This window comes from Mycoplana ramosa (assembly GCF_041930185.1).
GTDB classification, from domain to species: Bacteria; Pseudomonadota; Alphaproteobacteria; order Rhizobiales; family Rhizobiaceae; genus Mycoplana; species Mycoplana ramosa.
In genome coordinates, this window is the sequence record NZ_JBHEEW010000002.1 from 1 (window position 1) to 229,189 (window position 229,189).

The 229,189-nt window shown below is 63.0% G+C and carries 206 protein-coding genes and 7 pseudogenes (1 of these 213 cut by a window edge); 93 read left to right on the forward strand and 120 right to left on the reverse strand.

Annotated features, from left to right (window positions below; genetic code table 11):
• Positions 1-181: 181 nt before the first annotated feature.
• From JNC62_RS02565 to JNC62_RS02575, 3 genes are read right to left on the reverse strand one after another with little or no spacing between them, the layout of a single operon-like run.
• Positions 182-1,138 carry a CobW family GTP-binding protein gene (locus JNC62_RS02565; RefSeq protein ID WP_374835685.1) on the reverse strand — a complete coding sequence of 319 codons (957 nt, stop codon included), beginning with the start codon at positions 1,136-1,138 and terminating at the stop codon, positions 182-184.
• Positions 1,132-2,859 (reverse strand): amidohydrolase, encoded by a 1,728-nt coding sequence (locus JNC62_RS02570; protein ID WP_374835687.1) that lies wholly within the window; start codon positions 2,857-2,859, stop codon positions 1,132-1,134. The genes JNC62_RS02565 and JNC62_RS02570 overlap by 7 nt, the downstream gene beginning before the upstream one ends.
• A gap of 39 nt (positions 2,860-2,898) precedes the next feature.
• The gene (locus JNC62_RS02575; protein WP_374835689.1) at positions 2,899-4,482 is read right to left on the reverse strand and encodes a zinc-binding metallopeptidase family protein; all 1,584 of its coding nucleotides are present in this window, start codon (positions 4,480-4,482) and stop codon (positions 2,899-2,901) included.
• 119 nt (positions 4,483-4,601) lie between these two features.
• Between JNC62_RS02575 and JNC62_RS02580 the strand changes: the two genes are divergently transcribed.
• From JNC62_RS02580 to JNC62_RS02605, 6 genes are all read left to right on the forward strand, one after another.
• Positions 4,602-5,516: a LysR substrate-binding domain-containing protein gene (locus tag JNC62_RS02580; RefSeq protein ID WP_374835691.1), complete on the forward strand. Its 915-nt coding sequence runs from the start codon at positions 4,602-4,604 to the stop codon at positions 5,514-5,516.
• Positions 5,517-5,606: 90 nt separating this feature from the next.
• A complete protein-coding gene (locus tag JNC62_RS02585; protein WP_374835693.1) occupies positions 5,607-6,695 on the forward strand; it encodes an ABC transporter ATP-binding protein in 1,089 nt (362 codons plus the stop codon).
• Positions 6,696-6,747: 52 nt separating this feature from the next.
• Complete coding sequence (locus JNC62_RS02590) at positions 6,748-7,863, forward strand: ABC transporter substrate-binding protein (RefSeq protein WP_374835695.1); 1,116 nt, start codon at positions 6,748-6,750, stop codon at positions 7,861-7,863.
• An 8-nt stretch (positions 7,864-7,871) separates the two neighbouring features.
• Positions 7,872-8,705: an ABC transporter permease gene (locus JNC62_RS02595; protein ID WP_374835697.1), complete on the forward strand. Its 834-nt coding sequence runs from the start codon at positions 7,872-7,874 to the stop codon at positions 8,703-8,705.
• Position 8,706: 1 nt separating this feature from the next.
• Positions 8,707-9,513: an ABC transporter permease gene (locus JNC62_RS02600; RefSeq protein ID WP_374835699.1), complete on the forward strand. Its 807-nt coding sequence runs from the start codon at positions 8,707-8,709 to the stop codon at positions 9,511-9,513.
• 390 nt (positions 9,514-9,903) lie between these two features.
• Complete coding sequence (locus tag JNC62_RS02605; protein WP_374835701.1) at positions 9,904-12,225, forward strand: methyl-accepting chemotaxis protein; 2,322 nt, start codon at positions 9,904-9,906, stop codon at positions 12,223-12,225.
• Between the two features lie 399 nt (positions 12,226-12,624).
• On the opposite strand, the gene JNC62_RS02610 is transcribed toward JNC62_RS02605, so the two are convergent.
• Positions 12,625-13,368 carry an SDR family oxidoreductase gene (locus JNC62_RS02610; RefSeq protein WP_374835703.1) on the reverse strand — a complete coding sequence of 248 codons (744 nt, stop codon included), beginning with the start codon at positions 13,366-13,368 and terminating at the stop codon, positions 12,625-12,627.
• Positions 13,361-14,110, reverse strand: coding sequence for an SDR family NAD(P)-dependent oxidoreductase (locus JNC62_RS02615; RefSeq protein ID WP_374835705.1), 750 nt, complete (start codon positions 14,108-14,110; stop codon positions 13,361-13,363). The genes JNC62_RS02610 and JNC62_RS02615 overlap by 8 nt, the downstream gene beginning before the upstream one ends.
• A gap of 98 nt (positions 14,111-14,208) precedes the next feature.
• On the opposite strand from JNC62_RS02615, the gene ydiJ reads away from it, so the two are divergent.
• The 8 genes from ydiJ (at position 14,209) to JNC62_RS02655 (ending at position 24,842) form a co-directional block, all read left to right on the forward strand.
• A complete protein-coding gene (ydiJ, locus tag JNC62_RS02620; protein ID WP_374835706.1) occupies positions 14,209-17,277 on the forward strand; it encodes a D-2-hydroxyglutarate dehydrogenase YdiJ in 3,069 nt (1,022 codons plus the stop codon).
• Between the two features lie 17 nt (positions 17,278-17,294).
• A complete protein-coding gene (locus tag JNC62_RS02625) occupies positions 17,295-18,026 on the forward strand; it encodes a FadR/GntR family transcriptional regulator (RefSeq protein ID WP_374835707.1) in 732 nt (243 codons plus the stop codon).
• A 401-nt stretch (positions 18,027-18,427) separates the two neighbouring features.
• Complete coding sequence (locus JNC62_RS02630; protein WP_374835709.1) at positions 18,428-19,540, forward strand: branched-chain amino acid ABC transporter substrate-binding protein; 1,113 nt, start codon at positions 18,428-18,430, stop codon at positions 19,538-19,540.
• An 80-nt stretch (positions 19,541-19,620) separates the two neighbouring features.
• Positions 19,621-20,538, forward strand: coding sequence for an ABC transporter permease subunit (locus JNC62_RS02635; protein WP_374835711.1), 918 nt, complete (start codon positions 19,621-19,623; stop codon positions 20,536-20,538).
• Between the two features lie 10 nt (positions 20,539-20,548).
• Complete coding sequence (gene livM, locus JNC62_RS02640; protein ID WP_374835713.1) at positions 20,549-21,859, forward strand: high-affinity branched-chain amino acid ABC transporter permease LivM; 1,311 nt, start codon at positions 20,549-20,551, stop codon at positions 21,857-21,859.
• A complete protein-coding gene (locus JNC62_RS02645) occupies positions 21,856-22,674 on the forward strand; it encodes an ABC transporter ATP-binding protein (RefSeq protein WP_374835714.1) in 819 nt (272 codons plus the stop codon). The genes livM and JNC62_RS02645 overlap by 4 nt, the downstream gene beginning before the upstream one ends.
• Before the next feature lie 5 nt (positions 22,675-22,679).
• Entirely contained in the window at positions 22,680-23,399 is a 720-nt protein-coding gene (locus JNC62_RS02650; protein WP_374836316.1) for an ABC transporter ATP-binding protein, read from the forward strand.
• A gap of 12 nt (positions 23,400-23,411) precedes the next feature.
• Positions 23,412-24,842: an aldehyde dehydrogenase family protein gene (locus JNC62_RS02655; RefSeq protein ID WP_374835716.1), complete on the forward strand. Its 1,431-nt coding sequence runs from the start codon at positions 23,412-23,414 to the stop codon at positions 24,840-24,842.
• Positions 24,843-25,050: 208 nt separating this feature from the next.
• On the opposite strand, the gene JNC62_RS02660 is transcribed toward JNC62_RS02655, so the two are convergent.
• From JNC62_RS02660 to JNC62_RS02745, 18 genes are all read right to left on the reverse strand, one after another.
• Positions 25,051-25,953 (reverse strand): LysR substrate-binding domain-containing protein, encoded by a 903-nt coding sequence (locus JNC62_RS02660; protein ID WP_374835717.1) that lies wholly within the window; start codon positions 25,951-25,953, stop codon positions 25,051-25,053.
• A gap of 69 nt (positions 25,954-26,022) precedes the next feature.
• On the reverse strand, positions 26,023-27,228 hold the full coding sequence (locus JNC62_RS02665) for an NAD(P)/FAD-dependent oxidoreductase (RefSeq protein ID WP_374835719.1): 1,206 nt from the start codon (positions 27,226-27,228) through the stop codon (positions 26,023-26,025).
• Positions 27,225-28,043, reverse strand: coding sequence for an NAD-dependent epimerase/dehydratase family protein (locus JNC62_RS02670; protein ID WP_374835721.1), 819 nt, complete (start codon positions 28,041-28,043; stop codon positions 27,225-27,227). The genes JNC62_RS02665 and JNC62_RS02670 overlap by 4 nt, the downstream gene beginning before the upstream one ends.
• Positions 28,044-28,055: 12 nt before the next feature.
• Positions 28,056-29,261, reverse strand: a complete 1,206-nt coding sequence (locus JNC62_RS02675) for a pyridoxal phosphate-dependent aminotransferase (RefSeq protein ID WP_374835723.1) — start codon at positions 29,259-29,261, stop codon at positions 28,056-28,058.
• Positions 29,258-30,877 (reverse strand): hydantoinase B/oxoprolinase family protein, encoded by a 1,620-nt coding sequence (locus JNC62_RS02680; RefSeq protein WP_374835725.1) that lies wholly within the window; start codon positions 30,875-30,877, stop codon positions 29,258-29,260. The genes JNC62_RS02675 and JNC62_RS02680 overlap by 4 nt, the downstream gene beginning before the upstream one ends.
• A gap of 1 nt (position 30,878) precedes the next feature.
• Positions 30,879-32,957, reverse strand: coding sequence for a hydantoinase/oxoprolinase family protein (locus JNC62_RS02685; protein ID WP_374835727.1), 2,079 nt, complete (start codon positions 32,955-32,957; stop codon positions 30,879-30,881).
• On the reverse strand, positions 32,954-34,630 hold the full coding sequence (locus JNC62_RS02690; protein WP_374835728.1) for a thiamine pyrophosphate-dependent enzyme: 1,677 nt from the start codon (positions 34,628-34,630) through the stop codon (positions 32,954-32,956). The genes JNC62_RS02685 and JNC62_RS02690 overlap by 4 nt, the downstream gene beginning before the upstream one ends.
• A gap of 1 nt (position 34,631) precedes the next feature.
• Positions 34,632-35,231 (reverse strand): SDR family oxidoreductase, encoded by a 600-nt coding sequence (locus JNC62_RS02695; protein ID WP_374835730.1) that lies wholly within the window; start codon positions 35,229-35,231, stop codon positions 34,632-34,634.
• Positions 35,232-35,724: 493 nt separating this feature from the next.
• A complete protein-coding gene (locus JNC62_RS02700; RefSeq protein ID WP_374835732.1) occupies positions 35,725-37,041 on the reverse strand; it encodes a TRAP transporter large permease in 1,317 nt (438 codons plus the stop codon).
• A gap of 8 nt (positions 37,042-37,049) precedes the next feature.
• On the reverse strand, positions 37,050-37,547 hold the full coding sequence (locus JNC62_RS02705; protein WP_374835733.1) for a TRAP transporter small permease subunit: 498 nt from the start codon (positions 37,545-37,547) through the stop codon (positions 37,050-37,052).
• Positions 37,548-37,609: 62 nt separating this feature from the next.
• Complete coding sequence (gene dctP, locus JNC62_RS02710) at positions 37,610-38,752, reverse strand: TRAP transporter substrate-binding protein DctP (protein WP_374835735.1); 1,143 nt, start codon at positions 38,750-38,752, stop codon at positions 37,610-37,612.
• A 799-nt stretch (positions 38,753-39,551) separates the two neighbouring features.
• Entirely contained in the window at positions 39,552-40,592 is a 1,041-nt protein-coding gene (locus JNC62_RS02715) for an extracellular solute-binding protein (RefSeq protein WP_374835736.1), read from the reverse strand.
• A 43-nt stretch (positions 40,593-40,635) separates the two neighbouring features.
• Positions 40,636-41,451 carry an ABC transporter permease gene (locus JNC62_RS02720; protein ID WP_374835738.1) on the reverse strand — a complete coding sequence of 272 codons (816 nt, stop codon included), beginning with the start codon at positions 41,449-41,451 and terminating at the stop codon, positions 40,636-40,638.
• Positions 41,444-41,923, reverse strand: a complete 480-nt coding sequence (locus tag JNC62_RS02725) for an ABC transporter permease (protein ID WP_374835739.1) — start codon at positions 41,921-41,923, stop codon at positions 41,444-41,446. Before JNC62_RS02725 ends, JNC62_RS02720 begins: the two co-directional genes overlap by 8 nt.
• Before the next feature lie 63 nt (positions 41,924-41,986).
• Positions 41,987-42,322, reverse strand: coding sequence for an ABC transporter permease family protein (locus JNC62_RS02730; protein ID WP_374835741.1), 336 nt, complete (start codon positions 42,320-42,322; stop codon positions 41,987-41,989).
• 35 nt (positions 42,323-42,357) lie between these two features.
• Positions 42,358-43,560 (reverse strand): ABC transporter ATP-binding protein, encoded by a 1,203-nt coding sequence (locus tag JNC62_RS02735; RefSeq protein ID WP_374835742.1) that lies wholly within the window; start codon positions 43,558-43,560, stop codon positions 42,358-42,360.
• Positions 43,520-44,896, reverse strand: a complete 1,377-nt coding sequence (locus JNC62_RS02740) for an aminotransferase (RefSeq protein ID WP_374836318.1) — start codon at positions 44,894-44,896, stop codon at positions 43,520-43,522. The genes JNC62_RS02735 and JNC62_RS02740 overlap by 41 nt, the downstream gene beginning before the upstream one ends.
• A 55-nt stretch (positions 44,897-44,951) precedes the next feature.
• The gene (locus tag JNC62_RS02745; protein WP_374835744.1) at positions 44,952-46,433 is read right to left on the reverse strand and encodes an aldehyde dehydrogenase family protein; all 1,482 of its coding nucleotides are present in this window, start codon (positions 46,431-46,433) and stop codon (positions 44,952-44,954) included.
• Between the two features lie 217 nt (positions 46,434-46,650).
• On the opposite strand from JNC62_RS02745, the gene JNC62_RS02750 reads away from it, so the two are divergent.
• Entirely contained in the window at positions 46,651-47,688 is a 1,038-nt protein-coding gene (locus JNC62_RS02750) for a helix-turn-helix transcriptional regulator (RefSeq protein ID WP_374835746.1), read from the forward strand.
• Between the two features lie 82 nt (positions 47,689-47,770).
• Here the strand turns inward: JNC62_RS02750 and JNC62_RS02755 are convergent, their stop codons facing one another.
• Entirely contained in the window at positions 47,771-48,889 is a 1,119-nt protein-coding gene (locus JNC62_RS02755) for a histone deacetylase-like amidohydrolase (protein WP_374835747.1), read from the reverse strand.
• 372 nt (positions 48,890-49,261) lie between these two features.
• The gene (locus tag JNC62_RS02760) at positions 49,262-49,504 is read right to left on the reverse strand and encodes a DnaJ domain-containing protein (RefSeq protein ID WP_374835749.1); all 243 of its coding nucleotides are present in this window, start codon (positions 49,502-49,504) and stop codon (positions 49,262-49,264) included.
• 209 nt (positions 49,505-49,713) lie between these two features.
• On the opposite strand from JNC62_RS02760, the gene JNC62_RS02765 reads away from it, so the two are divergent.
• Both JNC62_RS02765 and JNC62_RS02770 read left to right on the forward strand, forming a co-directional pair.
• Positions 49,714-50,562 carry a hypothetical protein gene (locus JNC62_RS02765; RefSeq protein WP_374835751.1) on the forward strand — a complete coding sequence of 283 codons (849 nt, stop codon included), beginning with the start codon at positions 49,714-49,716 and terminating at the stop codon, positions 50,560-50,562.
• 84 nt (positions 50,563-50,646) lie between these two features.
• A complete protein-coding gene (locus tag JNC62_RS02770; RefSeq protein WP_374835753.1) occupies positions 50,647-51,225 on the forward strand; it encodes a HutD/Ves family protein in 579 nt (192 codons plus the stop codon).
• 190 nt (positions 51,226-51,415) lie between these two features.
• Here the strand turns inward: JNC62_RS02770 and JNC62_RS02775 are convergent, their stop codons facing one another.
• From JNC62_RS02775 to JNC62_RS02810, 8 genes are all read right to left on the reverse strand, one after another.
• On the reverse strand, positions 51,416-52,588 hold the full coding sequence (locus JNC62_RS02775; RefSeq protein WP_374835754.1) for a LysR substrate-binding domain-containing protein: 1,173 nt from the start codon (positions 52,586-52,588) through the stop codon (positions 51,416-51,418).
• Between the two features lie 163 nt (positions 52,589-52,751).
• Positions 52,752-53,696, reverse strand: a complete 945-nt coding sequence (locus JNC62_RS02780) for a LysR family transcriptional regulator (RefSeq protein ID WP_374835756.1) — start codon at positions 53,694-53,696, stop codon at positions 52,752-52,754.
• A 45-nt stretch (positions 53,697-53,741) separates the two neighbouring features.
• On the reverse strand, positions 53,742-54,116 hold the full coding sequence (locus tag JNC62_RS02785) for a hypothetical protein (protein WP_374835758.1): 375 nt from the start codon (positions 54,114-54,116) through the stop codon (positions 53,742-53,744).
• Positions 54,117-54,220: 104 nt separating this feature from the next.
• The gene (argE, locus tag JNC62_RS02790; RefSeq protein WP_374835760.1) at positions 54,221-55,378 is read right to left on the reverse strand and encodes an acetylornithine deacetylase; all 1,158 of its coding nucleotides are present in this window, start codon (positions 55,376-55,378) and stop codon (positions 54,221-54,223) included.
• Positions 55,379-55,448: 70 nt separating this feature from the next.
• Positions 55,449-56,126 (reverse strand): DUF1028 domain-containing protein, encoded by a 678-nt coding sequence (locus JNC62_RS02795; protein ID WP_374835762.1) that lies wholly within the window; start codon positions 56,124-56,126, stop codon positions 55,449-55,451.
• Between the two features lie 12 nt (positions 56,127-56,138).
• The gene (locus JNC62_RS02800) at positions 56,139-56,558 is read right to left on the reverse strand and encodes a RidA family protein (RefSeq protein ID WP_374835764.1); all 420 of its coding nucleotides are present in this window, start codon (positions 56,556-56,558) and stop codon (positions 56,139-56,141) included.
• An 86-nt stretch (positions 56,559-56,644) separates the two neighbouring features.
• Positions 56,645-58,177: a 4-hydroxyphenylacetate 3-hydroxylase family protein gene (locus JNC62_RS02805; protein ID WP_374835766.1), complete on the reverse strand. Its 1,533-nt coding sequence runs from the start codon at positions 58,175-58,177 to the stop codon at positions 56,645-56,647.
• 168 nt (positions 58,178-58,345) lie between these two features.
• Positions 58,346-59,479, reverse strand: coding sequence for a branched-chain amino acid ABC transporter substrate-binding protein (locus JNC62_RS02810; RefSeq protein WP_374835768.1), 1,134 nt, complete (start codon positions 59,477-59,479; stop codon positions 58,346-58,348).
• A 262-nt stretch (positions 59,480-59,741) separates the two neighbouring features.
• Between JNC62_RS02810 and JNC62_RS02815 the strand changes: the two genes are divergently transcribed.
• The 8 genes from JNC62_RS02815 to JNC62_RS02850 all read left to right on the forward strand — a co-directional run bounded on the left by JNC62_RS02815 (position 59,742) and on the right by JNC62_RS02850 (position 67,987).
• Positions 59,742-60,659, forward strand: a complete 918-nt coding sequence (locus tag JNC62_RS02815; RefSeq protein ID WP_374835770.1) for a branched-chain amino acid ABC transporter permease — start codon at positions 59,742-59,744, stop codon at positions 60,657-60,659.
• A 3-nt stretch (positions 60,660-60,662) separates the two neighbouring features.
• Positions 60,663-61,853 carry a branched-chain amino acid ABC transporter permease gene (locus JNC62_RS02820; RefSeq protein WP_374835771.1) on the forward strand — a complete coding sequence of 397 codons (1,191 nt, stop codon included), beginning with the start codon at positions 60,663-60,665 and terminating at the stop codon, positions 61,851-61,853.
• Positions 61,850-62,641: an ABC transporter ATP-binding protein gene (locus JNC62_RS02825; protein WP_374835773.1), complete on the forward strand. Its 792-nt coding sequence runs from the start codon at positions 61,850-61,852 to the stop codon at positions 62,639-62,641. Before JNC62_RS02820 ends, JNC62_RS02825 begins: the two co-directional genes overlap by 4 nt.
• The gene (locus JNC62_RS02830) at positions 62,634-63,335 is read left to right on the forward strand and encodes an ABC transporter ATP-binding protein (RefSeq protein WP_374835775.1); all 702 of its coding nucleotides are present in this window, start codon (positions 62,634-62,636) and stop codon (positions 63,333-63,335) included. The genes JNC62_RS02825 and JNC62_RS02830 overlap by 8 nt, the downstream gene beginning before the upstream one ends.
• Positions 63,336-63,614: 279 nt before the next feature.
• On the forward strand, positions 63,615-65,027 hold the full coding sequence (locus JNC62_RS02835) for an aspartate ammonia-lyase (protein WP_374836320.1): 1,413 nt from the start codon (positions 63,615-63,617) through the stop codon (positions 65,025-65,027).
• Between the two features lie 731 nt (positions 65,028-65,758).
• Entirely contained in the window at positions 65,759-66,478 is a 720-nt protein-coding gene (locus JNC62_RS02840) for an ABC transporter permease (RefSeq protein ID WP_374835777.1), read from the forward strand.
• On the forward strand, positions 66,478-67,203 hold the full coding sequence (locus JNC62_RS02845; protein WP_374835778.1) for an ABC transporter permease: 726 nt from the start codon (positions 66,478-66,480) through the stop codon (positions 67,201-67,203). Before JNC62_RS02840 ends, JNC62_RS02845 begins: the two co-directional genes overlap by 1 nt.
• Complete coding sequence (locus JNC62_RS02850; RefSeq protein ID WP_374835780.1) at positions 67,196-67,987, forward strand: ABC transporter ATP-binding protein; 792 nt, start codon at positions 67,196-67,198, stop codon at positions 67,985-67,987. The genes JNC62_RS02845 and JNC62_RS02850 overlap by 8 nt, the downstream gene beginning before the upstream one ends.
• Before the next feature lie 124 nt (positions 67,988-68,111).
• On the opposite strand, the gene JNC62_RS02855 is transcribed toward JNC62_RS02850, so the two are convergent.
• The gene (locus JNC62_RS02855; RefSeq protein WP_374835781.1) at positions 68,112-68,978 is read right to left on the reverse strand and encodes a MurR/RpiR family transcriptional regulator; all 867 of its coding nucleotides are present in this window, start codon (positions 68,976-68,978) and stop codon (positions 68,112-68,114) included.
• Positions 68,979-69,177: 199 nt separating this feature from the next.
• Here JNC62_RS02855 and JNC62_RS02860 point away from each other — a divergent pair, with 199 nt between their 5' ends.
• The 4 genes from JNC62_RS02860 to JNC62_RS02875 all read left to right on the forward strand — a co-directional run bounded on the left by JNC62_RS02860 (position 69,178) and on the right by JNC62_RS02875 (position 74,125).
• On the forward strand, positions 69,178-70,428 hold the full coding sequence (locus tag JNC62_RS02860; protein WP_374836321.1) for an NAD(P)/FAD-dependent oxidoreductase: 1,251 nt from the start codon (positions 69,178-69,180) through the stop codon (positions 70,426-70,428).
• Positions 70,429-70,452: 24 nt separating this feature from the next.
• Positions 70,453-71,649 (forward strand): amidohydrolase family protein, encoded by a 1,197-nt coding sequence (locus JNC62_RS02865; protein ID WP_374835783.1) that lies wholly within the window; start codon positions 70,453-70,455, stop codon positions 71,647-71,649.
• Between the two features lie 47 nt (positions 71,650-71,696).
• On the forward strand, positions 71,697-72,536 hold the full coding sequence (locus JNC62_RS02870; protein ID WP_374835785.1) for a transporter substrate-binding domain-containing protein: 840 nt from the start codon (positions 71,697-71,699) through the stop codon (positions 72,534-72,536).
• Between the two features lie 89 nt (positions 72,537-72,625).
• Entirely contained in the window at positions 72,626-74,125 is a 1,500-nt protein-coding gene (locus JNC62_RS02875; protein ID WP_374835787.1) for an amidohydrolase family protein, read from the forward strand.
• A gap of 195 nt (positions 74,126-74,320) precedes the next feature.
• Here JNC62_RS02875 and JNC62_RS02880 read toward each other — a convergent pair whose 3' ends face one another.
• From JNC62_RS02880 to JNC62_RS02910, 7 genes are all read right to left on the reverse strand, one after another.
• Positions 74,321-75,547 (reverse strand): cyanate transporter, encoded by a 1,227-nt coding sequence (locus JNC62_RS02880; protein WP_374835788.1) that lies wholly within the window; start codon positions 75,545-75,547, stop codon positions 74,321-74,323.
• Between the two features lie 69 nt (positions 75,548-75,616).
• Entirely contained in the window at positions 75,617-76,261 is a 645-nt protein-coding gene (locus JNC62_RS02885; RefSeq protein WP_374835790.1) for an ankyrin repeat domain-containing protein, read from the reverse strand.
• Between the two features lie 96 nt (positions 76,262-76,357).
• A complete protein-coding gene (locus tag JNC62_RS02890; RefSeq protein WP_374835791.1) occupies positions 76,358-77,830 on the reverse strand; it encodes an amidohydrolase family protein in 1,473 nt (490 codons plus the stop codon).
• Positions 77,793-79,532 carry a dipeptide ABC transporter ATP-binding protein gene (locus tag JNC62_RS02895; protein ID WP_374835793.1) on the reverse strand — a complete coding sequence of 580 codons (1,740 nt, stop codon included), beginning with the start codon at positions 79,530-79,532 and terminating at the stop codon, positions 77,793-77,795. The genes JNC62_RS02890 and JNC62_RS02895 overlap by 38 nt, the downstream gene beginning before the upstream one ends.
• A 1-nt stretch (position 79,533) precedes the next feature.
• A complete protein-coding gene (locus JNC62_RS02900) occupies positions 79,534-80,430 on the reverse strand; it encodes an ABC transporter permease (RefSeq protein ID WP_374835795.1) in 897 nt (298 codons plus the stop codon).
• Positions 80,430-81,395: an ABC transporter permease gene (locus JNC62_RS02905; protein WP_374835797.1), complete on the reverse strand. Its 966-nt coding sequence runs from the start codon at positions 81,393-81,395 to the stop codon at positions 80,430-80,432. Before JNC62_RS02905 ends, JNC62_RS02900 begins: the two co-directional genes overlap by 1 nt.
• Positions 81,396-81,561: 166 nt before the next feature.
• Positions 81,562-83,136, reverse strand: coding sequence for an ABC transporter substrate-binding protein (locus JNC62_RS02910; RefSeq protein ID WP_374835799.1), 1,575 nt, complete (start codon positions 83,134-83,136; stop codon positions 81,562-81,564).
• Between the two features lie 162 nt (positions 83,137-83,298).
• Here JNC62_RS02910 and JNC62_RS02915 point away from each other — a divergent pair, with 162 nt between their 5' ends.
• The 10 genes from JNC62_RS02915 (at position 83,299) to JNC62_RS02960 (ending at position 93,744) form a co-directional block, all read left to right on the forward strand.
• On the forward strand, positions 83,299-84,666 hold the full coding sequence (locus tag JNC62_RS02915; RefSeq protein ID WP_374835801.1) for an amidohydrolase family protein: 1,368 nt from the start codon (positions 83,299-83,301) through the stop codon (positions 84,664-84,666).
• Between the two features lie 38 nt (positions 84,667-84,704).
• Positions 84,705-85,901, forward strand: coding sequence for an amidohydrolase family protein (locus JNC62_RS02920; RefSeq protein WP_374835803.1), 1,197 nt, complete (start codon positions 84,705-84,707; stop codon positions 85,899-85,901).
• A gap of 202 nt (positions 85,902-86,103) precedes the next feature.
• Positions 86,104-86,820, forward strand: a complete 717-nt coding sequence (locus tag JNC62_RS02925; RefSeq protein WP_374835805.1) for a GntR family transcriptional regulator — start codon at positions 86,104-86,106, stop codon at positions 86,818-86,820.
• A 509-nt stretch (positions 86,821-87,329) separates the two neighbouring features.
• Entirely contained in the window at positions 87,330-88,397 is a 1,068-nt protein-coding gene (locus tag JNC62_RS02930) for an ABC transporter ATP-binding protein (protein ID WP_374835807.1), read from the forward strand.
• Positions 88,394-89,275, forward strand: a complete 882-nt coding sequence (locus JNC62_RS02935; RefSeq protein WP_374835809.1) for an ABC transporter permease — start codon at positions 88,394-88,396, stop codon at positions 89,273-89,275. Before JNC62_RS02930 ends, JNC62_RS02935 begins: the two co-directional genes overlap by 4 nt.
• A complete protein-coding gene (locus tag JNC62_RS02940) occupies positions 89,272-90,045 on the forward strand; it encodes an ABC transporter permease (protein ID WP_374835811.1) in 774 nt (257 codons plus the stop codon). Before JNC62_RS02935 ends, JNC62_RS02940 begins: the two co-directional genes overlap by 4 nt.
• A gap of 17 nt (positions 90,046-90,062) precedes the next feature.
• Positions 90,063-91,112 (forward strand): extracellular solute-binding protein, encoded by a 1,050-nt coding sequence (locus tag JNC62_RS02945; RefSeq protein ID WP_374835813.1) that lies wholly within the window; start codon positions 90,063-90,065, stop codon positions 91,110-91,112.
• Positions 91,113-91,173: 61 nt separating this feature from the next.
• Entirely contained in the window at positions 91,174-92,331 is a 1,158-nt protein-coding gene (locus tag JNC62_RS02950) for an amidohydrolase (RefSeq protein WP_374835815.1), read from the forward strand.
• A gap of 25 nt (positions 92,332-92,356) precedes the next feature.
• A complete protein-coding gene (locus JNC62_RS02955; RefSeq protein ID WP_374836323.1) occupies positions 92,357-93,013 on the forward strand; it encodes a flavin reductase family protein in 657 nt (218 codons plus the stop codon).
• Positions 93,013-93,744 (forward strand): aspartate/glutamate racemase family protein, encoded by a 732-nt coding sequence (locus JNC62_RS02960; RefSeq protein ID WP_374836325.1) that lies wholly within the window; start codon positions 93,013-93,015, stop codon positions 93,742-93,744. The genes JNC62_RS02955 and JNC62_RS02960 overlap by 1 nt, the downstream gene beginning before the upstream one ends.
• Before the next feature lie 87 nt (positions 93,745-93,831).
• On the opposite strand, the gene JNC62_RS02965 is transcribed toward JNC62_RS02960, so the two are convergent.
• Together JNC62_RS02965 and JNC62_RS02970 are read right to left on the reverse strand one after the other, a co-directional pair.
• Positions 93,832-95,181, reverse strand: coding sequence for a GAF domain-containing protein (locus JNC62_RS02965; RefSeq protein ID WP_374835817.1), 1,350 nt, complete (start codon positions 95,179-95,181; stop codon positions 93,832-93,834).
• A complete protein-coding gene (locus JNC62_RS02970; protein WP_374835819.1) occupies positions 95,181-95,606 on the reverse strand; it encodes a hypothetical protein in 426 nt (141 codons plus the stop codon). The genes JNC62_RS02965 and JNC62_RS02970 overlap by 1 nt, the downstream gene beginning before the upstream one ends.
• Before the next feature lie 179 nt (positions 95,607-95,785).
• Between JNC62_RS02970 and JNC62_RS02975 the strand changes: the two genes are divergently transcribed.
• Together JNC62_RS02975 and JNC62_RS02980 are read left to right on the forward strand one after the other, a co-directional pair.
• Complete coding sequence (locus tag JNC62_RS02975; RefSeq protein ID WP_374835821.1) at positions 95,786-97,330, forward strand: flavin-containing monooxygenase; 1,545 nt, start codon at positions 95,786-95,788, stop codon at positions 97,328-97,330.
• A gap of 114 nt (positions 97,331-97,444) precedes the next feature.
• Positions 97,445-97,636, forward strand: coding sequence for a hypothetical protein (locus tag JNC62_RS02980; RefSeq protein WP_374835823.1), 192 nt, complete (start codon positions 97,445-97,447; stop codon positions 97,634-97,636).
• A gap of 166 nt (positions 97,637-97,802) precedes the next feature.
• Here JNC62_RS02980 and JNC62_RS02985 read toward each other — a convergent pair whose 3' ends face one another.
• Together JNC62_RS02985 and ocd are read right to left on the reverse strand one after the other, a co-directional pair.
• On the reverse strand, positions 97,803-98,981 hold the full coding sequence (locus JNC62_RS02985; RefSeq protein WP_374835825.1) for an amidohydrolase: 1,179 nt from the start codon (positions 98,979-98,981) through the stop codon (positions 97,803-97,805).
• Positions 98,981-100,048: an ornithine cyclodeaminase gene (gene ocd, locus JNC62_RS02990; RefSeq protein WP_374835827.1), complete on the reverse strand. Its 1,068-nt coding sequence runs from the start codon at positions 100,046-100,048 to the stop codon at positions 98,981-98,983. The genes JNC62_RS02985 and ocd overlap by 1 nt, the downstream gene beginning before the upstream one ends.
• Before the next feature lie 204 nt (positions 100,049-100,252).
• On the opposite strand from ocd, the gene JNC62_RS02995 reads away from it, so the two are divergent.
• Together JNC62_RS02995 and brnQ are read left to right on the forward strand one after the other, a co-directional pair.
• Positions 100,253-100,936 carry a GntR family transcriptional regulator gene (locus tag JNC62_RS02995; protein ID WP_374835829.1) on the forward strand — a complete coding sequence of 228 codons (684 nt, stop codon included), beginning with the start codon at positions 100,253-100,255 and terminating at the stop codon, positions 100,934-100,936.
• A gap of 76 nt (positions 100,937-101,012) precedes the next feature.
• On the forward strand, positions 101,013-102,371 hold the full coding sequence (gene brnQ / locus JNC62_RS03000) for a branched-chain amino acid transport system II carrier protein (RefSeq protein ID WP_374835831.1): 1,359 nt from the start codon (positions 101,013-101,015) through the stop codon (positions 102,369-102,371).
• Positions 102,372-102,482: 111 nt separating this feature from the next.
• Here brnQ and JNC62_RS03005 read toward each other — a convergent pair whose 3' ends face one another.
• The 5 genes from JNC62_RS03005 to JNC62_RS03025 are packed head-to-tail and all read right to left on the reverse strand — an operon-like array spanning position 102,483 to position 107,562.
• Positions 102,483-103,793 carry an aspartate aminotransferase family protein gene (locus JNC62_RS03005; RefSeq protein WP_374835833.1) on the reverse strand — a complete coding sequence of 437 codons (1,311 nt, stop codon included), beginning with the start codon at positions 103,791-103,793 and terminating at the stop codon, positions 102,483-102,485.
• Positions 103,793-104,611 carry an N-formylglutamate amidohydrolase gene (locus JNC62_RS03010; protein WP_374835835.1) on the reverse strand — a complete coding sequence of 273 codons (819 nt, stop codon included), beginning with the start codon at positions 104,609-104,611 and terminating at the stop codon, positions 103,793-103,795. Before JNC62_RS03010 ends, JNC62_RS03005 begins: the two co-directional genes overlap by 1 nt.
• A gap of 12 nt (positions 104,612-104,623) precedes the next feature.
• The gene (locus tag JNC62_RS03015; protein ID WP_374835837.1) at positions 104,624-105,970 is read right to left on the reverse strand and encodes a glutamine synthetase family protein; all 1,347 of its coding nucleotides are present in this window, start codon (positions 105,968-105,970) and stop codon (positions 104,624-104,626) included.
• Positions 105,971-105,993: 23 nt separating this feature from the next.
• Positions 105,994-106,656 carry a cysteine hydrolase family protein gene (locus JNC62_RS03020; RefSeq protein WP_374835839.1) on the reverse strand — a complete coding sequence of 221 codons (663 nt, stop codon included), beginning with the start codon at positions 106,654-106,656 and terminating at the stop codon, positions 105,994-105,996.
• A 24-nt stretch (positions 106,657-106,680) separates the two neighbouring features.
• Entirely contained in the window at positions 106,681-107,562 is an 882-nt protein-coding gene (locus tag JNC62_RS03025; protein WP_374835841.1) for a MurR/RpiR family transcriptional regulator, read from the reverse strand.
• Positions 107,563-107,726: 164 nt separating this feature from the next.
• Between JNC62_RS03025 and JNC62_RS03030 the strand changes: the two genes are divergently transcribed.
• The 4 genes from JNC62_RS03030 to JNC62_RS03045 all read left to right on the forward strand — a co-directional run bounded on the left by JNC62_RS03030 (position 107,727) and on the right by JNC62_RS03045 (position 112,505).
• Positions 107,727-109,601 (forward strand): branched-chain amino acid ABC transporter ATP-binding protein/permease, encoded by a 1,875-nt coding sequence (locus JNC62_RS03030; RefSeq protein ID WP_374835843.1) that lies wholly within the window; start codon positions 107,727-107,729, stop codon positions 109,599-109,601.
• 19 nt (positions 109,602-109,620) lie between these two features.
• Positions 109,621-110,775: an ABC transporter substrate-binding protein gene (locus tag JNC62_RS03035; RefSeq protein ID WP_374835845.1), complete on the forward strand. Its 1,155-nt coding sequence runs from the start codon at positions 109,621-109,623 to the stop codon at positions 110,773-110,775.
• A gap of 85 nt (positions 110,776-110,860) precedes the next feature.
• Entirely contained in the window at positions 110,861-111,595 is a 735-nt protein-coding gene (locus tag JNC62_RS03040) for an ABC transporter ATP-binding protein (protein ID WP_374835847.1), read from the forward strand.
• A 22-nt stretch (positions 111,596-111,617) separates the two neighbouring features.
• Positions 111,618-112,505: a branched-chain amino acid ABC transporter permease gene (locus JNC62_RS03045; RefSeq protein ID WP_374835849.1), complete on the forward strand. Its 888-nt coding sequence runs from the start codon at positions 111,618-111,620 to the stop codon at positions 112,503-112,505.
• A 200-nt stretch (positions 112,506-112,705) separates the two neighbouring features.
• Here JNC62_RS03045 and JNC62_RS03050 read toward each other — a convergent pair whose 3' ends face one another.
• The 17 genes and pseudogenes from JNC62_RS03050 to JNC62_RS03130 all read right to left on the reverse strand — a co-directional run bounded on the left by JNC62_RS03050 (position 112,706) and on the right by JNC62_RS03130 (position 131,612).
• On the reverse strand, positions 112,706-114,310 hold the full coding sequence (locus tag JNC62_RS03050) for a 5-guanidino-2-oxopentanoate decarboxylase (protein ID WP_374835851.1): 1,605 nt from the start codon (positions 114,308-114,310) through the stop codon (positions 112,706-112,708).
• A 29-nt stretch (positions 114,311-114,339) separates the two neighbouring features.
• Entirely contained in the window at positions 114,340-115,062 is a 723-nt protein-coding gene (locus JNC62_RS03055; protein ID WP_374835853.1) for an HpcH/HpaI aldolase family protein, read from the reverse strand.
• A complete protein-coding gene (locus JNC62_RS03060; RefSeq protein ID WP_374835854.1) occupies positions 115,055-115,750 on the reverse strand; it encodes an RraA family protein in 696 nt (231 codons plus the stop codon). Before JNC62_RS03060 ends, JNC62_RS03055 begins: the two co-directional genes overlap by 8 nt.
• A gap of 14 nt (positions 115,751-115,764) precedes the next feature.
• Complete coding sequence (locus tag JNC62_RS03065) at positions 115,765-116,886, reverse strand: ABC transporter ATP-binding protein (protein WP_374835856.1); 1,122 nt, start codon at positions 116,884-116,886, stop codon at positions 115,765-115,767.
• Between the two features lie 75 nt (positions 116,887-116,961).
• Positions 116,962-117,990, reverse strand: a complete 1,029-nt coding sequence (locus JNC62_RS03070) for an ABC transporter substrate-binding protein (RefSeq protein WP_374835858.1) — start codon at positions 117,988-117,990, stop codon at positions 116,962-116,964.
• A gap of 29 nt (positions 117,991-118,019) precedes the next feature.
• The gene (locus JNC62_RS03075; RefSeq protein WP_374835860.1) at positions 118,020-118,808 is read right to left on the reverse strand and encodes an ABC transporter permease; all 789 of its coding nucleotides are present in this window, start codon (positions 118,806-118,808) and stop codon (positions 118,020-118,022) included.
• Positions 118,805-119,665, reverse strand: coding sequence for an ABC transporter permease (locus JNC62_RS03080; protein ID WP_374835862.1), 861 nt, complete (start codon positions 119,663-119,665; stop codon positions 118,805-118,807). The genes JNC62_RS03075 and JNC62_RS03080 overlap by 4 nt, the downstream gene beginning before the upstream one ends.
• Complete coding sequence (locus tag JNC62_RS03085) at positions 119,662-120,354, reverse strand: GntR family transcriptional regulator (protein WP_374835864.1); 693 nt, start codon at positions 120,352-120,354, stop codon at positions 119,662-119,664. The genes JNC62_RS03080 and JNC62_RS03085 overlap by 4 nt, the downstream gene beginning before the upstream one ends.
• A gap of 223 nt (positions 120,355-120,577) precedes the next feature.
• On the reverse strand, positions 120,578-121,777 hold the full coding sequence (locus JNC62_RS03090) for an efflux RND transporter periplasmic adaptor subunit (protein ID WP_374835866.1): 1,200 nt from the start codon (positions 121,775-121,777) through the stop codon (positions 120,578-120,580).
• A gap of 4 nt (positions 121,778-121,781) precedes the next feature.
• Positions 121,782-124,145, reverse strand: a complete 2,364-nt coding sequence (locus tag JNC62_RS03095) for an ABC transporter permease (protein ID WP_374835867.1) — start codon at positions 124,143-124,145, stop codon at positions 121,782-121,784.
• Positions 124,146-124,150: 5 nt separating this feature from the next.
• Positions 124,151-124,870 carry an ABC transporter ATP-binding protein gene (locus JNC62_RS03100; RefSeq protein ID WP_374835869.1) on the reverse strand — a complete coding sequence of 240 codons (720 nt, stop codon included), beginning with the start codon at positions 124,868-124,870 and terminating at the stop codon, positions 124,151-124,153.
• 35 nt (positions 124,871-124,905) lie between these two features.
• On the reverse strand, positions 124,906-125,037 hold the full coding sequence (locus JNC62_RS03105; RefSeq protein WP_374835871.1) for a hypothetical protein: 132 nt from the start codon (positions 125,035-125,037) through the stop codon (positions 124,906-124,908).
• 567 nt (positions 125,038-125,604) lie between these two features.
• Positions 125,605-125,871, reverse strand: a pseudogene (locus JNC62_RS03110) (IS30 family transposase); the annotation flags it as partial.
• A gap of 789 nt (positions 125,872-126,660) precedes the next feature.
• A complete protein-coding gene (locus tag JNC62_RS03115) occupies positions 126,661-127,695 on the reverse strand; it encodes a histone deacetylase family protein (protein WP_374835873.1) in 1,035 nt (344 codons plus the stop codon).
• Between the two features lies 1 nt (position 127,696).
• The gene (locus JNC62_RS03120; RefSeq protein ID WP_374835875.1) at positions 127,697-128,779 is read right to left on the reverse strand and encodes an ABC transporter ATP-binding protein; all 1,083 of its coding nucleotides are present in this window, start codon (positions 128,777-128,779) and stop codon (positions 127,697-127,699) included.
• Positions 128,780-128,800: 21 nt separating this feature from the next.
• Positions 128,801-130,237, reverse strand: a complete 1,437-nt coding sequence (locus JNC62_RS03125; protein WP_374835876.1) for an amidase — start codon at positions 130,235-130,237, stop codon at positions 128,801-128,803.
• Between the two features lie 10 nt (positions 130,238-130,247).
• A complete protein-coding gene (locus tag JNC62_RS03130; RefSeq protein ID WP_374835878.1) occupies positions 130,248-131,612 on the reverse strand; it encodes an aminotransferase in 1,365 nt (454 codons plus the stop codon).
• Between the two features lie 188 nt (positions 131,613-131,800).
• On the opposite strand from JNC62_RS03130, the gene JNC62_RS03135 reads away from it, so the two are divergent.
• Entirely contained in the window at positions 131,801-132,478 is a 678-nt protein-coding gene (locus JNC62_RS03135; RefSeq protein WP_374835880.1) for a GntR family transcriptional regulator, read from the forward strand.
• A gap of 19 nt (positions 132,479-132,497) precedes the next feature.
• Here JNC62_RS03135 and JNC62_RS03140 read toward each other — a convergent pair whose 3' ends face one another.
• The 12 genes and pseudogenes from JNC62_RS03140 to JNC62_RS03195 all read right to left on the reverse strand — a co-directional run bounded on the left by JNC62_RS03140 (position 132,498) and on the right by JNC62_RS03195 (position 144,009).
• Entirely contained in the window at positions 132,498-133,241 is a 744-nt protein-coding gene (locus JNC62_RS03140) for an SDR family NAD(P)-dependent oxidoreductase (protein WP_374835882.1), read from the reverse strand.
• Positions 133,242-133,324: 83 nt separating this feature from the next.
• Positions 133,325-134,128 (reverse strand): ABC transporter permease, encoded by an 804-nt coding sequence (locus JNC62_RS03145; protein ID WP_374835884.1) that lies wholly within the window; start codon positions 134,126-134,128, stop codon positions 133,325-133,327.
• 3 nt (positions 134,129-134,131) lie between these two features.
• Complete coding sequence (locus JNC62_RS03150) at positions 134,132-135,400, reverse strand: ABC transporter permease (RefSeq protein WP_374835886.1); 1,269 nt, start codon at positions 135,398-135,400, stop codon at positions 134,132-134,134.
• Positions 135,397-136,443 (reverse strand): ABC transporter substrate-binding protein, encoded by a 1,047-nt coding sequence (locus JNC62_RS03155; protein WP_374835887.1) that lies wholly within the window; start codon positions 136,441-136,443, stop codon positions 135,397-135,399. The genes JNC62_RS03150 and JNC62_RS03155 overlap by 4 nt, the downstream gene beginning before the upstream one ends.
• Positions 136,444-136,454: 11 nt before the next feature.
• Positions 136,455-137,483, reverse strand: a complete 1,029-nt coding sequence (locus JNC62_RS03160) for a polyamine ABC transporter substrate-binding protein (RefSeq protein ID WP_374835889.1) — start codon at positions 137,481-137,483, stop codon at positions 136,455-136,457.
• A 37-nt stretch (positions 137,484-137,520) separates the two neighbouring features.
• A complete protein-coding gene (locus JNC62_RS03165) occupies positions 137,521-138,822 on the reverse strand; it encodes an aspartate aminotransferase family protein (protein ID WP_374835891.1) in 1,302 nt (433 codons plus the stop codon).
• A gap of 11 nt (positions 138,823-138,833) precedes the next feature.
• A complete protein-coding gene (locus tag JNC62_RS03170) occupies positions 138,834-139,811 on the reverse strand; it encodes a transketolase family protein (protein ID WP_374835893.1) in 978 nt (325 codons plus the stop codon).
• Positions 139,811-140,623 (reverse strand): transketolase, encoded by an 813-nt coding sequence (locus tag JNC62_RS03175; RefSeq protein WP_374836327.1) that lies wholly within the window; start codon positions 140,621-140,623, stop codon positions 139,811-139,813. The genes JNC62_RS03170 and JNC62_RS03175 overlap by 1 nt, the downstream gene beginning before the upstream one ends.
• Before the next feature lie 408 nt (positions 140,624-141,031).
• Positions 141,032-141,375 (reverse strand): annotated as a pseudogene (locus JNC62_RS03180) (ornithine cyclodeaminase); the annotation flags it as partial.
• A gap of 161 nt (positions 141,376-141,536) precedes the next feature.
• Positions 141,537-142,375 (reverse strand): annotated as a pseudogene (locus JNC62_RS03185) (D-amino-acid transaminase).
• A gap of 170 nt (positions 142,376-142,545) precedes the next feature.
• Positions 142,546-142,857: an ABC transporter substrate-binding protein gene (locus tag JNC62_RS03190; RefSeq protein WP_374836329.1), complete on the reverse strand. Its 312-nt coding sequence runs from the start codon at positions 142,855-142,857 to the stop codon at positions 142,546-142,548.
• A gap of 224 nt (positions 142,858-143,081) precedes the next feature.
• Positions 143,082-144,009 (reverse strand): annotated as a pseudogene (locus JNC62_RS03195) (RHE_PE00001 family protein).
• Between the two features lie 112 nt (positions 144,010-144,121).
• On the opposite strand from JNC62_RS03195, the gene JNC62_RS03200 reads away from it, so the two are divergent.
• The gene (locus JNC62_RS03200; protein WP_374835895.1) at positions 144,122-144,376 is read left to right on the forward strand and encodes a type II toxin-antitoxin system VapB family antitoxin; all 255 of its coding nucleotides are present in this window, start codon (positions 144,122-144,124) and stop codon (positions 144,374-144,376) included.
• Positions 144,376-144,762 carry a type II toxin-antitoxin system VapC family toxin gene (locus JNC62_RS03205; protein WP_374835897.1) on the forward strand — a complete coding sequence of 129 codons (387 nt, stop codon included), beginning with the start codon at positions 144,376-144,378 and terminating at the stop codon, positions 144,760-144,762. The genes JNC62_RS03200 and JNC62_RS03205 overlap by 1 nt, the downstream gene beginning before the upstream one ends.
• Before the next feature lie 427 nt (positions 144,763-145,189).
• On the opposite strand, the pseudogene JNC62_RS03210 reads toward JNC62_RS03205, so the two are convergent.
• Positions 145,190-145,889 (reverse strand): annotated as a pseudogene (locus JNC62_RS03210) (aspartate/glutamate racemase family protein).
• 22 nt (positions 145,890-145,911) lie between these two features.
• Complete coding sequence (locus JNC62_RS03215) at positions 145,912-146,541, reverse strand: flavin reductase family protein (RefSeq protein WP_374835899.1); 630 nt, start codon at positions 146,539-146,541, stop codon at positions 145,912-145,914.
• Between the two features lie 131 nt (positions 146,542-146,672).
• Here JNC62_RS03215 and JNC62_RS03220 point away from each other — a divergent pair, with 131 nt between their 5' ends.
• Positions 146,673-147,350, forward strand: coding sequence for a GntR family transcriptional regulator (locus JNC62_RS03220; protein WP_374835900.1), 678 nt, complete (start codon positions 146,673-146,675; stop codon positions 147,348-147,350).
• Positions 147,351-147,359: 9 nt separating this feature from the next.
• On the opposite strand, the gene JNC62_RS03225 is transcribed toward JNC62_RS03220, so the two are convergent.
• Complete coding sequence (locus JNC62_RS03225; RefSeq protein WP_374835902.1) at positions 147,360-148,343, reverse strand: ABC transporter ATP-binding protein; 984 nt, start codon at positions 148,341-148,343, stop codon at positions 147,360-147,362.
• 136 nt (positions 148,344-148,479) lie between these two features.
• On the opposite strand from JNC62_RS03225, the pseudogene JNC62_RS03230 reads away from it, so the two are divergent.
• The 5 genes and pseudogenes from JNC62_RS03230 to JNC62_RS03250 all read left to right on the forward strand — a co-directional run.
• Positions 148,480-148,743, forward strand: a pseudogene (locus tag JNC62_RS03230) (amidohydrolase family protein); the annotation flags it as partial.
• Between the two features lie 159 nt (positions 148,744-148,902).
• Positions 148,903-149,925 (forward strand): amino acid ABC transporter substrate-binding protein, encoded by a 1,023-nt coding sequence (locus JNC62_RS03235; RefSeq protein WP_374835904.1) that lies wholly within the window; start codon positions 148,903-148,905, stop codon positions 149,923-149,925.
• A gap of 67 nt (positions 149,926-149,992) precedes the next feature.
• Entirely contained in the window at positions 149,993-151,141 is a 1,149-nt protein-coding gene (locus tag JNC62_RS03240) for an amino acid ABC transporter permease (protein ID WP_374835905.1), read from the forward strand.
• A 2-nt stretch (positions 151,142-151,143) separates the two neighbouring features.
• Positions 151,144-152,238 carry an amino acid ABC transporter permease gene (locus JNC62_RS03245; RefSeq protein ID WP_374835907.1) on the forward strand — a complete coding sequence of 365 codons (1,095 nt, stop codon included), beginning with the start codon at positions 151,144-151,146 and terminating at the stop codon, positions 152,236-152,238.
• Positions 152,231-153,685 carry an amidohydrolase family protein gene (locus JNC62_RS03250; protein ID WP_374835909.1) on the forward strand — a complete coding sequence of 485 codons (1,455 nt, stop codon included), beginning with the start codon at positions 152,231-152,233 and terminating at the stop codon, positions 153,683-153,685. Before JNC62_RS03245 ends, JNC62_RS03250 begins: the two co-directional genes overlap by 8 nt.
• 64 nt (positions 153,686-153,749) lie before the next feature.
• On the opposite strand, the gene JNC62_RS03255 is transcribed toward JNC62_RS03250, so the two are convergent.
• From JNC62_RS03255 to JNC62_RS03270, 4 genes are all read right to left on the reverse strand, one after another.
• Complete coding sequence (locus tag JNC62_RS03255; protein WP_374835911.1) at positions 153,750-154,394, reverse strand: ankyrin repeat domain-containing protein; 645 nt, start codon at positions 154,392-154,394, stop codon at positions 153,750-153,752.
• Positions 154,395-154,447: 53 nt separating this feature from the next.
• On the reverse strand, positions 154,448-154,933 hold the full coding sequence (locus JNC62_RS03260) for a GlcG/HbpS family heme-binding protein (RefSeq protein ID WP_374835913.1): 486 nt from the start codon (positions 154,931-154,933) through the stop codon (positions 154,448-154,450).
• A gap of 94 nt (positions 154,934-155,027) precedes the next feature.
• The gene (locus tag JNC62_RS03265; RefSeq protein ID WP_374835915.1) at positions 155,028-155,609 is read right to left on the reverse strand and encodes a response regulator transcription factor; all 582 of its coding nucleotides are present in this window, start codon (positions 155,607-155,609) and stop codon (positions 155,028-155,030) included.
• Complete coding sequence (locus tag JNC62_RS03270) at positions 155,609-157,102, reverse strand: sensor histidine kinase (RefSeq protein WP_374835917.1); 1,494 nt, start codon at positions 157,100-157,102, stop codon at positions 155,609-155,611. Before JNC62_RS03270 ends, JNC62_RS03265 begins: the two co-directional genes overlap by 1 nt.
• 791 nt (positions 157,103-157,893) lie before the next feature.
• On the opposite strand from JNC62_RS03270, the gene JNC62_RS03275 reads away from it, so the two are divergent.
• Positions 157,894-158,106: a carbohydrate kinase family protein gene (locus JNC62_RS03275; protein ID WP_374835919.1), complete on the forward strand. Its 213-nt coding sequence runs from the start codon at positions 157,894-157,896 to the stop codon at positions 158,104-158,106.
• Positions 158,107-158,218: 112 nt separating this feature from the next.
• Here JNC62_RS03275 and JNC62_RS03280 read toward each other — a convergent pair whose 3' ends face one another.
• On the reverse strand, positions 158,219-159,433 hold the full coding sequence (locus tag JNC62_RS03280; protein ID WP_374835921.1) for a M24 family metallopeptidase: 1,215 nt from the start codon (positions 159,431-159,433) through the stop codon (positions 158,219-158,221).
• A gap of 247 nt (positions 159,434-159,680) precedes the next feature.
• Here JNC62_RS03280 and JNC62_RS03285 point away from each other — a divergent pair, with 247 nt between their 5' ends.
• Complete coding sequence (locus tag JNC62_RS03285; RefSeq protein WP_374835923.1) at positions 159,681-159,944, forward strand: hypothetical protein; 264 nt, start codon at positions 159,681-159,683, stop codon at positions 159,942-159,944.
• Positions 159,945-160,074: 130 nt separating this feature from the next.
• Here the strand turns inward: JNC62_RS03285 and hemW are convergent, their stop codons facing one another.
• The 4 genes from hemW to rph all read right to left on the reverse strand — a co-directional run bounded on the left by hemW (position 160,075) and on the right by rph (position 163,256).
• A complete protein-coding gene (gene hemW / locus JNC62_RS03290) occupies positions 160,075-161,271 on the reverse strand; it encodes a radical SAM family heme chaperone HemW (RefSeq protein ID WP_374835925.1) in 1,197 nt (398 codons plus the stop codon).
• 7 nt (positions 161,272-161,278) lie between these two features.
• Entirely contained in the window at positions 161,279-161,923 is a 645-nt protein-coding gene (rdgB, locus tag JNC62_RS03295; RefSeq protein WP_374835926.1) for an RdgB/HAM1 family non-canonical purine NTP pyrophosphatase, read from the reverse strand.
• 11 nt (positions 161,924-161,934) lie between these two features.
• Positions 161,935-162,360, reverse strand: a complete 426-nt coding sequence (locus JNC62_RS03300) for a VOC family protein (protein ID WP_374835928.1) — start codon at positions 162,358-162,360, stop codon at positions 161,935-161,937.
• Positions 162,361-162,539: 179 nt separating this feature from the next.
• Positions 162,540-163,256: a ribonuclease PH gene (gene rph, locus JNC62_RS03305; protein WP_374835930.1), complete on the reverse strand. Its 717-nt coding sequence runs from the start codon at positions 163,254-163,256 to the stop codon at positions 162,540-162,542.
• Between the two features lie 189 nt (positions 163,257-163,445).
• Here rph and hrcA point away from each other — a divergent pair, with 189 nt between their 5' ends.
• The 3 genes from hrcA (at position 163,446) to JNC62_RS03320 (ending at position 167,592) form a co-directional block, all read left to right on the forward strand.
• The gene (gene hrcA, locus JNC62_RS03310; protein WP_374835933.1) at positions 163,446-164,525 is read left to right on the forward strand and encodes a heat-inducible transcriptional repressor HrcA; all 1,080 of its coding nucleotides are present in this window, start codon (positions 163,446-163,448) and stop codon (positions 164,523-164,525) included.
• 240 nt (positions 164,526-164,765) lie between these two features.
• Positions 164,766-165,386: a nucleotide exchange factor GrpE gene (gene grpE, locus JNC62_RS03315; RefSeq protein ID WP_374835935.1), complete on the forward strand. Its 621-nt coding sequence runs from the start codon at positions 164,766-164,768 to the stop codon at positions 165,384-165,386.
• Between the two features lie 238 nt (positions 165,387-165,624).
• Positions 165,625-167,592 carry a BCCT family transporter gene (locus JNC62_RS03320; protein WP_374835937.1) on the forward strand — a complete coding sequence of 656 codons (1,968 nt, stop codon included), beginning with the start codon at positions 165,625-165,627 and terminating at the stop codon, positions 167,590-167,592.
• A 102-nt stretch (positions 167,593-167,694) separates the two neighbouring features.
• Here the strand turns inward: JNC62_RS03320 and ptsN are convergent, their stop codons facing one another.
• The 6 genes from ptsN to lptC form a co-directional block, all read right to left on the reverse strand.
• Positions 167,695-168,156: a PTS IIA-like nitrogen regulatory protein PtsN gene (gene ptsN / locus JNC62_RS03325; RefSeq protein WP_310417176.1), complete on the reverse strand. Its 462-nt coding sequence runs from the start codon at positions 168,154-168,156 to the stop codon at positions 167,695-167,697.
• Between the two features lie 75 nt (positions 168,157-168,231).
• Complete coding sequence (gene hpf, locus JNC62_RS03330; protein WP_374836331.1) at positions 168,232-168,804, reverse strand: ribosome hibernation-promoting factor, HPF/YfiA family; 573 nt, start codon at positions 168,802-168,804, stop codon at positions 168,232-168,234.
• Between the two features lie 242 nt (positions 168,805-169,046).
• Positions 169,047-170,618 carry an RNA polymerase factor sigma-54 gene (rpoN, locus tag JNC62_RS03335; protein WP_374835939.1) on the reverse strand — a complete coding sequence of 524 codons (1,572 nt, stop codon included), beginning with the start codon at positions 170,616-170,618 and terminating at the stop codon, positions 169,047-169,049.
• A 275-nt stretch (positions 170,619-170,893) separates the two neighbouring features.
• On the reverse strand, positions 170,894-171,679 hold the full coding sequence (gene lptB, locus JNC62_RS03340; RefSeq protein WP_374836333.1) for an LPS export ABC transporter ATP-binding protein: 786 nt from the start codon (positions 171,677-171,679) through the stop codon (positions 170,894-170,896).
• Positions 171,680-171,712: 33 nt separating this feature from the next.
• Positions 171,713-172,276: an LptA/OstA family protein gene (locus JNC62_RS03345; protein ID WP_374835941.1), complete on the reverse strand. Its 564-nt coding sequence runs from the start codon at positions 172,274-172,276 to the stop codon at positions 171,713-171,715.
• Between the two features lie 7 nt (positions 172,277-172,283).
• Positions 172,284-172,952, reverse strand: a complete 669-nt coding sequence (lptC, locus tag JNC62_RS03350) for an LPS export ABC transporter periplasmic protein LptC (RefSeq protein WP_374835943.1) — start codon at positions 172,950-172,952, stop codon at positions 172,284-172,286.
• A 239-nt stretch (positions 172,953-173,191) separates the two neighbouring features.
• On the opposite strand from lptC, the gene sppA reads away from it, so the two are divergent.
• From sppA to JNC62_RS03365, 3 genes are read left to right on the forward strand one after another with little or no spacing between them, the layout of a single operon-like run.
• Positions 173,192-174,142, forward strand: coding sequence for a signal peptide peptidase SppA (sppA, locus tag JNC62_RS03355; RefSeq protein WP_374835945.1), 951 nt, complete (start codon positions 173,192-173,194; stop codon positions 174,140-174,142).
• 27 nt (positions 174,143-174,169) lie between these two features.
• Positions 174,170-174,472: an integration host factor subunit beta gene (locus tag JNC62_RS03360; protein WP_192248690.1), complete on the forward strand. Its 303-nt coding sequence runs from the start codon at positions 174,170-174,172 to the stop codon at positions 174,470-174,472.
• Positions 174,473-174,519: 47 nt separating this feature from the next.
• Entirely contained in the window at positions 174,520-174,861 is a 342-nt protein-coding gene (locus JNC62_RS03365; protein ID WP_374835948.1) for a DUF1049 domain-containing protein, read from the forward strand.
• 156 nt (positions 174,862-175,017) lie between these two features.
• Here the strand turns inward: JNC62_RS03365 and JNC62_RS03370 are convergent, their stop codons facing one another.
• Entirely contained in the window at positions 175,018-175,470 is a 453-nt protein-coding gene (locus tag JNC62_RS03370) for an SRPBCC family protein (protein WP_374835950.1), read from the reverse strand.
• 156 nt (positions 175,471-175,626) lie between these two features.
• Between JNC62_RS03370 and JNC62_RS03375 the strand changes: the two genes are divergently transcribed.
• From JNC62_RS03375 to olsB, 5 genes and pseudogenes are all read left to right on the forward strand, one after another.
• Complete coding sequence (locus tag JNC62_RS03375; protein ID WP_374835951.1) at positions 175,627-176,814, forward strand: RsmD family RNA methyltransferase; 1,188 nt, start codon at positions 175,627-175,629, stop codon at positions 176,812-176,814.
• The gene (locus JNC62_RS03380; RefSeq protein WP_374835953.1) at positions 176,811-177,674 is read left to right on the forward strand and encodes a TrmH family RNA methyltransferase; all 864 of its coding nucleotides are present in this window, start codon (positions 176,811-176,813) and stop codon (positions 177,672-177,674) included. The genes JNC62_RS03375 and JNC62_RS03380 overlap by 4 nt, the downstream gene beginning before the upstream one ends.
• Positions 177,671-178,174 (forward strand): signal peptidase II, encoded by a 504-nt coding sequence (gene lspA / locus JNC62_RS03385; RefSeq protein WP_374835954.1) that lies wholly within the window; start codon positions 177,671-177,673, stop codon positions 178,172-178,174. Before JNC62_RS03380 ends, lspA begins: the two co-directional genes overlap by 4 nt.
• A 221-nt stretch (positions 178,175-178,395) precedes the next feature.
• Positions 178,396-180,504, forward strand: a complete 2,109-nt coding sequence (locus tag JNC62_RS03390; RefSeq protein WP_374835956.1) for a hybrid sensor histidine kinase/response regulator — start codon at positions 178,396-178,398, stop codon at positions 180,502-180,504.
• Positions 180,505-180,666: 162 nt separating this feature from the next.
• A pseudogene (gene olsB / locus JNC62_RS03395) lies at positions 180,667-181,516 on the forward strand (l-ornithine N(alpha)-acyltransferase).
• Positions 181,517-181,596: 80 nt separating this feature from the next.
• Here the strand turns inward: olsB and JNC62_RS03400 are convergent.
• From JNC62_RS03400 to JNC62_RS03410, 3 genes are all read right to left on the reverse strand, one after another.
• Positions 181,597-182,340: a methyltransferase family protein gene (locus JNC62_RS03400; protein ID WP_374835958.1), complete on the reverse strand. Its 744-nt coding sequence runs from the start codon at positions 182,338-182,340 to the stop codon at positions 181,597-181,599.
• Between the two features lie 12 nt (positions 182,341-182,352).
• Positions 182,353-183,114, reverse strand: a complete 762-nt coding sequence (cmoA, locus tag JNC62_RS03405; RefSeq protein WP_374835960.1) for a carboxy-S-adenosyl-L-methionine synthase CmoA — start codon at positions 183,112-183,114, stop codon at positions 182,353-182,355.
• 162 nt (positions 183,115-183,276) lie between these two features.
• Complete coding sequence (locus JNC62_RS03410; protein ID WP_374835962.1) at positions 183,277-183,711, reverse strand: MerR family transcriptional regulator; 435 nt, start codon at positions 183,709-183,711, stop codon at positions 183,277-183,279.
• 69 nt (positions 183,712-183,780) lie between these two features.
• On the opposite strand from JNC62_RS03410, the gene JNC62_RS03415 reads away from it, so the two are divergent.
• Positions 183,781-186,084: a heavy metal translocating P-type ATPase gene (locus JNC62_RS03415; protein ID WP_374835963.1), complete on the forward strand. Its 2,304-nt coding sequence runs from the start codon at positions 183,781-183,783 to the stop codon at positions 186,082-186,084.
• A gap of 35 nt (positions 186,085-186,119) precedes the next feature.
• Here JNC62_RS03415 and JNC62_RS03420 read toward each other — a convergent pair whose 3' ends face one another.
• From JNC62_RS03420 to JNC62_RS03430, 3 genes are all read right to left on the reverse strand, one after another.
• Positions 186,120-188,087 (reverse strand): FUSC family protein, encoded by a 1,968-nt coding sequence (locus JNC62_RS03420; RefSeq protein ID WP_374835965.1) that lies wholly within the window; start codon positions 188,085-188,087, stop codon positions 186,120-186,122.
• Positions 188,084-188,545 (reverse strand): MarR family winged helix-turn-helix transcriptional regulator, encoded by a 462-nt coding sequence (locus JNC62_RS03425; protein WP_374835967.1) that lies wholly within the window; start codon positions 188,543-188,545, stop codon positions 188,084-188,086. The genes JNC62_RS03420 and JNC62_RS03425 overlap by 4 nt, the downstream gene beginning before the upstream one ends.
• A gap of 190 nt (positions 188,546-188,735) precedes the next feature.
• The gene (locus JNC62_RS03430) at positions 188,736-189,560 is read right to left on the reverse strand and encodes a MerR family transcriptional regulator (protein WP_374835968.1); all 825 of its coding nucleotides are present in this window, start codon (positions 189,558-189,560) and stop codon (positions 188,736-188,738) included.
• A gap of 197 nt (positions 189,561-189,757) precedes the next feature.
• Between JNC62_RS03430 and JNC62_RS03435 the strand changes: the two genes are divergently transcribed.
• Positions 189,758-191,035 (forward strand): 4-aminobutyrate--2-oxoglutarate transaminase, encoded by a 1,278-nt coding sequence (locus JNC62_RS03435; protein WP_374835970.1) that lies wholly within the window; start codon positions 189,758-189,760, stop codon positions 191,033-191,035.
• A gap of 94 nt (positions 191,036-191,129) precedes the next feature.
• Positions 191,130-192,611, forward strand: a complete 1,482-nt coding sequence (locus JNC62_RS03440; protein WP_374835971.1) for an NAD-dependent succinate-semialdehyde dehydrogenase — start codon at positions 191,130-191,132, stop codon at positions 192,609-192,611.
• A 93-nt stretch (positions 192,612-192,704) separates the two neighbouring features.
• On the opposite strand, the gene hpaR is transcribed toward JNC62_RS03440, so the two are convergent.
• From hpaR to JNC62_RS03455, 3 genes are all read right to left on the reverse strand, one after another.
• Complete coding sequence (gene hpaR, locus JNC62_RS03445; protein ID WP_374835972.1) at positions 192,705-193,208, reverse strand: homoprotocatechuate degradation operon regulator HpaR; 504 nt, start codon at positions 193,206-193,208, stop codon at positions 192,705-192,707.
• Positions 193,209-193,457: 249 nt separating this feature from the next.
• Positions 193,458-194,102, reverse strand: coding sequence for a maleylacetoacetate isomerase (gene maiA, locus JNC62_RS03450; protein ID WP_374835974.1), 645 nt, complete (start codon positions 194,100-194,102; stop codon positions 193,458-193,460).
• Positions 194,103-194,160: 58 nt separating this feature from the next.
• Positions 194,161-195,177, reverse strand: a complete 1,017-nt coding sequence (locus JNC62_RS03455; protein ID WP_374835976.1) for a fumarylacetoacetate hydrolase family protein — start codon at positions 195,175-195,177, stop codon at positions 194,161-194,163.
• Positions 195,178-195,278: 101 nt separating this feature from the next.
• Between JNC62_RS03455 and JNC62_RS03460 the strand changes: the two genes are divergently transcribed.
• Together JNC62_RS03460 and JNC62_RS03465 are read left to right on the forward strand one after the other, a co-directional pair.
• Positions 195,279-195,842, forward strand: coding sequence for a DUF2585 domain-containing protein (locus JNC62_RS03460; RefSeq protein WP_374835978.1), 564 nt, complete (start codon positions 195,279-195,281; stop codon positions 195,840-195,842).
• A gap of 111 nt (positions 195,843-195,953) precedes the next feature.
• On the forward strand, positions 195,954-196,739 hold the full coding sequence (locus JNC62_RS03465; protein ID WP_374835980.1) for an SDR family NAD(P)-dependent oxidoreductase: 786 nt from the start codon (positions 195,954-195,956) through the stop codon (positions 196,737-196,739).
• A gap of 9 nt (positions 196,740-196,748) precedes the next feature.
• On the opposite strand, the gene JNC62_RS03470 is transcribed toward JNC62_RS03465, so the two are convergent.
• Genes JNC62_RS03470 through JNC62_RS03480 form a run of 3 tightly spaced genes read right to left on the reverse strand, consistent with a single transcriptional unit; the run spans position 196,749 to position 200,121 of the window.
• Positions 196,749-197,969 (reverse strand): class I SAM-dependent methyltransferase, encoded by a 1,221-nt coding sequence (locus JNC62_RS03470; protein WP_374835982.1) that lies wholly within the window; start codon positions 197,967-197,969, stop codon positions 196,749-196,751.
• The gene (locus tag JNC62_RS03475; protein WP_374835984.1) at positions 197,966-198,766 is read right to left on the reverse strand and encodes a DUF1365 domain-containing protein; all 801 of its coding nucleotides are present in this window, start codon (positions 198,764-198,766) and stop codon (positions 197,966-197,968) included. The genes JNC62_RS03470 and JNC62_RS03475 overlap by 4 nt, the downstream gene beginning before the upstream one ends.
• Entirely contained in the window at positions 198,763-200,121 is a 1,359-nt protein-coding gene (locus tag JNC62_RS03480; RefSeq protein ID WP_374835986.1) for an NAD(P)/FAD-dependent oxidoreductase, read from the reverse strand. The genes JNC62_RS03475 and JNC62_RS03480 overlap by 4 nt, the downstream gene beginning before the upstream one ends.
• A gap of 227 nt (positions 200,122-200,348) precedes the next feature.
• On the opposite strand from JNC62_RS03480, the gene JNC62_RS03485 reads away from it, so the two are divergent.
• Genes JNC62_RS03485 through JNC62_RS03495 form a run of 3 tightly spaced genes read left to right on the forward strand, consistent with a single transcriptional unit; the run spans position 200,349 to position 202,040 of the window.
• Positions 200,349-200,927, forward strand: a complete 579-nt coding sequence (locus JNC62_RS03485; RefSeq protein WP_377174713.1) for a sigma-70 family RNA polymerase sigma factor — start codon at positions 200,349-200,351, stop codon at positions 200,925-200,927.
• Positions 200,924-201,586 carry a ChrR family anti-sigma-E factor gene (locus JNC62_RS03490; protein ID WP_374835990.1) on the forward strand — a complete coding sequence of 221 codons (663 nt, stop codon included), beginning with the start codon at positions 200,924-200,926 and terminating at the stop codon, positions 201,584-201,586. Before JNC62_RS03485 ends, JNC62_RS03490 begins: the two co-directional genes overlap by 4 nt.
• A gap of 37 nt (positions 201,587-201,623) precedes the next feature.
• Positions 201,624-202,040, forward strand: coding sequence for a DUF2177 family protein (locus JNC62_RS03495; RefSeq protein WP_374835992.1), 417 nt, complete (start codon positions 201,624-201,626; stop codon positions 202,038-202,040).
• A 26-nt stretch (positions 202,041-202,066) separates the two neighbouring features.
• On the opposite strand, the gene JNC62_RS03500 is transcribed toward JNC62_RS03495, so the two are convergent.
• The 4 genes from JNC62_RS03500 to JNC62_RS03515 form a co-directional block, all read right to left on the reverse strand.
• Positions 202,067-202,519: a TspO/MBR family protein gene (locus JNC62_RS03500; protein ID WP_374835994.1), complete on the reverse strand. Its 453-nt coding sequence runs from the start codon at positions 202,517-202,519 to the stop codon at positions 202,067-202,069.
• On the reverse strand, positions 202,519-203,943 hold the full coding sequence (locus JNC62_RS03505) for an MFS transporter (protein WP_374835996.1): 1,425 nt from the start codon (positions 203,941-203,943) through the stop codon (positions 202,519-202,521). Before JNC62_RS03505 ends, JNC62_RS03500 begins: the two co-directional genes overlap by 1 nt.
• Positions 203,944-204,342 carry a hypothetical protein gene (locus tag JNC62_RS03510; protein WP_374835998.1) on the reverse strand — a complete coding sequence of 133 codons (399 nt, stop codon included), beginning with the start codon at positions 204,340-204,342 and terminating at the stop codon, positions 203,944-203,946.
• A 63-nt stretch (positions 204,343-204,405) separates the two neighbouring features.
• Positions 204,406-204,876: a DUF3833 family protein gene (locus JNC62_RS03515; protein WP_374836000.1), complete on the reverse strand. Its 471-nt coding sequence runs from the start codon at positions 204,874-204,876 to the stop codon at positions 204,406-204,408.
• Positions 204,877-205,352: 476 nt separating this feature from the next.
• On the opposite strand from JNC62_RS03515, the gene JNC62_RS03520 reads away from it, so the two are divergent.
• Both JNC62_RS03520 and JNC62_RS03525 read left to right on the forward strand, forming a co-directional pair.
• Complete coding sequence (locus JNC62_RS03520) at positions 205,353-206,975, forward strand: putative bifunctional diguanylate cyclase/phosphodiesterase (RefSeq protein ID WP_374836002.1); 1,623 nt, start codon at positions 205,353-205,355, stop codon at positions 206,973-206,975.
• Positions 206,968-207,414 (forward strand): BLUF domain-containing protein, encoded by a 447-nt coding sequence (locus tag JNC62_RS03525; RefSeq protein ID WP_374836004.1) that lies wholly within the window; start codon positions 206,968-206,970, stop codon positions 207,412-207,414. Before JNC62_RS03520 ends, JNC62_RS03525 begins: the two co-directional genes overlap by 8 nt.
• A gap of 39 nt (positions 207,415-207,453) precedes the next feature.
• Here JNC62_RS03525 and JNC62_RS03530 read toward each other — a convergent pair whose 3' ends face one another.
• Both JNC62_RS03530 and JNC62_RS03535 read right to left on the reverse strand, forming a co-directional pair.
• Positions 207,454-208,458, reverse strand: a complete 1,005-nt coding sequence (locus JNC62_RS03530; protein WP_374836005.1) for a TerC family protein — start codon at positions 208,456-208,458, stop codon at positions 207,454-207,456.
• A 200-nt stretch (positions 208,459-208,658) separates the two neighbouring features.
• Positions 208,659-208,898, reverse strand: a complete 240-nt coding sequence (locus tag JNC62_RS03535) for a YdcH family protein (RefSeq protein ID WP_374836007.1) — start codon at positions 208,896-208,898, stop codon at positions 208,659-208,661.
• Positions 208,899-208,998: 100 nt separating this feature from the next.
• Between JNC62_RS03535 and JNC62_RS03540 the strand changes: the two genes are divergently transcribed.
• Positions 208,999-209,961, forward strand: coding sequence for a hydrogen peroxide-inducible genes activator (locus JNC62_RS03540; protein WP_374836009.1), 963 nt, complete (start codon positions 208,999-209,001; stop codon positions 209,959-209,961).
• 31 nt (positions 209,962-209,992) lie between these two features.
• Here the strand turns inward: JNC62_RS03540 and JNC62_RS03545 are convergent, their stop codons facing one another.
• Positions 209,993-210,277: a hypothetical protein gene (locus tag JNC62_RS03545; RefSeq protein ID WP_374836011.1), complete on the reverse strand. Its 285-nt coding sequence runs from the start codon at positions 210,275-210,277 to the stop codon at positions 209,993-209,995.
• A gap of 56 nt (positions 210,278-210,333) precedes the next feature.
• The gene (locus JNC62_RS03550) at positions 210,334-210,831 is read right to left on the reverse strand and encodes a YciE/YciF ferroxidase family protein (RefSeq protein WP_374836013.1); all 498 of its coding nucleotides are present in this window, start codon (positions 210,829-210,831) and stop codon (positions 210,334-210,336) included.
• Between the two features lie 475 nt (positions 210,832-211,306).
• Between JNC62_RS03550 and JNC62_RS03555 the strand changes: the two genes are divergently transcribed.
• From JNC62_RS03555 to JNC62_RS03610, 12 genes are all read left to right on the forward strand, one after another.
• Positions 211,307-212,842, forward strand: a complete 1,536-nt coding sequence (locus JNC62_RS03555; protein WP_374836015.1) for a sensor histidine kinase — start codon at positions 211,307-211,309, stop codon at positions 212,840-212,842.
• Positions 212,839-213,201: a response regulator gene (locus JNC62_RS03560; RefSeq protein WP_374836017.1), complete on the forward strand. Its 363-nt coding sequence runs from the start codon at positions 212,839-212,841 to the stop codon at positions 213,199-213,201. Before JNC62_RS03555 ends, JNC62_RS03560 begins: the two co-directional genes overlap by 4 nt.
• 223 nt (positions 213,202-213,424) lie before the next feature.
• Entirely contained in the window at positions 213,425-214,312 is an 888-nt protein-coding gene (locus tag JNC62_RS03565) for a hypothetical protein (RefSeq protein ID WP_374836019.1), read from the forward strand.
• Positions 214,313-214,651: 339 nt separating this feature from the next.
• Entirely contained in the window at positions 214,652-215,959 is a 1,308-nt protein-coding gene (locus JNC62_RS03570) for an NRAMP family divalent metal transporter (RefSeq protein ID WP_374836021.1), read from the forward strand.
• A gap of 340 nt (positions 215,960-216,299) precedes the next feature.
• The gene (locus tag JNC62_RS03575; protein WP_374836023.1) at positions 216,300-217,184 is read left to right on the forward strand and encodes a LysR family transcriptional regulator; all 885 of its coding nucleotides are present in this window, start codon (positions 216,300-216,302) and stop codon (positions 217,182-217,184) included.
• An 83-nt stretch (positions 217,185-217,267) separates the two neighbouring features.
• The gene (locus JNC62_RS03580; protein WP_374836025.1) at positions 217,268-218,422 is read left to right on the forward strand and encodes a TIGR03364 family FAD-dependent oxidoreductase; all 1,155 of its coding nucleotides are present in this window, start codon (positions 217,268-217,270) and stop codon (positions 218,420-218,422) included.
• Entirely contained in the window at positions 218,419-219,222 is an 804-nt protein-coding gene (gene phnX, locus JNC62_RS03585) for a phosphonoacetaldehyde hydrolase (protein WP_374836027.1), read from the forward strand. Before JNC62_RS03580 ends, phnX begins: the two co-directional genes overlap by 4 nt.
• 44 nt (positions 219,223-219,266) lie before the next feature.
• Complete coding sequence (locus tag JNC62_RS03590) at positions 219,267-220,367, forward strand: extracellular solute-binding protein (RefSeq protein ID WP_374836029.1); 1,101 nt, start codon at positions 219,267-219,269, stop codon at positions 220,365-220,367.
• A 4-nt stretch (positions 220,368-220,371) separates the two neighbouring features.
• Positions 220,372-221,277, forward strand: coding sequence for an ABC transporter permease subunit (locus JNC62_RS03595; RefSeq protein ID WP_374836030.1), 906 nt, complete (start codon positions 220,372-220,374; stop codon positions 221,275-221,277).
• Positions 221,268-222,089 carry an ABC transporter permease gene (locus JNC62_RS03600; RefSeq protein ID WP_374836032.1) on the forward strand — a complete coding sequence of 274 codons (822 nt, stop codon included), beginning with the start codon at positions 221,268-221,270 and terminating at the stop codon, positions 222,087-222,089. Before JNC62_RS03595 ends, JNC62_RS03600 begins: the two co-directional genes overlap by 10 nt.
• Entirely contained in the window at positions 222,086-223,123 is a 1,038-nt protein-coding gene (locus JNC62_RS03605; protein WP_374836034.1) for an ABC transporter ATP-binding protein, read from the forward strand. The genes JNC62_RS03600 and JNC62_RS03605 overlap by 4 nt, the downstream gene beginning before the upstream one ends.
• Entirely contained in the window at positions 223,107-224,651 is a 1,545-nt protein-coding gene (locus tag JNC62_RS03610; protein WP_374836035.1) for a sulfatase-like hydrolase/transferase, read from the forward strand. Before JNC62_RS03605 ends, JNC62_RS03610 begins: the two co-directional genes overlap by 17 nt.
• A gap of 212 nt (positions 224,652-224,863) precedes the next feature.
• Here JNC62_RS03610 and katG read toward each other — a convergent pair whose 3' ends face one another.
• Positions 224,864-227,038, reverse strand: coding sequence for a catalase/peroxidase HPI (gene katG / locus JNC62_RS03615; RefSeq protein WP_374836037.1), 2,175 nt, complete (start codon positions 227,036-227,038; stop codon positions 224,864-224,866).
• 166 nt (positions 227,039-227,204) lie between these two features.
• Between katG and JNC62_RS03620 the strand changes: the two genes are divergently transcribed.
• Positions 227,205-228,119 carry a hydrogen peroxide-inducible genes activator gene (locus JNC62_RS03620; protein WP_374836039.1) on the forward strand — a complete coding sequence of 305 codons (915 nt, stop codon included), beginning with the start codon at positions 227,205-227,207 and terminating at the stop codon, positions 228,117-228,119.
• A gap of 581 nt (positions 228,120-228,700) precedes the next feature.
• On the opposite strand, the gene fba is transcribed toward JNC62_RS03620, so the two are convergent.
• Positions 228,701-229,189 carry the end of a class II fructose-bisphosphate aldolase gene (fba, locus tag JNC62_RS03625; RefSeq protein ID WP_374836041.1) on the reverse strand. 558 nt of this gene lie beyond the right edge of the window, so 489 of the gene's 1,047 nt are visible here — the last part of the coding sequence; the start codon falls outside the window, past its right edge — the gene reads right to left on this strand; the stop codon is at positions 228,701-228,703.

A 229,189-nucleotide genomic window follows, 5' to 3' on the forward strand; every position in this document is an offset into this window, starting at 1 on the left:
GAGGCCCCGATCTTCCAGGTCGCCGACTACGGCCTCGTCGCCGACCTGTTCGACGTCCTGCCGGAGCTGGAAAAGGCGATGTGAGGATACGTCCACCAAGGGCCGACGGCCGCACTTTGTGCGGCCGTGCTCCTTGGTGGCTGACGCGAGAAGCGCAAAGACCTTCCATGCGCCCTCTGCTTTACGACAGGGCGTTTGGCGGGGTCGATTCGGCACAGCCGTCGAGATGCGCCAGAGTGGTTTCAAACGCGGAACGCTCACCGAAGCCGATGAACACGAGGATATTGTCCACGTCGAGACCTTCCGGCGCAATTGCCATCGCCTCGAAGGAGAGGCGCGTGCCGACCAGATGCACGGCGAAACGCCGGCCATCGCTCGCGCGCAAGAAACCCTTGGCGCGATAGACCGCTGTCGGCAGGCCGGCCAGAACCCTCTGCAGACGCTTCAGATCGACTGCGCCGTCACTCTGCCAAGTCGCGCTCACTGCCGGTTCATGGACGGGTTCGGCGCCGAATGTCGAGGCGACGCCACGCGGGAAAACTTCGCCGGCAAAGAGAATGCCGAAGGGTACAAGCGCATGCGTGGTTTCCACGATGCGGGTGTCCGGAAAGGTCCAGCGCGCGCGCCAGGCGTCGAGCATGTTACGGTCGACCAGATCGGTCTTGTTGAGGACTAGAAGGTCGGCCGAACCGATCTGCGCTTCGGCGAGGCCGGGCGCAGCCGCAATCGCATCGTCGAAGCCGGCAGCGTCTACCATCACGACGATGGCGTCCGCGCGCAGGCGCGCGGCAAAGCGCGCGTAGCGCACCGTGTCCATGATGCGGGCGGGATCGGCCACGCCGCTCGCCTCGATCACGATGTGGTCGATATCGGCGCGGGCGGCCAGAAGCTCCTCGAGCTGCTCGACAAAGCCTTGGTTGAGGCCGCAGCAGACGCAGCCATTGGACAGGCTGTAGAGACCGCCCTCGGTCGATGTAATCAGCGCGGCATCGATGTTGATCGCGCCGAAGTCGTTGACCAGCACCGCGACCTTGAGCCCATGATCACCGCTCAGGATGTGATTGACGAGCGTCGTCTTGCCCGCGCCGAGAAAGCCGCCGATGACGGTGACCGGGATGGGGGCGCCCATTGTCACCATAGCTGCGGCGCTTCCCCGTGCCAGACGGCTTCGGAGTTCTCGTTCAGCCGGTCGTGCACCAGCTGGCCTTGCACAAACGTGAGATCCACTTTGGTGGAGTGGATGTTGCCCTGCGGCTCGACCTCGAACAGGTTGCGGTCGAGCACGATGATGTCGGCAGACTTGCCGACTTCGAGCGAGCCCGCCTCGTGCTCGATGCCCATCGACCAGGCGCCGTTCTTGGTCATCACGTCGATGGCTTGCTTGAGCGAGATCGGCTCGCCGAACCGGCCTTCGCCTTCACCCCACGGATTGGCACGGGTGACCATGGTTTCGAGCGCGATCCACGGATCGAGCGGGCTCACCGGCCAGTCGGTGCCGATGACGGCGACGCCGCCGGCCTCCAGAACGCCCTTGATGTTGTAAGCGCGCGCCAACCGCTCCGGACCGTAGCCGGAGCGGGCGCCGGAGACGAACTTCGACGGATACCACGACACTGGCGAGAATTCGGCCGTGACGTTGAGATCGCGGAAGCGCTTGAGATTGCCGCCGTGCAGGATCGTCGAGTGCGCGCACTGATGGCGCACATTGAGCCCGCCGGGCCGGCGGCGCGCTTCCCCGACCGCGTCGAGGAAGGTGTCTGAAGCCGCATCCCCGGTGCAATGGGCGATGACGCGGATACCCTGCCGGTCCATGTCCCAGATCATGTCGGCAAGGTGCTCGGGCGTGAGGTTGAGCTTGCCGCTCCAGCCGGCATTGCCTCCATCCCACGGCGTGATGAGATAGGACGAGCGCGGCTCGACTGTGCCGTCGAAGTGGAACTTGACCGCATTGGCGTTGAGCCGGGCGGACCGGTAGTAGTGTCGCTCGCCGGCCAACAGCTCCCAGCGCCGGCGCACCGGGAAGATGTCGTCCTGCCAGCTGATGGCGGCCTCGACACGCAGGGTGAGTTCACCGACCTGATCGAGCGACTGCAGGGCATTCAGCCTGTTTTCGCAGACATGAACGTATTTCGTCGACACCACCCCACGCGCGGACTGATAGCGCACCCCATGGCGATAGGCGGCGCGCAGCACCGGCACCGGCGTCGGCGGCATGGCGGCATGGATCAACGCGTAGGCGCCGTCGATCAGAAGGCCCGTCGGCTCGCCGCTGACCGGATCGCGCTCCAGATAGCCATTGGCCGGGTCTGGCGTGTCAGCGGCGATGCCGGCACGGCGAAGTGCCTCGCTGTTGGCCATCATGGTGCCCCACATGCGGTCGAGCAGCGCGACCGGACGATCGGGCATCACCGTGTCCAGCCAGTCCTTGCCGGGAACGAGCCCGGCCTGGCGGAATGTGTAGCGGACGAAGTACTGGCCGTAGATCCACTCGCGATCCGGGTGCTTGGCCGCATAGGCTAGGATGGCATCGCGCACCTGATCGGGCGTCGGGTCGACGATGCCGATGTCGAGATCCTCGGCATAGCGCGGGGCGAGCGCGAGGTCCGGATGGGTGTGCATATCGTAGAGGCCCGGCATGGCAAAGCGCCCGCCGAGATCCATCACCTTGGTCTGCGCGCCGATCAGATGTTCGACATCCGCGCGCTCGCCGCGCGCGACGATGCGCCCGCGCGCCACCGCCAGCGCCTGGCACCAGGGCAGGCCCGGATCGCCAGTGTAAACGCGGCCGTTGACGAGCACGAGGTCCGCATGGGCACTGTGGGCCGAATGGCTCGGGCGGTGATCGTAGAGAACGCGCATGATCGGTTACCTGTAAGAAGAAGAGCGTGCGTGCCGGCCTTAATAGCCGGCACTCGGGATCCACCACTCGCGGCCGCGCGCGGTGGTGACATATTCCGGCCAGCGCAGGCCGATCGGCGCCTCGTAGTCGGCCAGCGCCGGAATCCAGTTCGTGCCGCCGATGCCGCCGCCGGTGCGTTCCTCGAATTCCTTGCGTGCCGCGGTGCGCAGCTCGGCGTTCTGCATCAGTTCGAGCATCGAGAGGGCGATGGTCTTCGATGCGCAGATCACCATCGGGTCGATGGTCTCGGGAATGCCGCCCAGCGCGTTCATCACCCAGTCCGGATAGGCATAGCCGGCGGGACCGGTGAGCATCGGGCGGGCGATATAGAGGCGCGCCGTCGGCGCGTGCCAGCACATGTCGGTGTAGTCGTCCGAGGTGTAGTTGATCTGCGACGGCGGCAGGTCCTGGCGCAGGATACGTTCGGCCTCCTGCGGGCTCACCAGCGTCTCGCAATCGGGCAGGAAGGGCTCGGCCATCGGCTCCAGCCCGAGATTGGCCTGGATCTCGCGGGCGATCTCCTTGGCGCGCGCCCCCCATGTCGGCGCACCGACGGCGGCAAGCTTGCCATAGACCAGATCGGCCATGACGTGGTTGGCAAGACCGGGGCGAGACTTCGAAACCCAGATCTTTTCGACGCGGCAGTGGGCAAGCTTGGCGGCGGCTTCGGCGTTGCGGTCGAGAATAAGCGTCGCCTGCTCGGCCATCTCCACGGTCGGCACGCGGATGATGTACTGGATCTCGGAAAGCCGCGCCGGCAGGTTGTCGGCGGTGGCCTGCCCGGCCGTCAGGATCGCCTCGCTGATCGACCAGCCACCCATATGCGGCAGCATGGAATCGCGCAGCGCCTTGGAGGCGTTGTACATGTAGAACAGCGCATCATTGGCGCCCGGCGCGCGCACAGCGCTGTGAGCTTGCGGGATCGGCAGGCCGTCGGCACGCTTCAGCCAGGTCTCCGGTTCGTCGCAGACGAAGCGGTAGACCATCGCATAGGCTGCGCCGCAATGGGTGTCCCAGTTCACCGTGTTGCACAGCGGCAGCATATAGCAGGGGTGAAAGCTGATCATCGCGTCGAGGCCGTCATAATAGCCCTTGGCGGCATGGATCGGCTTGGAGCCGCGAACCTTTTCGGCCGGTTCGCCGAAGAACTTCAGCGTGCCCGGAATGCCGTGGGCCTGCATGGCCGCCTTGGTGGCGAGCAGTCCCCCGAAGGCGCTCATGCCGAGCGCGGAATGTGGATCGGTGTGGCCGCCGGCATGCTCGTTCAGGCCGACGCGCGGCTCCTTGACGGTGCTCGCCGCCTGGCAATTGCCCGGCACGGCGTCATATTCGGCATAGGAAGCGATGACCGGGCCGCCTTCGCCATTCGTCCAGGAGGCGGCGAAGGCTGTCGGCATGCCGCCCGACCCTTCCTCGACCTCGAAGCCCTCGGCCCGCAGGCGCTCCACATACCAGGCGGCGGATTCGTATTCGCGCCAGGCGGTCTCGGCCTTGTGCCAGATCTCGCTGGTCCACTTCGACAGCTCAGCCGCGTTCTCGTCGACCCAGCGTGTCGCGGTTTCCTCGGCAATGTTCTTGCTCATGTCTCTGCCAATATTGATGTTGTGCCTGGTTGCAGAGCAAAGCAGTGAAAGGCTTGCGCAAAAAGTGATATGTTTTATCGTTTCGCGCAAATTTCGTTCACCAAACAGCGAGGAACCCCTTGCGGATACCATCGACACAGGCGCTGCGCGCGCTGGAGAGTTTTGCCCGTCATGGCAGCGTATGGCGGGCAGCCGAGGAACTGCATCTGACCCGCAGCGCCGTCAGTCACCAGTTGAGACTGCTGGAGCGAGACCTGGGTTTTGAACTGCTGGAACGCGTCGGCAAGGGGGTGGCACTTACCGCGCGCGGCCGGCGCTATGCACACGACGTGCACAAGGCGCTGACGATGCTCGGCGATGCCGGGATGCAGTACCGGGAAGGTGGCATCGGTGGTTCTTTTCGAATCTGCTGTACGCCCGGGTTCGCGTCGCTCTGGCTGTGCACCCATATCGCTGCGTTCCAGGAAATGTATCCTGACGTTTCGCTATCCATCCTGACGCCGCGCCGCCTGGACGACGTGAGCATCCCGGAAGTGGATGCGTTTATCGCGTTTGGCGACGGCAACTGGCCGAACCACAGTGTGGAGCTTCTTTGTGATGTGCGTTTCACGCCGCTCTGCAGCCCGAGCCTGCTCAACAGGATCGGCGGCATTTCCAAGCCGGCCGATGTCTTGCGCACAAATCTGCTTCACCTCAACGACTTCGAGGATTGGGCACGCTGGCTGGCGCTCACCAAGGTGGAAAACGCCGATCCGGCCACCGGCATAATCTTTTCCGACATGAACCTCGTTTTCTCGGCGGCCATTGCGGGGCAGGGGATTGCGATGGGTGACGAGCTTACCGGGCAGAAGGCATTGAGCGAGGGCAGGCTGGTGCGCCCCTTCGACATGGCGATCCGTGCATCACGGTCCTATTACCTCGTCGTGGACCTGACCAAGAAAGACCATCCGGTCCTTCCGCCTTTCCGCGACTGGCTGCGGTCCAGCCTTGCGGATGAGGCGGCCGATGCTCAAGGCGTTCGGGAGCGACTATAGGTGAATAGAATTTTCCAATATGGCGAAAATAATTCGGTTGCCGTGAGAGGATTGCGTGGCTTACGCTCTTGAAAACGGGGGGAACGCTTAATGCAGCAGGCCGGACGGGCAGCGGAGATCAAGGCCGTCGGCGTTGGAAAAAGCTTCGGAGCTTTCCATGCGCTGAAGAATATTTCGCTCGATATCGGCCGAGGCGAGTTCCTGACGCTGCTCGGCCCCTCCGGCTCAGGCAAGACGACGTTCCTGATGATCTTGGCCGGATTCGAAAAGCCCAGCCGGGGACAGTTGTTCAACAACGGTGTCGACATCACCGATCAGCCGGCTGAACGACGCTCCTCGGGCATGGTCTTTCAGGGCTATGCACTGTTCCCGCATATGAGCGTGGCAGCCAATATCGCATTTCCGCTGCGGGTGCGGCGCAAATCCGAGCAGGAGATCAAGCGCCGTGTCGCCGAGATGATCGAGCGCGTTGGCTTGCAGGGCCATGAGCACAAGTTGCCTTCCAAATTGTCCGGCGGCCAACAGCAGCGCGTCGCCTTGGCACGTGCGCTTGCTTTCGAGCCGGGCGTGCTGCTGCTGGACGAGCCGTTTTCGGCGCTCGATAAGAGCCTGCGCGGCCAGATGCAGACCGAGATGAAGAGGCTGCACGAGGAAACCGGCACCACATTCGTCTTCGTCACCCACGATCAGAGCGAAGCGCTTGCGCTTTCTTCGCGCGTGGCCATCTTCAATCATGGCGAACTGCTTCAGGTAGGAACGCCGCAGGATGTCTACGAGCGCCCGGGCAGCCGCTTCGTTGCCGAGTTCCTCGGCGAGATCAACATGCTGCCGCTGCACGGAATCCGCGCTGACGGGGAGGGCGCCCGAGGGCTGCACGAGGACCGTGAGATCGCGTTGCGGTTCGGCCAGGGCGCGGTTGATGGCGAGGCCGTCCTGGCCGTGCGTCCCGAACATATGTCGATCGCGCGAGAGCCGGCCCCGCAGGAAAACGGGATCGCCGTCGTCGTGACGTCATCGACCTATCTCGGCGCGGCGACACGCCTGGATCTGGCGACCCGCGGTGGATGCAAGCTCAGCGTTTGCGTGTCGACGGAAACCGCGCAGCAGGCGCTCCAGGGTGACAGCACCGTCTGGCTGACATGGCCCGCAGACGCGGGCTTCCTGCTGCCGGCGGGTTGAGGTGACACCCGTCGCCGACAGACTATTGAAGACAACAAAGGGGGGAATGAGCATGAATGAAGCTTTTCAGAAATACTGCCTCGAAATCCTCGCGGAGAAGGTCAAGCGCGGCCAGATCACCCGCAGGCGCTTTGCCCAGCTCGCCGCGATGCTGTTTGCCGGCGGACCGATGGCGCTTAGGGCCACGCGCGCCTCGGCGGAAGCCAATCAACTCGTGTTCGTGAACTGGGGCGGCGATGCCGTGACGGCCTATGACAAGGCCTACGGCCAGCCGTTCCAGCAGGAAACCGGCATCGTGGTGAAGCAGGACGGTTCCGGTCCGACGGAAGGCGCCATCGCCGCACAGTTCAAGAGCGGTGCGCCGAGCTGGGATATCGTCGATGCCGATCCGTTCTCGGCGCTGACGCTCGGCAAGCAGGGCATGGTGGAAGAGATCGACTACGCGGTCGTCGACAAGAACAAGATGCGCCCGGGCTTCGGTTGGGACTACGCCGCGTCGAGCTACTTCTTCTCCTACGTCATCGCCTACGATTCGGAGAAATACGGTGACCAGGCGCCGAAGAGCATGGCCGATTTCTTCGACGTGAAGACGTTCCCCGGCAAGCGCTCGCTCTACAAGTGGGGCAGCGCCATGTGGGAAGCCGCCCTGCTCGGCGACGGCGTTAAGCCGGAAGAGCTCTATCCGCTCGACCTCAAGCGCGCGCATGACAAGATCGCGGCCTTCAAGGAGAACGTCGTCGCTTACTGGGGCGGCGGCTCGGAAAGCCAGTCGCTACTGCTGGACGGCGAAGCGTCGATGGCGCTCGTCTGGTCAACCCGCGCCTCGCTGATCGAGCAGGATTCGGGCGGCCGCATCAAGTTCATCTGGGACCAGGGCCTGCTGTCGCCCGGCGCGATGGCGGTCATCAAGGGCAATCCGGGCGGCCGTGACACGGCGATGAAGTTCATCGCCAGCGCTCAGGACCCGCAGAAGCAACTCGTCATGTTCGATATCCTCGGGCAGGGCCCTGCCAACCCGGCGACCGACGCCCTGATCCCCGACGACAAGAAGCGCTTCAACCCGGTCGATCCCGCCAATATGAGCAAGCAGATCCCGCTCAACATGGAATGGTACGCCGAGCACTACGGACCGGCGCTCGACGAGTTTACCAAGATCATCTCCGCCTGAGCCGGCACATGCTTGCCCGCTCCAACCCGATCGGCGCGGCGCTCTTCCTGGCGCCGCTGCTCCTTCTCCTCGGGCTCGCCTACGGCATCCCGTTTGTCGGCGTCCTCAAATGGAGCTTCACCCTGCCCGAGCCGGGGCTCGGGCAGTATCACGCGCTGCTCACCGATCCCCTGGTGCAATCGGTGTTCGTGCGCACCTTCCGCATCTGCGCGTTTGTAACGATCGCAGCGGTGGCCGCCGCCTATGCCATCGCCTACATCTGGGTCCGCGGCACGCCGGGTCAGCGGCTGGTGGCGGAGTACTGCATCCTCGTGCCATTCTGGATTTCGGTGCTGACGCGCGCATTCGGCTGGGTGGCGCTCCTATCCAACCAGGGCCTGATCAATACATGGCTGCGCTCGATCGGCTTCCTCAGCGAACCCCTTGCGCTCGTGCGCAACGAATTCGGCGTCGTCGTCGGCATGATGCATTTCCTCATCCCGTTTGCGGTCTTCCCCATCGCATCGGCCATGCGCAGTCTGGACGAACGGGTGCTGCTCGCCGCACGCGGCATGGGTGCCAGCCGCACGCGCATCTTCTGGTCGGTGTTCGTCCCCATGACCATGTCCGGCATCATCGGGGCCGCGCTGATCGTCTTCGTCTTTGCGCTCGGCTTCTTCGTCACCCCGGCAATCCTGGGCGGCGGCCGCAGCGTCATGGTGGCGGAACTCGTTTACCTGCGTATTTTCCAGAGCCCGGACTGGGGACTCGGTGCTGCCATCAGCATCACCCTGGTCGTGATTGTCGGCCTGCTGACAGCGGCGCTGTTCCGCTACCTGCGGCCCTCACAGATGGCAGGCTGACATGAGTGGTTATCGCCCGGGTCCCGTTGCGTTGTTCGTTGCCCTTCTGGTGGCGGTCTTTTTGCTGATGCCGCTGTTGGCGGTGGTGCCGGTGTCGCTGACGCCGTCGCGCATGCTGTCCATGCCGACGGGCGCTCTGTCGCTCAGGCACTACCGCGCGCTGATCGAAGACCCGCGCTGGCTGGACAGCATCCTGCTCAGCCTGCGCGTCGGCATCGTCTCCAGCACGCTGGCGACGCTGCTCGCGCTGGCCTTTAGCCTTGGCATCTGGATGTTCCGGCCGCGCTTCGCCGCGTTGCTGGTTGGCTTCGTGCTGCTGCCGATGATCGTGCCGCCGGTGGTTTCGGCGATCACGCTCTATTTCCTGCTCACGTCGATGTCGGGCATCGGCAGCGCGGTCGGCTATGATACCTGGCTGGGGGTTGTGCTTGCGCATGTCGTGGTGACGGTGCCGTTCGCCGTGGTGCTGATCCTCGTGTCGCTCAGCCAGGTCGACCGGCGCATCGACCTCGCCGCGCGCGGTCTCGGCGCGTCGACATGGGAGCGGGCGACCAAGATCATCATCCCCAACATCAAGTTCGGAATAGCGACGGCGTGGCTGCTGTCGTTCGTGCTTTCCTGGGAGGAGATCGGCGTCACGCTGTTCGTCACCAGCGTCAACGCCATCACGCTGCCACGCCTGATGTGGATGGGCCTGCGCGACAATATCGACCCCGCCATTGCGGCGATCTCCGTCATCCTAACGCTGATCACCGTGACGGCCATAACGGCCCGCATCGCCTATCGCCGCGCAGAGGGCAGGGACTGATCCATCGGCCCGGCACCGGGGCAGTGGACTGATTTGCTTCGGGTGGGTTCAGTTTTGAACCGCGACTTGCGAAGGATTACCCTTGTCCACTGCTCGACATGGATGAAACGCCGAAAGACCGCCGTCTCCCCCTAAGACATTATTGGCATTATATTAATCATTCTGGCGTTCTCTTGGGCGTCTCCCAGGGCCTCAGGCCTAGGGTTCTCGGATTGCGATCCATAGCGGCAGTGTCGCGCTATCTCAGCAACCAGGCTGGGTTACGGGCCTTGTCTCCCTGCCGTGTTAAGGCGACGACGGCCGAGCTATGAGTTTCAATGATCCGGCACTTCGCAGCATGAGGCCGCGATTAACCACATGCTGTCCATTTCATCTTTTTCGAGGCTTATTATGCTTTTCAAATCGACCACGGGTCGAAACATTTTTGCCGTTGCTGCCTGCGGGGTCGTTGCGACCATCTCCGTGTCGGCGTTCCTGTTCTTTCGCTCCTACGAGGACGTCAAGACGAGCAGCCTGGAGCGTATGCGCGAGATTGCGAAGGCGCAGGCGTTGGTCGTCGAAAAGGAAATCGGCGGGACCGTTCATATCGTCAATGGACTGGCCTCCTTTCTGGAAACGGCAAAAGAAAACAGCGATGCTGACCGAACCAGGATCGACCATGTCCTTAATGACATGCTGAAGAACAATCCCAACGTGCTTGCGTTGTGGACCGGCTGGGAGCCGAACGCATTCGATGGCAGGGACAGTGACTTTGCAGGTGCGACAGGCCACGACAAGACGGGCCGCTACGTGCCGTACTTCGTGCGTGGCCAAGATGGAAAGATTATACACACTTCGCTGACGGGCTACGCGACGGCCGGCGAGGGCGACTTCTATCAGCTGCCAATCATGCAGCAAAAGACGGTTGTCATCGAACCCTATCCTTATGACATCGGCGGACAGGAGGTCCTGATCACCTCGGTTGCCATGCCGATCATCATCGACGGCAAACCCATGGGTGTCGCCGGTCTCGATCTGTCGCTGCAAGACACGAGCGAGGCGCTTTCGGCTCTCCACCCTATGGGAACGGGCTACTTGAGCCTCGTCAGCAGTGGGGGCAAGATCATCGGGCATCCTGACCAGGGCCTGATCGGGAAGAGCCTCTCGGACGGCGGTGCACAGACGGCCGGTTGGGAAGAGCTGATTGCCAATCCGGGCGTTGAGCGGGAGATAAGCGCGCAGGACGGCACCGTCCACATAACCGTTGCCTCGCCGGTCGTGCTGACCCCGGATATGAAATGGTATGCCATCGTGTCGGTGCCGAAAAGCACGGTGCTCGCGCAGTTGGACGCGATGATGCGTGACGCCGCCCTGATCATCGTGATGGCCGCCGTCTTGCTCGCCCTGGCCGGCTGGCTGATTGCCCGCCGTTTCATTGGTCGTATCTCCAATATCATCGACGAGACGGCGCAGATCGCGCAGGGTAATCTGCAGCTCACGTTGAAGGACATCCAGGCCAATGACGAAATCGGCGATCTCGCGCGCTCGCTGGAAGTCCTGCTCGAAAACAACCGGGAGAAGGCCCGCCTTGAACAGGAAGCGGACGCCAACCGCAGCCTCACCGAGAAGGAGCGGATTGCCCGCCAGGAACAGGAAGCCAGGGATGCCGCGGCTGTGAAGTTCGCCGTCGACAATCTGGCGGTGGGCCTTTCCAAGCTGTCGGACGGCGATGTGTCCTACCGGATCGAGCAGCCCTTCACCGAGGCGCTCGATACCGTGCGCCGCGACTTCAACACCTCCGCAGAGAAGTTGGAATCGACCCTTACGCAAGTTTCCGACAACGCGCGGAACATTAACGCGGGCGTGACCGAGATCCGGTCCGCTGCCGATGACCTGGCCAAGCGCACCGAGCAGCAGGCCGCCGCCGTCGAGGAAACCGCTGCCGCTCTTGAGGAAATCACCGCCACGGTGAAGAACTCGACCGCGCGCGCGCAGGAGGCGGGTCAACTCGTCGCCCGTACTCGCGCCGGAGCGGAAAAGTCCGGAGAAGTCGTCCGTCGTGCCGTCGCGGCGATGGAGCAGATCGAGAGGTCGTCGGTGGAGATCAACAACATCATCGGGGTGATCGACGAAATTGCTTTCCAGACCAACCTGCTGGCCCTGAACGCCGGCGTGGAAGCCGCCCGCGCCGGCGACGCCGGCAAGGGCTTTGCTGTCGTGGCGCAGGAAGTGCGCGAACTTGCCCAGCGTTCTGCCACGGCGGCGCGTGAAATCAAGGAACTGATTAGCACCTCCAGCGCCCAGGTCCGTGAAGGCGTGCATCTCGTCGATGATACGGGCCGCGCACTCGAAACCATTGTTACGGAGGTGCAGGAGATCAACCGGCACGTCACGGGCATTGTCGAGGCGGCACAGGAACAGTCATCCGGTCTCCAGCAGATCAATACCGCCGTCAACCAGATGGACCAGGATACGCAGAAGAACGCGGCAATGGTCGAAGAGACAACAGCTTCCACCCACGGTCTGGCGCATGAAGTGGGTTCACTCAACCAGCTTCTGGCGCAATTCAAACTGTCCGGCAGAACGCGACAGACGTCGGCCCCTCTTCGCGCAGCGACGGGCAAGGAAGCCTACGTGAATTCTCCGGCTCGTGCTCTTGGCCACAAGATCGCCAGCGCCTTCTCCGGTAATGCCGCCCTCGATACGTCCAAAGTCAGCTGGGAGGAGTTCTGAGTACCGGCGAGCTGCTCGGCATGAGAACTCGTGTTCACGCAAAGCCCCCGCGCCTAAACTTGGCCGCGGGGGCTTTGCGATTCCATGTCATGGCCATCTGCACGGCTCAGACTCTCGATCAGGGCCGGGAAGGGGAAGGCTCTGACGCGAGAGTGACCTGCAAGCCTCGCATGACTTCTGAAACAGTGCCGCTTGGACCGAAGGAGGGCGCGAGGCTCGGGTGCAACTGATCATGAGATCGGTCGGCAATGCCCCCCGGAAGTGACGCGATTCGTCCCTTTGACCTCGTTCGCGCGACTCGCCTAGGCGCCGCCCGCACCGAGGATCGCGAGGACGATGAGCGAGGCGATGCCGAGCGGCATCATCGATCCGTTGGCGTTCCCTGGTCCTTGGCGACCGTCATTGTGCCTCGAACTTCACCATCGTTCCGCCGCCCGTTGCCTGATCGGTCGGGAACACTTCCACACGTGCGACGTCCACATAGATCGGAAGCGCTATCACGTCACCGACGATGCGGGCGATATGTTCCGGCTGGATTGGCCGGTAGCCGTCATAGAGCACGGCCTTGGCCTGATTGTCGGGAATGGAGGAGCGGTAGAGGTCCGTCTGAACGCGACCGGGTACGATCTCGCTGACCCGCACCGATGTGCCGAGGAGGTCACAACGCAGGTTGTCGCAGAACAGGCTGAGGCCGGCCTTGGAGGCGCCGTAGGCCCCCATGTTCGGATAGGGCGCCTGACCGCCGCTGGAACCGATATAGATGAGATGCCCGCGCTTGCGCGCTACCATGCCGGGCAGCACGGCCCGCGTCAGATGCATCGGCGCCTTGAGGTTAACGTCGATCATCGCGTCGATCTCCGCCGGATCGATGTCCTGGAAGGCCGACCGGGTCGAGAGGATGCCGGCATTGTTGACGAGAATATCGACCTCGACGCCGGCCAAAGCCTCGGCGATGCGCGCCGTGTCGCGCACATCCGCCCGGACGGGGATCACACCGGTCGCGTGCGCGAGGTCTGCAAGCTGTGCCTCGTTGCGGCCAACGGCATAGACGGTGAGGCCGCGAGCGCGCAGCATCGGCACGATGGCCTTGCCGATGCCGCCGGTAGCGCCGGTGACGACGGCGACGCGATAGGCATCAGACATAGATGTAGCCTCCGCTGATGACGACATTCTCGCCCGTCGCATAGGTATTGCGGCTCGAAGCCATCATGACGATCCATTCGGCCATTTCGACCGGTTCGGCCGCGCGGCCGAGCGCGCTCGCCTTCGCCAGTTCCGGCAGGAAGCCGAGTTCCTTGGCGCGGTCCGTCGCAAAACCGGCCGGCGCAACGGAATTAACCAGAATTTGGTCCTTGGCGCATTCCTGGGCAAAGGACTTCGTCAGGCTGACAACGGCGGCCTTGGTGGCGGCGTAATGGGCATTCTGCGGATGCGCCTTAAAGGCATCGACCGAGGTCACGTTGACGATGCGGCCCGTTACTTCCGGCGCATTGATAAACTGGCGCATGTGGCGCACAGCCGCCACCATCATGTGGTAGGTGCCCTTGACATTGATGGCGTTTTCGAGGTCCCAGTCCTCGTCGGTGATCTCAAGGATGGGCTTACGCGGATAGATCGCAGCGCTGTTGACCAGCGCATGGATACGGCCAAGCTTGGCGGCCACCGCCTCGAAGCCGCCATGGGCAGTTTCGGCGCGGGAAATATCGGCAACGGCCGTCGCCACTTCTGCGCCGAGCGCCTCCAGAGTCGCCGCGGAGGACGCGAGCAGAGCCTCGTTACGATCGATCAGGCCGATCTTCGTTGCGCCTTGCGCGATCATCAGCTTCGCAGTCGTGAGCCCGAGTCCGGATGCGCCGCCGACGATGACAACAGATTGGTTCTTCACGTTTCCGACCCTTCGATTTTTGGGTTGCACTGCCACACAAGCATGTTATCACTTATATGCTAGCTTGAGTGAAGCACAAGCTTTTTTTGGACTCCCGCATGATCCCTCGCCTCCCATCAAACGGGCGCCCGTCGTCGCCAAGCGACGCTTTCCTGCATCATCTCGCCAGCGGTGATTTCGAGGGCGACATCGGCACATCCGCCGCCGAGCGCACCGTCTTCTCCACCGACAATTCCATTTATCAGGTCGAGCCCGCCGGCATCGTCTTCCCCAGGAACATCCATGATCTCAAGCGCATCGCTAGGGCGCTTTCCCGTCCGGAGTTTGCCGGCGTGACGCTTGCCCCGCGCGGCGGGGGAACGGGCACCAACGGCCAGTCGCTGACAACCGGTGTCGTCGTCGATTGTTCGCGGCACATGAACCGCATCCTGGAAATCGATCCCGTGCGACGCACCGCGCGGGTCGAGGCGGGCGTCGTCAAGGACCAGCTCAACAAGGCGCTGGCGCCGCACGGCCTGTTCTTTGCACCCGAACTTTCCACCTCGAACCGGGCCACGATCGGCGGCATGATTTCCACGGATGCCTGCGGCCAGGGCTCCTGTCTTTACGGCAAAACGAGCAACCATGTGCTGGCATTGCGCGTCGTGCTGACGGACGGCAGCGATTTTTTCTCCCGGCCGGTGTGCCAGGAGGAATTACGGGCGCTGCAAAGCCGGCGCGACCGTATCGGCGACATCCACCGCACCCTCGCTCGAATCGCCATAGACGACCGTGGCGACATCGAACGCATCTTTCCAAAACTCAACCGTTTCATGACGGGCTACGACCTTGCCCATCTCATCCGCGAGGACGGCAAGTTCGATCTCAACGCGGTGCTATGCGGCTCTGAAGGCACGCTGGCAATGATTGCAGAGGCCGAACTCAATCTGCTGCCGCTTCCAGCCCATGCGGCGCTCGTCAACATCCGCTACGACAATTTCAACGCAGCGCTCGAAGACGCGCGCAATCTCGGGGCGCTCAATGTCGCCTCGGTCGAGACGATCGACGAAACGGTGCTGCGACTTGCTAAGGGCGATATCATCTGGCCCCGCATCGCAGCCTACTTTCCCAACGATGCCGATCTGCCGGCAAACGGCATCAACATCGTCGAGGTGCTGGCGGATACGCCGGAGGCATTGGCGGAAAAGCTCTCGGCCGTGACGGCGGCGCTGCAGAACAGTTCTTTTCCCGGCCGCAAGGGTTTCACCACGACGCATGGCAAGGCCGAGATCGAGGCCGTCTGGACGATGCGCAAACGGGCGGTCGGGCTGCTCGGCAACGTGGAGGGCCCGGTCCGACCGGTGGCTTTCGTCGAGGATACCGCTGTTCCGCCGGAAAACCTCGCCGCCTATATTCGGGAGTTCCGGTCGCTGCTCGACGGGGAAGGTCTCACCTATGGCATGTTCGGCCATGTCGATGCCGGCGTTCTGCACGTGCGCCCGGCGCTCGACCTTACTCGCCCCGAGCACGCGGCGCTCGTGCGCCGGATCAGCGATGCCGTCGTGGCGCTGGTGCGAAAATATGGCGGTGTGCTCTGGGGCGAGCATGGCAAGGGCGTACGCTCCGAATATGTCCCGGAATTCTTCGGGCCGCTTTATCCGCGCCTGCAGGAAATCAAGGCCGCCTTCGATCCGCTGGGTCAGCTCAATCCCGGCAAGATCGTCGCACCCAGCGGCAAGGCACTGCCGAAGATCGACGCCATTCCCCTGCGCGGCACGCTCGACCGGGAGATCGGCAACGATATCCGCACCGCCTTCGACAATGCCGCCTATTGCAACGGCAACGGCGCCTGCTTCGATTTCGACGCGGACGGGCTGATGTGCCCTTCCTACAAGGCGACGCGCGACCGGCGCCAATCGCCGAAGGGCCGCGCGTCGCTGATGCGCGAATGGCTGCGGCGGCTTGCCGAAAGGGACGTCGATCCGCGCCGCGAGGCCGCACGGCGGCATCTGTTTGGATTTGCGAGGCGTCTGTGGAACAGCCTCAATCCCGCCAACCGCAATGACTTCTCCCATGAGGTGCGCGCGGCGATGGATACCTGCCTGGCCTGCAAGGCCTGCGCCGGGCAATGTCCGGTCAAGGTCAGCGTACCAGCCTTTCGCGCCAAGTTCCTCGCACTCTACTACCAGCGATATCTGCGGCCGCTGAAGGACCCGCTGGTCGGCGCGATCGAAATTACCCTGCCGCTGATGGCGCGGATGCGCCCCCTCTACAATCTTGTTGCCGGGTCTTCGGCAGGCCAGGCGGTTATGCGCTGCGCCGGCCTGACGGCGTTGCCCGTTCTTCCGCAGCTATCCCTGCGGCGCGAGCTTGCGCGCCGCAACGTGCCCGTCGCCACGCCAGCGGACCTGGGTCGCCTTGATCCGGCCGCCCGGTCCAGGGCTGTCGTCTTCGTGCCGGATGCCTTTACCGAGCACTTCGATCCGCAGGTGCTTGTCGACGCGGTGGATGTGGCGCGGCTGCTCGGGCTGTCCCCCTTCGTCGCGCAGCCGGTCGTCAATGGCAAGGCGTTGCATGTGCATGGCTATCTCGACGCCTTCCAGAAAACGGCACGCCGCACCGCCGCCGTCCTCGATCGATTGGCGAAGACCGGCGTGCCGCTGGTCGGCATTGATCCGTCCATGACCCTGACCTTCCGGAGCGAGTATTCCAGCGTTGGAATTCAAGCGCGCGTCCTGCTGCCACAGGAATGGTTGAGCGGCATTCTCGATCGCCCGCCCTTACCCTCCAGCGAAGGGCAAAAGCGCTACCTGCTCATGGCCCATTGCACGGAACGCACCAATCTGCCCGCTGCGACCAGCGAATGGCGGGACGTTTTTGCCAAACTTGGCGTGGATCTGGTGACGGGCGAGACCGGATGCTGCGGCATGGCGGGCACCTTCGGACATGAGGTCCGCAACCGCCCGCTTTCGGAAGCGCTCTATGCCATGAGTTGGCAACCCGCGCTTGCTGCCGCCGGCTCAGCAGATATCGTGATGGCAACGGGCTACTCCTGCCGATCGCAGGCGAACTTGATGGAGGGCCGGAGGCTTCTCCACCCGCTTCAGGTCATTCGTGCCATTCTGCAAGCAAATCCTGCGCTTTCTTCAGGCATGCCAGGTATGATAAGTGATAGATTAAAAGCATGAGCTAGGGGCAGCATCGCATGTCAATCATCACGCAGCGCGGCAATCTCGGCGAAATCGTAGTCGCCAAGCTCGTCGAACGCATCGATTCCGGACTTTATGCTCCCGGTGAGAAGATTCCGTCCAGCGCACAACTCTGCGAGGAGTTTGGCGTCTCGCGCACCGTCATCCGCGAGGCGCTGACATCGCTGAAGGTGGCCGGCCGCGTCATCGCCCGGCAGGGCGCCGGCGTCTATGTGACCGATAAGGATGCAAGGACGCTGAACTTTGAGATCAGCCGAATCGACGACATCCGATCTGCCATGCAGATTTTGGAACTGCGGCTCGGCGTGGAGATGCAGTCCGTGGCGCTCGCCGCTCAGCGCCGCACACCCGAAGCGCTCGCCGAGATCGCCCGCGCCTTCGACCATATAGAAAATCTTGATACGAATGATGCCGGTACCGAAGCGCGCGCCGACTTCGAGTTCCACCTCGCCATCGCCAAGGCGACCCGCAATCCGCACTTCCCAAGGTTCCTGGAAGCCGTGATGGGGGAGATCAATTTCGACCTCGTGCTGAAGCACAGCCAGTCCGGCCGCTCCTACAACGCCTATCTCAAAAAGGTCAACAAGGAGCACGCCACCATCCTCGCAGCGATTACGCAGGGCGATGTGAAGGCGGCCAAACAGGCGCTGTCGGCGCATCTGGAAGAAAGTCTCAATCGCTACCGCGCCATGTTAAGCGAACCGGCGGACCAGCGAACGAAGGGATGACCTTCGTACTGTGTGCTAGTCCACGACGATCCTTCCCAAGGCACGGCGCCACCGGAGCCGAAGGTTGGATTTCCCGCGCCTTGACGCCTTCGTCTCGCTCCATGGGCGTCCGTTGATCAGCCGCCCGAAATCGCCGATGTGTCAAGGATAGCTTGTCGATCGACGGAATTTCTTACGCAGGCCCGCGGCCGCTAACCCCCTATAATCCTTTCGAGGCAATAGGACTGACAGGCAATCCGCACGCGCGTGTCGGACGCGAAACAGGATAGAGGCACCCTGATTTGCTGTTTTTCCAATCCTCCCAAGGGTGAGCACAAAGCGCGCGAAATCCTTTGCAACAACAACAGCGGAGCGAACCGCGTTCGACACAACTTCAACGGCTCAACAGAGGGAACCCCTACATGACGAATTTTTCGAAGCTCCTCGCCGCAACCGCCATCGCCTCCTCGCTCCTCGTGCCGGCATTTGCCGCCGAGACGATCAAGATCGGCGTCGCCGGCCCCTACACCGGCGCCAATGCCACTTTTGGCGAGCAGGTTTTCAACGGCGTGTCGACCTATGTGAACCAGGTGAACGCGGCCGGGGGCATCAACGGCAAGCAGATCGAACTGGTGAAAGGCGATGACGCCTGCGAGCCGAAGCAGGCCGTGGCCGTCGCCAACCGCTTCGTCGACCAGGACCAGGTCCAGGCCGTGATCGGCCACTTCTGCTCGTCGAGCACAATCCCCGCCTCTGAGATCTATAACGACGCCGGTATCCTCGAGATGACGCCATCGTCGACGAATCCGGCGGTGACCGAGCGCGGCTTCGACAACGTGTTCCGCGGTTGCGGTCGTGACGACCAGCAGGCTGTTGTCGCCGCCGGCTTCATCCTCGACACACTGAAGCGGGACAAGATCGCACTGATCCACGACAAGGACACCTACGGGCAGGGCTTGGTGGACGCCGTCAAGAAGACGATCGAGGAGCGCGGGATCGCGCCGGTCCTGTACGAAGGCCTGACGCGCGGCGAGCGCGACTTCAACGCGCTGGTCACCAAGATCAAGAGCGCCGGGGCAAACGCGGTCTACTTCGGCGGCCTCATTCCGGAAGGCGGACCCCTCGTCCGACAGCTGAAGGAGCAGGGCGTCGACGTCGTCTTCGTCAGCGGCGATTCTTTCGCCCAGGTTGAACTCATCGCGGCCGCCGGCGGCGCGGAGAACCTTGCAAACGTCTATTACTCCGCAACGCCCGATCCGCTGGCGGATCCGAAGACGAAGGACGTCCAGGAGGCGCTGACCAAGGCGAATGTCACGCCAGCGAACTACGTGCTCTACGGCTACGCGAACGCCCAGGCCGTCGTGGCCGCGCTCAAGGCCGGCGAAGATCTCAAGTCCCAGGCGGACTGGTTGCGCAACAACACGGTCGATTCGGCGATCGGCGAGATCACGTGGGACGAGAAGGGCGACATCAAGAACTTCAATTTCGTGTTCTATAACTTCGACGACAAGGGAACCCCCGTCCTCGTCGAGTAAAGGCAAGTTTGCCGAGCCAGCCGGTCTCTCGTCCGGCTGGCTTTTCCATGCCCGGAAAATTCAAGAAGGGGGAGGGCGCCATGGATCTCTACATCCTGGTCCAGCAATTGTTTAACGGTATCACGCTCGGAACGATCTACGGCCTGATCGCCGTCGGATACACCATGGTTTACGGTGTCATCCGCATGATCAACTTCGCGCACGGCGACGTCTACATGGTCTCGGCCTATATCGCCGCCATTACACTCGCCGTTCTGACATTCTTCGGCATTCAGTCCGTTCCCTTCGCGCTCATTTCGGTGCTGGTGATCACCTGCGCCATCACCGCGGTCTACGGCTGGACGATCGAGCGTGTGGCCTACCGGCCGCTGCGCGGTTCGACGAAACTCGCTCCGCTCATCTCCGCCATCGGCATCTCGCTGATGCTGCAAAGCTACGTCCAGATCTCGCAGGGCGCGCGCGACCAGGGTGTCCCGACCCTGATCAAGGGCGCGTTCCGCTTTGGTGACGACACCCATTTTGCGCAGATCACCTACATGCAGACGGTCATCCTGCTCGCCTCGCTGATTGCCATGGGCATTCTCACCTATGTGATCAACTACACCCGTATCGGCCGCGAATGCCGGGCGACGCAGCAAAACATTCGCATCTCTGCGATCCTCGGCGTCAACACTGACCGTATCATCTCGACGGTGTTCGTGATCGGCGCCGCCACGGCCGCGGTCGGTGGCACGCTGGTCACCTTGAACTACGGCTCGTTCAATTTCTTCATCGGTTTCGTCATGGGCATCAAGGCCTTTACCGCAGCCGTTCTCGGCGGAATCGGCTCGCTGCCGGGCGCTGTCCTCGGCGGCGTTCTGCTCGGGCTAACCGAAGCGCTGTTCGCAGGTTATGTCAGCACCGACTACAAGGACGTCTTCGCCTTCTCGCTGCTCATCATCCTCCTGTTCTTCCGCCCCTATGGCCTACTTGGCCGACCGGAAATCCAGAAAGTCTGAGGAAACAAGCATGGAACCGAACCGCTTCCTTACGCTTTCCAAGCAAGCCCTGCTCACCTTCACTGTCGCGCTCATCCTGTTGGGCCCCATATCCGGCCTCGTGCTCGAAGGCTTCGGCTTCCGAACCGAGCTTGCGCGGGCCATTCTGCTCGCTGCAATCGTCACCGCCGGCCGCATCGCGGTCTCGCTCGTCGGAGCGACCGGTTTCGGTCAGAAGCTTCTCGGCAGGTTCGCCAGAAACGGCGCCGGCGTAACGGTCATGACGGGAGAGGAAAAGTCCCACGTCCTGATCCTGGCCCTTCTCTTTTTTGCCGGCCTCGCACTGCCCTTCTTCGCAGACAAGTATTTCCTCGGCATCGCGATCCTCGCGCTCATCTACTGCCTGCTCGGCTTGGGGCTGAACATCGTCGTCGGCCTGGCCGGTCTTCTTGACCTCGGCTTCGTCGCCTTCTATGCGGTTGGCGCCTACCTCTTGGCGCTCGGCTCCCAGTACCTCGGCCTCGGCTTCTGGGGCGCACTGATCATCGCCCCCTTCCTCGCCGGTCTCTGCGGTATGATCCTCGCTTTCCCGGTGCTCAAGATGCACGGTGACTATCTCGCCGTCGTCACGCTCGGCTTCGGCGAGATCATTCGTCTCGTCTTGAACAACTGGCTCGAGTTCACCGGCGGGCCCAACGGCGCCGCTGCCCCGGCGCCCACCTTCCTCGGCCTTGAATTCACCCGAACAGCCCGGCAGGGCGGCGTTCCGATCCATGAGTATCTCGGTATTCCCTACAGCGCCGATTACAAGTTCTGGTTCATCTACATCGTGCTCTTCCTGGTCGTCTGCCTCGTCATCTACGCCGTCGAGCGCCTGCGCGTCATGCCGCTCGGCCGCATGTGGGAGGCGCTGCGCGAAGACGAAATCGCCTGCCGTTCGCTCGGCGTGAACCACGTGTTCACCAAGCTGACTGCCTTTGCGCTCGGGGCTTCGACGGGCGGCCTCGCCGGGGTCTTCTTCGCGGTCCACCAAGGCTTCGTGAACCCGACCTCCTTCACCTTCTTCGAGTCCGCCCTCATTCTCGCCATCGTGGTTCTTGGTGGTCTTGGATCGACGGTCGGTGTCATCGCCGCAGCCCTCGTGCTGACCGTCCTGCCGGAAATGCTGCGAGACTTCGCCGAATACCGCGTTCTGATCTTCGGCGTGCTGATGGTCGTGATGATGATCTGGAAGCCGCGCGGCCTCGTCCGCGTCAAGCGGCCGGCTTTCTTCCCAAGTTCGCCCGAGCAAAGCGGAGCCCGAAGCCTGCCCCTGGCAGCAACGGCGGAGGCAGGTCGATGAACGCGCCCCTCCTCGACGTCCGCAACGTCACCATGCGCTTTGGTGGAATCGTCGCCAACCGCAATGTCAGCTTCTCTGTCCAGCGCGGCGCCGTCACCGCGCTCATCGGCCCCAATGGCGCCGGCAAGACGACGATGTTCAACTGCATCACCGGCTTCTATAGGGCGACTGAAGGCCAGATCATCCTGAACGGCAGCAGCGGGCCGCAGGATATCGGCGCCTTGATGACAAGGCCGGTCACCGGCGGCTCGCACCTCGTCACACGCGCCGGCATCGCCCGGACTTTCCAGAACATCCGCCTGTTCAAGGAAATGTCGGTCGTCGAAAACCTGTTGGTGGCCCAGCATCTGGTCACTGCCAACAACCTGCTCAGCGGCGTCTTCCGCACCCCTGCCTTCCGCCGGGCCGAGCGCGAGGCGGTCGACCGCGCATATTTCTGGCTGCGCGAGATGAACCTGACTGACGACGGCAACCGCCTCGCCGGGGAACTGCCTTATGGCCGGCAACGGCGCCTCGAGATCGCGCGTGCCATGTGCACTGGCCCGCAACTGATCTGCCTCGACGAGCCGGCGGCCGGCCTCAACCCGTCCGAAACGCAAGAACTGTCCGAGGTCATCCAGCGGCTTTGCACCGAGCACGGCCAGACGGTCCTCGTCATCGAGCACGACATGGGGCTCGTCATGCGCATTTCAAACCATATCGTCGTGCTCGATCACGGCGAGGTGATCTCCGACGGAACGCCCGATCACGTGGCGAACGATCCCGCCGTCGTTGCCGCCTATCTGGGGGTCAGTGAAGAAGAGGTGCAGGCATGAACGACATGACGCAAGCCCCGCTGCTCGAATTTTCAGGCGTTCGCGCCCAGTACGGCCCGGTCGAAGCGCTGAAGGACGTGAGCGTCCACATCTGCAAGGGCGAGATCGTCAGCCTGATCGGGGCGAACGGTGCGGGGAAGACGACGCTGCTCTCCTCGATTTTCGGCACACCGCGCGCATCCGCCGGCAAGATCATTCATCGGGGCGAGGACATTTCGCGCCTGCCGACGAGCCGCATCGCCCGACGCGGCATCGCGCTGGTACCGGAAGGCCGGCAGATCTATCAGGACATGACGGTCGAAGAAAACATGATGATGGGCACGACGCCGATCGGCATGAACCATTTCGATGAGGACCGGGCTACCATGTTCCAGCTCTTCCCGCGCCTCAAGGAGCGACGGAACCAGACCGCCGGCACCATGTCCGGCGGCGAGCAACAGATGCTGGCGATTGCCCGCGCCATGATGGGACGGCCGGAACTCATCCTTTTCGATGAGCCCTCGCTGGGTCTGGCCCCGCTCATCGTCAAGCGCGTCTTCGAGGTGCTGAGCGAAATCGCGGCGATGGGCAAGACGATCTTCCTCGTCGAGCAGAACGCCAACCACGCGCTCAAGCTCTCGCAGCGCGCCTACGTCATGGTCAACGGCCGCATTCACCTCTCCGGCGAGAGCGCCGCCCTCCTCGACAACGAAGACGTCCGCAAGGCCTATCTCGGCCTGCATTGAACGGAATTTGCGATGCTGCACAGAAACCTGATTGCCGGCGAATGGGTGACCGGTGACGCCTCGGCGAACATCAACCCGTCCAACACCAATGACATCGTCGGCGAATACGCCCGCGCCAGTGCGGACGACACTCGCGCCGCCATCGCCGCTGCAAAGGCCGCCTTTCCGGCCTGGTCACGCGCACCAATCCTCGAACGCCATGCGCTGCTGAAGAAAGCCGGCGACGAAATCATAGCGCGCAAGGACGAGCTTGGCCGCCTGCTTGCCCGGGAGGAGGGCAAGACGTTGCCTGAAGCGATCGGCGAGGTGATGCGCGCCGGCCAGATCTTCGATTTCTTCGCCGGCGAAGTGCTGCGCCTAAGCGGGGAGACGCTTCCCTCCGTGCGCCCCGGAATCGACGTGGACATCACCCGCGAACCGGTCGGCGTCGTCGGTGTCATCACGCCCTGGAACTTCCCCATCGCCATCCCGGCGTGGAAAATCGCCCCGGCGCTCGCCTATGGCAACACCGTCGTGCTGAAGCCGGCCGACCTCGTGCCGGGTTCAGCATGGGCACTGATCGACATCCTGCATCGCGCCGGTGCACCGGCCGGCGTCGTCAATCTGGTCATGGGCCGCGGCAGTGTGGTCGGTCAGACGCTGCTCGACAGTCCGGAGGTCAATGCGCTAACCTTCACCGGCTCGGGCGGCACCGGCAAGCGCGTTGCGCTCGCCTCGATCGAGCACAACCGAAAGTTCCAGCTCGAAATGGGCGGAAAGAACCCCTTCGTTGTGCTGGATGACGCCGATCTGTCCGTCGCCGTCGAGGCCGCGGTCAACTCATCGTTCTTCTCGACCGGCCAGCGTTGCACCGCCTCTTCGCGGCTGATCGTCACCGAAGGCATCCACGACCGCTTCGTTGCCGCGATGACGGAACGCATGAAGGATCTCGTCATTGACGACGCCCTGAAGAGCGGTACCCATATCGGCCCGGTCGTCGACGAGAACCAGTTGAGGCAGGATGCCGACTATATCGAGATCGGCCGTGGCGAAGGCGCGAAGCTCGCTTTCGGCGGCGAAAGGCTGGAACGGCAAACGCCCGGCTTCTACCTGCAGCCAGCCCTCTTCACCGAAGCGACGAACCAGATGCGCATCGCCCGCGAGGAAATCTTCGGCCCGGTCGCCGCCGTCATCCGTGTAAAGGATTACGACGAGGCGCTCGCTGTCGCCAACGACACCAGCTTCGGCCTCTCGTCCGGCATCGCCACGACGAGCCTCAAGTACGCGACCCATTTCAAGCGCAATTCGGAAGCCGGCATGGTGATGGTCAATCTGCCGACCGCCGGCGTCGACTTCCACGTTCCGTTCGGCGGCCGCAAGGGTTCGTCATACGGTCCGCGTGAACAGGGTCGCTACGCCGCCGAGTTCTACACCACGGTCAAGACCGGCTATACGCTCGCTTGAGGAGACCTTGCCTGATGTCTCGATGCCAAGGTGATGTTTAAGCCCGGTTGCCGGCTGGTAAGTCCAGCCGGCAATGTAGACACAGTCACTTGGCGATCCCGACCACCAGGCTCGCGATCGGGGTGACGAGGCGAAGCAACGCGGGAGCTTTTTCTGCACTTTCACGGAAATGGGCGGGCAATGCCTGCCTGTTCCGCATCCCACTCCTTCACCATTGCTCGGTTGTGATCCAGTCACAAAAGGCAGAGATGATCTTGACCCGCTTATGGGCTTTGGGAACAACGAGATAGAAGCCGGGAACGTCCTTCTTGTCCATCGTATCGAGTACATCAATCCCGAGCGGCGCGACCAGGATACCCGCCTCGATATCGGCGAGCGCGTCAAGGCGTGAAACGAGACCGACGCCGATGCCGGAAATCGTTCCCCTGCGCATCGTCGCCGCATCCTGGAATTCGATCTCTCCGGCCATTTCCAACGATGGCAAACCAAGATGCTCCAGCACCTTGTGCCAGAGGCCCCGGGCCATGACGGGATGGAGAAGGTTCATGCGGCCGAGGTCGTTGGGGGAGGTGATCTGCCGCGCCAGCTCCGGCGAACAGCAGATGATCTTCGGGTCGTGCACCAAGAGCTTGACGTCATACTCCTTCCAGTTGCCGAAGCCCCATTGGATGGAGACGTCCACCTCGTCAGCCGCGAAGTCGCGCACATTCACCATCGTCGTCATGCGGATATCGGCGCCGGGCATGAGTTGGCGGAAGCGCTCGAGACGCTCCATCAGGTAGCGTGTGGCGAAGTACGGGCTGACGTTGATGTTGATGCGGTTTCGGTAGGTCGAATTGGTGACCCGGCGGATGCCTTCCGTAAACTCGTCGAAACCCGCCTGGACGAAATGCGAAAGAATAATCGCCTGTTCCGTCGGTTCGATGACCCGCGCTTTCCGCTCGAAAAGGGACACGTGCAAGGTATCCTCGAGCAGCTTGATCTGCTGGCTGATGGCTTGCGGCGTGACGAGGAGTTCGTCCGCCGCGCTGCGGAAGGTCCCCTGGCGCATCACCGCCCAGAACGCACGCAACGCATTGAGAGGGGGAAGCCGCGTATGTTGTCCAGCCAAGTCACCCTCCGGCAGGCGATAGAAATTGCTAACGGCTCCGCCCACGAGCGGAGCCGGCAGCGTTATAAGTTATATGACGGCTTTTTCGAGGAACGGGCGATTCTCCACGACTCGCTCATAGCCGACTTCGGTCAGGTCCAATGTGCGATATTCGTCATAAACGATCAACTCGGACACGCCCCGTCCCGTGGCCGGTCCCTGCTGCAGGCCATGGCCGGAAAAACCATTGGCGAAGACGAAATTGCGCACCGCGGGATGGCGGCCGACAATCAGGTTGTGGTCGAGGACGTTGAAATCATAGTGACCCGCCCACTGGTTCACCACCTTGATCGCTTCGAACTGGGGTGAGCGTTCGGCAAGTGCCGGCCAGATTATCTCCTCGAATTCTTCGTAGCGCGGTTCGAAATCGTCCCAATCGACTGCCGGGTCCTCGACGGGCGGGCATCCCGTCAGGAAGAAGCGTCCTTCGGGCCGGCAGAACACGCCGGACGGATCGATCATCAGGGGAAGCCGCCCCTGGTTGACGTTCGCGGTTCCCTCGGGAGTGCGGGCGCAATCGAAGACAAACAATGTGCGTTTGCGCGGCTCGACCGGAATATCGAGGCCGGCCATGCGGGCGGTGAGCGCCGCGCGGGGGCCGGAGGCGTTGACGATCGTGCCCGCCTTGACAACGGAACCCGACTTCAACGTCACCGACGTCACCCTGTCGCCGTCGCGACCGATGGCCACGACCTCATCGGTGACAAAATCGACGCCCAGCGAGCGAGCCTTGTTCTTGAAGCCATACATCAAGCCCGTATTGTTGAACCAGCCTTCGCCCGAACGGCCGTAAGAGGCGAGCTCTATATCCGCCACATTGAGATGCGGGAAAGCGTTTGCCAGCTCGTCACGGTTCCAGAGCACGACATCGGCGCCGCAGGAAACCTGTACCTCATGGTTTTCCTTGAGGACCTGCACCTGCTCTGGCGTGCTGGCCAGGAACAGGTAGCCGCCCGAATGGAAGCCGAGATCCGGCTTGTCGTCGTCGACCTGCATCATCTCGCCGAAATTGCGGATGACTTCCGAGCCGTACTGGCTGATCTTCACATTGATTGGATTGGAGAACTGCGTGCGGATCGAGGATGACGACAGGGACGTCGCCGCCTTCAGATAGGTCGGATCCTTTTCAACGACGAGCACCGAACCGTTGAAATCCGGATTGGCCGCAAGATAATAGGCGACAGCGGACCCGATCACCGCACCGCCGACAATGACGACGTCATACTGGTCTTTCATTTCGTTGCCTCGTCATCCGGGTGACCGATATCGACAAACCATCCGCCGAGATAAACGGTGGAGGGCGCTTTCGGATCGACCGGCGGCTTCGCCGCCTCGACCTTGGCACGGAAGCGCTCCGTATTGTCCTGCGGCACATAGCCGAGGTGGCCGGCCCTGGAATTGTCGACCGGCTTGACCGCGTTGTCGGACAGACCGAAGCTGATCGTGTGGCCTACGCGCGGGGCCGTCAGGCTGGCGGTGACGAGGCGGATGCAATCCTCGAAGGACAGCCAGGACCAGAGCATGCGGCGATCCGCCGGTTCCGGGAAGGAAGAGAAGATGCGCAGGCATACGCTTTCCAGCCCGAACTTGTCCCAATAGAAGCGGCTGAGCGCCTCGACGAAGCATTTGGAAACACCGTAGAGACTGTCTGGCCGGACCGGCGCATCCGTATCGATATGGGCCTCAAGCGTGTGATAGCCGATGGCATGCACCGAGGAGGCATAGACGACGCGCCGAACGTCGTGTTTTCGGGCGGCCTCGTAGATGTGGTAGCTGCCGCGGATATTGGCGTCGAGGAGATCCTGCCAGGGCCGCTCCAGTGGAACGCCGCCGAAATGCACGATGGCGTCGACGCCCTCGACCGCCTTCATCACGGCCGCCTCGTCGGCAAGGTCGAAGACCATCGCCTCTTCGTTCGGCTGCAAGTCCGTGATTTCGGTGATATCGGCCAGGCGCAGTCGATCGGCCAGCGGCGCAAGACCGCGGCGCAGTTGCGTGCCGAGACGGCCGGCCGCCCCCGTGATCAGAATGGTCTTGAAGAGTTTGGACATGCTTCCTTCCAATCAGAATTCGAGTTTGGCGACGGCGGCGCCGATACGCTTCACCGCCTCGGCCAGAACCTCATCCGAGGTCGCGGTGGAGATGCGGAAGAAAGGCGACAGGCCGTAGGCGGTGCCCGGAACGGCCGCCACATGCCCCTCGTCGAGAAGGTATTTCGCGACCGCCACGTCGTCTTCCAGCCTCTTTCCGTCGGGGGTTCTCGCACTGATCAGCGCGGCGCAGCCGATATAGGCATAGAAGGCGCCCTCCGGCGGATCAAGGCTCAGCGCGTTGATCTTCGCGATACCCTCGACCACGAGGTCGCGGCGGCGCTCGAACGCCGCGCGGAATTCGGCGACGCAATCCTGGGGGCCTTCCAACGCCGCCTTGGCGGCGATCTGCGCCGGGGCGGAAACGGAGGTGCAGGACTGGCTCTGGATCGTCGCCATCGCCTTGATCAGTTCCTTCGGGCCGGCGGCATAGCCGACGCGCCAGCCGGTCATCGCATAGGCCTTGGACATGCCATTGACGATCAACGAGCGATCGCGCAGCTCCGGGCAGGCCGCGCCGAAGGAGACGAACGTGCGCCCATCGAAGATGATGTGCTCGTAGATTTCATCCGAGAGGATCATGACCTTCGGAAACTTCGCGAGCACCGCGCCGAGCGCCTGCAACTGCGACACTGTATAGACCGCGCCGGACGGATTGCCGGGCATGTTCAGGAACAGCCAGCGGGTCTTTTCCGTGAGCGCGGCTTCCAACACTTCGGGCGTCAGGCGAAAGCCGTTCTCGGCCGGGCAGGCCGGCGTGACCGGCACGCCGCCGAAGAGCTTCACCATTTCCGGATAGGAGACGAAGTAAGGCGCCGGCAGGATCGCCTCGTCGCCTTCTTCCAGCGTCGCCATCAGCGCATTGAAGATGATCTGCTTGGCGCCGTTCGCAACCGCGATCTCGTCGATGGTGTAGTCGAGGCCGTTCTCACGTTTGAACTTGTCGACGATCGCCTTGCGCAGGTCCGGCGTGCCGAGGGACGCGGTGTAGAGCATGCGCTCCCTGCGCGCTGCCTCAAAGGCGGCCTCGGTGATGTGGGCGGGCGCCGCGAAATCCGGCTCGCCGAGGCCAAGGTCGATCACGTCGACCCCTGTCGCCGCCAAGTCCTTGGCGGCCTGCGAGACGGCCATGGAGGCCGAGGGTTTGACGGCCGAAAGCCGGCTTGCGATGTGGCTCATTGTTTCTTCTCCGTCATGTAACCCTTGGACAGGTCTTCGGCTCTTGCCTCGGCCGAGCGCTCGGCCGGGTTCCCGAAGCCGCCGCCACCCGGCAATTCCAGCACCAGCCGCCGGCCCGCCGGCACGTGCTGCCAGCCCTTGGGACGCAGCTTCGTTCCGTCATCGAGCCTAGCCGAACCCGGCGCCCCGTCTTCGCCCCCATCGCGCCCGCGCGGTGGCGTCGCGATACGGTCGAACATCGCCGAAAAGTCAAACTCGTGACCTTCGGCAGGCGCAATCTCGATGATCTGGCCAAGGCCGCCCCGATATTTGCCTGCGCCGCCGGAATTGGGGCGCAATTCCTTGCGCCAGACAACGATGGGGCCGGTATGCTCGGTCGCTTCGATCGGCATTGTGTGGACACCGGAGGGGAACGCGGTCGAGGACAGTCCGTCGATGCCGGGGCGCGCGCCCATGCCGCCAGAGTTGAACATCAGCACCTCGGCACGGCGTCCGATCGCGCCGGCGACTGGACGGGCCGAAATATGGATGTTCCACAGGGCGGCTGCACCCTCGGCGAGAATCTTGCCGGGCAGCGCCTTTGCAAGCGCGCCAAGAACCAGATCCGGCACCATATGGCCGATGACGTGGCGGACTGAAACCGGCGCCGGCCGCTCGGCATTGAGGATGTTGGTCGGCGAGGAGACGTTGAAGACGGCGAGGGACGCCGCATTGTTCGGAATGTCTGGCGCGACCACGCATTTCAGCGCGTAGCAGGCATAGGCTTTGGTGTAGATGAGCGGCACGTTGATGCCCCAACGGCTCATCGCGTCCGTGCCGGAGAAATCGACATTGATGTCATTCTCGGTGATCGTCACCTCGGCCGCAAGCCGAATCGGCACATCATAGCCGTCCGTCAGCATGTCGTTCGACCACGATCCCTTCGGTAGACCGGCGATGCGCTCCATCGTCGCCGCCTGCGTGCGCGACAGGATGAAATCGCCGATCGTGTCCAGATTGTCATAGCCGACTTCGTCCAGCATCTCGATCAGCCGCTTGTGGCCGACGTCGTTGCAGGCAGCGAGGGAGAAGAAGTCGCCGATCACCTGGTTCGGCTCGCGCACGTTGAGACGCAGGATCTTCAGGAGATCCTTGTTCACAACGCCGCGCTCGGCGAACTTCATGATCGGGATCTGGATGCCTTCCTCGTAGACCGACTTGCCGTCCGCGCCGAAGCCGCGTCCACCGACATCGACCACATGCGCCGTGCAGGCGAAGAAGCCGATCAGCTCGTCGCCTTTGAACGAGGGCGAGACCATGGTGATGTCGTGCAGGTGACCCGTGCCCTTCCACGGGTCGTTGGTGACATAGGTGTCGCCCGGATACATTTCTTCGCGCGGGATTTCGGCGATGAAATGCAGCACCGCCTCGGCCATGGTGTTGACGTGGCCGGGCGTGCCGGTGACGGCTTGGGCGAGCATCTCACCCTTGGCATTGTAAACGCCGGCCGACAGGTCTCCCGCCTCGCGAACCGAGGTGGAGAACGCAGTGCGCAGCAGTGTCAGGGCCTGTTCCTCGACGACCGAGATCAGGCGGTTCCACATGACCTGCATGCGGATTTCATTGATATCGCTCATGTCAATGACCCTTGCGCACGAGAAGAATGGTGCCGTCGATCTGGATGACGGCATCGAACGGCGATGTGACGATGGTGGAGGTCTCCCTCTCGACGATGACGGCCGGGCCGACGACACGCATGCCCGGCGCCAGCGTCTCGCGCGGCACGATCGCGGTTTCCAGCATCTTGCCCGAGGCGGGATCGAAGACGGCCCTCGTCTCGCGCATGGAGGCCACAGCGCCGTCGGTTTCGAGTGCACAGCGTTCGCCTTCGGAGCGGACGTCCTGCGCCTTGACCGACCAGGTGACGAATTCGATTTCAGGACCTTCAACCGCGCGGCCGAAAAACTGAGCGTACCGCTCCTTGAAGGCCGCTTCGATCATGGCCGTATCCGCTTGAGTGAAGGCGCGGTCGGGCAACGCCACAGGAATTTCCCAGCCCTGGCCCGCATAGCGCATGAAGGCGGTGATCTCGCGCACGATCGCGCCATTCGTCCCGGCGCGCACGAAGCCTTCGGCGGTCGCCTTCAATTCATCGAGCATGACATTGACCGCCCCGGCGTCGAACCTCGATAGGCCCATGATCTTGGAGGCGAGCGCTTCGTAGCCGAACGGCGCCTTCAGGAAGCCGATCGCCGAGCCCACGCCCGCCCCTTGCGGGATGAGGCACTGGCTCACGCCGAGCTTCTCGCAAAGACGGGCAGCGTGAAGGGGTGCCGCACCGCCGAAGGCGATCATGATGTTTTCCGAGATGTTCTTGCCGTTTTCGACCGCATGGACGCGAGCCGCATTGGCCATGTTCTCGTCTACCACCTCGACGATACCGAAGGAGGCGGCCTCGGCGGCGAGCTTCAACTTTTCGCCGACATCGCGCGCAATCGCCGCACTGGCGTCATCGACCGAAAGCCTGATCTTGCCGCCGGCGAAGTTGTCCGGATCGAGCTTGCCGAGCACCAGATCCGCATCGGTGATCGCCGGTCGATTGCCGCCGCGTTGATAGCAGGCCGGACCCGGCTCCGATGCCGCCGATTCCGGACCGACCTGGATCCGACCCATGGCATCGACCCAGGCAATGGAACCGCCGCCTGCGCCGATCTCGATCATCTCGATCACCGGAATGGAGATCGGCATACCCGACCCCTTGCAGAAACGATAGGTGCGGGCCACCTCGAAGGTGCGCGCTGTCTGGGGCTCATAGTCCTCAATGAGGCAGATCTTCGCGGTCGTGCCGCCCATGTCATACGAGACGACGCGGTCGAGGCTGAAGCGACGGGCGATGTCGGCTGCGAAGATCGCACCGCCCGCCGGACCGGATTCAACGAGGCGAACTGGAAACTCGGACGCCGTCTCAACGGAAATCAGCCCCCCGCCCGAGTGAATCATGAAGACCGGGCAGTCTGCACCCATGTCCTTTAACCGCACCTGCAGGCGCGACAGGTAGTCGGACATCTGCGGGCGCACATAGGCATTGGCGCAGACCGTGTTGAACCGTTCGAACTCGCGCATCTGCGGCGACACTTCCGCCGAGATCGAAATCGGGATCGAGAGTTTTCTCGAGAGAATTTCGCGGGCGCGCTCCTCATGTGACGGGTTCATGTAGGAATGGATAAACCCGATGGCCACGGCGCCGAAACCGCGCTCCGCGATAACGTCCGCCAGACCTTCCAGTGCCGCTTCATCAAGCGCCTGAAGCTCTCTGCCCTGCGCGTCGATGCGTCCCTTGACCGGAAAGCGATCCTCGCGCGGGATGAGCGGCTTCGGCAGCACGAGGCTGAGGTCGTACTGCTCGAAACGGCTTTCCGTGCGCATCTCGATGACGTCACGAAAGCCTTCCGTGGTGATGAGCGCCGTCCTGGCCCCGCGGCGTTCGATAAGTGCGTTCGTGGCGAGCGTCGTCCCGTGGATGACGATGTCGATGTCCTTCGGCGCGATCCCCGCATCCCTGGTGACGACTTCGACACCGTCGAGGATCGCCTGTTCGGGTGCCGAATAATTGGTCAGCACCTTCGTCGAGAAGAGCTTGCCCCGCACGTCCAGCGCGATGTCGGTAAATGTGCCGCCGATATCGGCACCGAGGCGGATGTCTTGACGCTGTGTCATGCGGTTTCCTTTGCAGAAAGGGCGGCCTTGCGCATCTGGCTCAGCGTCTGGCGCGGGGTCAGCGCCTCAGGCGAAATACTGAGGTCGAGAAGGGCGCCGGTCTTCGATGCCCGGGCGCGCTCGAAAGCAGCCGCAAAGTCCGCAGTCGCTTCCACGCGCTCGGCATGGAAGCCGTATGAATTTGCCAGCGTCACGAAATCCGGATTGACCATCGTCGTGCCGCAAACACGCTCCGGGTAATGCCGCTCCTGATGGGCTCGGATCGTGCCGTAGATGCCGTTGTTGATTAGCAGGATGATCGGCTGCGCCCCATGCTGGAGGGCAGTCGCCAGCTCCTGGCAATTCATCTGGAAGTCGCCGTCGCCGGCAAAGCAGACAACGGTGCGCTCGGGATGGGCAATTTTGGCAGCCACTGCGGCCGGGACGCCATAGCCCATAGCACCCGATTGCGGGGCGAGAAGGCGCGCCTTGGGGCCGAACTTGAAGAACTTGTTGGGCCAAACCGTGAAGTTGCCTGCGCCATTGGTCAGGATGACATCTTCCGGCAGGATGTCGTTCAGGAGAGCCGTGACCTTGCCCATGTCGACCGGCGAGGGCAGGTCAGGAAGGTCGAAGCCCTTCTCATAGGCTGCGCGTCCCTTGCCGCGCCACTCCGCCCACCCACCCCTGACGGGCTCGAGGGTGCCCAGTGCTTCGGCGAAGGCATTTGGACCGGCGTGAATGCCGAGCGCCGGTCGGTAAACCTTGCCGATCTCCAGGTCGGAACCGTGAACATGAATGATCTGCTGTCGGGGCTGCGGCACATCGAACAGCGTATAGCCGTCCGTTGAGTTCTCCCCGAAGCGGTTGTTGATCGCAACAATGACATCGGCGTCGCGCAGCAGTTCCTTGACCGAGGCGACCATGCCGACACCGGCTTCGCCACAGAACGTCGGCGAGGCGTTGTCGTACTGGTCCTGGTATCGGAAAACGGAAACGACCGGAATGTCGGAAGCCTCGGCAAACCGCTGAACGGCGGCCATCGAGCCCTCGGCCCAGTTGCAGCCGCCATAAAGGATGACGGGACGTTTTGCGCCTTCCAGCATCTTACGCAGGCGCTGCATGGTCGAAGCCGACGGCGCGGGCTCGGCGAGCTCGAGGGGACCGGAAAGCGGCGCGGCCTCGGTGAGCGAAGTCAACATGTCCTCTGGCAGTGCGATCACGATCGGACCGGGACGGCCCGAAACAGCAAGAGTCCACGCGCGCGAGATGATTTCCGGGATGCGCTCGACCTGGTCGATCTCGACGGCCCACTTGGCCATGGTGCCGAAAACGGCCTTGTAATCCAGTTCCTGAAAGGCCTCCCGGCCTTTCATGTCGGTTCCGACCTGGCCGACAAAAAGGATCATCGGGGCGGAATCCTGCATGGCGGTGTGGACACCGATCGAGGCGTTGGTCGCACCCGGGCCACGGGTCACGAAGCAGATGCCGGGCTGGCCGGTCAGCTTTCCATAGGCCGCCGCCATGAACGCGGCGCCGCCTTCATTACGACACAGAATGAAATCGAGGCGTCCTGCGGTGTCGTGCAGTGCATCGAGCACCGCCAGATAACTTTCCCCTGGTACCCCGAAACTCTTCGTCGCCCCCAGCGCCAAGAGGCACTCGACAAGCAACTGCCCTCCATTACGTTCCATTTCAATATTCCTGTCGTTCGATGGTGTCTGTTTGAAAGCCGGATGTCGACAACAGCGCCAGGACCTGCGATCCCAGCTGCTGGAAAGGCCCCTTTCCCAAAGCAAGGCGGTGAACGAAAACCCCACTGCCGTTGACCTCGTCCGCCAGGGCGCGGGCAAGACCGTCAATGGCTCCAGCGGTTGCCCGCTCAACCGTGCTTTCGGCGTCCGCATAATCGAGGGAGAGCATGACGAATGCGCCGCGGCCACGTTCGATCATGGAGGGCAGGACAGCACGCGTGACGTGCAGCGTCGCGGACAGGTTGACCTCGAGGGCCATATCAATGTCGGCTTCGGCAAGCTTTAGAAAACGGGTTTCCTCGGGCCAGCGAAGCGCCGCGTGAACGACGACCGAGGGCTCCATCGCTCCTGCGACGGAACGAACGTACTCGCGGTCCGTCAGGTCCATGGCCAGCGGCATGATCCCGTGATCGCCGCGCATGTCTTCCAGCGCGACCCGATCACGACCGAGAGCATGCACTTCCCAGCCCTTTTTAGCGAGCGTGGTTGCGATCGCGCGTCCGGGGGCACGCGTCGCCCCCGTAACAAGTGCTTTCGTCATCACACGATCTCCATGAGGCGATTTAGAAGATGCCCGTGGACCCCACTGCTGAAAACGAAGAAATTGGCGCACTTAGGCAAGTTCTTCTTGTTGCTCCCGTCGCAGCGCCCGCTTGCTGGCGAGCAGGTGGCTGCGTCACGGCTTGCAGCAATCGCTTCCTGTGGGCGGCAATCGGAGGTTCGACATCTGTCGGCTCATACACGTCTCACCGTTGATCCGGCCAAGCTGCCCGGCGGCGTCGAAAAGCAGCTCGCGTCGCAGGTCCAGGAGCGAAAGCAGTGCCCCAACCTTCGCGTTCCTCACCCTTGCGGAGCCGGCGACAAGATGGAGGCTTGTGCAGAGGCTACAAAAAGTTTCGCCCCCAGGGTGCGATCGGCAGCAAGGTACCGATCCCATGGAAAAATGGGGGAAGCGACGACAGACCGCTTCCCCCAGATAGGCCAGAAAACTCTTCCCCCAACTGATACTTTGGGCGGTCCAATAGGTCGGCACTTCAGAAGCCGACGAGAAGTTTTGGCAACCAGGTCGCTGTGGCCGGAACAAGCGCTACGATGAACAAAGTCACGAACTGCAGTGCGATAAATGGTATCACACCCCAATACATCTCTTTGTAGGTGATATCCTTCGGCGCAATCGACCTAAGATAGAAAATCGAAGGCGCCATCGGCGGGGTGAGGTAGCTGGTTTGGATCGTCACCAGAACCATGGCAGCAAACCAGATCGGATCGATTCCCGCCGCCCTGATCACCGGTGTGAAGATCGGGACACAGATCAGAATGATCGATATCCAATCGAGAATGAACCCGAGAATGAAAACAATGAAGAGGAAGAATGCGATGATCTCGAAATTGCCGCCCCCTATGCTTTCTACGAGGGACAAGATTAACTGACTGCCTTTGCCGGCAGCGAAAATGCCGGTGAACATCGTACCGCCAACCACGATCAGCAGTATCATCGCCGAGATATTGATAGTGCTGGACAAGCACTCGCGAAGTACCTTCCAGGACATTTCGCGATAGCATAGCGCGAGGAGAAGAGCGCCAGTCACACCGACGGCGGCTGCCTCCGTCGGCGACGCGATTCCCGATAGCATTGAGCCGAGAACAGCGGTTATCAGGATCATCGCGGGAAACAGCGCGGTGAAGGTGATCCAGAGCTTTTCGCCAAGCGGCTTGTCGAGTTCGGAGCTGATCGGTGGACCGTCTTCCGGCCATATCACGCAGCGCAGCACGACATATGCGCCAAACAACAGAACCATGATCGCACCCGGCAAGATCACGGCAGCGAACAATTCTCCAATCGAGAGCTGTGCAAGCGCCGCGTAGACGACCGCGATCACCGTCGGCGGAATGATTGTGCCGAGTGAACCGCCGGCGCATATCGTCCCGGATATCAACGCATTATTGTATTTGAACGCCCGCATCGTGGGGATCGCCATAAGACCGATAACGATCTCGACTGCGCCGACAATCCCCGATGCGGCCGCGAATATCGCACCCATGGCTATTGTCGCCAATGCCAGGCCGCCAGGCAAACGGCCGAGCCAGATCTGCATGGCCTGAAAAAGGCGCGACGCGACGCCGGAGCGCTCGAGGATGGAGCCCATCAACACGAAGAGCGGGATGGACGCGAGAATGAAGTTCGATGCAACCGAGTGAACGGCGCCAAACAGCTGCTGGAACAGCACGTCACCGAAGATAAACCACCCAGCCGCGACCGAAACGAGCATCAGTGAGAAGGAAACCGGGATGCCTGCGAAGATGAGCAGGAAGAGCGCCGGAAACATGAGGGCGGGAATTAGCGCTTTCATTGAAACAGTCAGTCCGATTTTGCGTTGTGAAGCGAACGCAGCCCTTCGACGGCGACCTGCAGCGCCAATAGCGTGAGGCCGATAGCAAGCGCGAGGAAGAACGGCCACATCGGCGGCGCCCATACGCTGACCGACTCGACCTCTCCGGTCGCGATGGCCCGCAAGGCCTTCCGCCAGGCGCTCCAGGACAGCGCCGCCAACAAGGGTGTCAAAAGAAGAAAATAGATGAGCCCGTTCAACAAAGCCGACAGCCTCGCGGGCAGACGCTGGACGAGGAAATCGATCCGTACATGACCATCCTCTTTGGTCGTCCAACTGGTGCCCAGAATGAACATCACGCCGGTCAGCATGTAGGACACATCGAACGCCCAGATGGTCGGGGCATTGAACAAATACCGCGCCAAAACTTCATACATCATCGCCAGAACAAGCAAAACCAAGATGGCCTGCGCCAAATAGGCCGCCAGCAAGCTCAGACGATCAACAGCTCTAAAGATCGATTGCAAATAGCTCCCCCACATTTTCTTGAACCAATTTGGGCGGGCGCCAGGTGCCCGCCCAACTCCATTCATTCCGTGATCAGGTAGCTACGCTCCTTGTTCCAGGCATCCCGGAAGGCGAGGTAATCAGCCAGGATTTCAGACATCGTCGGCTTGCCGGAAGCCTTTTGCTCGTCGGCCTTCTTCTGCGCCCACTTGCGTCCGGCATCCGCCAACTCGGTAACGAATTCTGGGCTGAGGGTGATGATCTCGTTAGCGCCGGAGCGATACTCGGCCATCGCCTTGATGTCGGCGGCATAGAAGTTGGTGAGGCCCTCGTAGGTGGTGAGCTTTGCAGCAGCCTCCAATTTCGCCTTCAGATCATCGGGCAGCTTGTCCCAGGTCTCTTTCGTCGTCACGACTTCCCAAAGAAAGCTGGGCTGATGGACGCCCGGCACGACGATGTACTTGGCGACCTGGTGAAAGCCTTCCGAAAGGTTTGCCGATGGCGGAGCCCACTCCACCGCGTCCACGCCCTTGCGCTGCAGGAGGGTATAGGTCTCGCCAGCCGGAACAACCGTCGGCACCGCCTCGAAGTAGTCACGCATCACCTCGGCCCAGGGGCCGGACGTGCGATACTTCAATCCCTTCAAATCGTCCTTGGAGCGGATCGGCACGTTGGAATGGGCAAGAATCTCGGTCGAACCGATGCCCACGATCATGCTGTGGAAACCTTCGCCTTCGCGCAGTTCCTTGAGGCGCTTTTCGCCGCCGCCCTCGTAAATCCAGCTGATGAAAGCCTCAGGGCCCATGCCCCCCGGGAAGCCCGCAAAGATTCCGTTGATTGGATCCTTGTTGAGCAGATAGGTCGGGGAAGAATGGCCCGCCTCAACCGTGCCATCAACAACTGCATCGTACACCTGCAATGCAGGCACGATCACGCCGGCGCCATACGGTTCAATCGCGACCCGCCCTTCGGTCATGACGTCTACGTTCTTGGCAAACCGCTGAAGGAAGTTGACATAGAACGGCGACCCTTCCGGTACCGACGTCGGCACGCGCCACGTCACCTCCGCCGCTTGCCCAGAGATCGGCAGCAGGCAGATCGCGGCTGCGATGAATGCTTTCTTCAAACTCGACACAATTTTCTCCCCCATAAATTTCATCTCTAGACACGCGCTGAGCGGCTTGCGGACCTGAAGCAGCGGCTGCTCCTCACGTGCACCAGCCATACAATTGTCTACACATGTCTTATAAGTGACATATTGCCCATGTCAACGACATCCGCGATGTGAGTGAACCGGAAAGGCATCAGCAGGCAGCGCGTCGGCTCAAGAAGAACGTCTCGGGTGCGCGGAACACAACAGTCTGGTGTAAAGACTGGAGCGGAATAGCGGGATGAAGCCGTCGGTGGCCGGTCAGCTCTTTCAGCCTGCGGAATGGCGGCGAAACTGAATAGAGTTCGCCGGCCGAGATGGAGGTGCAACTGGGCGCGCATTGACCCCGTCAACGGCGCGCACAACGGTTGTCGCTCTGCGCGCGAGTTGACAGGGCTAGTGGTGGCTGTCGACGGAATGTCACCTCTTCCATACCAGAGACAGGCGCCTGGGTATGCCACTCGGAATGCAACCGCCTCGGCGACGGTGACTGCTAGACCTGCTTGCCGATCACGATGAACCGCGAGATCTCTACGGGATGCTCTTGCGCTGTGAGGCGGGCTGCGAACGCAAGTCTATCTTGGGTGTGTGCCGGGTAGGGGGGGTCACAGGGAATTGAGGTGACGGGCGAGGCTTCAAGTTGGTTCTAACGTGGCCCGATCCGTGTCGCCGGCACGAAGCGGCGGATGCGCTAGTTGGCGCTCTCGACGGCACCCTTCAGGTCCAATCTGCGGTCCGCAAGAAGGCGAGATAGATAAATCATCATCGCCCTGAAGCTTTCCGCATGCCTGTTCTTTCTGATCGATACGATGGGTCTCTGTCGATAACGCCTCGGTTTGCCGCGGCGTTATCTTTCAGTGCTATTGGAACGCCATTACTTGAGAACGTTGGTCCAAACCTTGTCGATCAGCCTCTGCGACAGGCTATCGCATGCGCGCGAAAACACGATCTTTGCGGTTTCAGGCACGTTCGTTTCCGGCGACGTCCTTAGTTCCTCAGTCTGGAAGGCCTGCGAACCCTTGATGGTGTTTGAGTACCCGGTGAAATTTGACTGGACGGCCATGTTCTCAGGGTCCAGCATGAAGTTGATGAATTTTTTGGCGTTTTCGACGTTGGAAGCCGTCGTTGGGATCATCATCGTGTCCATCCAGCCGATGACCCCCTCTTTCGGGTAGGCATAGCTGACGACCTTGTTGCTCTTGGCCGCCTCCACGCGTCCCTTCAGCGCATAGCCGTTCCACTGCGTCGTGAACACGGAATCGCCGTTGATCAAACGGTCGTTCAAGCCTTCCGAACTATAGGTGTTGACCGCCGGCTTCTGTCCCAGGAGCAGGTCCAGCACCTTCTGCATCTGAGCGGGATCGGCATTGCAGGTCTCCTGGCCCAAATAGAGATGGGCAAGGTTCACCACCTCCTCAGGCGTCTTGAAGACGCTGATACGGCCAATCAGGCTCGGGTCGGGCTTGAAAAATTCGCCCAGCGATTCCAGCTTCTTGCCGTAAAGATCCTCCCGATAGGCGATTGACGTGGTCCCCCAGTGGAACGGTACGGTGTACTGCTGCTCGGGGTCCCATTCGGCATTGACCCACCGCTCTTCGATATTGCCGAAGTTTGGCAGCGCCTTCGCATCATACTTCTGTACCAGTCCTTCATGGATGAGGATGGGAACGAAGTTGTGCGACGGGATGATGACGTCGTAACCTGATGAACCGGCCTTCAATTTGGCAAGCAGCGTCTCGTTCGAGTCGTAGGTGTCCACCGTCACCTTGATGCCGGTTTGCGCCTCGAACTTCTTCACGACCTCGGGCGACGTGTAATCTGTCCAGTTGTAGATGAAGAGTTGTTCCTCGGCCTTGACCAGCGTTGCAGTCAACGCGAAGGGTGCGACAAAGGAAGAAAAAAGCGCGTGTTTCATGTAGTTCCCCTTTTTTTGGAAGTTAGTTGGTGTTTGGCGGTATCTAGCTGTCGCTCTTTCTTCGCGTCACGATCCAGTAGAGCGTGACGAGCACGAGGGACGCCAGCAAGAGCAGGGTCGATACGGCGTTGACTTCAGGCGTTACCCCCTGCCTGATCATGCTGTAGATATAGACCGGCAAGGTGGTTGCTCCGGCGCCTGCGACCATCATCGTGATGATGAAGTCGTCGAGGGAGATCACGAAGGCCAGCATGGCGCCCGCCAGAATGCCCGGCATCATGAGCGGCAGGGTCACATGGCGGAACGTGTCCCAGTCGGACCCGTAGAGGTCGGCGGAGGCCTGCTCAAGCGTGGTGTCCATTCCCTCGAGCCGTGCGCGGATCGGCATGAACGCGAAGGGAATGCAGAACGTGATATGAGCGATGATCACGTTGCCGAGCCCTAGTGAGATCCCCGCGCCGGCGAAGACTATCAGCACCGCCACGGCGGTCACGATCTCTGGCACCATCAGGGGCAGGGAGATCAGCGCGGCGGCCGCGCCGCGCCCCTTGAACCTGCCGCCGCGTACCAGCACCAACGCGGCGAGCGTGGCGATGGTGGTCGCGGCAAGCGTTGCGACCGTGGCGACAATCAGCGAATTGGCTGCAGCATTGCGGATGTCGCTGTTTGCGTAGACCTTTGCGTACCAGTCGAGGCTGAACCCGGACCACACCATCACCAGCGTGCTGGCATTGAAGGAATACAGGATCAGAATGGCGATGGGCAGGTAAAGGAACACCATGAACCCATAAGCCCAGGGCGTGAGCAGCCACACGTCGCCGACCCGCCGATATTTTCTGCCTTGAGCGACTTTAGCCATGAACAGCAACTCCCTGCTCAACACCCGAGCGTCGGGCGGCGCGCGCATAAAAGACGAGGCACAAGATCACGAAAGCCAGCAGGATCATCGCCACCGCCGCTCCGAACGGCCAGTTGCGCGCCGTCGCGAACTGGAACTGCACTAGACTGCCCAACATCAGCTTCTTGCCACCGCCCAAGAGGTCGGGCTGGATGAATGCCCCGATGCTGGGGATCAAAACAAGGATCGACCCGGCAATGATGCCCGGCTTCGTTAGCGGGATGATCACCTGACAGAAGGTCTCATAGGTGTTGGAGTAGAGGTCCGCGGAGGCCTCGATCAGGCGGAAATCCAGTTTCTCCAGGCTGGCATAGATCGGCAGGACCATGATCGGCACAAAGGCATAGGTCAGGCCGACCGCGATGGCGAAGTCGGTGTACATCAATCCGAATGTCTGGTCGGGAGCCAGCAGGCCCAGCCAGCGAAACGGCAACTCTATCGTGCCGTTGCGGCCAAGAATGATGATCCAGGCGAAGGTGCGGACCAGCTGGTTCGTCTAGAACGGGATCGTGATGAGAAAAATCCACAGATTCCGCTGATCCGGCGGACGTCGGACGATGAAATAGGCCACGGGAAAGCCCGCGATCAGGCAGAGCCCTGTCGTGATGGCCGCCAGCACGAGCGAACGCCCGACAATAAGGAGGTAACTCCAATTGAACACGACGTTGTCCATCAGGTCCCGGTCGAACAGGAACTGAAAATACGCTTCCGAAGAAAAGCGCCAGTAGATCCCGCCGAAAGGGTTCGCCTCCAGCAGCGAATAGACTGCCATGATCAGGACGGGGATCAGCATGAATAATGTGACGGTGGTCAGCGCCGGCCCGAGGCCCAAGGCGCGCCGGACGGCTGGACTTTTCGGCAACTCTATCATTGGGCCACCATCCGCAGTGCACTGGACCCAAAGTCCACGGAGACAGGATCGCCAGGCCCATAGGTGAAATCGCCGTTGTCCTGGTTGCTCGCATTGACCAGGATGGGTGCCTCTTCGCCAATGTCGACGCCATACACGGTCGTTTGCCCGAGATAGTCGACGAGCTGGATCTTGCCCGAGGTGACGCCGCTGCCTGACGAGGATAGCCGCAGCTTTTCCGGGCGCAGGAAAAGGGTCGCCTTGTCGCCGGGACGGTGGTTGCACAGATTGGCCACGTTAAGCGCCAGTCCGCGCCGGGTGCGGCACGTCGCGATCCCGCCTTCGACCGTCTCGATCGTGGTCTCGATAAAGTTTGCATCGCCAATAAAGGACGCTACGAACCGATTAACCGGGTGCTCATAGATGTCGGTCGGCGTTCCCACCTGCTGGACATGCCCTTCCGACATGACCGCGATGCGATCACTCATGGACAAAGCTTCTTCCTGGTCATGGGTGACGAACACGAACGTGATGCCGGTCGCCTTCTGCAGCTGCTTCAGCTCCGTGCGCATGGCTTGCCGGAGCTTCAGGTCCAGCGCCGACAGCGGTTCGTCCAGCAGCAGTACTTTCGGCTGGGGAGCAAGCGCGCGCGCAAGGGCGACGCGTTGCTGTTGGCCACCCGACAGCTGGCCGGGCCGGCGATCGCTGAACCTTTGCATCTTCACCAGCTGTAGCGACCGCTCGACGGTCTGGCGAATCTCGTCGGCCGGTCGCTTCAGGCGGCGCAGCCCATAGGCGACATTCTCCGCGACCGTCATGTGCGGGAACAGAGCGTAGTGCTGGAACACCGTGTTGACGGACCGCTTGTTGGGAGGAAGGCGGGCAATGTTCTCGCCGAACAGCGAAACCTTCCCTTCGGTCACCGCTTCGAAGCCGGCAAGGATGCGCAGCAGTGTCGTCTTGCCGCATCCAGACGGTCCAAGCAGCGTAAAGAACTCGTTGTCCCGGATCGTCATCGAGATGTTCTTCAACGCGACAAATCTTGCCTCGCCGTACCCGAACGCTTTCACGACGCCGGCAATATCTATCGCCGCCGTATCGCGTGAGGCCTTGGCAAAGTCGGCCATATTGACTGAATTCATGCGATAGTTTCTCCCAGTTGCTTGCGGGGCAGGCCCGTTACAGCAAGCCTTCCCGCGTAAGATCGTCCATCGTGGCAACGATCGCCTTGTGCGTGATGTCGCCGATCTCTTCGATCTGAGCCTCGTTCAAGATCAGCGGCGGCGACATGATGTTGAGGTGGCCGAGCGGTCTGACGATCAGCCCCCGTTTCTGGCAATTCTGCGCGATACGCTTGCCGACATTTGCCTCGGCCGGCAGGAGTTGCTTCGTCGCCTTGTTGGCGACGTTCTCGATACACATCATGAAATGGCTGCCGCGGACCTCACCTACGAGGTCCAGTTCTTCCAGCTTTTTCAAGGTTCTCTGGAAGATCGGACCTGTTTTCCGGACGCGCTCGCAAATCCCCTCGCGCTCGAGGATCTCAATGTTCTTCAGGCCCGCGGCGCATGCCGCCGGATGGCAGCTGTAGGTGAAGCCATGATAGAACGCCCCGTCGGGGCGGGAGATCACATCGAAGATCTCGTCGGAGACGATCGTCGCCGAAAGCGGCTGGTAGCCCGAGGAAATCCCTTTGGCGGTGCAGATGATGTCCGGCTGGATACCGAACTTGTCGTAAGAGGCAAACATGTGGCCAAGCCGGCCAAAGGCGGTCACGACCTCGTCGGAAATATAGAAGAGGCCGTATTTCTGGCAGAGGTCCCAGGTGCGCTTGTGATAGCCTTCGGGCGGCACAATGACGCCGCCGGCGCCCATGATGGGTTCTGCAATGAAGGCTGCTACATTGTCGGGGCCCAGCTTCAGGATCGCCTCTTCCATTTCCTGGATCAGGAAATCCAAAAAGCCTTCCTCGCTCACGCCTTCCGGCCTGCGGTAGCTGTGTGGCGCCGACAAGTAGTGGACGAGGTCGGTCGCGCCGTCCCAGCCATGCTGGTAGACCGGGCCCGTCAATGCGATCGTCAGGTGCGTGCTGCCATGATAGGCGTTCTGTCTCGAGAGGATCTTCTTGCGATACGGCTTGCCGATGCGGTTGAAATAGTGATGGACCATTCGGACGGCGGAATCGTTGGCGATCGAGCCACCCGTGCCGAAGAAGACATGGTTCAGGGGGCCGGGCGCCAACTGGGCAAGCTTTGCAGCAAGCGCCGACGCCGGCTTGTTGGTGAGATTGTTGAAGGCGGAATAGAACGGCAGTTCACGCAACTGCTGGGCGATCGCGTCGATGATCTCGGTGCGGCCGTAGCCGACGTTGACGCACCAAAGCCCGCCGATACCGTCGTAGAAGCGATTGCCCTCGGCGTCGCTGACGTGCACGCCGTCGGCGCCTGCCATGACGGTGCAACCCTCTTCCTTATTGACGGCAAGGCTGCTGAAGGGGTGGATCAGGTGCTGGCGGTCCTGTTCCCAGGCCTCATGACCCGAGTACTGATAGTTCACGTTCAAAGTCGTCTCCATTGATTGACTGAATTTTTGCGGCGGCCGCGGATGATTGTTACGGAACCGGCTGCTGGTACCAGCCAAGCCCGGCATCAGGCAGCCAACGCGTCCGCTGCTTGATCTCGAGGAAGGCTTCCATGCCCCAGCGGCCGAGCTCACGGCCGAAGCCGCTTTTCTTCATGCCGCCCCAGGGGGCCTGCATCACCACCATCTGGTTGCAGTTCTGCCAGGTAATGCCGGCGTCGATCTGGTCGATGACCCGTTCGGCGCGATCGGTGTCCTCGGACAGCACCGTCGCGGCCAGGCCGTAGTCGGTATCGTTGGCAAGCGCGATCGCCTCTTCCTCGGTTCTGAAGGTCTTGACGCTGAGGACCGGCCCGAAGATCTCGTCCCGCCAGACCGACATATGCGGCTCGACATTGGTGAAAATCGTCGGCTCGAGGAAATAGCCCCGGTTCAGTCCACTGGGCATCCCGCCACCCGTCAGGAGTTCGGCCCCTTCGCGAACCCCTGCTGCAACATAGTCCGTCACCTTCCGATAGTGCTCGGCGCCGACAAGCGGGCCCATCTGGACGCCGGGCGTGCGTCCGTCGCCAACGACGATCGACCGTGCCCCTTTCTTGAGTTTTTCCAGAAACGCCGGGGCAATGGTTTCGTGCAGCAGAAGGCGTGACGTCGAGGTGCACACCTGGCCCTGGTTCACAAAAGCCCCGAACATCACCCATTCGACGGCCCGGTCGATCTTCACGTCATCGAAAACGATGACCGGTGACTTGCCGCCCAATTCAAGGCTGACACGCTTCAATGTTGGTGCCGCAAGCGACATGATGCGCCGGCCCGTCGCCGTGCTGCCCGTGAAACTGATCTTGTCGACGCCGGGATGGTTCACAAGCGCTTCCCCAGCCTCGCTGCCATAACCGGTGATGACGTTCAGGATGCCGGGCGGGAAGCCGGACTTCTGCGCAAGCTCCGCCAAGGCCAGGGCCGTTAAGGAGGTGATTTCCGACGGTTTGACGACACAGGTGCATCCGGCCGCGATCGCCGCGGCGACCTTCCAGGTGAACTGCTCGATCGGGAAGTTCCAGGGCGTGATCAGCGCCACGACGCCGAGCGGCTGATATTTGACCGTGGTCTGCAAATAATCGACCGGGAGCGTGAGGTTCGTGCCGTGCCATCCATCGAACTGCTCGGCCAGCTCCGCGTACATCTCGAAGATCTGCGCGGCGGTATCGACGTCGAAAAGCGCCTCGGGCAACGGCTTGCCGTTGTCGCGCGTCTCCAATTGGCCCAGCCGTTCACGAGCAGCACGGATGTTGCGGGCAAGCTCCCGCAGCAGCTTGCCCCGCAGCTCGGGGCTGGACCGCTTCCAGCCGCCGTCGAACGCGGCGCGCGCGGCGTTGACCGCTCGACCGACGTCTTCCGGACCGGCAGCCGGCACCCGCTCGAACTCGGTTTCATCGGCCGGATTGATGCACGGGATCGTTCGGCCGCTGACGGCATCCACCCACTCGTTTCGGATAAATAGCTTCCCGCTCAATGTTCGCTCCCATTTCTAGTATGCGCTGATCGGTTCCGTCTTTCTGCGGTTACTCTGCGAGAGATATCCGACCCTTGTTTTGATGAACCAGATGTTCGGGAAATCCGATCCCGCTTCGGGTCCGTAAACTGGACCTCTGTCAATTTTTAACTTACCGTCCGGGCCGGTTGAATCCCACGATAGTGGTAACGGCCTCAGTGATAACCAGGGGGAGAGCATGGTTATTGATGAAGGGACGGCGGCAGCCGTGTTCGGGCAATTTGCCGCAACACTCGGCACACCCCGCTTTCATCGCGGTGTTCTTGATATCATTCGAAAAATATTCCCGAGCGACTTCGCCCAGGTCTACCAACTCGGTCGCGATGGGCGGGCTGTGTGTATAGACCCGTGCGATTCACCTGAGGATACATGTCGCTCCTACGAACAACTGTTCAGCCCGAATTGCCCGCTCTCGCGATACTGGCAGAAAACAGGTCGCCCCGGCGTTATTGCTATGAAAGAAGTGCTGTGCGCATCGAGCAATTATGGCACCTATTTCAGTGACTTTTACGCCCCGCTGGGGCTGGTCGACGAGATTGGGGTGTTGCTTCCTTCGCCGGGCAGGAGAACCGTTGCTCTGTTCATGGAAAGAACCAGGAACTTCAACGAGCAGACGGTAAAGGAGGTGCGGAAGCTCTATTCGGGCATCACGCTGCTCCACCGCGCCAACAACCAGCTGATCCTGCGCAATGCGGTCCTTCGCAAGGCGCCGCCGCGATTGCAGCCCAATTCGGTGGCGATCCTCGATCGCACCGGCGAAACCGTGTTCGCAAACAGGGAGTGGCGACTGGCCTGCCAGTCGGATCGATTGCTCGAGAGCAGCGTCAGGACGTCAATCGATCTGGAAAACGCCAGCATCGAAACCGATGGCGGCACCTTGTTTATCTCGCGCCTGGATTCGTCATTTGCCATTTCTCCGGGAGGGCGCCTCTGCGTACTCGAGCAGCGGTCGCCGGCGATCCGCGCGCTGGACGCTTACAAACGCTCATTTCTCAAGGGGATCGTCAGCAAGCGAGAGCACGAGATCATCTGCGCTATCATCGATGGATACCCCACCAGGACCGTAGCCGAGAGGCTAGGGTGTGCACTCGAGACGGTGAAGGTGCACAAGAAGCGAATCTACAATAAACTGGACATCACGACCGAGCGCGAGATTTTCCTTCTGTTTCTGGAGCATCTGCAAAGATGCAGCTTTGGCGCGGCGCAAATCCATTGAGGCGGCGTCTCGCTTTGAGCGCAGCCGGATGCGTGTGGCGTCGCTGTTGACAACGACGCCACACTTGCGATGGGGAGGCGGATCAGGCTAGGCGGAGGGCCCGTGCCTGTTCGGCTAGCAGCGATTTTTGCAGCTGCGTGAACTCTCGCCCGGGCTGTTGTGCCACGATCATCTGGAGCGCCGGATCGATAACATCAGTCCGGTGTCCTGCAAGCGCTTCGATCAGCGCATGGCCACAAAACGGGACATATGCCTCCGAATACCCGCCTTCGTGCGCCACGATAATGCGACCGTCGCACAACTCATCGGCCACTGCCATGACCTGGTTCATCATCCACCGGTACGTCTCGCTGTGCGCCATCATGCGCGACAGCGGATCGAAACCGTTTGCGTCATAGCCGCTGGCAATCACGATAAGTTCGGGACGGTATCTTCTTAACGCTGACAGGACGATCATCTCCATCGCATCCACGTAGCTCTGGTGCCCGCCACCGGGAAGCAAGGGAATGTTGAGGTTGTATCCTTCCCCAGGACCGGCACCGCGATCCGTAGCGCTGCCGCTATCGGAGGGAAAGCACCTGTCTTGATGAAGCGAGATGGTAAAAACATCCGGGCGATCGTAGAAAATAGCTTCGGTTCCGTTGCCGTGATGCACGTCCCAGTCAATCACGGCGACACGGCTCAGTTGACGCTCGGCGATCGCCTTTTCGACCGCGATCGCAATGTTGGCGAGAAGGCAGAAGCCCAGCCCCTGGTCTCGCAGGCAATGGTGGCCAGGTGGCCGCGACAGCGCATAGGCATTTCGGGACACACCGGAAAGCACGGTCTCGACCGCCGCACTCACGAGCCCGGCCGACAGGCGGGCGATGTCAAAGCCGCCCGGCCCGAACGAAGCCTCCATGCCGACTTCGCCCCCTTCCCGGGCGCTCAGCGCGGCAAATCGGTCAAGGTACTCCGCGGTGTGAACACGCAAGAGGTCCGGGAACTCGACAGTCGGGGCCGAGCTCACTGCAAGCGTCGAAGTCAGGCCCGACACGTCCATCAGGCTTTTCAGCCTGCGTTTGCTGTCGGGTGACTCGGCATACGCGGCTGCATTTGGAGGCTGAACCCAACCGCCGATGGGAAAGATCAAGGCGTGTGGCTTTCCGGAATGCCACAGGCATTTTTCATCGTGAAAGAATGAAGCTGCTTTCTGTCCCATCGTTGGCGACCTCTTCTGCAGAACCGGCAAACAAACGAGAAGTTTATGGCCCAATGCCTCCTCTCGCCGGCCAACTGCTAGTGGGCGGAAGGGGCCCCATCAAGTACCGCGACGGGGGTACTGGCTCACAAGGCGTTCGACCGCTTCGAAGCGGGATAGGAACGGCCGGGCGGGCGTTGTCAGCGATCTCTTGTAAGGCATGCAAAAAGCCGCCGAACTCTTTTGAAAAGCGACCACTGGCCACTTTGAGCCGCGAGCGCTTCTGATCGCGCAATAGCTGCGCGCAAGGCGCCGCGATCTCCCCGCGCGGCGGCGGCAGCCGCATTCAGGACCGGTTCATCCGATGGCCTCAGCCCGATCATTCTGATCCCTCTAGATGACGATTGGTATGAGATGGAATTCGAGAAAGTCACATGGGGACTTGTCGTAGTGCCGCCGCCTGGCGTCGGAGAGGATGGAATGGGCGTAATCGATTTCGGCCGTGAGTTGCAGCGACTCGACCATCCGGGTGAGTGGGCCCGAGTGAGCAGACCTCGATTGTCTAGCCCTGTAAGCTTCCTCGATCTCGCTGCCGGTGCAGTCTGCCGGCACGTTCAAGATTTCATAAAGGGTCACGCGACAACCTCTGGATCGTTCGAGACGACGATAAGTGCGCCGCTGTAAAAGGAAACGAGGTTTTGCTGATGCGCCGGTTCAGAATTTCGGACCTTCCTGCAGGCGCACACCGTGGCAAGGATTTCCCGATTCAATGGTACGAAACATCGGATTTTCGCCGGTTGGCATGGAGCACTAGGGTAGGCCGTCCCAACCATGAGCAAGATCCAATGGCTCCGACGATACCAGTCTATCCGTTACCTCGACGGACTTACGATCCACCCGCCGTGGTAACGGAGTGCCTTCCGTCGGGTCATCCTCTCAGGAGCGCCGTCCTCGTCCTCGGCAACTTCGATGGATTTCATCTGGGCCATCAGGCTCTGGCGCGAATGGCACATCGACTCGCGGCCGGGCGCCCGGTGGCAGTGATGTCGTGCGAACCCCATCCTCGCAGCTTTTTCGGCAAGGACGATACGCCGTTCCGGCTTGCGACGCCTCAGTGCAAGCTCCGGCTGCTGGTGCAATGCGGCGTCGATTTCGTCTATTCGCCCCGATTCGACGCGGCTTTTGCGGGTCTCAGCCCATCGGACTTCGTTGATCGGGTTCTAGTCGGAGCGCTCGGCGTCCAACACGTGATTGCCGGACCGGACTTCCAATTTGGCAGTCAACGGGCGGGCGACATGCGCCTACTCTCCCAACTCGGTTCTTCTCGGGGTTTTGGCGTCAGCATCGCACCGGAGGTTACCCATGCGGGGGTGCGCATCTCTTCCACCCTGATCCGCACCGCAATTGAAGCCGGCGATCTTCGAGGGGCAGCGCAGCTTTTGGGCCATGGCTGGCTCGTCGAGACTCGACGCCGGCCCGATGGCGGCCTTGAACTGCATCACGACCTCTGCCGGCCGAGAGCGGGGCGCTATCTCGGACGCGTCGACGGACCTCTTGGGTCGGGCCAGCAGTTCAGCATCGATATCGCCGCCGACGGCAAATTCCGGCCGCTCGGGCCGCAGCCAATCCGGGACGCCTCGGAAATGTGGCGGCTGGAGGCTCAGGTCGTCCGCAGAAAAGCCGGCTGTCCATAATCGGCCGATCAGACGGCTGCCGACATCACCACACTGAAACGAAGCAGCGGCCTCCTTTGCTCGCCGCTTGAAAGGGAAAAACCGATGACAATCACCTACTTGCCGGCAACCGACTATGTCACTATGCCCTGGAAGAACGGGACCGGGTCCACCGATGAAATCTGCTTGCTTCCCGCAGGCGCAACCCGCAACGCATTCGACATTCGCGTCAGCCGCGCTGACATTTTAGCCCCAGGCGCCTTCTCATCGTTCCCGGGCGTCGAGCGAATGATCACTCTGATCGAGGGCGCCGGACTGGCGCTGGAGTTCGACGACCATACCGTCCAGCTTGGCTTCGGTCAGCCGCACGGGTTCGATTCAGGACTGACCCCGGTCGGCATCCCGACGACGGGGGCCGTGCGGGTCGTGAATGTCATGGCTGCGAGGAATACATGGCAGTTCGCCCCAGCAGATGTCCTAACCGAGGGCAAAACCCTGCGACCTGAAGCGGGGGGATTGATCGTTGTCTTTGCGCTGCGTGGCCCGTCCATCCTGTCGGGCGCAGAAAAAAACGTCTCCCTCCGCGAGGGTGACAGCGCGTTGCTGGAGGCCCCTGCCGACCTGACGCTGCCGGAATGCTCGGCTGTTCTCACCGTGCCCCTGAAGCCCGCGGCGGTTGCCTGACGCAATCACGACAAGCGCTTCGGGCTTCGTCTCTCACCCTCAGCCTCTCCCCCCTCTCCGCCGGGGAGGGGAGAGGGAACGCGCCCGCTCTCAATGTTGAAAGATAAGAACGGGCGGCCGCCGGTTTTGCTCTCGCCGAGCGAGGTGCTCGCTAGTGCGAGCGAGGCCAGCACGACTGCGCTGGAACCGATCAACTGGCCGGCGCGGTCTTTTTGAAGACTTCCAGGCAGCACTCGACAAAGCGCCGCGCCGGGGCGGAAAGCGTTTCATTCTTCCGATGGGCGATGATGATAGATGACGGAACATGCTGCCCCACCAGAGGCCGGACCACCAGCTTGAGGCCATCATAGGTCATGTCGGAAGCGGGTTTCGTGACAAGCAGCGCATAGCCCAGCCCATGCCCCACCAGGCCCCGAACCATCTCGAACGAGATCGAGCGGTGGGCAATCAGCGGTTCGACGCCGGCCGCCCGCATCAGCCCGACGAAATAGTCTGCGCTCGGAGGTGCGTCGAGCAGTACCATCGGTTCTTCCGCCAATTCTGTTGGGTCGATCTCGGATTGTGTTGCCAGGCGATGGCCGTGGGGAAGCAACACATAGGGATACAACCGGTCGAGCTCGATTTTTTCAAGGTCGTCATCCAGATCCATATCGTAGAGCAATGCAAGTTCGCCTTCGCCCGCCCGCAGACTTTCGCGCAGCCGGCGCTGGTCGCCCTCCACCAAACGGATGCCGATGCCCTCCATCCGCTGGATCAGCCGGGGCATAATGAACGGACCGAACGTGTGGAAGCAGGCGACCGACAACCGGCTTCCGGCATTCGCACGGGCGGCGGCCAGCGATCTTGCACCGTCTATCCGCATCGAGGCGCCATAGGCCCGGTTCGCATAGATGAGCGGCGAGCCAGAACGGGAAATGTACAGGTCGCGCACTTCGCAGAGAAAGATGTAATGGGTTCCGACCTTTTCCGAGGAGATCATTCGGCAATCGAATGCGACCAGCGGGTCGGCGATGCGCGGTGCGGCCGAGGGCATGGCAATCCATTCCGCGCATTCGAACTTGTCGCTGACCTCGTCCTTGAAGCGGCCGGCGAAGGTGTCCGAGATGAAGGACTGGTCGTCCCGCAGCACATTGACGCAAAGAACGCCGTTCTCGACGATCTTTGCCGCCGCCGGGCTGAGGTGGTGCACGCAGACGAGCATGGTGGGCCACTCGCTGTCGGCCGACACGGAGGCCATCGCCGAAACCGTCACGCCGGCGCGGCCGGCCGGGCCGTCCGTGGTGACGATGTTCACCGTGCAGGCGGCATGGCTCATCCCTTCGAGAAACCTGTTGCGAATGGTCGTTTCAATCTTCGCGTCCAAGCCGAGCACTCCGTCTTTCTAGCTGGTTGAATGAGCCCGCCCGGAGACGGAAGCTACGGACGCATTGTTCCAGCGCGGCGGCCAGTGAAAAAGAATGCTTTTCTGGCGTTCTGCTTCAAGAAAACTTTGGGTGCAGAAGTGAAAACTTCGAACGCTAGGTTTGTCAGGCTGCCGAAGGTGGGCCCGGAATCGACACCATGCCCGGCAGGCTGCCGTCATGGATCAGTTCACGGCAGAACTCCTCCAGGGCCTCAGCCACCCGCGATGGCTTGAGTTCCTTGAGGCTTGCAAGACCGAGCTTCATCGGAGGAAAGTCGTCCTCCAACTCGACGTATGCCAGCGGGTAGCCGTTCTCCGCGCTCATGTTGCGAGGCCGCACGGTCATCATGGAAAAGCCGATCCCGGCGCCCACATAGGATCGGATCGCCGAAGGCAGGCTGGTTTCTGCGATAACCCTCGGGGCGAGCCCGGCCCGCTCGAACAGCGACAGGAAATATTGCCGGGCCAGCGGCAGGTCGAGCAGGATGAACGGCTCCTGCTCCAGGTCCGCCAATCGCAATTTTGGGCGCGTCGCCAGGGGATGGTCGGCCGCGAGTAGAACGTAAGTCGGCAGTTCAGCGAGCGGCACAAAGTTCATGTCCGCCGTCAGGCTAATTTCATAGGTCAGCGCGACATCGATCCGCGCATTCCGTAGCCCCTCGAGCAGTTCCGCCTCGCTCCCCTCGGTGATGTGCAATTGCGCATCGGGATAACGCGTGACGAATCCCTTCCACAACTCGGGAACGATCAACGGCGTGAACGTCCGAAATGAACCGAGATTGATCGGTCCGGCAACAACGCCCATCGCCGAATTCACGACTTCATAGAGGCCCTGTGTGGTGCGCAACGCGTCCTTGGCGGCGACGAGCAGCCTTTGCCCGGCGGGCGTCAGCGACAGGCCTTGCGCATGATGGCGCACAAACAGCTGTGCGCCGAACTCGATCTCGAGATGCGAGATCGCTGCCGAAATCGACGGTTGGGAAATATTGACCTGTTCGGCAGCCCGGGTGACGCTCCCTGTCTCCGCGGCGGCGATGAAGTAGCTCAGTTGGCGAAGCGTAAAGCGCATGCGGTCTTCCTGTCTAGTTGCGCCCCAGCCAGGAGGTCGCTCTCGTCATGATGCGTGCGCGGCGTCCCTCAGCGCTACATATTCTGCGGCATTCGGGCAGAAATTCACATGTTTCGCGCAGGGCTTGGATGCGCCATAGAGCAAACGGGCGCATTTTCGTTCATGGGGGCAACGATCGCAGGTTTGCGTCATCCCGAAAAGGTCATGACGCCGGACCGTTTGCAGCGCCGCCTCGGCGCCGTATACCGCCGACATACGTGTAACGCGCTCCAGCACGTCGGTCCGCTGACGCGCCGCCTGGGAGACCTCCGCGCCCGTCGCGCCGAAATCCGCCGCATCGGCCAATGTCAAGGCCGCGAGGTTCCGTCGGGAAGTCAGCTTCGTTTTGAGGTTGTTGGCAATGCGATCGAATCCGAACATCGTCTGCTCCAAACTGCAGGTTCATCTGTCTTTACTGAGCACGCCGCACCGGAAAAACAAAACAGCATCTTCGGAACCCGCGCCTCAGTAATTTCGAAGCGTGCTCAGAGCCCGGCGACGAGAATGTCCAGCAAACGGTCCAGCATTTGATCGCACGCGGCAAGTTGTTCGATCGCGATGTATTCGTCAGGCTTGTGGCCCTGCGCCATGTGTCCCGGCCCACAGACAACCGACGGGATGCCGAGTTGGCCGTGGAAAAGCCCCGCCTCGGTCCCGAAGGCGACCTTGCAGGTTGGACCGTCGTCTGCGGTTATCTGTCGAAGGAGCCGGACGATGTCCGCCTGATCGGCGGTGTCTAGGCCGGGATAGGCATTCACCTCGTCGATGGTGATGGCGGCCATGGGAAAGCTGGCGCGCAGCGGCGCGACAATCGCCTCGGCACCATCAAACAGCCGGGCGAGGATCGCCTGCGGGTCGTCGGCGGCGATATTGCGGATCTCGAAGTCAATGTCGCAGCGGTCTGGGACGATGTTGAGCGCCTGGCCTCCGTGCATGCAGCCGGCATGGATGGTGCTGAAGGGAACGTCATAGGCCGCGTCCCTGGCACCGCTTTTGGCCAGCCGCTCCTGTTCGCGACGCAACAAGGCGAGAAAATCCGCGCCGAGGTGCAAGGCGTTGAGCCCCGTGGGGGCGAGGGCGGAATGAGCGGCTTGGCCGACGCAACAGGCTGTGAGCGCGAGCTTGCCCTTATGGCCCGTGGCGATCCGCATGCCGGTGGGCTCGCCGACGATGCAGGCCATGGGGCGGGGCGTGCGACCCGCCAATGTCTCCAGCAAGCCGCGAACGCCGACGCAGCCGATCTCCTCGTCATAGGAAAGGGCCAGATGGAGCGGCGTTCGCAGTTTGCGGCCAGAGGCGCGCAGTGCGACGGCGATCGCCGAGGCGAGGAAACCCTTCATGTCCGCGGTGCCACGCCCATAGGCCCGACCGGCCTCGATCGAAAGGCTGAACGGATCTTTGGTCCAGGCCTGGCCCTCGACCGGCACGACATCGGTGTGGCCTGACAGCAGGACGCCGCCGTGATCGGCAGGGCCGATGGTGGCGAAAAGGTTCGCCCGGGTTCCGTCGGCACTCTCGACCAGCATCGTCTCTACGCCCGCGCCATGCAGCAAGCCCTGAACAAAGTCGATCAGCGCCTGGCTGGAGGTCCGGCTGAGGGTGGGAAAGGCGACCAGCCTCTCCAGGATGGCGAGCGTGTTCATCATATCAGATCCGAAAAAGACGGGGCGCGGTCGGCGCCCCGTTCGAGTTTCTGGGAGGATATTTCGGGGCCTACAGGTCGCCCGGTACGCCGTAGCTCGGCGCCTCGGACGGGTTGAGGGCGCGGGAAACATAGGCTTCCATCTCGCCCTTCCAGCGCTCCCATAGGACCGCCAGTTCACCGATCGGATCCTCGTCGGACCAGTCAACGCGCAGGTCCGCGATCGGCCAAGCCTCGTTGCGGACGAGGATCATGCCGACCGAATGGACTGGACCTTCCTCGCCACCGGCAGCCTCCGCGGCACGCATGGCCGCCAGCAGCCGGTCTCCGAGACCCTGTCCCGCGGCATCGGCGAAAGCCTTGACCATCGCTTCCGGTACGCCCGGATTGGCGAGCAGGTTGCCGGCGGCGACCACGCCCGCTCCGGTGGCGACGCGATGGGTGCCGAGCGTCCGCGCCCCCGAAAAGGATGCGGTGCGGCCCTCGGCGTCGACCAGCGCCAGCTGGCGATAGTCCACGTGCGGCGCGTCCCGCTTCAGCGCCTCGAGCGCATCGCTCGCCGACAGGCCCGAAGCCATGAGGTCGAGGCCTTTCGGGCCGAGCCGCGGATCGGTGATGTTCTGCGTCGCCACTGCACCAACGCCGGCCCTGGCATGGGCGCAGCGCGCCGCCACGCAGGGCGACGAGGACGAGACGGCCACGCCGAACATTCCGGTGTCGGGGCAGCGGGCGGAAATCGAGAAGGTCATCGCCGACCTCCGTCAAGCCGCATCGGGAATGACGGCGGTGACTTCGATCTCGACCACCCATTCCGGCCGTGCCAGCGCCGGAACGACGATGCCGGTCGAGCATGGATGAACGCCCTTCATCCACTTGCCCATCTCCTGGTAGACGGCCTCGCGATAGCGGATGTCGGTGACATAAACGACGATGCGGCAGATGTGGGCCATCTCGCTGCCAGCTTCCTCCAGCAGCATCTTGATGTTTTCCATCGTCTTGGCGGTCTGCTTGCCCGCATCGCCGACGTGCAGGCACTCCCTGGTCTCCAGGTCCTGGCTGACCTGGCCGCGCAAGAACACCATCGTGCCCCGGGCGACGACGCCCTGGCTCAGGTCATTATCGAGGTTCTGCTCAGGGTAGGTCTGCTTGGTGTTGAAGGGACGAAGCCGTTTGTGGATCATTTCTGCGTTTCCGTTCATTGAGGCCGGCAAAACCGACAGGGTGTTCGTGAAATTGTGAGCCAGCCCAGCGGGCTGCGCCCGGGTTCTCATTCGGCAGCAACGCGCTTTGCGTGCGTGCCGATGTCGGTCGAAAACCAGCTGGAAACCGCGCTATCTCCTGCAGACAGGGTGCGCCCGCCCATCACGCGATCCGACAAGCCGGCAGCCTCCTTGACGAAGGCCAGCGGGCCATCCCAGTTGAAGTTGCGGTAGACGGCCGCAAGATGCGCGAACGGCGGCGACTGGGCGAAGAGCTGGAAGGTCAGCCGGTGGCCGGCATAGTCCGAGTTCAGAAGGTCACGGGCGAAGGCCAGCAGCTTGCGGCGGTCGTCGGCGACCCATTCGTCGTTGATGCTGTAGTATTTCTCAAGCCACGGCTTGGTTTCCGGGTTTTCGAAGGAAGCCGCATCCGGCGTTACGCAGATCTGGCCGCCGCACAGTTCGCGGGCGATGTGCATCATCTCATGCAGCTGCGAGCAGGCCAGGACGCGGCCTGTATAGAGCAGCGACTGGTTCGGCATCATCAGCCCGGCCGGCGACCGCTCGCCAAGGGCAATCGCCGCAGTCAGATGCGCGTTGATGCCTTCGCGGTAGACGGCGAGCTGGGCAAGTTTCTCCTGTACCGCCTGCTGTTTGTCGAGGCCAGTCTGGCGGGCATTGAACAGCGCCGCGCCGATCATCATGTCGGCGACCTTGAGGTTGCGCTGGACGAATGCGAAGGCCGAATAGCGGTGCAGGGTGGCGCGAATGAAGGTCGCGGCCTTGGTGTGCCGGTAGAACAGCACATTTTCCCACGGGATCAGCACGTCGTCGAAGATCACGATCGTGTCGACCTCGTCAAAGCCGTTGGCCAGCGGGTAATCCTTTTCCGAGGCGCGGCCGGCAAAGCCGGTCCGGCAGATGAAGCGCAGGTTCGGGCTGCCGAGGTCGCAGATGAAGCCGACGGCATAGTCGCTGAGCGCATTGTTGCCCCAGTTGGCGATCGTCGGCTTGGTGAAGGCTTGGTTGGCGTAGGCGGCGGCGGTCTCGTACTTCGCGCCGCGCACGACGATGCCGGCGTCGGTTTCCTTGACGACATGCAGCAGCATGTCGGGATCTTGGTCCTGCGGCGCCTTGGAGCGGTCGCCCTTCGGGTCGGTGTTGGCCGAGACGTGGAAGGGGTCTTCTCTCAGCACCCGGCGGATATGGTTCTCGATATTCTTGGAGAACTGCGGATCGACCTCGTTGAGAACGTCCTGGCCGTCGAACAGCGACCACATTTCGCCGACGGTCTCGTCGCCGACGCGGGTGACGACGCCGCCGACCTCGTTCAGCAGATGGTCCGTCGCGCGGCGCTTGGCCCACCAGTCATCCTGGGTGTAGGGCAGGGCGCTGCCCAGGGCGTTGCGTTCGCCATCCTGCACGACCGTCATCACATCACGGTGCGCTTCCTCGTGCTGCATGTCGAAGATGCGGGCCCGGATGTCCACGATCGGCTTGAACTGTGGATGGGTGGTAACGTCGCTGACGCGCTCTCCGTTTACCCATATGCGCCGGCCGTCGCGGATCGAGTCCTTGTACTGTTGGCCTGTCCTGATCATCGATGATCCTCTTGGTTTTCCTGGAAATTCTGGCTGTGCCATGGAGCCGCGCGAGGGGCTCTGATCGGTGTTAGCAAGCCGCAGCCGAGACCGAAAATATGGGTTTCCGTGGCCATGCAGCAGTTTTTCCGATGCCGGACGGTTGTCCGGCGTCGGAGTGGGTTCCCTTTACTCGGGGCGGGTCTCCCAGGCGCCGTTGTGCACCTCTTTGATTTCGATCGCGATCGGGATCTGGGTCTGGCCGTTGGTATCGAACGTCGTCTCGCCCAGTACGCCGTCGTACTTGATCGCGCGGATCGCCTTCGCGAGCGCTTGCTTGTCGTCGATCCCCGTCTCCTTGATGGCGGTCAGAAGGATGTTGGTCGCGTCGTAGGCGTATTTCGTGTAGGGGCTGGTGTCCTCGGCAAAGCCGCGCGCCTTGTAGTCGGCGTACATCTTTTCGAGTTTCGGGTTCGACTGCGCGGCCGGGTAGCTGACCATGGTGCCTTCGGCCGCCTCGCCGGCGAGCGTGATGAATTCGGGATCGTAGAAGCCGGAAATGCCGATCATCGGAACTTTCAGCCCGACCTCTACCATCTGCTTGCGCAGGATGCCGGCCTCGGCAATGACGCCGCCAAAATAGATGGCATCGGGCGCTGTTTCACGCAGCTTGGTGAGCGTTGTACGAAAATCGACCGTTCCGACCGGAAACAGATCCTTGCCGACGATCTGACCGCCGGCGTCGGTGAAGAACTTCTCGAAAGCCTCGGTATTGGCGGTGCCGTAGTCGCTGGTGTCGGCGATGATCGCGATCTTCTTGGCGCCGAGCGCCGTTGCTGCCCATTCCGCCAGCGGCTTGTTTTCGGTGACGAGTGTGGGCGTGACCCGAGTGATCTCCGGCAGGTTCTGCTCGGTGATTTTCGGGCTGATCGCGCCCCAGACGATCATCGGCATTTGGAAGCGGTTGAAGACCGGCATGGTGGCAAGCGCGACCGGGCTGTTCCAATGGCCGATCGCCGCCACGACCTGGGGATCGTTGACGAGCTTCATGGCGGCCGAGACGCCGGTTTGGGGGTCCGAGGCATCATCGAGGGCGACCGGCTCGATCTTGTAGGGATAGCCGGCGGCATTCGCCTGTTCGATCGCCAGCAGGAAACCGTTGCGTGCTCCAAGACCCTGCTGCGCATTTCCGCCGCTGACTGGGCCGATAAAGCCCAGCTTGATGGAAGCCCTATCTTGAGCTGCCGCAGGCATAGCGGCCATGGCCGCTGACACCATCAGTCCCGCCAGAATGGTCCGCCGGCGAATGTTCAGATTCTTCATTCGGTTCACCCTCTTGTTTCGATTTTGGCTGTGGCGATCAGGCGCAGTCCTGATCGCTCAACGCGTTAGAGCGCTCGCAGGCTGCGGGATGAGGGCTCTGTCAGAAAGTCGTAATTTCTGATGGGCTGGATCAGAAATCTCTTCCCAGCGGCGCAGAGCTTTTCCTTGCGTCGTTTCATATGACGCCAATAATCCCTCGCCACGGCGTCCCTTCATGGAAGGAGACTTGAACGGACGCTGCCAATAATGAGGGAGTATTTCGATGGACGCTCTGGTTGCGCAGCATTTGCTCAACTGGCTGGTTCTCGCCAGCATCTACACCTTGCTTGCGCTAGGCTTCAGCCTGCTGTTCGGCGTCCTAGACGTCATTCATTTTTCTCACGGCGACGTTGCGATGGTTGCGCCGTTTGTCGCGCTGGTGGCCGTGCAGGCCATTGCCACCGCCGCGGCGCCGCTCGGTGCGCCGGCCGCGCTCTTGCTGGCAGTGCTCCTGTCGATGGTCGCGATCGGCCTTCTAGGTATCCTGCTCGACTGGCTGGTGATCCGGCGATTCCGCGCCGCCCCGGCCATGATGGCACTCGTCGCAACAGTGGCGCTTGGTACCGTCATTCGCGAAATGATCCGCACCTTCTACCCTCAAGGGTCCAACCCCAAGCCCTTTCCGGCGATTGCAACCGGCTCGTTTCAGATCGGCGATCTCGTCGTGCCGCATTTCAGCCTGATCGTCGTCGGGGTGAGCGTGGCCATGGTTGTGATGCTGTTTGCCCTTCTGACCCATACCTCAGTCGGAACACGCATCCGGGCAGTCGCCGAAGATCGCAACATTGCCCGACTGATGGCCATCCGGCCGAACCAGATTTTCGCCATCACCTTCTTCATCGCCTCGGCGGTCGGCGCGATTGGCGCGGTGTTCTTCGTCAGCCACGCAGGGGTGGTGCGTTTCGACTTCGGCGTTCAGCTTGGTCTGATCGGCTTCTCAGCGGCGGTGATCGGCGGGCTCGGCTCCATGCAAGGCGCCATCCTCGGCAGTCTGTTGATTGCCGGGGTCGACGTGCTCGTGCAGATCGGTGTGCCCGACGGGGCATCCTACCGGCTCGTGTTCATGTTCGTGCTGACCATCCTGGTCCTCGTGCTCAAGCCCTCCGGGCTGTTGGGCAAACCCGTCTTCGAGAAGGTCTGATCCATGTCGCAAACCGGAATTGACACCGACGTCCTGGCCGACCGCCAGGCAGTCGCGACGAATGCCGCTATCGTCACGGCGGTTGAAATCGGCGGAGCCACACTGCTGGGCGCGTTCCTGCTCACGGAGAAGACGGCGATCGTCGTGCTTCTGCTGGTCCTGATGGCCGCCATCTTCGCCCTGCTGCAGCTGCGTCCGCAGGTCGAGGAACGCATCGTCGCCGCGTTCCACGACCAGCGTCGCCTCGCCGTGACGCTCGGATCGGTGATCGTCCTCGTCTACCCCTTCTTCATGCAGGGAAGCAGCTACGCGCTCCACCTTCTCATCGTGGCGCAGCTCTACGCCGTCCTGGCACTGGCGCTGAACTTCCAGCTCGGCAGCGCCAACATCCCCAACTTCGCCACCGGCGCCTCCTACGGGATCGGAGCCTATACCTCGGCACTGCTGGCGATCCATTTCGGCATTTCCTTCTGGTGGACCCTGCCTGCGTCGGCCGTGGTCGCCACCATTTTCGGCTTCCTGCTCGGCTTTCCGTCGATGCGCACCAAGGACAGCTATCTCGCGCTCGTGACGATCGCCTTTGCCATCGTCGTCCACCAGCTGCTGAACAATTTTACCTGGACGGGTGGCGCCAACGGTCTTGTCGGCATCCCGGCTCCGACCCTCTTCGGCCATTCCTTCGCCCGGCCGATCGAGGTCTTCGGCTTCCGCCTGCCCAGCCAGGCGAACTTCTACTATCTGTCGGCCGCCCTTGTCGGTCTGTCGATCGTCGCCGCCAAGCGGCTGCACGACAGCCGCGTGGGCCTCGCCTGGAACGCATTGCGCGCCGATCCGCTGGCGGCGCGTTGCCAGGGCATCGACATCGTGCGCTACAAGATGCTGGCGTTCGGCGTCGACGCCTTCCTCGCAGCCTTCGCCGGCACGATCTATGCCTTCTACGTCAGCTACATCTCGCCCGACAATTTCACCTTCCTCGTCTCGGTAACGATCATGACCATGGTCATCGTCGGCGGCATGGACAACACGCTCGGCGTCATCATCGGGGCGTTCCTCCTGACGATGCTGCCTGAGAAGCTTCGCATCTTCTCCGACTACCGGCTCCTGTTCGTCGGGATCGTCGTCATCCTGTTCCTCATCCTGCGTCCGCAGGGCCTGTTCCCGCAGCGCGCCCGCAACTACGGAGCCCATCAATGAACCGCCCGCTCCTTGATGTCCGCGATCTGTCGATCCGGTTTGGTGGCCTCGTCGCCGTGGCGGACGTCAACCTCAAACTGAACGCGTCCGAAATCGTCTGCATCATCGGTCCCAATGGCGCCGGCAAGTCTACGCTGTTCAACCTGATCTCGGGCATCTATCGCCCGACGCAGGGAAGCGTGACCCTCGATGGACAGGAGATCACCGGCTGGCCCGCCCACCGCATTGCGGCGGCGGGTATCGCCCGAACCTTCCAGTCCAGCCGCCTCTTCAATGATCTGACCTTGCTCGACAACGTGCTCATTGGCATGCACACGCGCACCAGCGCCGGGGTGTTGCAGGCGCTGCTGCTACCCGGCAAGGCTCGCGCCGAACTGGAAGCGGCAGCCGAGCGGGCCGGCGAACTGATCCGCTCGGTCTCGCCGCATCTCTACCCGCGGCGGCACACGCTTGCCGGCGCCCTGCCGCAAGCCGACCGCCGGCGGCTGGAAATCGCCCGCGCGCTCGCGTCCGAGCCGAAGGTCATCATGCTGGACGAACCCTCCTCCGGCATGGACGATCGCGATACCGATGCGCTGGTCGCCGATGTGCGCCGGGTGATGTCCGAGCGGCCAGGCATGTCGTTCCTGATCATCGAGCACGACATGCGGCTGGTCGCCACCTTGCCCAACCGCGTCGCCGTGATCGATTATGGTCGGAAGATTGCCGACGGCGATTTCAGCGAGGTGCGGCTCATGCCGCGCGTACAGGAAGCCTATCTTGGACAAAAGGCGGCACAACATGCTTGAGATGAATTCCGTCAGTACCAGTTACGGCCCGGTGCCGATGCTCCGGGACGTATCGCTGCGCGTCGGCCCCGGAGAAATGGTCTGTCTGCTCGGTCCCAACGGGGCGGGAAAAAGCACGACCTTCAACGCCATCTGCGGCCTGCTGCGCAGCGACACCGGCACCATCCGCATTGCCGGAATGGACGTGAAGGAGAGCGGCACCGAACGGCTCGCCAGTCTCGGCGCCGGCTTCGTCCCCGAGGGAAGGCGGCTCTTCCCCACGCTGACGGTGCGCGAAAACCTGCGCCTGGCCTTCGACGCCGCGTGCAACCCGGCGCTGGATTTCAAGGCACAGATCGATCGCATGGCCGATCTGTTCCCACGGATCCGCGAGAGACTGGGACAGAAGGCGGGTACCATGTCAGGGGGCGAGCAGGCCATGGTAGCGCTCGCCCGCGCGCTGATCGGGAATCCGGCGCTCGTGGTGATGGACGAGCCGTCGCTCGGCCTGTCGCCGAAACTCATCGACGAGTATTTTCAGATCGTTGCGCGGATCCGCGACGAGGGCAAGGCCGTGTTGCTCATCGAGCAGAATGCAGAGACCGCATTGTCGATCGCCGAGCGCGGCTATCTGCTGATCCGGGGCCAGATCGTCCTCAGCGGCCCCAGTGCCGACCTCCTGAAGGACGACACGATCCGTCATCTTTATCTCTGAACGGCAGCCACTGCGAAACGCACCTGAAGCTGGCTTTATATGGCCAGCTTCGTCTTTGCTTTTGGCGGCGGATGCTACGAGTGTTGGCAAGTCGGCCGTGCGGCAACCATCCAGGACCAAAATTACGTTTTTTCCTAATCACTGAGCCAGAAAAGACTATTTCGCTGAAGCCATGTCCCACGATAAATCTGCCGCACGGATCTGATTGAACGGGAAACCGACCATCTCCATCAACGAAAATACACTTTCGAGAAACGGGAGACTTCCTTGACAGCGACAATGCAGCCAATGCGAGTAGAAGTGGACTCAATCGGTTCGGTGGCGATCCCGGCTGAAGCGTACTACGGGCCACAGACAGCTCGGGGCATCGACAACTTCCCGATATCAGGCATCCCGATCAGCCACTTCCCGATCCTCATCAAGTCGCTGGCCTATGTCAAGATGGCTGCGGCGCGTGCCAATGTCAGGCTCGGCGACCTGGACCCCGGGAAGGGCGAGTTGATCTGCTGCGTCTGCGAGGAGATCATCGCCGGCCAGCATCTCGGCGCGTTCCCGCTCGACGTTTTCCAAGGGGGCGCCGGCACCTCCACGAACATGAACATCAACGAGGTCATCGCCAATCGCGGCCTCGAGATTCTCGGGCTGCCCCGAGGCAGCTATGACGCGTTGCATCCCAACAACGACGTCAATCTCTCGCAGTCGACGAACGACGTGTATCCGACAGCCATCCGCCTCGCCATCCTGCTCTCGCAGGAGAAACTGCGCGAAGCGCTGGACTTGCTTGCATGCGCGTTCGCGGTAAAGGCAGACAGCTTTAGCGACGTCATGAAGCTCGGTCGCACCCAGTTGCAGGATGCGGTACCTATGACACTGGGACAGGAATTCGGTGCATTTGCCACCACTATGCGCGAGGACGTTGCCCGGCTCAACGAAATCACATCGCTTTTTCGCGAGATAAATCTTGGCGGAACCGCCATCGGAACCGGGATCAACACGAGCTCGGACTATCAGGCTGCGGTTGTCGATGAACTGAGGTCCATTACAGGGCTTCCGCTCGTGTCGGCCGGAAATTTGATCGAAGCATGCTGGGACACCGGTGCCTTCGTTCTGTTTTCGGGAATGCTGAAGAGAACAGCGACGAAGCTTTCCAAGATCTGCAACGACCTTCGACTTCTCTCCAGCGGACCGCGCGGCGGCTTCAACGAGATCAACCTGCCCGCCCTGCAGCCCGGCTCATCCATCATGCCCGGCAAGATCAATCCGGTCGTTCCCGAGGTCGTGAACCAGGTCGCCTTCCAGATCATCGGCTATGACCTGACGGTCACACTGGCCTCCGAGGCCGGTCAGCTGCAATTGAACGTCATGGAGCCGGTCATTGTCTACAATGTGCTTCATTCGATCGAGCTGCTGACGAACGCGGTCGATACGCTGCGCACGAAGTGCGTCAGCGGAATAACCGCAAACCCCGAGTACTGCCGCAAGCACCTCGAGGCGAGCACCGCCGTCGCCACGGCGCTGACCCCGGCCATCGGCTACGAGCGTGCCGCTGACCTCGCCAAGGAAGTCTTGGCGACAGGCAAGACCATCGGCGAGATACTTGCGCTGCAGGCCGATCTGCCGGAGGCACTCATCGCGCAAACGGCGGACTTGCAAGCATTGGTAAGACCGGCTCGCGCCACGACCGCACCGTAATATTCAATAGTTGTTCCCGCGGGGCCTGCCACTGGGGCCCTGCAAAGAGTTGTCGTTTGGTTTCGATCCCGTTCAAGAATTGCCAATTGCGCAATTTGTGCGCCACGGGGCGGGATTGGAAAACCTTGGAACGTCGCCGCCGTGCCACATGTGGCGTGTGCAGAGAAGGGATATCCTTTGGCTTCCGGGCTTCATCTGCACCGCTGCTTTGGTCTACAGCTGCATGGTCACGTCGCTGAACAGCGCGCGATCGAGCTCTCGGCTGGTCAGCGCGCAGGCTTGCCGTCGATCTGACGCAGGCCGTCGTGGCCGGCTATGCACTTGGCCGGGGCGACCAGGGATTCATGATCCCTGGGGCACAGCAGTCCGCTGCCGCTTGCACACACAATGTATCCCGTAGAAGCCCAAACAGGATACACCGCCGACGATTTCTTTGTCATGCTTCGTTGGAAATGATAGACGGCAATCGAGTATTGACGGCTACTTCACACCAACTATTCGCAGGCTAGCACCTGCTTCACGAGCGTTTCGCGTGCGTGAGGTGAACGAGATTGCATCCATGAATGTCAGGTAATTGACATCAAAATCGTATACGTTATAAACCTGACAACGAACCCCAGCGGGGCGGGCTTGCGAGGAGTGTGAGCCTGAGGAGGGATGTCGATGGCAGGCAATAGGTGGCTGAGCGCCCGCGATTGCGGACGAATTTGCGTGCGCAAGGGAGCGGCCTGATGCGGGACCCGTCCTTCCTGGAGCTCATCGGCTTCGGCCCGGAGGGCTGGGGTGCCGCCTTGATGATGGCGACCGGCATGACGCTGGCCGTCGCCATGGGCGGCTTTGCGGCGGGCTCGATCATCGGTGCGGGCGTTGCCGGGGCAAAGCTGTCCCGCAACGCCGCTCTGCGTGCTTTCGGTGACGGTTACACGACGGTGCTGCGCGGCATTCCCGACCTGCTCGTCATCTATCTCTTCTATTTCGGCGGCAGCGCTGCGCTCGGTGTCGTGGGGCAGCTCTTCGGTGCGGACGGTTTTATCGGCATGCCGGCATTCCTCACGGGCGTTCTCGCGATCGGCGTCGTTTCCGGCGCCTACCAGGCGGAGGTTTTTCGCGGGGCATTCAACACCATCAGTCGCGGCGAGCTGGAGGCCGCCCGCTCCGTCGGCATGAGAACAGGGCTGCGGCTGCGCCGCATCATCGTGCCGCAGGTGCTGCGCTACGCCATTCCGGGGCTGGGCAACACCTGGCAGCTCGTGCTGAAGGAATCGGCGCTGATCTCCGTCACCGGGCTCGTGGAACTGCTGCGCCAGTCGCAGATCGCTGCCGGCTCGACCCGCCGGCCCTTCGATTTCTTCATCGCGGCCGCGATCCTCTACCTGGTGATCACCGCCGTCTCCTCCTGCCTCTTCCGCCACGCGGAAGTCCGCGCGTTGCGCGGCGTCAGGAGGGCGTGATGGATTTCGCCTTCCTCTGGGGAACCCTCGTCAATCTCCTCTCCGGCGTGCCACTGACGCTCAATCTGGCGCTTGTGTCCACGGGGCTCGGCGCGCTGCTTGCGGTGCTGCTGACGCTGATGCGCCTGTCGCCGTGGCAGCCGGTCGGCTGGGTCGCGCGGTTCTATGTCTTCGTGTTCCGCGGCACGCCGCTGCTCGTGCAGATGTTCGTGATCTACTATGGCCTCGGCCAGTTCCGCCCCACGCTGCAGGCCTGGGGGCTGTGGGCCTTCTTTCGCGAGCCCTACTGGTGCGCGATCTTCGCGCTCAGCCTCAACACCGCCGCTTATGCCTCCGAAATCCTGCGCGGCGGCCTGCAGGCCGTGCCCCACCAGCAGGTCGAGGCGGCGCGGGCCAGCGGCATGTGGGGTTACCTGCTCTATCGCCGCATCATCTTCCCGATCGCTATCCGACAGGCGCTCCCGGCCTATGGAAGCGAGATCATCCTGATGGTCAAGGCGACCTCGCTCGCCTCCGTCATTACCATGCTGGAGGTGACAGGTCTTGCCGCCAAGCTCATCTCCCAGTCATACCGGGCCGTGGAAGTCTTCGTCGTCGCAGGTCTCATCTACCTCGCGCTCAACTTCGCCATCACCCGCCTGATCGCGCTCATCGAATGGTGGCTGTCGCCCCACCTGCGCGCCGCCCCAACCGTGTCCTCGAGAGCTGCGTTGCACCATGCTTGATCCTGCGCCCCTCACCGCCGCCACCACGCCGGCCGTCTCCGTCCGCAACCTGCGCAAGAGTTTTGGCGCATTCGAAGTGCTGAAGGGCATTTCCTTCGACGCTCGGGAGGGCGAGGTCATTTCCGTGCTCGGCTCGTCCGGTTCGGGCAAGTCGACCATGCTGCGCTGCATCAACATGCTGGAGGTGCCGAGCGAGGGCGAGATCCGCATCGCCGGCGAGGCGATCCGGTTGAAGGACGGCCGCCATGGTCGCCAGCCCGCCGATCCGCGGCAGCTGAGCCGACTTTGCACGAACGTCGCCATGGTGTTCCAGAGCTTCAACCTCTGGTCGCACATGACGATCCTCGAAAACGTCATGGAAGCGCCGGTCCATGTGCAGAAGCGGCCGAAGGCGGAATGCCGCGAGGAAGCAGTGGAGCTGCTCGCCAAGGTCGGGATCGCCGACAAACGCGACTTCTACCCTACCCATCTGTCCGGCGGCCAGCAGCAGCGCGCGGCGATCGCCCGGGCGCTCGCCATGAGGCCGAAGGTCATGCTGTTCGACGAGCCGACCTCGGCGCTCGATCCGGAACTGGTCGGCGAGGTGCTGCGGGTGATGCGGGCGCTGGCCGACGAGGGGCGCACCATGCTCGTCGTCACCCACGAGATGGCCTTTGCCCGCGACGTCTCCAACCGCGTCATGTTTCTGCACCAGGGTTTGGTCGAGGAGGACGGCGATCCGGCCGATGTCTTCACCTCGCCGCGCTCCGAGCGCTTCCGCAGGTTCATCTCCTCCCATGGCTAGAGCAATTCCAGCAAAAGTGCGCGGCAGTCTGGCCACCGGAGCTGCGCAAAAGCAAAGAGACAGAGTCTCGTCGCGACTGGAGAAAAAGCGAAAACGCTCCAATGCAGGGCAGGCGGCGGCGCCGCTATTTTTGGCCTCGGCTATAGCCGACAAAGCTGTCGTAGAGGCTGGCGACACTGTTCAGCCGCTCCTCGACGGAAGGACCCCGGTGGGCGAAGACGCTGTTGAGCAGCAGCTGCATCAGCGTCCACATGCCGGAGGTCGCGTCCCAGAAGAGATTGAGGTCCGTCGGCACGGCGAAGACCTCGTCGCCGTAGCTTGTCGCCCAGTCGCAATACAGGTCGGTGACGATCGTGATCGGCATACCGCGCTCGGCTGCCTTGGCGGCCAGCAACTGGGACTGATGGGAATAGCGCCGGGCATCGATCAGCACCAGCGTGCAGCCGGCCGGATCCGTCAGCAGCACCTCGGCGAAGTTGCCGCCGGCGATGTCCACCAGTTGCACCTCGTCGCGCAGGTAGCGCAGCATGTGCGCAAAGGCCTCGGCGAGACCTCGTTCGGTCTGGAAACCGGCGATGAATACCCGGTCGGCCGCCGCGATGCGTTTGGCCGCCCGGTTCCAAGCCTCCGTATGGGCGTACTCGTAGACGCGCACAACCGAAGCGACAGCAAGCTCCAGGCTGCGGGCAAGGGCGGCGTCGGTGGCGCTCTTCTGCTGCAAGTCGCGCAGCCGGTCGCCGAGCAGCCAAGGGCTGTCGCTGATGTCGTCCTTCAGCCGCTCCTTGAGGTCCTTGAACCCCGCATAGCCGATCGAGCGGCAGAAGCGGCCGACGGTCAGCTCGCTGACGCCCACCTTGTCGGCGACGCTGCGCGAGGTCTCGAAGGGCAGGTCGCTGATATTGGCCAGCATGAAGTTCGCCACTGCCTTGCCCGAGGCCGACGCCTCCGTGAGCGCGGTGGTGAGCCGCTGCCGCACCGAGCTGCTGTCCATCCAGTTCTCGTTTCGCATGTCGCGTCCGTCCGCCCTTTGTCCCCGCTTTTTCCCCGAATAGCACGGCGCCCGGTAGGCTTGCAGCACGGCCTGCGGCCTTCGGAGGAGGTCGGAGATGTTATATCGCTGACCACAAGTTATACCAAGTCAGAAAAATAACATTCCCTCCTCCCCAGAACGGATTGCTGCCATGACCCCGATAGTTCGCCCCGACAAAGATGTGCTCGTACTTGGAGCAGGCATCATTGGTGTTTGCGTGGCACTGCATCTGCAAAGGCGCGGCAAGTCCGTGCTGCTTGTCGATCGCCGCGCGCCGGGCGAGGAGACGAGCTACGGCAATGCCGGTCTAATCGAGCGGGCGAGCGTCATTCCCTACGGTTTTCCGCGCCACATCCCGACCCTACTGAAATATGCGACGAACCGCTCCGCCGACGTCCGGTTCCGCTGGACGTACCTGCCGAAGCTGCTGCCCTGGATCGCCCGCTTCTTTATCGAATCCTCCAGCCGTCGGTTGCGCCGGGCGGCGATGGACATGCTGCCGCTGATCGAGCGCTCAGTCACCGAGCATACGGACCTGATGGCCGAGGCGGGCATCCTGGACCGCGCCCGCCGCACCGGCTGGATAGAGGCCTACCGAACCGCAAAAGCCTTCGCCGCCGCAAGGACCGCCGCCAACGCGCTGGACGAGTTCGGTGTCCGGTATGATTTTCTCGGCCCGCAGGAATTGCAGGCGCGCGAGCCGCATCTGGCCGGGGGCTTCGCCGGCGCGGTGCACTGGCTCGATCCTGCGACGGTCGCCGATCCCGGCGGACTGGTGAAGGATTATGCCAGCCTCTTCCTGCGCAAGGGCGGCGAGATTGTTAAGGCCGACGCATCAACCCTTGCGGCAGGCGAGGGCGGCTGGAGCATCCGCACGCAGGGCGGTGAGGTGTGCGCCCGCGAGGCTGTGGTGGCGCTCGGCCCCTGGTCGGATGCGGTCTATCGCCGGCTTGGCTATCGTATCCCGCTCGCCGTCAAGCGCGGCTACCATGTGCATATCGAGCCGGCTGGCGATGCCGTGCTCAATCATCCCGTCGTCGATGTCGAACGCGGCTACCTGCTGGCGCCGATGACGAAGGGCATCCGCCTCACCACCGGCATCGAGTTCGCCGGGCGCGACGAGACCCCGACACCCGTCCAGGTCGACCAGACCGAGCCCCATGCCCGCCGGATCTTCCCGCTCGGCCGGCGCGTCGAGCCCACACCGTGGATGGGCGCGCGGCCCTGCCTGCCCGATATGCGCCCGATCATCGGCCCAGCTCCGCGCCACAAGGGTCTGTGGTTTGCCTTCGGACACAATCACCATGGTCTGACGCTCGGTCCGGCCACCGGTCGGCTCCTGGCGGAAATGATGACGGGCGAACAGCCCTTCACAGACCCGGCGCCCTACGCAATGAGCCGGTTCGGCTGACTTATTGGAAATTTGGAGACAGCAATGCGGGAAGACTTCGTTCTCATCAATGTGCGGCCGAATGGCGAGGCGGCGAAGGACATCGTCGTCCGGGAAGGGCGTTTTGCCGAGATCCTCGCGCACGGTTCCCGCAGCTTCGACGGGATGCGTGTGGTGGATGGCGAAGGGCTCCTGCTGCTGCCGGGTCTCGTCGACGCCCATACCCATCTCGACAAGACCCTGCTCGGAATGCCCTGGTATCGCAACGATGTCGGGCCCGAGTTGATCGACCTCATCGAGAACGAGCGCCGCATGAAGCGTGAACTCGGCATCGATCCCGAACGCCAGTCAGCAGCCCAGATCGAGCGCTCCGTCGCAAACGGCACAACCCATATCCGCACCCATGTCGATATCGACACGGAATACGGCCTTGCCGGTCTCGAGGGTGTGCTGGCCTCGCGCGAGCGCTATCGCGATATCGTCGACATCGAGGTCGTCGCCTTCCCGCAGAGCGGCATGCTGATCCGCCCCGGGACCGTGGAATTGATGGACCGGGCGATGCGCGAGGGGGCGGATGTGGTCGGCGGGCTTGACCCGTCCGGCGTCGACCACGACCCGAAGGGTCATCTCGACACGGTCTTCGCTCTTGCCGAACGCTACGGCAAGCCGGTCGACATCCACCTGCACGAGCCGGATTCCCTCGGCGTCTTCGCAATCGAGCTGATCGTGGAGCGCACCAAGGCGCTGGGCATGGAAAACCGGGTGACAGTCAGCCACGGCTTCTGCCTAGGCATGCTCGCCGACAAGCCGTTGGCAAGGGTCGGCGGCATGATGGCGAAGGCCGGGGTACACCTGATGACCAAGGGCGGGGCGGCAAGTCCGCGTCCGCCGGTGCTAGACCTCACCGAGATGGGCGTCCGCATCTGCTCGGGCAGCGACGGCGTGCGTGACACCTGGCAGCCCTTCGGCAACGCCGACATGCTCGACCGTGCGGCAATCGTCTCGCAACGCAACGATTTCATCAACGACGTCCACATCGAACTGGCTCTCCGCCTCTGCACCTACGGCGGAGCCACGATGATGGCCATAGAAGGATACGGCCTGGAGCCCGGCTGCGATGCGAGCTTCGTGCTCGTGCGCGCCGAGACGCCCGCCGATGCCGTGGCATCCCGTCCGCTTCGCCGGGCGGTCTACCGGAAAGGTATTCCAGTTGTCCGTGACGGCGTGCTCGTCGCCGCCTGAGGCAAAGGGTGAAGGTTTTCGAACATTGGCTAGGAGGAGTTGCCACTATGTTGAAGTCGCTTGGTAATACAGTCATCGCCCTCGGAGTGATCCTCGGCGCATCCGCGGTAAAGGCCGAGGAGCGCACGATCACGATCGCGACCGAAGGCGCCTATGCGCCCTGGAACTTCACGGAGGCCGGCGGCAAGCTGGCGGGCTACGAGATCGACATGCTGGAGGACCTCTGTCCGCGCATGAAGGTCAAGTGCGAGATCGTCGTGCAGGATTGGGATGGTCTGATCCCTGCATTGAACGCCGGCAAGTTCGACGCCATCGTCGCCGGCATGCTGCAGACCGAGGAACGTGAAAAGGTCATCGCCTTCTCGCGCAACTACGGCACCGGCTCGGCGGCGTTTCTTGTGCGCAAGGATTCGCCGCTCGCCAACATGCCGGTCGGCAAGCAGGTCGACATGGGCAAGGACAAGGAAGCGGCGAAAGCGGCAGCCGCCGAGATGCTGCCCTTCATGGAGGGCACCGTGATCGGCGGCCAGGGCTCGACGACGGCCGCACAAATCATGAGCGAGCTGTTTCCCGGCATCGAACTGCGCGAGTACAAGTCGACCGAGCAACACGACCTCGACCTCGAAGCCGGCCGCATCGACGGCGTGATGGCCTCGCCCGTTGCGCTCGACCGTGCGCGGGAAAAGATCGGCGCCGATCAGGTGGTGTTTGCCGGCACCGAATTCACCGGCGGCCCGCTTGGTGGCGGCCAGTCAGTCGGGCTGCGCAAGGCTGATACCGAGCTGAAGGCGATGTTCGACCAGGCGATCAATGCGGCGATCGCCGACGGAACCCTATCGCGCCTCGCAATCAAGTGGTTCAAGCGGGATATCTCGCCGAAGCAGTGAACCGGAACCATCCGGCCTGAGCCTTGCAGGTTTTCGAGGCCGCACCCGCGTGCGGCTTCGGTATGATCGAATCAAGATTGGGATGCACCATGACGACACTACCGCCTTCCGGCCGCATCGCCGGCCCTGTCCTTCTCACCGCCCGCTGGGTCGTTGGCCACAGCGGCGGCCGGCACGTGATCTATGACGATGGCGTCGTCGTCTTCGAGGGCGACAAGATCGTCTTTGTCGGGCACGACTATGCCGGCGAGGTCGCCGAGCGCATCGATTACGGCAATGCCATTCTCTCGCCGGGCTTCGTCGATCTCGACGCGCTCTCCGACCTCGACACGACGGTTCTCGCCTTCGACAACCAGCCGTCCTGGAAGAAGGGCCGGGTCTGGCCGAAGAGCTACATGGACCGCGCCTATGAAATGTATACGCAGGAAGAGCTCGCCTTCCAGAAGCGCTACGCCTTCGCCCAGCTCATCCGCAACGGCGTGACGACCGCGCTGCCGATAGCCTCTCTTTTCTATCGGGAATGGGGCGAGACCGTCGCGGAATTCTCCGCCGCCGCCGATGCCGCGCATGAGCTTGGGCTGCGCGTCTATCTCGGCCCGGCCTATCGCACCGGCAACAGCTATGTCGATGATAACGGCAAGATCGCCTTCTTCTACGACGAGGAACGCGGCTTCAAGAGTTTCGCCGAGTCGCTTGCCTTCGCCGAACGCATCGAGGGGCTCGCCTCGCCGCTGGTGCGCGCCATGCTGGCGCCCGACCGCCTTGAAACCAACACGCCCGAAATGCTGCGCCGCACGGCGGACGCCGGCCGCGACCTGGACATTCCGATCCGCCAGCATTGCTGCCAGTCGGAGCTGGAATTCAACCGCATCACCAGCGCCTATGGCATGACGCCGCTCGAGTGGCTCGATTCGCTCGGCGTGCTCAACAAGCGCATGCTGTTGCCGCACGGGGAATATGTCGCCGGCACGCGCAATGTCGAGCGCCCCGGCCGCGACCTCGACATCCTGAAGAATTCCGGCGCGACGCTGGTGCATTGCCCGATCGTCTCGGGCCGCCACGGCGGCTTCATGGACAGCTTCTCGAAGTTCCGCGCCATGGGCGTGCGCATCGGCCTCGGCACCGACACCTGGCCCTGCGATTTCATCCAGAACATGCAGGTCGGCATGCTGCTCTCGCGCGTGATAGACGGGTCGATCGACAGTGTGCGCTCGGAGCACTATTTCGACGCCGCGACGCTCGGCGGTGCGGATGCCCTGAGACGGCCCGATCTCGGCCGCCTGCAGGCCGGCGCCAAGGCCGATATCATCGCGATCGACATGGGCCATGACCGTATCGGCCATGTCATCGACCCCATCCAGACCTTGATGATGAGCAGCTCCGGCCGCGATGTCACGAATGTCATCATCGACGGCCGCTTCGTCATGGTCGACGGCATAATCCCGGGCTTCGACGCCAAGGCGGAGCAGGAGAGGGCGCAGCGCCAGTTCGACGGCCTGGTTGCCCGCTATCCGGAGCGGACCTATGGTCACCCGCCGGTCGAGGACATCTTTTCCTCCAGCTATCCGCGCCATCGTCACGCGGATTGAAACCAGCGCCCTGTTTGAGGGGGCGCCAGAGCCTGCGCCGCATCCGCGACCTTCCGGCTGTGGAGAACGCGCTGGCTCCGGCCCGCCGCGACGAGACGCGGCCCCGTCCACAGCGAGTAATCCCGACGGGTCTGGCTGCTGTTTTCGGTGGCCGCCTTCCAGTGCGCAATCGTTGGAAGGCGGTCTAATCAGACATCAAATTCCCTGTCTTTCGGGCGACGGCGGCTCGAAGGACATCTGCATCGCCCGTGGATAATGCGCGGGATCGAAGCGCAGGTAGAGGAACAAGACGCCGGCAATACAGATGAGATGCATCATCCAGCCCGCGGCGAAGCTGCCGCTGATGCCATGCAGGAAAGCCGTGGCGAAGGGTCCGAGCGAGGCGATCAGGAAACCGCCGCCCTGCATCAACGCCACCAGTACGCCTGCCTCTTCCGGGCGGGGCAGATGATCAAGGGCTGTGACGATTGCCAGCGCGAAGCTGCTGCCGAGACCGGCGCCGCACAAGCCGACCCAGACGATCGGCGCCACCTGTGGCAGAAAGGCCAGGCCTGCGAAACCGGTCGCCTGCATCAACAGGGTCAGGAAGAGAAAGGAGCGGCGGTCGATGTTGCGGCGCGCCAGAATCGGCAGCCCGAGCGCTGCGACCGCCTGGCAGACGGCCATCAGCGCCACCAGGCTGCCGCCGTCGCTGCTGCTCCAGCCGAGTGCCTGATAATAAGGGGCGAGCCAGGCGACGATCGACGAATAGCCGGCATTGACCAGACCGAAAGCGAGGATCAGCGTCCACGTGCGCGGTCGACCCAGCAGCCGGCCGGTCAGCGACCTGGCCGGGCGACGGCTGCGCGTATCCGACAGGATGAAAAATGCCGCGGCGAACGCTACGAGTGCCGGTGCCGCGAGCAAGGCAAGCGCCGCTCGCCAGCCCGCCCCTTGGTTGACCAGCAGCGGCGTCAGCCGGGCTCCCAGGCCTCCGCCGCCCATGAGCATGGCGGAATAGAGCCCCGTGACCAACGGAATGTCGTTCGGAAACTCGGCCTTGATAATGCCGGGGAAGACGGCCTGGATGAACGCGACGCCCGCGCCGCAAAGGGCGGCGGTTATCATCAGCAATGATGCGTCCGTCGCGCCGAGCCGTAGCCCGCACCCCGCCGCGAGCAGCAGCAGCGCCCAGAGAATACCGCGCCGCGTGCCAATCATCGCCTGCAGGACGGGCGACACGAAGGCGCCGATGCCCATCAGCATCATCGGCAGCAACGTCAGCAGCGCAAGGCTGGCATACCCCATGCCCGTATCGGCGACGATCTCCATTAGCACCGGCCCCGGTGCCGTCAGAAACGGACGCAGATTGAGTGCGACCAGCACGACGAGAGCGACCAGCATCCATCGCCGGCCCGATTTAGGCTGGGTGTTTTGCGACATAATCGGCTATTTCCTTTACGTGATCGTCTTCTTGTCGTTGTGTTGGCGAGGGCCTGGGCCAGGCAGCGGCTAACCGCCGGCCGCCTGCAACAGCTCCACCATGGCGTCATAGCCGCGCTGGCGGGCATGCTGGAGCGGTGTCACGCCATCGCCATCGGCCAGCCGGGGATTGGCACCGGCCTCAAGCAGTTGCCTGACGATTTCGACACGGCGCGGACCGCCATCGGCAAGGATGATCGCCTCCAGCAGCGCGGTCCAGCCGAGATTGTTGACGTGATCGACATCCACGCCGGCGGCGATCAGCAGTTCCACGGCTTCGACATGACCGCGTTCTGCGGCGGGAATGAGCGCCGTTCCGCCGTAGCGGTTGGTGCTCTTCAGATCGGCGCCATGGGTGAGCGTCAGCTTCAGGATTTCGATGAGCCCGCGGGCACCGGCATAGAGATAGGCGCTGTCGTTGATATCGTCCTTGGCGTTGACGTCGGCGCCCGCCTCGATCAATGCCGCTGCGGCATCGATCCGGTTTGCGTGGGTGGCGACAAGCAGCGCCGTCCGGCCACGGTCGTCGCGTGCCTCGATGTCCGCCCCTTGCGACAGAAGGGTGCGGATGGCCGCTACGTCATTGCCGGCGGCGGCGCGGTGAAGCTCTTCACGCATGGTCTGGCCAAACGCGCTCACAGGACTGAGCATCAGGATCAAGGACAGAAATGTCATTATTTTCAGTTTGCAAGGAATTGTCGCGTTCCTTTTCTTGTTGCCTAAACGCTGCCGACCCAGAATTCCTGCATGGTCGCGCCGTTACGCTCCCGCTCATTCGATCAGGTCCAGATCGCGGCTATGGCCCCAGAACATGCGCGGCGTCTCAAGCCCATCGCGCAGGTCGAGGCGGTCGATCATCAATTCGGCCTCGCGCTGCGCCGCGTCGAGCACGGCGTCCTGATCGACATACAGCGGATTGCGGTCGCTCAGCAGCACCTTGCCGCCGACGAGGACGGTATGCACGTCGTTGCCGTTGGCGAAATAGGTGACGCGGAACTCCGGCATATGGGCCGGGTAAAGATGCGGCCGGCGCAGGTCGACGAGAATGACGTCGGCCTTCTTGCCCGGCTCCAGCGAACCGATCTCGTGGTCGAGACCGAGAACGCGGGCGGCGTCGATCGTGCACATTTCCAGTGCCTTGCCCGGCGGCAGCCAGCTCGGATCGTGGAAATGGGTGCGGTGGTAATGCATGCATTGCTGCATATGGCGGAACATATCGCCGGAGCGATCCGGCGCGGTCGCATCCGAGCCGATGGCAACCGTCACGCCGGCATCGAGCAGTTCGGTCACCGGGCAGCGGGCGAGGATCGCAGCGACCGCACTCGGATTGTGGACGATACAGGTCCCGGTCTCGGCGCAGATGGCGATTTCGTCCTCGTCGAGCCCGGTGGCATGGGAGAGCAGGGTGCGCGGCCCCAGGATGCCGATGTCGTGGGCGATGCGGACGCTGCCCCTGGTGTGGCCGTCCTGCGTGAAGACCAGACCGCGCTCCTCCGCCAGCCGCTTGACCTTGCGCGACTGGGCGATCGCGTCTTCTGCGCCGGGTGCGTCAAGGTGGGCCTGATGCAGCGTCGGCGTCAGCAGTGCGACATGCAGGCGATCCTCATGGGTGCGGTGCCAGCGGTCGATCAAGGTTCTGCAGGTGGCAAACTGATCGTCGAAGGTGACGGGATAGTCGGTGCGGGCGGAGCCGTTCCAGCTTGCATAGGTCAGGGGATGCGGCGGCCGTGTCGCGCCCACGGCAACGACGGAACGCGTGCCGATGCCGAGCACGCCCTCCATGTGCGCATCGCCGTATTCGGCGCGATCGGTCCGCATGACGGAATCGCCGCCGCCGAGCAGCGAGACCCCGGTGGTAACGCCGAAGCGCAGCCGTTCCAGCGCCGCAAGTTGCGCTTCGGCATACCAGAATTCCGGCGTCGAGCCGACGGTATAGCCGCCCTGGCAGGCGCGATACCACGGGTCGCTCTTGCCGCCGCCCAAGGTCTTGATCAACCCGTGCCCGGCATGGGCATGCGCATCGACGAAGCCGGGCATGATCGCCATGCCGCGCGCGTCGAGCGTCTCGCGGGCCGGATGGTTGCGGGTAACCTCATCCGATGGACCGACGGCGACAATGCGGTCGCCTTCGATCGCCACCGCGCCGTCGGCGATGATCCGGCGCTCGGGGTCGAGGGCAATGACGGTTCCGTTGGTGATCAGCAGGTCAGCCATGGTGTAGCAGACCTTTAGGGGTCGCATCATCGCGCTGGAGAACTCGTTCCAGCGACGGCGCAAGGCGCAGCAGTTCCCGCGTGTATTCGTGCTTCGGCGCGGTGAACAGGGTTTCGGTATCCGCGAGTTCGACGATCTCGCCCGCCTTCATGACGGCGACGCGGTCGCACATCTGCCGGATCACGGCAAGGTCATGGCTGATGAACAGCATGGACAGGCCGGCAAGGTCGCGCAGGTCCTTGAGGAGATTGAGGAGCTGCGCCTGCACCGATACGTCGAGGGCGGAAGTCGGCTCGTCGCAGATCAGCATGGACGGCCGCGGTCCGAGCGACCGGGCGATGGCGATGCGCTGGCGCTGGCCGCCGGAAAAGGCGTGCGCGAAGCGTAGACCCGCATCGCCCGGCAGTCCGACCGCCTCCAGAAGGGTGCGTGCATCCTGCCGCGCCTCGGCAGCATCGGCGGCGAGCTTGTAGAACAGGATCGGCTCGGCGATGGCGGCATTGATGCGCAGTCGCGGATTGAGCGCCGAGTAGGGGTCCTGGAACACCATCTGCAGCGACTGGCGCACCGAGCGGTGGCGCTTGCCCGCCAGAGCATGTCCCTGAAACGCGATCTCGCCCGAACTCTGCGCGACGAGGCCGGCAATTGTGTTGGCCACGGTGGTCTTGCCGCAGCCGGACTCGCCGACGAGACCAAAAATCTCGCCGCGGCGGACGTCGAAGGAGACGCCCTTGACCGCCTTGAACACCGATGCCTTGCGACCGGGGATCAGCGAGCGCCCGCCATATTCGACGCAGAGGTCACTGACGGCGAGCACGACATCGTCGCGGCTGCCCGCCTCGCTCTTCGTGCTGTTGCGGCGGACGGCCGCGCGCGCCTCCAGCGTCACCTGCGTTTCCTCGCTCGGTACCGGCAGACGGTCGAGCCGGGCGTCGATCGGCGGCACGGCGGCAATGAGGGTGCGCGCATAGGGCGCCTTCGGCGCGGTCAGCACCTCGCGCGCCAGCCCGCTTTCCACCACGGCGCCATTCTGCATGATCGTGACGCGGTCGGCGATTTCGGCGACCACGCCCATATTGTGTGTAACGAGCAGCACGCCGACGCCGCGCTGGTCGGCGAGGTCGCGGATCAGCTTGAGGATCTGCGCCTGCACCGAGACGTCGAGCGCCGTCGTCGGTTCGTCGGCGACGATCAGCTGCGGATCGCAGGCAAGAGCCGTCGCAATGACGACGCGCTGGCGCTGGCCACCGGACAACTGGTGCGGATAGCTGCCGAGACGGCGTTCCGGCTCGGGGATGCCGACCGCCTTCATCAGGTCCAGTGCCCGCGCCTTCGCCTCCCTGGATGAGAGCTTCAGGTGGGTGAGCATGCCTTCGCACAGCTGGCTTTCGACGGTGAACAGCGGATTGAGGCTGGTCATCGGATCCTGGAAGATCGCTCCGACGTCACGACCCGGGACGATGCCCTCGGTGCGGCCGGTGCGCAGGTCGATCGGCTTGCCGGCGATTTCGATCGAGCCGGCGACGATCTTGCCGGGGGCCTGCAAGAGGCCCATCAGCGCACTGCCGACCGTGGTCTTGCCGGCGCCGGATTCGCCGACAAGCGCATGGATCTCACCGGGCCGGATGGCCAGGTCGATGTCCTTGACCGCAGTCAGCACATTGCCATTGGCGAGCGGATATTCGACCCGCAGGTTCCTGATGTCGAGGACGGGAGGCTGGGCAATTGTCATCTCAACGCTCCGCCAGCTTGGGGTTGAAGCGATCGCGCAGATAGTCGCCGATGACGTTGACCGCCAACACGAGGACGACCAGAACGGTTGCCGGCATCACCGCGATCCACCAAAGACCGGAGAACAGGAACTGGTTGCCGATGCGGATCAGCGTGCCGAGCGAAGGATAGGTGGGCGGCATTCCGGCTCCGAGGAACGAGAGGGTGGCCTCCGTCAGGATCGCGCCGGCGAGATTGATCGTGGCAATCACCATCACCGAGCTCATGACATTGGGCAGGATATGGCGGCGCATGATGCGCCCCGACGGCAGGCCGATGACCTTGGCGGCACGCACATAGTCGCGCGCCACCTCCACCATGGTCGAGGCGCGCACCGTGCGGGCATATTGCACCCACTCGTTGATCGCGATGGAGAAGATCAGCACCAGCGGCGCCCAGGTGAGCATGGTATCGGCGCTGAGCTGGGCACGGGCGATGCCGCTGATCAGCAGCGCCACGAGAATGGTCGGGAAACTGACGAGAACATCGGCGATGCGCATGACAATACTGTCGACGATGCCGCCGAAGAAACCGGCGACCAGACCGAGCACCACCCCGACCAGTGCCGCAAACAGGACCGCGCCGATGCCGATCAGCACCGAAATGCGAAGGCCGAACAGGATGACCGAGACCAGATCGCGTCCCTGGTTGTCGGTGCCGAGCAGGAAGCGGGGGTCGCCGCCCTCCATGAAGGCCGGCGGTATTTCCATGTCCATCAGCGAATAGGAGGAAACATCGCGCGGGTCCATCGGTGCGATCAGCGGCGCGAAGATCACGAGAACCAGCATGATTGCCAGGACGAGGCCGGCGATCATCACGGAAACCGGAGGGAGCCGATACATCAGGGATTGCCGGGTCATCAATTCGTCCTCAGCCGGGGGTCGATGAAGGTGTAGAGAATGTCGACGATCATGTTGATGAACACGAACAGGAAGCCGACGAACAGCAGGTAGGCCGAGAGAACCGGGATATCCGGGTAGCCGACCGCATTGGTGAACAGCAACCCCATGCCCGGCCACTGGAATACGGTCTCGGTGACGATGGCGAACGCGACGAGCTGGCCGATCTGAAGGCCGGTGACGGTGACGACCGGCATCAGGGCATTGCGCAGCGCCAGCTTGCCGTAAATGTAGGATTTCGGCAAACCGCGCGCGAAGGCAAAGCGGATGTAATCGGAGGAGAGCACGTCGATCATTTCCGAGCGCACCAGCCGCATGATCAGCGTCAGCTGGAACAGTGCCAGCGTGATCGACGGCAGGATCAGCGACTTCAGGCCGGACAGCGTCAGGAAGCCCGTCTGCCACGGACCGAGGTCGACGAGGTCACCGCGGCCTGAGGACGGCAGCCAGCGCAGGTTGACGGCGAACACCAGGATCAGCAGCAGGCCGGTGACGAAGGTCGGCATGGAAATGCCGACCAGTGTTGCCGACTGGGTAAGCCGGGAAAGAAAGGAGTTCGGCTTCAGTGCGGAGAGCACGCCGAGCGGGATGCCAATCGAGAGCGCCAGGACGGTGGCGACGGCGACGAGCTCCAGCGTGGCGGGGAGCCGGCTGAAGAGCAGGGTCACAACCGGCTGCTGGTAGCGGAAGCTCGTGCCGAGATCACCGCCGATCACCCGACCGACGAAATCGAAGAACTGCACCACGAGCGGCTTGTCGAGACCCAGCGTCGCGCGCAGCGCGTCCTTCTCCGCCTGGGTGGCGCCCTCGCGCACCATGGCTGCGACAGGATCGCCAACGAAACGGAACATGACGAACGCGATGGCGGTGACGGCAAGAATTACAAGGATGGCCTGGAGCAACCTGACCGAGAGAAGTCTGATCATTGGAGAGTCCTTGCGAGGGAGCGAAGCAGCCTAAAGGGCGGAAACCCAAGCAGTTTCGCTCCGTGTCCTCTGCGCCGTTGCCGGCATGGGAGGGATCGGGCCGGATTTGTCTTGCGGTCCCGGCCTACTTGCGCCTGCCGGGACCGCACCTCGGGAGGAAAGCCGCCTATCTCTTGACCTGCGCGAACCACGGGCGAACGTACTCGTCCGGGAACTGCGGCATGTCGACCTTGTTGCTCATCGCCCAGGCCACCGGCTGCTGGTGCAGCGGCAGGTAGAGCACCTGGTCACGGGTGATGCGGAAGGCCTGCTTCAGCATGTCGACGCGCTTGGTCTCATCGAGTTCGACAGCAGCCGCATGCGCCAGCCTGTCGATCTCGGGATTGGAGAGCCCGTCGGTATTGCTGCCACCAAAAGTCCCGTCATTGGTGGCCAGCAGCGCCTGCAACACGCTGAAGCCGTCCATCGGCGGCAGAGAGGCCCAGCCGAGAAGGTAGCTGTCAAACTCACCCTTGTCGGTGCGCGGGAAAAAGGTCGTCTTGCTCTCGATACTCAGGCTGGCCTCGACACCGATCTTTGCCCACATGGATGCGACCGCGAGGCAGATCTGTTCGTCGGCGATGTAGCGGTCATTCGAACAGGCAAGCCCCGTCTTGAAACCATCGGGATAGCCGGCTTCGGCCAGCAGCGCCTTGGCCTTGTCGAGATCATAGGGCAACGGCACGTCGATGGATTCGTCGTAGCCAGTCACGGCCGGCGCGACGAGCATGCCGGCCACGCGCGACTTGCCGCGCATCAGCCGCTTCTGGATCGTGTTGACGTCGATGGCGTGCCAGAGGGCCTGACGCACCCTGACGTCGCGTAGCGGATTGGGCTTGCCCGGGGTCGCATGCAGCTCCGGCCGCTGGCTCATGACGAGGAAGATGGTCCGCAGCGACGGATTCTCGACGACCTTCAGACCCTCGGTGGCAGCGATGCGATCGATGTCCTGCAGCGGCACCGGGGCGATCATGTCGACTTCTCCGGAAAGCAGCGCTGCGACGCGGGTGGCGTCTGAAGCGATCGGTCGGAATTCGACCTCGTCCAGATTATGCTGCGGCTTGTCCCACCAGTCCTTGTTCACCTCGAAAACCGAGCGGGAATCCGGCTCGTAGCTCTTGAGCTTGAAGGCGCCGGTGCCGTTGGCGTGGTTGGCCGCATAGGTGACGACGCCGGTCGATGCGTTGCCCGGCTTTAGCGCGTCGTGCTCCTCCATCCATGGCTTGCTCATCATGTAGATGGCGGCGAGATCGTTGAGGAGCAGCGGATAGGGGCCACGCAGGATAAGATCGACGGTATACTCGTCAATCTTTTCGGCACCGATGACGGCGGATAGGTTTTCGCGGTTGCGCGCACCGGGATCGATCTGGCGCTGGATCGTGGCCACCACGTCGTCGGCGTTGAAGGGCTGCCCCTCGTGAAACTTCACGCCCTGGCGCAGCTTGAAGCGCCAGCGGGTCGGCTCGATGATTTCCCAGGAAGTGGCAAGCGCCGGCTCCAGCACCAGATCCTTGTTGCGGCGAACCAACGGGTCAAAAACCATATGCTGGACGCTCTGGGTAAAGCTGTCGACCTGCGCGTTGGGGTCATAGGAGATGACGTCGCCGGACGAGGCCCACCGCAGCGTCTCGGCGGCGCCTGGCGTTGCGAGAGGGAAGAGGATGGCAAGCCCGGCTAAAAGGGTCCTGATAGAGGTGTTCACAGCATGCTCCCATTTTTGAAGTATACGCGTTTATGACCTTGTTGGATACTTATTGTTCCCGTATTTAATGTACATGTGATGTGCACAATAGCAAGCCAGCAAAAGTGGTATTTGATGGTGCGCATCAGACACCGCGTCACGAGCAATTGAAGGGGAGAATCGATGGCGACGTCCTTGCTGGTTGAAAACGGCGTGATCCTGACGATGGACGGAGATCGGCGCATTATCGACGGCGGTCATGTGCTGGTCGAAGACGGGCGCATCGCAGCGATCGGCGTTGGAGACTTTCCCGAACAGACCCATGCGGAAAGAATCGATGCTTCAGGCATGGTTGTCATGCCGGGCCTCATCGACACGCACGCACATGCAGGCCACATGCTCACCAAGGGACTGGGCAGCGAAACCGAGGACTGGATGAGCGTCACCGGCCGCATCTATGCTCAGGCAACCGATCCGGAATTCTGGGCGGCCGAGGCGGCGCTATCGGCGGCAGAGCGAATCCGCTGCGGCACCACCACCGCGGCGCTGCTGTTCGGTGGCGGTCCGGACATCATGCGCAGCGAGGCGCCGGATGCCGCCGAGGCGCATCTCGATGCCATCGCGGCCATGGGGGTGCGTGAGGTTCTTGCCCTCGGTCCGAACCGGCCGGGGCACAACCATGTGTATCGGCAGTATGCGCCGGATTCCTGTCGCGACGTCACCATCGCGCCCAACCAGCAGCTCGACGTCGCCGCCCAACTTGTCGATGCATGGGCGGGGCGCGACGACCGGCTGCGGGTTGTGTTCTCCTTGCCGGTGTTCGATGCCAACGAGCTTGAAGATGAAGCGGTATACAGCATAGCGCGCAGGACGCGCGACCTGGCCAGGGAGAGGGGCATGCTCCTCGTCCAGGACGGCCATCGCGACGGATCCATCGCCGTCAACGATGCGCGGCTCGGCCTGTTCGACGACCGCTCGCTGCTCGCCCATTGCATCGACCTGACGGACGCGGACCGGGCGGTGCTGAAGCGCACCGGCGCCAAGGTGGCGCACAATCCAAGCGCCCTGATGTCGGTCTATGGCCGTTGCCCGGCGCCCGAATTGATGGAGGACGGCGTGACCGTCTCGTTGGGCACCGATGCCGCAGCGCCCGACCGCTCCTTCGACATGTTCCGCAACATGTTTCAGGCGCATCGCTACCACGCCCGCCACTTCGGCGACGACGCCGTGCTGCCACCGCTCCGGCTGCTGGAGATGGCGACGATCGAAGGGGCGCGGGCCCTGTCGATGGAGCACGAGATCGGCTCGCTCGAAGTCGGCAAGCGCGCCGATTTCCTCCTGATCAACATGCGCCAGCCGCATCTTTGGCCGCCGCACGATCCAGTGCAACGCCTTGCGCGCTTCGCCAATGGCGCGGACGTGGACACGACCGTTGTCGGCGGACGTGTGCTGATGCGCGGGCGACACCTCATCGGTCACGACATCGACGCGATCCTCGCTCGCGCGGAACGGGCGTTCCGGCTGGCGATGCAGCGGGCTGGGTTGGCCTGATGTCTTTGCCCAACACCAAACAGGCTTGAGGATCCTCGATGATGGCAGATCTGCTCATCCGCAATGCCCGCCCGTTCGGGGGGCCACCGGTGGACCTTTTCATCCGTGACGGCCGATTCGTCGCCGTCACCGAGGCCCGTTCGGCGATCGAGGTCGATGCAGCCGGGCAGATCGCCTTGCCGGGGCTCGTCGAGGCGCATACCCATCTCGACAAGACCCTTGTCGGCATGGACTGGTTTGAGAACCGTGTTGGCCCAAGCCGCAGCGACCGGATTCTGGCCGACCGCAAGGCCAAGCGCGAACTTGGCATCGACGCACGCCGGCAATCGGCGCGCCAAATCATGCAGACACTCCCCTATGGCGTTCTGAACATTCGCAGCCACGTCGATGTCGACACCGAGATCGGCCTTGCCAACATCGAAGGCGTGCTCCAGACCCGCGAGGCGCTTCGCGACTTGGTCGACGTGCAGGTCGTCGCTTTTCCGCAGAGCGGCATGCTGCAGCGGCACGGTACGCTCGAACTGATGGAAGCAGCCTTGCGGGCGGGAGCCGATATCGTCGGCGGCATCGACCCCGCCAGCATCGAACGCGATCCGGTGCGTCACCTCGATGTGATCTTCGCGCTTGCGGATCGCCATGGGAAACCGGTCGACATCCATCTGCATGAACCCGGCGACCTGGGTGCCTTCTGTCTCGAACTCATCCTCGAGCGCGTCCGCGCCCTGTCGCTGCAGGGACGGGTGATGGTCAGCCATGGCTATTGTCTCGGGATGGTCGATCCCGCGCGGCAGCACGCGCTGATCGAGGCGCTGGCGGCGGAACGAATCGCGGTGATGACCGTCGGCAGTCCTTCCGCTCCGGCCCTGCCGCTGCGCCTGATGCGTGAAAGCGGTCTGGTCGTTGCCTCCGGCTCCGACGGCATTCAGGGCACCTGGGAGCCGTGGGGGAACGGCGACATGCTGGAGCGGGCGAAATTTCTGGCCCAGCGCAACGGCATGACCAACGATGCCGATCTCGCGGAGACCGCCCGAATCTGCAGCTTCGGCGGCGCCGAAGGCATCGGCCTCGACGACTACGGCACAGCCGAAGGCTGCTTCGGAGATCTGGTGCTGGTGCCGGCGCGCACCCTGGCGGAAGCCGTGGCGCAGACGCCGCAGAAGCGCACGGTCATTCGCCGCGGCCGCGTCCTGGTGCGCAACGGCGAGCCTACCGGCGATCTGCCGGCCATTGAATGAGCCCGCCTCGACGGCGGCGGCAGGCCAACGTCCATTCGTCCGGGCGCTGGCACGCTCCAAACGCGAACCATCGGCGCAGTAGCAACCGGCCCACTGCCGCGATCGACGCCTTTACGGCCCGGGCCGAGCGGTGATAGGTGTAACAAATGCACGCTTTGCTCGCGCTTTGAGCTGTAGGCGTGACCACTCGTTCAGGACAACCATGACGCCCAAACCTCGCGACGGCCATCAGAAATCGGCGGTATCCAAATCTGACGCCGTCTACCGCACCTTGAAGCGTGCCATCCTCGATCAGGCGCTCGCGGCGGGAACGAAGCTTCCCGAGGATTCGATCGGCGAGCGGCTCGGCGTCAGTCGCACCATCGTGCGGCAGGCCCTGGCGCGGCTCAACGGCGAGGGCCTGATCGAGTTGCGACCGCACAAGGGGGCGTGCGTCAGTCAGCCCAGCCTGGAGGAGGGGCGAGACATCTTCGCGGTGCGCCGGGCATTGGAGAACCTGGTGGTCGATAGCCTGATCGGCAAGTTGACGGCTCAGCAGATCAAGCGGCTCGAAGCGCATGTCGAGGCGGAGGACAAGGCACGCCTCGACAACCCGTCGATCTCGATTCAACTGGCGGGCGAATTCCATGTGCTGCTCGCCGAACTGACCGAGAACGGGTTGCTGTCGCGATACGTTACGGAACTCGTGTCGCGGTCTTCGATGATCCTGTCCCTCTACGGCCGCCCGCATTCATCCGACTGCGCCGTGTCGGAGCACCGCGAGCTGATCGCCGCCCTAGCTCGCAAGGACCGGGACAAGGCCTCCGAACTGATGGACCATCACATCGAGGCGATAACGACGCGCGCGCTGCTGAAAAGCAATTCGGAAAAAGACTTTCCGGATCTCCTCGCGGCCTACGCCAAGGAGGAAGGCCTGTAGGCGCTTTCCGTCCCGCCATGAACCAAGGCGGGCCTTCGCGGTTGCTTCCACCTCCGTGGCGGCCTCCCCACCGAGAGAGTGCGGCGCGCCGCAACAGTCCTTGACGGAGGCGGCGCCGGGAGCGCTGCTTGTTCCGTCCCGGACAATGCGGGTCACGTATACAATGTCGGCCGGCAATGCGCGGCAGAGATGGCGAAACGGTTGGCGTGACGCACGCTGCCGCCATATCCTCCTTGTCTGGATTACCCGATCCTCAGGTGGATCCTTGCGTGATCGACGACGCCGCTCGGCATCACTCCCAACGTCAGTCAATCTGTGAAAAGTGCGCATTTTTAGGTGGATACGCTGACACACCGCTTGTCCGGCTACCGGGCCGGGCATCCGGCGTCGCGGATAGGGTTTGTCGCAACAGTTTACAGCAATAATGCACACTTAAATGGGATGCAATGTTGACATCAAAATGGATGCGATACAGGATGCCCGCGGTCAATAGCGCCAAGAGGGTCAGCATGTCAGACGCGTCCGTTCCCCCTGCGGTTTCCGTCCGAAAGGTCGGCAAGAGCTTCGGCAAGGGCATCTATGCTGTTCCCGTGCTGGACAACGTGTCCGTGGACATCGGCCGGCGCGAATTCTTCACGCTTCTCGGTCCGTCGGGCTGCGGCAAGACGACGTTGCTGCGGTTGATCGCCGGCTTCGAGACCGCCAACAACGGCTCGATCGCCATCGAAGGGCAGGACGTCACCTCGATCCCGCCCTTCCGCCGCCCGGTCAACACCGTGTTCCAGAGCTATGCGCTCTTCCCGCACCTAACGGTCGCGCAGAACGTCGCCTTCGCGCTGGAGGAACAGCGCCTGGGGCGTGACGCCATCAAGAAACGCGTCGGCGAGGCGCTGGAGATGGTGCGGATGGGGGCCTTTGCCGGCCGCCGTCCTGCCGAGCTTTCGGGCGGCCAGCAGCAGCGCGTGGCGCTGGCACGCGCGCTCGCGCCGCGCCCCAAGGTCCTGCTTCTTGACGAGCCGCTGTCTGCGCTCGATCTCAAGCTTCGCAAGGAAATGCAGATCGAACTGAAGCAGTTGCAGGCCGAGGCGGGTATCACGTTTCTGTTCGTCACCCACGACCAGGAAGAGGCGCTGACCCTTTCCGACCGCGTCGCGGTCATGCAGTCCGGCAAGATCCTGCAGATGGGCCCGCCGCGCGAGATCTACGAGGCACCCACTCACCGTTTCGTGGCCGACTTCATCGGCGACATCAATCTGATGGAAGGCGAGGCCTTGCCGGGCCGGGGGGTGCGCCTCGACTTTGGCATCGTTCTGCCGCTGGACCATGAGGCGTCGGGGCGGGTGACGGTCGCGGTCCGGCCGGAGCGCGCGCGGCTCGTGCCGGCCGGGCAGGGCGCGCTCGAGGCCACTGTCATCCATTCCGCCTATCTCGGCACCGCGATGCTGCACAAGCTCGGCCTGCCGGACGGCAGCACCTTCCTGCTGCGGCAGACGGAATCTTCCGAATCGCCGCCGGAGACGGGAAGTGCGGTCGGTTTGGCGCTGCCGGTCGAAGCACTGCGGGTGCTGGCACAATGAGGCACCAGTCCGCCTTGCGCCGAACCCTGCTTCTCGCGCCGTCCCTGGCCGTCATCCTGGTCCTGATCGGTCTGCCGCTTTGCCTGATGGGCTGGATCTCGTTTCTTCAGAAGGGCGGCAGTTCCGGCGTCGACTGGAACTCGATCCCATCCGCCGCGAACTATGTTCGCCTGGTCTGGGAAGAGGATTTCGATGGCACGATGATCCTCAACACCAGCTATCTGGTCATTTTTCTGCGGTCCGTTGCGCAGGCGGCGGTCACGATGGTGCTCAGCCTGCTGCTCGGGCTGCCGGTCGCGCTCTGGATCGCCAGCCTATCGCGCACCGGGCGCGACATCATGCTGCTGCTCATCACCATCCCGTTCTGGACCAACCTTCTTGTCCGCAACTACGCCTGGCTGATCATCCTGCGCGAGGATGGTTGGGTTGCCCGGGCCGTGAACGCGCTATCGCCCTTCGGGCCGGTGCAGCTGCTCTACAATGACGTGGCCGTCGCCATCGGCCTGACCTACTCCTTCCTGCCCTTCATGATCCTGCCGCTCTATACGGTCTTCGAGAAATTCGATTGGCGACTGCTGGACGCCGCCCACGACCTCGGCGCCACGCGCGCCCGCGCGCTTCGACGGGTCGTGCTGCCGATTGCGACGCACGGCATCGTGGCGGGCTGCCTGCTCGTCTTCATTCCCTGCCTCGGCGCGTTTGTCACGCCTGCGCTTCTCGGCGGCGGAAAGACGCTGATGCTCGGTAACATTATCCAGATGCAATTCGGCGCCTCGCGCAACTGGCCCTTCGGGGCGGCGCTCTCGGTGGTGCTGCTCGCGGTCATGCTGCTGGTAATGACCGGTATGGCGCTTTGGCGTAACAGGAGGCCGGCATGAGTCCCAAGCGCTTTCCCTTCACGCGCGAAATCTCGCTTGCGGTGCTGGCCTATCTCTACGTACCCGTCATCGTGCTGATCGCCTACAGCTTCAATGCGAACCGGACGGCAACAGTCTGGACCCATGCCTCGCTCGACTGGTACGGCCGCATCCTGATCAATCCGTCGATCCGCGCGGCGGCATGGAACTCGCTGGTGCTGGCAATCTGTGCGGCGACGGCCGCGACGATCCTGGCCTTGATGGCGGCCCTGGCAATGCGACGCTCCTTCCTCGGTCGCGGGGCTTCGGAGACGATCCTGAACGCGCCGTTGATCCTGCCCGAGATCGTTGTCGCGGTGGCGACGCTGCTGCTCTTCGTCTCGGTGGGCGTGCAACTCGGACTTGGCGCGATGATCGCGGCCCATACCGCCTTCTGCATCCCCTTCGCCTATCTGCCGATCCGGGCACGCCTGGAGGGGATCAGCGCTAGCTACGAAGAGGCTGCTTTCGATCTCTACGCCAATCGCTTTCGCACGTTCCGGCGGGTGACGATGCCGCTCCTGTGGCCGGGTATCATGGCGGGGTTCACGCTCGCCTTCGTCACCAGCCTCGACGACTTCCTGACCTCGTTCTTCCTGGCCGGTCCCGGCACCACGACCCTGCCGGTCTACATCTTCTCGGCCATCCGGGCCGGCATCACGCCAGAGATCAATGCGATCTCGGCGGTCATGCTGATCGTCTCGGTTCTGCTCGTTTCGCTGTCGTTTTTCCTTGGCCGTTTGCGCCGTTAACCTGGAGGAGTACCGCAATGCCCTTGAAAGCCCGTTTTGGCGCAGCCCTTGTCGCCGCCGCTCTTTCTGCGCTGCCGGCCGCGGCGCAGGATGCGGAGAAGACGCTCTTCTTCTACAACTGGACGGACTACTACCCGGTCGAACTCCTGACGAAGTTCGAGAAGGAAACTGGCATCAAGGTAATCCTCGACGGTTTCGACAGCAACGACACACTGTTGGCGAAGCTCCAGTCGGGCGGGGCATCCTACGACGTGATCGTGCCGAGCGACTACGTCATCCCGGGCCTGATCAAGGACGGCCTCTTGATGAAGATCGACACCCACCAGATGTCGAACTACGCCCACATGAAGGACGCGTTCAAGAATCCGGATTTCGACCCGAAGCACGAGTATTCGGCGCCCTATCTCTGGGGCGTGACCGGCCTTGCCTATGACAGCGCGCAGGTCGAAGGGGGCACGCTCGAAGCCAGCTGGAAGGAGTATTTCGAGCCGCGTCCGGGCCTCGAAGGCAAGATCGCTGCCCTCGATACCGCCAGCGACGAGATCCTCGCCGCCTCGCTCTACCTCGGCATTCCGCAATGCACCGAAAGCAACGAGGACGCTGCCCGCATCCTCGAACTGCTGCAGGCGCAGAAGGCCAAGCTGAAGCTTTACAGTTCCGACAGCACGGTCGATCGGATGGCCTCCGGCGAAGTCGCGATGCATCACGTGTGGAATGGCGCGACGGCGCGCGCGACCGCGCAGCGCGACACGATCCGCTTCCTCTATCCCAAGGAAGGCACGCCGATGTTCCGCGACAACTTCGCTGTCCCGGCCAATGCCCCGCATCCGGAGAACGCAAAGATCTTCATCAACTGGATGATGGCGCCCGAGAATGCGGCCGCGGTGTCGAATGCCATTGCTTATGCCAATGCCATCAAGTCCGACGAATTCCTCAACGAACAGTGGAAGAAGATGGAGGCGATCAACATGCCCGAGGAATACACGCCCCGGCTGGTTCCGACGCAGGATTGCGGCCCCAAGGCCCGCGAGTTGCGCGACCGGATCTGGACCCGCCTGAAGGGCTGAGGACGGAACGGACGGATGATGCGCGGTCTTTGCGGCCGCGCATCGAAACAGAGAGGCGAGCATGACCACCACTTATACCAATCTGCGCGACATCGACGGACAGTCGATTGGCATTCGCTGCACGGGCGGCGTGATCGAGGCGATCGGCGCCGGCATCACGGCCCCCGATGCGGTGGATTGCGAGGGACGCCTGGTCCTGCCCGCCTTCGTCGAGCCGCATGTGCATCTCGACAAGACGCTGTGGGGGGAGGGCTGGCAGCCCGGTCGGCGCGCCGCACGACTGCGCGACTACATCGACAATGAGCGTCGCGTTCTCACTGCAAACCCGACCCCGCCGGAAGAACGCGCTTCCCGCCTGCTCGCCGAAATGCTGCGCCACGGCACCACCGCCGTTCGCTCGCACATTGACGTGGCGCCGGACATGGGTCTTTCGCATGTCGAGGCGATGTTGCGGCTGCGCGAAAGCTGGCGTGACAAAGTGGACCTGCAATTCGTGGCCTTTCCGCAACAAGGACTTCTATGCCGTCCGGGCACCACGGAGCTCATCCGGCAGGCGATCGACCTGGGCGTGGAAACCGTCGGCGGTCTCGATCCGGCCGGAATCGACGGCGACCCCGACGGGCAACTCCGCTTCGTCTTCGACCTCGCCGTCGAAAAGGGGGTGGGCGTCGACATTCATCTCCATGACAAGGGCGAACTCGGCGCGTGGCAGATCGAACGCATCGCCGACTATGCCGAGGCGTCCGGCCTAGCCGGCAAGGTCATGGTCTCGCATGCCTATTGCCTCGGCATGATTGCACCGGCAAGGCTCGAGAAGATCGGCCGTCGGCTCGCCGACCTGCAGATATCGTTGATGACCTCGGCGCCGGCCGATGTGGCCGTCCCGCCGGTCGAGCGACTGACCGAGCTTGGCGTCACCGTCTGCTGCGGATCGGACGGCATTCGCGACGCCTGGTCGCCGCTCGGCAACGGCGACATGCTGGAGCGGGCGTTCCTGACCGCCTATCGCTTCGACTGGAACACGGACGTCGATTTCCGCCGCGCACTTGGTTGCGCCACGGAGAATGCCGCGAAGGCCATCGGCCTTTCCGGATACGGACTGCGGGCGGGCGGGCGCGCCGATTTTGTGATGATCGAGGCATTGAATGTCGGTGATGCGCTCGGCCGCCGGCCGGCCGGCCGCCGCGTCGTGCGCCGGGGTTCTGTGGTTAGTGGATGAGGACAGCCATGCAGGGCAACCGGACATGAACATCGATTTCACCACGCTCCCCGGGCGCGACCGTTACCGTCTGCTGACCAATTTCATCGGTCCGCGCCCGATCGCGCTTGTCGGAACGCGCTCCCCTGCCGGGCACAACAATGCCGCCCCGATGAGCTTTTTCAACGTGTTCGCGCACGAACCGCCGCTGGTTGTCCTCGGAATCCAAAACCGCGGAAACGGCGACGAGAAGGACACGGTAGCAAATATCCGCCGCACTGGAGAATTCGTCGTCAACATGGTGGACATGGCGCTGGCCGAGGCGATGATCGTCTGCAGCGTCAATTTCGCTTCGGAAGTGGACGAGCTGGAATTCGCCGGCCTCACGCCGGTGCCGTCCGAGCAGATCGATGTGGCGCGCATTGCCGAAAGTCCCTGCAGCTTCGAATGCAAGGTCGAACGCATCCTCGATTATCCCAAGCGCGTCCTGGTTATCGGTGAAGTCGTGCACATGCACATCCATGACCAGTGTCTCGACGCCGACGGGCGGTATGTAAACCCGCAGACCTATCAGCCGATCGCCCGGCTGCACAATGACAACTACATCACCTCGGACCGTCAATTCGAACTGAAGAAGCCGGACGAGCTTCTGACTTACGAGGTCGCACAGGTGACCCCGAGGCCGGAAAGGGCCACGCCATGATTCGCATACACGTCATCAATCCGAATTCGACCGCCTCCATGACCGATCAGATTGCGCGCGCGGCCGAAGCAGCCCGGTCGGAAGGGTCGGTGATCGAGGCGGAGACCGCGACGGGCACCCCCGCCTCGATCGAAGGCTATTCGGACGAAGCCATGGCGGTGCCGGCGATGCTGGCGGCGATCCGTGCCGCTGACAAACGAGGCGCATCGGCGCACGTGATTGCTTGCTTCGACGATCCCGGCCTGGCCGCTGCACGCGAAGTGGCCTCCGGCCCTGTCATCGGCATCTGCCAGGCCGCGGTGCAAGTGGCGGTCACCGTGGCGACACGCTTTTCCGTCATCACGACGCTGCCGCGGTCGGTGCCGGTGATCGAGGATCTCGTGGCCCATTACGGCGCCACTTCGCGCTGCCGCCGCGTGCGAGCGGTCGACCTGCCGGTCCTGGCGCTCGAGGCCGATCCGGCAACAGCACGGGCCAAGCTCTTGGCCGAGGCGCGCGCGGCAATCCGTGAGGATGGCGTCGATGCCATTGTCCTTGGCTGCGCCGGCATGGCCGAACTGTGCGCCTGGCTTTCGCGCGAAGCAGGCGTGCCAGTGATCGACGGTGTCACGGCTGCGGTCAAGCTCGCCGAAGCCCTGGCAAGCGGCGGCTTCCGTACCTCGAAGACCGGCGCATACGCCTATCCGCGCGACAAGTCCAGCGACCGGTTGGCCTCCGGCTCGACTGGCTAGCTCCGCCGACGAGTCGGCTACGTGCGTACACACCTGCGAAGCCCGGGCGCATCAGGATTTTCGTCTTGGCTCGGAAATCTCGCGCCCTCAGTAGCCCCCTCCGGTGCCCTCTTCCAGAACAACAGGCCCGGCGAGCTCGAGGCGCACGCGGCCACGGCCGACGTGAAGCAGCTGAACCGGCGCGGCCTTCTCCTCGAGCCGCCGCCGGAGCAGAAGCAGCCGGGTCTCGAGATTGTCCTTGACGTCCGGCAGGCGCAGTTCGTCCGCGAGCCGGATCTCGCGGTTGGAGAATTCGCTGCGTTCCTCACGCAGATAAGTCCGGAGCAGGTAGATCAGCAGCCGTCCGGGAACGCCTTTGATCAGGTACTCATTGTCGATGAAGATGCTGTCGTCATAGGCATAGTGAACGACACGGAAGGACCGTCCCGCCTTGATGGCACCGGCTGCGTAAGGCGAGGCGACCGGCTGCGCCTCTGCGCTCTCGTCCTCGGCGAGCGCAAGGGCCGCCGCCGCCTGCATGGCGATGATGGAGAGCGCCGCTTCGTCTTCGCGGGTGAAGGCCAGTCTCTTGGAGCTCTCGAGAAATAGAAGGCCGCGCAGGGTTCCCTGCGCGATCATCGGCAGCGCCACCTGGCTCATCGCATCCGGCATGCCCGGCAGCGAGATCGTGCGCGTGCGGTTTTCTTCGGCCGAGGAGCTTTGAACGGCCGAGCCGAAGCGCCGGACGCGGCTCATGTCGCTGATCCGGATCGGCCGGTGCTCCTGGGCCGCCATCCCGATCACGCCCTCGCCGATCACGACTTCGGAACCGATGCCGCTGCGCTCGTAGCCGCGGGTGCCGATGGTGACGAGCCGACTGCTGGCGGGATCCGCCAGAAGCAGCATGGCGTTTCCGTACTGCAGGGTGTCATGCAGCCCGTCCAGCACCGAATCCAGCACGGAATCGATATCGCTCGCCTCTGAAATCTTTCGACTTACCGCGGCCATTGCCACCAGCTGCAGTTCGCTCGCTGCCGGGGAAGATGCCTGAACGGCATAGGGAGAGGGAACGGCATGGAGTGCGTTCACCCGGTAGATGTCGGCCCCGCGCAGCCGCATCACCTCGCCCATGCCGATCTGCGCACTCGATGCGCGCAGCTGTACGACCATCTCGTCAAAGAGATCGCCGCTGTCGAGGGTCCGTTCGAAGCTCACGTCCAGCCGATATTGTTCGCCGTCACGGGGATCCACAATGAGCACGGCAGCAGCAGGATTGGCGCGCACATTGGCTGCCGTCTTGGAGAAGAACTGGTTGGAGAGCGCGATACGCTCGTCGTCGACCAGCACCACATGCGACAGATAGGAGATGTTCGGACAGCCGTCAGGCGCCGCAGTCGCGATGATCGAGGGAATGACACCCTCGAAGCAGGCCGAGAGGTCGCGGAGCCGCATTGCCATCATTGCCGCTCGACCAGTTGGCCGGCCTTGGCGCCGGGGGTCTGCACGAAGATTTCATCGACCAGTAATCTGACTGCCACCAGATCCCGGTTCACCAACCAGGGCGTGACGATCCGGCTATCGAGGCCGAGTTCTTCAAGTGTTCCGGTGATTCTTTCGACATAACGCGCGGCTGAGGACAGGTGTTCGGCCGCGGCGGGAAGAACTGCGGCGCGCCCCTTCGCCTGGAAGGAGACGTAGTCGGATGGTCGTGCGAACGTCGCGGCGAGCCGGCCAATGGCCCGGACATTGGCCACAGCAGCCGGCCATTGCCACTCGGAGACCATCAGATCGATGCAGCCTTCGTCCCTTTGGACGAGCGCGCCGACAGCCCGCCCGATCGCCGGCTGCAAGGCCTCATCGCTTGTGCCCAGCACGATCATCACGGGGCTTGTCATGAACACTGCGATATCTTGGTTAATCTGCATGGAGTGTCCCCCTCCAGCGCAGCATAGCCACTTAGCAATCTTTTAGGAATCGCCCGCCGGCGGTTAGGAACCATTTAGGAAGCGCGGAACGCAGATCGGCATAATGGGTGGGCTCCCGCTAAACCGAGGAGTCGCAGATGACCGATAACACCTCCCACACCATGCCGCCCAAAGCCGTTGCGATCATCGGCGCCGGACCTGCCGGCCTGGTCACGGCGCGCTGGCTTGTCGAACATGGGTTCGAACCCGTCCTGTTCGAGGCGGCCGACCACCCCGGCGGCCAATGGAATGCGGCTTCGCCGATGAGTGGCACATGGCGCGGCATGCGCACAAACACCAGCCGCGTCATGACGCGTTTTTCGGATCTCGATCACGCCGAGGGAACGCCGGTCTATCCGGGGCGGGACGACATGCATGCCTACCTCATGCGCTACGCGGAAAAGTTCTCGCTGATGTCGCGGGTCCGCCTCCGCACGCGGGTTGAACAGCTCCAGAAAGCGCCGGATGGCGGCTGGCTCGTCCGCTCACGTCGCAGCGGCGAGGCCCAGACCGAGCGGTTCGCCCGCGTGGTCGTCGCCTCCGGCCGCTACGTGATGCCGGAGGTACCCCAAATTGCCGGGCTCGACGGCTTCACCGGAACGCTCGGCGCCGCCCACGCCAGCCAGTATGACGGTGGCCAAGCCTATCGCGGCAAGGACGTGCTGGTTGCCGGCTGCTCGATCAGCGCGCTCGAGATCGCATCTGATCTCGCCCTTTCGGGCGCGCGTAGCGTCACCGTCTGCTATCGCCGTCAGCGCTATGTGCTGCCGAAGCTCATGTCCGGCGTGCCGACCGACCACGTGATGTTCACCCGGGCGGCCGCGCTGGCAGGCGAAATCCTGCCGCCTGATGATCTCGCGGTCGGGCTGAAGGCAACGGTCTTGCGCGCGGCCGGATCGCCAGACCAGTTCGGCGCGATGACGCCTGCCCAGAACATCTTTGCGGCCGGGATCACCCAGTCCCAGAATTTCCTTCCGCTCGTTGCGGAGGGCCGCATAGCGGTCCGCCCCTGGATCGAGACCGTCGAGGGGCGCTCAGTCCGCTTCGCCGACGGAGCCGAAGGTGCGTTCGACGCGATCCTGTTCGGCACCGGATACCGGCTGTCGCTGCCCTTCCTGGCAGCGGATGTGGCGGCGGAACTCGGCCTCGACCACACCCATATCGATCTCAGTGATCACACCTTCCATCCGGACCTGGCAGGGCTCGCCTTTGCGGGTTTCTACGATCTGGTCGGTCCGTTCCTGCCTGTGCTGGAGCTTCAGGCTCGGTGGATCGCCTACAGTTGGGCTGGTATTGTTCCAGGACCGGACCGCGACGCCCTGGTCGCCGGGCTGGCCCGCAGCCGCGCAGGACGGGACGGCCCGCAGAGCCTGCCGATGCAGCATCTGGCGTTGATCTTTGCGCGCAATGCCGGGGTGGAACCCGATCTCGGCCGCTGGCCGGATCTGGAGCGAGCGCTTCTCTTCGGTCCGCTCTCGGCCGTCTCCTTCCGCCTGCAGGGGCCGGACAGTCTTGGCGATGCGCCCGCGCTGACAGCGGCTGCGGCTGCCGCATTCGGCGCAATCCGCTCGCCTGACCTGACCGAGGAGGAGCGCGGATTGAAAAATCTGGTCACAACTGCCGTCCGACTACACGCGGCTTGATCTGACCAACAATGGGGGGGCGAGTTGCCGGGGAATCGGTCTCGCGACGCCGAACAGTTCCGCATTAGCCTCGGGGCCGAGGTTGCCCGGTCCTTCTCGCTGGAGAACGGATCGTTGACGCCGACACTGGGTGTCACCGGCGGTTATGCCGGGCTCGACGGATCGGGCGCTTACGGCTCGCTCACCGCCGGTCTGACGCTTGATACCGCCGATTTCTGGATGCTGGAAGCGGGCCTGCTTTTCAACATGGAGGGCGATGGACAGACGTCCGCCGGTGGACGGGTCGGAGCCGCAAAGCAGTTCTGAGGGATGAGCGACAAAAGTTGGCCGCCGTGAGAAATCACGGCGGCTCACGCTCTTCATTGCCGTCTATCGGCTGCGCAGCCGTGACGTGCGGTGCGGCTTTTTTCGTTTGCCGAATGTCCGCTTTTGCGTCCGCTGTGGACGGCGGCGCGGCCTCCGTATCCCGTGATCAGCTTTCCGTCTGGATAACGTCAAGAATTGCCGAATAGATCCGCGCGCCGACCGGAATGAGGTCGTCGGGGAAATCGAAATCCGGATTGTGCAGGGCAGGCAGATCCTCACCCGAGCCGAGCATCATCAGCGCCATCTGCGCGCCGCGGCCGAAATAGCCGAAGTCCTCCGAGCCGCGCAACGGGAGCGTTCCCGGGCCGTGACCGATCCCGATGCGGTCGAGCGCGTTGCGAACGATCGAGGCGGCGTCCGCGTCGTTGTGGCAGGTCACGAAGACGTCGGTATAGCCGATCTCGAGCTTGAGCCCGTTCTCGTGCGCGACCTTTTGGGCAAGCGCCTCCACCTTTTCGACCAGCGCCGTCATGCCCTCGTCAGTGAGCGAGCGCAGGGTGGCGAAGAGATTGGCTGCACCGGGAGTGACGCCGAAGGCGGGCGCCCCCATGTCGACATGGGTAATCGTGACGAGCGTGAAATCCGGATCGTTCGTCGAAGTGCCGACCGGGCTGGTCATCGCGGAAAGCTCCGGCATCAGCCGCGCGATCGCCGGCATCGGCGAGATGCCCGTTTCCGGCTGCGAGGCATGAGCGGTTCGGCCGGTCAGCTTCAGAATGATCCCGCGCGAGGCACAGCAGATGGGGCCGTCGACGATGTGGACCTCGCCGAACGGGAGGCCGGGCATGTTGTGGATCGCAAAGGCGAGATCCGGCTTCAGTTCGGCGAAGGCCGGATCCTCGACCACCTTGCGCGCACCGGAACCATCTTCCTCGGCAGGCTGGAACATCAGGATCACGGCGCCTTTTGCCGGACGCTGCCGGCCGAGCAGACGGGCCATCGCCGCCACCATCGCCATATGACCATCATGGCCGCATTGGTGCCCCTTGCCGGAAATGGTGGAGCGATGGGGAATCTCGGCCAGATCGTCGATCGGCAGCCCGTCGAGCTCGCAGCGCAGTAGCACCCGCGGGCCCGGGTTGCCGCTATCATAGATCGCGGCGACGCCGTGGCCGCCGATCTGCGTGATGATCTGCTCCGGGCCGGTCTGGCGAAGCATCGCTGTGACAGTCGCGGCGGTGCGCTCCTCCTCGCCCGACAGTTCCGGATGGCGATGCAGGTCGCGGCGCCATCCGGTCAGTTCGGCAATGTCGGCATTGGTCAGGCTTGGGAGATGGATGTTCATCAGAGCGCCTCCGCGGCCTTGCCGTAGCGCTCGATCATGCCGAAAAGGTCGCGCGGATCGTCCGGATCGGCGAGCATATCCAGCATTTGCTGGCCCTGATGCTCCTTCAACACCGCATTCAGGTAACGAAGGGCGCTGAAGTCCTCGGTGGCGAAACCGACCGAGTCGAACAGGGTGATCTGCTTGTCGCTGGTCCGGCCGGCGGCCACGCCGGTCATGACCTGCCAGATTTCCGTCACCGGATGATCTTCGGGAAGCTGCTGGATCTCGCCCTCGATGCGGGTTTGCTCGGGATATTCCACGAAGATGTCCGAGCGCAACAGGATGTCGCGGTGCAGCTCGGTCTTGCCCGGGCAGTCGCCGCCGATCGCATTGATATGGACGCCGGGGCCGACCATGTTGTCGGAAAGGATGGTCGCGAACTGCTTGTCGGCGGTGCAGGTGGTGATGATCTGCGCGCCCTCCATCGCCTCTTCGCCGCTCTTGCAGGCAACGACGTTGAGCCCCTTGCCCTGGAGATTGCGGACGGCCTTTTCGGTGGCCTTCACGTCGATGTCGAACAGACGGACGGTGTCGATGCCACAGATTGCCTTGAAGGCGAGGCACTGGAATTCCGACTGCGCGCCGTTGCCGATCATTGCCATGACCTTCGCGCCCTTGGGCGCAAGGTATTTGGCGACCAGCGCCGAGGTCGCCGCGGTCCTGAGCGCGGTGAGGATCGTCATTTCCGTCAGCAGCACCGGATAGCCGGTGTCGACATCCGACAGCACTCCGAAGGCCGTGACGGTCTGGCGGCCGGATCGGACGTTCTTAGGGTGGCCGTTGACATATTTGAAGCCATAGCTGCGGCCGTCCGAGGTCGGCATCAGCTCGATGACGCCGTCGGGCGAATGCGCGGCGATCCGCGGCGTCTTGTCGAATTGCGGCCAGCGGCGGAAATCTTCCTCGATGTAGTCGGCCAGCTCGACCAGCGTGCGCTCGACGCCCCGCTCGACGACGATGCGCATCATGTTCTCGACGCTGACGAAGGGCACGAGGCTCATCGGCCCGGGCTTGGAAAGCGACATTGCAGTATTCCTCTCTTGGCGAGCAGGCGCTCGTTTCACGGACAGGCGGCAACGATGCCATCTGGCCGCCTCTGGACGAAGGACGGTAGCAATAGGCCGCCGTGATGTAAACTGTTAACAGTTGACAACTCGTCACAAAACCGCAACTCTGCAGCCCATCGCCGGGAAAGCCGGCCGGAAAACCGCTTCCAGCGGAAGGTGCAGATGTACAAGGCCGTCCAGAAACTGAAATCGCCCAACCTGTCCGAGGTGGTACGCGACGAACTGATCAGGCTCATCACCCAGGGCATCCTGCAGCCGGGCACCCGGCTCAACGAGGTCCACCTGGCCGAGCAGCTCGGAGTAAGCCGTGGCCCCGTGCGCGAGGCCGCGCGTGAGCTGGAAGGGCTGGGCTTGACCACCAGCCGACCCCGGCTGGGCTTCTACGTCGCCGATTTCACCGATGCCGAGATCGTCGAACTCTACGAGGTCAGCCCCTGGATCCATCAGGCGCTGGTCCATGATTTCATGACCTATTCCGATGCTGAGACCTGTGGCGCGATCCTGCGCGACGTCGACAGCATCGCTACCAGCAGCGTGCCGGACTTTTCAGAAACGCTGCTGCAGTTCCGACAGCGGATGCTGGACCATGTTCATAACCGTTACCTGGCCGAACAGGCCTTGTCGCTCTATCGTCGCTTTTACATCGTCGCAGCCCTTGTGCGGGCCGAGGACGGCGCCAGACGCATGAAGCGGATCATCGAGACGCAACGGTTTTTCTGGACGGCACTGGCGGAGCGCGACCCGTCGAAGGCGATCGAAATCATGCAGGCCGACAGCCGCTACTGGCTGCAGGACATACCGCCACGCTTTTCCCATGCGGACGATCCGCGGAAAGGCCGCACGTAACCGGCGCGCATTTCACCCCGCCGACACTCCGGATCTTGAGGCCGGAACCGGCCCTGAGACAAACTGGAGGAGCCAGATGGATTCAAACAGACGACCATTCCGCGACAGCCTAATCATCGGTTTTGCGATGTTTGCCGTATTCTTTGGCGCGGGCAACCTGATCTTCCCGCCCCAGATCGGCTTTGCTGCCGGTGACCAGTGGGTGGCAGCCCTGGTGGGGCTCAGCCTGACGGGCATGCTGCTGCCGGTCCTCGGCGTGATCGCCGTCGGCATGGGCGGCGGCTTCGAGCGGCTGAGCCGCCCGATCGCCCCCTGGTTCGGCACGCTTCTGATCTTCACCACGATGATTGCCATCGCCTGGCTGATCACCATTCCCCGCACCGCCAGCGTCGCCTTCGAGACCGGCATCATGACGCTTGCGCCGTGGCTCGATCCGCAGATCGGCATTGCAGTCTTCGTGCCGCTCTACTTCCTCGCCTCGCTCTATTTTGCGATCGACCAAAACCAGGTCATCGACAAGGTCGGCCGCATATTGACCCCCGCCCTGCTCATCCTGCTGGTCGCCATCGTCGTCTGGGCGGTTGTCGATCCGCTCGACGCACCCGTCACGACGGTCGAGACCGCGCCTTTTTATCTCGGCTTCACGACCGGCTACCAGACGGGCGACGTCTTTACCGGCCTGCTGTTCGGCGTGATCTTCCTCGAAGCTATCCGCAATCGCGGCTATAGCGAGGGCAATGGCTTCATGGGCGTGCTCCTGGGCATTTCGGCCGTGACGTTCGTCGGCCTGTTCGTCGTCTATGGCGGTCTCGAATATCTGGGGGCGACGGGCAGCGGGCTCTACCAGGGAGGCATTTCCCCCGCTGAACTGCTCGCCCGCCTCGTCTCCGATCTGGCGGGAAGGACCGGCGCAATCGCGCTTGCGGTAGCGGTTCTGCTGGCGTGCCTGACCACGGCGGTCGGCGCGACCGCCGTGATGGCCGAATACATGACCAAATGGAGCAAGGGCCGCATCAGCTACAAGACCGCGGTCATCATCACCACCGTCGTGGCCGGCGCGCAGTCCTTCGGCGGGGTGAGCTACATCATCGCCATCGCCGGGCCGATCTTCATGCTGTTCTATCCTGTCGGCATCTGCATCGTCATCCTCGGCCTGTTCTCGCGCTGGATCAGCAACGACGGCGTCTGGAAGGGCACGGCGCTGATGGCCGTACTGATCGGCGCCTATGACTGCGCGAACATTCTGTCGGGAATGCTCGGCTTCACCATGCCGGCGGGTCTCGTCCGGGCCTACCAGTTTATTCCGCTCGCTTCGACCGGCTTCGCCTGGGTCGTGCCCTCTATTCTCGGCGGCGTAATCGGCGGCATTGCCTGGCGAGCCATCGGCAGGCCGAGCACCGGCAACCAACCGGAACAACTCAAGACCGCCGCCTGACGCCTCAGTGCGCGACCTATCCATCTAGACCGAGCGGCGGGCGCAAAGTCTGCCGCTCTTTTGCATCGGACGAACGGGCTCCGAAAGTAAATCGCGGGCAGGTGGCTTTCCTCACCATCCGATAAACTGCTCGAAAACGGTATCGGGAATGGTATGAAATTCAGCAAATGCCCGGTCGAGTAGTTGCAGTGCCTTGCGGATATCGTCTTCCGTTATGGTCAGGGGCGGCGTGAGTTCCAGCACGTTGCCGTTCATGCCGACATAGTAGAGGACGAGGCCGAGTTCGTAGGCGCGGTAGATAAGTTTCGAAGTTTCAGCCCTAGCTGGTTCACGGCTCCGCCTGTCCCGCACGAGTTCCACACCGCAGGCCAGGCCGCGGCCGCGAATGTTGCCGATCAGCGAGTGGCGTTCGGCGAGCTTTTCCAGACCGTCGCGCAGCAGCTTGCCCTTGCGTTCGGCCGCTTCGGCAAGGCCTTCCGCGTCGAGTGTCTCAAGCACGGCAAGACCGGCGGCGGAAGAAACCGGATTGCCATGCAGGGTCTGCATGGCAAAACTGCTCGCGCAGTCAAGGATTTCGGCCGGCGCGATGACCGCCGAGAGCGGCAGGCCGCCGCCGAGCCCCTTGCCGAGCACGAGGATGTCGGGGACGAATCCCTCATGCTCGAAACAGTGCAGGCGGCCACTGCGGGCAAGGCCGACCTTCACCTCGTCGCAGACGACGAGAATGCCATGCCCGCGGCAGATGGCGGCGAATCTTTGCAGGAAACCGTCGGGCGGCACGATCAACCCGCCATCCGACTGGATCGGCTCGACGAAGGCCGCTGCGATCGATCCCGCCGGCACGGCGGCGAGCCGCTCTTCGAGAAGGGCAAGGATGGAGTTGCCGGTCGGGTCGTCCCGATAGGGGCGATAGGAATCAGGGTAGGGCAGCAGGATCAGCCCGTCCGCCTTGGCGGCATCGGCCTGTACGCTATGCCCGGAAAAGGCCATTGAGCCGACGGTGCAGCCATGATAGGCGCCGACGAAGGCGATGACACCGGTGCGTCCGGTCGCCTTCACCACCGCACGGTAGGCCGCCTCGTTGGCATCCGAGCCGGAATGGCCAAGCCAGACCTTGTGCGTTCCCTTTCCGGGAAAATGAGCCAGAAGTCTTTCGGCCAGAGCCACCGCAGGCGCGTTGGAGGCGGAAAGGATACTCGCTCCTGCCGGATTCGCTACGGCGGCGGAAACGGCTGCAGCAATTGCCGGGTGGCCGTAGCCAAGGCTCGCTGCGCCCCAGGCTCCGGAGAGGTCGATCAACTCCCGCCCGTCCTCTTCGACGAGGCGCACCCCCCTGCCGCCCGCGACCGCGAGTGGGAAGAAGCGCAGCTTCTGCAGGTTGCCGATGGCCGCCCGGTCACGATCGTAGAGCGGTTTCGACATCAGGCATGCTCCTTCAGCGCGTCGGCAAGGCAGCGGGTGAGGCGCTCGCCCCATTCACCGACGCCGACGAGCGTGTCGATGAGGTCGTGACGCACCTCGATCAGTGCGCCCGGAAGCCCGCGATCGTCTGCGTGGACGGGCACCGTGTAATCCTCGTCGGGATGGATGGTGTAGGGCTCATTGTCGCCGATGGTAAGGGCGGCATCGGCCGCCAGCCCGCGGATCAGCGCCCGGCCGAAGCCCGTCGCCTTGCCGTAGAGGATGCCAGCATGCCACGGCCGCTGCTTGCCGAAATAGACCGGAGTGAAGGAGTGGATGCCGACGACGATCGGGCGCTTGCCTTCGTCACGCAGGCGATCGAGCCGGCGCGCGACGGCGTCGGCGAAGGGCATGAACAGCGTGTCGATACGCTGTTGTCTTTCGGCCTCTCCCAAGGCGAGATTGCCGGGAATTTCCGTCGTCTCGCTCACCTCCGGTATCGCCGAGGGCACGCCGATCGGCCGGTTGCAGTCGATGACGAGCCGCGAATAGTTGGTCATGAACAGCGGCGCGTCGAGCGCGCGGCTGAGGTGCTGCGAAAGCGCGCTGACGCCGATATCCCAGGCGATGTGGCGCCGGCGTTCGGCCTCGGGCAGGCCGAGATCGCCGAGAGCCCGCGGTATGCGGTTCGATGCGTGCTCGCAGAGAAGCAGATAGGGCGACGCGCCATCCGGATTGATCACGGCATAGGGCGGCGGCTCATCGATGGCGAGCAGCGGCTGACCGGGGTCGTGCCGCATTCGCTTTTCGGTCGGTGTGATGATCTTGGTCGACGTCATGGTCTGTCACGCCTAGTAGACGGTCGCGTAGCGCGCGCAAAGGTCTTCGGGCGACAGCCCGTCAACGATCTCGATCTCCTTGCGCTTCATCGCGAAGTAGCAGTCGAGGAAATCCTTCGCGAACCAGCCGGTCACTACCTCATCGGCGGCGAGCGTGTCGAGCGCCTCCGACAGGCTCGACGGCAGACGGCGGATGCCGAGCTTGACCTGGTCTTCCGTCGAGAACTCCGAAGGATCGGAATTGATCAGCGGCGGCTGTTCCAGTCCGGCGCGAATGCCCTCGAGGCCGGCCTTGAGCACGACCGCCAGCGACAAATGCGGGCTCGCGCAGGCGTCGGCGGCGCGGTATTCCATGTTGAACTGCTTTGCCGGGTTGCTGCCGGGCAGATCCAGCGTCGGGCAGATGCGTAGCGTCGCTTCGCGGTTCTTTTCGCCGAGACACGTATAGGCCGCGCTCCAGTGGTGCGGAACGAGGCGCATGTAGGAGAGCACCGACGGCGCGGTGAAGGCTACGAGTGCCGGCAGGTGCCTGATCACGCCGGCAGCAAACGAACCGGCGACCTTGGAAAGCCGGCCGGGGCGCGTGGCGTCGAAGGTGACGGGATTGCCGTCGAGGTCCGTGAAGCTGAAATGCAGGTGCACGCCGTTGCCGACGCCGTTCGGGTCGGTCTTCGGCGCGAAGCTGGCGTTCCAGCCGAAGAGGGCGGCGACTTCCCTGGTGACGGCGCGGATCGTTGCGCCCCGGTCGGCGGCAGCGAGCGCCGGAGCCGGACGGCAAGTAACCTCGAACTGATCCTTGCCGTATTCCGGCAGGAACATTTCCGGTTCGGCGCCGGCTTCCTTGAGTGCGGTCATCAGCAGCGAGCCGAAGGGTTCGGCGCGGCGCTGGGCGCGAAGGCCGAAGGAGGGGGCGACGGGCCAGTCGGCGCCGAGGACCTGGAACTCCTGCTCGACGGCGCAAACAACCTTGAGCCCGGCTTCTCTCTCGAACTCGGCGAGCACCGCCTTGAGGAAGCTGCGCACGCAGCATTCCCAAGGCTCGCCCTTCAGGTCGGTGATGTCGGAGTGGTAGAAGTGCAGGGGCGTTTCGTCCGGCAGGCAGGTGACGCGCGCCTTGCTGGCCGGGTCTGCCATGAGGCGCAGGTCTCCCGCCGAGCCCCACGGGTTCGGATCGGCGATGAGGTCGAACGGCGTCAGCGCGAGGTTCGCAGGCACCCAGCCCACGCCCTTGCGCAGATAATCCTCGATCTCGGATGCGGCAAAGCTGCGGCCGCGGGTGATGCCGGCAATATCGGTGGTGACGAAGGTCGCCAGTTCCGTGAGCCCGGCAAGCGCCTTGCCATTGCTGCTGTCGTTCATGATGTTCCCCCCTCTTGAAACGATCAGACCTGGCCGAGCGCACCAAGGCGGCGGACGACGGTGTCGGTGTTGGTGATCCAGCAGTAGCCGGAATAGGCGCGCAGCGCTGCTTCGTGGCGTTCCTGGCTGTAGGTGGCGCAGGCGTCGTCCACCACGGTCACCAGGTACCCTCGGTCGGCGGCATCGCGCACGGCCATGTCGACACACTGGTCGGTGATTACGCCGGCGATGATCAGGTAGCGCGTGTTGAGGTTGCGCAGCACGTAGTCGATGTTCGTCGAATTGAAGACGCCGGAAGATGTCTTCGGCAGCACGATCTCGTTTTCGATCGGCGCCAGCGCATCGATCACTTGTCCCTCGGGCGAGCCCTTCGGTACATGCATGTCGGAAAGCTTGTGGTCGAGCGAGCGGTCGCGCCCGTCCAGCGTGAGGCTTTCGATGATCGTGTGCAGCACATTGCAGCCGGCCTTGCGGCCCGCTTCGAGAATGCGGACCTGGTTCGGGATCACCATCTCGCGCAGGCGACGGTGATAGTAGCTGTTGGCGTCCTGCGGGTGGGTGGGGTCGAGGTTCGGCTCGCACCAGATGCGCTGCATGTCGACATAGAGCAGGGCCGTCATGCCGGGCTCGTAGGCGCTGTCGCGACGGAGCAGGACCCTGCCGTATTGCACTTCAATCGCACTCATGTTTTTCCTCCAATGGTTATCTGTTCAGGCGCCGCTGTCGGCGGGCGTGTTGTAGGCGTCTTCGGTGATGCCGTAGCCCCGGCGCAGCTCTTCCATGCGCTCGATGCGGCTGCGCGACTGGTTGGCGAGGCGGGCGGTGAGGCTTGCGATCAGCGCCTCGGTCTGGGCGATCGCCGGCACCATCGTGTCGTAGGGCGAAACCGTGTCGACTGGCGCCATCAGTGTGACGGAGGCGAACTCGGCGATCGGTGACACCCAGCGGTCGGTGAACAACACGATCTTCGCACCCTGCTTCATTGCCTGTTGGGCGAAGCGGATGGTGTCGATCTGGTAGCGCCGGTAATCGTAAACGAAGAGCACGTCCCGCTTGCCGAGATCGACCAGTTGGTCGACCTGGTCGGCCCGTGCGCCGTTGATCCAGCGGGTTTCGGAGCGCAGCTGCTTCATGTGCGCCCACAGGAGCCCGGCCAGGAAGCCGCTGAACCGGCCGCCCAGGCAATGGACGCGTAGGCTGAGGTCCGCAGCCGCGTCGATGGCGGCCTCGAAGTCGTCGGGCGGCAGCATCTGCATTGAGGATTCGAGCGCGTGTATGCTGGCGCGCAGGAAATGCTGGTAGAAGTTTTCCTGCTCAAGCGAGGGTTTGCGCGTGTCGAGCATCGAGAGCGGTGAACTCATGCGCTCCTGTACTTCGCCCAGAAGCGCGGCCTGGAATTCCGGATAGCCCTCATAGCCGAGCTTGCTGGCAAAGCGCACCACCGTCGGGTTGCTGACCCCGGCGGCGGCAGCGAGGTGTGCGACCGTGTTGAGGCCGGCTGCAGGATAGTTCGACAGCAGCTGTCGCACGATCTTGAGCTCGGCCCTGGTGAAGGCGACCTCCCCGTTCGTCAGGCGATCTCGAATGGCCATTTCCTGCCTCTCCTCGTGATCCGCGTCGCGTTCCGATTTTAATTTTGTTACATTGTTGCTAGCAGACAATAAAAAATGAAACAAGATTGACAGATTAGCTTTTTCGATTAACGTTCGTTGCCGGAGTGGGCTCGGGAGCGAAGCCGCAAATCGGGAGAATGCTGATGGGGCGTATAAGGCGCGGGTCCGTCGTCGGTATCGTTGCGACGGCGCTCCCCTTGGTGGCTGCGGCCGTTGTGGCGGCTGGCCTCTTTCCCGGGGCGGGCGAACGTCTGGTGACGCTGTTTCTGATCAACGTCATCGCCGTCATCGGCATCGGCGTCTACAGCGGCAATTCCGGCATCATCTCTTTCGGCAACGTCGGCTTCATGGCGATCGGCGCCTACGCTTCCGGCCTCCTGACCATCAATCCCATTGTGCAGAAGACGGCGCTGCCGCACCTGCCGGAATGGCTGATGGGCTGGGGCATGCCTTTTCTTCCGGCACTCTTGGTAGCTCTCGTCGTCGTCGCGCTGGTGGCCGTCGCGATCGGCATTCCGGTGGCAAGGCTCGGCGGGTCTTCGGCTTCGATCTGCACGCTCGGCTTCCTCGTTATCGTGCATGTCGTGTTGATCGCCTCCAGCGATTTCACCCGCGGCAGCCAGACCTTCTTCGGCATTCCGCGCGCAGTGAACCTCTGGGTTGCCCTGCCGTTCGCAATCCTCGCCGTCGCCACCGCCCGCATCTATCGCGACAGCGCGGCGGGCATGAAGCTGCGCGCCTCCCGCGAGGACGAGATCGCTTCCTTGGCGGTCGGCGTCAACGTGCGGCTCCACCGTTTCTTCGCCTGGGTGCTTGGGGCGATCCTGTCCGGCGCGGCCGGCGTGCTTTTCGCCCATTTCATCGGTGCCTTCTCGCCGAAGGACTTCTACTTCAACATGACCTTCATGCTGCTCGCCATGCTGATCCTGGGCGGCATCACCACGGTTTCAGGTGCGGTGGTCGGCGCAGCGGTGATCATGGTGATCGTGGAACTGCTGAGGAAGCTCGAAGGCGGTGTCGATCTTGGCTTCCTGCACCTGCCCACCGTCTTCGGCCTGACCGATATCGGCATCGGCCTTGCGATCCTGCTGGTCATGTACCGCCTGCAGGACGGCCTGCTGGGCGTGCGGGAGATCGACGAGCAGGTGCCGTTCCTTAAGCGCCTGGCCGCGGGCGGCGCGAAGCCTGTCGCAAAGCAGGCTTCCGATGCGGTGGTGACGGAAGGAGGTGCGCTGCGGGTCGAAAATGTCGGCAAACGCTTCTCCGGGCTCGTCGCTCTGCATGATGCGAATTTCGACATCCGCCCCGGCCTCGTCACCGGCCTGATCGGCCCGAACGGCGCGGGCAAGTCCACCCTCATCAACAGCGTCTCAGGCGTCGTGCCACCTTCGACCGGTCGGGTGACGATCGACGGAACGCATGTGGGCTCGCTTCCGGTCTACCGGGTGGCGGTGGCGGGCCTTGCCCGCACCTTCCAGAACATTCGCCTCTTCAATAACCTCACCGTGCTGGAAAACGTCACGGTCGCCGCAAGCGCGGTCGCCAAAGACCGGGATCCGGTGGACCTTGCCCGCGAGGCCCTGGCCGAAGTCGGCCTCGGTGACGTTGCCGACCAGCTTGCCGGCACGCTCTCCTACGGCGCGCAGCGACGTCTCGAGATTGCCCGCGCGCTGGCGCTGAAACCCCGCTACCTGCTGCTCGACGAGCCCGCCGCAGGCATGAACCCGGCCGAGACGCAGGAACTGATGACCGTGCTCGACCGCATCCGCACGAAACATCGCCTCGGTCTGCTCGTGGTGGAGCACGACCTGAAGCTCATCATGCGGCTCTGCGATGTCGTCGTGGTGCTCAACAAGGGGCAGCAGATCGCCATGGGAACACCGGCCGAAATTCAGGCGAACCCTGCCGTCATCGAAGCCTATATCGGTCGCCGCCGCTCGGCCGCACCGCCTCCGCAACCCGCCATCGACGCGCGCCAGCCGGATCTTGATCCGCAACCCGCCGACAAGCCCGCATGATCACCAGAGGACGATAAAAATGAAAGCGACATTGAAGGTTTTTTTCCTGACTACCGCGCTCGGGGCGCTTGCGCTTCCGGCGTTCGCCGAAGACCTCGTGGTCGGACTTGCGACCGCGCAGACCGGCGGACTTGCCCCTTACGACCAACCCTCGCTGAAGGGCCTCCAGATGGCGGTCGATGAAATCAACGCAGCAGGCGGCATCGCGGGCAAGTTCCCGATCAAGCTGGTCGCCAAGGATACCCGCTCGGATGCCGCCCAGACCGCGCTCGTCGCGCAGGAACTGGTCGACGAGGGCATAAAGATCCTCATCACGCCCTGCGATGCCGACCCGTCGATCGCCGCCGGCCAGATCACCCAGGCCGCCCAGATCCCGGCCTTTTCCTTCTGCGCCACGACGCCGACCATGCCGCTCGCCGTCGGCGACTACATGTTCGGCAACTACCCGGCGGACAATGTGCAGGCCGCTGTGCTCGCAAACTACGCCAAGGAGGCGGGCTTCAAGACGGCCTATGTGCTCAAGTCGCCGGACACTGCCTATACGCTCAAGCTGCCGGAGTATTTCGCCATCAGCTTCAAGGGCAAGGGCGGCGAGGTAATCGGCGAGGGCACCTACAGCATGGGCCAGCAGGATTTCAGTGCCGAAGTCACCAAGATCAAGGCACTGAACCCGGCCCCCGACGTCATCATGACGGCCGCCTACGAGCCTGATTTCCCGGCCTTCATTCGCCAGTTGCGCGGTGCAGGCGTGACCACGCCCATCCTCGGCAGCGACGGGATTGATTCCCCGACCACCTTCGGGCTCGGTCCGCTGGTCGACGGCGTCGTCTTCACCACGGCTGGCTTTGCCACCGAAGGCAGCCCGCTCGCTTCCTTCAACGAGAAGTACAAGGCCAAGTTCGGCCAGGAACCGGACACCGTCTACATCGCCAATGGCTACGATCTCGGCAAGGTTATCGAAGCAGCCGTCTCCAAGGCCGACAGCGTCGAGCCGACCGCGATCCGCGAAGCCATCGCCTCGCTGGAAAATGTCGAGGGCGTCACCGGCAGGATCAGCTATGCCGGCACGCAGGGCATGCCGCTACGCTCCGTCGCGCTGGTGCGCATTGAAGGCGGCAACCGCTCGCTCGTCAGCCAGGGCGCTCCGGCGGCCGAAGACGTTCCGGCGCCGTGATCTGCAAGCGATGCCCTCCGGATCCCGGAGGGTGTCCCTTCATGCTATATGGCCGGGGCGGATGGACCTCGGCGAGGATTGCCCGATGAAGCATGACAACCAACACCAGCCCCCCTTGCTCGAGGTCAGCGGCCTCAAGGTCGCCTATGGACCGGTCGAGGCGCTGAAGGGCGTCGACCTCACGGTCCGCCGCGGTGAGATCGTCACCCTGCTCGGCGCGAACGGCGCAGGCAAGAGCTCGACGCTCAATTCGCTCGTCGGGCTTGCCGCCAAGCGGGCGGGGCGGGTGACGTTCGCCGGCAGGGACATATCGGCGCTGCCGCCGGAAATGATCGTGCGCATGGGCATGACACTGACGCCGGAGGGCCGCCGCATCTTCCCGTCGCTGACCGTTGACGAGCATCTTCTCCTCGGCGGGGCGATGCACAAGGGTCGCGGGCAGATCGATGCCGTCCGCGAGGACATGCTCTCGCGCTTCCCCATCCTCAAGGAGCGACTTCACCAGATGGCGGGCTCGCTCTCCGGCGGCGAACAGCAGATGCTGGCGATCGCCCGCTCCATGATGTCCTCGCCCGACCTTCTCCTGCTCGACGAGCCATCTCTGGGATTGGCGCCACAGATCGTCGACCAGATCTTCGAACTGATCACAGGCTTGCGGGAACGGGGTCTGACGATCCTGCTTGTCGAGCAGAATGTGTCGCTGTCGTTGGAGATCGCCGACGCCGGCTATGTCATGGCGAACGGGCGGATCGTGCTGTCGGGTTCGGCTGCCGAACTGCGCAACTCCAGCGAAATACAGGGCGCCTATCTCGGCGCGTGACCCGTGAGACGGAGAATTATCCATGGACATGTTCCTGCAACAGCTGGTCAACGCACTCAGTCTTGGCGGCACTTATGCGCTGCTCGCGCTGGGCCTTGCCGTCGTCTTCTCGATCATGGGGCTGATCAATTTCGCCCACGGTGAACTGATGACGGCGACAGGCTACGGCCTCTGCTTCGCGCTCATCTTCGGTCTGCCGTTCGGCCTTGCCGTCGTCGTGGCGCTGGCGGTCGGGATCGCGCTGGTGCTGCTGATGGAGCGCACTGCCTTCCGGCCCGTGCGCGGGGCCAGTGGCACGACCCTGCTGCTGACCAGCTTTGCCGTCAGCGGCATTCTGCGTGTGCTCTTTCAGAACTTCATCTCGGCCCGTCCCCAGCCTGTGCCAATGCCGATGAGCCTTTCCGGCACGATCGAGATCGGCAGCGTCCACATCGGTATCATCCAGGCGATCTCAATTCTGGCAACAGTGATCATGCTGGTCGGCCTCAACCTCTTCCTGCGCACGACCGTTCTCGGCCGCGCCATGCGCGCCGCTTCCGAGGATTTCGCCATCGTGCGCCTGATGGGCATTCGTGCCAATGCCGTCGTCGCCACAGCCTTTGCGATCTCGGGACTGCTGGCGGGTGTTGCCGGCATCCTGTGGGTGGCCCAGCGCGGCAGCGTCGATCCGCTGATGGGATTCCTACCGGTGCTAAAGGCCTTTATCGCAGCGATCATCGGCGGCCTTGGCAGCCTGTCCGGCGCCGTGGCGGGCGGTTTTCTGCTCGGCTTCATCGAGGTGTTCCTGCAAGCCTATCTGCCGGAAGCTCTGCTCAGCTACCGCGATGCCTTCACCATCCTGCTTGTCATCGGCGTCCTGCTGTTTGCACCGCAGGGGCTGCTTGCCCGCAAGACGGTCGTCAAGCTTTGAGGACCAAAACTCAATATTCAAATTGGATCTCTAACCCTGAACGTGAGAGCGCTAGTCGCACTGCGGGGAAGTGCGCTTGGCGCTGTATCTGAGGATCGTACGGTTATCGTCGAAATAAGCAATGATTCCAATAACGCCGACTTCATGATCAGCCGTGACTGTGCTCGATGCTGGCCGGCGGGAACAGGCACCCGCCTATATTACATTGTTTCCAGGAAGCCGGCTTTCTCGCGCAGATGAATGACGGTCGGGCCGTTCGCGGCAAACGCAGCCTTCACCGCCACCTCCAGCTCCTCGAAGCTGTTCGGCTCGGCGGTCCGGCAGCCATAGGCTTCGGCGAGCTTCACGAAATCCGGGTTGTGCTGGTTGACGCCGATGGTCGGAATGTCGCGGACGATCATGCCGTCGCGGATCTGGGCGAGGCTGTCGTTGTTCCAGAGGATGATGGCGAGCGGCAGCTTGTTTTCCACCGCGGTGCCGAGCTCCTGGAGGGTAAACTGGAAGCCGCCGTCGCCGACGATGACGACGACCGGCGTTTCGGGGCTCGCGATCTTGCCGCCGATCGCCGCCGGCAGGGCATAGCCGAGCGTGCCGAAGCCGGCCGGGAAATGCCAGGTGCGCGGCAGGGCGCTGCGATAGAAGGCATAGCCGGTGTAGGCAAGCTGCGTCATGTCGGTATAGACGACGCCGTCGTTGGGGATGGCATTGCGGAGGCTGTCGAGTACGCGGACATGCTTTTTTTCGAGCGGCGTCAGCGCGTCACGCTCGGCGGCGCGCAACGCGGCGATGGCATTGGACTCCTTGAAACCGGTGGCTTGGGAGACCCTCTCGGTGATTGCCGCCACCGCCAGTTTCGCATCCGCCTCCATGGCGACGTCGACATCGTAGTCGCGCACCAGCGTGGCCGGATCGATGTCGATGCGGATGAGTTTGCCGTTCATCGGCAGCGGGCCGTCGAGCCAGATGTCGGGTTCGGCAAGCTCGGTACCGACAAGCAGCACCGCATCGGCATCGCGCACGAAGGTCTGGGTGGCGCCGCGGTCGATCGTTACTTCGAGGGCAAGCGGATGGTCGTCAGGCAGGATGCCTTTGGCCGCGATGGTCGGCACCACCGCCGCGCCGATCTTCTCCGCCAGCGCCCGGACCTCGCCTGCGGCGGAAACTGCGCCGCCGCCGGCGAGGATCACCGGCCGCCTCGCCGCGTCGAGGATGGCAGACGCCGCCTCGACCTGCGCGGTATCCGGCGCACGGCGGCGCGCGGTGGTGCGCCGGCTGGCCGGCTTTTCATCCGGCGCCTTGAAGACGTCAAGCGGGATCGACAGATGCACCGGGCGCGGCCGGCCGCTTTCGAACAGCGCGAAGGCGCGGGCGATGTATTCGCGCACCTGGTCGGGGCTGCTCGCGGTCTCGGAAAAGGCGGTCAGCGGGCGCGTCACGGCCGACTGGTCGGTGATCTCGTGCAACGTGCCGCGGCCCATGCCGAGGTCTTTGTTGGCGGCGACGGAGGTGATCACAAGCATCGGCACGCTGTCGGAATAGGCCTGGCCGATCGGCGTTGCGGCGTTGGTGACGCCGGGGCCGGAAATCAGGACGCAGACGCCGGGCTTGCCCGACATGCGGGCATAGCCGTCGGCCATGAAGCCGGCGCCCTGTTCATGGCGCACGCCGATGTGGCGGATGCCGGCGGCATCCATGCCGCGATAGGCCTCGAGCGTGTGCACGCCGGGCATGCCGAACACGGTGTCGACCCCGTAGGCCTTCAGGATCTGCATCAGGCGGCTGCCGCAGGAAATGGTCTCGTTCATGAGGGAGAGTCCGTTCGAATTGGAGTGTTTCAGGGTTTCGCTGCGTCTTCGAGGCCCATCCAGATCGAGCCGTATTCGTCGGCGACGACCATCAGGCTGGCGCCGAGTTCCTGTGCGAAGGCGCGTTCGGGGCGCGACCAGGCGGGCATGATCCAGGGCTTTCCGGCGTTCCGGGCGGCCTGCGCGATCGTCTTCAGGTCGGCCTTGTCCGCATCGGTGTTGCGATAGGCGCCGCGGCCGGAATCGAGCGACAGGTCGCTCGGGCCGACGAACAGGCCGTCGACGGTCGGCAGTGCAAGGATCGCCTCGACATCCTTGAGAGCGGCGGCGGATTCGATCATGGGATAGCAGCGCGTCTTGGCGTTCTCGGTGTCGTAATAGTCCGGCTTCACGCCGCCGTAGCGGGCGGGACGGGTGCCGGAGAAGCTGCGCGTGCCGAGCGTCGGATACTTGGCGGAGGCGGTGACGCGGCGCGCGTGTTCGACATCACCGATATGGGGGATGATGACGCTGTCGGCGCCCATGTCGAGCGCCTGCTGGATCGGGATCGCCTCCGGCCCCAGCACCTTGGCGTGCATCGTCATGCCGAGCGCCTTGCCGAGCGCGATGATGCGGTCCGTCGCTTCGAGGTCGAACAGGCCGTGCTCGATGTCGAGCACGACATGGCGGTAGCCGATGTCATGGGCGATCTCGATCATCGCCTGGTGCGGGGTCGAGAGCCAGATGGCGAGGTTTTGGAGCGTGTCAGCCATGGGCCGCTCCATCCTTCTGCTGCCGCTCGGCGATCATGCCGGCGATGTCCACCAGATCCTGCAATTTGGCGCCGGCGCGGATGCGTGCCACCCAGCTTCCCTCGTCCTCCTGGTCGGCCAGCGCGATATCGGTGATGCCCGCCACCTGGTCGGGCGGCAGGACGAGGATGCCGCAGTCGTCGGCGAGGATGGCGTCGCCCGGATTGACGGTGACGCCGCCGCAGGACACCGGAATGTTGTAGCCGCCGCCGAGATTGAGCAGCTTGGTGGTGATCGGCGAGATGCCGCGCGCCCAGGTCGGCACGCCGGCCTCGCGGATCGCAGCCGGATCGGTAATCATGCCGTCGATGATCACGCCGGCGAGGCCTCGCTCCTTGGCAACGGCCGCCATGAAGCCGCCCCAGGCGGCGTGGCGCTCGTCGCCGGCGCGGTCGATCACCAGGATGTCGCCGGGCCGCACCCGGTCCATCGCGTGGTAAAGCAGGGTGGAATCGGGGCCGGGGATCGAGACCGTCTGCGCGGTGCCCGCCACCCGCACGCCGTCGATCAGCGGGCGTAGGTCATTGCGCATGAAACGGTCGTGCAGGTAGTGGCCGACGGTGGCCGCCTCGACGCGGGCAAAGCGGGCGAGCAGGCCGGCGTCGAGCTGCGGCGCTGGGTCGGCGATCCGGTAGGATTTGATCGACATGATGAAATGGCTTCCTATTGCGTGAGAATTCTGATGGCGGAGGGGGCGCAGGCGAGAACGCCCGGCTCTCCCGGTTGCGGGGTCGATCGGTCACGGCTGTTGCGGACGCGGGCCTGCAGACGGTTGTCGTCCGCAAGCGACAGGCCGTAGACGGTGTCGGTGCCGATGTAGACCGCCTCGCTGAGCGTGCCGGCAAAGCGGATCGGCGACCCGGCATCGCCGTCGACGAAATGCAGCGCCTCCGGCCGGATGGCGAGCGTGCATCGATCGCCGGCCTGCAAGGCGAGATCGGATTGCAGGTCGAACCGGCTGCCGGCGGCATCCAGTGCCAGCCGGTCGCCGCTGCGGCCAGCGACGCGGGCCTCGAGCAGGTTCATGTCGCCGATGAACCCAGCGGTGAAGCGGTTGGCCGGCTGTTCGTAGATCTCGACCGGCCCGCCGACCTGCTGGATGACTCCGTTGCTCATCACCGCGATGCGGTCCGACATGGTCAGCGCCTCCTCCTGGTCGTGGGTGACGAAGATGAAGGTGATGCCGAGGCGGCGTTGCATTTCCTTTACCTCCATCTGCATCTCGCGACGGAGCTTCAAGTCGAGCGCGCCGAAGGGCTCGTCGAGGAGCAGCACGGACGGCCGGTTGACCAGCGCGCGGGCCAGCGCCACGCGCTGCTGCTGGCCGCCGGAAAGCGCCGACGGCTTGCGGTCGATGGCGTGGGCCATGTGCACGCTCTCGAGTGCTGCCTTGACGCGCTGTCGGATTTGCTCCGTCGCCACGCCCTTGACGGAAAGGCCGAAGCCGACATTCTCGCCGACATTGAGATGCGGGAACAGCGCATAGCTCTGGAACACGGTGTTGACGTTGCGCTGGTGCGCCGGCACGCCGGTCACCTCCTTGCCGTCGAGCAGCAGCCGGCCGGAGGTCGGCTCCTCGAAGCCGGCGATCATCCGCAGCGTCGTCGTCTTGCCGCAGCCGGAGGGGCCAAGGAAGGTGAAGAACTCACCCGCCCTGATCTTGAGGTTCATCCGATCGACGGCATAGGTCGTCTGGTCTCCGCTGGCGCCGAAGGCCTTGCGGATATCGATCAGTTCGATGGCGACACGGCTTGCGCCGGCCGGCTCTGGGGTGTCAGGCGGCATATCGTTCTGGAACTCGCTGAGAAGGGGGAGGGCGGCCGGATATCGGCATCCGGCCGCCGGTGATGCGGCGCGCCGTTACTGGGCGGTCTTCACCTTCGTCCAGCCATCCTGGTAGAGCTTCGTGGCATCGCCCACGTCGAGGATGAAGTCCGCCTTCATCAGCGTTTCTTCCGGCGGATAGATGGCCGCGTTCTCGACCACGTCCTTCGGCAGCAGTTCCTTGGCCTTGTCGATCACGGTCGCGGATTTCGACAGGTCCGCCGCCTTGGCGGCGACCTCCGGTCGCATGATGTAGTCGATGAACTTGTAGGCTTCCTCGACGTTCTTCGCCGATTTTGGAATGGCGAAGCCGTCGATCCACATCGAGCCGCCTTCTTCCGGAAGGACATACTTAACCTTGGGATTGGTCGCCATCACCTGGGCGATTGAGCCATTCCAGCCCTGCACGAGGCAGGCCTCGCCGGTGGCGAGCAGGTCGCCGTAGTTGGTGCTATTGTAGCCGCCGAGTACCTTTCTCTGCTCGATCAGCGACTGGGTTGCCTTCTCGATCTCCTCCGGGTTGGTGGTGCCGGCGTCGAAGCCGTTGACCTGCAGGCCTGCGATATAGGCGGCCAGCATGTTGTCGAGCATATAGATCCGGCCTTCATACTGCGGATCCCACAGCGCTTTCCAGCTTGTCGGCGGGGTCTTTACGCAATCCTCGTTATAGGCGAGGCCGGTCGTGCCCCAGATATAGGGAACGGACCATTTCTGGCCGGGGTCGAAGGAGACGTTCTTGAAGGGGGCGCCGAGATTGCCGATGTTCGGGATCTTGGCATGGTCCAGCTCGTGCAACAGCCCCTGCTTGGCGAGAACCTGCACCGTGTACTGGCTCGGTTCGATGAGGTCGTAGCCGCTGGCGCCGGCCGACAGCTTGGCCATCATCGTTTCGTTTGAATCGTAGGTGTCGAAGGTCACGGTGATGCCGGTTTCCTTCGCGAAGTCGTCGACGACTTCCTGCGGCACTTCGCCGGACCAGGCATAGATGTTGAGCTCGGCGGCCGATGCGCCGGATGCAAAGGCGATCACGCTGACCGATGCAAGCAAGGTTTTCCAGTTTTTCATTGCATGTTCCCCATTCTTGGTTGGTGGTCTTATGATTGTTTGCGGATCGTCTTGAGGTAGCGCCCCATGACGACCAGGATGATCAGCACGTTGACGGCGATCAGCATCGCGCCGAGCGCGTTGATCTTCGGCGTCAGACCGGTCTTAAGCATCGCATAGATCTGGATCGGCAGCGGCGTAGTGCCGACGCCGGAGACGAAGGTTGAGACGACGAAATTGTCGAAGGAGATCACCGCGCAGAGCAGGAAGGCCGAGAGGATGGCCGGCAGCAGCAGCGGCAGCGTCACGCGCATGAAGATCTGCCGACCGTTGGCGCCGAGATCGGCGGCGGCCTCGTCGAGGCGGGGATCAAGGCCGGATGCCGCGGCGCGCACGATCAGGAAGCTGAACGGGATCGACACGAGCACGTGGCCTGCGATCAGCGTGCCGTAGCCGAGCGGAACGCCGGTCCAGACCGTGGCGACGAGCAGGCCGACGGCAAGCACGATCTCCGGCAGCACGAGCGGCGCGATCACCAGCGTCGAGAACAGGTTCTTCCCGGTGAAGGGGCGCTTGACCACGGCGAGCGCAGCACTGGTGCCGATCGCCGTTGCAAGCACTGCCGAGGCGGTGGCGACGATGACGCTGACCTTCAAGCCGGCCCTGAGGCCGCGATCGCCAAGCGCCTCGGCGAACCAGACCAGCGAAAAGCCCTCCCAGACCACCGTCGATCGGCCGGCATTGAAGGCGTAGATCACCAGCACCAGCAAGGGGGCGAAAAGGAATAAATAGCCGAGCAGCGTCGCGGCGGGGACGTAGAGAGCAAGCACCTTCCTCATGCCCGCGCCTCCTCGACCGAGCGCAGCACGCGCATGTAGCAGACGATGATCACCGACGAGATCGCCAGCAGCACCACGGAGACGGCGGCTCCCAACGGAATATTGCGGAAATCGAGGAAGAGCTGGACGATCAGGTTGCCGAGAATGATGCTCTTGCCGCCACCGAGCAGGACCGGAATGGCATAGACGCCCATGGCCGGTACGAAGACGAACAGGATCGCGGCCATGACGCCTGGCAACGACAGCGGGAAGGTGACCCGCCAGAAGGACTGCAGCGGCGTGGCGCCGAGGTCGTCGGCCGCTTCGAGCAGCCGCCTGTCGAGCCCGCTGAGCGCGGCATAGATCGGCAGCACCGTGGTCGGCAGGAACGCGTAGAGCATGCCGACGAGGACGGCCGGATAGGTGCCGATCATTCGAATCGGCTGTTCAATCACACCGAGGCCGACAAGCGCACTGTTGATCGTGCCGTTGCGGCCGAGCAGCACCATCCAGGCCGACATGCGCACGATGAAGTCGATCCAGAAGGGAATGAGCAGCAGCGCCAGCAGCAGGCCGGCATAGCGTCCGGCGCGCAGCGCGATGAAATAGGCGATCGGGTAGCCGACCAGCAGGCAGATGACGGTCGAGACCAGCGCCAGCTGAAGCGAGTTCGAGAAGATCGGCAGGTAGATCGCCTGGAAGAGTTCACGATAGCTCGTCAGCGTGAAGCCGAATTTCGCGCCGCCATAGGTATCCTGCTCGGCGAAGGAAAAGGCGATGACGATCAGGATCGGTATGGCCAGCAGGAGGATCGCACTGAGGAGGGACGGGGCGAGCAGCGCCAGCGTCATGAGGTTTCCTCGGCGCGGCGCGGTCATTTCCACGTCTCCATGCGGTTCTCGCGGAACGGCGGCTCGACCGGCCGGATGAGGCTCGTCGCACCGACGGAAAGATGGGCGCGCATCGCCGCCTCGGCATTGTCGGGGTCGTGGCTTGCGAGCGCCTGGTGGATCACGACCATGTCGTTGAGGTCTTCGAAGAGCAGCGCGACCGGAATGCGCGACACGTAGAGGCTGCGAACCGAAAGCGCGTAGAGGCGCGTCAGCGCCTGCATCAGATAGGTGTTGCCGGAGGCTTCCGCGATCAGCTTGTGCATTTCCTCGTCGATGCCGAGATGCCATTCGATCTCCATCCGGCCGGCCTCGACGCCGGTGCGCGCCTCCCCGATCAGCGTGGCGAGGCGATCGAGCTGGGCTTCCGTGATCCGGGTCGCCGCCAGACGGGCCGCCCAGACCTCGGCCTGGAGGCGGAATTCCTGGAGCTGGAAGAAGTCGGTGGCGGAGGTCGAGGAGACGAAGTAGCCGCGCTGCGGAACTGCCAGCAGCAGGTCCTCCTGCGCCAGCCGCTGCAGCGCCTCGCGCAGCGGCGTGCGGCCGACCGTCAGCCGCTCCATGCATTCCTTCTCGTCGATCGGCGAACCGGGCAGCAGCTCCGCCTTGATGATGGCATTGCGCAGCCCTTGATAGGCAACGTCGCTCAGGCGCATTTTCTTGTTCGAAGGCTGCAATGTCGATTATCCTACAAATATATTTTCAGAATATCATCGAAATATTGCATGTCAACCGGCCATATCTAACTGGAAATTAAGCCGTAGTGCATCGCATCCTGAGGAGGCGAGCTTTTTGATGCTGCGCGCAGTCGTCGAAGCCTTTTGCTTCGAAGCCCCCGCCCGGATCGGGCGAGTTCGTGCGGCTAAGGTTCACAGCCGGGAGTGGTTGTCGGGCTCCATCCTAGCGTTCGACGATCGCCACGCCGTCCGCAATGCGGTCACTCGGATAGAGCACGACCTTTTCGCCGGCCCTCAACCCATCCTTGATTTCCATCGAGAGGTTGTTGCGCTGGCCGACGACGACGGGTCGCAGTCTTGCACGCGCCCCCTCCGCCACGAACACCGCCCACTCCTCTCCCTGGCGGAACAAGGCGCCGAGCGGCAGCCTGAGAACCTCGCCCTCGAACAGGATGATCTGCACGTCGACGCGGTAGCCGTGCCCGAGCGACTGCCAATGATTCCGCGGGGCGGCAAAATCCAGGATCACGTCGACACGTTGCTCCTCGATGCCGAGCGCGGAAACCTTGGTCTGGCCGAAGGGCTCAACGCGCCGGACGGTCGCAGTCAGGTCCTCTCCGCCCCAGCCGGTGATGATGGCCTTCTGTCCGGGACTAACCTTGACGGCGTCTTCCGACAGTAGGTTCACGACGATCTCCAGATCGGTAGGGTCACCGATGTCCAGCAGAGCGGTACCGGCTTCGACCACCCCCTCGCTGCGCCGCATGACATGAAGGACCACGCCATTGACCGGCGCTGTCAGCGGTACGCATTCACACGGACCCGTCCGGCTCTGCATCTCCTGCCGCGACAGAATCCGCGAGCGAGCCTGGGTCAACTCGTGCTGCCGCACGTTCAGAGCTGCCTCGGCTGTCGCGAGGTTGGCTTCGGCGACATTGTAGGCGCGCTCCGCGTCGTCCAGGCTGCGCTTGGAGATCGTTTCGCGTGTGATGAGCATGCGGGCGCGGGCGCGCTCTCCCTCTGCGAAGGTCAAGTCGGCCTTTGCCTTGTTGAGCTCGGCGGCGGCGAGATTGTACGCCGCTCGCGCGGCCTCCACCGCAGCCTGCTGCTCCGCTTCCGAGCGAACGTCCAGAAACGCCGGTGCGGCGGGCTCAATCTGGGCCAGTTGTGTCTTCCCGGCCTCGACGACATCGCCCGCCTCAGCGGTGATGCGCTGCAACTGACCGCGGAGCGGCGTATAAAGCGTGTAGACGTCGCGTACGCGCGTCTCGCCTTCTTCGTCGATGGACACACGCAACAGGCCTGGCGCGGCGGTTGCGAGATCGACCGGGATCGGCTGCGGCCGCAGCGCGTAGGCGATGCCGGCCGCAAGCAGCGCCAGGAGGACGCCCCAGATTGCCAGCCTGCGTTTCACGACCCGCAATGGTTTACTCCCTTGTTTTCAGCACCGCGATCAGATCCAGACGGTCGAGACGCCGACGCACGATTGCAGCACAGCCCAAAGCGGCGGCGAGTACGATCAGTGCCGCCTTGCCGTAGGTTGCATCGCGCAGGACCAGAGGTACACGGTAAAGTTCCGTCTCGAAGGCGCTCGTCATGTACCATGCCAGGCCGAAACCGATGACCGCGCCCAGCGGGATGGCGATCCATGTGAGGATGCCGACTTCACCAAGTAGGATGTAGGAGATCTCCCAGCGGCTGAAGCCGAGGACGCGCAAGGTCGCGAGTTCGCGCGCCCGTTCGGACAAAGCGATCCGGATCGAATTGTAGGTGACGCCGACGGCAAGGGTCATCGAAAAGACGACGAAGAAACCGATGAAGATCAGGATCGTTTCCCCCATCGTCTTGTGGAAGGTATCGATGGCGTCGTGGCGGAAGAGAACTGCGGCGACGACGGGGAGATCCTTCAGCCTCGCAAGCAGCATCGAACGGCTCTGGGCGTCGACGCGAACATGCAGGCCGCTTGCGACGCGCCCGTCGCCGGCCATCCGGTTGAGGGCGGCCATGTCCATGTAGGCCGGCTTGCCGATATAGGTCTCGAAGATCTGTACGACTGGCACGTTTTCCCGTCGCTGCACCCCTTCCAGGGCTTCGACCACAACGGTGTCGCCCGCTTCGACTTCAAGTAACTCGGCCAGCTTTCGCGAGAGAACGAGCCCATCGGGCGGGACGTCAATGCGCCCGCGTTCGACGTCGAAGACCGGGCTGAGGACCGCGCCGGGCGGGATGCCGATTATTCCCTGTCGCTCGACGAGGTGTCCATGGCTGATGCGCGCCGGCATGTGGCGGTAAGGTTCGGCCGCAAGGACTCCGGGAAGGCGCTCGAAATCACCGATTACCTTGATGGGCTGCAGGTCGCTGAAGGCGATGGTCGCGTCCTGATGCTGTCCGCGCTCGAATGTGGTCTCGGCGAGGGAATCGATGGCATCCACCCATTGCAGGGCCATGATGAGCACGGCGACCGACATGGCCAGGCCGAGGCTGGCAAGGAACGCCCGCACGGGCCACCGGACGATACGCCGCACGATCATGCGCGACGGTTCGTCCAGCGCACCGGACAATGCCGTGCGCGACGCCCAACTGCGGCGATAGAGCGGCGGGGAGGGAGGCAGCATCGCTTCCGCAGGGGGCAGCAGGATAGCACGCCGCACTGCCACCAAGCTGCCCGCAAGTGCCGCACCCAGGCTGATCGCGCCGGCGATCACGAAGCCGGCCGGGCCAGGTCGGTAGAGCAGAAACGGAAAGCGGTAGAACTGGGTGTAGAGTTCGGTGTTCCAGTGTCCCAGCCAGGCGCCGGCCAAGGAGCCGATCAGTATTCCAAGCGCGCCGATGACAAGGACCATCTTGGCATAGTGCCAGCCGATGCTGAGGTTTCCGTAGCCAAATGCCTTCAGCAGGCCGATCTCACGGCGTTCCGTTTCAATCAGCCGGGCCATCACCATGTTCGTCAGGAAGGGGGCAACCGCAAGGAAGATTGTCGGCATGATCCGGGACATGTTCTTCTGCTGCGCGATCTCGCTTTCCAGGAACCAGTTGGAGGTCTGGTCGGGTCGCCCGTAGGCACCAACACCGCCGAATGGAGCCAGCATCCCGTCGAGCCGCCGGATGACGTCGCGGGCATCCGCGCCCGGCAGGAGACTGAGCGTCACGCTGTTGAAGGATCCCTGCAGGTCGAAGGCGGCCGCCAGCGCATCCCGGCCCATCCACAAGATGCCGAACCGTTCGTCGTCGGGCATGAGGCCGCCGGGGGCGATGGCATAGACGAATTCCGGACTGAGCGCCGTGCCCACGACCTGTAGCGTGCGTTTGCGTCCCCTCAGCACGGCATCGAAGCTGTCACCGGGCTTCAGCCGGTGCGCCTCGGCGAAGGGCTCGCTCACCACCACCTCGTCCGGCCTGGTCGGATCGACCAGGCGCCCCGACCGGACGACGAGTGCGTTCATGAGTTGAGGGCCAATGTCGGGCAGTGAAATTACCTGCGCGACGACGGGTTCGGCATAGCCGGCCATGTCGAGAATGGCGCCTTCGACAATGCGCGTCTCGACAAGTCGTGCGCCCGGGATCCGGGCGATGTCGCGTCCGAGCGAATCCGGCGCGCGCTTGGTCTGGGCAAAGACATCGGCAAAGCGCGTGCGTTCGTAATAGGCCGCGGTCGTCTCCTGGAGCGACTCGATCGTGGTGAGGGCCATGACCAGCAAAGCTGTCCCGGATGCGATGACGAGGGCGATGGCGAGGACCTGGGCCCTCAGGCTCCACAGTTGGCGAAGCAGCTTGCGGTCCAGACTGCTCACGGCGGTCACCACTGGAGTTCGGCGGGCCGACGTTGAACGGCGTTTAGCCGCGTTTCAACGATGCGCCCGTCGCCGAAGTAGAGCACCCGGTTGGCAATCTCGGCAATGACGGCATTGTGGGTGATGAGCGCCGTGGTCGTTCCCAGGCTGCGGTTGATCTTCAGGATCGCGTCCAGGACGAGGATGCCGGTCTTGCTGTCAAGTGCGCCGGTCGGTTCGTCGCACAGAAGCAGATCGGGTCGCTTTGCGATTGCGCGGGCGATGGCCACGCGTTGCTGTTCGCCACCGGATAGCTGCGCGGGAAAGTGATCCATCCTGTCGCCCAGGCCGACCATTGAGAGAGCCTCGGCCGGCGGCATTGGGTGCCTGGCAATCTCGGTCACGAGAGCGACGTTTTCGCGGGCTGTCAAGCTCGGGATCAGATTGTAAAATTGAAAGACAAAGCCGACATGGTTGCGCCGATAAAGGTTGAGGGCGCGTTCGCTGTCCATCGAGAGTTCGCTGCCGCGAAACAAGACGCTGCCGCTTGTCGGTGCATCGAGCCCGCCGAGAATGTTGAGCAAGGTCGATTTGCCGCTCCCGGACGGCCCCAGCAGCACCACCAGTTCGCCTTCGTGGAGATCGACATCAACACCGCGTAGCGCGCGAACCTCGACCGTGCCCATCCGATAGACCTTCGTTAGGGCACGCCCCTGCAGCGCTATCGCCGATGCTTCACGCTCCACCGCTTGCTCCCTGGCTCGAGGTGATCACGGTATGGTCATTTGGAAAGATAGCGCTCGATCTCGAAAATTGGAAACTTCAGCATGTCCTTTTTGGGCGTGTGGCTTCGGGTCGTCGAGGCGCTCGCGGCCGCGTCGCCGCAGTCGATGCAATTGCTCGACTCCTCCATTGTCCGCACCCTCCAGCACGCCACCGGCGCAGGTCCTAGGTAGTGGCGGAGGCGAGAGCGACGGCAGCGAGGAAGTTGGTGGCCAGCTTGTCGTAGCGGGTAGCAACCTCCTGAAGTGTTTGAGTTGCAGAAGAAGCGCTCGGCGAGATTGCGCTGTCGGTAGAGGCTTGGGGCGACCGATCTTTGGACCCTGCGGTCGCGCTGGGTCGGGATGTGAACCTCGCCACCGCGCTGTTGGGGGGGTGCAGCACGCCGTTAGCGATGAGAAAAGGCGAGCCAGCAAAGACGCTATCGCCTCCTTGACCGTTATGAGGCATTCTCCGTTATGCAAAGGTCACATTTCATATCGCCCCCTCCCTCAAGTGTAGCGGCCCAAATTGTGCGGACGCGGATTCAATTTGCCATAAGGCTTCGCCAATTCGGCCTGACGCCTGCGCAACTCGTACCAGCTTGCGTGCGCGTTATTCCAATTCGAATTAAATTACGGTCTATAGATGTTGCTGCTTTTCCGCCGGGCGTCGTCCAGTCACGAGCTGCGTCGACCAGTTCCATCTCGGGGCTATTCACGTTGGCGTTTTCGATGGTGCCTTTCTGCCAGGGCGATTGCGGATCACAGAACCAGGTCTGCGCGCCAATGCCGGCTTGCAGATAGGGCCAGTCGGTGAACTCGGTGCCGCGGTCGAAGGTGATCGAGCGGGGGGCCCGATGGGGCAGGGACTGCAGCAGCTGGATCAGCCCCTCCATGATCGGCCGTGATTGCCGGTCGTTGTCGCGCAGGAGCACGGCAAACCGGCTGACCCGCTCTGTCGGCCGAGTTTTTCCGCAATGATCTCGACACCGATGCCCGCCATCCGCCAACGAGCGATCCTGCGGCGTTCATCCATGTCGAGATGAGAATGGTGCGTGTCATGCGTTGTTCCTCGCGTGAGATAAGCCATCGTTATTTCTCGCAAGTCGCAGTTCAAACCTGAACCCACCCGGCTACAAAAAGGTGTGGCGTAAGGTTTCTTATGGAACTCGCTAATGCACTGTGCGGCTACTCGGCGCAGCATTGATGATCCGATACGCAGCAAAAGAATCGCAATAACGGCATAGCCGCGCTGATTTGGTCGGGGGCATACCACAGAGCGCAATCCGACGGGCCGCCTTGCGGCGAATGTCCTTCCAGCTCCTTGTCAATTCGGACCTGTACAGCGGTGGGGAGCGCGGATCGCAAACGGCTCTTTTCGACGAGTTTGTCGGGATACTGGTGGGCAGCAATAGTAGCTGTTGAGACGCGGCACCATGTTCGGGCCGGCGCCGACATTGGCGGCAACGACGGCCGGAACTCGCCAACTATCTCGGCGGCACCACTCCCTAGGCAGCCGCGCTGATTTGGTCGCGCCGCCGCCGACGTCCGGCGGTTGGACCGTCAATGACCACAATGAAATGCTCGCGCGACTCTTCAGAATTCAAAATGTTGATAAAGAGTGAAAATCAGAGCATGCTTGAGATATGCTGGCCCCAAAATCTTCAATTATCTCACCCGATCTGTGGCTTGAGCCGACCATCACTCGTCCTGTTCGTCTCCACCCACACTGCAGAACCAAGTTGAGGTTCTGCTTCGAGCTTCCTGACTGGAAGTCAGCCGGCCTTACCTTGATCATTCGATGACTGCGCAAAAGGAAGCAAAAACGTTGTTGCAACTTTTTCGAGGCTCATCAGATCGTATCCGCCCTCTTGTACCAACAGTACTGGTAGATCGAGTCTTGCAAGCAACTCCCCCATCGTTCTGAAGGTCTCGACGCTCAGCTGAAGGCCCCTTGCCGGGTCACTTGCCAACGCGTCGAAGCCTAGAGAGATGATCAGGACCCGGGGCTGGTGGGCGAGCGCCGCGTCGAGGCATACCTTGAATGCCGCGATATAGGCCGCATGGCCCACTTCTTCCGGAAGCGGAAAGTTCATATTGAGGCCGGGAGCCGATCGCCCCCCCGTCTCGTCGGCAAATCCGGCGAAGTGCGGATAGTAATCCGCGGGGCTCCTGTGGAGGGAGGCGAAGAAGACCTGCGGATCCTCCCAGAATATATCCTGTGTGCCGTTTCCGTGGTGTGCGTCGATATCGATGAGACTTATCCGCCCAAGCGATGAAGCAAGGGCCCGTGCGGCTATGGCGGCGTTGTTTATATAGGTCGCGCCGCCACCGAAATCGCGGCCTGCATGATGGCCCGATGGCCGGCACAGCGCATAGGCCCACCGCTCCCCCTCCCGAATGAACGAGGCTGCGGTGAGGGCCACCTGTGCTGCCCAATAGGCGGCCGGCCATGTGCCCTCGTCGACCGGGGTCAGCTGATCACGCAAATGGTATCCCGCCTTGGCAACTCGCGACCAGTCCAACCGGTAGGCCTCGGCACGAGTTTCGAAGGCGGCCGGTGCCAACGGCCCGTGACCCGCGCCCGCGCAACGCGAGGAGAGAAACTCGAGATAACGGGGCGTATGAACGTCAGCCAGCGGCGCCATGCCGTGATCGACGGCATCGACGATCGAAAGCCCGCATCGCCGTGCCGCCCGCAGCAGGGCGTCGAGCCGATCTGGCACGTCACGGCTCGGCCGGGGAACGCCGCCTTCAACAACGGCGCCGGGCCTGTGCAAACGATGCCGGTCGGAATAGACAGCCTTCATGTCAGGCCGGGATCAGCACGGCATCTTGGCTGTCCCAGCCGAGCGAAATGGACTGCGAGGGAGCGATGTCGACGCCCGTACCCGCATTGGGAATCTTGGCGACGAGCATAGCGTTGTCCCCGAAACGAACATGAACCCTGCGATGATCTCCGAGATAGATGACCTCGTCGACGCTCCCGGAGAAGCGATTGGTGCAGACAGCGGCCTGATCGAGATAGAGGCGCTCCGGTCGCAGGGATACGATGACGGGCTGGCCTCTTGAAAAGGCGGCGCGGCTGGAGACGCTGATTACCTGCCCGTCCTGCGTGCGAACACCATATTCCTCCCCGTTGCCGCTGATGATCTCGCCCACGAGTCGGTTGTTTTCACCGATGAAGCCGGCGACGAAGGCCGTGGAAGGACGCTCGTAGAGTTCGCTCGGCGGTGCAAGCTGTTCGATCTTGCCCGCATTGAACACGGCGACGCGGTCGGACATCGTCAGCGCCTCGGACTGGTCGTGCGTGACATAGACTACGGTGATGCCGAGGCGCTCGTGAAGGTGCTTGATCTCGAGCTGCAGATGTTCGCGCAGGTTCTTGTCGAGGGCGCCGAGCGGTTCGTCCATCAGCACCACATCCGGCTCGAAGATGATGGCGCGGGCGAGCGCGATGCGCTGTTGCTGTCCGCCGGAGAGCTGGGCGGGCTTCCTCTCGCCCATCGCTCCCATCTGAACCATATCCAGCGCCCTTCGAACGCGCCTGGTCCGCTCCTGTCTGGCGATCTTGCGCACCCGCAACGGGTAGTCGAGGTTTTCGGCAACCGTCAAGTGGGGAAAGAGCGCATAGTTCTGGAACACCATGCCGATGTTCCGACGATGCGGCGGCACGGCTTCTAGCGATCGTCCGTCGATCCGGATGCTGCCGGAACTCGGGGCCTCAAAGCCTGCCAGCATCATCAGGCTCGTCGTCTTACCCGAACCCGACGGCCCGAGCATAGTCAGAAATTCGCCCTTCGCGATGGTGAGGTTGAGATCATCGACGACTAGGCTGCGGCCGTCGTAGCTCTTATTAATATTGAGGAATTCGACGTAGTTGGAGGATGACATTCTGGTTCCCCTATTTTTCTGTCATTCAGACGCGTGGACCGCAGGCCGGCGCTGCGCCCAGGGGCGTGCCTCTTCCAGTTGCGCAGCCAACTGAAGCAATGTCGTCTCGTCGTTGAACCGACCGGTGAACTGCGTGCCGACGGGTAGGCCATCGGCTGTCCACCAGAGCGGCACGCTCATAGCCGGCAAACCCGCCATGTTCGCAAAGGTTGTGAAGGCGAGAAACTCGAGAAAGCGCTCCATCACCGCCGCGCCACCATGTTTGTCGGCATCGAAATGGCCGAGTCCAGGCGGCGGCGAGCCGAGCGTCGGTGTCAGCCAGACATCGACGTCGAGCAGGAAATTCGCAAGCGTCCTGCCGGTCGTGTGGAACCAGTTGAGATCGACGAGATAATCAGCAGCCGAGATCCGCGAACCGATGTCGTAGAGATACTGGTTGAAGCTTTCCACCTCGCCCGCGAGCGAGGAAGGGTCATGGCCGCCGTTTCGCGCGAGCGCGGTGATTGCGCGCGTGGCCGTCATAGCCCAGAACCGCTTATAGAGGGTCCGGTAGCTTTCCCCATCAATCGACGGCGCGCATTCCACGACCTCATGGCCGAGGCTTTCGCAAAGGCGCGCCGTGTCCATCGTGGCCTGCACGCAGTCGGGATCGACAAATGTGCCGAGCAGCGAGGCCGTGGTGAAGCCAATGCGCAGACGGCGAGGACTATTCCGGATCGCATCTGCGTAGCACCCGGCAGGAGACGGCGCGGTGTAGGGATCACCGGGCATCGAACCCAATGTCGCATCGAGAAGGGCGGCGCTGTCTCGCACGGTGCGAGACAGGACATGCTCGTTCACGATCCCGCCCGTGCTGTCTCCGAGATCCGGCCCCAGCGTTATACGCCCACGGGAGGGTTTCAGCCCGAAGACGCCACAGCACGACGCGGGAATACGGATGGAGCCTGCACCATCTCCACCATGCGCCGCCGGCACGATGCCTGCCGCGACCGCCGCGCCGGCGCCACCGCTAGAACCGCCGCTCGACCGCGCGACGTTCCAGGGATTGCGCGTCGGGCCGAACAGCTTCGGCTCGGTGGTGCCCAGCGTGCCGAATTCGCACAGGTTGGTCTTGCCGAACGTGCTAAGGCCTGCCGCGCGGTAGCGGCGCATCAGCTCGCTGTCCCGGGTGGGCACGAAGCTCCGGGTCAGCCGGGAGGCGCCGGTGGTCGGCACACCCTTCATGTGGCAATAGAGGTCCTTCACTAGGAACGGCGCCCCGGCGAAGAGGCTGCCCTTGCCCGAATGTGCGGCTTCCGCGCGCCCTTCGTCGTAGAGTGGTGCGATGATCGCGTTGATCGCGGGGTTCACCTTTTCGGCGCGCCGGATGGCCGCCTCAAGCAGCTCCCCGGCCGTGACCTGCCCCGACTTCACGAGATCCGCCTGTGCGGTGAGGTCCAGATTGACAAAATCGTCCATCGTCACGCCCTCACACTGCAAGCAGGGCGGCGACATCGTCGAGCGCCGCCACTATGCCGTCGACGAGCTGGTCGACTTCCTCTGGCGTCATGACGAAGGGCGGGCATATCGAAATGACATCGCCCATATTGCGGATCATGACGCCGTGCGCCCGGCAGCGCTGCTCGACAAGCGCGCCGACCTTGAGGGCGGGATCGAAGGGTGCACGGGTTGCCTTGTCGGCCACCAGCTCGATGCCGGCAAGGAAACCAGTCCCCCTGACCTCACCGACGAGGGCATGGCCCGCGACGCGCGCGTCGAGCGCGGCGAAGAGCCGGCGGCCGAGTTCGGCGGCCCGACCCGGAGCATCCATTTCCTGATAGATCCGCAGCACATCGGCCGCGACCGCGGCGGTGACCGGATGGCCGGAATAGGTGAAGCCGTGCCCGAAGACCCCGATGCGGTCGGCCTCGTCGGCGATCGCCTGGTAAATATGATCGCCGATCACGGCCGCCGCGATGGGCAGATAGCCGGAGGACAGCCCCTTGGCAACCGACATCATGTCCGGAACGAAGCTGCAGGCTTCGGACCCGAACCACTTTCCGGTTCGCCCGAAACCAGAAACGACCTCGTCCGCAAGAAGCAGGATATCGTGCTTCGTCAGAAGCTGCCGCAGCGCCGGGAAGTATCCCGCCGGCGGCGTGACGACGCCGCCGGCGCCCATGATCGGCTCGACGATCATCGCGGCAATGGTTTCCGGCCCTTCCGCCTCGATCAGGGTTTCCAGCGCGGCGATCAGCCGGGCGCAATAGGCCTCCTCGCTCTCTTCCGGCAGGGCGTTGCGGTAATAGTGCGGCTTCTCCGTATAAATCACGTTGAGGCCAGGCATGTTGAAACTCTCATGCATGTGCGGCAGCCCGCCCAGGGCCGCCCCCATGACCGTGCTGCCGTGAAAGGCGCCCCTGCGGCTGATGATCTTGCGCTTACCAGGCTTCCCGCGCGCGACGTTGTAGTACCAGGCGAGCTTGATCATCGTGTCGTTGGCTTCCGAGCCCGAATTCACGAGAAAGACCTTGCTGCCCGGAATGGGAGAAAGCGTTGCGATCTGCTCGACGACATCGACCGTCGGATCGTTCGAGCGGTGATTGAACGTGTGGTAGGTGGCGAGCCTGCGCATTTGGCTTGCCGCCACATCCGCAAGGCGCTCATTGCTAAAGCCGAGCGAGGCGCACCACAGGCCTCCCATGCCTTCGAGATATCGATTTCCCATCTCGTCGATGACGTAGCAGCCCTCCCCCGCCGTGATCAGCAACGGGCCTTCGGCCTCGTGCCTGCGGGGGTTAGTCTGGGAATGGAAATGGTACGCCATGTCGCGCGCCCGCAGCGAGTTGTGCAAGGTAGCCTCCCCGGAACCGTGTTTGCTTTTTTATAAGTTATAAGTTATCAGAAATCCCATGCAAGCGAATTTCACCGCGACGGGAAACTTTTTGCGGCGCTGCACCGCCTCGGCGACCGATAAGATATAAGCGATTTGTAGCTCCAAGCATTCCAGCTAGGGCTGCAACAAAGATGAGGAGAATTCCCATGAGCGTTATGGAGATGCAGCCCGGCGAAGCGGGCAGCCTGTCCGCCCGGATCTACAACAAGGTACGGGAAGGCCTCATCGTCGGCAACTTCGCGCCGGGCGACCGCCTCCTCATGCAGGATCTCGCGGAGCAGCTCGGGACCAGCGTCACGCCAGTGCGCGAGGCCTGCCTGCGGCTCGTCAGCGAGCAGGCGCTCGAACTGCGTTCCGGCCGGTTCGTTACGGTGCCGGACCTCAGTCGCGCCCGCTACATCCAAATCAAGCTCATCCGCATGGCGCTCGAAGGACTGGCGGCAGAACATGCCACCGACCATGTGACCGCCGCCGATCTTGCGCAGCTCGAAGGCTTTCACGCCGCGTTCGTGAAAAACGAAAAGGCCGGTAATTTGGAGGAGGCACGCTCTTCCAACCGTGCCTTCCACTTCGGTGTCTATCGCCTGTCGCGCATGCCGATGCTGGTCGGCCAGATCGAGAGCATGTGGGTCTCGATGGGGCCGATCCTCAACGTCTACTACCGGGAAATCCCGCACGGCTATACCGGCGCGGAGGAGCACGACCATCTCATCGAGGCGCTCAGGGTCGGTGACAAGGAGAAGGCCCGCCAGGCCATCGAGAACGACATCCAGCGGGCCTCGCCCAGTCTGCTGCGCTATTTCGAGGAACGCGGCGCCGAGTGAATCCGGCACAGGAAAGGTGCTAAACCTGCGCGATGCGCGGAGTGCGCAGCCCGGCGGTTTCCCCGCCGTCCACGGTCACGACCGTGCCGTTGACATAGGTCGACTGACCCGACAGCAGCCAGGCGACGACATCCGCCACTTCCTGCGGGGCGCCGAAACGGTTGGCGGGGATACGCAGCTCGAGCTGTTTCTTGCGCAAGGCGTCGCTCATGATCTTGCCCATCATGCGCGTTTCGATCTGGCCGGGGCAGACCGCGTTGAAGCGCACCTCCTCGCCGAACTCCAGCGCCAGCGCCTGGGTGAGGCCGATAACCGCGGCCTTCGAGGCGCAGTAGACCGCAAGGCCTTCCTCGCCGGTTTTTCCGGCGATGCTCGCGATGTTGACGACCGATCCCCTTCCTCGCCGGAGGCCTTCCAGCGCGTGGCGAATGAAAAGGAACGTGCTGCGTGCATTGACCGCCAGCACGTCGTCCCAATCGTCCTGCGTCGCGGAGGCGAAGGAAATGCGCTTCGACATGCCGGCATTGTTGACGAGGCCCGAAAGCTCGCCGCCGCCAAGGTCGAGCGCACGTTGGATGACGCGCCGGCAATCCTCCTCGCGGCTGACATCGCCGGGCACGAATGTGACGCCGGGACCAATCTCCTCGAGCGCCCTACCCGCCTCCGCATCGCGGCCCGTCGCCACCAACCGGGCGCCGTCCAATGCAAGCCTCTCTACGCAGGCCCGCCCTATCCCGTGCGTGGCACCTGTCACGATGATCATTTCCATTCACTCCACAAAGCAATGTCCAGCCGGAGCGACAACGCTCCGGCATCGACTGATACGGTAAAACAAGGTCCCGGCATTTAGCTGTTGCCGACCGAACGGTTCGCCGCCGCGCGTTTCTGGGCCAAGGCCCCCCCGCCCATCAGGACGATGGAGATGATCACGAGCAATGTCGACATTGCCAGGATTGAGGGATCGATATTGTCCCGCAGGCCATCGAACATCTGGCGCGGCAACGTGCGCTGGCCCGGACCGCTGATGAAGAGCGCGACGACGACCTCGTCGAATGAGAACACGAAAGCGAAGAGCGCACCCGAGATGACGCCCGGCGCGATGAGCGGCAGCGTCACCGTGCGGAAGGCATGGAATGGGCTCGCGCCGAGGCTTGCCGCCGCCCGGACGAGGTTCATGTCAAAGTTCTTCAGCGTGGCGGTGACCGTGATCAGCACGAAGGGCACCGCCAGGACCGCATGGGCGAGAACGAGGCCCAGGAAGGACGCGACGAGACCCAGCTTGGCGAAGAAGAAGTACATGCCGACACCGCTGATGACGACGGGCACGATCATAGGTGAGATCACCACCGCGAGGATCATCGAACGGGCCGGAAGCCGGCCGCGTGACATGCCGAGCGCGGCCAGGGTGCCCAGCACCGTCGACACCAGCGTCGCACCGGCGCCGATGATCAGGCTGTTGAGGAGCGCCGACATCCAAGGCTGCGGCTGCAGGATCTTCTCGTACCATTGCAGGGAAAAGCCCGGCAGCGGATAGGACAGGAAGTTGGCCGAACTGAAGGAGATCGGGATGACCACGAGCGTCGGCCCGATCAGGAATATCATTGCGAGGCAGCAGAAGGCGATCTGCACGCGTCTTAAGGCAACAGGCATCTCTCACTCCATTCCAACGATACGGCCGATACCAACGAGACGGCCGACAACCCCGTAGAGCGCGAGAATGCAGGTCAGCAGCAGGACCCCAAGCGCGGCGGACATACCCCAGTTGATCGTGGTATTGGCATAGAAGGCCACGAAGTAGCTCAGCATCTGGTCCGATGCGCCGCCGACTAGGGTTGGCGTGACGTAGTACCCGGCGGAGATGATGAAGGTGAGGAGGCATCCCGCGCCGACGCCCGGCAGCGTGAGCGGCAGATAGACCCTGAGAAACGTCGTGATGGGTCCAGCACCGAGCGAAGCGGAGGCTTTGACATAGGACGGCGAGATACCCTTCATGACGCTGACCAGCGGCAGCACCATAAATGGCAGCAGGATATGCACCATCGCGATGTAGAGACCGGTCCTGTTGAACACGAGTTCGAGCGGCGCATCCGTGACATTCAGTGCTTGGAGCAGGCGGTTCACCACCCCCTCTTTCTGCAGGATGACGATCCAGGCGCTCGTCCTGACCAGAAGAGACGTCCAGAAGGGCAAGAGCACGCAGGCCAGCATGATCGCCGAGAAGCGCCCGCCGATGGTGACGATGGCATTGGCGATCGGATAGGCAACGAAGAGGCAGATTACCGTGACCAGCGCGCTGATCGTCAAGGTTCGCATCAACGTCGAAACGAACAGCCGCTCCTCCGGCGGGGCCATCTGCACGGCGCCGTTCTCCCCAGGGCGTAGGTCGACGGCCGAGATCAGGTAGAAGGCCGTCAGCGGCGCGCCGTTGCGCTGGATGACCCGCCAATAGGTCGGGTTGCCCCAGTTACCGTCAATGGCGAGCAACTGGGCCTTCGCAGGTTCCTCTGGCGTCTTGCGGACCGTTCGGACCGTCTTGGCAAGAAGGCTGCGGAACCCGGTGATCTCATAGTTCAGCCGGCGCCCCGCCTCCGCCATGATTTTGGGATCGGCGCCAGCGCGGATGTCGCCGGCCAGCGCCTCGAAGGCCGCATCGGGCGGTGTGTCGACCCCATCCCAGTCCTCCAGAGAGGCAAGGGTCGTGGGAAACGCATTGCGGACCTCGGGATTGTTGATTGCATGGAAAAGCATCGTGCCGAGCGGCAGCACGAAGGCGAAGACGATGAAGGCGACGAGAGGACCGATCAGGACGAGGCTGACGATCGTCTGCCGCCGCCTATCGGCGCGAAAGCCGGTGGCAAGGGCGGAAACCCGTTGGCCGTCGGCCGCGCCGATGCGCGGCCGCAGAAGAACATCCGATGTCATTGCGCGCGCCATGTCGCAAATCTCGCCTCGAGCGCCTCGCCGTGGTCGGCCCAGAACTCTGTGTTTAGCGCCACCGCCGCGGCTATGTTCGCCTCGGTCGTCGGAAGATCTTTGGCGATCTCCGGCTTGACGCTGCGAATGGCTGCGAGATTGGTGACGCCGTAAGCGATATACTGCGGGAAGGTTGCCTGGGCACTCTCGGTCGAGGCAAAGGCGATGAACTTCTCCGCATTCTCCCGATTGGGCGAGCCCTTCACAATACTCCAGTAGTCGATCCCGAAGACCTGCCCGTCCCAAATGAGGGCGAAGTCCTTGCCAGAGGCATTCGCCGCCGCGACGCGGCCGTTGAAGGTCGCCGTGGCGACGACGTCGCCTGCGGCAAGGCGCTCGACGGATTCCGCCCCCGTCGTCCACCAGAGTATAGACGACTTTATCTCATCGAGCTTGGCGAAAGCACGGTTCTGGCCCTCGCTCGTGGCAAGGACGTCATAGACCTTGTCCCTGGTGACCCCGTCCGCAAGAAGCGCGATTTCGAGCGTCATCTTCGCCGTCTGGCGGAACCCGCGCTTGCCGGGCCATTTCTCGACATTCCACAGGTCGGCCCAGTTCTTCGGACCATCCGCCAGCTTCACCTTGTCGTAGCTCGGCACCATGGACCAGACGAAGGCGCCGACGCCGCAGTCGCTATAGGCTTCGGGAATGAAATCCTCCCGTTTGCCGATCCTACTCCAGTCCAGCTCCTCGAAAAGGCCTTCGGCGCAGCCCGACAGGAGCGTGTTTTGCTCCACTTGCATGACGTCCCAGGAAACGCTGCCGCTGTCGACCATGGCGCGCACCTTGGCCATTTGCCCCGAATAGGAATCCTCCGTGAGCACGACGCCCGACGCGGCTGCGAAGGGCTCGAAGAAGGCCTTGCGCTCGGCATCCTGCAGCACGCCGCCGGCCCCGACGACGGTCAATCTGCCGGCATCGGCAAAGGCGGCGGGAGCACCCGCCAGGACGGCGAGCATACCCAGCCCGCCAAAAAAACCACGATAGGTCATGACATCCTCCCTTATTGTGCGACCCAGCGGTTGAAGCGCTGCTGTAGTTCCTCTTCGTGATCCACCCAGAACGGCGTGCTGACGGCTAGCGCACCCACCATGTTCTCCTCGGCCGTCGGAAGCTGCGGCTTGATGTCGGCGGAGATGCTGTCCATCGCCTTGGCGTTGGTCACGCCGTAGACCATCTTTTCGGCAAAGGCCTTCTGCGGCTCCGGGCTCGTCATGAAGTTGACGATGTCGAAGGCCTGGTCCTTGTTGCCGCCCTTCGGAATGGCCCAGAAGTCCATCGCGTAGAGCTGGTTGGTCCAGGACATTTTGAAATGCCGACCTTGCTGGTTGGCGGCAATGACACGTCCGTTATAGGCCGAGGTCATGGTCACCTCGCCGGAGGCCAGCCATTCCATTGGCTGCGCGCCGCTTTCCCACCACTGAATGTTCGGTTTGATTTTGTCGAGCTTGGCGAAGGCGCGATCCTGCCCTTCCTTGGTCGCCAGGATGTCGTAAAGCTCTTCCGGTTTTGCGCCGTCGGCGAGCAGGGCGACTTCGAGCGTCATGCGCGCCTGCTTGCGCAGCCCGCGTTTTCCCGGCCATTTCTCGAGGTTCCAGAAATCCGCCCAGGAGGTGATGCCGCTCGTCTTGTCGCCGTCATAGGCGAGGATCTTCGACCAGACGAAGGCGCCGACGCCGCAATCGGACTTGGCCGGCGCGATGACATCGGCGCTGTTCGGCAGGCTGGCCCAGTCGAAGGTCTCCAGCAGGCCCTGGTCGCAGGCGAGGATCATCTCATTCTCATCCATCTGCACGACATCCCAGGTCGTCGTGCCGGTCTCGACCATGGCCTTCACCTTGGCAATACCACCCGTATAGGATTCCTCCAGAAGCGGCGCTCCGGCCTTGTTCTGGTAGGGCTTGAAGAGTGTTTCGCGCATTGCTTCCTGCGTCGCGCCGCCGAAGCCGACGACGGTCAGATCGCGCGAAAGCGCAGGAGACGCTACGACGAGCGCCGCGCTCGCCATCATTGCAAAAAACCGAGTTCTCATGGGTTCCCCTTTTGTGTTTGAGAGCAGGTTCGAAAGATCAGGCCGCGACGGACCGGGCTAGGCCTGCCATGGTCATGTCGATGAGCTCGAGCGTGTCGCCGAGGACGGCGCGATCGTGGCTCAGCGAGAGGTAGAGGCGTTTGAGCTGGAGCGGCTGGAAGACCTGCCGGCCGGCGATCAACGCCCGCCGGAAGCGCATGTCGAGATCATTGTCGTTGCGCAGGAGGTCCGTGTAGTCGCGGAACGCGCCATCGAAGAAATAGACGAGCCAGACGGAGCCGAAGCCGGCGGCCTGCGCCTTCAGGCCGTGCCGCGCGATGATGCCGTCGATCTCGCCGCGCAGATAAGCGCCGAGCTCGAACAACCGCTCATAGACGCCCGGTTTGGCAAGCTCCTCGATCGTTGCCTTGACGGCCGCCATCGAGGCCGGCGTGCCGTTGAAGGTACCGCCCATGAAGACGGCGCCCTCCCCCGTGCGGCCCACTCGTTCCATGATCTCGCGCCGACCGGCGACGATGCCGATCGGATATCCGCTCGTCGCCGCCTTGCCGAAGGTCGAAAGATCGGGTGTGACGCCGACGATCGACTGGTAGCCGCCGAGCGCGTGGCGGAAACCGGTGATCACCTCGTCGAAGATGAGGACGACACCGTGCTCGGACGTGATCCTACGCAGGTCGTAGAGGAACTGCTTTTCGGCAATGACCGCGCCCATATTATGCGCGATTGGCTCCACGATTATCGCCGCGACCTCGCCCGGATTATTCCGGATGTAGTCCTCGACAGCACTGGCGTCATTGTAGGGCAGGATGGTGGTGTAGCGGGCTGCATCGAACAGCATGCCGTCCGACATCGGATCGTAGGTGCCGATCATCTGGCGGCTCGACTGGCCGTTCATGGCGACATAATCGTGCCAGCCGTGGTAGCCGCCCTGGAACTTGATGATCTGCTTTCGCCCCGTATAGGCCCGGGCGAGACGCAGGGCATGGTAGGTTGCCTCCGAGCCGCTGCTGCAGAACGCGACCTGATCGGCGCAGGGAATCGCGTTCACGAGCAGCTCGGCCACCTCGACCTCCAGCTCCAGTACGCCGGCGCCGATCAGATCGAGGTTTTCGGCCGTCTTCGCAATCGCTGCGGCAACGGCGGGCGGGCGATGACCGAGCACATTGGCGCCGAAGGCGCAGTGGTAGTCGGTGTAGCGGTTGCCGTCAGCATCATAGAGGTAGGCGCCTTCAGCCCGGGCGAAAGCGATCGGCGCGCCGAGGCGCCGGCTGGGGCTTAACAGGCCGCCGGGTATGACGGCTTCCGCGCGCGCGGCGATCGTTTCATTGTTCGTCGACATCGGCATTCTCCTCACGCTAGGCTTTCGAGCGCCACGGCCCGGATGCCGTCGCCGTCCAGGCGGTAGTGCCTGTAAAGATGGGTGGGGGGTGCGATCAGGCTGTATTCGTCGCGGATTCCATGCCGGACAAGACGGGCGCCCTTTCCCTTCTCGGCAAGCACTTCCGCAACGGCACCGCCGAGGCCACCGAGAATATTGTGCTCCTCGACCGTCAGAATGACCTTCGAACGGCCCGAGGCCTCGATAATTGCATCCTCGTCGAGCGGCTTGATCGAATGCATGTCGATCAGTCCGACCGAATGGCCGGCGGCATTCAGCTCCTCCATCGCGCGCTTGGCGCCATGCACCGGATAGCCCGCGGCGATGATCGTGATGTCGTTGCCGATGCCGTGCACGATAGCCTTGCCGAGTTCGAACGTAACGCCATTTTCGTAGACGACCGGATCATGGCCGCGGTGGATGCGGAAGTAGATGGGAAGCGGATAGTCGACGGTCGCCTTGAGAGCCGCATCCAACGCCGACCCGTCCGCCGTCGAAACGACGGCGAGATTGGCGATGCTGCGCATGATGGCGATATCTTCCGTCGCGTGGTGGGAGGTTCCGTAGAAGCCGAGCGAGATGCCGGTGTGATGCCCGATCAGTCGAACCGGCTGCTTGCAGTAGGCGACATCCATGCGGATCTGCTCGCAACACAGCAGCGCGAGGAATGAGGCGAAGGTCGCCACGTAGGGAATGACGCCCGTCGTCGCCATGCCCGCGGCGGCCGAGACCATGTTCTGCTCGGAAATGCCGAACTGCACGAAACGCTCCGGATAGCGCTGGGCGAAGCCGGAAAGGCCGTTGGAGTATTGCAGGTCCGCCGTGCCCGCCATGACCGGGTGGCCGGCTTCAGCAAGAGCGATGAGCGCATTCGATAGCGTGGGGAGCGACGGCGCGCGGCGGTTGATCTCGCGGTACTGCCACGAGTCCTTGGAAAGCAACTGGGTCATTAGGAGATTACCGTGTTCAGGATCGTTTCGCGGGCCTTGGCCTCGTCTTCCGCACCGAGATAGCCGAGATGCCAGCCGGGCTCAGTTTCCATGTAGTCGATGCCCTTGCCCTTCACGGTGCGGGCGATGATGCAGCAGGGTTCTTCGCGCGTGCGATCGGCCTTGACCCTGCGCAGCAGGGTCGTCAGCGCTGCAAGGTCATGACCGTCGACGGCATGAACTTCCCATCCGAAGGCGCGCCATTTCTCGTCGAGGGGTTCGATCGCCAGGACGTCATCGACCTTGCCGTCGAGCTGGTAGCCATTGCGGTCGATGATGGCGACGAGGTTGGAGAGATTGTGCGAGGCGGCGGAAAGGGCGGCTTCCCAGACCTGGCCCTCCTGCATTTCCCCGTCGCCGAGGAGGACGAAGGCATTGAAATCCCGCTTTTGGAAGCGCGCGCCAAGCAGCATGCCGACGCCGTTCGACAAAGCATGGCCGATTGAGCCGGAGCTGAAATCGACGCCGGGAACCTTCGTCATATCAGGATGGTCGCCAAGCGGACTGCCAAGTCGCGTATAGCTTTCAAGCCATGCGGGATCGAAGAAACCGAGATCGGCAAGAATGGGAAAAAGGCCGACGGCCGCATGACCCTTGCCCATCAGAAAGCGGTCGCGGTCGGCCCAGGCAGGCTCACCTTTGCTAAGGCGCATCACATCGTAATAGAGCGCCGCAAAGATCTCTGCGCAGGAGAAGACGGAGGTGTAGTGGCCCACCTTGGCGATCGAAATCAGCCGAAGCGTCTGGAGCCTGACGAAGCGCGCGCGCTCCATAAGGAAGTCAAGCTGTTCGTTGGACAATAATTCATGGTCGCGCGCCACCGAAAGATGGCCGCTTAGAGTCTGTCGCATTGACAAGGATCTGCTCCCGCTGTTCATAACTTATAAGTTATAAGATATAGAAAACCGTCCACTATGCAACAGGTTTTTGCTTGCCCATGATGGCCTCTGCATTCCCTGCAGCACCGGCAGCGGCGGCGCAGGGCTCTTCCACACGGCCTGCGGCCGACACACATCCGGCCGAAGCCTACGAACAGGCTGGTGAACCAGTCGCAGCGGAATGCTGAACCAGGCGGGTCCGACCGAAGTGCCCTATGCGAGATGAGCTCAGCGGGCTCCCAGCCGGCGCTACGCTCAGCCGGGGCCGACCATGTTGTCAGTCAGGATGGTCGCGCATTGCTAGTCGGCGGTACATGTCGTGATGATCTGCGCGCCTCCACGGCGTCTTCGCCCGACGCGCAGGGCACGACTTTCAGCCCCTTGCCCCGAAGGTTGCGTGCCGCCTTTTCGGTTGCTCTCGAGTCGATGTCATAAAGCCGGGCAGTGTCGATGCCGCAGATCGCCTTGAAGGCAAGGCACTGGAATTCCGATTGCGCGCCATTGCCGATCATCGCCATGACCCTGGCGCCATCGGGTGCCAGGTATTTGCCAATCGGCGCCGAGGTTCCTGCCGTGCGCAACGCCGTTAGAATGGTCATTTCGGTCAGGAGGATCGGATAGCCGGTCTTCACATCCGACAGAACGCCGAGGGGTCGCCTGACTTCGCGCCAGCGCGACGATGCTGCGTTGACGTCGTCGAATGGCGCCGGCGGCAAGGGACCGTGGTAGCCGCTGGCGGTGTCGATCCTCCGGGTGTCCGGCCGAGGCCAGACGAAGCGTTTGCACGAATTAGGAGCTTCGACGACGATCAGCTCCTCCGCACCAATTTCAGATATGTCGTCTGGAGAAGGCGGGTCACCGGGCCAGGCGCGCCGTCGCCGATGCTGTGTCCGCCAATCTCGATCACCGGCGTCACCAAGCTCGATGCGCTCGTCAGGAACGCTTCACGCGCCTCGAACGCGTCGTCGATTGTAAACCGCGCTTCATACACTGTTAGGCCGAGGGTTTCAGCCACGGATAAGAGCGCGCGGCGAGTACAGCCCGGAAGCGTCGCATGCGAGTTCGGTCTGGTCACGATGCGCCCATCGGCGGTCACGATGTAGGCCGTAGAGGACGCGCCTTCGGTCACAAAGCCATCCTCCACCATCCAGGCTTCCGAACAACCCTGGTTCTTTGCCTCGCGTTTAGCCTGCACCTGCGGCAGCAGCATTGTGGTCTTGATGTCCCGTCGGGCCCACCGCCGGTCCTCGACCATGGGGACGCGGATCCCATTACGGATTGCTGGCGTGCCACGCAGGTCCTTGGCCTGCGTGAAACCGAACAGGGTCGGTTTCGATGCATTCTCGTAGTCGAAGTTGTGCCGCGGGTCACCTGCAGGTATATCAGCCCTTCCTCGAGCTTATTGTGCGTGATGAGAGTATTCTGAATTTCGGCGATGCCTTCGATACATGCCGGCATCGGAATTCCGAGCTCGGCGAGCGAACGCTGCAGACGGGAAAGATGAAGGTCGTTGTCGATCATTCGTCCCGCGATGACAGCAGTCACCTCGCAGATACTGTCGCCGAACAAAAGGCCCCGATCGAAGACCGACACGCTGGCTTCCTCTTCGGGAGAGTATTTTCCGTTCACATAGACGACACGGCTCATGAAAATTTTCTCGCAAATCAATGCGCGGGCGGAGCTGGCGCTCGCCGCATACGGTGAGTAGCAGTCGATCAATTGGCACCTTTTCCGACCGGAGAGCCTGGAACCCAGGTTCTCCGGTCGGATGAAACGGACCGTCAGGGATGCAGGAGCATGCTGTCGACCGTGGCTTGCTAGCGCGGCCACAGGATCGCGGCGTCGGCGGGGGGCTGATTCGGCTTGGTGTACTTGATCACGAAGATCGGAACCTCCGGCCACTGCTGGAACTTCCAGGCCGGATCCGTGGTTTGCGGAAAGTGGATCTTTCCACGGGTACCGTCCCATTCGACCTTACGCATTGCTTCCTGGATCGCCGCACGGTCAGTGCTGCCGGCCGCCTTGATCGCCTCGGCGACCACCATCAGGCCGTCATAGCCTTCCATCGCAACCGCGTTCGGCGGCCTGTTGAATTTGGCTTCGAACGCCTTGGTGAAGGCACGCGAGATGCCGGAATACTAGCCCGCCGCCCCTTCGCAGAAATAAGCGCGGGCGCGATCGCGCCTTGCAGCGTGCCGGCGGAACGCGCGCCGATAAGCAGAGTTCGGATTGGAGATAACACCATCCAACCATGATTTTAACGGCCTTCCGCTCTCCACTGCGGCAGCGAGGATGGTGCCGGATCGTTGTTGCGTGCCTTGCCGACCTCTACATCATCCGCGGCTTTCGACACTCAACAGCAGCACCTTGTACACAACGGTTTGGAATTCTTCATGCCGATCTCGGCAGCCGCGATCAGCCCGTGCGCGATGGCGAGTAACCTGGTCTCGCGGTCACGATGCCGGCGCCGATCCACTGGAACGGTTTTCAGGCCGAGATTGACGGTAGCGAGATGGGCGCCTGAGGTGATGCCGGCTTCGCGAAGGATCGATGCGGCCAAGAGCCGGCCAAGCCAGGGCGCGTGCTGCAGCGCGGACAGCTCGTTCCAGGCATCGAGGGCGACGACCGCCTGCAGCGCCGCCGGCAAGTCCTGGGTCTGTCTCAACACGCCCCGCCATTCGTCGAGCCGGGCGTCCTCGTCCCAGCCGAGATCATAAATCAGCGGATCTCTTTCCGCGGCGCCGGCGCGGCCGGGCCTATTTGCGTTCTCGATCGCCGCTTCCGATCGGGCCAGCAACGCATCGATAGCGGCATAGTCTACCCTCGGCAGATCGATCAGGTCATCATCGCCCCCCTCCCCTTCCCGCTCGACGGTGCCCGCGGACAGCATAGCGCCGAGCGGCTCTGCCACCTCAGCGCTGACCGGACTTGCGTCCGACGCCTGTCGCAAAGTTCGAATACCGCCGACGCATCGCTGCCCAGCCGGTTGGCTGGGCAGCGATGCGTCGGCGGGTGCGCAGGACGTCACGGGCGATGGTGAGTTCGTGGGTGGGCGTGCGGATATCGCGCGTGGCGTCGTGCAGGACGAGGTCTTCGAGATGGACGAGCTCGCCGTCGATCCAGAGGGAGGCGCGCGCATCGGCGAAATTTTGACGTTCAAGGAAGCCCGGTCCGACGGGGGAGCGGGCGATGCGCTCGTCGAGACGGGTGAGCGCGATGCCGGCGTCGGAAGCCGGCCGCATCAATTCGCTCATGCTGGTTTTCGTGAAATCGTAAGTCATTGTAACTGTGGTAAATTATTTTCTAAGGGAATTCTATCTCGAAGTTAATGTTCCTCACTCCCTATGATGCTCTAGGCCGCGCCTAGCCATCGATAAGAACCACGTATCGATAGTGATCGACTTGGCGGCGGAAGAGCTGTCAACTAATGCCAGGCTCAGCGTTGCCGAACGGACCGGCGAAAGCATCACGCTGGCAACCAAACGCGCGCTCGAGGAGGGCTTGCGCCGGCTCGGCTCCGACATGCGCAAGCCCGCTCTGCTCGAGGATCTCGAGGCAATCCAACGACGCTGGAACGCCCTGCCTGTTCTCGACGACCGCTCGGCCGAAGAGATTCTCGGATACGACGAAAACGGCCTGCCATCCTGATGGTCATCGATACCTCCGTCCTTGCCGCAATCGCCTTCAATGAGCCGGAAGCGGCAGCGTTACGCGAGCGCATCGCGGACGACCCCATCCGGCTCATCTCCGCCGCGACCGTCCTTGAGGCGGCCATGGTGATCAAAACTCGACTCGGCGAAGCCGCAGGCGCAGACCTCGACCTCTGGCTCTACAAGGCGGACGTAGAGATCGTCCCTGTCACAGCGGACCATGCTGATCGTGCGCGGCGGGCCTGGCGTCGCTATGGCAAGGGCCGTCATCCGGCCAGCCTCAACTACGGCGACTGCTTTTCCTATGCTCTTGCCGCGCTCACCGGAGAACCGCTCCTCTACAAGGGTAACGATTTTTCGCAAACTGACATCGAGGCGGCGTGAGGATTTGTCCATGGCAGCGCAAAGCGCCACAGCAAAAGCCGCCGCGATGCTACAGCGGCCGGATCGAACTGGCATTCTCGGCGCCAATACGGAGCCAGCCGCGATGTGCTGACGGCTCCGCACCTTTCACCGCTCTGACTGCCCCTTGAAACAAGCGAGAACCGTCAGCCGTTCTCCGACGGTGACAGGATCGATCTGGCGGCGATCGACGCAAATTGGCAGCTTTCAGGATACCAGGCGTTCGTGTTCAGCTGGACGCAGGCGTTCCACAAAAGCCGACGAGCTTCGCTAAGAAAAAAGCGCTCTTCTGCCTTGTGTCTTTTCGCTGCCATTTCAATGTCCTTCTGAGGGTCAAAAGCCATACTTCAAGAAGGATCACTTTTCAGGGGCAGACCAGTAGCAGCCTCCTGCCAGATATGCTCCATGTTCAGGCGCAGGCGGCCACTTTGACTTCCTTTAGGCGGGGGTAGTCGTAGGCATTAACCTTCGACGTGGTGTAACCGGCGCCGACCAGTGCCTCGGCCAACTTGATCGCTGCCGTAACACCGTCGATGACGGGAACGCCCGTCGCCTCGCGCAGCCGGTCGCAGAGGGCGGACATGCCGGCGCAGCCGAGTATGATGGCTTCCGCCCGATCTTCCTTTTTCGTCGCCTCGATCTCGCGGATCAGCAGTTGCTCGGCCTCGGCCGGATCCTCCTCCAACCCGAGCACCGGCAAGTTGATGGCACGGACCATGCGGCAGTGTCGCTCCGCGCCGTAGTCGTTCACCCGGTCTTCGATAATCGGGATCGAACGGGGCAACGTCGTGATGATCGAGAAGCGGCGGCTGATGGTCATGGCGACCTGCACAGCCGCCTGGCAGATGCCAATGACAGGTCCGCGCGCCATGTCTCGCGCGGCATGGAGGCCGGGGTCGTCGAAGCAGGCGAGCACATAGGCATCGACGCCAAAGCGCTCCCTTGCGGATCTCCTCGAGCATGCCAGGAACAGCCATCGCCTCGTCGGGCGTATTCACGGGGTTGACGGCCGATACATGCATATCCTTCTGCTTGACCCGCAGTGCGCTCTCCAGCGCCTGAGCGGTCATGGAGGCCGTGGAATTGGGATTGATCAGACGGATGTGCATGTGGTCAAACCTTTCAAAGCCCTTACTCGTCCTGCGGCTTGATAAAATCGGCAATCGGCGGAGCCTTCAGGACGAACTGGCGGTCGGAGGTGACGTAGTTGCCGGAATGCAGACGCGCGATCGGCTGGTAGCGCTCGGGATCGACATAGCGCCCCTCCTCGTCCAGGCATTCCCGACGGACGTGCATATGGACGACCTCGCCAAGGACGAGAGAGCGACGCGGGTAATCGATCAACCGCTCGACTCGACATTCGAAAACGCAGGGCGATTCCGCTGCATAGCTCGCATCGATTTTGGCACAGGCCTCAGCAGTGGGCCCGGCCATGGAAAGCTCGTCGACTTTGTTGTCGAACCCGAGGCCGCAGACCAGCATCTGGTCGGAAAGCGCCATGTCCACCATGTTGATGGCGAACTCCTGCGTGCGGCGAATATTCGCCATCGTATCCTTTTCCTCGCCCGTCAAGCGCGGCTGGATGCCGAGCACCACGATCGGCGGATCGTGTGAGAACACGTTGAAGAAGCTCATCGGCGCCGCATTGTTATGGCCGGCGGACGAACGCGTCGTCACGAGCGCAATTGGCCGGGACCCGATGAAGTTCGTCAACAGACGATAGCGGCTTTGCGGCTCAAGCTCGGTAAAGTCGAATTCCATGGCGCTTTTCCGTATTCATAATCTACAATGCAGTCTCATATTGTTGACAATTCTGCAATCAAAATCCTACTGTTACAGTTGACTTTTTCTGCGGCATCACGCTTGTCTGGCCCCAATGGGGAGTGAATCCGATGACCGAGCAATCCGGCCCGTCCACGCAACAAATTGTCGAGAAAGTCTGGCTGTCCATCGCCGAGCGCAGGCTCCGCCCTGGCGTGCAGTTGAAGGAAGAGCAGATGGCGGCGATCTTCAATGTCAGCCGCGCCCGCATCCGCCAGGCCCTTGCTGTTCTTGAACGCGACGGTCTCGTCACAATCGTGCCCAATCGTGGCGCTTTCGTCTCCAAGCCTTCGGTCGAGGAAGCCCGCGATGTCTTCTTCGTGCGCCGCACGGTGGAGCGCTGCGTCGTCGATCGGCTGTGCAAGTCGGTCTCCAAGGCAGATCTCAAGCGCCTCCGCGACCACGTCGCCAAGGAACGCGTTGCCAATGCCAACGATGTCACTACCGATATAATCAAGCTCTCCGGCGGTTTCCACCTGCTGCTCGCCGAAACCGTGGGCTCCGACTTTCTGTTCACGACCATGCGCGACCTGATCTCTCGCTCCTCGCTGATAACCGCGGTCTACCGCAACACCAATCGCTTCAATTGCGGGCCGGACGAGCATGCGGACATCGTCGAGGCGATCGCAGCCAACGATGCCGACACCGCGACCCGTCTGATGGCCCATCATCTCGAGCACGTTGAATCCGAACTCGACCTCAGCGAAATCCGCGACCTTTCCCATGATCTCCGCGCAGCCCTTGCCTGACGCATAACGTCAGGCAGGCACCGCCTCATCCACGAGGTGGCAGGCGACACGCGTGCCATTGCCCAGCGAGCGCACAGCCGGCACTTCAGCGGAGCAGCGCGCCGTTGCGCGCGGACAACGCGGATGGAAGGTGCAACCGGACGGCTTCAGCGGGCTTGGCACTTCGCCGCCCGAAGGTTCCCGGTCGCGCCGCGGCGCGTCGATATTGGGAATGGTCTGCAGCAGAAGCTGCGTATAGGGATGGCGCGGGCGGGGGAAAAGCTCTTCCGTATCCCCCTCCTTCACGATCCGGCCGAGATACATCACCGCGATGCGATCCGACATATGGCGCACCACGCTCATGTCGTGGCTGATGAAGAGATAGGTCAGGCCAAGCTCGTCCTGCAGCCGGCGCATCAGGTTCAGAACCTGCGCCTGCACCGAAACATCGAGCGCCGAGGTCGGTTCGTCGCAGACTAGGAATTCCGGCTCGCTCGCAAGCGTGCGGGCAATCGAAATGCGCTGGCGCTGGCCGCCGGAAAACTCATGCGAAAATTTCTCGCCGTCCGAGGCGGAAAGACCGACGGTGGGTAGCAGCTCTTCCACGCGGTCGGTGATTTCGGCCGGCGTCTCGCGCAGCTTCAGTTCGCGCAACGGTTCGGCGATGATGTTTTTCACCCGCCAGCGCGGATTGAGCGAGGCATAGGGATCCTGGAAGATCATCTGGGCGGAAAGCGGAGCCCCGTTGCGGCCCGGCGCGAAGCGGATTTCCCCGGCACTCGGCCGGTACAGCCCGGTGACCAGCCGAGCGACCGTCGACTTGCCGCAGCCACTCCCGCCGACGATGCTGAGGCAGTCGCCGGCGGGAACGGTGAAGTCGATGTCGTTGACCGCCTGCACGAATTGGCGCGGCTTGCGCTCGATGACACGGTTGAGCCAGGGCGCGGAAACATCGAAGGTCTTGACCAGACCGTTGACGGTCAAGTCCGGTGCTTTCTGGGCGGATGTGGTCATGCATTTCCTCCCACGGTAAGCCGCTTGCCGAGCCAGATCTCGCCACCGGCGATGCGACCGGGGCGTTCGAGCAGGCCCTGGATGGCAAGGCCGGTCATCGACTTGCCGTCACCGGATTCACCGACAACGCCGAATGCCGATGTGGATGCCCGTTCACCGCCTCGTCCACCAGATGCTGGGAAGCGATGTTGATACGGTCATCGTCGATGGCAAGCTTCTGATAGAAGGAGGCCGGGTGCTGACCACGGACGTCGACGCGGCCATTTCCTTCGGTCAAGAGGAAGCGCTTGCACTGGCGGCGCGTGCCGGCCTCCAGGCCCATATGCACGAACCCGGCTGGGGCCGCTTGCTGCGCACTTTCGAGGAGCCGGTCATTCCGCCCCAGCCACCCGCCTGCTGAACGCTGCGGCAAGGATCTCCCCTTAACCCTTCGAGGACGATTGAGCGAGACTCTGTGTTGTCAATCAAGGAAAGGTATTGTAGACAAAACTGTACGCATTATCGCATCCAAAGGCGGAGAGGAGCTGCCGACGATAATGCCGCCAAACGGGAGGAATGAATGAATAGACGGACTCTGGCAGGTTGCCTCGGCGCAGTTCTCGGACTTCTGGGAACGACGGCAGTCGCCCACGCCGATACGCTCGACACGGTCAAGCAGCGCGGCAAGCTTGTTTGCGGCGTCTCGCTTGCCACGCCAGGCTTTGCCGCCCCCAACGATCAGGGCCGCATGGAGGGCTTCGATGCCGATATCTGCCGCGCCGTAGCGGCTGCCGTCTTCGGCGACGGCGACAAGGTCGAGTACGTGCCGACCAACATCAACACCCGCTTCCAGGCGCTGCAGTCTGGCGAGATCGACGTGCTGTCGCGCCAGACGACGCAAACCTTCACCCGCGAAGCCTCGCTCGGCCTCGATTTCGCGCCCGTCGTCTTCTATGACGGTCAGGGCCTGATGGTCTCGAAGACGCTCGGTGTCACCAGCGCCGCAGAACTGAAGGACGCCGCCATCTGCACCCTGCCGGGCACGACAACGGCGCAGAACCTCAGCGACTTCTTTGGTAGGCTGGGGGCGAAGTTCGAGCTCGTCGTTTTCGAAAGCCCGGATGAAAACCGCGCCGCCTTCTTCAGCGGCCGTTGCGACGCGATCTCCTCGGATCGCTCCGACCTTGCCTCGATCCGCGCTGTCGCCAACAACCCCGACGACTATGTCGTTCTGCCGGAAACGATCTCCAAGGAGCCGCTTGCACCGGCCGTCCGCCAAAACGACGCCAACTGGCGCGACATCGTTTCCTGGTCCGTCTGGATGCTGATGGCGGCGGAAGAAAAGGGCATCACCCAGGCGAACGTCGACGAGAAGCTGAAGAGCGACGATCAGGAAATCCAGCGCATGCTGGGCGTTGCCGACAATCTCGGCCAGATGCTGAAGCTCGACAACAAGTGGGGCTACAACATTATCAAGTCCGTCGGCAATTACGGCGAGGTTTTCGACCGCGCCCTCGGCGAAAAGACCCGGCTCGGCATGACCCGCGGTCCGAATACCCAGTGGAACGCCGGCGGCCTGCTCTACGCTCCGCCTTTCCGCTGAGATAGAGGTTTGCGCCCGCACCCTGCGGGCGCAAACACCTATCGCGGTTTCTCGACGGAGGGCACCGATGGCTCTGCTGTACAATGCGCGCTACCGCGCGCTTTTCTATCAATGGCTGGCGATCGGCGTCATCGGCCTCATCGCCTGGTCGATGTTTGCGACCGCAAGCCACAACCTCGCCAGGAACGACATAGCGACCGGCTTTGCCTACCTGTCACGACAGGCCGGCTTCGTCATCAGTGAGGCCGCGATAGCCTATGAGCCGAGCGACACGGTCGCCCGCGCACTGCTGGTGGGTCTCGCCAACACCATCAAGGTCTCGCTTCTCGCCGCCGTCTTCGGCACGATCCTGGGGCTTCTGGTCGGTATCGGGCGCATGTCCCGCAATCCGCTACTTCAGCGGCTCATGCTGTCCTATGTCGAGGCGCTTCGGAACGTTCCGCTGCTGCTCTATCTGCTGTTCTGGTATGCCGTCATCATCAACGTGCTGCCACCCGTGCGCGCAGCCCTCCCGCTGGCGCCGCACGTCTATCTTTCCAACAGCGGCCTGGTCATCCCCTCCGTCACATTTGAGCGCGGCTTTCCCCTAGCTTTCGCTGCCATCGCGCTCGGCATCGTTTCGGCGCTCATGATCCGACATTTTTCGCTGCGCCGCCGGCTTGCGACGGGGACGCCGAACCATGGCACCGTGATCGCCTGGATCGCGGCTATTGCACCGATTGCACTGGTGCTTCTTCTGGATGGCATCGCCATGGCCTTCGACCTGCCGGAAAAGGGCCGCTTCCGTCTGACCGGCGGACTGCAGGTGAAGCCCGAATTTGTCGCCCTGCTGTTTGGCCTGGCGCTCAGCGTTTCGGCCAATGTCGCCGAGATCGTCCGGGCCGGCATCCAGGCGGTCAACAAGGGACAATGGGAAGCCGCGATGGCGCTCGGCCTGCCCCCCCGCCGCACCATGCGTCTCGTCATCCTGCCCCAGGCGCTGCGGTTGATCATTCCGCCGCTCACCAACACCTATCTCACCGTCTTCAAGAACAGTTCGCTGGCGATCGCCATCGGCTATCCGGACCTCGTGATGGTTTCCAACACTGTCATGAACCAGACCGGACAGGCGATGGAGACCATCGCGATCTTCATGGGTGCCTATCTCAGCCTCTCGATCGCCATTTCGCTGTTCATGAACTGGTACAACAAACGCGTCGCCCTGAAGGAGCGCTGACCGTGACAGAGCTTCAACTCGCGCTCGGCGCCACAACGAACGACGCGCCTCCCCGGCCGTCGTCCCGCTGGTGGCAGGACTGGTTCGGCACGTCGGGCAACGCCCTGATAACGGTACTTTGCAGCGTCAGCCTGCTCTGCATCGGTTGGCTCGCCACCCAATGGCTTTTGCTTAACGCGACATTCGCGGGCACGCCGGACGAGTGCAAGACGGCCAGCGGCGCCTGCTGGCCGTTCCTTGGCGCCAAGCTCCGCTACATGGCGTTCGGTTTCTATCCGTTCGATCAGCAGTGGCGGCCGCTTCTGGCGCTTCTCGTGTTCATGGGCGCCGCGGTCGTTTCCATGGTGCCGCGGTTCTGGGGCCGCGGTCTTCTGCTGCTCTGGGTGGCGGCCATCCTGCCCGGCCTGTACGCGCTCATGGCCGGCGGCATCTTCGGCCTGCGCGCCGTTCCGACGACACAATGGGGCGGCCTGCCGCTCTCCTTCATGCTGTCCTTCGTCGGCCTGGCCTGCGCGCTGCCGCTCGGCATCCTGCTGGCGCTGTCGCGCGCCTCCGAGCTGCCGGTGATCCGCGTCCTTGCCACCTGCTTCATCGAGATCGTCCGCGGTGTGCCGCTGATCAGCATCCTCTTCATGGCGACGGTGATGCTGCCGCTGTTCATGCCCGACGGCGTCACGGTCGACAAGCTGCTGCGTGCGCAGATCGCCATCATCATCTTCGCCGCCGCCTACATCGCCGAGATCGTCCGCGGCGGCCTGCAGGATGTCCCCAAGGGACAACTCGAGGCGGGTGCGGCGCTTGGGATGGGCTACTGGCCGGTGATGTTCAAGATCGTGCTGCCCCAGGCGATCAGGAAGGTCATTCCGCCGCTCGTCGCGCTGTTCATCGGTTTCTTCCAGGATACCACGCTCGTCACCATCGTCGGCCTGCTCGACTTCCTCGATACCGTCCGCTCGGCGATGCGCGATCCTGCATGGCAGGGCATTGCCGTGCTGGAAGGCTATGTCTTCGCCGCCGCCGTCTATTTTACCTTCAGCGCGCTAATGGGAGCCTATAGCCGCTTCCTCGAGCGCCATTTCAGGACGTCCCATGACTAAGGCCATCCACGTAATCCGCAATGTCGAGACGATCGTCGTCTATGACGAGAAGACCGGCACCCATGCCTATCTTTCCGATGGCGACATCGCCTTCGACGATAACGCGATCCTGCACGTCGGCGGCCCCTATGAAGGTCCTTTCGAACGGGAAGAACAGGGGCGCGGCCGCATGCTGCTGCCGGGCTTCGTCAACATCCACTGCCATTCCGACGAGGAGCCGCTGTCCAAGGGCATCTTCGACGACATGGGCACCGCCGCCCTCTGGGGCCAGGCGATGTACGAATACTCGACCCTGATCGAGATCAGCGAGGAAGCCCGCGAGGCCTCGCTGACCGTCATGCTCGGCGACCTTATCCGCAGCGGCGTCACCACGCTCGTCGACATCGCCGGCCCGCACGACGCCTGGCTGCCGACGCTCGCTAAAAGCGGCGCCCGCGCCTATGCCGCGCCGGGCTTTCGCGAGGCCCGCTGGCACGTGGAAGCCAGCCACCGCCTCGAGTATCGCTGGGATCATGCCCGCGGACGAGAAGCCTATGAGCGCGCGCTGGCCTGCGTCGATGCCGCCGGGGCCCATCCCTCCGGCCGGCTGGGCGGCATTGTTTCCCCCTCCCAGGTGGAGACCTGCACTTCCGAACTGCTGATCGAAGCCGCCGCCGCCGCAAGAAGCCGCGGCGTTCCGATCACCGTCCACGCCGCCCAGACCATGGCCGAGCACGAGGAACTGGTGCGCCGGACCGGCCAGACTGCCGTGCAGTATCTCGAAAGCCTCGGCATCCTCGATGACAACCTGATCCTCGGCCATTGCATCTTCATCGACAGCCATTCCTGGACACGGCAGCGCCACGAAGCCGACATGGCGTTGCTTGCAACTCGCGGTGCGACCGTCGCCCACTGCCCGGTCACCTTCTCGCGTAGCGGCATGATTCTGGAGTCCATCGGCCGCTATCGCCGTGCCGGCATCAATGTCGGCCTCGGCACCGACAGCTACCCCTACAACATGCTGGAAGAGATGCGCCGGGCGCTGATCTGCGCCCGCATCGCCGGCAAGACCGTGTTCGACCTCAAGACCGCCGATATCCTCGATATGGCGACGCTTGCCGGCGCGAAGGCGCTGGGGCGGCAAGATATCGGCCGGATCGCCGTCGGCGCCAGGCCGGATTTTTCGCTGGTCGATCTCAACCATCCCGCCATGCAACCGGTCTACGATCCGTTGCGCAACCTGCTGCATTGCGCCGCCGAAAGGGCGGTCGAGGCCGTTTATGTCGACGGCCGTTGCATTGCTCGCCACGGGCGCCTGCTCGGACTGGACTATGATGCGGCCGTACAGGTCATCCGAGAGGCGTCGAAATTCACGACAAGCCGCATCGCCGCGAACGATCCGCGCGGCAGGTCGCTTTCCGAACTTGCGCCTCTGTCCCTTCCAAGCAAGCGGCTGAGTGACCGGTAGCCCCGCGAGCTTGCAGCGCGGCGACCCCGGAAAGGTCGATAGCACGGACGGTTTGCGGATCCGGTCAGTCTTTGGCCTTGGCGGCTTCGAGCAGAGCGGTAATTGCGGAAAGCCCGCGGGCGGGCGCGTGGGCCAGGGCGTTCTTTCCCTCGAAGTCGTTGATGTCCACGTCTGCCCCCGCCGCCAGCAGGGAACGGACGATGCGCTGAGAGGCAAGCCCGCCGTCGGTGAGAATCGCGACTTCGAGCAAAGCAGTCCATCCCAGCTTGTTGACATGATCGACATCGACACCGGCGGCGATCAACATATCAACGGCATCGGGATGGCCTTTTTCGGCAGCCGGGATCAGGGCGGTGCCGCCAAACCGATTGGTGCTGGTCAGATCGGCTCCATGAGTAAGGATCATCCGCAAGATTTCCGTTCGACCCTGTGCCCCGGCCACGAGGAAAGGGCTGTCCTGAATGCTGTCCTTGGCGTTGACGTCGGCTCCGGCGCCGAGAAGGAGGCGCGCAGCCTCGACATCGTTTTTCCAGACCGCCACCAGAAGCGGCGTTTGACCCTGCGTGTTGCGCTCGTCGAAGGGATTGCCGGCGGCCAAAGCCTGTTCCAATGCGGCATGGTCGCCGCTTTCCACGGCGCTCAACACCGTGGCCTGCGCATTGCCGCCTAGTGCCATGATCAGGACTCCCGCCAGAAGAAATAGTCGCATTGCTGCCTCGGAGCGTAGAACCCGCGCGCCAACTGGGCGCGCGGGCGAAGGAATTATTTCAGGCGCTTGGCGTGGGATTCAAGGGCCTTCATGGCGCAAGCCTCGTCGAACTGACCACCCGGAGCGCCGCCGACGCCGATCGAGCCGATCGTTGCCTTGCCGACCTTGACCGGAACGCCACCGGCCAGAACAAGGAAGCCCGGAATATCAACCAGGCCGGCCGCAGCCGGGTTTTCCGCCACGTTCTTGGCCATGCCGCTCGTCGGGTTGCGCGAGGATGCCGACGTATAGGCCTTTGCGGTTGCGGCATCGGCGGTGTGGGCGCCGGCATTTTCGGCGCGCACCAGCGCAAGCAGGATGCCCGAGCGATCGGTGACGGCGGCAGCCACGTTGTAACCGTCAACGGCACAGGCGGCGACCGCGGCCTGTGCCAGATCGACGGCAAGTCCGGTGCCGAGGCTTGGCAAGGCGACCGTATCCTCGGCGAGCGCCGGTGCGGCAATCAGGGCAAGAGCGGCAGCAAGAACGGTGTGCTTCATTTGAATCTCCAGAATGGAACCATTTCCTGAAGCCAAAGTAAAACCTTACCGCATTGCGCGACATTCGTAGGACAACCGGCCCGCATCGGTAGGATTACCGATGCGCGCTTAGCCATAGCCTCGTCTGCTCCGCCACTGACGGCGTTCCGAGCTTGGCAGCAATGCCGGCACGATGACTGTCGACCGTCCGCACGGAGACATTCAGCGCTGCGGCGATTTCCTTGCTGCCGAGCCCCTTTGACACCAGCTCGATGACCTCCGCCTCGCGCCCGGTCAACTGTTTGAGCAGTGCGGCCGTCTCGGCCTGAGCGAGATGTTCGGCAAGCTGCACCTCGCAGGCTGCAATCGCCTCCATCAGCACATGCTCGTCCACCGGCTTCGTTAGAAAATCGGTCACGCCTGCGCGAAAGGCCCGGCGGCAGGCTTCGACATCGCCATGGCCGGTGATCATGATCGTCGGCCAGGAGATGCCCTTCGCCAACAATTGCGACATGAGCTGAAGACCGCTGATGGCGGGCAGCCGTAGATCAAGGACCAGCACGCCGGGTCTCGTCCAGTCCGCGTGTGCTATGAGATGCGCAGCATCCGGAAAGGTCGCGACTTCCTTGCCGTAGGTAGAAAGCAGCATCGCCAGCGCTTCCCGCACGGCGGCGTCGTCATCCACCAGATAGATCATCACGCAGTCTCCAGCGGCAGGCGGACGATGATACGGGCGCCACCCACATTGACCGCCTCCATGCTGCCGTCCATTTTCTCGATCAGCCGTGCGCAAAGCGGCAAGCCCAATCCCATGCCCTCGGGCTTGGTGGTGAAAAATGGTTCGAAGATATGAGGCAGCGCCGCGGCGGAAATACCCGGGCCGTTGTCGGTTATCGTGAGCATAGCCTGGTTGCCCGATGCTTCAGCGCGTATGGAAATTTGAGGATCGTCCTGTCCGGCAAGCGCTTCCGCAGCATTGCGCAGGATATTGTGAAACACCTGCTGAAAGGCGATCGTGTCGATACGCAACAGGCGGTCGCCGGATGCAATGACGGTATCGACAGCGATGCCGCGTCTTGCAAGATCGGGCTCTGCAAGAAGCATTGTTTCGGTCAGGGCGCGCTCCAGTGGGACCGTTTCGAGCTGCGATGCGCCGCCGGCAATATAGGCCCGCATTCGCCCGAGAATGTCGCCTGCGCGCTTTGCCTCGCGCACATTGGCATCCAACGCCTGTTCCAGGATGTCACGTCTCTCAATCACTATCGCCCGGCGCGCTGCCTGACTCTGGCTCAGAAGAGCTGCGACGGGCTGCGCCAGCTCGTGTGCAATGCCCGATGCCATTTCTCCCAAGGCATTGACGCGCCCGGCATGGGCAAGTTTCGTTTCCTGCTCGAGTAAAGCCGCACGACGCTCCTGAAGCTGCTCCGCCCGCACTGCTCGGCGAAATGCGACAAGCAAATAGAATGCCGCCGCAAGCAACAGGAGAAGCGGCAGAACAACGAACGGCGGCAACAGCTCCGTGGTGCGAAAACCCCGACTCATTTCTAGTCGAAATGGCTGGCTGGCGCTTTTGACATCAAGGTCGCGAGTAGCGGTGAGCAGTGTCGATGCACGCAAGGGACGGTTGATCAGTTGAGTTTCCTCCGACCACAACTGATAGCCGTAGTCGTGGGGAACCAGCCCGTCAGCAACCAGTCCACCCGCGTCAATCTTCATCAGTAGATAGAGTCCGGGTGCGACCAGCTTGTAGATCTCATAGTGCTGCACGTCACCGGTCTGGCTGCGAACCACCGTGCTGCCTGGCGTCGTCAGAACAGGCAGTTCGGCGGAATTCTGCTCTTCTACCCGATCATTTGGCTGGTCATAGCGCGTCATTACCGCGCTCGCACCCTCTACATGGATCGTCGCAATTTCTGTGATGCGCGGATAAAAGGATGCTATCGCCTCTGCGAGCCCCCGAACACTATCGGTTTGCTCTTGCTCCCCCATGCGAACCACTGCCGCAAGGGCAGTGAGGTGCGCCTCATGCTGTGCAAGTTTCTCACCCAGGCGCGTGCCCGCCGCTGAGAGACTGATGTTGAGGTCGTCTAAGCCGGTCCGATAGTTGAACGCCGCAACCAGCACGGAGAAAAATATGGCGGTGGCGAGACCGGCGAGCAGCACCAAGACGGAATGACGTTTGCGTTTCATCTTCATCCTGCGTACGCGGCTGCCCGCATCTTGTCCAACTATTCATGGCAGGCGGCCGCGGCTTTTCACTGACCCCGCTCCTTTCGTTGGAGGAAATGCCTGGCGACCTGATGTGGTGGACGGCCTCCGCTCCCTGCATCGCAAAGTGCCAAAGTGTGGCTGTCGAAAGTCACATGAGCACCTATGTGCCAAGCGTGTCTTGCACGACCTGCTCGCAGTAGGCTTCTCCTGCGGATTCAATCGAGTCGAGTGTCCGGCGGTGAATAATCCTGAGTTTCGTAGTGCTCTGATCCCTGACTTTGGACAGCCGGAAGGTGGAGCGGCGGGCTGGTGACGCCATCGGGATTGAGCAACGAGATCGGCACCTTGTGCCCAATGGCCCCGTGTGGGCGGAACTCGTTGCAGTATCTGCGCCAATCCTCCACAACCCCAAACAGGGCACGGACGTCGACGCATACTCATCGTTGGCGCATGCCGGGGGATTCGCCGCGTAAGCCTTCGACCGCCGCTCGCCGTAGAACTGCAGATTAAGAGGCCCCAGTTTTCCCTGCAAAAGCTTCTATACGGATTTTCTCCGCTTCAGAAGCGCTAAACTGTTCTGGCAGCCGAAGGTCACTCGCAATCGAGCGGCCACCAAAATAGAGTTGATATTTCACCGGCCGCAATAACTGTCATCGAGAAAAATTCTGACGACATCACCGGGATCGGCGAGTGGATGACCGATCACCAGATCGGCTGGGTGGTGCGCACGCTGGTCGAGGCCGGCAGAGGCCAGGAGCGCCGAGACGCAGTTGCGTACGCCAGGGTTTGCGGTTGACGTGGTCGACGTCACCGGCGCCGGCGACACATTCGGCGGCACGCTGACCTGGTGCCTGGCGCAAGGTCAACCCTTTGCCGATGCGCTGACGTTTTCCGTCGCCGCCGCCTCCTGGTCGGTGACGATCCATGGACCGCGCAGCGGCAAGGCAAGCGTCGAAGACATTCGCCGCTGGCGCGATGGTTAAGCGGACCGGGGCAAGCCGAAAGCTTGTACCCGAGTGCCAGCTCTGCTGATGCGACTGCCGCCCCCTGGAAAGCGGGCCGGTCGGAGACCCGTTTCGCGTACGTGCGGACGTGTCAGTTACGAATTACGTTGTGCTCCGGACCGAACGGGAAGCCGGTGATGTTCTCGGCGCCGTCCTCCTTGACGATCAGGATGTCATGTTCGCGGTAGCCGCCAGCGCCGGGCATGCCTTCGGGCAGCATCACCATCGGTTCCATCGACACCACCATGCCGGGCTCCAGCACCGTGTCGATGTCCTCGCGCAGCTCCACCCCGGCCTCGCGGCCGTAGTAATGGCAGAGCACGCCGAAGGAATGGCCGTAGCCGAACGAACGGTACTTCAGCAGATCCCACTCGCGATACATCTCGTTGAGCTCGATGGCGATGTCCTTGCAGCGCGCACCCGGCTTGATCAGCTCGAGGCCGCGGCGATGGACGGCGACGTTCTTCTCCCAGATGTCGAGGCTTGCGTCGTCGACGTGGTCGCAGAACAGCGTCCGCTCCAGCGCCGTGTAGTAGCCGAAGATCATCGGGAAGGTGTTGAGCGACAGAATGTCGCCCGACTGGATGATGCGGTTGGTCACCGGGTTGTGGGCGCCGTCGGTGTTGATGCCGGACTGGAACCAGGTCCAGGTGTCCATCAGCTCGACGAAGGGATGCGACTTGGCGATCTCGCGGATCATCGCGTTGGTCGTGGCGATCGCCACCTCGTGCTCCGGCACGCCGGCCTTGACGGCGGCCACGCAGGCGGCGCCGCCGACGTCGCAGACGCGGGCGCCCTCGCGGATCAGCTTCTGCTCCTCGACCGACTTGATCGTCCGCATCCACATCGACGGCTGGCCGACGTCAACGAACTCGACGCCTGGCAACGCCACCTCCAACTGGCGGCGGAAATCGAGCGTGACATGGTCGAACTCGATGCCAATGCGCTTGGCACCGGGGGTGAGCTGCCGCACGGCCTGATAGAAATTGTCCCGGCGCCAGTCCGTGTAGGTGATGTTGTCGCCGAAGCTGCGGCGCCAGGGCTGGCCGCCGTCGATGCCCGCCGAGATCGTGGTTGCGTTGTCGTGGTCGATGACCATCCCGTACTTGCGGCCGAAATAGCAGTAGAGCCAACCGGAATAGTAGTTGATGCAATGATAGGAGGTGAACAGTGCCGCATCGACATTGTTTTCGGCCATCCAGCGACGCACGTCGTCCTGGCGGCGCGTCATCTCGGCATCGGAGAAGGGTGAATAGTCCTTCTCGCCGTTGTGCCATTTCATCACGTGCAGCATGTCGTCCATCATTGCATTCCTCCATCGCTCAGGACCGAATGATGTCGACGTTACAGAGGAAGGCTGCATCAGCAAAATTTATTCATATCATGGCGTCATTTAGAAAGTTTATATTTGTACGTTCGCCCGCCTTTTGCCCGCGAAAGGCCGAAACGCGCCAAAGTAAAACGCGGGGAAATGCGACCATTTAAGAAACAAATTAGGTTTGGGCCTGAACGACCTGTAGCGTGGATGCGGAAAACAGCTCGGGAGAGCGGAAATGACTGGCGATGTGCTCGGCAAGATGGCGCTCCACTTTGGCAGCCGGTTGTCGTTCGGCGCGGCCCAGCGGACGTCATTCGAATGGCTTCGGTTGTTTTTCCATCGGAAGGTCGAAGATCAGCAGCAGACCGACACCCAGCTCGACAACTCGCCGATCTTCATCTGCGGAATCGGCAGACCGGTCTATGTTTACCCGGGGCGGGGAAATCCGTCTCTGCACGCCAAACCCGAAGGGCAGCGAACCGAGGCGCCTTTGCTCTGAACTGCGCGGCGGTGGACTATCTGGCAATCGTTTTTGACGTCCTGTGTCCGCGGTCGCCAGATAGACACTCAATGCGAACCTTGCGATTCGCCTCGGCCTGAGCGGATGCGCAACGGCCTGGATTGGCGCGTCAACAGGCGAGGTCCGCCACCACCGCGTCGAGGATCAGCATGCCGGCGGGGGTGCAGCGCAGGCGGGAATTGCCGAGACGCTCGATGAAGCCGTGGTCGATCAGGAACTGTTCGCGGTCCGGGTCCGGGCCATGGCCCGACAGCATCTGCCAGCGGGCGAGATCGACGCCCTCGGTCAGCCGCAGCCCCATCAGCAGCAGTTCGTCGGCCTGTTCCGACAGCTCCAGCACCTCCTGGTTGACCATGCCGTGGCCGTTTGCCTCGACCTGCGAGAGCCAGGTCTCGGGATGGCGTTCGGTGGCGGTGGCGATCTTGGCGCCGCCGGTCGACAGGCGGCCATGGGCGCCGGGGCCGATGCCGACATAGTCGCCATAGCGCCAGTAGGTAAGATTGTGCCGGCTTTCGGCGCCGGGGCGGGCATGGTTGGAGACCTCGTAGGCCGGCAGGCCCTCGCGCGCCGTGATTTCCTGCGTCGCCTCGTAGAGGATCGCCGACTGCTCGCCATCGGGAAGAACAAGCTTGCCGGCCTTGTGCAGGCCGAAGAAGGGCGTGCCCTCCTCGAGCGTCAGCTGATAGAGCGACAGGTGGTCGACCGCATAGGAGACGGCCTGCTTCAGCTCGGCGTCCCAGTCGGCAACGGTCTGGTTCGGCCTGGCATAGATCAGGTCGAAGGACATGCGCGGGAAGATCTCGCGGGCAAGCCGGATCGCCTTGAGCGCATCGTCGACGTCGTGCAGGCGGCCGAGGAACTTCAGGTCGCGGTCGTTCAACGCCTGGACGCCGAGCGAGACGCGGTTGACGCCGGCTGCGCGATAGCCCCGGAAGCGCTCCGCCTCCACGCTGGACGGGTTGGCCTCCATCGTGATCTCGATGCCGTCGGGGGTATGCCAGTGGCGGGCGATGCCGGACAGGATGGCATCGACCGTGGCCGGCGCCATCAGCGAGGGCGTGCCACCGCCCATGAAAATGCTGGTGACCGTGCGCGGGCCGGAGAGCCGTCGCATCGTCTCCATCTCCTTCAGGAAGGCGGCAACGAAGCGCTCCTGGTCGACCGGCTGATGGCGCACATGGCTGTTGAAATCGCAATAGGGGCATTTGGCGGCACAGAAAGGCCAGTGCACATAGATGCCGAAGCCCGGATCCAGGGGATCCGCGGCGATCGGCTGCTTTGGTGCGAACGGGGTGACCGCCGTCATGGATGGCTCAGGCCTCCAGGCAGGTTTCAACGAAGCGCTTGAACGCGCGGGCGCGATGAGAAAGCGCCTCAGCGTCGCCGGGCTTCCATCCGTGCTTTTCTTCCGCGCTCATCTCGCCGAAGGTGGTCTGAAAACCATGCGGTTGGAACACCGGGTCATAGCCGAAGCCTTGCGTGCCGCGCGGCGGCCAGACGACGGTGCCCTCGATTTCACCGCGAAAGAGCTCGGTGTGCCCGTCCGGCCAGGCAAGGCAAAGGACCGAAACGAAGCGGGCGGTGCGATCCGCCGGCGTGCCCGCCCCTTTTTCCGCAAGCGCTTTTTCCACCTTCTCCATGGCCATGGAGAAGTCGCGGCTGCCGTCTTCCCTCTCCGCCCAGTTGGCTGTGTAGACACCGGGGGCGCCATCGAGCGCATCGATCACCAGCCCGGAATCGTCGGAAAGCGCCGGCAGGCCGGCGGCCTTCGCCGAGGCGAGCGCCTTGATCATGGCGTTCTCCTCGAAAGTCGTGCCGGTTTCGTCCGGCTCGATGAAGTTCAGGTCGGCGGCGGATTTTGCCGTAAAGCCGAGCGGGCCGATCAGGTCGCGGATCTCACGGATCTTGCCGGCATTGTGGCTGGCGACGACGATCGTCCTTGTATCGAGCTTGCGCATGTCGTTTCCTGTCAGGTCAGGCCCCAGAGGCCGGGTTCGGCGCATTCGAGGCTGTTTCCGGCGGGGTCGCGGAAATAGATGGAGCGGGCGCCGGTCGGCCAGCGGAAATCGGCCTCGATGGCGATTCCTGCTTCTTTGAGCTTTTCCGACCAGAAATCAAGATCGCTGGCGGGAACGCGAAAGCAGACATGCCCCTGGCCGGTCGTGCCGTGGACGGGCACCGGCAAGGCATGCGATGGCGGCCGGACGATCGTTTCCTTCGGGTTGAAGAGCAACAGCACGCCGGGGCCGCAGCGGAAGAAGACATGGCGGTTCGCATGGCGGTTGATCTTCTCCAGCCCGAGCAATCCGCCATAAAAGGCCTCCGCCGCATCGAGGTCTTCGGCGTACAGGGCGGTTTCGAGGATGCCTTGAAGGGCTGGTTTCGTGTCCGGCATCGCGTTCGCCTCTCACTCTCCCCGCCCCTGGAAGCGGCAGGGACTTATGCCGCCATGGCTGAAAGGCTCTCCCTTCTCCCCGGCTCGCGGGAAGAAGGTGCCCGAAGGGCGGATAAGGGGCAAGGGCGAAATGCAACGTCTCCTGCGCCCGCGCGAAGCTGCGAACGGCCGCGCCGTCGTCAGGCAATCGCCTGCTTTTGCAGATCCACGAGTTCGGCAATGCCGCTCTTGGCCAGCGCCATCAGGCTTGCGAATTCCTCCTCGGTGAACGGCTTGCCTTCGGCCGTGCCCTGGATCTCGACGATGCCGCCTGTGCCGGTGATGACGAAGTTGGCGTCCGTCTCGGCCGCCGAATCCTCTAGATAGTCGAGGTCGATCACCGCCTGGCTGGCGAAAATGCCGCAGGAGATCGCGGCCACGTGGTCCTTCAGAACCTTGTCGACCTTGATCATCCCCCGCGCTTCCATCCACTTCAGGCAATCGTAGAGAGCGATCCAGGCGCCGGTGATGGAGGCCGTGCGGGTACCGCCGTCGGCCTGGATGACGTCACAGTCGATGGTAATCTGCTTTTCGCCGAGCGCAGTCAGGTCGACCACGGCGCGCAGCGACCGGCCGATCAGGCGTTGGATCTCCTGGGTGCGGCCGCCCTGCTTGCCGGCCGCCGCCTCCCGCCGCATCCGCTCGCCAGTGGCGCGCGGCAGCATGCCGTATTCGGCCGTGACCCAGCCCTTGCCGCTGTTGCGCAGCCACGGCGGCGTCTTTTCCTCAAGGCTCGCCGTGCACAGCACGTGCGTGTCACCAAACTTCACCAGGCAGGAGCCTTCCGCGTGCTTGGAAAAATTGCGCTCGAAGGAAACCTTGCGCATCTGGTCGGTTTTTCTGCCTGACGGCCGCATCGCGAACTCCGTATCGTGCCCTTGTCTGGCGATGCTTCTAGCCGACTTCGCCGGGGGATGAAATCGTCGAGTTGGCCTATTTCCGGGAATTTCGTCCGCGCGCGCCTCCCCGGGCGGTCGCATTTGGCCCTTGTCTGCACGTGGGCCGGATCACTATAGTTCAAAAGGCAAAGGGAAACGTTGACCGACATGGTAATGAGACACTCTGCGGAGACTGATATTCACAAAATGCTGGACGAGCGTTCCGGCGAGATTTTCCGCCGGATCGTCGAGAGCTATCTGGAGCATGGCGAGCCGCTGGGGTCGCGGAATCTATCGCGCATCCTGCCAATGTCACTGTCGCCGGCTTCTGTGCGCAACGTCATGAGCGACCTGGAGGCGCTCGGGCTGATCTATTCGCCGCATGTCAGTGCCGGGCGGCTTCCCACCCAGCTCGGCCTTCGCTTTTTCGTCGACGCCTTCATGCAGGTGGGCAACATCTCGGACGAAGATCGCGCCTCGATCGCCCGGCACGTTCATCGACCGATGCACGGGCAGAGCATCGAGACGATGATGAGCGAGGCAAGCCAGATGCTATCCGGCATGTCGCGCGGCGCGGGGATCGTGATCACGGCGAAGAACGACCCGGTGCTCAAGCACGTCGAGTTCATCCGGCTGGAGCCGACCAAGGCGCTGGTGGTGCTGGTCGGCGAGCACGACCAGGTGGAGAACCGCATCATCGAACTGCCGGCAGGCACGACCAATTCGCAGCTGACCGAAGCGGCGAACTTTCTCAATGCGCATCTTGCCGGCAGCACCATCCACGAGGCGCGCACCCAGCTCGAACGGCTGCGTCGCGAGGTGCGCCAGGAACTGGATCTGCTGTCGCAGGACCTCGTCGAACGCGGGCTTGCAGTCTGGTCCGGCGGAAGCGACGAGAGCAAACCGACGCGATTGATCGTGCGCGGCCGCGCCAATCTGCTCGAAGGCCTGGCCGGCATCGAAGATGTCGATCGGTTGAGGATGCTGTTCGATGACCTGGAGAAGAAGGACAGCCTGATCGAGCTTCTGAACCTCGCGGAGGCCGGGTCGGGGGTGCGCATCTTCATCGGCTCGGAGAACAAGCTGTTCTCGCTCTCCGGCTCGTCGCTTATTGTGGCGCCGTATCGTGACAGCGAAGAGCGCATCATCGGCGCGGTCGGGGTGATCGGGCCGACGCGACTGAACTATTCCCGGATCGTGCCGATGGTCGACTACACGGCACAACTGATGTCGCGGCTCTCGCGCTGACGCAAAGGCCGGTTCGGCAAGTTTGTCGAACAAGCCTTGATTTTTTTGATCCGAAGCTCGATATCCGCCTCAACTCCCTCTCATCGTCCGCGCAACTTGCAAGGCGCGCGGACGGCTGGAGGTAACAAAGAACCCCGCGCATCGCCGGATGGGCAGGGTCGCTTTGGCCGATCAACCTGTGCATGGCTGGGATGTGGCAATCCTGCGCGATGCACGCGATTTCTCAATCCGGAGAAACCAATGACCGACGATACCAGCAAACACGGCCCCGAAGCCGCAAATGACTCTGCCGAGACCGCCGCTGTGTCGCCCGAGAACAACGACGCCGGCGCGCAGGCAGCAGAGGCCGATCCGATCGCATTGCTGCAGGCGGAAAACACCGACTTGCGCGACAAGTATCTGCGCCTTGCCGCCGACATGGACAATCTTCGCCGTCGCACCGAGCGCGACGTCAAGGACGCCAAGTCCTACGCCATCGCAGGCTTTGCGCGGGACATGCTGGGCGTTTCCGACAACCTGCGTCGCGGTCTGGAGGCAATCCCCGCCGAAGCGCTGGAAGCGGGCGGAACCGGGCTGAAGGCGCTGATCGAAGGGGTGGAGATGACGGAGCGGTCCATGCTGGCGGCGCTCGAGCGCCACGGCGTGCGCAAGCTGGAGCCGATCGGCGAGAAGTTCGACCCGCATTTCCATCAGGCGATGTTCGAGGTGCCCAACACCGAGGTGCCTAATGGCACCGTCGTCCAGGTCATTCAGGACGGCTACACCATCGGCGAGCGCGTTCTTCGCCCGGCGATGGTCGGCGTCTCAAAGGGCGGCCCGAAGGCGCCCGCGAACGGCGGCGACAGGCCCGAAGAGGCCTGAGGCCGGAAAACCTTTGACAGCTAAATGAAAAATTGCCCGGCGCTTCGACGCCGGGCTTTTTTGTGCCGGCCGTTGCGCAATCCGTTGTGGAATGACGCGTTTCCCGAGCATCCCCCAGGGGCCTGCCCGTCCATCCCACAAGCAGAACAAAAGAACTGTTCCGGGGGCGGCTGTGGGGTTACCTTGGGCCTGGCGGAACCGCGTGCCGTCGAATGGCCGCGGAACAGGGAGGCCTGGTATGAAACAGCCGCTCAACGGGATCTCGCCCATCTCCTTCTACGGCTCGGCCATCATCTCGCTCGGGCTCATCCTCTTCGCCTCCGTTTTCCCCGATGGGGCCGCAGCCCTCTTCAAGCGCGCCAACGACTGGATCATCGCCGAGCTCGGCTGGTTCTACATGCTCGCCGTCGGCGGTTTCGTCATCTTCCTGCTGTTCCTTGCCATCAGCCCGCTTGGCCGGGTCAAGCTCGGCCCCGACGAAGCCGAGCCCGACTACAGCTACAGCACCTGGGTGGCGATGCTGTTCAGCGCGGGCATGGGCATCGGCATCGTCTTCTACGGCGTCGCCGAGCCGATCATGCATTTCAGCGCCCCCCCGGATGCGGAGCCCCGCACGGCGCAGGCGGCGCGGGACGCAATGGAAGTGACCTTCTTCCACTGGGGCGTGCACGCCTGGGCGATCTACGGTGTCATGGGGCTGGCGCTTGCCTATTTCGGCTACCGCAAGGATGAGCCGCTGGTCATCCGCTCGGCGTTCCGTCCGTTGCTGGGCGACCGGATCAACGGCCCGCTCGGCGACGTCATCGATATCTTCGCCGTGGTCGGCACCCTGGCGGGCCTTGCCACTTCGCTCGGCCTCGGCGTCGCCCAGCTCAACGCCACGGGCAGCTATCTCTTCGGTTTGGCGCAGAACCTGGAGACGCAGCTCGTGCTGATCGCAATCGTCACCGGGCTCGCCACGGTCACGGTCGCGACCGGCCTCGACAACGGCATTCGCCGCCTCAGCGAGATGATCATCATTGTTTCGTTCATCCTGATGTTCCTGGTCCTGGCGCTCGGGCCGACGCGCTTCCTGCTGCAGGCCTTTGTCGAGAACATCGGCCTGTACCTGAACGGCTTCGTCGGGCGCACCTTCCACATCTATGCCTACGAACCGACCGAATGGGTGGGCAGTTGGACGCTGTTCTACTGGGGCTGGTGGATGTCCTGGTCGCCCTTCGTCGGGCTGTTCATCGCCCGCATTTCGCGGGGACGCACCATCCGCCAGTTCCTCCTCGGCGTGCTCTTCGCGCCGGCGGGCTTCAGCTTCATCTGGTTCACCGTCTTCGGCGACGTCGCCATCTGGCTCGACATGCATGTGGCGGACGGGCAGATCTCCAGGACCGTCACGGAGAACATGCCGATCGCGCTGTTCACGGTCTTCGAATACCTGCCCTGGTCCACCTTCCTCGCCTGGCTGACGGGTCTGCTGGTGGCGGTCTATTTCGTCACCGCCTCGGACGCCGGCGCGCTGGTGATCGCCATGATCACCTCGCAGGGTGACGAGGAGCCGGTGCTGTGGCTGCGGGTGTTCTGGTCGCTCGTTTGCGGCGGCGTCGCCGCCGGCCTGCTATTGGCCGGTGGGCTGGGGGCTGTGCAAATGGCGGCCGTGATTGCGGCGCTGCCTCTGTCGGTCCTCATGGTGCTGATGTGCTACGGCATCTGGAAGGCGCTGAACGACGAGGTGGCACTGACGACCAGCGCCAGCCTGCCCGCGGCGCCGATGGTGCCGCACGAGGCGGCCAAGTTCTGGCGTCGGCGCATCAGCGCCATCATCGACCACCCCGGCCGCCCGCAGGTGGAGCGGTTCATCGCCTCGACCGTAGCCAAGGCATTCGAGACCGTGGCGCGCGAACTGGAAAAACCCGAGCACATCGAGGCCGACGTTGAAAAGACCGCGGACGGCCTGCGCTTCGTCATCAGCCATGGCGAGACGGTGCCGCCCTTCGTCTATGAGGTCCGCCCCGTCAGCAAGCCGATCCCGGCCTTCGTCGTCATCGACGCCGCCCGCAATGAAGGTGGGCGCAACCGCTACTATCGCGCCGAGGTCTTCCTTACCCACGGCAGCCGCGGCTACGACATCTATGGCTACGATCTCGACCAGGTGATCGCCGACGTCGTCAACCACTACGGCCGCTACCGTCACTACCTGGCTATCACCGGCTGAAGTGAAAGGACCGGATGGCGGACTTGGGGGCGGGGCGACGAATGCCAGGCACCACCCAGTCAGGATGCATCCGTTCGTTTGCCGCTTGCCAATCCGACCGGCTCAGGCCGCGTTGGCTTGTTCCTCGCTCAGGCAGGCGTAGATCGCCGTCGCCGAATCCGAGGCGCGCAGTTTTGCCACCATGGCCGGATCGCGCAGCACGCGGGCGATGCGCGAGAGCGCCTTCAGGTGGTCGGCGCCTGCCCCCTCGGGGGCGAGCAGGAGGAAGACGAGATCGACCGGCTGGTCGTCCAGCGCCTCGAAATCGACCGCGGTCTCCAGGCGAGCGAAAAGGCCCGTGATCTGGGTGAGATCCTTCAGCTTTCCGTGCGGGATGGCGATTCCGTTGCCGACTCCCGTCGACCCCAGACGCTCGCGCTGGAGGATCACATCGAAGATTTCGCGTTCCTGAAGCCCGGTGACCTTTGCCGCCTTTATCGCCAGTTCCTGAAGCAATTGCTTCTTCGAACTGGCCTTTAGCGCTGGAATAATCGCACTCTGCTGCAGCAAACCTGCCAATGCCATGCTTTTGTCCTCGTGAGCCGCAGTGAAGGATTGAGGCGGGATGCGCCCAGCCCCTGAGCGCATCCCCCTGCCACTTTAGCCTTTGATATTGGCTGAATCTATCCAGCCAATATTTCCATCGTTACGTCTATAGACGATATTGAGATTCTCCTCACCGACGCTGCGAAACAGAAGCACCGGCTCGTCCGTCATGTCGAGCGCCATCACGGCGCTGGCAACAGACATCGTCTTGAGCTTTTTGGTGCTTTCCGCGACGATGGTCGGGGCGTAGTCCGCCGGCAGCTCTTCCGCATCCTCCGGAACCGAATCCATGACCGTGTATGCGACTTCCGCATAGGTCTGGCCGTTTCCGTTGTGATGGTCCTTGAGCTTGCGCTTGTACCGGCGAAGGCGCTTTTCGATCCGATCCGACGCCGCGTCGAAAGCAAGAATCGGATCGTTCGCTTCGCCATTGGCCTGCAGGGCGGCACCCGTGTCGAGATGGACCTTGCAGTCTGCACTGAAGCGCGGACCGGACTTTTCCACGATGACGTGGCTGGAATAGCCTCCATCGAAATACTTGGTTACGGCCGCTCCGATCTGTTCTTCAATGCGCAAGCGGAACGCGTCGCCGATGTCCATATGTTTGCCGGATACACGCACACTCATGGAGTTTCCTCTCTCATTGTGATTTGCGCGTAACAGTCTATTCCAACCGGACCCGTCATCCAAGCACTTCGCGCGCGCAACGCCCCTTTCGCCAGCGGTACCGGGGGAAAGTGGGGATATGGCAAGTCGGTCTGTCTTCCCTTCGGAATTGCGGCGGGCATCTATCTGGTCCTGATGAATGTGTCAACTGCCGCCTCGGCGGCAAGCTTGCGGCACGGCCGCCCGAAACCCGCGACAGACGCTCAGAAACCGGTGGCTTTGGCAAGCGCTCGCTTCTCCCTGCGGCGCTGCACCGAGGAGGGAATGTTCATCGCCTCGCGATATTTCGCCACGGTTCGCCGCGCGATGTCGATGCCGCCCTTCTTCAGGACGGCTACGATGTCGTCGTCGGAAAGCACCGCCTCCGGCGTTTCCGCGACGATCAGGGTGCGAATGCGTTGACGCACCGCTTCCGCCGAATGGCTGTCGCCCCCGTCGGTGGAACCGATCGAGACGGTGAAGAAGTATTTCAGCTCGAACAGCCCGCGCGGCGTCAGCATGTACTTGTTCGACGTGACGCGGCTGACCGTCGATTCATGCATCTTGATCGCGTCGGCAACCGCTTTCAGATTGAGCGGCCGCAAATGGTCGACGCCGTTGAGAAGGAAGGCGTCCTGCTGGCGCACGATTTCGGTCGCCACCTTCAGGATCGTCTTTGCCCGCTGATCCAGACTGCGGGTCAGCCAGTTGGCGTTCTGCAGACATTCGTTCAGGAAGGCCTGATCCTCGCTCGCCCGTTTGGTGCGGCGGGATACGGAGGCATAGTAGTCGTTGTTGACCAGCACGCGCGGCAGCGTCTCGGCATTCAATTCGACGAGCCAGGTCCCATCGGGGGCCGCGCGAACGACGATGTCAGGGACGACGGATTCGCAGATTCCGGGCTGGAAACGCGCGCCTGGCTTGGGGTCGAGCTTGCGAATTTCCGCCAACATGTCGACCAGGTCTTCCTCGTCGACGCCGCAAAGTTTTTTCAGCGTGGCAAAATCGCGGCGCGCCAGCAGCTCGAGATTGCCGACCAGCTCGGCCATCGCCGGATCGAGGCGGTTACGGGCGCGAAGCTGGATCGCCAGGCATTCGGACAGGGTGCGGGCGAAGACGCCGGGCGGGTCGAGTTGCTGCAGAGCGTCGAGCACACGCGCGACATCGGCAATCGGCGTGCCGAGCTTGAGCACCGTGTCTGACAGGTCCGCCGGAAGATAGCCGGACTCGTCAAGTTGATCGATCAGGTGTCCAGCGATCAGCCGATCGACCGGCGAGGTGAACAGAAACGGGACCTGGGCGGCAAGATGGTCCCGCAGCGTCGTCTGGGCCGCGACGAACTCATCGAGCTCATAGCCTTCGCCATGGCTCGCGCCCGGCATCGATTTCCACTGGCCGAGAAGTTCCGGCGCATCCGCCGCGCGCGGGCCGGCATCATCGGGAAAGACGTTCTCGAGACTGGAATCGAAAGACTCGGCGACTGCGCCGGCGCTGCCGCCGGTCGCGGCCTCATAGAGGTCCCCGGAAGATCCGGCTTCCGCGTCGGCGACATCCCGAGCTGGCTGTTCCTCGTTGACGGAATAGTAGGTGCCATCCGACGGGAAAGCGTCGTCGGCGCCGCGCGCGCCTTCATCGCCGGGGACGAACTCAAGCAGCGGGTTCTTCTCCACCTCGCTCTCGATGAACCGGACCAGTTCCAGATGCGTCATCTGCAGCAACTGGATCGACTGCATCAGTTGCGGCGTCATGACCAATGACTGGCTCTGGCGCAGAAGAAGGCTGGCTGCGAGTGCCATGCGGACGCTTGAACTCCCTACGCCGCCGCACGTCTTTGACGACGCGTCATGGACGCCGTACCCGTTGACTTATCCTGGCCATGTCCTCACCGAACCTATGGTGGAGCAGTGCCAACCCCGTAAAGCACCGGATGGTAAACCTCATTGCCGATCCGGATTTCAGACTGGCCCAAAAATTGCTTTTTTGGCGGAACCGGTCAAGCGGCCGGGAGGAGATGCGGCGAATTTCCCCGATCGGGGCGACTAAAAATCCGGACGTCGAGGCGGTCGGACGCTCAGAGGCTGAAATTGTCGCCGAGGTAGAGACGCCGCACGTCGGGATTGGCAACGATGTCGTTGGCGCGACCGTGGGTCAGGACCTCGCCGGCGTGAATGATGTAGGCGCGGTCGATCAGGCCGAGGGTCTCGCGAACGTTGTGATCGGTAATCAACACGCCGATGCCGCGCGACGTCAAATGGCGAACGAGCGCCTGGATATCGGCCACCGAAATCGGATCGACGCCAGCGAAGGGTTCGTCGAGCAGCATGAAGGTCGGATCCGTTGCAAGTGCGCGGGCGATTTCCAGTCGCCGGCGCTCGCCCCCGGATAACGCGATCGCCGCAGCTTTGCGCAAGTGCGAGATCGAGAATTCGGCCAGCAAGCTGTCGAGCTTGTGTTCGCGGCGCGCCTTGTCGTTGTCGTGCACCTCCAGGACGGCGCGAATGTTCTGCTCGACCGTCAGGCCGCGGAAGATCGAAGCCTCCTGCGGCAGATAGCCGACGCCGAGCCGCGCGCGCCGATACATCGGCATCGTCGTAACGTCGTTGCCGTTCAGTTCGATCGACCCTTCGTCGACCGGAACAAGGCCGGTGATCATGTAGAAGCATGTGGTCTTGCCTGCGCCGTTCGGACCGAGCAGGCCGACGGCCTCGCCCCGCCGCACGACGAGTGAAACGCCGTTGACCACCCGCCTGCCCCCATAGGTCTTGGTCAGGTTGCGGGCGATCAACGTGCCTTCGTAGCGCGATGCGTCAAGGCTGCGCTGGACCTCCGGCGCAGGCTTTTTCGCACGGCGCGTCATGCGGGAAAGGGATAGAAGCGACACGGGCGTACGTCAGTTCGTGGTTTTGCGGGACTTCGGGTCGAGCTGGATCATGACCCGACCGCCGCAGGCGTCGAGCTTGGCCTCGCCGGTCCGCATCAGCACCGTCAGCTGGCAGCCGACAAAGACATTCTTGCCCTCCGACAGCACGACCTTGTCGCCCTTCAGCACGAAGACTTCGTCGATGAGGTTGAACGTCCCCGTGTCGGCCGTCGCCTGCTGCACTCCGGATTGCAGGAAGACCTTGTCGGCAACGTCGATCTTCTCGATATCGGCATCGCCGCTCGAAATCGATCCGCCGCCATCGGCCTTGTAATAGACGACCATACTGCCAGCCTGCAGCGTCGTCGTGCCCTGGACAACCTTGACGTTGCCGGTGAACTGGGCGGTGTTCGACTGCTGCTGGATTTCCAGCTTGTCGCTCTGAATCTGGATCGGCTTGTCGTTGGACAGCTGAAGCCCCTTCAGCTGGCTCTTCGTTTCCTGCGCTCCAGCGGTGGCGGCGACCAGCACGAAGCCGGCGGCAAGCAGCGGGAGAATGACATGTCTTTGCGCGGGTTCAGAAAATGCGGACATCGTGGCCCTACTTCTCTCTGTTGCGGATGGCGGCGGGATCTACATTGACAACGACGTCCCCCTCGAAGACGACGGTCCGCCCTTTATCCGTCATTCGCAGCGACTGCGCAACAATGGAAGCTTCCTTGGACTGGATGGAGACGGCCTGCTGCGTCGACATGCGGCCGCCGTTGATGTCGAGGTGAGCGTCGCGGAAGGCGGCTTCGAGGCCGGTGTTCAGACGGATGGTGAACGGCGCGGTCATGTCGAGAATGTTGCGGCCGCGGTCGTAGATGCCGGTGACGGCGTCGACCTGGGCAATCAGCGTCTCATTGACCGGCATCTTTGCCCGAATGTTCTCGAGCTGGATGATGTCCGGGTTCTTCATGTCCTGCAACGCCCGGTCGGCCTTCATCGAATAGCTGATGCCGTCACGGTTGCGACCCGAGATGGCCGGGTTCTTCATCACCACCTTGCCGTTTTCGATCGTTGCACTCTCGACGGCTAGTTCTTCGGGCAAATAGGTGCTGATGACAGAGACTACAACGAAAATCGCAGCGATCAGGATCCCCAGCGCCGGCAAGGCAATCTTGAGCAAACGCACGCGCGCGGAATGCCGGGCCGCGCGACGGTAGGCTTCCGTCGGCGTGACCGTCCGGTATTCGGCGGATTGCATGTCAGCGGTAGTGGTCAGCATGTGCCTTTGTCGTGGTTTTATGGTCTATTTTCATGGGCGCAGCGCCGGTTCAACCGCTTCTGTCCTGAACCAGTATGACGGGCTCCATATGGAGATTATTCCTGAACAAACAATGGATGCCCGAAAAAGCGGCGCAGATGATTTGCTATTTGCCCGGCTAATGCCATATCGATGAGGCGTTTGGCAAATGGCGCAACCGTCGTTTGTCGCAATAAACCATCGAACGGGAACCTTTCGAGATGGACCAGTCTGCCATAGCCGACCGCCGGCAGTTGCGCCGCAAGCTCACGTTCTGGCGCGTTGCGGCCATTCTCGTCGCCGCCATTGCGGGTTTCACAGCCATGACGTGGAACTGGCCGGCGGCCTCGATCGAGGACCATGTCGCCCACGTTTCGATCACAGGCATCATAAAGGACGATGAAGAACTTCTGCAACGGTTGGACCGGATCGCCAAGAACGATCGGGCGAAGGCGCTGGTCGTATCGATCACCTCGCCGGGCGGGACGACCTATGGCGGGGAGGTGGTCTACAAGGCGCTGCGCAAGGTGGCCGAGAAGAAGCCGGTCGTTTCCGACGTGCGCACGCTCGCCGCTTCCGCGGGCTATATGATCGCCACGGCTGGCGATACGATCGTCGCCGGAGAGAGTTCGATCACCGGTTCGATCGGCGTCATCTTCCAGTATCCGCAGTTAAGCGAGTTGATGGACAAGCTCGGCGTTTCTCTCGAGGAGATCAAGTCTGCCCCGCTCAAGGCCGAGCCTTCACCGTTCCATCCCGCAAGCGAGGAGGCCAAGGCGATGATACGCCGCATGGTCGATGACAGCTTTGCCTGGTTCGTCGATCTTGTCGCAGAGCGCCGCAAGCTCCCGCGCGAGGAGGCTTTGCGGCTGGCCGACGGCAGCATCTACACCGGCCGGCAGGCGCTGCAGGTGAAACTCGTTGACCGACTGGGCGGGACGGACGAGATCCGCGACTACCTCGAGACGCGCAAGGTCGGCCGCAGTCTGCCCATGGTCGACTACGAGCCACCACGTCGTTCCGGTCTGTTCGGGTTCGGACTGGATTCCACCGGCTGGTTGAAAGGACTCCTCGGCATTGGTCTCGGTCCTTCGGAGGCTCTCGAAAAGCTTGGCGGCGAAAAGTTGTTCCTTGACGGTCTGGTCTCGGTTTGGCAGGTTGGACGTGATTGAAAAGACAAGCGTTTTTAGGGGACAGCCGTGATCAAGTCAGAATTGGTACAGATCGTCGCCGCTCGCAATCCACATCTTTATCATCGTGACGTCGAAAACATCGTCAACGCGGTTCTGGACGAGATCACCGATGCGCTTGCCGCCGGAAACCGGGTGGAGCTTCGCGGCTTCGGTGCGTTCTCGGTGAAGAACCGCCCTTCGCGTTCCGGGCGCAACCCGCGGACCGGCGACGCGGTATTCGTCGAAGAGAAGTGGGTCCCCTTCTTCAAGACCGGCAAGGAGCTGCGCGAGCGGCTGAATCCCAATCACGCGGACGACGACGCCGATTGACGTCTACGCACCGCGCCCTCAACCAGCCCGATTGCTGGAGGCGGTTCATGTTCAAGAAAATCATCAATATCGTCGTCCTCGCGCCGATCGCCATCGTGCTGATCGTCCTATCGGTCGCCAATCGCCAGCCCGTGCGCCTGGCGCTCAATCCGTTCCGGCCGGACGACTCGGTGCTGTCGATGACGGCGCCGTTTTTCGTCTATCTGTTTTTGGCGCTGCTCCTTGGGGTGATCCTCGGTGCTGCTGCGACCTGGATCGCCCAGCATAAGTACCGCAAGCGCGCCCGGATCGAGGCGAGCGAGGCGGTGAAGTGGCATACCGAGGCAGACAGGCACAAGGCCCGCGCCGAGACGCTGCAAGCCCAGTCGCTGCTGTCTGCGCCCAAATAGGGTTTCTTGTTCCGGCGAACCGGCTACAGCCCCTGCCCTTCATTCCCCTGCCGGCATCTTCTCCCGCAAGCGGGCCAAGGAGATCCGCCGCGCCTCATCCATCCCTACCTGCTGGCAGTGAGAGGGCGCAGATCCGCGTGCGGAGATGGTCGTTGCTCAAGTGTTCGTAGTGCCGTCCAGCCTCTGGCCGAGACCGGCAAAGAATTGGGCTGCCAGCTTCTTCGAGGTCGAGTCGATCAGGCGGGAGCCGAGCTGGGCGAGCTTGCCGCCGACCTGCGCATTGACCGTGTAGGTCAAGACCGTCTCGTTGCCGTCCTCGGCGAGCCTCACGTCGGCGCCGCCCTTGGCGAAGCCGGCAATCCCCCCCTTGCCCTCGCCGGAGATCGTGTAGCTTTCCGGCGGGTTGAGGTCGGAAAGCGTCACCTCGCCGTTGAATGTGGCGGAAACCGGGCCGATCTTGACCTTGACGGTGGCCGCAAGCTCGGTGGGGGACTTCATCGTCAGCGACTGGCAGCCCGGGATACAGGCCTGCAAGGTCTCGGGATCGTTCAGTGCCGCCCAGACGGCCTCACGAGGGGCGGCGATGCGCTCTTCACCTGACATGTCCATGACGTTCCTCCTCCTTGCCCGGGTGCTCGCCGATTTATCGCAGATGGGAAAGCGCTTTGCCAAGTGGGACTTTGCCAAGCGAAGCCGGGGTGCTATTTGGTCTGGCTTTCTTGCGGACCAGCGTCCGCTATCCATCAAACGAAAACGGACCGCGACGTGAAGGACAAGAACCGCCGGCAGAAGAAGGGCCCCGCCGTGACGGGTGCCGCGCGATCTGGCGAACGCGTGCGCCAGGGCTCGCCGATACGCAACGGGGACGCCAAGCCGCAGGCCGGGGCAGTTGCCAAGCACGCAGGCGGTTCACGCGGCGAACCGTCAAGGCGGAAGGATGTTGGCGCAGCCGCCGCCAAGACGGTGCCTGAAAGGGTCTCCCGTGCCGCTGCATCGCAGGTCCCCGAACCGCAGCGCAAGCTGATCGTCCGAACCGGCGACAAACCTGCGGAACGGGTCCCGGTGATCCTCGAGACGGCCGGGACCGACGACTACCGCCTCATCGACAGCGGCGCCGGCGAGAAGCTGGAGCAATACGGCCCCTATCGGATCGTGCGCCCGGAAGCACAGGCGCTCTGGCCGCGCAGCCTGCCGGCGTCCGTGTGGGAGAAAGCGGATGCGGTGTTCACCGGCGACACCGACGAGGACGGCATGGGCCGTTGGCGCTTTTCGGGGGATGCCCTCGGGGAGACCTGGCCGATGCGTCTGCTCGACACCGATTTCCATGGCCGCTTCACCGCCTTCCGCCATGTCGGGGTCTTTCCGGAGCAACTGGCGCACTGGAGCTGGATGAAGGCGCGGATCGAGGCGGCCGGCCGACCGCTGAAGGTTCTGAACCTGTTCGGCTATACCGGTGTCGCATCGCTCGTCGCCGCCCGGGCCGGCGCAGAGGTGACCCACGTCGACGCCTCGAAGAAGGCGATCGGCTGGGCGCGCGAAAACCAGGCGCTCGGTCGCGGTGAAGCCCTGCCGATCCGCTGGATCTGCGAGGATGCGATGAAGTTCATCCTGCGCGAGGAGCGTCGCGGCAGCCGCTATGACATCATTCTCGCCGATCCCCCGAAATTCGGACGCGGCCCGAACGGCGAGGTTTGGCAGCTGTTCGACAGCCTGCCGCTCATGCTCGACGTCTGCCGCGAGATCCTCGCGCCGGACGATGCAGCCCTCGTGCTGACCGCCTATTCGATCCGGGCCAGCTTCTACTCGATCCACGAACTGATGCGTGAAACGATGCGCGGCCGTGGCGGCCTGGTGGAGTCCGGCGAACTTGTCATCCGCGAGGGCGGAACCGACGGCAGGACGACCGGCCGCGCCCTTTCGACCTCCCTCTTCAGCCGTTGGACTTCCGCATGAGCGAACATCACCACCGCGATCATGGCCCCCACCGCGTGGGGCAGGTGAAGGAGGTCACGAGCCTCGCGAACCCGATCGTCAAGGACATCAAGGCGCTGGCGCAGAAGAAGGCGCGCGACGAGACGAGATCCTTCATCGCCGAAGGGCTGAAGCTCGTGATCGACGCCCTCGAGCTCGGCTGGACGATCCGCACGCTGGTCTACGCCAAGGCGGCCAAGGGCAAGCCGCAGGTCGAGCAGGTCGCGGCGAAGACTTTTGCCAAGGGCGGCCTGGTGCTGGAAGTCAGCGAGAAGGTGATGTCGACGATCACCCGGCGCGACAACCCGCAGATGGTGATCGGCGTGTTCGAGCAGCGCTATAGCTCCCTGAAGGACTTCCGCCCGAAGGTGGGCGAGACCTATGTGGCGCTCGACCGGGTGCGCGACCCGGGGAATCTGGGCACGATCTTCCGCACGGCGGACGCGGCAGGCGCGTCGGGCGTGATCCTTGTCGGCGAAACCACCGATCCGTTCTCGCTGGAGACGGTTCGCGCGACCATGGGGTCGGTGTTTGCCATGCCGGTCGCCAAAACCTCGGTTTCTGACTTTCTGCGCTGGAAGAAGGAAACGGGCGTCAAGCTGGTCGCCACCCACCTTGCCGGTGCGGTCGACTACCGCACGATCGATTACAGGAAACAGCCGGTCGTGCTCTTGATGGGCAACGAACAGGCCGGGATTCCCGAGGAGCTGGCGCACGAGGCCGATGCGCTGGCGCGCATACCCCAGGCAGGCCGCGCCGATTCCCTGAACCTGGCGATTGCCACCGGCGTCATGCTGTTCGAGGCGCGTCGCCACATCCTGTCTCTGGACGAGCCGAAATGACCGAGCGCGCCCCGTTCTTCTCCCGACCGGTCCCGGTCGTCTCGTTCATCGTCATAGCCGTCCTCGTCGACCAGTTCATCAAGATGGCCGTGGAAGCGTGGCTGCCAATGGAGCAGCCGGTGCATGTGCTGCCGATGCTGGCCCTGTACCGAACCTACAATTTCGGCGTCGCGTTTTCGATGCTGTCGGGCATGGAGGACTGGTTCATCGTCGGCCTGAGGCTTGTCGTCGTCGCCTTCGTCACCTGGCTGTGGCGGCAGACGCCCAAGGAGCGGGGGCTGGCCCATGCGGGTTACGCGCTGATCATCGCCGGCGCGCTCGGCAATCTCGTCGACCGTATCCTGTTCGGCTATGTGATCGATTACGTGCTGTTCCACACCGCGACCTGGTCGTTCGCCGTGTTCAACCTTGCCGACAGCTTCATCACCATCGGTGCGGGCATCATCCTGCTCGACGAAGTCCTGCAGTCGCGTGCGCGTCGCCACAATGCGGATCGTTAAAATCCGATCGGTTTGCTGAAGCGGATCTGAACGCTTGGCGTGGTATCCCGGCCCGCATGAGCGAACCGGCGAAACTTCAAGACCGGCTCAAGGCGGAATTCGCAACCGAGCTGAGTGACGCAAGGCAGCCACCACGCGATGGCGGGGTGGAGACCGCTGCGCGTTCCTCCTCGAACATGGCCTCGCGTGCAGCAGGCCAGGCATCTCCTTCAGACCATGCCATGCTCAGCGGTGTTGTCGGCGCCCTCATCCTGCTGTCAACCTGCCTCATGCTGGTGACTGGCTTCCTGCAGGGATTTCACGTCGCGGCGCTCAGCCTAGGTGTGGCCGGCCTCGCGGGGGCGCTGCTGCTCTTTCGCAGCGGCGTGATTGCCGAACGGCAGTTGAAGCGTCAGGTCGAGCGTCACGACGACCGCACCTGGGAGCAGAGCGAGACGTCGGCGGCCTCCGCAGCCATCCATGACATCTTGCGCGACATTGTGCTGGTGCGCTCGCTGGACGGACGGATTGTGCGCGCCAACGCGGTCCTCAGCGATCTTGTCGGTATCCCTGACCTGACTGGCCTCACCTGTACCCAGATCGGCCTCGACATCCACACGCAAGCGCTCCCGCAACACTACGACGTAAACATTGCCGCACCGGGCGGTACGCGGATCTATGCATGGCATGACGTGACCATTCGCGATCCGGCGACGGGCGAACTGGTGATCCACAGCATCGCCCGCGACGTCACCGAGGAACGCAGGGCCGAGCAACTGCGGGAACTCGCCCTCAGCAAGGCGGAGGATGAAAGCGAGGCGAAGTCCCGGCTGCTGGCGACCGTCAGCCACGAAATCCGCACGCCGCTGTCGGGCATCCTGGGCATGTCGCACCTGATCGGGCAGACGCGGCTGACGGCGGAGCAGAAGAACTACCTTGCCGGAATCCGCCAGTCCGGCCACGCACTTGTCCAACTGGTCGACGACCTGCTCGACTTCTCCACGATCGAGGCGGGACGGTTTCAGTTGCGCCCGAGCGAGGATCCTGTGCGCCCATTGATCGAGGGCGTCGTCGAGATGCTGTCGCCGCGAGCGCATGAGAAAGGCATCGAGATCGGCTCCTTCGTCTCGGCCGACGTGCCGGCCGTGATGGCGTTCGACGGATCGCGGCTGCGGCAAGTGCTCTACAACGTGATCGGCAATGCGGTGAAATTCACAGTGAGCGGCGGGGTCTATCTGGAGACGACGATCGAGCCCGACCACATCGTCGTCAAGGTGACCGATACCGGCCCGGGCATGACGGCCGAAGAGCAGATGCGCGTCTTCGAGGCATTCGAGCAGGCCGGAGCCGCAGCCCAGCGCCGTGGCGGAACCGGGCTCGGCCTTGCCATCTCCGCCCGCATTCTAAGCGAGGCTGGCGGCGCGCTCACGCTGGAAAGCCGACCTGGACACGGCTCCACGTTCACCATCCGAATGCCGGCCGCGCTCACACTCGCGGCCGTCGGTGGAAAAGCGGGCCCGCTGCGGGGATCGTCGGTATTTCTCTACGCGCCCGATGGCCCGGCGGCGCGCGCCTTGCAGCGCACGATCGAAACCCTCGGTGGCACCTGCACGCATAGGGCAACAACCCCCGACGCACTGGAATTCGCGCAGGGACAGGCCGCTTCGCTGACGGACATCATCGTGGACAACCGGCTGTCCGCAGAGTACCGGCGCGAACTGTCCGGCCTCGCCGCGTTCAACGCCCAGCACATCCGCCGCACCTATCTCGTCAACCCCGAGGAACGAACCGGACGGGCGCTGAACAACGGCGGGGGATACGACGCCTGGCTCATCCGCCCCTTGCGCGAGCGATCGCTGGTCGAGGTGTTGCGCGGCCGCATGAAGGGCATCGAGGTTCGCGACGCGATCAACGACAACCGGCCAACGCTGTCGCCGCCGATGGCTGAAGCGGCGTCACGACCAAGCAAGGCGGCGCGGATCCTTCTGGCCGAAGACGATCCCGTCAATGCCATGCTTGTGCGCTCGATGCTGACAAAGGCGGGATACCAGGTGAGCGTCGTCGACACATTCCCGTCGCTGCTTTCCGCTGTCGGCGACCCGGCGGGCCGGCCGGACCTGATCATTTCCGACCTGAACATGCCTGGTGGCGATGGACCCGAGGTGGTGCGCCGCCTGACCGGCGAGGAGGCGCCTGTTCCGGTGATCATTCTGACGGCCGAGGGGCGCCGAGGCCTCTACGACGATTTGATCGCCTGCGGCGCGGCTGCGGTGCTGGTCAAGCCGGCCGAACCAAAGGCTTTGCTCGCCGAGGTCTCCCGCCTGACCGGAGTGACGGAAAAAGGTCGCTGACCGTCTTTTCCGCTCCGCCAGTCTTCTTGTCTGCTGAACACCAGGGGGCTATCTACAGGCGGTCCGATGTCACGGTCCTGTTGCAGATTCGTGCTTAAAGAGAGACAGGAAATCTTGAGCAGGAAGTCGCCGATGAGTGTCGAATTTGCAGATCCACAGGTGATGGCCGAGACCGTCCCGTCGACATGCCGGGTTCCGGTCCACAAGACGACCGACGTGCTCGGGCCGCATCGGCAATCTGGAAACGAGGCTTGCACGGACGAATGCCGAAATCGATGCGGCGCAGGCGGTGCGCTATCGCGTCTTTGTCGAGGAACTGAACGCGCAGGTTGCCCCCGACGCGATGCGCCGCGGGCGCGACATCGACGCATGGGACATGGTCTGCGATCACCTGCTCGTGCTCGACACCTCGATCGAGGGCGACGCGGAGGAGCAGATCGTCGGGACATACCGGCTCTTGCGGCAGGATGTCGCCAGGAATTCGGGGGGCTTTTACTCGCAGTCCGAATTCGACATCGAACCGCTGCTGGCCCGCCATCCGGAAAAGCGCTTCATGGAACTCGGCCGTTCCTGCGTGCTTCCAGATTACCGGACGAAGCGAACCGTGGAGCTGCTTTGGCAGGGGGCTTGGGCCTATGCGCTGAAGCACCGGGTCGACGTCCTGTTCGGATGCGGTTCCTTCGGCGGTGTCGTGCCGGAGGAGCATGCGCTGGCGCTTTCCTTCCTGCACCAGAACCTGCTGGCACGCGATGAGTGGAGCGTTCACGCCCATGCCGACCAGCATCGGACGATGGATCTGGTGCCGAGCGAGGCGGTGAATGCGCGCCGGGCGCTTGCCGCCATGCCGCCGCTGATCAAGGGGTATCTCCGGCTCGGCGCGATGGTCGGCAATGGCGCCGTCGTGGACCACGCCTTCCGCACGACGGACGTGCTGATCGTGCTGCCAATCGGCAGCATTTCGGGCCGTTACATCAACTACTACGGCGCGGATGCCGGTCGGTTTGCGAGCTGACGGAGGCGATTGACCCGCCTGGCTGAGCAAGCGGCCAAGTGCCGCTTGCTACCGCACTGCACCCCGTTTTGCGTCGCGCGTCAGTGAATTGGTTTCGGCTCGCTGAAGACGCCGCGCTTCTTCAGACGGCTGATCGCACCGGTCGTAAGTCCGATCAGGGCCAGCAGTCCGGCCAGCACGGCGACATAAGGCAGGCTCCGCGTCAGGCCTTCATTGAGGGCGGCGCGGTAGAACTCGATGACGAGCAGAGTGATCAGGGTTGCCGACAACGTCGAGTAGTCCTTGGCAATCACGCGCCGGACGTTGAAGGACATGCCTTCCGTGGCGCTGTGGAAACGTCCCAGCCGCAGCGCCCAGCGCGGCACGTCGCGGCAGTACGCCCGGTAGGCATCTCCGAATTTATTCTCGAGGAACTCCTCCTCGGCCAGTACGATACATTGATAAATGAAGGCAAAAAGACCGATCCCGAGCACGACCGCCAGCGGATTGCCGCTGAACAGGAACACGCCGGAATAGATCAGCATGTTGCCGACGTAGAGCGGATTGCGGCAGACGCCGAACATGCCCTCGGTGACAAGGTCCTTGGCATAGACCCGCTTGTTCAACCCGCCGCGCTGGATATAGGCGTAGCCGATCACGGTCGCCCGTAAGCCCAGCCCCGCCACGACCAGCAGGATCGCGGCGATCGCCATGACCGGCTCGGCCGCCGAACTCCCATGCGCCGGGGGCGGCGCCAGCAGGAACAGCGCGACGATCATGGCGGGGAAGAGCTGGTTGCGGTATTTGAAGAAGAAGTTGCCGATGCCGATCATGGCTGCAGTCATGATGTACCTGTCCTACTTCACCGCGACGATGCCGCAGAAGTTGTACCAACGGAAGAAGACCTCGACGGTGCGGAATCCGGCCTCCTTCAGGAGTTGGACGTTCTCGTCCAGCCGGTAGGGGATCAGCACGTTCTCCAGCGCCTCGCGCTTCTTGGAGATCTCGATGTCGGAGTAGCCGTTGCGTCGCTTGAAGTCGTAGTAATGCTCGATGAACAGCCGGTTGAACGTGGTATCCTCGCTCGTCAGCTTCTCGATGAGCAGAAGGCAGCCCTGGTCGTTGAGGCCGTTATGGATCGCCTTCATCACCCGCTCGCGATAGAGCGGCCGGACGAACTGCAGCGTCAGCAGCATGGTCGCGACGCTGGCGTTATCCATCTGGAAGCCATGGTTCAGATCGGCCACCTTGAGTTCGATCGGCCGGTTCGTCTTGGCAGCCCGGATTTTCTGCGCGGCCTTTTCCAGCATGTCCGGTGCGTTGTCGATACCGATGAAATGGACGTCCGGGTGGATGGCTGCGTCGAGCGCCAAAAGCGTCGTCGCGGTCGAGCAGCCAATGTCGACGAGATTCGTTTGGGGCTGGGCGAAGTCGGCCGCCAATTCGCAGACCATCCGCTGCATCTCTTCGTAGTAGGGAACAGAGCGGCTGACCATGTCGTCAAAGACGTCGGCGACGGTGGCGTTGAAGGCGAAATCGCCGACCGGCAGGTCCTCGCGGGAGAAGACCTGGTCCTTGCGTTCGATCCGCAACGGCAGGGGTGATGCTGTTTCGGCCATCTGCATTTCTCCCAGGCTGACAGGCAAGGCGAGAGGCATCGAGACCGCCCCCAGTTCAGCTCGGCTGCAAATCAACACCTTATGCTGACAGCCACCTGAACGTACTGCGCCGGGGTAGGAAAGGTGACTATATCGCAACCTGGAGGTAGGCGCACCGAAAATTTAGCGCGTTGGGCGGTGGTGGCGCTCGCAGGCGCCGCACTGGGCCAGCGCCTCGATCACCTTGCATTCGGCGATCGTGCCGTGGCTGCAGCTCGAAAGCGTGCGCTCGAGCTCGGCTTCCAGCAGCTTCAGCCGCGCGATCCTCTGGCGCACGTCCAGGAGCTGACGCCGGGCAATCTCGTCGGCCTCAGCGCAGGGCAGGTCGGGATGCTTCGACAGGTCGATGAGCTGCCGGATTGCCTCGATCGATAGGCCGAGATCGCGGGCGTGCAGGACGAAGACCAGTCTGTCATAGTGGCGCGCGGTGTAGCGGCGCTGGTTGCCGGCGTTTCGCTCCGGTTCCGGCAGGAGTCCGATCGTTTCGTAGTAGCGGATCGTCTCGACCTTCGAGCCGCTGGCCTCGGCGAGCTTGCCGATCGAAAAAGTGCGTTCCATCGCTGTTTTTCCGCTTGAAGCTGTAGTGACTACAGGTTTTATAGGTGGTGCAAATCGAGGAGATTTGCAATGGACGATCACCTTCGCCGCGATGCAGACCATGATCACGGCTGCAGTTGTCGTCACGACCAAGAGGCGGGCCGACACGATGGGCATTCGCCAACGGGCGGCGCCAAGCACGATCACCCGCATGCCGATGGCACCGCCTGTGATATCGGGCACGGTGCCCTCGCGGATGGGATGGTTGCTGACCCCGGCGATGGCTATCGCCGCTTCCGCGTGTCCGGAATGGACTGTGCCAGTTGCGCAAGCACGATCCACATCGCCGTCGGCGGCATGCCGGGCGTCTCGGATGTGCGTGTTTCAATCCCGCGCGAAATGATGTTCGTTGCCGTCGACGAAAGCAGGACACCGCTCTCCGCCGTGCGCGAGCGGGTGCAGAGCCTCGGCTATGGTGCCGATATCATTGAAGATGACACCCCTGCCCCGCGGCCGGCCCGCATCGCCTGGTGGCGGACGGCCAAGGGGCTGCATGCGATCATTGGCGGCGGCGTCACCGCTACTGCTTTTGCGGTCGGCCAGTTCTCGCCATTCGTCGGCCACTTCATGTTCATCGCCGCAGCGATGCTGCTGGCGCTGCCCATTGCGCGCCGGGCCGTGGCTGCCGCTATCACCGGTGCCCCCTTCACCATCGAAATGCTGATGACGGTCGCGGTCATCGGCGCCGTCATCATCGGCGAACCGGCGGAGGCGACGGTGGTCATCTTCCTGTTTGCGACCGGCGAGGTGCTGGAGGGGTACGCGGCCGGCCGCGCCCGCGCCGGCATTGAGGCGCTCGCCTCGCTGGTGCCCGACCGCGCCTTCGTCGAGGAAAACGGGATCATACGCGAGATTCCCGCCAGCGAGATCCGGCCGGGGCATATCGTGCTCGCCCGCCCCGGCGACCACGTCGCTGCCGATGGCACGGTCATCGAGGGGCGTGCCCATCTCGACGAGGCGGCGATCACCGGGGAAAGCGTCCCGGTCTCGCGCGGGCCTGGCGAAAAGGTCTTTGCAGGTTCCGTGGCGATCGATGCGGCGCTGAAAATCAGCGCCGAAAAGACGGCGGCCGACAACACGATCGCCCGGATCGTCGCACTCGTCGAGGAGGCACAGGACGCCAAGGCCCCGGCCGAGCGCTTCATCGACGGCTTTTCGCGGGTCTACACGCCGCTGGTCGCAGCACTCGGCCTGCTCGTCGCGATTGTCCCGCCGCTCCTCTTCGATGGCAACTGGGAGACCTGGATCTACCGCGGCCTGGCGCTGCTTCTGATCGGCTGCCCCTGCGCGCTGGTCATCTCCGTGCCGGCGGCGATTGCGTCCGCGCTGTCGGCCTCGGCGCGCGCCGGGATCCTCGTCAAGGGCGGCGTGATCCTGGAGACGCTGGCAAAGGCCGACATCGTTGCCTTCGACAAGACCGGCACGCTGACCAGGGGCCGGCCCGCGGTAACCGGCGTGCATGCGACCGAGAGCTCGGAGGACGGACTGCTTTCGCTCGCCGCGGCGATCGAGGCGGGTTCGAGCCATCCGCTCGCCGAAGCGATCGTCGCCGAGGCGAAGAAGCGCAATCTCGCGCCGACCAGCGCATCCGGCGTGACCGCGCTCGCCGGCCGCGGCGTGACCGGATCGGCGCAGGGGCGGACGATCTTCATCGGTGCGCCGCGCTTTGCCGCCGAGGAGGGGGAGATCGGACCGGCACTCGCCGCGCGGATCGTGGCCTTCGAGCAGGCGGGCAACACGATCGCGGTCGTCGTCGCGGATAGGATCGGCATCGGCGCCATCGCGTTGCGTGACGAGCCGCGCGACGACGCGCGCGAAGGCATTGCCGCGTTGAAGGCGCTCGACGTCGAAACCGTGATGCTTTCGGGGGATAACCCCGTCACGGCTTCGGCGATCGGTCGCTCGCTTGACATCGATGACGCGCGCGGCGGCCTGCTGCCGGCCGAAAAGGTCGAGGCTCTGCGGGCGATTTCGCAACAGCGCGGCACGGTGATGGTCGGCGACGGCATCAACGATGCGGCGGCGCTTGCCGCGGCCAGCGTCGGCATGGCGATGGGTTCCGGCACCGGCCTTGCGCGCGAGACCGGCGGCGTTGCGCTGATGGGCAACCGCGTGCTGGACGTCGCGCGTGCCATCGCGCTTGGCCGGGCGACCATGGCGAACATTCGCCAGAACGTCGCGATCGCGATCGGGCTGAAGGCCGTTTTCCTCGTCACCACCATCTTCGGCGTGACCGGCCTGTGGATCGCCGTCTTCGCCGATACCGGCGCCACCGTGCTCGTGACGCTGAACGCGATGCGGTTGCTCTTGCCGTCAGCCGGCGCGCGCGGCTAGCGGATGACGTGCTGAAGCAATCGGAGCGGGTCGTATCAGGCCCGTGACGTGCGCCGCGAGGCGAGGTTGCCCGCCCGCTCGAAGAAAGCGAGATTCTGCGTCATGGCGCGGCCGGCGGAGCGCAAGAGCTCCCCCGCACCGACTCCCTCTGCATCGAGCCGGTCGGCGGCGCGCAACAGGGCTGCCGGCACGGCGCGGGGCCGGGCTGTGATATGCTCCATCCGGCCGAGGGCGAGGCGCAGCGCGCGTCTTGATCCGACCGGCAGGGCCGGATCCTGCATCCGCTCGTGCATGGAAAGGGTTGCGGCGCCCAATGCGTAGACCGCCAGCCCTCCGTCGGCGGGCGAAATCCGGCTTTCGCCGGATGCCTGGGCAAGCCGCACGAGCCGCAACAGGCGATGATACAGACGGGCGCGCCAGACCAGCCGGTGTTCTGCGGCATCGGGCGCCGCTGCGATCTGCTGGAGCTCGCGGACCATCATCGCGATCAGCGTGTCGAGGCGACGTAGCGCATCGGTCGGAAAGATCAATCCATAGGCGAGGAGTGCGATCGCGGGCGCTGCGACGACGGCAGCCGCTGTCGAAAGCGAGGCGTCGAAACTGCCCGACAGTGGGTAGGCGGGTTGCGACAGGAGGAGCAGGATCAGCACATAGTCCGTTCCGCCGAGCATGGTGCGGCGGTGCGACAGCGGCAGAACGCCGCTCAGGATGAATGGCATGAGCAGGAAAACAAGATCGAGCGCCGATGTCCCGAGCGGCCAGACCACCCAGCGGCAGACGAGGGCCGCGATCGCGCCGAAAAACTGGCCGGCCAGCACGTGGCGCATCATGAAGGCCGGGTTCTCGAATGTGGAGAACAGCGAGATCATCACCGAGGTGCCGAGCAGCACATAAGGCCCGGCCTGCCAGCCCGTCACGACCCAGAGGAGGCCGACCAGAAGCATGACGAACCCGGCGCGGAGCGCTGCGTGCCGCGCGCCGATCCAGTCGCGATGAAGCACCACCGGGTGTCGCATCTGACTGCGGTCTTCCAGCCTGGCGTCGACCCTGGCCTCGGACCGATCTTCTCGCCCGATCCGGTCGCGCAAGGCCGCCGCCTGCCGCTGCAGAACGTCCCGGAGCGGCGGGTTTTGCTGCGCAAGCCGGATGGCCTCGTGCAGTGAGGCGATCGTCTGCGCCGCCGAACCCGGATCTTCCAGCGCTCGCGCCGAGCGGCTGAGCGCGTCTGCAACACCGGGAGCAACGGGCACGAAGCGCTCGGTCTTCAGCCACAAGAGCGAGGAGACCTGGGCTGCGACGACTGCCCGAAGGTTGCGGGCCGAGCGGCGGGAAGCAAGCGAGCCAGCGCTGTGCGGATCGAGCCGGTCGTCGATCGCCGCCATTTCGGCAAGCAGCTCCTGCTGCTCTCGTTCGGAGATGGGTGGGCCGCCGCGGGCGAAGGTCGCCATTTCGGCGAGCATGCGCGCGGCCAACCGCCGGGCGCGGCCGGCAATGTCGGTTTCGGACGCCGCAGGGGTCAGGATCAGCCCGATGACGAGGCCGACGACGACACCTGTCAGAACCGTCAGCGCCCGATCAACGCCGAGGGACAGGAGATGGCCGGGATGGGCCGTTTCCAGAAGTGCCACCATCGCTGCGGAGTATCCGGCGAGGATCGTGCCATACCCGACGAACCCGCGCAGCACATTGCCGAAGCCGGCGCAGACGCTGATCCACGCGGCCAGCCCGACGACCAACAATGCCGGATTACCCCCGGCGGCCAGGATCAGCACCATGCCAACGAGCGTGCCCACAACCGTTCCGATCGCGCGGAACAGGCTCTTTTCCACCAGCATGTTGCGGACGGGCTGGGCGGCCGCGAACACGGTCATGGCAGACCATTGCGGATGCTCCAGGCCGATCAGCCAGGCGATGAGCAGAGCCAGGCAGGCGCCGGTCGCCGTCCTCAGGGCGAAGGAAAAGCGCTCGGGGACAAACCCCCAGTTTGCAGCAATCGCGCTCATTCCCCGCGCTCCTGCTCAAGTTTTTCCAGGCGGGCGGCAATCCGTGCCAGCACATCCAGAACGGTCGCGATTTCCTCATCGCCGATCTCTTTCAACAGTTCGGCCTCCGCACCATCCAGTTGTGCGCGGATGTCCGCCACCGCGGCGCGCCCCGCACCGGTGAGGAAGAGTTGTTTGGCACGGCGGTCGGTCTTGTCTGTCCGCCTCTCGATCATCCCCTTTTCGCAGAGAATGTCGAGCAGGCGCACAAGCGTCGAGCCATCGACGCCAACCAGGGATGCCAGATCTTTCTGGGTGATGCCGTCGCCGGCGGCGGCAAGGTGGACCAACGGCTTCCACGTGGCGTCCGTCAGCCCGGCTTCCTCGAGCCGCTTTTCGATCGCCCGCCGCCATTGGCGGGCGAGAAGGGAGAATTGGAGACCGAACCGAAAACGGTGCTGTTGTTGTTCTTTGTGCATGAACGTGTGTACACTAAAATGATTTGCATGTCCAATCATTTTAGATGGCAGCTAAATCGGCGCGGCCGGGTGCCACCAGTCGTCAGCGTGTCCGGATGGTGCTCGAATGAGGCTTCTGTTGCCGGACCGGGATCGCGGGTCGACAGCGACTTCTCGCCGCGCCGGCACCGGAGATCCCTGACAACGCTTCTCAGAACGTCGGCGGGGTGTTGATCCAGATGAGCACGGTTTCGCCGTCGTGGCGATTGCGCCAGGAATGGCGGCGGCGACTGTCGAAATAGAGGGAATCGCCGGGGCCGAGATCGTGGAACTCGTCGCCGTCGAGCACGATCTCGACATGGCCGGACAGCACGTGGATGAATTCCTCGCCCTCGTGGCGGTAGGCGCCGTCGCTGCAGGCGCCGGGCGACAGCACGAAACGATGGCAGTCCATCATGTTGCGGCCATCAGCCAGCACCTGGACGACGACGCCGGGCGAGGTTTCCGGCCAGAACTTCCACTCCCCTGCCCGCACGACGCTGCGCCGCTCCGCCTCATCCTCGCCGGACAGCTTGGAGACGGTCGTGCCGTAGTAGGCGGCGAGGTCGTGCATGACGCGGAAGGTCACGCCCTGCGAGGTGCGCTCGAAGGTGGAAAGCACCGAGGTGGCGATGCCGATGTCGCCCGCCACCTGCTCAAGCGTCTTGCCGGCGGCGTGCCGCAGCGTCCGGAACTTTCGGCCGACACCCGGCGGCGCGTCGCCCTCGGTCGCCGGTCCGTGGTGCGCTTCGGACTGGCCGTCCTCGGCCTCCAGCGCCTCGCGGATCGCGGCCGGGTTCAACCCGCGCTCGGCGCGGAACCAGGCGATCCGCTTCAGCCGGGCGACGTCGTCGGCGCTGTACTGCCGGTGGCCGGTGTCCGATCGTCCGGGAACGACGAGCCCCTGGCTTTCCCACAACCTGAGCGTGGACGCGGAGACGCCGGCGAGGCGGGCGGCTTCCGCCACCTTGTAGTGCACCGTTTCCGCGCTGTTCATGCCAATAAACCCTGATTCTTGTGTTATCGTATTGTTCTATAGCAGCTCGTGAGCTGCGGCGTGACGTGCCCAGGCGAGGCTCACGATCCCGCGCAAAATAGCCGTTGCATTCTTGCAGAAAAAATGTAGGAATTCCATCAGATCTTGCAGAAAAAATGCAAGATATGACAAATTCTCCAGAGTTAGGACCCCGCATCATGACCGCCACATCCCTCACCGACCGCAAGAACGCCGCCATCTCCCGCGGGGTTGGCATGACCACGCAAATCTACGCCGATCGCGCCGAGAACTCGGAGATCTGGGACAAGGAAGGCAACCGCTATATCGACTTTGCCGCCGGCATCGCCGTCGTCAACACCGGCCATCGCCATCCGCGCGTCATCGAGGCGGTGAAGAAGCAGCTCGACCGCTTCACCCACACCTGCCACCAGGTCGTTCCCTACGAGAACTATGTCGAGCTCGCCGAACGGCTGAACCAGATCGTTCCCGGCAACTTCGCCAAGAAGACGATCTTCGTCACCACCGGCGCCGAGGCCGTCGAGAACGCCGTGAAGATCGCCCGCGCCGCGACCGGCCGCCAGGCCGTGATCGCTTTTGGCGGCGGCTTCCACGGTCGCACCTTCATGGGCATGGCCCTGACCGGCAAGGTCGTCCCCTACAAGGTCGGTTTCGGCGCGATGCCGGGCGACGTGTTCCACGTCCCCTTCCCGGTCGAGCTGCACGGCCAGACGGCCGAACAGTCGCTTGGCGCGCTGAAGAAGCTGTTTGCCGCCGACGTCGACCCGAACCGCGTCGCCGCGATCATCATCGAGCCGGTGCAGGGCGAAGGCGGCTTCTATCCGGCCACGACCGCCTTTCTGAAGCAGCTCCGCGAGATCTGCGACCAGCACGGCATCCTGCTCATCGCCGATGAGGTCCAGACCGGCTTCGCCCGCACGGGCAAGCTGTTTGCCATGGAGCACCACGGCGTCGTGGCCGACCTGACGACGATGGCCAAGGGCCTTGGCGGCGGCTTCCCGATCGCAGCCGTGACCGGCCGCGCCGAGATCATGGACGCCCCCGGCCCCGGCGGCCTCGGCGGCACCTATGCCGGCAACCCGCTCGGCATCGCCGCCGCCCACGCCGTCCTCGACGTCATCAAGGACGAGGATCTCTGCAACCGCGCCACCAGCCTTGGCAACCGCCTCAAGCAGCGCCTGGAATCGCTGCGCGAGAAGGCTCCGGAAATCGTCGACGTGCGCGGCCCCGGCTTCATGAACGCCGTCGAATTCAACGACGCAACGACCAAGCTGCCGAGCGCGGACTTCGCCAACAAGGTGCGGCTGAAGGCGCTGGAAAAGGGGCTGATCCTGCTCACCTGCGGCGTGCACGGCAACGTCATCCGTTTCCTCGCTCCGCTGACGGTTCAGGACAACATCTTCGCCGAAGCGCTCGACATCCTCGAGGCTTCGATCCTGGAAGCACGCTCCGCCTGAGAGGGCGAAGCGTAACCGATCAAACCTACGAAGCATCGACAACGCCCGGGCACCTGTCCGGGCGGCCCGTCTTTCATGTCCAAGGAATGACCAAATGGCCTTCTACGACGCACTGACCAAGCACCTGAAGTCGACCGACTTCCTGCGCGACACCGGCTATATCGACGGCAACTGGACCGGTGGCAACGGCGCCGCGAGCTTCGACGTGCTCAATCCGGCGACCGGAGAAAAGCTGGCGACGCTGCCGGAAATGGGCGCGGCCGAAACCGCCGCCGCCATTGACGCCGCCTACAAGGCGCAAGGCTCCTGGGCGGCGCGTCCGGCCAAGGAGCGCAGCGCGCTGCTGCGTAAGTGGCATGATCTGATGATTGCCAATGCGGACGAACTCGCTGCGATCCTGACCGCAGAAATGGGCAAGCCGCTGGCCGACGCCAGGGGTGAGATCCTGTACGCCGCCTCCTATGTCGAATGGTACGCGGAAGAGGCCAAGCGCATCAACGGCGAGACGATCCCCGCGCCGTCTGCCGACAAGCGCATGCTCGTCATCAAGCAGCCGGTCGGCGTCGTCGGCACGATCACGCCGTGGAACTTCCCCTCCGCGATGATCGCCCGCAAGGTGGCGCCGGCGCTCGCCGTCGGCTGTACGGTCGTCTCCAAGCCGGCCGAGCAGACGCCGCTGTCGGCGATCGCGCTCGCCGTGCTCGCGGAGAAGGCCGGCATCCCGGCCGGCGTCTTCAACGTCGTCGTCGGCACCGATGGTCCCGCGATCGGCAAGGAGCTCTGCTTCAATCCCAAGGTCCGCAAGATCTCCTTCACCGGCTCCACCGAGGTCGGCCGCATCCTGATGCGCCAGTGCGCCGACCAGATCAAGAAGGTCAGCCTCGAACTCGGCGGCAACGCGCCGTTCATCGTCTTCGACGACGCCGATATCGATGCGGCCGTCGAGGGCGCCCTCGTCTCCAAGTACCGCAACGCCGGCCAGACTTGCGTCTGCGCCAACCGCATCTATGTGCAGTCCAATGTCTATGACGCCTTTGCCGAGAAGCTCGCCGCCAAGGTGAGAGAGCTTTCGGTCGGCAACGGCTTTGACAAGGGCGTCACGATCGGTCCGTTGATCGAGGAAGCGGCGATCATGAAAGTCGAGACGCACATCGCCGACGCCGTCGCCAAGGGCGCCAAGGTTGCTGCCGGTGGCAAGCGCTTTGCCGACGAAGGCACGTTCTTCCAGCCGACCATCCTGACCGGCGTCGACCGCACGATGAAGATTGCGCGCGAGGAAACGTTCGGACCCGTTGCGCCGCTCTTCCGCTTCGATACCGTCGACGACGTGATCGCGCAGGCGAACGACACCGAGTTCGGATTGGCTGCCTACTTCTTCGCTAGCGACCTGAAGAAGGTCTGGAAGGTCGCCGAAGCGCTGGAATACGGCATGGTCGGGATCAACACTGGCCTGATCTCGTCGGAGGCCGCGCCCTTCGGCGGTATCAAGCAGTCCGGCCTTGGCCGCGAAGGCTCCACGCACGGCGTCGACGACTATCTGGAGATGAAGTATCTCTGCATGGGCAACCTGGCCTGACAGCACCAAGGTTGATCCTCCCCGGAGGGAGGCAAGCGGTCGGCAGCGAGGATTGCCGACCGTCGACAAAGCCGGTGTCCTTGGCTTTGCGATCTATTTGTGCATGTCCTGAGGGTTCTCGTCGTCGTTCAGCATCGCCAGTTCGTTGAGCAGATCGATCAGATGTTCGACCCGCTCGCGGCCATAGCGGGCTTCGATATCGTCATAGATCGCTCGGCTGTCCGGCGCGACGGTGTTAATCAGCGTGAGCCCCGCCGGTGCGATCTGCAGGAGGACTCGGCGCCCATCCCCCTTGTCCTTGTGCTTCGTGATGTAGCCTCGCTCCTCGAGCGACTTGATCATGCGGGTCAGGCTTGGCGCCAGGATGAATGCTTTTTCTGCGACATCCGAAGCGTCGAGCGTTCCGGCTTCGGCCAGAACGCGGATCACCCGCCATTGCTGTTCCGTCACGTCGAGTTTGGCCAGCATCGGCCGGAAATGGCTCATCACCGCCTCGCGTGCACGCAGCAGCGCGATCGGCAGAGACCGCCGGGTGTTGCGCGGCAGCAGCCGGTCGTCGGCAACGGGCGGTATTGGGAGATGGGTCGGTTCGCTCATTGGTCGTGTATCCGGTATTTTGTGCCGAAGGGCAATCGGTCGCGCCGCCGGCTGAGCAAATCACTTCTTGCGCAAGATAGCTAACATGCGAAATACACGAGCGAGGGGACGGGAGTGTCGCACCTGGCGACGCACCAGGCAGGATCTGGTGCACTCTGCCCCCTGTTCATTACGGCCCGGGGCGCCGGTCTATTCGGCGCTCCCAACGATTTGGCGGCAGCATTCGGCACTCCCGATACGCGCATCGCCCTACTCCGCAGGCTTCACCATGTCCGGATGCGCCGCCATGAACGCCGGGAGCCGCAAACAGCCATCAGCGATGCTGCGGACTCGGTCCAGGCCAGAAATATCAACGCGCCAGCGCCTGGCGTTGTATACCTGCGGCACAAGACAGATGTCGGCCATGGTCGGCGCGTCGCCGTGGCAGCAACGGCCAGTCTGCGGATCGTCCAGCATCTTCTCCACCGCTGCAAGCCCCTCGCCAATGAACTTTTTCATCCAGGCTTCCCGCCCTGCTTCACCGCCGCCGGTGAGTTCGAGCACGTGGCAGACGACACCGAGATTGCAGATCGGGTGGATGTCCATGGCCACGGCATAGGACAACGCGCGGACCCGCTGGCGGCCCGCGGGGTCGGCGGGAAGAAGGCCGGCCGCACCGCGCGTCTCGGCAAGATACTCGATGATGGACAATGATTGCGTCATCATCAGCCCGTCGATTTCAAGCGCCGGAACCAGACCCTGCGGATTGCGATCGAGGTGCTCTGGCGTCTTGTGCGCCCCCTCCAGCAGGTTCACCGGCACGGAGCGGTATTTCAGGCCGAGCATGTTCAGGGCAATGCGCACGCGATAGCTGGCCGAGGACCGCCAGTAATCATAGAGGATGGCCTCACCCATGGGCGTTTCCCTTCGTGGAGCGGTGTCGAGCGCCTGGTCAGGCCGGCGGGACGGAACCTCACGTCTTTCCGTGGTGTTTCACCGTCTGCTCGATCGCGCCAAAGATCGAGTGACCGGTCTTGTCCTTCATCTCGATGCGCACCGTGTCGCCGAATTTCAGGAAGGGCGTCTTCGGCGCACCGCTCTCGATCGTCTCGATGGTACGGATTTCGGCGATGCAGGAATAGCCGGCGCCGCCATCCTCAACCGGCTTGCCGGGGCCGCCATCAAGCTTGTTGGAGACCGTGCCGGAGCCGATGATCGAGCCGGCGACGAGCGGTCGGGTCTTGGCTGCGTGCGCGATGAGCTGACCGAAGTCGAAAGTCATGTCGATACCGGCATTGGCGCGGCCGAAGGGCTTGCCGTTCAGCGAGACAAGCAGCGGCAGATGCAGCCTGCCGCCGTCCCAGGCCTCGCCGAGCTCTTCGGGGGTCACCGCGACCGGCGAGAAGGCGGACGAGGGTTTCGACTGGAAGAAGCCAAAACCCTTGGCGAGCTCGGCCGGGATCAGGCCGCGCAGCGATACGTCGTTGACGAGCATGACGAGTTTGATCGCGTTCCGCGCCTCCTCGACACTTGCGCCCATCGGCACGTCGTCGACGACGACGGCAACCTCACCCTCCATGTCGATGCCGTAGGCCTCGTCGGCCATGACGATCGGATCGCGTGGCCCGAGGAAACTGTCGGACCCACCCTGATACATCAGCGGATCGGTCCAGAAGCTCGCCGGCATCTCGGCGTTGCGGGCCTTGCGCACCAGCTCGACGTGATTGACGTAGGCGGATCCGTCCGCCCACTGGTAGGCGCGCGGCAGCGGCGAGGCCGCCTCGTGCTCGTGGAAGCGCATGGTCGGCTGCGAGCCGGTCTCGATACCTTCCGCAACCCGGGCAAGGCGGGGAGCGGCATGGGCCCAATCGTCAAGCGCCGCCTGCAGCGTGCGGGCGATATGCCCCACCTCCGAGCAGCGCGTCAGGTCCCTCGACACGACCACCAGCTTGCCGTCGCGGGTACTATCCTTGAGTGTGGCGAGTTTCATGCTTTCTCCCCGATCTTGTGTTTTCGCGCGCCAGTATGGCATCTTCGTCGCGACGCGTCGCCTCCCCGCTCCCGCCCCCATCCAATCAAGGACATCCTCGCTTGAACCGAACGCTCCCGAAGTCGCTTGGCGTTGCCGCTGCCGCCATCGCCGTTACAGCTGTAATCCTGCACCTGATGGGGCGGATCTGGATCTGCAAGTGCGGCTACGTGAAGCTCTGGCATGGTGTGGTCGTCTCGTCGGAGAACTCGCAGCATCTGTCCGACTGGTACACGCCGAGCCACGTCATCCACGGCATCCTGTTCTATGCGCTGTTCACCTGGCTGTTTCCGAAGGCGAGCATCGTCACCCGCCTGGCGCTGGCCCTGGTCGTCGAGTGCGCCTGGGAGATCCTGGAAAACACCGACCTCATCATCAACCGCTACCGCGAGGCGACGATCTCGCTCGATTATTATGGCGACAGCGTCATTAATTCGAGCGCTGACATCGCCGCGATGGTGCTCGGCTTCTTCCTCGCCGCGCGCCTGCCGGTGTGGGCGAGTGTCGCGATCATCGTCTTCTTCGAGGCACTGACGGCATATCTGATCCGCGACGGCCTGGCCTTGAACATCCTGATGCTGGTCTGGCCGCTCGAAGCGGTGAAGACCTGGCAAGCCGGCGGATGAGGCTCCGCTTGACGCCGTGTCCGAAAACCGGCAGCAGGTCGCGCTGCCGCATTGAACCAATCGCCGGCTTCCCACGTAACAGGAGTGAAGGCAGCTCTTGCGGGGGACAGAATGCACGAGAACATGAACGTCGATAGGCGCGCCGGCGCCGGCGGACCGGTTGCGTGGGTCACGGGCGCAAGTTCCGGCATCGGCCGCGCTCTGGCGATCCGGCTCGCCAGCGAGGGTTGGAACGTCGCCGCGAGCGCGCGGACGGCGGGAGACCTCGTTGCGCTTGCCGCGGACTCCCTCGGGCGCATCCGTGCATTCCCGCTCGACGTGACGGATGCGGAGGCGGTGCGAGAGACCGTCGCCAGCATCGAGCAGGATCTCGGGCCTGTCGATCTTGCGGTGCTGAATGCGGGCACCTATGCGCGCGACTCTGCCATGCATTTCGACGCCGCCGCCTTTCGCGCCACCGTCGAGGTCAACCTGATGGGCGCCGTCCACTGCCTGGCCGCGCTGATGCCGGGCATGATGGCGCGTGGTTCGGGACACATCGCCGTCGTCTCCTCGGTCGCGGGCTATGTCGGCCTGCCCGGCGCCGCCGCCTATGGTGCGTCCAAGGCGGCGCTCATCAATATGTGCGAGGCGCTTCAACCCGAACTCGCCGCCCGCAACGTGCGCCTCAGCCTCATCAATCCAGGTTTCGTCGACACGCCGTTGACGCGGCAGAACGATTTTCCCATGCCGTTCCTGATCTCCGTCGACGCGGCCGTCGATCACATCATGGCCGGGCTGAAGACGCGGCGGTTCGAGATCGCCTTTCCCTGGAAGATGGTGCTGTCGATGAAATTCCTGGCGGCGCTGCCCGCAAGACTGCGCCTGGCGGTGACGCGCCGCCTTGTTCGCGGCTGATCGCAGATCCTAGCCGTCAGGTGCGAGCAGGAACTGACAGACATCGATCGTGCCGTTGCGAAAACCGGTCGCGCAATAGTGCAGGTAATAACGCCACATGCGCTTGAAGCGCGCGTCGAAGCCAAGTGTCTCGATGCGATGCCAGGCCGCGACGAACGCCCGGTCCCAGGCAAGCAGCGTCCTGTCGTAATCCGCGCCGAAGAACTTGCTGTCCAGCACGCTCAGCCCGCGCTCGGCGGCCGCGGAGGCAAAGGCCGTGTGCGAAGGCAGCATGCCGCCCGGGAAGATGTATGTCTGAATGAAATCAGCGTTGCGACGATAGTGGTCGAAGCGCTTTTCGGCGATGGTGATGGACTGGATCATGGCGCGCCCGCCCGGCTTCAGCAGCCCCCGCAGCGCATCGAAATAGGTCGGCCAGTTTTCCTCGCCCACAGCCTCGAACATCTCGATCGACACGATCTTGTCGAACCGGCCTTTACAGTCGCGATAATCCTGAAGTCTGATCTCTACCCGGTCCGAGAGACCGGCGGCGGCAAGTCGGTCCCGCGCGAACTCGGCCTGCTCTCGCGACAGGGTCAGGCCGGTGACACGGCAGCCCGCCTCCGCCGCTGCATACTCGGCAAAGCCGCCCCAGCCGCAGCCGATCTCCAGCACATGATCGTCCGGGCCAAGCCCCAGGACCTCGACGATCCGGGCATACTTGGCCCGCTGCGCCTCGGCCAGGGTCAGGTCGTCCCGGTGGAACAGCGCCGACGAATAGGTCATCGTCTCATCGAGCCAGAGCCGATAGAAGTCGTTGCCGAGATCGTAGTGGAAGGCGATGTTGCGCCGGCTGCCGGCGCGCGTGTTGGCGCGAAGCCGATGCCTGAGGAACGCGACAAGCCTGGCCGCGGCCGGGGCTTTGAGGACGGCGGCGAGCGCCGCCTCGTTGGCAAGGCCCAGTTGCAGCACAGCACCGAGATCGGGGCTGTCCCAGTCGCCGTCGATATAGGCACGGGCAAAGCCCAGGCTGCCGCCGCTTGCCAGCTTCCACACCAGCTTGCCCGACTGCACGTGGATGACGGCTGACGGACCGGGCAGCACCCCCTGCGCATAGTGCGTGCTGCCATCGGGGAAACGGATGACGAGCTTTCCCGCGGCGATCCGATCAGCCCAGCCGCAGAGAGGACGTGCCCACAGCGGCCGGCGAAGGCTCCTCGTGGCGACCGACTTTCCTTCAACATTGCTCATGAATGGTATGGTCCTGAAATCTTCCCCGCCACGATGGTCGTGGCAACCCTGCTGGCTGCGGCGCGATGACGGTGGACGGGAATTCCCTTCCACCAGATGCGCAGCGCCTCCCAGTGAATGCCCGCCGTCACCTTCAGCGTCATCAGCGGGTAGCGGAACAGCGCCCGCAGGAGCGCGCGGTCCGACAACGCTTCGCGCCGGCCGGAAAACGAGGCGACGAGAAGCCGGCCCTCTGCATCCGACTCATCGATGCGCAACAGCACCCTGTCGTCCGGCGGCTCGATGTGAAAATGGTAGAAGCATGCCATAGGTAGGAAGGGCGAGACATAGAGTTCCTTCGCGCAGCCCTGCCGCACTGGCCCCGTGGCGCCATCCTCGACCGGGATGACATAGGTGTGGCGTTCGCCGAAAGTATTGCAGACCTCGTAGAGGATTGCCCTCAGAGCACCGCCCGGGGCATAGCAAAAATAGACCGTCAGCGGATTGAAGACATAGCCAAGGATGCGCGGGTAGCAGAGCACGCGGATGCTCATGCCCTGCTCCAGCCTGCCGACTTCCCGCAGGCGTGCTTCGACCCAGTCGCGCAAGCCGTCAGGGCTGCCGTCGCCGTGGTCGGCGTCCCAGAAGCTGAGCATGGCCCGGCGGTTGTAGCCGAACAGCCGCGACGTCGCACTCAGCACGTTCAATTCGTCGAAATCGAGCAGCAGCGAAAAGACGCGGTAGCGCAGCCTGTGACGGCGCGGCCGAAGGCGCATGTGCATGACCTCGCCGAGAAACAGCGCCGACTGGCCGGTCATTCGGCCGCCTCCAGTCGTGGCTGGAGTGCGATCCGGCCGGATTCGTCGCGCACTCGCCAGGGCCGGCGCACGTCGGCGAGGCTCTCGGCGGCGGCAAGTCCAGACTGCAAGCCGTCCTCATGGAAGCCGAACCCGAAATAGGCGCCACAGAACCAGGTGTTGCGCCTGCCTTGCAGTCGCCACAGCTGCTGCTGGGCGTCGAGCGCGCGCTGGTCGAACAGCGGATGGGTGTAGCGGTAGCGTCCGATGATCTTTTCCTCCGCGATCGCTCGGGTCGGATTGAGCGTGACGAACAGCGGATGGCGGCTGTCGAGGTTCTGCAACCGGTTCATCCAGTAGGTCACGCACAGCGGCTGCAAGCCTGCGTCCCTGCTTTCGCCGATATAGTTCCAGCTCGACCAGACACGCCGCCGCCTGGGCATCAGGTTCTCGTCGGAATGTAACACGGCCAGATTGTCGGTGTAGCGGAAGGCACCGAGCAGGCTGCGCTCCTCATGATCGGCATCGGCCAACAGTCCAAGCGCCTGGTCGGCGTGGGTGGCGACGACAATATCGGTGAACGTGTCCACATTTCCCGTCGAGTCGGTGACAACCACGCGGCCGTTTTCCCGCGAGATGCTGCGGACCCCGACACCGACCCGGACGCCCTCGATGAAGCTTGCGCTCAGGCGGTGGACATATTCGTGGCTGCCGCCAAGCACGGTCCGCCACTTCGGTCGGTCGGCGAGGCTGAGCAGGCCGTGGCTGGCAAAGAACCTGATGAAGGCAAGCAGCGGATAGGCGCGCATCTCCCGCGCCGTGGTCGACCAGATCGCCGCCCCCATCGGCAAAAGATGGTCATCGATGAAGGCCGGCGCATAATCGTTGCGGTCGAGATACTCGCCGAGGCTGACCCCGTGGAGGTCCGGGCGAGTGAGCAGGGACGGGGCCTCGCGGTAGAAGCGCAATATGTCCCGCATCATCCGCCAGAAACGCGGCCGCAGGACATTGCCCCGCTGACCGATCAGCCCGTTGAAGCCCGAGCCGGAATATTCGAGCTTGCCGCCCTCGAGCGAGGCGGCGAAGGACATGTCGGAGGCAGCCGTCGGGACGCCGATTTCCTGGAACAGGGCTACCAGATTCGGATAGTTACGCTCGTTGTAGACGATAAAGCCGGTATCTACGGGGAGCACGCCGTCCTTGGTCGGCACCATGATCGTATTGGAGTGCCCGCCGAGGCGCTCATCGATTTCGTAGAGCGTGACGCTGACCTTGCGGCTGAGCAGCCACGCCGCCGAAAGACCCGAGATCCCCGACCCGACCACCGCCACGCGGCGAACATGGTCCGGCAACTCCCTGTTGGAATGAATTCGCACTTTATGCCTTTCCGATCCTGTAACGGCCTTAGCGCTTAATACGCAGCCCGAGGTGTAGCGGATCGGTGGAGACGAAAATTTGGTGTACCGGTGATCCGGCATTTGACCGGCGGCGTATCTGCAGCATGAACACAATCGTCCCCTTGAGCGCGCCGGCGTGGAAGAATCAATATATAGTGGGTCATTGGCGCTCCGCGCCGCAGCGTAGCGAAGTGGGAACAGTGGGTATGGGCCGCCAGACTGATGCCGGCAAGGGCGCTGACATGCGCGAACTTCTTCGCGCGGTGGGTGCACGGCGGGACATTGACGCCTATGAGACCCTTTTTCGCCACTTTGCACCCCGCGTGAAGGCGTACATGGCGCGGATGGGCGGCGACAGCCAACTGGCCGAGGAACTGATGCAGGAAACGATGATCGCGGTGTGGAACAAGGCCGATCGGTTCGATCCGTCGAAAGGTGCGGCCTCGACCTGGATCTTCACCATCGCGCGAAACCTCCGCATCGACGCGTTTCGGCGTGAGAGGCGTCCCGATTTCGACCCCGACGACCCTGCGTTCGTGCCCGACGACATGGCACCGGCCGATGCGGAGCTGGATGCCCGCGAGGCGTCCGAGCAACTGCACGAAGCCATCGCGGCGTTGCCTGCGGAGCAGGCGGCACTGCTGAAATTATCATTTTTCGAAGACCAGTCGCACAGTGCGATCGCGGCGCGCCTCAACCTCCCGCTCGGGACGGTCAAATCGCGCATGCGCCTCGCCTTCGACAAGCTGCGGGCCGCGCTCGCCCGCTCGGGAGACGTATCGTGACCATCCGTCACCATGTCAGCGACGACCTGTTGTTGAGCTATGCTGCCGGCAGCCTTGCCGAAGGCTGGAGCATTGCGGTTGCCACGCACCTTGCCCTCTGCCCCGCCTGCCGGCGCCGCCTGGCCCTGGCGGAAAGCATCGGCGGCGACCTGCTCGAAGCCCTGCCGGCCGAGGGGTCCGTCGATGACGCCTGGGCCAGCGTGCGCAGCCGTCTGCAGCAGCCCATGAAGGCCGCAGCATCAGCGAAGCACGAAGGATCGCCTGCCGCCCAGGTCGGCGGCTTGCCTGAACCGCTGCGCTCCTATGTCGGCGGCGACATCGAGACGCTCGCATGGCGGCCGCTCGGCCGCGGCGCCTACCACATACCGATCAGGACCGCGGACCGAGAGACCAAGGTGCGGCTGCTGCGCATTCCTGCCGGCAAGCCGGTACCGGAGCACAGTCATGGCGGACGCGAATTGACCCTGGTGCTCCGCGGCAGCTTCGTCGACGGTGACGAGATCTTCGCGCGCGGCGACCTCGAGGACGCAGACGCCAGCCTGACGCACCAGCCCGTCGCCACGCCGGAGACCGACTGCATCTGTCTTGCGGTGACGGACGCGCCGCTGAAATTCCGCAGTTGGGCAGTCCGGGCGGTCCAGCCATTCCTGGGTATATGAACGGGCGCCCTCGCCCTTTAGAGCGCCGAGAGCACCGATGATCGCAAGCTACGTTACCGCCTATGCCGCCACAGCCGTCGTCTTCTTCGGCATCGACTTCGTGTGGCTGTCGACCATTTCCACCAGCTTCTACCGCAACCGGATCGGCAGCCTCCTTCTCGAGCAGCCCAATTTCAGCGTCGCCGGCCTCTTCTATCTCGTATATGTCGCCGGAATCGTACACTTCGCGGTGATGCCGGCGGTCAATGGCGCGAGCTGGACGACGGCTCTGGTCAATGGCGCGCTGCTGGGGCTCGTGGCCTACGGGACATATGACATGACAAACCTCGCCACGCTGAAGAACTGGTCAGCCACGGTCAGCGTCGTCGACATGGTTTGGGGCGTGGCGCTCACCGCAACCGCGGCAACCGTCGGATACCTTGTTACCATCTGGATGGCAGTCAAGCCGTTGTAACGTTCGCTTGCCGCAAAAACAGCCGATCAGTTCAGTACCACCACGACGGCTGTAAGAACCGTCGCAAACGCGGTCCACGCCGCATAAGGCAGAAACAGAATGGCGGCCGCGCGATCCCTCTTCCAGGCGGTCGCGATGAAGGCCAGCACGGCCGCCAATGCTGCTACCACCACGACCAAGGCCAAACCCGGTTGTTGTGCGCCGAAGAACACGGGCGACCAGAGAAAATTCAGCGCCATCTGAACGAACCACAACTTCATCGCGGTGCTGTTTCGGTCGCGAACCCAGCACCGCCAGCCGGCAATCGCGATGATAATGTAGAGCGCCGTCCAGACCGGCGCAAAGACCCAGTTTGGCGGCGTGAACGACGGCTTGTTCAAACTGGCATACCATTCACCCGGCAGGGTGACGTAGCCGATGAGCATGCCTGTCAGGACCACCGCCAGCACGAAGACGATCAGGGAAAAGGCTTTCGACATCAGGTTTCCTTTCGATCTGCGCCTGACCGCGAGAAGGCAACAGCGGCCGTAGGCGAACACGGTTCTTCATCGAAGGCCTTGCCGTGCCCGGCGGTGGCGTCGATGTGGGCTCGCAACGATCGCTGCGCCTCTTCGCCGAGCGGAAAGTTCCACATGACGGCTATGGCGGCTGCCTTGGGCAGAATGGGCAGCCAGGCATAGAGCGCGGACAGCGTAGCGAGGGCCGTCTCCGGCATATCCTTGCCGCCGGCCGTGTCGAAACCCGACCAGGCAAGGAGGGGAAAAACCAGGCCAACGCTGAGCGCCAGCGAAAGCTTGGTGGCGAGGCCCCACGCGGCGAAATAAAGGCCCGAACGCTGTTCGCCTGAATTTGCCGTGTCGTAGTCAATCACATCGGCCTGGATGGCGGGCGGCAAAGCGAGGTCGAAACCCAGCAGCAGGCCGGTTGCCGCGCAGATTAGTGTGAAGGCGACGACGTCGCCCGCACCGAGGAAACCGGCAAGGACGAAAACCGCGCAGGCGATGATCATCGCCCCGCACCAGGTGCGGTGCTTGCCCGCTTTCGATGCGAGCCAGACGGCCAGCGGAACGCCGAGGATGCCGCACAGGAAATACAGGAAAAGCAGCGGCCCTCGCAGTTCGGCAGCATCGAGCCGTTCGGAGACAAAGTAGAGAAACAGTGTCGCCGGTATCGCGTTGCCAAAGCTGTTGAGCAGAAACGCCACGATGAGCCGGGCGAATGGCCCGTTGCGGATAACAAAGCGCAGGCTGTCCGGCAGGCTCAGCCGGGTCGTCGAGCGATTGACCGGTTCCGGCACGGTCTTGACGGCGAGCACCCCTGCCGCGGGCAGCAGCACGGCTGTCAGGACGGCGACGGCCGCGAGGCCATGGAAGCCGTCGATCCGGTCCAGCCCGAACGCGAAGGGCAGCACCACCGCAATCAGCGTTCCGATCAGGGTTGCCCCTTCACGGAAGGCCGAAACCACCGAGCGTCCGCGATAGTCGGTCGCCAGTTCCGCGCCCCAGGCCGTATACGGCAACAGCGTCCCGGTATAGCCGACCGAGAGCAGCGCGCCCCAAAGGGCGAGATAGCCCACACCAGCGTCTGAAGGGGGCCAGAAGACCATGAAAGCGGCCAGGGCCGTCAGTGGCACCGAAATCAGGAAAAACGTCCGCCGGCGCCCGGATCTGATGAACACGCGATCGCAGAGCCAGCCGATCAGGGGGTCGCTTGCCGCGTCAAACAGCCGGATCAGCAGCAGAACCGTTCCGACGGCAGCGATGGGGAGGCCGACATTCTCGGCGTAGAAGGTCGGCACGACGACATAGAGCGGTAGTGCCACCGCGGCCAGGGGGATCGCCGGAAGCGCATAGCATAACAGCGTCACCACATGCTCCGAAAGGCGCTTGTCCGGCTTGCCCATCTAGTCGCCGACACGCGCCGTGCCCTTGGCGCCATCATCCCGCAGCCAGGAAATCCTTCGCTCGCCCAGCCACTTGATCTTGAAGCAGAACTGACGACCGTTGTACCAACTCGGCCACTTCTGACAGAGCGAGTTCTCCTCGATCCACCAGCGTCCCTCCTCCTTCGGCGCGAACATTCTTGCCGCCGAGATGCCAGAGACATCGCCGACAACGATGCCGTCGGTGCGATACCGCAACGGCAGTGCAATGCCGAACGGCGTGTTCAGCCGCACCGTTTCTCCGGCAATCAGCTTCTTGATCTTCGGGCCATCCAGTTCCTCGGCAGCGGCTGCCCCCGCGGTCAGGCACAGCGTGAACAGCGCGAGCATCGACAGTCTTGTTGGCGCAGCATTTGCCATGATCAAGCCCTTCTTCATGTTTCAGCATTCAGGCTTTGCCGATCTGGCCGGTCTTGCCGGACCTCAGCGGCGTTGGAATTCCACACGTGTCAGCGCGACCGGGAACCCGAACTTGGTCACGAGCGCCTTGTTGAGCACCGTGCCGTCGCTCTGCAGCTTCATCGTGTCGTAAAAGCGCACGCGGTTGCCCTTGCCGCGCGCATCGAGGTCGACCAGGTAGTTGAAGCGGGCCGTGTCGCCGCTGATCGTCACCAGGGTTTCCCCGATCACGTCCTCGCGTGTGCCACGATACCGGTTCTTGCCGATTTTTTCGAAGCGCCAGGTCTTTCGGTCGCGTTCGCCGTTATCGTAAACGAAGTCTTCCACCAGCGTCAGCGTCTTGCCGTTCCACTTGCCCCGCAGATCGACTGTGAATTCGCGTTTGACGCCATTGATGGCACTGAAGCTGCCGACGGCAACTGTTCGTCCGGCAAAATAACGCTCCAGCGAAAAGCCGCCTGCGGCCGCGGGTGCCAGGCCAAGTGACAGTGTCATTGCCAAGCCTGCCAGGCCAAGTTTACCGCCGCGCATTGCATCGCCTCCACCTCAAGAGAATTTGTGCTCTGGTGGTTGTTACGATGCGCGGTACCGGCTGGATCACCGGCAACGGCACGGCAGGTTTGGCAATTCTTGTCCAGTTTTGCTTTCTTGCGCGACGAGCCGTGCTCGGGTTGTCGCTACCCGTCACGGGTCCACGCGGGCACTGCGATCAACGGAGATTGGCTACCCGCTTCGATGATCAGGCATGCCCGCCGGAGAGCGGGTCGGTCTTTACCCTTTTGTATCAATTGTCGACTAACAGACCGGCATTCGAGCGATGCGGCGGTCGACGTCATGACGGGCTTCGCTGGCTGGCCAGATGGATTGTCATCGTACCGACTACGAACTCCATTGCGCCTTGGTGTGAAGTCCAGTTTCAGACTGCCGCCCAGCCGATGCCAGGCAGGACGGTTTAGAGCAGAGGCCCATCCATGAGCAAAGCAACTGCAGCAGCAAGCGATGCGGAGCGATTTTTCGACTGCAATCGCCTTGGCCTCCCGGTCGTCGCTTTTCGTCATGACGGTGGCGTTCAATATGCCAACGAGCCGGCAATGCAACTGGCAGGGCCGGATCAGGCCGCGCAACGGATGTTCTTCGACCGGCTCTATCGTGCGCGACGGTTTCCAGAGAACGCATCCGGCATACGACGCACAGGCATCATCGAGTTGGGCGATGGACGCACCCAGGCTATCTGGGAAACGCTAGGCAACGAGCATGTCGTTGTAACCCTGACCCCGTGGGACGAACCGGGGCCGGAGCAAGGTTTGTTCCCCCTTGACGAGCTTACCGGCCTGTGTGGTCGCTCGGAACTTTTGTCCAGGCTGGAGGCCGCGGCAGCGGAGCAACGCGACGACATTGTTGTGTATGCCCTGGATCTCGACCGCTTCAAGTTTGTGAACGATACGCTGGGACATCCGATTGGCGATGCCCTTCTCAAGGCCGTTGCCAAGCGCCTGCGTGGCGCTTGCCGGCAGGACGACCTCATCGCGCGGGTGGGCGGCGACGAATTCATCATCGTCCAGACGAATGTCCGCGACGTTACCGAAGCGATCAAACTCGCCGAAAGGCTGGTTGATCTTATCGGTCGCACTTATTTGCTCAGCGGTCATTCCATGAATGTCGGCGTCAGCGTCGGGATCGCCTTTTCGGGAAACGACGCGCGAACGGCCGAGAGACTGCTTCAGAACGCGGACCTCGCGCTTTATCGCGCAAAGAACGACGGGCGCGGCCGTTACGCCTTGTTCGACCCGGAGTTGCACGAGAGAATGCAACGGCGGCGGGCCCTGGAAATCGATTTGCGCAGGGCGCTGGCCTTCAGGCAGTTCGCGCTTGTTTATCAGCCTCAGGTCGATCTCGCCAGGAACCGCGTAACCGGATTTGAGGCACTGATCCGGTGGCACCATCCCGAACGGGGCGTGGTGTCGCCGCTGGAATTCATTCCGCTGGCTGAAGAGATCGGATTGATCACCCAGATCGGCGAATGGTGTCTGCGAACCGCTTGTAAGGACGCGGCCGGCTGGCCGGACGACCTGTCGGTTTCAGTCAATGTGTCCCCTGTGCAATTCAGAGGCGGCAACCTGAGCGAAATCGTCGTGTCCGCCCTGGGAAGTTCTGGCTTGCCGGCTCATCGTCTTGAGCTGGAAATCACCGAAAGCGCACTCCTGAATTACACCGACGAAGTTCTTGCCACCCTGAAGGCCGTCAAGGTGCTTGGGGTCCAGGTTTCGATGGATGACTTCGGGACCGGCTATTCCTCGCTCAGCTACCTGCAGAAATTTCCCTTCGACAAGATCAAGATTGACCAGTCGTTTATTCGCGGAGCGGACAGCCGGCTGGAATGTCAGGCTGTCCTCAGAGCCGTTGCCGGTCTCGGCATGAGTCTCGGCATGAAGACGATCGCCGAGGGCGTGGAGACAGAAGAACAGTTGGAACGGGTGCGAGCCGAAGGATGCACGTCCGTGCAGGGGTATTTTACCGGCAGGCCCATCGCCGAGATCGACATCGACGCATTCTTGAGTTCGTGGGACCGCCAAAGGGAGACTGGCAGTGAGTAAGCAACTCTATCGGCTCGTCTATTACAGCCGGAACCGGATCGCCAAGGATGGCAACGATTTCAGGACGGCGATCGAGCAAATCCTCGCGACCAGTCGCGAGAACAATTCACGTTGTGATGTGACCGGTGCATTGATCTTTAATGCGGGTTGTTTCGGCCAGGTGCTCGAAGGGCGACTTGAAGACTTAGAGGCAACCTTTGAACGGATCCAGCAGGACGACCGTCACGGCGACGTGTCGCTTCTGGCCATGGAGCCGATCGAGCACCGCCATTTTGCCCGATGGTCGATGGCGCTGGTTAGCGCTCTCCCCAGCGATGACAGCGCCTTGACCTCGATAGGACTGCAAAGCGGGTTCGACCCCAGCAATTTGAACGGTGACGAACTCCATTCCGTGCTGCACCGGCTGCTCTTGGAAGAGGAAGCCCTCCTGGCACAATAGCTGCAGGCGCCGGATGGTCTTCCGGCGCCTGGTGGAAAATCAGCGGTGAGGAATGTCCTCTGTTAGGTCTCGCGGCTGTGATCGCGTCTTGACGAGGCTCCAAATGATCCCCGACGCGACGATCATGAAGGTGATGCCGAGCGAGAGAGCTGCCGGAAACTTCTCCAGGCCCAGTAGGTCGGCAACGAAGATCTTGGAGCCGATGAAGATCAGCACGATCGCGAGCGCCGGCTTCAGATAGTGGAACCTGTGGATCATCGCGGCGAGCGCGAAATAGAGAGCGCGAAGGCCGAGAATGGCGAAGATGTTCGAGGTGTAAACGACGAACGGGTCGGTCGTGATGGCAAAGATCGCCGGCACCGAGTCCACCGCGAAAATGACGTCGGCGATCTCGATCATGACCAGCGCCATGAAGAGCGGCGTCATGACCCAAACCAGCTTGCCCGTCTTCGGATCAGGCTTCTTGACGAAAAAATTCTGGCCGTGGTGCTCGTCGGTGACATTGAAATGGCGACGGAGAAAGCCAACGATCGGGTTGTTGCCGATGTCCGGCTCCTTGTCGCCGATCCAGAGCATTTTCACTCCGGTGATCACCAGGAAGACGGCGAAGATATAGAGCAACCAGGAGAATTGGGAGACAAGCGTCGCACCAAGCCCGATCATGATGGCGCGCAATATGATCACACCAAGGATGCCCCAGAAGAGCACCCGGTGCTGGTATTTTCGCGGGACTGCGAAGAAGGAGAAGATCAGCGCGATGACGAAGACATTGTCGAGCGCCAACGTCTTTTCGACCACGAAGCCGGTCAGATAGTTCATCCCGGGCTCCGGCCCGAGTTGCCACCAGACCCAGCCCCCGAAGGCAAGGCCGAGACCGATATACATCGATGACAGGATCAGGCTCTCGCGAACCTCGATCTCGTGGTTGTCGCGGTGAAGAACGCCGAGGTCGAAGACCAAGAGCGCGATGACGATGGTGATGAAGCCGAGCCACATCCAGACCGGCTTGCCGAGCCAGTCGGCAAACAGAAAGGGAAATTCCACGAGAACTCTCCAGCCGGCCCAGTATCAAATGCGGCGTCCGACATCGCGAAAGGACCGGCGTCTCTCGCCAGAGGGGCCCGGACTGTGGGCGAAACGACCGCGGCCGGCTCTGGACGGTGCAGGCCGCGGCGGAAAGGGTCATCGGGGGCGGTCAAGCGCTGTGGCACGATGGCCAGGCCGGACGCTCGACCGCATCTGCGTCAACCGAGGGGACGGGCAAGCGCCGGAGCAAGTCTGCGGCGTCGGATTACCGGTATCGCGACCGATTGGCCGCTTCGATTGAGCCGCTCGATGAACTCGATCTGTTCGCGAAAGCGCAGCCGCAGCCTCTTGAGAGCCTGCAATCTGAGGTTATCGGGTCGGGAACGTGTCTGCTCCTCCTCGATGCGCTCCTGAACGGCGGCATGGCGATGACGAAGAGACTTCAAGAACTGGTCCATCAGGAACCTCCATGGTTTCGATGACCGAAGAGGTGGGACGTCGCGAGCGATAGCGCCAATTGATTGTTGCAATGGCCGCATTAGTTCCTAACTATCGGCCATGCCCTATCGTCCAACCCTGCGACAGCTCGAATACGTGATTGCCGTGGCCGAATGCGGCCATTTCGGACAGGCCGCCAGGCGTTGCCACGTTTCTCAGCCGACGCTGTCGGTCCAAGTCGGCCTGGTGGAAGCCAATCTTGGCGTCCAGCTGTTCCACCGCACATCGACGAGCGTGATCACAACCTCCATCGGTGAACGCTTCATCCATGGCGCGCGCGTCACGCTGGCCGCGATGAATGACCTGATTGATACGGTTGCCTGCGACGCCCGGACACTCGGAGGCCTGATCAAGCTCGGCACGCCGCCGAGTTTCGGCCCGTATTTCCTTCCGACGTTTCTGCTCCCAATCCACCAGAGGTATCCCGACCTGAAGATCTACATCGTCGAGGATCGACCGGCAGCGATCGAAAGCGCGGTCATAGAAGGCCTGCTCGACTGCGGCGTCGGCCCCGCCTGCGAAATGGACGATCTGACCTTTATTCCAATTGGCGTGGAAAGGCTCTATCTCGGTGTTCCCGCAGACCACCGGCTCGCCGCCAAGAAGACCGCACGCATCGAGGATCTGCGCGGCGAGCACCTGCTTGCGCTGGGAAGCGGCAATCGCTTGCTGGAAAACGTCCGTCACCTCGCCGAGGCCTCCAGCGCAGTCATGATCGATGATTACGAAGGAACGAGCCTTGACGCGATCCGTCAGATGATCTCGATCGGGATGGGCTGCTCCCTCTTTCCAGAACTCTATGCTCACGCCGAGTTCCGCCAGTCCGACGACGTGCGACTGATAACACTCGAAGATTGGCGGGAAACGCGGACCATAGGCTTTTATTTCCGCGACAGCAGCGGTCGACGGCGCCACTTCGACACGCTTGCCGAGGAAGCGCAACGAGCCGCGCTGGCCCTGGGGCTACAGGAAGATCGAGAGAAAACAGCGAACGCCCAGACGCCGCCGGGGCAAGTGAGCTAACGGGGATAACGAATTGTCTTGCCCAGATCAGCTATCGACGGTGGAGCAACGTGCTGACAACCACGGCCGCGGCCATCGCGCCCGCTGCCCAAAGCCAAGGTGTACTCCGCCAGGGAATATTTCGCTCGATGGACAAGACGGCGGTTTTCCTTTCGGCAAGCCTGCTGCGCAGTAGACCGATCTCCCGACGGAGTTTCGCAAGCTGCCGTTCAGCCTCGCCTGCCCTGATCGCCTCCAGCGCGTCGTCCTCCAACTCGGCCCAGTGCTCGCGGAGCTGCGCAGGACTGTCAAAACCATGCGTCCGTATGTTGGTCATTGTCTATCCCCGCCTCGACGGCCGCCTCTCAGCGACCGCCTGGAGAACATCGGCGATCAGGCCGCCACCTTTGCGTTGATTGAGGTCACCGCAAGTTTCGTAAGATTTTTGTCGGTGGCCTCTTCCTCGGCAAGCGTCTGTGCGAGAAGATCGGCGATCTCCTTCTGGCCGAGCGTCTTGGCCCAGGTGACGAGCGTACCGTAGCGGCTGATTTCGTAGTGCTCGACAGCTTGCGCGCCGGCGATCAGGCCGGCATCGAGCGCAGGCGATCCCTTGAACGTATCCATTACTTCTTTGCCTTCGTCGACAAGGCCGATGATCGCTTCACAGGTCTTGCCGCGGGCAGGTTTGTCCAGAAGTTCGAACACCTTCTGCAGCCGCTCGACCTGCATTTCGGTCTCGTCCAGATGCTTTTCAAACGCCGCCGTCAACTCGTCCGACTGGGCGGCTCGTGCCATCTTGGGCAAAGCCTTCAGAATCTGCTTCTCGGCGTAGAAGATGTCCCTGAGCGTGTCGTAGAACAGGTCATTGAGGTCTTTTGACTGCATAGCCATTTCCTTCTCCTCTTTCATTGTTGGAGGTTGCGGGCGCACGCTACGACGCTCAGGGCTAACGTGCCCGGAGGAGCAATGTTCCGCGACGCGAACCGCATTGCAAGAATCCCGGGACAGAGATGCCGCGTCGAGGCGTGCGCCAGAAACTCGCCGTTGGACAACCTGCAACCAAGTGCTGAACCGACGTCCAAACAGCCCAGCTTTCGCGTCGCTGAAAATCGCTGTCGAGCGCTTCTCGTGCAGACGGTCGGAGCCGGTCGCGCGGTGGTTCAGGTGTCGGTCATGGGGCCGGGGCGGCCGGGAGGAGAAGTTTTGCGAGACGTACGCAACGCATTCAAGTACCCTAAGCCACCCTTGCCGGAGGGGGAGCGAACGGATAGCGCGCACGCCGGCGCTATCGTGCCGCCACCCGGCCGATGAGATACGACGCGTCGTCGACGAGTGTGCGGCGTCGGACGTCGTAGCGGAGGCGGGCATGACGCAAGATCTCCGAAGCTCTCGGGTCGGAAGCAAAAAGGCCGACGAACTGGAGGCGCTTTTTGAGTTCACCGACGCCCTGTATCGGGCAAATTCGTTGGCGGAGGTGTACGACGCCGCGTTCGACGCCATCCGCCGGGCGTTGCGCTGCGAGCGCGCCTCGATTCTGCTCTTTGATCAGGCCGGCACGATGCGCTTCGTCGCGTGGCGCGGCCTTTCGGAGGCTTACCGCAAGGCGGTCGCCGGCCATTCGCCCTGGAAGCAGGGCGACTGCGATGCCGTGCCGATCTTTATTGGAGAAGTTGACGCCGCGGACGAACCGGACGCTCTCAAGCAAACGCTGAACGCAGAAGGCATTCACGCACTGGCATTCATTCCGTTGACCGCCAATGGCCGCGTTATTGGAAAATTCATGACCTATCGCGACGAGCCGCATGTTTTCACCCAGGAGGAGGCCGTCCTGTCGCTCACCATCGCGCGCCAACTCGGCTTCAGCATTGAAAGCAGACGTGCCCAGGAAGCCCACCGCCGCGCCGAAGAACTCCTTCGTCGCAGCAAGGAGAGGCTGCAGGTAATCCTCGATAGCGCCAACGAATACGCGATCATCACACTTGACGAGGCCGGACGGATTACAAGCTGGAACAGCGGCGCGGAACGGCTTCTGGGGTATCGTGAGACCGAAATTCTCGGCCGGTCGGGCGAAATTTTCTTTAGCGCGGAGGATCGCGCGGCCAATGTGCCAGAACGCGAAATGTGGTCCGCGCTTCACGACGGTCGGGCGGCCAACGAGCGCTGGCACCGTCGCAAAGATGGTTCGCGTTTTTGGGGATCGGGCGTCATGCTTCCGGTCGAGGCCAGCAGTCCGGACCGATATCTGAAGATCTTCCGGGATCGCACGGAGGAACGCAGAGCCGAGCGGCGTCAGCAATTGTTGATCGGCGAGCTTAATCACCGTGTGAAGAATACGCTTGCGACCGTGCAGTCGCTTGCCGAGCAGACATTGAAGAATGCCGACACGCCAAAGACATTTGCAAAGGCCTTCACCAGCAGGCTCCTTGCGCTCGCCGAGGCACACGATCTGTTGACCCGCGAGGCTTGGCAGGCTGTGCAGTTGGGCGACATTGCCCGTGCGGTCTTGAAGGCATGGATCGAAGACGGCCGAGCGGACTTGGAGGGCCCGTCGATTCGCATAAGCCCGAAGCAAGCCCTGGCGCTGGCAATGGCATTCAATGAACTGCTGACCAATGCGATCAAATACGGAGCACTATCGCGACCCGAAGGCCGGATCATGCTTTCCTGGGAGTGCAACGGCGGCTGCACCCTTCGGTGGGAAGAGCGTGGTGGCCCTCCGGCGGTCGCCCCTTCTCGGCAAGGGTTCGGAATTCGCGTCCTGAACCGGGCATTGGCCTATGAACTGGGTTATCCTGCGGACCTCAGGTTTGAGCCGACTGGTGTCATCTGCACGATCAAGATGGACCTGGTCGACGACGATCCGCAACTCGGCGGCCCCAAGGACAAGGGAGCCAAGATGTGACTGTGCTTCTGGCAGGCCGTCGCATTCTCGTGGTCGAAGACGAGGCGCTGATCGCAATGTCGATCGAGGATGCCCTGGTTGAGGCCGGGGGCGAAGTGATCGGACCCATCACCGGTGTGCAAAGAGCGCTGGAGACCCTGCAAACGGAGCGTGTGGACGCCGTTGTGCTCGACATGAACCTTAACGGGACAAGCGCAAAGCCCGTCGCAGAGGTGGCTTCGCAAAGGGCCATTCCATTTCTTGTGCTGAGTGGCTACGGAGCGCAAGCCATCACTGAGCTCCCCGGAAACGCGCCCGTCCTTTCAAAGCCGTTTGATCCAGCCGAGCTGGTGGAGGTCGTGCGCAAGCTGCTGGGATAACGAACCCCGCATCGATCTTCGGCATCCAGGCCATGTCCGCGGCTCGCAGCCTTCCCGGAACAAACAGTCGCCTGCCTAGTTTCTCCGGTTCATCTTGGGCTCCAGACGACCAGAGCGCTCTGGCGGGAGGTATGAAATGGGCCGAGGTATTTTGCTATGGCTGCTCGGGATTCCGCTGCCGATCGTTATCCTGCTCCTTTTGTTCATGAGATAGGAGGAGACAATGGCGACCTTTGCAGCGAAGGGCGACAACGTGACGCCCGTTGAATCGGCCAGCTCAGCGGTGAGTTGGGCAGCGGTATTGGGCGGAGCGGTCACGGCCGCTGCCGTGACGCTTGTCTTACTCCTGGTTGGTTCGGGCCTGGGGTTGACGATGGTTTCTCCCTGGACAGCAGAAAGTGCATCCGCTGAAACACTCTCTACGACCGGTGCCATCTGGCTGGTGGTCGTGCAGTGGCTGTCTGCAGCCCTGGGAGGATACCTGGCGGGCCGTTTGCGGACAAAGTGGGTCGGCGTGCACACCGATGAGATCTATTTTCGCGACACAGCCCATGGCCTGCTGGCGTGGGCGATAGCGACCCTGTTGGTGGTGGCGCTCTTAGGCTCTGCCGCGACATCCGTAGCGCGCGGCCTGACCGGTGTGGCAGGTGCAGTTGCCGGTGCGGCGGGAGCCACGGCAGTTGCAACCGGGGAAAATGCAAACGACATCAATCAGTATGTCTCCGATGCGCTGTTGCGGCCCACCAACCCGGCAAGTCCGCCTCAAGGCCAGGTTCCTTCTGCTGCAGGGGAAGTGACCAGGATCCTTTCGAATGCGGCGGTTGCCGGCGGCTTGCCGGCCGACGACAGGAGCTACCTGGAGAGGCTTATTGCGGCTCGCACCGGAGCAAGCGAGGCAGAAGCAAAGGCGCGCATCGATGCCGTCTTGAAACAGGCTGAAGATGCAAAAGCCAAAGCGCGGCAGGTGGCGGATGACGCCCGCAAGACAGCTGCCACGGTCGCACTGCTTGGTGCCCTCTCGCTCATGGTAGGCGCCTTCATCGCTGCCGTCAGCGGCGCACTCGGCGGCAGTCAACGAGATGAGGAGCCGGACCTGCTGAAGAAGCCCTAGCGCCAAGTCGGCGTGCATCTTGTGAAGCCCCGCCTGGGCGGTTCGCGATCTTGGCAGTCTGATTGTCTCGGCAATGATCGCCGCGGCGGTCTGGTCTACGTCGCCGGTCTCCCGTTACCGATGCCAGCACTTCGGTTGACCCAAAGTAGGCCGTCGTCGTCCCTGACTGACACCGTCTCGTTCAGCCCCCTCACCCGCTGATGGCGGCTGGCGCGACGGCCGTCTAGGGCAGCGACGGCTAATGGGACGACCGACGGCTCAGCACCGAAACGAAGACCTCGCTTCGCCTGGCCGCGGAGCACGGAGCAAACCTTGAACGTTTGCCGTGGAGGCCACCGAATGACAAACCCGTCTGATTCACACATCGCAGCGCCGGTCGCTCAAAACAGATATAGCCGCTTTCGGAACGCGGCCGTGTTCCGCCAACTCGGGCCCGGCCTTGTTACAGGCGCAGCCGACGATGACCCAAGTGGTATCGCGACCTACTCCCAGGCTGGCGCGCAGTTCGGCTTCAACATGCTGTGGACGATGGTGTTCACCTATCCGCTGATGACCGCGGTCCAGCTGGTCAGCGCCAGGATCGGACGCGTCACCGGAGCCGGCCTGGCGAGCAACATCGGTCGGATCTGGCCGAAGAGCGTTGTGCTGCCGCTGGTCGGACTTCTGTTCATCGCAAATACGATCAACATCGGAGCAAACCTGGCCGCGATGGGTGCGGCCGGAGAAATGGTGAGCGGCCTTTCGAGCAAGGTGGCGACGGTGGTCTTCGCCGTGCTTTCGCTGGTCCTCCAGATGGGGTTCTCATACGAATCATATTCGCGCTATTTGAAATGGCTGACCTTTGTGCTGCTGTCTTACGTGGCGGTGCTGTTCGTCGTCGAGATCGACTGGTCGGCTGCCCTGAAGGGTTTCGTCTGGCCCGAATTTTCCCTCGGAGGCAACAGCTTCACCATGATCGTCGCAATCTTCGGCACGACCATCAGTCCTTACCTGTTCTTTTGGCAGTCCAGCCAGGAGGTGGAGGAAATCGAGTCAAGCGCCGAAGCGGAGCCGCTGAAAGAGGCTCCCCATCAAGCAAAGCCTGAACTGCAGCGCATACGTTGGGACACCTTCATCGGCATGGCCGTTTCGAATATCGTCGCCATAGCGATCATTATGAGCACCGCCGCCACTCTGCACGCCAGCGGCAGGACGGAGGTCGGAAGTGCGGCCGATGTCGCGGAAGCATTGAGGCCCGTCGCCGGCGATTTCGCATTCGCCTTGTTCAGCGTGGGTATCGTCGGTACCGGCCTGCTTTCGATTCCCGTGCTTGCCGGATCTGCGGCTTACGCATTCGGCGAGAGCCAGGGATGGAAATGTGGCCTGGAAAACAAGCCGTGGGAAGCAACGGGCTTCTACGGCGTGATCAGCGCAGCGGTCTGCCTCGGCCTGGCAATCGAGTTCACCGGGATCGATCCGATTTCGGCGCTTTTTTGGAGCGCGGTGATTAACGGGTGCGTTGCGGTTCCGATCATGGTGGCGATGATGGCCGTCGTCGGCAAACGATCGGTGATGAAAGAATTCACAGCGCCTCCGCTGATGAAGATCGGAGGGTGGATGGCAACGGCTGCGATGGCAGCCGCGGTCGCAGGCATGGCCGTATTCTGAGGGCCGTCCGGCCAGCGGCCTTGTGAGATCGGCGCGGGCGCTGGTCAGCAACGCGTGGCGCAGGCAAGTCGCCACGCGCCCATGACGAGACGACCGAGCGGGAATCTCATGTTCCCTGCGATGCGCAACCCTTCGTCCCGCCTTGCCCAAAACGATCCCCTCTCGCTATGCAGTTCACCGCGTGCAGGCCATGGATTGAATGCATCGTCGGTTGACATCGGCGACCCCAGATCTAAACGCGTCTAGAGACGCACCCCCGGTGACATCGCCCTTTCCGGGAATTTGCCGTGTCGGGCTGCATTGGAATAGACATGTTCCCAACCACAAACGGAGCGCCCCGATGACCATAACCCTTGCCCAACTGCGCGCAGTGGATGCAGTTGCGCGGGAGGGACAGATTTCTCGCGCGGCGCAAAGCTTGGGCGTTTCGCAGCCCTCGATATCCCACCAGATTCAAACATTCGAGACGACGTGGAATATCCGCTTCTTCGTGCGCGATGGCTACTCTATCTCGGTGCATCCCGAGGCACATTCCGTTCTCGGACGCATTCGACTGCTGATCAGTCTTCTGGAGGAGATCGAGCAGGACCTCGCCTCTCAATCTTCGAGAGAGGCGAAAACGTTGCATTTGGGCTTTTCGGCCCATCGTCTGATCATGCCGGCGCTTTCGGAATTCGTTACACGCCACCCCGCAGTCTCGGTGAATACGCAGGGTGCTCCGACATTCGAACTGCTTGCGGCGCTCAAGCGCGGGGAACTGCATCTTGCCTCGGTTTCCTTGCCTGCCCCGCCGCAAGGCTTTCATGCCGTCGAACTCGCGCGCCGCCGGCTGATTCTATATGGCCGGCCGGAGCACCCACTTCTGCAGGAGCAGCAGATTGGGATTGCAGATCTGGACGGCCTGCCCATGGTCCTCTGGAATCAAAATTCGGGATCGCGCCGCCAGTTTTCGGCGATCTGCGCGGCTGCGGGCGTCGCACCGAAAACTGCGCTAGAGGTCAATACACTCGATGTGGCCTATGCCGCCGTTGCTGCCGGGATAGGCCTGGGCGTGGCTGTCGAAGGCGAAATCGCGCCTGATACACATATCGTCACCGCAGGGCTCGCGGCGGAAGGCGCAGAGATCGGACATTATCTTCTATGCCTGAAGGGCGCGGAGCTTCGCCCTCAGGTCGCTGATTTCATCCATATCGCGCAAAGCGTGCAATTTTTGGCAAATATATAACCTTTAGCTATGAAATTTTCGTTTCATAAAAATGATACAACCCGAGTCTATACCGCCGTTCACGACAGATGCGGTAACGGCAGATGGATCAGGGTTTCGATTTAATAGTCATCGGTGCGGGTATCGTCGGTCTCGGCGCTGCACTTGCCGGGGTACGGGCGGGAAAGTCCGTGGCGGTTGTCGACCGAGACGCGCGCGCAAATGGCGCATCGATCCGGAATTTTGGCTTCGTGACGGTCACAGGACAGAAGGCGGGCGCTCATTGGGCCCGGGCCCGGCGCACGCGTGACATTTGGGCCGAAGTGGCACCCCAGGCCGGGATCGGTGTATTGCAGGCCGGCCTTGTCATGCCGGCCTATCGTCCCGAAGCAGCAGAAGTCGAGCACGCGTTCCTGCAAACCGATATGGGTGCCGAATGCCGGCTCATCACGAAGGATGAGGCGAAGGCTCTGATCCCCGCCCTGCGCATGGATGGGCTGACCGCGGTGATGTTTTCGCCCCACGAGCTTCGTGTCGAAAGCCGTGAGGCGCTGCCGCAGCTCGCCGCGTGGCTGGCCGAAACGCAAGGGGTGCGTTTCTTCTGGCAGACTTCCGCGCTTGAAGTCACAGACAAGGGTGTGGTGACCCGTGACGGCCTGATCCGCGCGGACGCCGTCGTGGTCTGTCCCGGCGACGATTTCACGACGCTTTTTCCTGAGATTATTGGTCGCAACGAACTGACCAAGTGCACATTGCAGATGTTGCGTATCGCCGCCCCCGGCATGCCGCGATTGCAGGCACCGGTCATGTCGGACCACTCCCTTGCGCGCTATGAAGGGTTTGCCGAACTCGAGGCAGCCAGGCCGCTGATTGACCGTCTCAACGCCGAGACGCCCGCCATGCGCGCCGCCGGCATTCACCTGATTGCCGTGCAATCGGCAGATGGTTCGCTGGTCGTTGGCGACAGCCATGTCTACGGTCCGCAGGCCGAACCGTTTGCCCGGGCCGAATTCGACGAACTCATCGTTCAGAGTTTCGACGACGTGCTGGACCTGCCTGGTCGCCATGTGACCGAGCGTTGGTGTGGCAGCTACCCTTCGAGCTCTTCGCGCACCATTCTGGTCGAGCGCCCTGCGGCCAACATTCGGCTTGTCATGGTTACCGGCGGCACCGGCGCTTCCACCGGCTTCGCACTCGGTGAGCAGGTCGTCGCCGATCTCTTCAGCCCCACAGCAGATGTTTACGAGGCACTGAAATGACCCATATCGAAGCCGTGATTTTTGACTGGGCAGGTACGCTGGTTGATTTCGGCTCGCGCGCTCCGATGGGGGCATTCGTCGAGGCTTTTGCGCGTTTCGACGTGGCGATTACGCTCGATGAGGCGCGCGGCCCGATGGGGCGGGCAAAGCGGGACCACATTGCTGCGATCTTCGCCTTGCCTCGGGTGTCGGCAGCCTGGCTGGCCGCACAGAAAAGCCTACCCGACGATCGTGCGATCGACGCGATTTACGAGGTTTTCCTGCCGCTCAACATCGAAACCGCCGCGCGTCACGCCGACATCATTCCCGGCGCCGATGCCGTGCTCAGGGGCCTTCGTGCTGAGGGTGTGAAGATTGGTTCAACGACGGGCTATATCCGCGAAATCATGGAACGCGTGCTGCCCGCAGCCGGTCTTCAGGGTGTGGAGACCGATGTGCTGTTCTGCAGCGACGAGCTTTCCGCAGGCCGTCCCTCAGCTGCAGGCATGTTCCGCAACTACGTCGCGCTCGGCACCACGGCCGCTCATCTTTGCGTCAAGGTCGACGATACGCCTGTCGGCATCGAAGAGGGACGCAATGGTGGCGCCTGGGCCGTGGGTCTTACGCTCAGCGGCAATGAAACCGGCCTCTCGCGGCAGGAACTTGCAGCCCTTTCCGAGGAGGAGCGCGCGGCTGCCCGGTTCGCGGCGGCAGAGAAACTTCGTGCGGCAGGCGCCCACTACACCATCGACAGCGTGGCCGACCTGCCCGCCGTGCTGGCGGACATCGATCACCGTATCGCTGCAGGCGACCGCCCCTGATCCAAATCACCTTCGCTCTTACTCTTCACCCTGGAGAAATATCTATGTCAAATCTGATGATGACCCGTCGTGGCGTTATGGGCCTTGCCGCTCTTGCCTGCGGCACAGCGATCCTGCCGCGCGCGGTTCTGGCGGCCGGCACCGACTGGGCTGCAGCTCCGGATATTGAAGCTGCCCGAGCCGAGGCAAAGGTCTATACCTCGTACGGCATGCCTGACAACTGGGCCAACTACGGCGAAGTTCTGCAGCTGATGGCCAAGAAATACGGCTACACCTCCGAACATATCGACACCGACATGTCTTCGATGGAAGAGATCCTAAAGTTCGAGGCAGAGCGCGGTAATCCGGTCGGGATCTCGGGCGATATCGGCATTCTCTTTGGCCCTGTCGCCGAGTCGAAAGGCGTGATCCCGCCCTACATGCCGCCCAATGCCGCCAAGCTTCCCGCGGGCCTGAAGGCCAAGAAGGGCGGCTGGGTCGCAACCTTCGCCGGCGTGCCCGCGATGATCGTCAACACCGATGTCGTCAAGAACGTGCCGCGCAGCTGGGATGACCTTCTGAAGCCGGAATATACCGGGCTTGTCAGCGCCGTCGATGCGTCGGGTATGGGCGGTACGCAGATGGCCCTGTTCCTCGCCTGGGCCTATGCCTATGGCGGCTCGGAAGCCAACATGGCGCCGGGCGCCGAGTATGCCCGCAAACTGCTCCCGCAGATGGCCGCCGGTGCGTCCAGCGCGCTGACCATGGAACGCGGCGAAGTGCCGATCCAGTTGAAATACGACTTCAATTGCATCGCCCAGGCAAACGCGCTGCGGGAGAAGGGCATCAACTGCGAAGTTGTCATCCCCAAGGGCACGATCTATGCGCCGTCCGCCGTGATGATCAACGGTTACAACGTCGAGAAGATGAACATCGCCAAGCTGTTCCTCGATTTCGTTCTGTCCGACGAAGCGCAGACTGCATTTGCGAAGTTTGGCGCCCGCCCGATCCGCTGGGTGCTCGGAGATCTCGACCTGCCGGCCGAGGCCCGCGCAGGCTGGCTGCCGGACGAGCAATATGCCGATGTGATCCAGGTGAAGGACTGGGCGTCGATCGACGTCGCGCAGCTGGCGCGCTACTGGGTCGAAGAAGTGACGGGCGGCTGAGCCGATGACGGCCACCGCTTCTTCCGGAATCGTGGCCGAACGGGGGCTTTTTGCCCCCGTTCTTGCCCTGCGGCGGCTGGCCTTGGCCTGGGGACCAGCGCTTCCGATCATCATCGTCTGCTCGGCCACGCTGATCCTGCCCTGCCTGGTGCTGACCCGGGCAAGCTTTGCCGAGGCGACCGGTACGGGTTTCACCCTGTCGAACTGGACAGCCGTCTTCTCCAGCAAATCGGCGCAGGTCCAGATTCTCAACAGCCTCCAACTATGTGCCGTAGTGGCCACGATCGCCGTGATCGTCGGTACTCCCCTGACCTGGACCATGACACGGCTCGGGCGCCGCGGGCGCGCGTTCAATCTCGGCATCCTCACGGTGGCGCAGAACTTCTCGGGCATCGGCCTTGCCTTCGGCTTTACCGCGGCCATCGGCGCCTATGGCATGATCACGCTGATGCTGCGTGCGGGCGGCCTGACGTTCAATCCGCCGGCAGGCAGCAGCTTCTGGGGATTCGTTATCGCCTATGAATACGGCTTCGTTCCGATGTTCGTCCTGATGACCTTGCCGGCGATGCGCTCCATCCGCCCCGAGTGGTGGGATGCGTGCCAGTGCTGCGGCGCCGGACGCCTGCGCTTCTGGATCAGCATCGCCTTGCCCATGCTGCTGCCCTACATTGCCGCGGGCTGGATCCTGACATTTACAGCGGCGATGAGCCTCTACGGCCTGCCCGTCGCGCTTGCGGCCGAAGGCCGGCCGATCTATCCGCTGATCACGCTCGATATGAGCCGCACAATGCTTGGCTCGCTGTTCGGCAGCCAGCGCATGCCGGTCATGGCAGTGATCCTGATGATCTTTGCGGCACTGTCGCTTGTTCTCTATCGTATCCTTCTCAAACGGGGCGCCAAATGGCTGTGAAGCCAAAAACCGGCTGGAGCAGCCTCGCGCTCCTCGTCATCGTGGCGGTGTATATCCTGCTGCCGATGCTGGCGACGCTGCTCTACTCCATCGCGACCAGCTGGACGACCAACCCTCTGCCCGAGGGTTACACCGCTGCCCATTGGAACGAGGCAGCACGCAACGACCGCTTCATGGCCGTGCTGAGCCGCTCGATGTTGCTTGGCATTGCGGTCGCGGCCGCGACGGTCGCGCTGGCTCTGCCGGCGATCTATTGGCAGAGAATACGCACGCCGCAGCTGCGCCTTGTGTTGCAGGTGCTCGCCGCAGTGCCGTTGACGCTGCCGATCCTGGTGATCGCTCTTGGTCTGCTACAGTTTTCCGGCGACTATCTGCCAGCGATCCAGGGTTCGATCGGGCTTCTGTTTGCTGCCCATATCGCGATCGCCTTCCCCTTCGTCTACTGGTCGCTCGACAACTCCATGGCGGCCGCGAGGGTGGATCTCCTGAGCGAGGCGGCCCGCACTTGCGGCGCCGGCCCCGTGGCGGTGATGAGCGATGTCATCCTTCCCAACATCACGCCGGGCATTGCGACCGCCCTGATCATGGCCTTCGGCACGTCGTTCAATGAAGTGGCTCTTGCCCAAATGCTGATCGGTACCCGCTTCGAGACGGTCCAGCTCTACCTGCTGAATATGCTCAAGGGTGCGGATGCCAACTACAACCTGCTTGCCGTGATGACGGTCATCAATTTCGTGGTGACGCTGATCCTCTCGACCATCGTGATCTGGCTGAACGGCAACGCCATGACTGGCGGAGAGATTGAAAAATGAGCACGCCGATATCCATCCAAGGCATCACCAAGAGCTTCAACGACAAGCCAGCCTTGCGCGGCATCGACCTCGAAATCGCCCAGGGCGAGATGATCGCGCTGCTCGGCAGCTCGGGCTGTGGCAAGACGACGCTGCTTCGCATCATTGCAGGCCTTGGAACGCCAGACGGCGGCAGACTTCTTTTCGGATCGAAGGACGTCACCGCGCTGCCGGTGCAGCAGCGCCGCATCGGCATGGTGTTCCAGGGCTACTCGCTCTTCCCGAACATGAGCGTACGGGAGAATATCGCCTTCCCGCTGAAGGTCGCCAAAACCCCGGCCGCCGCGATCCGACACCGGGTCGAGGAACTGCTCGTGATGACCGGCCTGACGGAGCGTGCCGATTTTCATCCCAACCAGTTGTCCGGCGGCCAGCAACAGCGGACCGCACTGGCGCGGGCCCTCGCGCCCAAGCCTGATGTGCTGTTGCTCGATGAACCGCTCTCGGCGCTCGATGCCCAGGTGCGCACCCACTTGCGCGACGAGATCGCCAGGATCCAGCGCAACGTCGGCACCACCGCGATCCTCGTAACCCACGATCAGGCCGAAGCCCTTGCCATTGCCGACCGCGTGGTAATCATGCAGGCTGGCCGGATTGAACAGGCCGCCAGCCCGGAGGAACTCTACGATTCGCCCGCGACCGAATTTTCCGCCTCCTTCATCGGCACCCGTAACCGTATCGAACTGCGCCCGGAGGCAGGCGCATTGCGGCTAGGGAATTTTTTCTATCGCCCAGCGCAGGATTCGACGGCCGTCACGCTGTGGGTACGGTCGGAAGACCTGCGGGTCTGCGCGCCGGGCGAGGGTCTTGAGGCAAGGATCGAGACCCGACTTTATCAGGGGCCAGTTACACGGTTGAACCTGATTGCAGAGTCGCCGGCCGGCGACCTAAGGCTGCGCCTTGACGGGGCAAGCCGCGACTTGCGGGACCTGCGCGCTGGTGACCGGATCAATGTCAATTTCAGACCCGAGGATGCCCATGTCTTTTCCGCCTGATGCCCCCCGGCTGCCCAATGTGGTTTTTGTCACCGTGGACCAGTGGCGGGGCGATCTGATCCCGGGCGGCGGTAGCTGGCTCTCGACGCCCAATCTCGATGCCCTTGCCGCAGAGGCCACCTGTTTCGATCGTCACTATTGCCAGGCCTATCCTTGCGGCCCGGCGCGTGCGAGCCTTCTGACCGGCCTCTATGCCCACAAGCACCGATCGGTCCAGAACGGAACGCCACTGGACGCACGTCACCGTACAATCTTCCAGGCGGCCCGGGCGGCGGGTTATTCCCCGATACTGTTCGGCTATACCGACACCACACCCGATCCGCGCCGCCTCTCGCCCCTCGATCCCGCCCGCGGCAATTATGCGGGCGTGGCACCCGGGCTGGAGGTCGGCTGCCTGCTGGACGAGGATGCGCGCCCGTGGATCGCCCGGCTTCTGGCCAAGGGCATCGATATCCCCGATCCCTCGCGCGGGCGTGACGGTGTATTCGAACTGGCGGCCTTCGGCGCGCCGACCGTCTTTTCCGCGGAAGACAGCGAAACCGCCTTTCTGGCCGACCGGATCATCGGTCATGTCAGGACACAGGGGCAGAAACCCTTTTTTCTGCATGCTTCCTTCATTGCCCCTCACCCGCCCTTTGCGGCGGCGCGGGAATGGCTCGACCGCATCGATCCGGCATCGGATCCGATGCCGGTGGCGACGGGCCATAACCAGCCCGGCCATCCACTGCTGGACGTCTACCGCGAGACGCTGGATCTCGCAGGGTTTGCTCCCGGCATCAGCGGAGCGCCCCATCTGGCGTCCGATCACGTCGTCCGCACCATTCGGCATGCCTATGCAGCGCTGGCGGCCGAAGCAGACCACCATATCGGCCGGATCATCGCACAGCTGAAGGCGCAGGGCCTGTGGGAAAACACCATCTTCATCCTCTCCGGCGACCATGGCGAGCAGCTTTTCGATCACGGACTTCTGGGCAAGCTCGGCTGGTACGATGGGTCTGCGCATGTCCCGCTGATGATTCGCTGCCCCGGCATTGCCGGAGGCCGGCGCATTGGCCGCTTTACCCAGTCCATCGACATCTTCCCCACGCTGGTCGAGTTGCTCGGGCTGCAGAATGACGTCAACCTCGACGGCGCCAGCCTCGTTCCGCTGATGCGCGGCGAGCGCACAGAGCTGCGCGATGCGGTCCATTGGAGCCATGATTTCCGCAACCTTGCCACACAGGACATGGAAACCCGACTCGGTCTCACTTCGGCGCAATGCAATCTTCAGGTCGTGCGGACGGAGCGGTTGAAGTATGTCCATTTCACCCATCTGCCGCCCGTGGTCTACGATCTCAGGGAAGACCCACACGAGGCAATCAATCTGGCCGATGATACGGCGGGAAAAGCGCTCCGGAACGAGGGGGTGGAGAGACTTCTGAACCTGCGGCTCGCGCATGAAAACAACGAGCTCGCCTGTCTCCAGGCCATCGGCACCGAACTCTTCGGCAGCCGTACGGGCGAACCGGGCGTCTACAATCTGTCTTGACCTTCGAAAAAATCAACGCCGTCCCACGGTCACCCGTGGCAAAAAGGCCTGCTGCACCATTCACATCGGCCCTGTAATCCTTGGTGACTCGGCGGTTGGTGACGTCCTGACGGGGGAAGGCCTCGCCCTTGCTCAGCAAAGCCGTCGCAAAGCGTGTAGGCTTCCCCCTGGATTGCCAGGGGGAAGCCTAGGTGAACTACGATGAGTGTTCGCTATGCCACCAGATCGAAGCGGTCGGCGTTCATGACCTTCGTCCAGGCGGCGACGAAGTCCTTCACGAACTTTTCCTTGTTGTCATCCTGGGCATAGACCTCGGCATAGGCCCGCAGGACCGAATTTGAGCCGAAGACCAGATCGACGCGCGTTGCGGTATATTTGACTGCGCCGGTCTTGCGATCGCGGATCTCATAGAGATTGTTGCCCGTCGGCACCCAGGAATAGGCCATATCTGTTACCGTGCAGAAGAAGTCGGTCGTGAGCGCGCCGACGCGGTCGGTAAAGACGCCGTGCGGAGTGCCGGCGTGGTTGGTGCCAATGACGCGCAGACCGCCGATCAGTGCCGTCATCTCGGGCGCGGTAAGCCCCATCAGTTGGGCACGGTCGAGCAACAGTTCTTCGGGACTGACCAGATAGTCCGTTTTGAGCCAGTTGCGAAAGCCGTCGGCCAGCGGCTCGAGCGGTGCAAAGCTCTCAGCGTCGGTCTGCTCCGCTGTCGCATCGCCACGACCGGGCGCGAAGGGCACTGCAACGTCGAATCCAGCCGCCTTCGCGGCTTGTCGGACGCCATAGTTGCCGGCGAGCACGATCACGTCGGCGAGGCTCGCGCCCGCCGCGGCCGCGATCGGTCCAAGCACGGCCAGGACGCGCGCAAGCCGCGCCGGCTCGTTGCCTTCCCAGTCCTTCTGCGGGGCCAGGCGGATGCGGGCGCCGTTCGCGCCGCCGCGGAAGTCCGACCCGCGGAAGGTGCGGGCACTGTCCCAGGCGGTGGCGACCAGATCCGAAACCGAAAGACCTGAAGCCGCGATCTTCGCTTCGACCGCCGCGACGTCATAGTCCTTGCGACCGGCCGGAACCGGATCCTGCCAGATGAGATCTTCCGCCGGTACGTCGGGGCCGAAATAGCGTGACTTCGGCCCCATGTCGCGGTGGGTGAGCTTGAACCACGCGCGCGCGAACGCGTCCGAGAAGGCCTCGAAATCGTTCATGAATCGCAGCGAGATTTCGCGGTAGATCGGGTCCATCTTCAACGCCATGTCCGCGTCAGTCATCATCGGGTTGTGGCGGATCGACGGATCCTCCACGTCGACGGGCCGGTCCTGCTCGGCAATCGATACCGGTTCCCACTGGTTAGCGCCGGCCGGGCTCTTTACCAGGTGCCAGTCATGCTTGAAGAGCATCTCGAAGAAGCCGTTGTCCCACTTGGTCGGCTCGGTGGTCCAGGCGCCCTCGAGGCCGGAGACGACCGTATTGCGGCCGATGCCGCGGCCCTTGGTGTTCATCCAGCCGAGACCCTGGAATTCGGGAGCGGCCGTTTCCGGATCGGGGCTGAGGTCGAGCGGGTTGCCGTTGCCGTGGGTCTTGCCGATGGTGTGGCCGCCGGCGGTCAGCGCGACGGTTTCCTCGTCGTTCATCCCCATGCGGGCGAACGTCTCGCGCATCTGCGCGGCGGTCGCGAGCGGATCGGACTTGCCGTTGACGCCCTCCGGATTGACGTAGATGAGGCCCATCTGCACGGCGGCAAGCGGGTTCGCCAGCGTCGCGGCCTGGCCAAGGTCGCTATAGCGACCGTCGCTCGGCGCCAGCCACTCCTTCTCGTCACCCCAGTATATGTCCTTCTCTGGGTGCCAGATGTCTTCGCGACCGAAGGCAAAGCCGAAAGTTTTGAGGCCGGCGACGTCATAGGCGATCGTTCCGGCGAGCGCTATCAAATCGGCCCAGGAGATCTTGTTGCCGTACTTCTTCTTGATCGGCCAAAGCAGGCGGCGGCCCTTGTCGGTGTTGACATTGTCGGGCCAGGAATTGAGTGGGGCGAAGCGCTGGTTGCCGGTATTGGCGCCGCCGCGGCCGTCGGAGGTGCGGTAGGAGCCGGCCGCGTGCCAGCTGACGCGCGCCATCATGCCGACATAGCTGCCCCAGTCTGCCGGCCACCAATCCTGGCTGTCCGTCATCAGCGCGCGCAAATCGGCCTTCAACGCATCCACGTCGAGTTTCTTCAGTTCTTCCCGGTAGTTGAAGTCCCTGCCGAGCGGATTGGTCTTGGTGTCGTGCTGGTGCAGGATGTCGAGGTTCAGTGCATTGGGCCACCACTCCATGACGGAGTGACCTAGCGCCGTGTTGCTGCCGTGCATGACCGGACATTTGCCGGTCGGATTCGTCTTCGTATCCATTTTGCTCTCCAGCGGATGAGTTGCTCTGCAGGACGCTGGAAGCGGCTTCATCGGGCGCCGTTGGAAGGTGGCATTACCGTGAAACGCCTTCCAGCTGGTAATCAAATATCAAGTTCAATCGATAAAGGACAATTGTAATTTCTAAAGGCGGCGATATGTTTAGGTTATGAATGGCCTTTCCATGAAACATCTCCGCTATTTCGACGCACTCGCCCGGCTGGGGCATTTCGGCCGTGCTGCGAGCACTTGCGCCATCTCCCAGCCGGCACTGTCGGTGCAGATAAAGGAACTGGAGGAACTGCTTGGTGCGCCTCTGGTGGAACGCGGGGGGCGTCGCATCCGGCTCACGGGGCTTGGCGAGGAATTTGCGGCGCGCGCGCGGGCCATACTGCGCGCTGTCGACGAACTGGAAGATTTGCGCCGGGCCGCTCACGGGCCGCTTGCCGGACGCTTGCGTCTTGGCATTATTCCCACGGCGGCGCCGTATTTGCTGCCCGAGATCATCCAGGCATTGACACGACGTTTTCCCGGCCTTGATCCGCGCCCCAAGGAGGCAATCACGCAAAAGCTGATTCAGGATCTGGCGGAAGGCAGGCTCGATGTGGCCATTGTCGCACTGCCGATTTCGGAGCCGGCTCTGGAGGAGGCGCCTCTTTTCGACGAGGAGTTTGTCCTCGTGCGGCCATTGGAGGATAGGGGAAAGTCGGTTCCCAGTAACGACCGGCTGCACGAAATGCGTCTGCTCCTCCTGGAGGAGGGGCACTGCTTCAGGGACCAGGCCCTTTCCGTCTGCAATCTCAATGCATCATCGACGCGGGAGCTGATGGAGGGCAGCTCGCTCTCTACACTGGTCCGGATGGTAGGTGCCGGCATAGGCGTCACGCTGATCCCGCAGATGGCTGTCGATACTGAAACCCGCGCGTCCCCGGTATACGTGTCTCGGCTTGCCGAACCGCGTCCCAGCCGCACGATCGGCATGGTCTGGCGCAAAAGCAATCCCCTCTCCGAGCAGTTCGTCCAGATCGCCGATATCGCTCGGGAAGTCGGTGTGAAGATGCAGAGCCAGGCAAACTCAATTTAAGACCGGGTCTGCGTATCAGTCACAGCGTCTCAGGATATCAATCTCGCGCGAGTTCGTCAGCCCGCAATCGCAAGCCTGAGCATGTCCAGTCTTTTGGGGGCAGCTCCACCAGGCGAGCAATTCGTGCATTTAGGCCGACATTTTAACGTCAAACCGCACGGCTCGGCATTAACAGCATAGGAACGATAATCTTGCCTTATCAATTGTTTTGACGATGGGCCGATTCGTGCCGGAAAACAGCGAAAAGTGGTGCCGACGAGCGGCCAGTTCCGCCTGGCGGCCCTGCCCGCGCCCCTCCCCTGCACGGCCACCTGCAGGACCTCGCCAACCGCGCCCCGCGGCAATGTCGAGGCTGCGAATGCCGCCAGCACGCCTCGTGCCTACGCGTTGGACGGGAAGCATTGTGCCGGCAGGTGCCGCCGATCCGAGCGATCCGCCCCTCCCCCGGATCCCAGGTCGTCGTCTTATACATCACCGCTTGCGCATCAGGCACCCGCTGGCAACGATCGCCCCCGCGAGATCGGACGCCTGTCGACGCAGGGACGCTCGGGGCGGAAGTCGCCTCCCCGCCCCGGACCATTTTATCTCGCGGAAGCGTAGAACTTCACCATGTCCGGCAGGCGCTTGGCCCGGATCTTCGAGGCCTTGCCGGCGGTGCGGAAGGCTTCGAAGCGCTCCTTGCAGACTTCCGTCATCAGCGCGGTGGCCGGCTTCAGGTAGTTGCGCGGGTCGAAGTTTTCCGGGTTCTCGGAAAAGTTCTTGCGGATCGTCCCGGTCATCGCCAGCCGCAGGTCGGTGTCGATGTTGACCTTGCGCACGCCGAGCGGGATCGCCTTCTGGATTTCGGACACCGGCACGCCCCAGGTCGGCTTCATCTTGCCGCCATAGGCGTTGAACAGGTCTTGCAGGTTCTTCGGAACCGAAGAAGAGCCGTGCATGACGAGGTGGGTGTTCGGCAGCCTCTTGTTGATCTTGGCGATCGTCTCGATCGACAGGATCTCGCCGTCCGGCTCGCGGGTGAACTTGTAGGCGCCGTGGCTGGTGCCGATGGCAACGGCCAGCGCGTCGAC

What these genes read in the sequence shown, in the direction of transcription:
- JNC62_RS02565 (WP_374835685.1), bottom strand. Translation starts at nt 1,138, where the DNA reads ATGGTGACAATGGGCGCCCCCATCCCGGTCACCGTCATCGGCGGCTTT.
- JNC62_RS02570 (WP_374835687.1), bottom strand. Translation starts at nt 2,859, where the DNA reads ATGCGCGTTCTCTACGATCACCGCCCGAGCCATTCGGCCCACAGTGCC.
- JNC62_RS02575 (WP_374835689.1), bottom strand. Translation starts at nt 4,482, where the DNA reads ATGAGCAAGAACATTGCCGAGGAAACCGCGACACGCTGGGTCGACGAG.
- JNC62_RS02585 (WP_374835693.1), top strand. Translation starts at nt 5,607, where the DNA reads ATGCAGCAGGCCGGACGGGCAGCGGAGATCAAGGCCGTCGGCGTTGGA.
- JNC62_RS02590 (WP_374835695.1), top strand. Translation starts at nt 6,748, where the DNA reads ATGAATGAAGCTTTTCAGAAATACTGCCTCGAAATCCTCGCGGAGAAG.
- JNC62_RS02595 (WP_374835697.1), top strand. Translation starts at nt 7,872, where the DNA reads ATGCTTGCCCGCTCCAACCCGATCGGCGCGGCGCTCTTCCTGGCGCCG.
- JNC62_RS02600 (WP_374835699.1), top strand. Translation starts at nt 8,707, where the DNA reads ATGAGTGGTTATCGCCCGGGTCCCGTTGCGTTGTTCGTTGCCCTTCTG.
- JNC62_RS02605 (WP_374835701.1), top strand. Translation starts at nt 9,904, where the DNA reads ATGCTTTTCAAATCGACCACGGGTCGAAACATTTTTGCCGTTGCTGCC.
- JNC62_RS02610 (WP_374835703.1), bottom strand. Translation starts at nt 13,368, where the DNA reads ATGTCTGATGCCTATCGCGTCGCCGTCGTCACCGGCGCTACCGGCGGC.
- ydiJ (WP_374835706.1), top strand. Translation starts at nt 14,209, where the DNA reads ATGATCCCTCGCCTCCCATCAAACGGGCGCCCGTCGTCGCCAAGCGAC.
- JNC62_RS02625 (WP_374835707.1), top strand. Translation starts at nt 17,295, where the DNA reads ATGTCAATCATCACGCAGCGCGGCAATCTCGGCGAAATCGTAGTCGCC.
- JNC62_RS02630 (WP_374835709.1), top strand. Translation starts at nt 18,428, where the DNA reads ATGACGAATTTTTCGAAGCTCCTCGCCGCAACCGCCATCGCCTCCTCG.
- JNC62_RS02635 (WP_374835711.1), top strand. Translation starts at nt 19,621, where the DNA reads ATGGATCTCTACATCCTGGTCCAGCAATTGTTTAACGGTATCACGCTC.
- livM (WP_374835713.1), top strand. Translation starts at nt 20,549, where the DNA reads ATGGAACCGAACCGCTTCCTTACGCTTTCCAAGCAAGCCCTGCTCACC.
- JNC62_RS02645 (WP_374835714.1), top strand. Translation starts at nt 21,856, where the DNA reads ATGAACGCGCCCCTCCTCGACGTCCGCAACGTCACCATGCGCTTTGGT.
- JNC62_RS02650 (WP_374836316.1), top strand. Translation starts at nt 22,680, where the DNA reads ATGACGCAAGCCCCGCTGCTCGAATTTTCAGGCGTTCGCGCCCAGTAC.
- JNC62_RS02655 (WP_374835716.1), top strand. Translation starts at nt 23,412, where the DNA reads ATGCTGCACAGAAACCTGATTGCCGGCGAATGGGTGACCGGTGACGCC.
- JNC62_RS02665 (WP_374835719.1), bottom strand. Translation starts at nt 27,228, where the DNA reads ATGAAAGACCAGTATGACGTCGTCATTGTCGGCGGTGCGGTGATCGGG.
- JNC62_RS02670 (WP_374835721.1), bottom strand. Translation starts at nt 28,043, where the DNA reads ATGTCCAAACTCTTCAAGACCATTCTGATCACGGGGGCGGCCGGCCGT.
- JNC62_RS02675 (WP_374835723.1), bottom strand. Translation starts at nt 29,261, where the DNA reads ATGAGCCACATCGCAAGCCGGCTTTCGGCCGTCAAACCCTCGGCCTCC.
- JNC62_RS02680 (WP_374835725.1), bottom strand. Translation starts at nt 30,877, where the DNA reads ATGAGCGATATCAATGAAATCCGCATGCAGGTCATGTGGAACCGCCTG.
- JNC62_RS02685 (WP_374835727.1), bottom strand. Translation starts at nt 32,957, where the DNA reads ATGACACAGCGTCAAGACATCCGCCTCGGTGCCGATATCGGCGGCACA.
- JNC62_RS02690 (WP_374835728.1), bottom strand. Translation starts at nt 34,630, where the DNA reads ATGGAACGTAATGGAGGGCAGTTGCTTGTCGAGTGCCTCTTGGCGCTG.
- JNC62_RS02695 (WP_374835730.1), bottom strand. Translation starts at nt 35,231, where the DNA reads ATGACGAAAGCACTTGTTACGGGGGCGACGCGTGCCCCCGGACGCGCG.
- JNC62_RS02700 (WP_374835732.1), bottom strand. Translation starts at nt 37,041, where the DNA reads ATGAAAGCGCTAATTCCCGCCCTCATGTTTCCGGCGCTCTTCCTGCTC.
- dctP (WP_374835735.1), bottom strand. Translation starts at nt 38,752, where the DNA reads ATGGCTGGTGCACGTGAGGAGCAGCCGCTGCTTCAGGTCCGCAAGCCG.
- JNC62_RS02715 (WP_374835736.1), bottom strand. Translation starts at nt 40,592, where the DNA reads ATGAAACACGCGCTTTTTTCTTCCTTTGTCGCACCCTTCGCGTTGACT.
- JNC62_RS02720 (WP_374835738.1), bottom strand. Translation starts at nt 41,451, where the DNA reads ATGGCTAAAGTCGCTCAAGGCAGAAAATATCGGCGGGTCGGCGACGTG.
- JNC62_RS02750 (WP_374835746.1), top strand. Translation starts at nt 46,651, where the DNA reads ATGGTTATTGATGAAGGGACGGCGGCAGCCGTGTTCGGGCAATTTGCC.
- JNC62_RS02755 (WP_374835747.1), bottom strand. Translation starts at nt 48,889, where the DNA reads ATGGGACAGAAAGCAGCTTCATTCTTTCACGATGAAAAATGCCTGTGG.
- JNC62_RS02765 (WP_374835751.1), top strand. Translation starts at nt 49,714, where the DNA reads ATGGCTCCGACGATACCAGTCTATCCGTTACCTCGACGGACTTACGAT.
- JNC62_RS02770 (WP_374835753.1), top strand. Translation starts at nt 50,647, where the DNA reads ATGACAATCACCTACTTGCCGGCAACCGACTATGTCACTATGCCCTGG.
- JNC62_RS02780 (WP_374835756.1), bottom strand. Translation starts at nt 53,696, where the DNA reads ATGCGCTTTACGCTTCGCCAACTGAGCTACTTCATCGCCGCCGCGGAG.
- JNC62_RS02785 (WP_374835758.1), bottom strand. Translation starts at nt 54,116, where the DNA reads ATGTTCGGATTCGATCGCATTGCCAACAACCTCAAAACGAAGCTGACT.
- argE (WP_374835760.1), bottom strand. Translation starts at nt 55,378, where the DNA reads ATGAACACGCTCGCCATCCTGGAGAGGCTGGTCGCCTTTCCCACCCTC.
- JNC62_RS02795 (WP_374835762.1), bottom strand. Translation starts at nt 56,126, where the DNA reads ATGACCTTCTCGATTTCCGCCCGCTGCCCCGACACCGGAATGTTCGGC.
- JNC62_RS02800 (WP_374835764.1), bottom strand. Translation starts at nt 56,558, where the DNA reads ATGATCCACAAACGGCTTCGTCCCTTCAACACCAAGCAGACCTACCCT.
- JNC62_RS02805 (WP_374835766.1), bottom strand. Translation starts at nt 58,177, where the DNA reads ATGATCAGGACAGGCCAACAGTACAAGGACTCGATCCGCGACGGCCGG.
- JNC62_RS02810 (WP_374835768.1), bottom strand. Translation starts at nt 59,479, where the DNA reads ATGAAGAATCTGAACATTCGCCGGCGGACCATTCTGGCGGGACTGATG.
- JNC62_RS02815 (WP_374835770.1), top strand. Translation starts at nt 59,742, where the DNA reads ATGGACGCTCTGGTTGCGCAGCATTTGCTCAACTGGCTGGTTCTCGCC.
- JNC62_RS02820 (WP_374835771.1), top strand. Translation starts at nt 60,663, where the DNA reads ATGTCGCAAACCGGAATTGACACCGACGTCCTGGCCGACCGCCAGGCA.
- JNC62_RS02825 (WP_374835773.1), top strand. Translation starts at nt 61,850, where the DNA reads ATGAACCGCCCGCTCCTTGATGTCCGCGATCTGTCGATCCGGTTTGGT.
- JNC62_RS02830 (WP_374835775.1), top strand. Translation starts at nt 62,634, where the DNA reads ATGCTTGAGATGAATTCCGTCAGTACCAGTTACGGCCCGGTGCCGATG.
- JNC62_RS02835 (WP_374836320.1), top strand. Translation starts at nt 63,615, where the DNA reads ATGCAGCCAATGCGAGTAGAAGTGGACTCAATCGGTTCGGTGGCGATC.
- JNC62_RS02840 (WP_374835777.1), top strand. Translation starts at nt 65,759, where the DNA reads ATGCGGGACCCGTCCTTCCTGGAGCTCATCGGCTTCGGCCCGGAGGGC.
- JNC62_RS02845 (WP_374835778.1), top strand. Translation starts at nt 66,478, where the DNA reads ATGGATTTCGCCTTCCTCTGGGGAACCCTCGTCAATCTCCTCTCCGGC.
- JNC62_RS02850 (WP_374835780.1), top strand. Translation starts at nt 67,196, where the DNA reads ATGCTTGATCCTGCGCCCCTCACCGCCGCCACCACGCCGGCCGTCTCC.
- JNC62_RS02855 (WP_374835781.1), bottom strand. Translation starts at nt 68,978, where the DNA reads ATGGACAGCAGCTCGGTGCGGCAGCGGCTCACCACCGCGCTCACGGAG.
- JNC62_RS02865 (WP_374835783.1), top strand. Translation starts at nt 70,453, where the DNA reads ATGCGGGAAGACTTCGTTCTCATCAATGTGCGGCCGAATGGCGAGGCG.
- JNC62_RS02870 (WP_374835785.1), top strand. Translation starts at nt 71,697, where the DNA reads ATGTTGAAGTCGCTTGGTAATACAGTCATCGCCCTCGGAGTGATCCTC.
- JNC62_RS02875 (WP_374835787.1), top strand. Translation starts at nt 72,626, where the DNA reads ATGACGACACTACCGCCTTCCGGCCGCATCGCCGGCCCTGTCCTTCTC.
- JNC62_RS02880 (WP_374835788.1), bottom strand. Translation starts at nt 75,547, where the DNA reads ATGTCGCAAAACACCCAGCCTAAATCGGGCCGGCGATGGATGCTGGTC.
- JNC62_RS02885 (WP_374835790.1), bottom strand. Translation starts at nt 76,261, where the DNA reads ATGACATTTCTGTCCTTGATCCTGATGCTCAGTCCTGTGAGCGCGTTT.
- JNC62_RS02890 (WP_374835791.1), bottom strand. Translation starts at nt 77,830, where the DNA reads ATGATGCGACCCCTAAAGGTCTGCTACACCATGGCTGACCTGCTGATC.
- JNC62_RS02895 (WP_374835793.1), bottom strand. Translation starts at nt 79,532, where the DNA reads ATGACAATTGCCCAGCCTCCCGTCCTCGACATCAGGAACCTGCGGGTC.
- JNC62_RS02900 (WP_374835795.1), bottom strand. Translation starts at nt 80,430, where the DNA reads ATGACCCGGCAATCCCTGATGTATCGGCTCCCTCCGGTTTCCGTGATG.
- JNC62_RS02905 (WP_374835797.1), bottom strand. Translation starts at nt 81,395, where the DNA reads ATGATCAGACTTCTCTCGGTCAGGTTGCTCCAGGCCATCCTTGTAATT.
- JNC62_RS02915 (WP_374835801.1), top strand. Translation starts at nt 83,299, where the DNA reads ATGGCGACGTCCTTGCTGGTTGAAAACGGCGTGATCCTGACGATGGAC.
- JNC62_RS02920 (WP_374835803.1), top strand. Translation starts at nt 84,705, where the DNA reads ATGATGGCAGATCTGCTCATCCGCAATGCCCGCCCGTTCGGGGGGCCA.
- JNC62_RS02925 (WP_374835805.1), top strand. Translation starts at nt 86,104, where the DNA reads ATGACGCCCAAACCTCGCGACGGCCATCAGAAATCGGCGGTATCCAAA.
- JNC62_RS02930 (WP_374835807.1), top strand. Translation starts at nt 87,330, where the DNA reads ATGTCAGACGCGTCCGTTCCCCCTGCGGTTTCCGTCCGAAAGGTCGGC.
- JNC62_RS02935 (WP_374835809.1), top strand. Translation starts at nt 88,394, where the DNA reads ATGAGGCACCAGTCCGCCTTGCGCCGAACCCTGCTTCTCGCGCCGTCC.
- JNC62_RS02940 (WP_374835811.1), top strand. Translation starts at nt 89,272, where the DNA reads ATGAGTCCCAAGCGCTTTCCCTTCACGCGCGAAATCTCGCTTGCGGTG.
- JNC62_RS02945 (WP_374835813.1), top strand. Translation starts at nt 90,063, where the DNA reads ATGCCCTTGAAAGCCCGTTTTGGCGCAGCCCTTGTCGCCGCCGCTCTT.
- JNC62_RS02950 (WP_374835815.1), top strand. Translation starts at nt 91,174, where the DNA reads ATGACCACCACTTATACCAATCTGCGCGACATCGACGGACAGTCGATT.
- JNC62_RS02955 (WP_374836323.1), top strand. Translation starts at nt 92,357, where the DNA reads ATGAACATCGATTTCACCACGCTCCCCGGGCGCGACCGTTACCGTCTG.
- JNC62_RS02965 (WP_374835817.1), bottom strand. Translation starts at nt 95,181, where the DNA reads ATGGCAATGCGGCTCCGCGACCTCTCGGCCTGCTTCGAGGGTGTCATT.
- JNC62_RS02975 (WP_374835821.1), top strand. Translation starts at nt 95,786, where the DNA reads ATGACCGATAACACCTCCCACACCATGCCGCCCAAAGCCGTTGCGATC.
- JNC62_RS02985 (WP_374835825.1), bottom strand. Translation starts at nt 98,981, where the DNA reads ATGAACATCCATCTCCCAAGCCTGACCAATGCCGACATTGCCGAACTG.
- ocd (WP_374835827.1), bottom strand. Translation starts at nt 100,048, where the DNA reads ATGTCGCTTTCCAAGCCCGGGCCGATGAGCCTCGTGCCCTTCGTCAGC.
- JNC62_RS02995 (WP_374835829.1), top strand. Translation starts at nt 100,253, where the DNA reads ATGTACAAGGCCGTCCAGAAACTGAAATCGCCCAACCTGTCCGAGGTG.
- brnQ (WP_374835831.1), top strand. Translation starts at nt 101,013, where the DNA reads ATGGATTCAAACAGACGACCATTCCGCGACAGCCTAATCATCGGTTTT.
- JNC62_RS03005 (WP_374835833.1), bottom strand. Translation starts at nt 103,793, where the DNA reads ATGTCGAAACCGCTCTACGATCGTGACCGGGCGGCCATCGGCAACCTG.
- JNC62_RS03010 (WP_374835835.1), bottom strand. Translation starts at nt 104,611, where the DNA reads ATGACGTCGACCAAGATCATCACACCGACCGAAAAGCGAATGCGGCAC.
- JNC62_RS03015 (WP_374835837.1), bottom strand. Translation starts at nt 105,970, where the DNA reads ATGAACGACAGCAGCAATGGCAAGGCGCTTGCCGGGCTCACGGAACTG.
- JNC62_RS03020 (WP_374835839.1), bottom strand. Translation starts at nt 106,656, where the DNA reads ATGAGTGCGATTGAAGTGCAATACGGCAGGGTCCTGCTCCGTCGCGAC.
- JNC62_RS03025 (WP_374835841.1), bottom strand. Translation starts at nt 107,562, where the DNA reads ATGGCCATTCGAGATCGCCTGACGAACGGGGAGGTCGCCTTCACCAGG.
- JNC62_RS03030 (WP_374835843.1), top strand. Translation starts at nt 107,727, where the DNA reads ATGGGGCGTATAAGGCGCGGGTCCGTCGTCGGTATCGTTGCGACGGCG.
- JNC62_RS03035 (WP_374835845.1), top strand. Translation starts at nt 109,621, where the DNA reads ATGAAAGCGACATTGAAGGTTTTTTTCCTGACTACCGCGCTCGGGGCG.
- JNC62_RS03040 (WP_374835847.1), top strand. Translation starts at nt 110,861, where the DNA reads ATGAAGCATGACAACCAACACCAGCCCCCCTTGCTCGAGGTCAGCGGC.
- JNC62_RS03045 (WP_374835849.1), top strand. Translation starts at nt 111,618, where the DNA reads ATGGACATGTTCCTGCAACAGCTGGTCAACGCACTCAGTCTTGGCGGC.
- JNC62_RS03050 (WP_374835851.1), bottom strand. Translation starts at nt 114,310, where the DNA reads ATGAACGAGACCATTTCCTGCGGCAGCCGCCTGATGCAGATCCTGAAG.
- JNC62_RS03055 (WP_374835853.1), bottom strand. Translation starts at nt 115,062, where the DNA reads ATGGCTGACACGCTCCAAAACCTCGCCATCTGGCTCTCGACCCCGCAC.
- JNC62_RS03060 (WP_374835854.1), bottom strand. Translation starts at nt 115,750, where the DNA reads ATGTCGATCAAATCCTACCGGATCGCCGACCCAGCGCCGCAGCTCGAC.
- JNC62_RS03065 (WP_374835856.1), bottom strand. Translation starts at nt 116,886, where the DNA reads ATGCCGCCTGACACCCCAGAGCCGGCCGGCGCAAGCCGTGTCGCCATC.
- JNC62_RS03070 (WP_374835858.1), bottom strand. Translation starts at nt 117,990, where the DNA reads ATGAAAAACTGGAAAACCTTGCTTGCATCGGTCAGCGTGATCGCCTTT.
- JNC62_RS03075 (WP_374835860.1), bottom strand. Translation starts at nt 118,808, where the DNA reads ATGAGGAAGGTGCTTGCTCTCTACGTCCCCGCCGCGACGCTGCTCGGC.
- JNC62_RS03080 (WP_374835862.1), bottom strand. Translation starts at nt 119,665, where the DNA reads ATGACCGCGCCGCGCCGAGGAAACCTCATGACGCTGGCGCTGCTCGCC.
- JNC62_RS03105 (WP_374835871.1), bottom strand. Translation starts at nt 125,037, where the DNA reads ATGGAGGAGTCGAGCAATTGCATCGACTGCGGCGACGCGGCCGCGAGC.
- JNC62_RS03115 (WP_374835873.1), bottom strand. Translation starts at nt 127,695, where the DNA reads ATGAAGGCTGTCTATTCCGACCGGCATCGTTTGCACAGGCCCGGCGCC.
- JNC62_RS03120 (WP_374835875.1), bottom strand. Translation starts at nt 128,779, where the DNA reads ATGTCATCCTCCAACTACGTCGAATTCCTCAATATTAATAAGAGCTAC.
- JNC62_RS03125 (WP_374835876.1), bottom strand. Translation starts at nt 130,237, where the DNA reads ATGGACGATTTTGTCAATCTGGACCTCACCGCACAGGCGGATCTCGTG.
- JNC62_RS03135 (WP_374835880.1), top strand. Translation starts at nt 131,801, where the DNA reads ATGAGCGTTATGGAGATGCAGCCCGGCGAAGCGGGCAGCCTGTCCGCC.
- JNC62_RS03140 (WP_374835882.1), bottom strand. Translation starts at nt 133,241, where the DNA reads ATGATCATCGTGACAGGTGCCACGCACGGGATAGGGCGGGCCTGCGTA.
- JNC62_RS03145 (WP_374835884.1), bottom strand. Translation starts at nt 134,128, where the DNA reads ATGCCTGTTGCCTTAAGACGCGTGCAGATCGCCTTCTGCTGCCTCGCA.
- JNC62_RS03150 (WP_374835886.1), bottom strand. Translation starts at nt 135,400, where the DNA reads ATGACATCGGATGTTCTTCTGCGGCCGCGCATCGGCGCGGCCGACGGC.
- JNC62_RS03155 (WP_374835887.1), bottom strand. Translation starts at nt 136,443, where the DNA reads ATGACCTATCGTGGTTTTTTTGGCGGGCTGGGTATGCTCGCCGTCCTG.
- JNC62_RS03160 (WP_374835889.1), bottom strand. Translation starts at nt 137,483, where the DNA reads ATGAGAACTCGGTTTTTTGCAATGATGGCGAGCGCGGCGCTCGTCGTA.
- JNC62_RS03165 (WP_374835891.1), bottom strand. Translation starts at nt 138,822, where the DNA reads ATGTCGACGAACAATGAAACGATCGCCGCGCGCGCGGAAGCCGTCATA.
- JNC62_RS03170 (WP_374835893.1), bottom strand. Translation starts at nt 139,811, where the DNA reads ATGACCCAGTTGCTTTCCAAGGACTCGTGGCAGTACCGCGAGATCAAC.
- JNC62_RS03175 (WP_374836327.1), bottom strand. Translation starts at nt 140,623, where the DNA reads ATGGAGCGCGCGCGCTTCGTCAGGCTCCAGACGCTTCGGCTGATTTCG.
- JNC62_RS03205 (WP_374835897.1), top strand. Translation starts at nt 144,376, where the DNA reads ATGGTCATCGATACCTCCGTCCTTGCCGCAATCGCCTTCAATGAGCCG.
- JNC62_RS03215 (WP_374835899.1), bottom strand. Translation starts at nt 146,541, where the DNA reads ATGGAATTCGACTTTACCGAGCTTGAGCCGCAAAGCCGCTATCGTCTG.
- JNC62_RS03220 (WP_374835900.1), top strand. Translation starts at nt 146,673, where the DNA reads ATGACCGAGCAATCCGGCCCGTCCACGCAACAAATTGTCGAGAAAGTC.
- JNC62_RS03225 (WP_374835902.1), bottom strand. Translation starts at nt 148,343, where the DNA reads ATGACCACATCCGCCCAGAAAGCACCGGACTTGACCGTCAACGGTCTG.
- JNC62_RS03235 (WP_374835904.1), top strand. Translation starts at nt 148,903, where the DNA reads ATGAATAGACGGACTCTGGCAGGTTGCCTCGGCGCAGTTCTCGGACTT.
- JNC62_RS03240 (WP_374835905.1), top strand. Translation starts at nt 149,993, where the DNA reads ATGGCTCTGCTGTACAATGCGCGCTACCGCGCGCTTTTCTATCAATGG.
- JNC62_RS03250 (WP_374835909.1), top strand. Translation starts at nt 152,231, where the DNA reads ATGACTAAGGCCATCCACGTAATCCGCAATGTCGAGACGATCGTCGTC.
- JNC62_RS03255 (WP_374835911.1), bottom strand. Translation starts at nt 154,394, where the DNA reads ATGCGACTATTTCTTCTGGCGGGAGTCCTGATCATGGCACTAGGCGGC.
- JNC62_RS03260 (WP_374835913.1), bottom strand. Translation starts at nt 154,933, where the DNA reads ATGAAGCACACCGTTCTTGCTGCCGCTCTTGCCCTGATTGCCGCACCG.
- JNC62_RS03265 (WP_374835915.1), bottom strand. Translation starts at nt 155,609, where the DNA reads ATGATCTATCTGGTGGATGACGACGCCGCCGTGCGGGAAGCGCTGGCG.
- JNC62_RS03270 (WP_374835917.1), bottom strand. Translation starts at nt 157,102, where the DNA reads ATGAAACGCAAACGTCATTCCGTCTTGGTGCTGCTCGCCGGTCTCGCC.
- JNC62_RS03280 (WP_374835921.1), bottom strand. Translation starts at nt 159,433, where the DNA reads ATGATGGACGACATGCTGCACGTGATGAAATGGCACAACGGCGAGAAG.
- JNC62_RS03285 (WP_374835923.1), top strand. Translation starts at nt 159,681, where the DNA reads ATGACTGGCGATGTGCTCGGCAAGATGGCGCTCCACTTTGGCAGCCGG.
- hemW (WP_374835925.1), bottom strand. Translation starts at nt 161,271, where the DNA reads ATGACGGCGGTCACCCCGTTCGCACCAAAGCAGCCGATCGCCGCGGAT.
- rdgB (WP_374835926.1), bottom strand. Translation starts at nt 161,923, where the DNA reads ATGCGCAAGCTCGATACAAGGACGATCGTCGTCGCCAGCCACAATGCC.
- JNC62_RS03300 (WP_374835928.1), bottom strand. Translation starts at nt 162,360, where the DNA reads ATGCCGGACACGAAACCAGCCCTTCAAGGCATCCTCGAAACCGCCCTG.
- rph (WP_374835930.1), bottom strand. Translation starts at nt 163,256, where the DNA reads ATGCGGCCGTCAGGCAGAAAAACCGACCAGATGCGCAAGGTTTCCTTC.
- hrcA (WP_374835933.1), top strand. Translation starts at nt 163,446, where the DNA reads ATGGTAATGAGACACTCTGCGGAGACTGATATTCACAAAATGCTGGAC.
- grpE (WP_374835935.1), top strand. Translation starts at nt 164,766, where the DNA reads ATGACCGACGATACCAGCAAACACGGCCCCGAAGCCGCAAATGACTCT.
- JNC62_RS03320 (WP_374835937.1), top strand. Translation starts at nt 165,625, where the DNA reads ATGAAACAGCCGCTCAACGGGATCTCGCCCATCTCCTTCTACGGCTCG.
- ptsN (WP_310417176.1), bottom strand. Translation starts at nt 168,156, where the DNA reads ATGGCATTGGCAGGTTTGCTGCAGCAGAGTGCGATTATTCCAGCGCTA.
- hpf (WP_374836331.1), bottom strand. Translation starts at nt 168,804, where the DNA reads ATGAGTGTGCGTGTATCCGGCAAACATATGGACATCGGCGACGCGTTC.
- rpoN (WP_374835939.1), bottom strand. Translation starts at nt 170,618, where the DNA reads ATGGCACTCGCAGCCAGCCTTCTTCTGCGCCAGAGCCAGTCATTGGTC.
- lptB (WP_374836333.1), bottom strand. Translation starts at nt 171,679, where the DNA reads ATGACGCGCCGTGCGAAAAAGCCTGCGCCGGAGGTCCAGCGCAGCCTT.
- JNC62_RS03345 (WP_374835941.1), bottom strand. Translation starts at nt 172,276, where the DNA reads ATGTCCGCATTTTCTGAACCCGCGCAAAGACATGTCATTCTCCCGCTG.
- lptC (WP_374835943.1), bottom strand. Translation starts at nt 172,952, where the DNA reads ATGCTGACCACTACCGCTGACATGCAATCCGCCGAATACCGGACGGTC.
- sppA (WP_374835945.1), top strand. Translation starts at nt 173,192, where the DNA reads ATGGACCAGTCTGCCATAGCCGACCGCCGGCAGTTGCGCCGCAAGCTC.
- JNC62_RS03365 (WP_374835948.1), top strand. Translation starts at nt 174,520, where the DNA reads ATGTTCAAGAAAATCATCAATATCGTCGTCCTCGCGCCGATCGCCATC.
- JNC62_RS03370 (WP_374835950.1), bottom strand. Translation starts at nt 175,470, where the DNA reads ATGGACATGTCAGGTGAAGAGCGCATCGCCGCCCCTCGTGAGGCCGTC.
- JNC62_RS03380 (WP_374835953.1), top strand. Translation starts at nt 176,811, where the DNA reads ATGAGCGAACATCACCACCGCGATCATGGCCCCCACCGCGTGGGGCAG.
- lspA (WP_374835954.1), top strand. Translation starts at nt 177,671, where the DNA reads ATGACCGAGCGCGCCCCGTTCTTCTCCCGACCGGTCCCGGTCGTCTCG.
- JNC62_RS03390 (WP_374835956.1), top strand. Translation starts at nt 178,396, where the DNA reads ATGCTCAGCGGTGTTGTCGGCGCCCTCATCCTGCTGTCAACCTGCCTC.
- JNC62_RS03400 (WP_374835958.1), bottom strand. Translation starts at nt 182,340, where the DNA reads ATGACTGCAGCCATGATCGGCATCGGCAACTTCTTCTTCAAATACCGC.
- cmoA (WP_374835960.1), bottom strand. Translation starts at nt 183,114, where the DNA reads ATGGCCGAAACAGCATCACCCCTGCCGTTGCGGATCGAACGCAAGGAC.
- JNC62_RS03410 (WP_374835962.1), bottom strand. Translation starts at nt 183,711, where the DNA reads ATGGAACGCACTTTTTCGATCGGCAAGCTCGCCGAGGCCAGCGGCTCG.
- JNC62_RS03415 (WP_374835963.1), top strand. Translation starts at nt 183,781, where the DNA reads ATGGACGATCACCTTCGCCGCGATGCAGACCATGATCACGGCTGCAGT.
- JNC62_RS03420 (WP_374835965.1), bottom strand. Translation starts at nt 188,087, where the DNA reads ATGAGCGCGATTGCTGCAAACTGGGGGTTTGTCCCCGAGCGCTTTTCC.
- JNC62_RS03425 (WP_374835967.1), bottom strand. Translation starts at nt 188,545, where the DNA reads ATGCACAAAGAACAACAACAGCACCGTTTTCGGTTCGGTCTCCAATTC.
- JNC62_RS03430 (WP_374835968.1), bottom strand. Translation starts at nt 189,560, where the DNA reads ATGAACAGCGCGGAAACGGTGCACTACAAGGTGGCGGAAGCCGCCCGC.
- JNC62_RS03435 (WP_374835970.1), top strand. Translation starts at nt 189,758, where the DNA reads ATGACCGCCACATCCCTCACCGACCGCAAGAACGCCGCCATCTCCCGC.
- JNC62_RS03440 (WP_374835971.1), top strand. Translation starts at nt 191,130, where the DNA reads ATGGCCTTCTACGACGCACTGACCAAGCACCTGAAGTCGACCGACTTC.
- hpaR (WP_374835972.1), bottom strand. Translation starts at nt 193,208, where the DNA reads ATGAGCGAACCGACCCATCTCCCAATACCGCCCGTTGCCGACGACCGG.
- maiA (WP_374835974.1), bottom strand. Translation starts at nt 194,102, where the DNA reads ATGGGTGAGGCCATCCTCTATGATTACTGGCGGTCCTCGGCCAGCTAT.
- JNC62_RS03455 (WP_374835976.1), bottom strand. Translation starts at nt 195,177, where the DNA reads ATGAAACTCGCCACACTCAAGGATAGTACCCGCGACGGCAAGCTGGTG.
- JNC62_RS03465 (WP_374835980.1), top strand. Translation starts at nt 195,954, where the DNA reads ATGCACGAGAACATGAACGTCGATAGGCGCGCCGGCGCCGGCGGACCG.
- JNC62_RS03470 (WP_374835982.1), bottom strand. Translation starts at nt 197,969, where the DNA reads ATGAGCAATGTTGAAGGAAAGTCGGTCGCCACGAGGAGCCTTCGCCGG.
- JNC62_RS03475 (WP_374835984.1), bottom strand. Translation starts at nt 198,766, where the DNA reads ATGACCGGCCAGTCGGCGCTGTTTCTCGGCGAGGTCATGCACATGCGC.
- JNC62_RS03485 (WP_377174713.1), top strand. Translation starts at nt 200,349, where the DNA reads ATGGGCCGCCAGACTGATGCCGGCAAGGGCGCTGACATGCGCGAACTT.
- JNC62_RS03495 (WP_374835992.1), top strand. Translation starts at nt 201,624, where the DNA reads ATGATCGCAAGCTACGTTACCGCCTATGCCGCCACAGCCGTCGTCTTC.
- JNC62_RS03500 (WP_374835994.1), bottom strand. Translation starts at nt 202,519, where the DNA reads ATGTCGAAAGCCTTTTCCCTGATCGTCTTCGTGCTGGCGGTGGTCCTG.
- JNC62_RS03505 (WP_374835996.1), bottom strand. Translation starts at nt 203,943, where the DNA reads ATGGGCAAGCCGGACAAGCGCCTTTCGGAGCATGTGGTGACGCTGTTA.
- JNC62_RS03510 (WP_374835998.1), bottom strand. Translation starts at nt 204,342, where the DNA reads ATGGCAAATGCTGCGCCAACAAGACTGTCGATGCTCGCGCTGTTCACG.
- JNC62_RS03515 (WP_374836000.1), bottom strand. Translation starts at nt 204,876, where the DNA reads ATGACACTGTCACTTGGCCTGGCACCCGCGGCCGCAGGCGGCTTTTCG.
- JNC62_RS03520 (WP_374836002.1), top strand. Translation starts at nt 205,353, where the DNA reads ATGAGCAAAGCAACTGCAGCAGCAAGCGATGCGGAGCGATTTTTCGAC.
- JNC62_RS03535 (WP_374836007.1), bottom strand. Translation starts at nt 208,898, where the DNA reads ATGGACCAGTTCTTGAAGTCTCTTCGTCATCGCCATGCCGCCGTTCAG.
- JNC62_RS03540 (WP_374836009.1), top strand. Translation starts at nt 208,999, where the DNA reads ATGCCCTATCGTCCAACCCTGCGACAGCTCGAATACGTGATTGCCGTG.
- JNC62_RS03545 (WP_374836011.1), bottom strand. Translation starts at nt 210,277, where the DNA reads ATGACCAACATACGGACGCATGGTTTTGACAGTCCTGCGCAGCTCCGC.
- JNC62_RS03550 (WP_374836013.1), bottom strand. Translation starts at nt 210,831, where the DNA reads ATGGCTATGCAGTCAAAAGACCTCAATGACCTGTTCTACGACACGCTC.
- JNC62_RS03555 (WP_374836015.1), top strand. Translation starts at nt 211,307, where the DNA reads ATGACGCAAGATCTCCGAAGCTCTCGGGTCGGAAGCAAAAAGGCCGAC.
- JNC62_RS03565 (WP_374836019.1), top strand. Translation starts at nt 213,425, where the DNA reads ATGGCGACCTTTGCAGCGAAGGGCGACAACGTGACGCCCGTTGAATCG.
- JNC62_RS03570 (WP_374836021.1), top strand. Translation starts at nt 214,652, where the DNA reads ATGACAAACCCGTCTGATTCACACATCGCAGCGCCGGTCGCTCAAAAC.
- JNC62_RS03575 (WP_374836023.1), top strand. Translation starts at nt 216,300, where the DNA reads ATGACCATAACCCTTGCCCAACTGCGCGCAGTGGATGCAGTTGCGCGG.
- JNC62_RS03580 (WP_374836025.1), top strand. Translation starts at nt 217,268, where the DNA reads ATGGATCAGGGTTTCGATTTAATAGTCATCGGTGCGGGTATCGTCGGT.
- phnX (WP_374836027.1), top strand. Translation starts at nt 218,419, where the DNA reads ATGACCCATATCGAAGCCGTGATTTTTGACTGGGCAGGTACGCTGGTT.
- JNC62_RS03590 (WP_374836029.1), top strand. Translation starts at nt 219,267, where the DNA reads ATGTCAAATCTGATGATGACCCGTCGTGGCGTTATGGGCCTTGCCGCT.
- JNC62_RS03595 (WP_374836030.1), top strand. Translation starts at nt 220,372, where the DNA reads ATGACGGCCACCGCTTCTTCCGGAATCGTGGCCGAACGGGGGCTTTTT.
- JNC62_RS03600 (WP_374836032.1), top strand. Translation starts at nt 221,268, where the DNA reads ATGGCTGTGAAGCCAAAAACCGGCTGGAGCAGCCTCGCGCTCCTCGTC.
- JNC62_RS03605 (WP_374836034.1), top strand. Translation starts at nt 222,086, where the DNA reads ATGAGCACGCCGATATCCATCCAAGGCATCACCAAGAGCTTCAACGAC.
- JNC62_RS03610 (WP_374836035.1), top strand. Translation starts at nt 223,107, where the DNA reads ATGTCTTTTCCGCCTGATGCCCCCCGGCTGCCCAATGTGGTTTTTGTC.
- katG (WP_374836037.1), bottom strand. Translation starts at nt 227,038, where the DNA reads ATGGATACGAAGACGAATCCGACCGGCAAATGTCCGGTCATGCACGGC.
- JNC62_RS03620 (WP_374836039.1), top strand. Translation starts at nt 227,205, where the DNA reads ATGAATGGCCTTTCCATGAAACATCTCCGCTATTTCGACGCACTCGCC.